This is a genomic window from Kitasatospora sp. NPDC048715, from assembly GCF_043198905.1.
Classification (GTDB): domain Bacteria; phylum Actinomycetota; class Actinomycetes; order Streptomycetales; family Streptomycetaceae; genus Kitasatospora; species Kitasatospora lactacystinica.
The window spans coordinates 174,881-405,566 of the sequence record NZ_JBICVH010000002.1 but is presented as its reverse complement, the minus strand read 5'-3'; the positions used below and the strand labels follow the sequence as shown (position 1 = coordinate 405,566).

Below are 230,686 nucleotides of genomic sequence, written 5' to 3'. Positions count from 1 at the left end.
CCACCCCGCCCCCACGGCCCCTCCCACCCGCGGAAGGGCCGCCCCGCCGCCCGCATCGTGGCCCGCATCGTGGCCCGGGTCGTGGCCCGGGTCCTGCTCGTCCTGACCGGTCTGGCCGCCGTCGCCCTCGGCTTCTCCTGGTTCGTCGACGCCTACGACGCGGCGACCGCCTACCGCAGCGCCCCGGCCTGTGCCGCGCCCGCCGCCTCCGCCGCCTCCGCGCCCGCCACGGACTGCACCACCCACGAGACCGGCCGGGTGACGGACAGGAGGGCCGGCACGAACGAGGATTCCCCCCACTACGAGGTGACCGTCTCCCGCGAGGCGGCGCCCACCGACACCTACGCCGTCTCCGACGGCCTCTTCGGCAGCGTCCGGAGCGGCGACAACGTGGACCTCACCCTGTGGAACGGCCACGTCGTGGAGATCTCCCACCAGGGCCACCGCTCCCCGGTCACCGACGTCCCCTGGCTCACCTTCCTCGAACTGGCCCTGCTGGTCGGCGCGGGAACCCTGCTCGCCGTCCACACCCTGCTCCGTCGCGGCCGGGACAGCTGGGTCCTCCCCGCCATCGCCTGCCTGTTCCTCTCCGTCTTCGCCTTCGCCGGCAGCGTCCTCCTGATCGCGCTCCAGTGGTCCTTCGCCTTCACCCTCACCGTCCCGATCGTCGGCTGGCTGGCCCTCACCACCGCGATCACCGCGATGTGCTGGGAGGACTGACGCGGTGACGACAGGGGTTCGCCGGGCCGGTCGGGCCGGGCCGCGGCACCGAGCGGGCGTGACGCCGGCCTGGCGTTAGGGGACGTTCCAGGCGGAGATGACCGGCTGCCCGTGCTCAACGGTCAGGAAGCCGAGAGAGCCCGGGTGCGGGTGGCCGAGCAGGCGGGCGGCGGACGCGTCGAGCCCGAGCCAGCGAACGGTGATCACTCGCGCCAGATGGCCGTGAGCGACCACGGCGACATCCCCCCGGTCCAGCAGCGGCCTGATCCGGTCCAGCACCGCGTCCGTGCGCGCGGCCACCTGCTGGAGCCGCTCGCCAGGATGGACGGCGTCCCCGGGAACGACGCCGTCGCGCCACAGGTCCCAGCCCGGCCTGGACTCCTGGATCTGCTCGGCGGTCATGCCCTCGTAGCCGCCGTAGTCCCACTCCACCAGGTCCGGATCGGGCCGGACACCGGTCAGACCGGCGAGCGCGGCCGTCCGCATCGCACGGCTCAGCGGGCTGCTGAACACGGCGACCGGACGACGTTCGGCCAGTCTCGGAGCGAGCGCCCTGGCAGCGGCCTCACCCGCATGGGTCAGCGCCACGTCGGTGCGCCCGGCGTGCCGGCCCGACAGGCTCCACTCGGTCTGACCGTGCCGGACAACTATCAGCGCTCCCATGGCCGTGCACGATATCCGATGGCCCGTCGGTCAGCCCCGGTGGTGCGCGAAGAACACGGTGGTGCGCGAAGAACACGGTCCGGGACGGACGGAGTCCGAAACGACCGGCTCCGTCTCCCCCGGCCGACCGCACCGGAGGACTTCTCAGTCCAGCGGCACGTCCAGGCAGGCCCGGCGGTGGCTGAAGGTGTCGATCGACCAGCGGCCGTGGTACCGGCCGGAGCCGCTCTCCCCCACCCCGCCGAACGGGAGTTCCGGGATGCCCAGGTGGGCCACCGGGAGGCCGAAGTTCAGGCCGCCCGAGCTGGTCTCCTCGGCCAGGCGCCGACGGGCGTGCCCGTCCTCGGTGAAGGCGTAGAGCGCGAGGGGGCGGTCCCGCTCGTTGATGAAGGCGATCGCCTCGTCCAGGCCGGTGACCTCGACGACGGGCAGGACGGGGCCGAAGATCTCCTCCCGCATGACCGGGGCGTCCGGCCGCACCTCGGCGAGCAGGGTGGGCGCGATGTAGCGGTCCGCGCGGTCGTGCCGGCCGCCGAAGACCGTGCGCCCCGAGTCGAGGAGGGCGACGACCCGGTCGAAGTGCCGCTCGTCGACGAGGCGTCCGTACGCCCGCGACCGCGCCGGGTCGGGCCCGTACAGCTCGGTGACCGCCCGTTCCAGGGCGCCTTCCAGCGCCCGGGCCGTGGCCGGGTCGGCCAGCAGGTAGTCGGGGGCGACGCAGGTCTGCCCGGCGTTGGCGAACTTGGCGCGGGCCAGTCGGGCCGCGACCACCCCGAGGTCGACGCCCCGGTCGACGAACACCGGTGACTTGCCGCCCAGTTCGAGGGTGACCGGGGTCAGGTGCTCGGCGGCGGCCCGCAGTACCGCCCGGCCGAAGCCGGCGTTGCCGGTGTAGAGGATGTGGTCGAAGCGCTCGGCCAGCAGGGCGGTGGCCGTCTCCCCGCCGCCCTCCAGCACGGCGATCGCCGCCGGGTCCACGTACTGCGGCAGCAGCCGCGCCAGCAGGGCCGAGCAGGCCGGCGCCAGCTCGCTCGGCTTGGCCAGGACCGTGTTGCCCGCGGCGATCGCACCCGCCACCGGCACCAGCAGCAGCTGCACCGGGTAGTTCCAGGGCGCGATGACCAGGACGGTCCCGAGCGGGTCGTGGCGGGTGTGGGCGCTCGTCCCCGGCGGCAGCCGGGTGAGCGCGGCGGCGGGCACCTGCTCGGGGTGCAGCCAGTGCTCCAGGTTCCGCAGGGTGTGGTCGATCTCCCGTACGGTGAAGTCGACTTCGGCGAGGTCGGCCTCGGCGCGCGGCTTGCGCAGGTCGGCGTGGAGGGCGGCGGCGATCTCCTCGCGGTGCCCGGTCAGCAGGGCGCGCAGACCGGTCAGCTGCTCGGTGCGCCAGGTGAGCGGCCGGGTGCGGCCGGTGCGGAAGGTCGCGCGCAGCCGGGCGACGGCCCCGGCCGGCGTGTCCGAGGGCGGGCTGTCCGGGGGCCGGCCGTCCGGGGAGGTGGCGGGCGGGGTGCTCATGCGGAGTCCTCCTGGGCGGGGTCGGGGATCCAGCTGCCGTGGAAGCCGGCCGGCACTCGTACCGGCAGGTGGACGGTGGCGAGCGGGTCGCCGGTGAAGTCCTCGGCGGAGAGGACGACCAGGTCGCTCGCGCCCCGCTCGGGGTCGTGGACGTAGGCCAGCAGGTAGCCGTCGTCCTCGCCGCGGGCGCCCTGCCTCGGGACGAAGGAGGCCTCGCCGGTGTAGCGGCCGGCGCCGAACCGCCGCACGGTGCTGGACTGCCGGCTCAGGTCGTGCTTGATCAGGGCGTCCCCGGCGGCCTCCGGGGTCAGGGCTTCCAGGGCCCCGGCCGCCGCGAAGTGGCGCAGCAGGTCGCCGGCCACGGTGGAGTACCCGTAGCGGTGGGCGCCGCCGACCACCGCCGGGCTGACCGCCGGGAACTCCTGCGGCCGGTCGTCCAGGCGGGTCTCGGCGACCCTGCCGGAGACGGTGTCGACGGTCCAGCGGTCCAGGGTGGGGCTGCTCTGCCCGTCCAGTGCGCCGCCGGCGAACATCCGCGGGTAGCGGACCACGTCGATGACCACCCGGTGGCCGTCCTCGTGGGCGTTGAGCGTGTGGTAGACGAAGCAGGGCTCGACCTCGAACCAGGCGACCTCGGTGCCGTCGCGGGGCAGCAGCCCGATCCGTGCGCCGCCGGTCTCGTCCCAGACCGCCGGGTACGTCTTGCGCGCGAGGTTGTCGGCCATGCAGACGCGCGCCGCGAGGTCGAGGACGACGGCGAAGTTCCGGGTCAGCGCCATGTCGTGCACCACCGGCCGGTGCGCGACCGGGACGTCCACGGCCCGGACGACGGCGCCCTGCGGGGAGAGCACCAGGTGCCGCAGGTTCTCGCTGTCCCGCTGCCAGGTGATCGCGTGCAGCTCGCCGGTGACCGGGTCGAGCTTCGGGTGGGCGGCGAACCCGTCGGGCAGCGTGCCGCAGAAGTCGCTGGCGCCCACCGTCTCGATCTCGTAGGAGAGTTCGTACGGGCGGAAGCCGCCCTCGACCAGCGCGAAGGTGCGGTCGGCGTGCCCGATGACGTGGGTGTTGGGCGCGACGTCGGTGATCCGCGGGGCGGCGCCGGGGCGGGGCCGCTCCCCCAGGGCCTCGGCCACGGCGGCGCTGCGCACCAGCCGGTTGCGGTACCACCGGGCCCGCCCGTCGAGCAGCCGCACCCCGTGCACCATGGCGTACCCGCCGAACAGGTGCCTCGGCCTGGGGTCCTCCGCCCGCATCCCGTTGGGCCCGTTGCGCAGGTACCGGCCGTTGAGCTCGGCCGGGATCGTGCCGGTGACCGGCAGGTCGAACGCGGTGACTTCCTCGCCCACCGGCGTGTAGGCACCCGTGAACGGATTGGTGACGGTGGACACCGCAGATTCCTCCAGGCCGCATTCCGACGTCCGCTGCGCCCTCGGGGCAGCGCGTCCGGTTCAACGACCCGACCGCCCGCCGGGTGACGGCCGGTGGCGCGTGGAGGTCACGCCCGCCGGAGGGCCGTCATCCGGTCGGTCCGGTCGGTCCGGTCGGTCCGGTCGGTCCGGTCGACGGTTCCAGAGCGCCGACTTCGAAGACGTCCGCCACGACGACCGCCGTGACCTCACCCGCGTCGTCGTGTCCCACCCAGACCGGGTGAACGCCGTCTCCGCCCAGCACGAAGGCGACCAGCTCGGCCCCGTCGGCCTCCTCGGTCACCTTGCTGTAGCCGCCGTCGAGTTCGTGGAGGTCGTCGCCACCGCCGGAGGTGAGGGCGTGCATGAAGCGGCGGCCCAGGCCGGTCCGGGCGGCGGACTCGACGAAGCAGCCGGTGGCGGAGTCGACGCCGAAGCCGAAGTACTGGCCGTCGCGCAGCAGCCTCGGGTCCTCTCCCGGCGGGACCGCCATCGTCCAGCGGGCGGTCGGCTTCTCGCTCACCAGCACCCGCACGGCGTAGGTGTCGCGGGCGGTGAAGCGATCGCCGAACATCTCGTCCTCGTAACTGGCGCCGGTCTCCTGCACCGGGTGGACACCGGGCGGAACCTCGATCACCAGCGGGTCGCCCTCCGCGCCGCCGGGCAGGTACGAGGGGTCGCAGACCGCCAGCCGCCCCGTGGGCAGGGCGATCCCGGTCACCGTTGTCACCGGTTCGATGACGAGCGGCTGCGGCCGGCGCCGATGGGTGAACACAGCCCCGGGAGTGAACAGCTCGTCGAGCCGGGGCGCGGCCGCCGGCGCCGGCGGCCGCCAGCCGAAGGGCTCCGCGGCCCGACCGGCCGGCGCAGGCGCGGTGTCCGAGGCCTCCCGGGCGATCCCGAAGGGGCCCGGCAGCCCGAACTGGGGTTCCGCCAACAGGCTTTCCCAGCAGCCGAATTCCGGTACCGGCAGCCACCACCGCTCACCCGGCAGGTCGACCGGGGTGCGCGTCGATCCGCCGCCGCGGCCGCGCGGGTAGCGGCCCTCACTGTTCTTCCCGTTCGGGTAGAGATCGACCGTCCGCCTCAGGGCCTTGTCCGAGAGCTCGGGGAGGTCCTCCTCCTCGTACTGCCATTCGGCCAGGTGGCGCAGGAACAGCCGCCCGGGCTCCAGCCTGCGCAGGTCGGCTTCGAACACCCGGCGGCCCGAGCCGTCGAACCGCCAGAGGCCCAGGTAGTGCGCGGCCCAGGCGACGTGCAGCACCGCGACGGGAAGCTCCTGCCCGGGGGCGGCGAGCACGACGGCGTACGGCTCGCCCGCCGCGTCCCGGCGGGCGGCCTCCGCCCGGGGGATCGGACGGACCGTCGAACGGTTCGAGGAGTCCCACCCGTCCCCGTAGACCGCCTCGACGAGCACGTCAATGTGCACCTCGGTCACCCCTGCCTCCATCGAACCTGCTGCTGTGCGGATCCACCCTAGAGACCGGGTCCGACAGGCCCGACAGCCGGCCCGCCGATGCCCGCTTCGAGGTCGAGCACCCGTACAGCGTCCCGCCCCCGCTCCGGATCCACTTGCGAGCCGCATTCGAACAGCACCATCATCGGACGCCTGGAACCGCCCACGAGCCATTCCTGAACCCGCCCTCCCAGGAGCGGACTTGACTGTCGAACCCCCCTGACCGGCAGTACTGCGCGCCCTCCCACCACCTTGCAGCGAGGAGCCCTTCCGGTGATCGACTTCAATGTGCTGACCGACCTGGCCCGCCGCGAGGGCGTCCAGCGGATCGGCGTCGGCGTGGTGGTCCGCGACACCTCCGGCCGGATCCTGATGATCCGCCGGGCCGCGCACGACGACCCGCCCGGCCGGTGGGAGTACCCGGGCGGCGGCCGGGCCGGCGACGAGACGGTGGACGCCGGCGCGGCACGGGAACTGGCCGAGGAGACCGGACTCGCCGGCCTGCCACTGGAGTACGCGCGGCACCTGGACCTCACCGACCGGCGCGGCCTGCGCGTGCGCCAGTTCGTCTTCACCACGGTCGTACCGGACGGCACCGCGATCCTCCTCTCGGCCGGCCACGACGACCACCGGTGGGCCGCCCCCGACCGGCTGCCGCCCACGAGCGACGGGCAGCGCACCGTGATCGAATGGCTCACCGGCCGCCTGGCCCTCCCCGGCTGGCGGCCGGTCGGCGGCTACCTCACCACCATCGCCCGGCCCGGCTCATACGGCTGTTTCCTCGTCACCGATCCGCAGGGGCGCGTCCTCGGGCTGCGCTCCACCGTCGACCCCGGCGTCTGGAACTTCCCCGGCGGCAACGTCGAGCACGGCGAGACACCGTTCACCACCGCCCTGCGCGAGGCCCGGGAGGAACTCGGCCTCGACCTCGCCACGGAGAACCCGCAGGTGCTCCGGCGGCGCCTGGTCGCCGTCGTCCACGAGCAGGCCGGCAGCCTGCTCCCCGTCCCCGCCTGCGGCTACGTCTTCGACGGCGGCGTCCTCACCGCCGAGCAGCAGGCCCGGATCCGCCTCGACCCCGCCGAGCACACCGAATGGCGCTTCGAGACCGCCCACGACTGGCACGACCACATGGGCCCGGACCGCTACCGGCGGCTCCTGCAAGCCCTGCGCGCCCACCGCAGCGGCACCCCGCTCTACCTCGAACGCCCGGCCCCGGCCGACGACTTCGAGGGCGTCATGGTCCTCGTCACCGACCCGGCCGGGCGGCTGCTGATGCACCACCGCGACGACAAGCCCGGCATCGCCTGGCCCGGCTACTGGACCCCGATCGGCGGATGGCGCGAGGCCGACGAGACCCCCGAGGAGAACGCCGCCCGCGAGGTCCGCGAGGAGGCCGGAATCACCATCACCCGGATGCGGCCGGTACCCGGCCCGCAGCACGAGCTCGTCTCCCCGCTCGTCCGCGTCCTGCACGCCGCCTGGGACGGCCCCGAAAGCGACCTGCGGCTCGGCGACGAGGGCCTGGCCGTCCGCATGGTCCCCTTCGACGAGGTCCTCGACCTCAAGGTCCCGCCCTACATGCGGCACTACCTGCCGCTGCTCGCCGCGGCGGCCGACCACCCGGCCGGCGGGTGACAGGTTCCCGAGCGGGGTCGTCGACGGCGGGGCCCGTCGGGCCCGGCCCACGCGTGCGGGCGAACGGCCGGCCCAAGCTCCGGCGGGTCCGGCGAGAACTCCGCCACCGCCCCATCGGGCCGGCCACCTCGCCGAAGCCGTCCACGCCCTACGGAACCGCAGGAACCGCAGGAACCGCAGGAACCGCAGGAACCGCAGGAACCGCACAGCATGCGAAACGTTCGCAGCCGTCAGCGCACCGCCCCGGGATGCAAGTCCCCGACCACTGATTAAAATGTTTATAGCGAAAGTTTTTGCTGCTCGCCTGGATTTGATCGGACTTGAAAGGCGGAGCTCACATGACAACGCACGAGATCACCAACCACCATGAAGTCGACACAGAACCCGATCCGATAGTGTCCAGACTGTATCACGAGCTCGATTCTTTCGAGCGAACGGTGTCATTGGTGGGTTTTGTCGGAACGTCTCGACGCGCCGAGAGCATACGACTTTACCCCAGCCTTGATTTTGACACCTACTACGAGATCCACGTGGCCGACATAGTGAATCGATCCCGCACCGGCTCCGGCGATGACAGCCCTTCCGTGCTGCATGTGAGGAATACGGGAAGCATCGACATCGTCTCCTGCACGTCGGCCGACGACATCGCATCCTCCAGGCGGGTCCGACCGGAGGAATCCCACGGCACGATCACGACGGACCCGGGAACATTCAGCTCGACGACCCCCCTCTTTCGCGACAGTTATCCGCACAATCCGACCGGGGACGCGGTTCAGAAATTCGCCACTTCCCGACTGGGCCAGACCGTCGGCGGGGGCGAGTGCACCGATCTCGTCAACGCGGCACTGCAGGACGCGAACGCACGCCCAGGAAACTTCTCCAACCCCCCGTACTACGTTTGGGGCACCGAGATAACCCAGAGGCCACCCCAATGGGGAACCTGGCAGAACGGCGATATCATCCAGTTCGCCTACGCCCATTTCCAATGGGTCGAAAACCATGTCACCAAGACATGGGGGGTCGGCCCCACCGGGCGACACACAGCCATCATCTGGAATGCCACGTTCACCGGTTCGGGTCCCTGGGACACCTGGCTCATCCACCAGAACGACGGCGTCAGAAAGGTCACCCAACGACAGCTCTATCTCGCCCGACTGGTGAGCGGCTCGTACACCGTCTACCGCCCTGTTCCTCTCTGAGGACCGCGTCCCCCTCGGGGCCGGCGCGCCACGGAAGGATCCCGCCCGGCCTGCCGTCGCACCTCGCGGGAAGGCCGTCGCACCTCGCGGGAAGTGGGATCGGACCAGGAACGGGCCGCCGGCCCGGGCCGTGGTCACCCCCGGGTCAAGTCGCCGATCCGTGCTCGCCGTCGGCCGGCCCGCCAGGCCGGCCGACGGCGGACGGCCGGCGGTCAGTGCAGCCAGGGCTGGTAGTTCGGGTTGTCCACGCAGCCGGACTCGACCAGGGAGGCGGTGGCCCGGTCGACCGGGCAGGCCCGGCGGATGAAGTGCCGGTCCACGCCGCCGGGGAACGCGACCTCGACCTGGTCGGCGTACTGGTGCTGGTCGCCGATGGTCGCGTTGACGTCGATGCCGCCGGGGGCGTCGATGAAGTAGTCCCAGGGCACCTTCTTCCACTTCTTGTACAGCTCGGGGTCGTAGGTGGTGCTGACGAACGGCGACGGCTGGTTCTGCAGGACGTAGCTGGTGATGTCGTACTGGCCGTTGACGGTGTCCTTCGGGCCGAAGCCCTCCTCGAAGATGACGGACGGATCGCGGCCGTCCGAGCGGAAGAGCGGGTGGCAGTCCTTGCGCCAGTGCGGTTCGGGGGTGATGCGGGGTACGTCCACCCGGCGGTCCACGGCGGCGTACAGCGGGTCCGGGCCCTTGGGGAGGTTCTCGAAGGTGCTGGCGGGGAGGGTGACGGCGGGCCGGACGGCGCAGTCGTCGGCGCGCAGTTCGGCCTCGTCGGCGAAGTCGATCCGGCGGCCGTCCAGGAGGACGGCGACGGCCTCGGTGCCGAGTTCGCGGACGATGACGCCGTCGCACTGGGGGCCGCTCCAGAGCGCCTCCCCGCTGGGGTCGAGGCAGCTGAAGGGGGCGGGTTCGGTCGCGGCCGCGGGGGCGGCGACGGCCGGGATCTCGGGGATGAGCACGACGGCGCAGGCGAGGGCGACTGCGCCGGCGGCCGTGCGGATGCGGATATCGATCACGACCGTTACCCTGGCCGTCCCCTGGCCCGGAGATGTCGCAACTCACCCGGTCAGGGGCGTGTCCTCGTCGCAGGTTGACGCCCTCGGCCGTCCCGGTCCGCTCGGACCCCGGGTGTGCGAAGGGCGGCGGGCCCGCCGTCTCACGTCAGGCGTGGACGACCGGCACACCGGTCAACTCCACTCCCGCCTCGCCGAGTTCGGCAAGGGCCCGGGCAGTGGTGTCGGCGGCGACGCCCGCGGTGTAGTCGAGCAGAACGCGGACGTCGAAGTCGGCCCGCACACCGTCGAGCGCGGTCGCCTTCACGCAGTGGTCGGTGGCGATGCCGACCACGTCCACCTCGGTGACCTCCCGCGCGCGCAACCAGTCCGCGAGCCCGGTCCCGTCCGCGGTGAAGCCCTCGAAGCCGCTCTTGGAGGCGGAGTGCGCGCCCTTGTAGAAGACCTCGTCCACCTTCGTCCCGACCGTGGGGGCGAACTCGGGGTGGAACTCGCCCCCCTCGGTGCCGGCGACGCAGTGCACGGGGAAGGAGTCCTTGAAGTCCGGGTGATCGGAGAAGTGGCTGCCCGGGTCGAGGTGGTGGTCACGAGTGGCGACGACGTGGGTGTACTCGCTGCCGGCGGTGCGCCCGACGAGATCGGCGATGGCCCGGGCCCGCCCGGCGCCTCCCCCGACCGGAACGGCTCCGCCCTCGCAGAAGTCCCTCTGTACGTCGACCACGATCAGTGCACGCCCCACGGCACGGCCTTTCTCACGGGATCCTCGGCCCCCACCCGTGCCCTGTCGGAGCATGGAACGCGCATTCCACCCGCGATGTTCACCCGGGCCGAGCACACGCCGCCGCGGCGTGCGGTGCGGCGGCGTGCGGCGCGGTACTCCGGGCCCGGATTCACCGTCCCGCGGGCGACGGTCGAGGCCACGCCGTGGGCGCCGCCCGGGGCCGGAGCCGCCCGGGCCGTGCCCGTCGGGGGCACGGCCCGGGGACGACGGGGTCCCCGCCCGCTATCCACCCGCTCCCTTCTCCTCGGCGCGGACTCCCACGAGGCCGCCCGGGAGGGCCGGGCCGCTCGGCACGTCGGGGTCGATCACTGGTCGGTCCCCTCGTCCTCCCGGACCGGCTGGGTCCGCTGGGCCGGGAGGCCGGTGCGTTCGTTCTGCAGGTCCCACAGTTCCCTGAAGCGGCCGCCCTCCTCGGCCACCAGCTCGGCGAACGTGCCCTCCTGGAGGACCTTTCCGTCTTCGAGCACCACGATCCGGTCGGCGACGGCCACGTTGGTGAGCCGGTGGGTGACCAGGACGACGGCCCGTTCCCGCGCGACCGCCCGCAGGTTCTGGAAGATCCGGTGCTCGGCGCGCGGGTCGAGGGCGGCGGTCGGCTCGTCCAGGACGAGCAGCCCGGCCTCGCGGTGGAACGCCCGGGCGATGGCCAGGCGCTGCCACTGGCCGCCGGACAGTTCCTCGCCGCCCATCCACTCCACTGCCAACAGGGTGGACAGCCCCCGGCGGAGCTTGGCGACGACGTCGGCCGCCCCGGAGGCGTCGGCGGCGCGCAGCACCGCCGCGTCGCCCTCGGCGGTGGGCTGGCCCAGCGTGATGTTCTCGCGGCAGGTCAGCGGCCAGCGCGCGTAGTCCTGCGGGACGACGGCGACCTGGCGCCACAGGGCGTGCGGGTCGAGGTCGCGGGTGTCGCGCCCGTCCCACCGCACCGATCCGGCATCGGGCAGGTAGAGCCCGGCCAGGAGCTTGGAGAGGGTGGTCTTGCCGGAGCCGTTCTCCCCCACCAGGGCGAGGATCTCGCCCCGCTCGACGTGCAGGTTCACTCCGTCCAGCGCCTTGCGGTCGGAGGCGGGGTAGGCGTAGCGGAGGTTCTCCACCGCGATCCGGCGCGGCGGCTCGGGGGCTTCGGTGCCGCGCCGGGGCCGGTGGCCGCCGGCGGTGTCGAGGAAGCTCGACCAGTCGTCCAGGTACATGCCGGTGCGGAAGAGGTCCGCGCCGTAGCCGACGATGCCGCGCAGGCTGGTTCCGACCGCGGTCAGGGCGAACACGGCCGCGCCGCCGCGCGGCAGGCTCATCCGGCCGGTGCTGACCAGCCACAGCATCGCCGCCCACACCAGCGCGCTGCCGAGGCCGGAGGCGGCGGCCCCGATCACCGACACCCGGGCGCTCTGCATCGCCGCCCGCCGCGACGTGGCATCCAGCCGCCGGCCGACCTGGTCGTACTTGACGAGCAGGAACTCGCCCATGGTGTCGGAGCGGACCTGGTCGGCGTTGCGCTTGAGGTGGATGTACCAGCGCAGGTTGGCCATGATCCGGCGGTCGCCGACCGCGGCCCGGTTCGCCAGGAACTGCACCCGGGCGGCGTGCACCGACGCGATCCCCTGGGGCAGCGCGGCGAGCACCAGCAACGGCAGGAGGGCGGGGTGGAGCACCGTCAGCACGCCGGCCGCACCGAGGAGCGAGGCGAGGGAGGCGAGCAGGTTCTGCGCCTCCCCGACGATGTCCACGCAGACCTCGGCGCCGCGGTCCGCGGCTTCCAGCTCGTCGTTGTAGCCGGCGTGGTCGTAGGCGGTCAGCTCGGCCGCCACGGTGGCGCGCAGCACCGCGGCTTCGGCCTCGCGGGAGATCCGCGGCGACAGGTGGATGGTGATGGTGCGGATGGTGATGCCCAGCAGGGAGCGGGCGCCGGCCGCCGCCGCGATCACGAGGATCGACGGCGCCGCGTGGGCGAGCTTGTCGTCGACCCGGCCCGGGCCGAACAGCGCCGAGATGGTGCCGGTGGTCGCGAACAGGCCGGCCGCGCCGAGCACCGCGGACACCGCCTGGCAGACCAGGAGCAGCGTGACGGAGGTGCGGTCGATGCGCCAGCCGAGGCGGAACGCGCGGACGACGAGCGCGGGCAGGCGGCGGGCCATCGCGTTGACGCCGATCGCCTCGATCGCCTGGATGCGGCGCCCGTCGGCGAGCCACCGCAGTTCCTCGTCGGCGGCCTCGGCCGGGGTCGCCGCGGTCGCGGCGCTCACGCGATCGCCTCCTTGCTCGAAGCACGGGCCACCAGGGCCGCCGTGACGGGTGGGACGTGGGTCGCCGGGGTGGGGTGACAGGCCACAGATCCTCCAGACGCAGAGCGGTGCGCGGACGCGCGGAAGCACCGGCACCGGCCCGGACGAGAAGCTCAAGTCTGCTTCTCCAAGGCCGAGTTGACGGTATTGACGGAGTCGTTACGGGTGGATGGCGTCCGATGATGGTGCTGTTCGAGCGCGGCGTTCAAGTGGATTTGCCTCCGGGCGAGCCCGGGTCGAACGGGGACTTTTCGAGCATGGTCCGCGTGCGGTCCGGACCGGACGCCACCCGGTCGTCCACGGGACCGGGAGGGCGGCGGAGCCCAGTGCGCAGGCGGCGAGAACGTGTTCGAACGCGGCCTTCCGGGCGGGTCCGAGGGGGCCGCGGACACCCCGGCGGGCGAGGAGGCCGCGCAGGGCGGGGCCGCCACCGGATTCACCCGTTCGGGGAGTCGGGCGGAGTCGGGCGCCCGAGCGGGTTCCGGGCGCCGGGCGCACCCGCGCCGGCCGCGCGCCGAGCAACGCGCGACCCTTCGCATCAGGGGAAGGCGTTCGGAGCCGCGCCCGGCCCCAGCGTTCGCTTCACCCCACCACGGGCCGGGCCGGACTGCCCGACCCGGCACTGTCAGTGCCCCCCGGTATGTTGCCGAGCATGACCACAGTGACGACCGCGACCGCGTTCCCCACGACCACCGGACAGCCCACCACGACCGGGCGCACCCCCGGCGCCCCCGCCCACGGCTCCGCCGCCACCGTCGAGGTGGTCCCGCTGTGGGCCGCCCCCTGGCCCCCCGCCGCGCAGGCCACCGCGCAGCGCTGAGTCGACCGGCAGTTCGCCGGCCGCCTGCTGCCGCGGCCGGACCGTGGTTCCCACCGGCCCGTCACGCCGGTTCCGGCGGTGCGGTCAGTTCAGGTAGCCGGCGGTGCGGTCAGTCCAGGCAGCCGGCGGTGCGGTCAGTCCAGGTAGCCGGCCGTGCGGTAGCCGCCGCGGGCCGTGCGCTCCACCTCCGAGGCGCCCCAGGTGTGGGGCACGGCGAGATTCCAGCGGGACCGCAGGATCGCGTGCTCCTCCCGGTTCCGGGTCACGTACCACTGCCCCATCCGGCACCACGCCAGCGGCTCGTCGGCCTCGGTGGCCACCGCCCGCACCAGTTGCGCCGCCTGCCGGGCGACCTGGTTCTCCAGCGCGGCAGCCTGCGCCTCCAGGTACTGGTTCATCCGGTAGGTGGCCTGGTCGCCGTGCTGGAACATGGCGTACTCGGATTCGGCGGCCATGTGCAGGGTGCCGTTCCCCATGGTCACCGTGCCGCTGCGCACCACCTCCTCCTGGGAGTTCCGTGCGATCCCGCTGTTGAGGCGGTTGAGCAGATTGGCCTTCTCGGGGGTGGCCTCCGGGATCTGGCCGCCACCGGTGCCGCCCTGCGCGGAGTAGACCTCGTGGAGGTCGTAGTCCCCGGTGTAGAGGTACTGCTTCCACCGCGGGTCGGTCTTCAGCTGGGCCAACTGCGGACCGCCGTCCGTCTCGTTCATGTCGATCGGCACGTACTTCTCGCCCCTGGGGCCGGTCCGGACGATCTCCGGGTCCGTCATCGTGTCGGGCAGGCGGGCGATCCGGACGCCGGCCAGGCCGTCCGCGTTCCAGTGGCCGACGAAGCCGCTCAGGTCGTGCTGCTCCAGCAACTCCAGTACGCGTTCCGGGTCGCCCTGCGTCTGCCCGGGCCCGGGCCCGTACTTCTTGCGCACGGACGCGGGCTTGATGGACTTCTCCAGGATGGTGTGCGGTTTGGGCTTGGCCCCTTCCGCGATGCGCCGGATGGAGTGCTCGCCGGTCTCACGGACGGCGATGGTGTACTTGTGCTTCCTGCACACCTCGGAGATGGCGGCCCAGTGGTTCTCCCACACGATGTTCCGCAGCTCGGACGACCGTCCGCCGGGCGTGACGGTCTCCCCGTCGTACGTGGCGGCTCCGCAGATCCGCAGCACGTTGTTCGGGTCCATCCGCGTCTGCGGCCTTCGCGGCGCCGCCGCCTGGTCGCCCGTCACGCGTTGGAGGGCCGGCGCCGTCCGGCGGTCGTCCGGGCCGGCGCCGTCCCGCTGCTCCGCGATCATGCGTGCCGTCGTCGCGTTGCCGACGGTGCGCTGCAGGGCCTCGGCACCCCTCGCAGACGCGGCCTCCGCCGCGGGTCGTGTGCCGCTGCCGGACCGTCGGGCGGTGGCCGCGTCGCGATGAGGACGCCCGGCCTTCTGCGGCTGTTCCCTTGAGTGCATGCTGATCCCCCTCGGTCCCCTCCGCCTCTTTATACCGGGGATGTCGGCGAACGTGGAGGGCAGTCGCGGCCCGGCGCACGGAAGTTGGCCCCTCAGGGCATCGGTTCTGCACCGCGGGACGCGAGCCCGGGTCCCCTCCCGGCCGGGGTGTCCCGGCAGATCCGCGGACCGGGCGGGGATGTGCCCCTGGGGGCGGCGTCACCCGTGGGCGTCGCCCCGGGGCGGACATCAGGAAGGCCTGCCCGCCGACGCGGCGCGGACGGCAGCACCGGGTGCCGCCGTCCGCGCCGCCGATGCGATCGGCCGTCAGGCACCGGTGGGTGTCACCGCGCACTGGTCGTCGTTGACGACGGCGAGGTATTGCTCGGCGACGAGGACGTCGATCTTGTAGTCCTTCTCGCCGAGTTCCTTGGGCTTCAGGGTCTTGTCGAGCCACTCCTGGATTCCGCCGCCGGGCATGCCGTAGAAGGCCGCGACGTGTCCTCGCCGGACGTCGAACGGCTTCAGCACGGACAGGCAGTGGTAGACCTCGCCGTCGTCCGGGTCGGGGTTGAGCGAGTCCGGCGTCAAGGAGCGCTGGGTGAACGGTGTGCCGGGGTCGGAGAGGTAGCCGCCGTGGAGCGCGCCGAAGCGGTCGAGCCTGGTGCCGACCGGCACCGTCCACTGCGTCTCGTCGACCACGCCGTTGATCTGCTGGAAGCCGCGGTCGGGAGCGTAGACCCAGTCGCCGCCCTGCTTCGGGTCCGTGTTGGCGTACAGCGTCACGAAGTGCGGGGCGCTGAGCCCGCCGAAGCGCTGGTAGCCCCTCAGCAGGGTGGCGGTCGGCTCCGTGTTCGGCAGGGCGGCGGGGCCGAGGCGGGACTGCCCGCAGTAGTACAGCTCCGGGTGGGGGTCCGCGGGGCCGTCCGGGCATTCGGCGGAGCGGACGACTCCGGCACCCGCCGACCGGCCTGCGGCGTCCTCCGCGGCCGCCACTCCGGCGAGCGGCAGGGCACAGGCGAGGGAGAGGGAAAGGGAGAGGGCGAACATCGGGCGAAGGCGCACGGCGTGCTCCGTTCCTTGAGGTGTGGGATGTCGTGGGGTGCAGTGGGGGCGTGACGATTCGTCCGCTGCCCGCCGACGCTGCCGGGGCTCTTCCCGGCGCGCTGGGCGTCCTCGGCCGCGGTGGAGCCGACTGAGGTCCCGTGGGGGGAGACTTCGGCCTCCGGCGCGGTGCGGACATCGCGCCGACTCCCCGAAGTCCGTCATTCGCACACGGACGATAGGGTCGGCGGGCCGCCTCGGCGGCAAGCCACGCCGGGCCTCCGCCGCGGGCCAGCCGACCAGCCCTGCGGACTCGGCCGATGGCGGCGCTCCCGCCCCCCGGACGCCGGGAGCTCCACCAGGGGACCCGCGTCCGAGCGGCCGGACGTGCCCGTGGGCGGCGAAGCGAAGAGCCGGCCGGGCGCCGCGGGAACGCGGTGCCCGGCCGGCTCGGGGCCGGTGGTCTCCCCGGTGCTACGGCGCCGGGCTGAGCTTCTTCCACGGCCGGCCGCCGTTCGCCTCAGCCGTGCCGGGGGCGACCGTGGTGTACCACTGGGCGTACCAGTAGGAGCCCTGGTACTTCACGAACGCGGCCGTCGAGGCGGCCGGGTCGCCGGTGAGCAGATGGGTCTCCCGGGCGGTGGCGCCGCCGGCGAGCTCGATGTCGTTGCCCGCGGCCGAGCGGAGCTTGAACAGGCCGTTGTGCTTCGGCCCGCCGGGTGCTCCCTCACTGCCGTTGTCGGCGATCGGGACGAGCCGCCACTTCTGTTCGGCCCGCCCGTCGCACCCCACGGAGGCGAGGTCCTGCCGGGAGGCGGTGGCGGTCAGGCACCGGCCGCCACCGGCGATCGTGTAGAGGCCGCCGCCCGCCGGCTGGATCCGCCAGTACTGGTTGGCGTTCTGTTCCATCAGTTCCACGAGGTGGGCCCGGGACTGGTCGGGGTTGTTGTCGATCATCATGGGCTTGCCGGCGGGGCTGTCGCCGTACTCGAACATCCAGCCCTTGTCCCCCTTGTCGTACATCCGCCACAGCCGTCCGCCGTCGGGCCGGTAGACCTGGCCCTGCTTCCAGTCCGGTGCCTGGCAGGAGCTGCCCGCGGCGGGGGCGGGCGGTGCGACGGTCCGGACGTCGCGGCGCTGGTCGCCGGTCGAGCCGTACTCCCGGCCGCCGATCCTGAACGTCACGTTGGACGGCCCGGTGATCGGCAGGTAGTACTTCAGGTCGATGTCCCGGGACTTGCCCGGCGCCAGGTCCTCGCAGTAGCCGAGGGTGAGGGTGAGCCGGTGGAAGTCCCCCTTGAGTCCGCCCGTGTTGGGGCCGGTGTGGCCGGGGACGAGGCCCTTCATCTCCTTGTAGTCGTTGTCCTTGACGACCGGCGGCATCGAGGTGGGCAGGTCGAGGGCGATCTCGGTGCCCTGGGCGAGCGTGACGCCGGAGTTGTTGGTGATCCGCAGCTTCGGCTGGACGGGGTAGAAGTCCTTCTCCCCGGTGGGGAAGTCCACCAGTTCGGCCTTGACGTCGATCACCTCGGCCGGCTGCGGCCGCCCGCCGGCCTTGGTGTTGCCGGTGGCTCCGGCGCCCTTGAAGGCGTTGTCCAGGCGGGTGGTCAGGTCGTAGCCCATGCCCCATTCCCCGCCCGGGCGTTGGGCGTAGTCGCCGGCGAGTTCCCAGATCATCGCGCCGCCGATGCCCTTGTCGACGATGTAGCGGGCCTTGGCGTCGAGCGACTTCTCGTTCTCGGTGGAGAGGAACACCTTCTTGGCGTCGTTCCACAGCCAGGGCGACTGGAGGGCGTCCGAGTACTTCTCCGCGTACGTGCCGGTCAGCTGTCCGCTCGGCAGGTTGGTGTCGACGCCGTAGGACCGCAGGTAGCCGGGGGTCCGGCCGTCCTGGAGGTTCTTGGTGTGCCACAGCGGGTTCGACCCGGCGCCGACCTCCCGCTCGTTCTCCAGGTCGTGCCAGACGTTGTCGATCCCGACCGCGCCCGTCCCGCAGGACTGCGCGTTGGCCGGGCCGCGCCCGCCGGTGCCCAGCGGGCACTGGGCCTGGTCCGGCATCGCGGCCGTTCCCCACAGCCCGTCCGTGCCGCCCTGGACGTCGCGCCAGCCGCGGGAGTAGTACGGGATGCCGAGGTTGATCCGGCCGGCCGGCAGCGCGCCGCGGTAGTAGTGGTAGGCCCAGTCGACGTTGAAGTAGCCCTCCTTCCGGAAGTCCTTGGTGTCGGGCGCCTGGTCGTTGTAGATGCCGGCGTCCGCCAGCTCGTTGTCGCGCCCGTCGTCGTACAGCGGGGCCTGCGGGCCGACGAACCTGTTCCAGGAGCCGTGCAGGTCGTAGGTCATGACGTCGACGTAGTCCTGGTACTGCAGTGCCTGCCCGGCGTCCAGCCCGCGCACCAGGTAGCCGGAGGAGGAGCCCGCGGACGTCAGCAGGTAGTAGCGGCCCTTGTCCGTGCCGGCCCGGTCCAGCCGTTCCCGCAGCGACTTCATCAGGGCGTTGTAGCCCTGCTGGAGCCCCTTGCGGCGGGGGTTGGAGACGTCCCAGTCCAGCGGGTTGCCGGTGTTGGGCAGCGCGGTCGGGTACTCGTAGTCGATGTCGACGCCGTTGAACCCGTACCGGTCCAGGAAGTCGGTGACGGAGTCCGCGAACGCGTCGATGCCGGCCTGGTTCACCGACCCGTCGGCGTTGGTGGTCATCGCGTAGAAGTTCCGGGTGCCCGCCCAGCCGCCGACCGAGATCAGCGTCTTCACCGCCGGGTGCTTCTTCTTGTACGTGTTCAGCAGGTTGAAGTGCCCCTTGTACGGCAGCGAGGCGTCCATGGCGTTCTTCTCGCCCGGCCAGGTCATGCCGGTCGCCGGGTTGGCCGGGTCGTTCGGGTCGCCGATGCTGATCCGGTTGTCCCGCACCTCGGCGAACGCGTAGTTGACGTGCGTGACCTTCGACCAGGGGATGTTCGACGCCAGGTACTTCGGGTCGCCGCTCGCGCCCGCGCGCCAGCCGGTGAAGTAGCCCACCACGCGCCGGGTGCGGTTGTTGCCGACCCACTCGCGGCCCGCGCCGTCGTACACGTCGCAGTACCGGGCGGCCACGCCCGGGGTGACGGCCATGCCCTCGGGACGGCAGTCCCCCGAGGCGGCCGGCTTGGTGCCGCGGTCGTCCGGGGCGGCGTCGAACGGGTCGCCCGCGTCACCGCCGTCCGGCTGGCCCACCGGGCGGGCGGACAGCTGCCACCTCTGGGAGTCGCGGCGGTTGCAGTCGTAGATCTGCAACGGCCGGGTGGTGTCCGAGTCGGGAACGTCCAGGCACTTGCCCGAGTTCGGGTTCCGCAGCTCCTGTCGCGCGGTGTAGATCCACTTCTGGGCGGGGGAACCGTTGCACTCGTACAGCTGGACGGCCGTCCCGTTGTCGGCGCGCTGGCCGTCCACGTCCAGGCACTTGGCCAGCGACTGCAGCGAGCCGTCGGCCGAGACCGTCCAGGCCTGGGCGTCGGAGCCGGCGCAGTCCGCGAGCGCGACCGGGGTCCGGTCGTCCCGGCTGCCGCCGCGCGGCTCGACGCACTTGCCCTCCAGCCCGCGGATCGTACCCACCTGCGTGCCCGTCCCGGTCTCCCGGAACTTCCACCGCTGGGCCTGGTTCTTCGCGTCACAGGCCGTCACCGCGAGCGCCTCGCCCGCGCCGCCGGCCGTCAGGCAGCCGCCGTCGGCACTGCTGACCAGGGTGTACCAGCCGCCGCCGGCGCCCTTCGGCTGCCAGACCTGGTTGGCGTTGCCCTCCTCCGCCTGCACGAGGTGGGTGGTGTGCGGCCCGGGATTGTGGTCCACGACCATGTCCGGCTTCGCCGAGGCCGCGATCCGCCAGTTGCCGCCGCCGAGCGAGCGCATCACCCAGCGCTGGGCACCGCTGCCGTCGGGTTCCGCGGCCTGGACGCTCGTCCCGGCGTCGGTGCTGCCGCCGCTCAGGTGGACGGACATGCCGGTGGCCGAGCGCAGCTCCACCTGCTGGCCCTCGCGAGGATCCGTGCCGGTGTCGGGTTGGCGGGGGGTGATGACCACGTCGTCGGGGTACTCGATGTACCAGTACTGCTCCTTCTTGACGCCTTGGCCGCAGGAGTCGATGCCGACCCAGTTCTCGCCCTGGGTGCGCCTCGCCGGGTCCTGGGTGAGGCAGCCGGAGGTCATGTCGACATCGTCCAGGGACAGCGCGACCCGCCCGTCCTCCCTCGCCGAGTGGAACCAGCCGGTCTCCTTGTCGCCCAGCGCGGCCCAGTTCCGGCCGCTGAGGAGGTGGTGCCACAGGTTCAGGTAGCGCCCGTTGTGCTGCGCCTGCAGCGTCACCTTCTCGCCCACGTTGTGGAGCAGCCACCGCTGGCTGGCCTCCGCCTTGTCGGGACGGGTGACGAGGTAGTCGTCCGTGCCGTTCCCCTGGGCGTCCAGCACCTCGCCCGTCTCGGCGTTGCGCAGCCGGACGATGCCCTCACGCACCGCGGAACCGTCCGGTGCGACCTTCATGCCGTCGCCCGAACCCCTGCAGGTGAAGAGGTACCGGTCGGAGGCCGGCGCCTCCTTCCCGAACCCGGTCAGGCACTGCGACAGGGCCTGCTGCCCGAAGGCGTTCGGGTGGATGGCCTCCTGGATGTCACCCTGCGCGTTGGGCGTCAGCCACCCGAGATTCGGGATGTACGGGACCCAGCGGACCCACTCGGCCTTCGACGCGGGCAACGGACTCGCGTTGCTGTTCGCCTCCGTCGCCTGCTCGGCTCCCTTCGCGCACAACTCGTGCCCCGCGAAGGCGTCCTGGACGTCCAGGAACTTCGCGCCGGCGGTCCCGGCGGCCCGGCGCAGCATGTCGCTGATCTTCGGGACCAGCGTGCTGTGGGCCCAGTCGGCGTCGGGGTCGGTGAACGGGCAGCCGCCCTGGCGGAAGCGCGGGTCGGAGGTACCGTCGAACGGGTAGCGGAAGTTGTCCGCGGCGGGAATCGGGTTCGGATAGGACTGGAGCACCAACTGGTAGCCCGACTGGCCGGCCGCGGTCATGGTGCTCCGGATCGCGGCGAGCGTCTTGACGATCTCCGCCTGCACGGCGTCGACCGAGCGGGCGACCCTCGCCGCCTTGTTGGGTGCGGAGCAGATCTCCACCCAGCGGTAGTAGGCCTTCGCACAGTCCGAGACGATCCCGCTGAAGTCGAGGTCGTTGCCGCCGATGGACACGACGACCATCCGGATGTCGTACGTGCGGGCGAGGTCGGCCAGCTGCTGGATCTGGGGCTTCTCGTTGTTGCGCGACTCCGTGAGGATGTCCTTCGTCGTCGCGCCCGAACAGGCGATGTTGAACCGCCGCTCGACGGGAATGCCCTCGAACTCCGCCCCCTTGATCGGGGCGACGTCGGAACGGTCGCACCGGTTGCCCTTGTTGTCGTAGGACGTCGCGCCGTACACGCAGTCCTGCGAGCCGTCCGCGCACCTGGAGCGCCGGTCCGTCCCCCAGACGTCCCCCTCCTGCTTGGTGAGCGCGTTGCCCGCCCAACGGCCGCCCTCACCGGAGATGTAACTGTCGCCCATCGAGACGATGGCCTTCTGCGGCGCCTGACCACAGCCGGACGACGACGCCGCCTCGACCGCGGCGAGGGCCAGGGACTGCCCCGGCATCACCAGGCAGTCGAGATCCTCGCCGCCGGGCCCTCCGCTGCGGAAGACGACGGGGTAGTGGTCCGAAGCCGGGTCCCTCGAGCCGTCCGCCTTGAGGATGTCGACGACGTTCGTCTGACGGTAGGCACTGTAAGGGGCCGGTCCGTCTCCTCCCGCCGGGACGCCGCGGACCATGTAGTCGTAGAGCTTGGTCTGGAACCTGTCCGAGCTCGTGTCCTTGGACGAGTACGTCTTGAGCTGACCCGCCGTGACCATTTGCCACTGCGCCTGGGGCAACTGCAGCTCGGCAAGGTCCGCGGCCAGTCCGTCCGGCTCCCGGTTGAAGTCGCCGACAACCGCCCAGTTCCCGTCCGGGTGCCTCTGGGAGATCGCCCTGATGAGCGGGCCGGTGTCGTTCTGTTTGCCACTGTTCGCGGCGCTGTGGACGTCGTAGATCCAGGTGTCGTTGCCCTCGAGCTTGACGCCCAGCGCCGGCCGCTTCGACTTCGCATTGCGCCAGTTCGCCTCACTCTGCCGAGGGGTGGTTCCGAACCCCTGGTCGGGCTTGGCAGCCGGCACCACTTCCATGTCGGCGGGGCTGTCCGTGATGATGACCCGGGCCCGGTTGTTGTTGGATGCCCTGAGGGCGTAGACGTAGTACATGCTCCGCGGAAGACCCGGCCAGTGCCACACGTACCCCTGCGCCGTAACGATCCCTCCCATCCCATCCGGGTATCTGTCTTCGCCCAGTCTGCTGAACCCGTGACCGCCCTCATTCATGAAGTCGAAATTGTCATTGTGCTCCTGAAGGGCCAGGACGTTGAGGTCCCGGGAGTTCAGGAGCTTCGGTATCCAGGTGAGCCACAGGTCGAACGCCCCCATGTTCATGTTCCACGTCCCGACCTTGAGGTCCTTGACGGTGGCGGCACGAGCGGGCGGAGCCGGTAACAGAACGGCCTGGACGAGGCCCGCGATCAGAGTGAGCGTGAGCAGCGCGGCGACTCTGCGCCAGGCGGCCGGTCGATGACGGGGAATCCCACGCGGGGGATGTCCCGATCGCAGTGACGTGTCTTGCATTTCTTCTCTCTGCTTCTTTCCTGTCGTTGACGACACACAGGGCGACGGGACTCTACGAAGCGGCGGTAGACGTGTGATCAACGCGCGGAGCCGACGCCGCCCAGCCGGGACCGGGCCTCCGTGACCGCGTGGCGGATCCACCATGCGAGGACGTAGAGGGCCAGGGCGGCGATCAGGCCGGCGCCCGCACCCTTCGCCGCGTCGGACAGCACGCCTTCGACCAAGCCGGCCGCCGACAGCCCGGCCGTCTCCGCCTCCGGGCCGGCGCGCCACCGCCAGGCGTGAACAACAGCCCCGACGGCCGTGAACAGGGCCATCGGGAGCAGGATTTGGCGGCGCGGACCACTGACCGGCCAGGGACGACCGGAGCCGGGGAGGAGGTGCTCCCGCCTGCGCCACGCGAACAGCGCGATCGCGGCCAGACCGCCGATGGTGCTCGCGTGCTGCAGGGCCCGCGCCCAGGTCAGGCCGCCCACCACCGTGGATGCCAGCCAGGGTGTGCGGGTGACCACGAAGCCGTCCACGTGGGTGAAGGCGTCCCAGACCAGGTGACTGGCGATACCGACCAGTGCGGACAGGACGATCCACCCGGCCCGCCGGACCGGCGAACAGGCAACCCCCGACGGCGGCCACGGCGCGGACGAGGGCAGCAGGGACACCAGCGGGCGCCGGGCGGCCCGGAGCAGCGCCCACAGCAGGAGCGCGTACGGCAGGGTGACGGCGACGACACCCGAAACGCCGTGCGTGGTGGTGGCGTTGGCGAAGGGCTCGTACCAGGACTGCGCGCTGACGGGCAGTCCGGTGGTGACCAGGAAGTAGGGCAGGTCCGGTGCGACGGCTCCGGCGACCAGCGCCGTGCGACTGAAGGGCCGCCGCATCAAGGGCAGTACCGCCGCGGGGTGGGACAGGGTGAACGGCATGGGCATCCTCTCGCACGGACCCAATAGTCCGTCGAACGGAATGCTACGTCAAACGGACTATCAGGGGCGCAGCCGGCCCATCCGATTCCGGCATCGATGTTCGACAGCGCCAGGCCGCCGGGACCGACGGGCACTCAGGCCGACAGGCGCAGCTCAGGCCGAGGAACGCACCCGGTTCCGCCGCAGGCGACCGACGAGCAGCACGGCCACCGCGGCCGCCGACACCACGGCCATCAGGCACGCGACGGCGGTGACGTCACCCCACGCGGTGACGCAGGCATGCGCCAGCAGCGGCGGGGACGCCAGGGCGATGGCCGCCGACTCGCGCCCGCCCCGCGACCCGCCGCGCCAGGTCAGCACGACCCCGGCCGCGGCGAGGACGAGCAGCGGCCAGCACCCGTAGTCGGTGCTGACCCACGGCACCGCGTGGGAATCGACGAGCGCCCGCGGCACGACCACCAGCGCGACCACGGCACCGGCCGTGCCCGCCGGTCCGGTGCGATCAGCGCGCCCCGCACCACCGCGTTCCACCCGCCGGTCCGGCGGGCAGGCGAGCACCACGGCCGCCGCCAGGACCGCCGCGGCCGGGGTGGCCACCGGGTCGCCGAAGGCCGGCCCGCTGACCACCGCGGCCACCGCGAAGGACAGCAGCCCGGCCACCGTGCACGGCAGCCCCGCCCGCCACCGTCCGGCCAAGGCCGACGCCGCCCCCACGAAAACGAACAGGGACGACACGAGCAGCACGCCCCACGCCCCCGACAGGTCCACTCCGAGCTGCAGCCCCCACGGGGCCGGGGAGGCGACGAGGCTCGCGTACCAGCGCAGCAGATGCAGGCCGCACCCGGCGGCAGCGGCGGCCAGGGCGAAGGGGTAGGCCAGGCCCAGGACCCGCGCGGCCCGGGCCGCCGGGCCCGCTCCCAGCCGCATCCGCAGCGCGTGCGCCGCCAGACCCGCGCCGTCGCGCAGCCGCGAGCCCAGCGGCTCCCCCGCCGTCATCTCCCGGAAGGTCGCGGCGATCTCCTCGCCGTGGGCCTGCCGGTAGGCGGCGGGATACAGCCGCACCACATGGTCGATCACGTGGCGGACGGCGACGGCCGCGCGGCGGACAGCCGGCGATTGGCCTCCCTCGCGGTCTCGGCCAGCCGCTCGGCCTCCGCCGCCAGCCGCTCCCGCCCCGCCGGGGACAGGGTGAAGATCCGCCGGGCCCGGCCGTCGACGATCTCCTCGCGTTCGACCTCGATCATGCCGTCGGCCAGCAGACGGTCCAGGGCCCCGTACAGGGCGCCCGTACGCAGCGCGACACGGCCGCCGGTCATCGCCTTGACCTCCTGCGCGATGGCGTACCCGTGCCGCGGTGCGTCCGCGAGGGCTGTCATCACCATCACGGTCGGCTCTTGCATCACGCGCTCACTCACCCGACGAAGATAGTCACTCCGCCGGAGCATCTCAACGCGGCGGTCCGCGTCGCGGCCGCCGGGCGGCCCGGCACCGCCCGGTTCGGCCCTCAGCGGCTCGCCCGGGCCGACGCCACCCCTGCCGACGCCGCCCCTGCCACGCCACTGCTCCGCTCACACGCCGGCGGCCGCGCGCCGGTAGCTGCGACCGTCTCGGGTCCGGGTGAGCCGGCCGCTCTCCACCAGGTAGCGGCGCAGCGCCGAGCAGTCGTCGTGCACGGTGCGCAGAGCCTCGTTGACCTCAGCCTCGCCGTACTCCCGCGCCGGCTCGAAGAGGGTGGCGAGGTGGTCGAGCAGCGCGGCACGGGGGCCCGCCTTGCGCGGGATCGCCGTCAACCGGCCGTCCCGGAACAGGGCGGCCAGGTGCGCGGGCGGCTCGGACATCGGTGACTCCTGTGCAGGTCGGCGGTCCTTCGGGTGCTTCGTCCGCCGAGGCTGCCAGAGCACGACGCCGCGAGTCATCCGGTTTTCCGCCGGCGGGGATTCCGGCCGCTCCACCGCACATCACCGACATCACACCCGGTCGGCTTTCCTCGCCGCCGGGGCCGCACGAGAACCCGGCTGCCGGCCCGTGCGCCGCACCGTACCCGGCGTCAGGGCCGGGTACGGTGCGGCATGCCGAGTGGGCCGTGGGCCGTGCGCCGTGGGTCAGCGCACGGTGACGGTGAACACGGGCGAGGCGGTGCTTCCGCTGATGATGCGCAGCTCGTTCAGGCCCTTGATGCCGAGCTTCACGCCGAGGGAGTAGGAGCCGGTGCCGGTCGTGGTGACGGTGGCGGGCAGGGTGACCCACGCGCCGTGCTGCTTCTGCTGCAGGGTCACCGTGCTTCCCGCCTTGAGGCCGGTGGTCGTGCCGGTGACGCGGAACAGCTGCCACGCCTGGACGGTGGAGACCGACGGCTTGGCGGTGATGCCGGCCTGCGCGGTGACGGCCGCGGGCTGGGTGGCGGGCACGGGCTGGGAGACGGGGGCGGCCGCCATGGCGGTGCCCGCCACGGCGAGGGAGGCCGCGGCCAGGGTGGTCACGGCGGCCAGGCGCAGGGAGTTCCGCTTGGAGACGATCACGGTGCGTCCTTTCCAAGGTGGATCCGGCCCGAAGGCACGATCGGTGCGACTCGGGCCCTGTCATCCATGGAGACGCCCCGCGCCGCACTCGGGTTGTGGACGAAACGTCACCACCTTGTAACAGTAAGCGATTTCGCGGAGAGGCGGACGGTCCGGCGGCTCGACCGCGCCGGTTCCGCCCGCCATTCCGGCGGCGGGTCGTCGTCGCAGTCCTGCGGCCGGGGGATGCGGCGGACTTCCCGCGCACCGCAGGCGAGTTGGCTAGACTGCGGCGGGCCTGGCATGATCACCAATGAAGGGGCAGGGAATGAGCACCGACGAGACCGTGGCGACGGCCGCCGAGTTCGGATCCGATGAATCGGCCGCCCTTCACATACGCCAGGACGTTCCGCACAGCGCCCGGATGTACGACTACTTCCTCGGCGGCAAGGACAACTTCGCGGTCGACCGCGAGGCGGCCGAACGCGTCCTGACCGTCTTCCCCACCATGCGCACCGCGGTCCACGCCAACCGCGCCTTCATGCACCGCGCCACCCGGGCGCTGGCCCGGCGCGGTCTGCGCCAGTGGCTGGACATCGGCACCGGCATCCCCACCTCGCCGAACCTCCACGAGGTCGCCCAGGCCGTGGAACCGGCGGCCCGCGTGGTCTACGCCGACAACGACCCCGTCGTCCTGGCCCACTCCCGCGCCCTGATGACCAGCACCCCCCAGGGCCGCACCGCCTACGTGCACGGCGACGTCCACGACCCGGCCGCCATCCTGGCCACTCCGCAGGTCGCGGCGACCCTCGACCTCACCCGGCCCGTGGTCCTGTCGATGGTGGCCCTGCTCCACTTCGTCCCGGACCTCGGCGACGCCCACGCCATCGTCAAGCACCTCCTGGACCCCCTGCCGTCCGGCTCCGCGCTCGTCCTCTCCCACGCCACGGCCGAACTCGACCCGTCCGGCGCCTCCAAGGTGCAGGAGATCTACAACCAGGCCGGCACCTCCCTGCGGCTGCGCCACAAGGACGAGTTCGCCACCTTCTTCTCCGGCCTGGACCTCCTCGACCCGGGCATCGTCCCCGCCCACCGCTGGCACGGCGACGACACCGACGTGTCCACGGACGCTCTGCCCGCGACCGTCACCGACGCCCAGGTCTCCTTCTACGCGGCCGTCGCCATCAAGCCCTGATGCTCGCGGAGTCGGGGGCACGGCGCCCCGTGGCGTGAGCACCGGCAGGTGGTCACGCCACGGGCCCGGCCACGCGGACCTGGGCGCGCCGGGCGGACTTGGGTGCGCCGGGCGCTCAGGGCCGGGCGACGCGGTCAGACCGAGTCGGGAGGCCGGCTCGGCGTCGGTGCGGGCGGCCGTCCGAGCCAGCGGGCCGGGCGGCAGGAGCCGGTGCCGGCCGGGCCGGTGCCCGACGGGCACACCTGCGCCCGGGCGGAGGGAGTCGATTGCTCGGACTCCGGGCCCTCGGGGAGGTAGGCGTATTCGACGATCGTGAGCTCCCGGCCGCCGCCGAAGTCCACGAACCGCTGGTGCAGCGGCCCGAAGACGTGGTCGTCGTCGCCCTTGATCACGACCTTCCTCGCATCGCCGGGGAAGACGGTGAAGATCGCCCAGCCGCCGAGCCAGATCGGGACCGGCTGGCCCGCCAGGGAGTCGAGCGAGGTGCCGACGACGACCTTGGTGACGCCGTCTCCGTTCCTGATCGTGGCGAGACACTCCACCTCGCCACCCCCGAGCCACACCGCGGCCGCGTGGCTGCGTCCGATTCCGTTGTCCAGGACCACCATGTCCGTCAGGGCGGGCACCGGACAGGCCTCCGGACTCGCACCCGGCAGGGCCAGACTGTCGACGATCCACTGCGCCGACGCCGGGGCGGCCGGCGACAGCACCACCCCGTGCCCGGCCGGCGCCGGCCGCACGACGACGGTCGGCGCGGGCAGTCCGCCGTCGCCCCAGTCGCCGCCGCCCTGGCCCGTACAGGCCGCGGCCCCCAGCGCCAGCACCGCCGCCGCCCGCCCCGTCGCCCACGCCGTCCGTCCCACTGCGCCTCCCCCGCGCCGTACTCTCCTCCCAGTCTTCCCGCCGCGGCGGCCCGGAAGCGTCCGTGAACAGCAACAACCGGGCATCGAAGGCCAGTTGAATGGACGCGACCCTCGCAGAGCGGGAACGGGGCTCCTGACGCCCCGCCCGGGGAGAGCTCCGACCCGCTCGGCGCGGCCCCGCAGCCAGCGGTGATCGGCAATGGCTCCGGCATGCGCCCGCTGCCGACCCTCAACGGCAACAACCGGGCGCCCGCGAATTTTGGACTAGACCAATGCCGATCCGGTCAACTCCTTCACACCTTCTCCACCCACCCCGCCCCTCCTCGTAGCGTGTCCACGCCTCGCACAACGCGCGGCCACCGTCCGGGGAGAGATCTGTGAACTCGCTTACGGTCAAGGCTCGTTGGACCATCGCCCTCGCGGCGTCCACCGCACTCCTGTGTGCTGTGCCGGCCGGCGCCGCCACCGCCGGCACAGCCGACACCGCCGTGGGGTGGCGGGCGTTCGGGATCGCCGTCAGTGCCGACGGCAACCGCGCCTACGTCGCCGCCGAGGACCACGTCGGCGCCGACCACCCCGGCTTCCTGCGCACCGTCGACACCCGCACCGGCGCGGTCCTGGCCCAGACCCCGCTCGGCCAGGACGGCCCCGTCGGCCGGCCCGCCCTCAGCCCCGACGGCAACCGGATCTACGTCCTCGCCGCCGACCACCTGCTGACCGTCGACCTCGCCACCAACACCGTGCTCTCCCGCACGCCCGTCGACGGCCCGCGCGCGATCGCCGTCAGCGCCGACGGGTCCCGGGTGTTCGTCACCCAGCAGGGCTCCTCCGGCCCCGGCCGGGTGCTGGTCTTCGACATCGTCACCCGCTCCTTCACCGGCGCCGTCACGCTCGGCGACCCGGACGTCGACGGGATCGCCCTCCACAACGGCGGCGCCGCCGCCTACGTCGCCACCGGCGCGGGCGTCGTCCACCTCGACCTGACCACTCCCGTCCCGACCGTCATCGGCACCGTCCAGCCGCTCGCCGCCGCGACCGAGGTCACCGCCTCCCGCGAGGGCACCCGCCTCTACGCCCTCGGCAGCCGCTCCGGCTACGAGCTCAACCCCTTCACCGACACCTCCCGCACCGCCTTCACCCTCGGCGGCCCGGCCACCTCCGCCGACACCCACCTGGTGTCGGTCTCCCCCGACGGCAGCCGCCTGTTCGTCCTCAAGGACGGCTGGAAGCCCTCCGCCACCGTCCTGGTCTACGACACCACCACCAACACCGCCCTCCCCGACGCCGACCTCACCGGCTTCGGCCTCGACGGCGTGGGCGCCACCGCGCTCGGCCCCGACGGGCACACCCTCTACCTGGCCGGCTCGCGCGGCGAGACCAGCTACCTGAAGGCCGTCGTCCTCTGACCGTCCGACGGGCGGGTGTGCGGGCCCTGCGCCGCCCGCACACCGGCCCGTCGACTCCCGCTCGTCCACACCGGCCCGTCCACGCCGCACGTTCACGCCCGCCCGTCCACACCGGCCCGTCCACGCCCGCCCGTTCACACCCGCCCGTTCACACCCGCCGATGTCGGCACCCCCCGCTACGGTCCTCCCCATGAACACCGAATCCGCCACCCGCTACGAGCCGTTGCCCGGACGGGTCGGCCACGTCGCCGCCGTCGAGTCGCTCACGCTCGACGGGCGCCGCCACTTCTTCGGCTTCGACCACCGCAGCGACCTGGTCGTCTCGCCCCTCATCGAGGACCCGGACGCCATGGCCGCGTTCGCCGCCGCCCACCTGCGCCAGACCGACGGCCCGCACGATCCGGCCTACTGGGCGGTGCTGGTCGCCGACGCCGTCGACGGCTCCGACCTGGTCGGCGACAACGCCGACCGGACGTTCACCACCGACGGCCTGCGCACCGGGCTCCCCGAGCCGGGCGGCCATCTGCTCTACCTCCTCGACGCCGCCACCGACCTCGACGTGGAGACCGGCCTGCCCGCCGACGTCGACCGGGCCTGCGGGCGCCTGGGCCACGCCGGACCGCAGGACGACGACTTCGCCGACACCGTCGACCACTGCCTGGAGACCGTCATCGCCCACGGTCCGCTCCACCGTCCCGACGAGTGGACGGTCGTCCGCGGTCATCTCACCGCCGCGATCGCCGCCCTCCCCGGTAACTGGGGCCTGCTGTTCGGCCCCCTCGCCGAGGGCCTGGCCCGCACCGACGACTGAGCCACTGCCCCGGGGTGGCCGCCCGCACACCGCCCCGCCGCGGGAGCCGGTCCTCCGGGGTACGGCCTCCTTGAGTCTCCTCGGGTGATCTCAGGGCGCGGGTTCCGCATCGGCCGGTCGGTTGCTCGCATAGTCGGACCGTCATACCCGCCGATGACCGGACGGTCCGACGATGCGATTTCCGCGCCGAGAAGTTCTCACCGCCGCCACCGCCCTGCTGCTCGCCCTCACGGGGTGCGGGGCACCGCAGGCCCGGCAGACCGCGCCGTCGCCGCTGCGCGATCCCGGCTCCGCGGCCACGCCGACCCCGTCGGGGCCACGGGCGTTCACCCTGGTCGCGACCGGGGACGTCCTGCCGCACACCGAGATCATCCGGCAGGCCGCGGAGGACGCCGGGGGCAACGGCTACGACTTCACCCCGATGCTCGCCGGCGTCAAGCCGGTCATCAGTGCCGCCGATCTGGCCATCTGCCACATGGAGACGGTGTACGGCCCCGACGGTGGGCCCTTCACCGGCTACCCGTCGTTCAAGTCGCCCCCGCAGATCGCCCGGGCGCTCAAGGACGCCGGATACAGCTCTTGCGACACCGCCTCCAACCACACGCTCGACGACGGACCCGCCGGCATCCGGCGCACGCTCGACGCCATGGACGCCGTCGGCCTCAAGCACACGGGCTCCGCCCGCGGCGCCGACGAGGCGGGCAGCCCCGCGCTGCTCACGGCAGGCGGCGCCACGGTGGCCCAGCTCGCCTACACCTACGGCACCAACGGCATCACGCTGCCGCAGGGGCAGCCCTGGGCGGTCAACCTCATCGACCGGGAGCGGATCCTCACCGACGCCAGGACCGTCCGGGAGCGGGGGGCGGACATCGTGGTGGTCAGCCTCCACTGGGGCACCGAGTGGCAGGACGCCCCGAACGACCAGCAGCTCGCACTCGCCCGCGACCTGGCCGCCGAGCGGAGCCCAGGCCGGCCCGACATCGATCTGATCCTCGGCACCCACGCCCACATCCCGCAGGCGTACGAGAAGATCGGCGACACCTGGACGGTCTACGGCCTGGGCGACCAGCTCGCCGGACACATGTTCAACCACACCGGCGCGGAGGACCCGCGCGGGAACTGGAGCTCGATCGCCCGGTTCACCTTCTCGCCGCCGACCCGGCCCGGGCAGCGGTGGGCCGTCACCAAGGCCGAGTTCGTCCCGCAGCTGACGGACCTCGGCCCGCCCTACCGGGTCCTCGACCTGACCGAGGCCGTCCACCGCACTCCTGGCCGCGGCGACTACGCCCGGGCCCTGGAGCACATCCGGACGGTCGTGCTGAGCCGCGGCGGCGCCTCGGCAGGGCTGACCACGGCCCCCTGAGCGGACCGGCACCCGAACGGTCCTGCGTGCACGGACGGCACCCGAGCCACCCTGCACCCACGGACGGCACCGCAGCCGTCCGACGCGCACCACTCCCGGTGTCACGCCAACAGCGCCTCGAACCGGTACTCGGGCGCGGTCAGGGGCTGCTCGGACCAGATGACCTTGCCCCGGGCCGTGTACCTGGTGCCCCACCGCTCGGCCAGCTGCGCCACCAGGAACAGGCCCCGGCCGCCCTCGTCCGTGGTGGCGGCGTAGCGCAGGTGGGGGGCGGTGCTGCTGCCGTCGGAGACCTCGCAGACCAGGCTGCTGTCCTTCAGCAGCCGCACCCGGATCGGCTCGGCGCCGTAGCGGATGGCGTTGGTGATCAGCTCGCTGAGGATCAGCTCGGCCGTGAAGGTCAGCTCCTCCAGTCCCCAGGCCGTCAGCCGCTCGACGCACTCGTTGCGGACGCGGGACACGGCGGCGAAGTCGAACGGCACGTCCCAGACGGCCACGCGGTCGGGATCGAGCAGCCGGGTGCGCGCGACGAGGAGGGCGATGTCGTCGCTGCGCCGCGGTGGGACCAGCGCGTCGAACACGGCCCGGCAGGTGTCCTCCGGGGACCGGTGGTCCTGGGCGCCGGTCAGCGACCGGCGCAGCTCGTCGAGCCCGGTGCCGAGGTCCCGGTCGCGGTTCTCCACCAGCCCGTCGGTGTAGAGGACGAGCGCGGTTCCGGGTTCCAGCCGCAGCTCGGTGGTCTCGAAGGGCAGTCCGCCCACGCCGAGCGGCGGGCCGGCCGGCAGGTCGGCGAACTCGACACTGCCGTCGGGGTGGACCAGCGCGGGCGGGGGGTGCCCCGCCCGCGCCATGCTGCACTGGCCGGAGACCGGATCGTAGATCGCGTACAGGCAGGTCGCCCCGGTGACGGGCGCGTTCTTGCCCTCCTCCGCCGTCCCGGCCTCCTCGTCCTGGTCGAGTCGGGTGACCAGCTCGTCGAGGCGGGCGATCAGTTCGTCCGGGGGCAGGTCGAGGGCGGAGAAGTTGAGCACGGCGGTGCGCAGCCGGCCCATGGTGGCGGCGGCGTGCAGGCCGTGGCCGACGACGTCGCCGACGACCAGGGCCACCCGGAAGCCGGGCAGCGGGATGACGTCGAACCAGTCCCCGCCGACCCCGCGCAGCGCGGGCAGGTAGCGGTAGGCCACCTCCATGGCGCTCTGCTCGGGCAGCCCCCGGGGCAGCAGGCTGCGCTGCAGCGTCTCGGCCATCCTGTGCTCACGGGTGTAGCGGCGGGCGTTGTCCACGCAGATCGCCGTGCGGGCCACCAGTTCCTCGACGACGGAGAGGTCCTCGTCGTCGAACGGCGCGGATTCACCGGCCCGCCAGAAGTTGACCGTGCCCAGGGTCAGGCCGCGCGCCCGCAGCGGCGAGGTGATCAGCGAGTGCGTCCCGTACCGGAGCACCGGGTCGGCGGCCTCCGGGGCGCCCGCCCCCCGGGCCCGCTCATGGCGCAGGTCGTCGGCCAGCGCGGCGGGCCCGGTCTTCAGGACGGTCTCGTGCGGGGCACCGGGGAGCGGGCTGAGCTCCGTGCCCACGGGCATGAACGGCCAGTCCTCGCCGCGGCCGCCGGTGGCCGCGCGGTGGAGTCGCGGGCCGTGCTCGATGCCGAGGTCCGGGTACAGCTCCTCGCCGCGCAGCACGGGCTCGGCGAGGTCGACCGTCGTGAAGTCCGCGAACCGCGGAACGACCACGTCGGCCAGCTCCTGCGCGGTCCGTGTCACGTCCAGGGTGGTGCCCACGCGCAGCCCCGCGTCGTAGAGCAGCTGCAGCCGGGCCCGGGCCGCCTCGGCCTGCCCGGCCAGTGCCCGCAGGTCGGTGGTGTCCCGGACGGTCGCGACGCTGCCGGACCCGCCGCCGAACGGTGCGGTGGGGCGGTTGTTGACGGCGAGCAGCCGGTCCCCGGCCCGGTGCACCTCGTCGGTCGCGGTGCGCCCGGAGGCCAGCAGCCCGGCCAGTCCTGGGTCGAGCCCGAGTTCGTCGACCGACCGCCCTTCCACCCGGGGCGGCAGCTCCAGCAGTCGCCGGGCCTCGTCGTTCGCCAGCAGGACCCGCCCGTCCCCGCCGACGATCAGCACGCCCTCGCGGACCGCGTGCAGCACCGCGTCGTGGTGCTCGTACATCCGCGTCATCTCGGCCGGGCCCAGGCCGTGCGTCTGGCGCCGCAGCCGCCGCCGCACCAGCAGCGCCCCGCCCATGCCGACCGCGAGCGCGACCGCCGCGCCGCCGAACAGCAGCGGCAGCTGCCGGGTCACCGCCGTGCCCACGTGCGCGACGGTGATTCCGACCCCGACCGCTCCGGCGACCGAGCCGTCCGGCCGGGTGACCGGCGCTCCGGACTCCACCACCCGCCCGACGGGCGTCTGGAAGCTGTCGGTGGTCGGCCCCATGAGGGAGCGCGCGAACGGGCCGATCACGTGCTTCCCGACCAGGTCGGGGGTCTGGGCCGTGTAGCGGATCCCCTCCGGGTTGGCGAACACGACGTAGTCGAAGCCGCCCTGCATCACGATCTTGTCGGCCAGCGGCTGCAGCACCGCGGTCGGATCGGGCCCGTCCATCGCGCTCACCACACCGGGAGCCTGCGCCAGGGCGACGGCCGCGGCACGGGTACGGCCCGCGGCCACGCCCGTGGCGTAGCTCCGGGCCTGCAGGACGAGCGTCGTCAGCGCGGCTCCGACCAGCAGCGCCACCACGACCAGCAGACACACGAACACCTGGCCGGCGACGCTGCGCACCCGCAGCCGCGAGCGCAGACCGCCCCGGGGCGGCCGCTCCTGCCCGGGTCCGCCCGGGTCCGTACCCGCGGCGTCATGGCCGTCCGCTGCGCGCATCGGCCCGGATCAGCTTTCGGCGCGGTCGTTCATACGGGTCTCCCGTCGTCCGACGGCTGAGAGGAGTTCCGAGGCAGTGGCACCATCCTCGGCCGGACGCCGCCTCGGCCTTCAGCCTAGTACCGGGCCCTCGGCCGTGCCTCCACAGCCGCCGGGGCCCAGGGCCGCACGGGCGGCGCGGGGCCCGGCTGCCGCCTGCGGTCGTCCGAACCCGCCGGGGAGCGGGCAGGCGCCTCCCGGGTCCACCGGGACGGGCCGTCCTGCTCCTCGTGCCCCGACCGGGCCGGACGGACGCGGCCCCGGGCGGATGCCTGTCGACGGCTGTCGGGCCGGGCCGGTGCCGGATCGACGGCGGGAGGCTTCCACCTCTCCTCTCCCGCCCCCTGGAAGCATGGCCGACGCCCTGTCAAACTGCCTGCCTCACAGCCTACTTGGAGAGGAACGAGCCATGACGAACGGCGACGCGCACAGACCGCCGGCGCACCGGCTACGGGCACTGCTCAGCCTGCTGGTCCTGGCCGCGGCCGCGCTGCTGGCCGGCCCGGTGCCGTCCGCCGCGGCGGCGGGCGGCGAGGCGGAGGCGTACTACATCGGGGACGACGGGGGCCTGTGGAGCTACCAGTACTCGGACACCGCCGGCAGCTGGAGCACGGCCGCACGGCGCGGGCCGGCCGCGCTCGCCCCGCCGGGCGCGCGGGTGGCGGCGGTGCGGACCCCCGGCCATCGGCCCGCGGTCTACTTCACCGCGACGGACGGCTCGCTGTACGAGTACTGCGCGGACAACCCGGGCTCGGCGCCGTTCTCGATCAGCGGTCCGGCCACGGCCGAGCCCGGCGGGCGGATCACCGCCACGTGGGCGGGCACCCGGCTGACCCTTTTCACCGGTACCTGGACGGGCGCCACGGCGGCGGCACCGGCGGTCCCGCAGTTCACCGACGCGTGCCTCCCGATGACCGTGGACTGGCGCCAGCTCCCCGCCCCCGCCCTTCCGTCCTCGGAGGCGGCCTCCCTCGCCGTCACCGGCCGCGCCGGGATCTTCACGGTCGGCGACAGCGGCGGGGTGACCGTCGGCTGGACGTCGCAGGCCACCGGCGGGCTGACCAGCTACACCATCGCCCCGGCGGGCAGCGCCCGACCGGGCGGCGGCATCGCGGTGGCCCCCGGCACCACCTCCGGCACCGTGTCGGTGTTCTTCGCCGGCCGTGACGGACGGCTCAACCTGGCGACGGTCGGCGCGGGGGCCGGGCGCATCGGCTCGCTCCAGGCGAACACCACCGCTCCGACGGGCAGCGTCCCGGACGGCGCCGTCGTCTCGGCGGCCAGGAACGCGGCCGGCACCGCCGTCGGCTACGTCGCCGCCGACGGCTCCATCACCCTCGCCCACCTGTCCTCCGCGGGCCTGTGGCAGAGCACCGAGGCGATCAGCGCCACCGGCTTCTCCAACCCCGGCAGCTCGGTGGCCGTCTCGGACGTCGACGGCTACCCGGCCTGCGGCACCAACGGCCCCCGGGTCGTCCACTTCGGCCCCGTCCGCGGCCCGTCCCCCGATCCGTGGGTCGCGGCCGGCCTGAACGCGACCGTCGGCGCCGCCATGACCTTCGTGTAGGCGCGACACGACAGATCCGACGAGTCGGGCCGGTTCGGCGCGAGGGGCCCGGCTGTGCGGGGATGTGTGCTGCGGTGTGCGGACGTCCTCGGGCGCACCGCGGGGCGCCCGAGGGTGCCGGGGGTGCCGGGGGTGCCGGGGGTGCCGGGGGTGCCGGCGGCTGAGCGTCGGCACCCCCTGGCGGTGCCCCGTGGCGGCGGCGTCCGCGGGGCTCAGCCCCGGCTCGCCCGGGCGTGCCGGATGCCGGTGAGCGCGGTCGGGGCGCCGCCGAGCCACCAGGTGGGGTCGGCGCTGCCGTCGGTGGTGCGGCCGTCGCGGTGGACGTAGTGGCGCACGTCCCGTCCGGGGTCGGCGAACTCGCCGCCGAGGGCCCGCTGCAGCCACTCCGCCCCGAACCGGAAGACCTCGGCCGCCACTCCCCCGAGCGGGTGGAACTCGTCCTCGTAGACCCGCAGTTCCTTCGGCGCCCGGACCCGCTCGAAGCTCTCCAGCGCCTGGCCGAGGTCGGTGAGCTCGTCGAACTCGCCGATCCCGTACAGCACCGGGCAGGTGATGTCGGCCACCAGGTCGCCCAGCGGCATCCGCCGGGCCAGGTCGCGGTCGAAGGCCTCCTCGTCGGTGTACCCGGCCATGAACATGTAGTTGTTCTTGAAGGTCGGCTGAGCGCGCTCGAAGATCGTCGCGAACTCCCCGGTGACGGCCTCGAAGGCGGCGAGCGCGGCCAGCCGACGGTCGGTGGCGGCGGCCCGGGATCCCCAGTAGCCGCTCATCGAGATGCCGAACATGCCGATCCGCTCGGCGTCGACCTCCGGGAGCGCGGCCAGGTGGTCGAGGTAACGGCCGATCGCCCGCTCGTAGTTGCCGAGGTCGACGGTCAGCCCGCCGGCGCGGCTCTCGCCCTGGCCCGGCCCCTCGATGGACAGCGCGACCAGGCCGCGCGAGGTGTAGTAGCGCTCGGCCGCCCAGATGTAGTCCTCCTTGATCATGTCCATCCCGGGGCCGAGGATGACGGCCGGCGCGTTCTCGACCGGTCCGGCCGGCAGGTGCAGCAGGGCGAAGATCCGCGAGCCCTCGAAGTCCAGTTCCACCCGCCGCACCCGGCCGTCGCGCAGCGCGCCCAGGCGCTCCACGCAGTGATCGGCGCGTCGGCGCATGGCCGTCTTGCGCGGGTCGGCCGCGTCGAAGATCGAGTACTGCGCCCGGCCCCACATCACCGCCGCCCGCAGGTAGAGGTCGGCGGCGGTCTGCGCGAACCCGCCGCGCTCGTGGTGGGCGGCGCGCTCCTCGGCCTGGCCGGCCACCGTCGCCCACGCCTTGGGCAGCATCGCGCCGCTCCTGACCAGCGCGAAGACCTTGGCGAAGTCGGTGTGGTCGTGGCCCAGCTGCTCCATGGTCCCGACGGCCTCGGGGTGCAGCGCGTCGAAGCCGCCCTGGGCGAGGGCGGTGTCCAGGGCCCAGGTCTGGCCGGTGGAACGGATGGTCATGGGTGTCCTCCTGGGGATCCGCTCAGCATTTGGCTAAGCACTTAATGAATAAGTACTTAGCTATTAAGTACTGAGGCTAGGCTGCTGTCAACCCGCCGAGGAGGACCGACCATGGCCGAGACGCCACCCACCGACGACCGCGCCCGGGCACTCGACCGCCTGGCCCGCGCCGCCTACCGGCTCAGCGCCGCCGACGCCCGGCTGCGCGGACGCGCCACCCGCACCCCGGGCGCGCTCTCCCTCACCCACGCCCGGGCCCTGCGCACCCTGGCCGAACAGGGGCCCCTCACCATCAGCGGGCTCGCCGCCGCCACCGAGACCACCGGCGCCGCCACCACCCAGCTGGTCAACGGCCTGGTCACGGCCGGCTACGTCACCCGCACCCGCCAGCCCGAGGACAAGCGCTCCGTCCTGGTCGCCCTCACCGACACCGGCCGGGACCGGCACGACCAGCGCCAGAACGCGCTGGCCGAGGCCCTGCACACCGATCTGGACGACTACGACGACGACGCCCTCGACCGGGCCGCCGAGGTGCTGCAGCGACTGTCCGCCGTCTACGACCGGCTGTGAGACCGCCGGCCGGTCCGAAAGCCGCACCCGGGACGTCCGGCTCCCCTTGCCGTCACCGACTTTGACGATTCATCGGAAATCCGCACGGATACCGTTGGGATCTCAGTGCCGAACCGACGACCCTGGCCGCCGCCGGCGCCGCCCGGCCGGTGGAGGCGATCATGGCCGACACCTTGGGCGCCGGGTCCTGCCGGCGCTCACCGCCGACCCGGCCACTGTGTTCGACGCCGTGCGCGGCACGGGCCCGGTCCTCGCCGTGGACCAGTTCGAGGAGGTCGTCACCTCGGCGCCGACGAGGCCGAACGGGTGGCCCCGTCTGCCGTCATCGACGGTGACGCGCCGGGAAGGGTGCGGGTTCGCTGTCGGCGGAGACGGGGGCGCCCCGCACACGGATTCCGTGCGGGGCGCCCGCTCGTGTGCAAGGGGTCAGGCGAGGCGGATGCGCTCCGCCTGCGGGCCCTTCGGGCCCTGCACGACGTCGAAGGTCACCTTCTGACCCTCCTGGAGTTCACGGAAGCCCTGAGCGTCGATGTTCGAGTAGTGGGCGAACACGTCGGGGCCGCCGCCGTCCTGCTCGATGAAGCCGAAGCCCTTCTCGGCGTTGAACCACTTCACGGTGCCGGTGGCCATGCTCTTCTCCTTCGTGGGGACTGATCGGGTCCCACGGGTGCGGGCCCGGAGATGATCGCCTTGGTCCGGAGAGGCATTGAGCAATGAGAACGCCCACGGCGGGTAACCGCGGGCGAGAACTTCGGAACCACGACTGCTTGATCAAAACGTTACACCGCAGAACATCCCGCGGCCAGGAAGTCCAACCGCGGGCGAAGCGGCGTGGTTGTCGCACCCGCAGGCGATGAGGTCGGCGTCGACCCGCCGGACGCCACCCACCGGGGCGGGGCTCCCTACTCGAAGAGATGCGGGAGGCCCGGAACCGGCAGACCCTTGGAGGAGATCCGACCTCCGAGGAGAGCGATGACCGGTGCCAGTGCCTCACGGGAACCGAGCGTCATGGTGCACATGTCGATCTCCGGTGCGCCAGCGGTGGCGAACGTCGTCGCCGACACGGTGGGGCAGTCGTTCGGGCTTATCGCCGTCCCTGGTCCTGGCTCCGCGGGGGACTATGTCTCCCTCGCCGATCAGGTGGTCCACACCCGCTGGCAGGTGGACACGTCGGCGCCGATCGCGGAGACCCCCGCCCGACCGGTTGCCCACGCAGATGCCGGTTCCGGCCCGGTGAAGGTGGAGCTCGGTGGCAGAGCCGACGCCGTGGCCAAGGTCGCGGCGCTGATCCGCGCCCGTTTCCGCACCGGACCCCCGGCGGGATTCTCCCAGGCGTTCGAAGTGTGGCCGGGGAGTCCACCGGACGCCACAGACCGGCCATGACCGAAGCGGCATGCGTGGCCGTACTCAGGTCACGGCCGACGGACACCGTCCTCGCATGCCGGGTCGGCGGGGGGACGGACGGACACGGCCGCGCACTCCTCGGATCTGTCGGCCCACCGACCGCCGGTGGTCGGCCGACCTCGTCGTCACCCCTCGGCCGGAGCCTGCTCAGGGCCCAACAGGCCGCATTCCACTGTCGGTCAGGCAGAGGTTGCCGAACAACATCCACCAGCTCCCGGGCCGGACCGGCCGTCGGCCTCCCGCGGGCCGTCCACCGACCCGCCACGGCCACCCGGCCGCCCGACCGCCCGGTCCCGTCAGGGCGTCTGGACCGAGGCGCCCAGCCGGTAGTCGTGCGCGGTGAACGCGGCGGCGACCGCGAAGCGGTCCGCCCGGACGAGCGTCTGCCGCCACTCGATCGGACGCCCGTCGGTGTCGCGGCCGAGCCGGTCGATCGCCAGCAGCGCGGTGGTCGCGGGGCAGTCGAGCAGGATGCGCTCCCCCCGGCCGGGGACCACCGCGCGGATGCGTTCCCAGCCGCCGCGGATGCTGCGGCCGCAGTGGCGTTCGAGCTCGTCGTAGAGCGAGGTGTGGGTGAAGTCGACGTCCAGCAGCGGGTGGGCCACGTCCGCGGGGAGCCAGATCCGGTCGACGGCCAGCGGTTCCTCGTCCGCCAGGCGGACACGTTCGAGGTAGACCAGCGGCGTGGACTCCTCCAGTCCCAGGCGGGCCGCGATGACGCCGTCGGCGCGCCGGTCGAGCGCGCGCACGACGCTGCGCTGGACGGCACCGACCTCCTCGACCGAGCGGAACAGGCTGTACGCCTCACCGATGTCCTGCTCCAGGGGGCGGCTCGCGGTGAACCGCGAGGCCTTGCCGCGCTGAGCGGTGACGAGGCCCTCCTCACGGAGCTTGCGCAGGGCCTCGCGGACCGTGTGCCGGCTGACCCGGTACTCGGCGACGAGGTCGTGCTCGCCGGGGAAGACGTCGTGGAACTCGCCCTCGTCGAGCCGGCGCAGCAGGTCGGCGCGCAGCTGCGCCCAGAGCGGACTGCCCGCGGCCCGGGCGAGGGGCCGGGGGCCGGGGCCGGGACCGGGCGCGGAGGTCACGGCGCCCTCCTGGGAGTCAGGGGTCGGGTGGGTGGTGCGGGACACGAGGTGAATGTACGTACCTTCGGGGGTACAGCACAAAATCGGTGCCTGCCTGGCACCGACGGGCACCGCCGGGTGGCGACCGGCGGAAGGCGACCGCCGTCCGGACCCGAGGTGTCCGGGCAGCGGTCGCCGCGCTCACGCGGAGGCCGTCAGGCGAAGGAGCCGATCAGCATGAAGGCCGCCACCGCGAGCAGGACGACGGCGAAGGCCCGCTGCAGGGCCGCGCCGGAGAGCTTGGCCGCCAGTCGCTTGCCGTCCCAGGCGCCGAGGACCGCGGCGCCCACGAACGGCCCGAAGACCGCCGGGTCGACGGAGATGTCCGTGACCGTCAGGCGGGTGCCGAGGGAGACCACCGAGTTGACGACGATGACCACCAGGCTGGTACCGACGGCCTTGCGCATCGGCAGCCGGAGCACCGACACCAGCGCGGGCACCGCGAGGAAGCCGCCGCCGACTCCCAGCAGGCCGGTCACCGCCCCGAGGCCCGCGCCGGCCGCGACCGTGCCCAGGTGCCCGTCCCGGCCGGCCGGTCTCGCGGACGGAGCGGCGCCGCCGCCGTCCCCGGCCTCCCCGCCTTCCGCGGCCGCCCCGGCCGGCACGCGCCGCGCGCTTCGGGCGCCGCGCAGCATCACCGCGGCGGCCAGCGCGGCCAGGACGGCGAACGCGGAGGTCAGCACCGGCTGCGGGATGCGGTGGGCGAGCACGGACGCCCCGATGGCGGGGAGCACGCCGGCCGCGGCGAACAGTGCGCCGGTGCGCCACTGGACGGTGCCGCTGCCCGCGTGGCGGGTCAGCGCGGTGACGGAGGTGGCGGTGACGATGACCAGGCTGGTGGTCCCGGCGTCGGAGGGCGACAGGCCCAGCAGGTACACCAGGGCCGGGACCGCGAGCACTCCCCCGCCGCCGCCCAGCGCGCCGAGGGCCACGCCGACCACGGCTCCACAGAGCAGAGCGGTGATCAGGACGCTCACGCCGTGACGCCGTCCGCGGCCTGGCCGGCGGGGCGCACGACCTCGCCGTTCCAGGCGGCGAAGCCGCCGCGCAGGTCGACGGCCTCGAAGCCGCGGGCGCGCAGCACGGACGCGGCCACCGAGGAGCGGTTGCCGCCCGCGCAGATGACGGTCAGCGGCTGATCGGTCGGCAGTTCGCCCAGGCGGGCGAGCAGTTCGGGCAGCGGGAGGAGCCGGGCGCCGGGGAGGGTGCCCTTGTCCTGCGTCTCGCCCGGGCCGCGTACGTCCAGCAGCGTGAAGTCGGCCTCGCCCTCGACGAGTTGACCGTCGGTGGAGCGGGCGAGGGAGCGGGCGAGGTCGTCGGCGTCCACGCGCGCGACCGAGGTCAGGTGCGCGGCGTCGATCGCCTCGACGGCGGTGCCCAGGGCGCCCAGGACGCGGTCGAAGCCGATCCGGGCGAGGCGGGTCCGGGCCTCGGTCGCCGTGTCCGGGTCGCCGCACAGGACGACGGCGTCCTGGGCGTCGAGCACCTGGCCGGCGAGTTCGGCGAACCGGCCGCCGAGGGGGATGTTGACCGCGCCGTGCAGGTGGGCGGCGGCGAACGCCTCCGGATCCCGGGTGTCCAGCACGGTGGCGCCGCCCGCCCGGGCCTGGAGGAACGCCTCCGGGGTGAGCGGCGGGACGGGGGTGTCCTCGTCCAGGACCGGACGGGCCTGGCGGTTGCGCACCGAGGTGAACGCGAAGTAGGCGGGCGCGGCGGGCTGGCCGGCGGTCACCACGGCGACGAACTCGTCCTCGGTCATGTCGGCCAGGGCGTAGTTGCCGCGGCGCTGGTTGCCGATCGTGCAGCTCAGCTCGGTGGAGAGGTTCTTGCCGCAGGCCGAGCCGGCGCCGTGCGCCGGGTAGACGCGCGTGTCGTCGGGGAGGGTCAGCAGGGCCCGGGTGGAGCGGTACAGCAGGCGGGCCATCTCCTCGGCGGACCGCCCGCGCGAGCTGAGCAGGTCGGGGCGGCCGACGTCGCCGATGAACAGCGTGTCGCCGGTGAGCACACCGAACGGGACGGCGTCACCGGCGTGTTCGCGCACGAGGACGCAGATCGATTCGGGGGTGTGGCCCGGGGTGTGCAGGATCTCCAGGTCGACCTCGCCGAGGCCGATCCGCTCGCCGTCGCCCAGGGGGTCGGTGTCGAAGTCCAGCGCGGCGGCGGAGCCGTAGGAGATGCGCGCGCCGGTGCGCTCGGCGAGTTCCAGGTGGCCGGAGAGGAAGTCCGCGTGGATGTGGGTCTCGATGACCCGCTCGATGGTCAGTCCGTGCTGTTCGGCGGCGGCGAGGTACTCGCGGACGTCGCGCTGGGGGTCGACCACGACGGCCCGGCCGGTGGTGCGGTCACCGACGAGGTACGAGGCGTGGGAGAGGCAGTCGAGGTAGAACTGCACGAAGACCAGTTGTCCGGCGGGCGTCGTCATCCGGGGCTCCTGAGGGTGGAGGGTGGCTGCGCCCCGCGGCCTTGGGGGCGGGGCGTGGGTACGGGCGGGCGTGGGTACGGGCGGATGCGGGTACGGGCGGGATGTCGCCCGGCAGCACGCCGTGGGCGCGCGAAGGGCCGCGCCGGCGGGAGGCCCGAGTGGTGGGCCGTACGGGAGATCCGGGGCGCGCGGGCGCCCGGGGGTGCGTGACCGCGAGGGTCAGGCAAGCCCGCGGAGCATGAGGTTCCAGTAGAGGAACGGCAGCCCGCGCCGCTTGAGGTACCACATGTCGGTGCGCTCGCGGACGGTGTTGATCACCGGGATCGACGGGGCGGGCCGCCCGCTGTAGTCGAACTCGGCGAGCAGCATCTTGTTGCGGGCGGTGGTCAGCGGGCAGGAGGCGTAGCCGTCGTACGCGGCCTCGGGCTCGCGGCCGTCGAGGGTGGCGAGGAGGTTCTCGACGAGCACCGGGGCCTGCTTGCGCACCGCGGCGCCGGTCTTGGAGTTCGGGGAGGATCCGGCGTCACCGAGCGCCCACACGTTGGGGTAACGGACGTGCCGCATGGTGTACTTGTCGATCTCGACGTAGCCGGCCGGGTCGTCGGCACCGGCGAGCGGGCCGCGCTTGATCCAGTCCGGGGCGCTCTGCGGCGGCACCAGGTGGGCGACGTCGTACGGCAGGGTCGTCCTGCCCCCGGTCCCCAGATCGGTGACGACCACCTCGCGGGCCTCCGGGCGCACCTCGGTGACCTCGCTCCCGTAGTGGACCTTGATGCCGTAGCGGCGGACCACGCCTTCGAGGACGCGGGCGAACTCCGGGACGCCGAAGATGGCGGTGCCGGGGATCACCAGGTGGACGTCGATCCTGCCGAGCACGCCCTCCCTGCGCCAGTGGTCGGCGGCCAGGTAGGCGATCTTCTGCGGGGCGCCGCCGCACTTGATGGCTCCCGCGGGCATGCTGAACACCGCGCTGCCGGAGCGGGTCCCGCGGATGAAGCGCCAGGTCGCGGGGGCGTGCTGCGGCAGGTAGTTGCTGGACAGTCCGTCCTGGCCGAGCCCGGCTTCCAGGCCCGGTATCCGGTCCCAGTCCAGTTGGATGCCGGGGCAGACCACGAGGTGGTCGTAGGAGACCGTGCCGCCGTCGTCCAGCGCCACCTCCCGGGCCTCGGGGTCGACGGCGACCGCGGCGCGGCGTATCCACTGCACGCCCTTCGGCATGACGGACGCCTGGGGCCGGATGCTCTCCGCCAGCGGCGCCCGGCCTCCGCCGACCAGCGTCCACAGCGGCTGGTAGTAGTGATGACCGCTCGGATCGAGCACCGCGACGTCCCGCTGGCCGGCGCGGCGCAGCCGGGCCGCGACCGAGATCCCCGCGGTCCCGCCGCCGATGATCACGATCCGGTGATGCCTGGTTATCAAGTGGACCCTCCCTGGCGAAATGTACGGACATTAAGCTAGGTCGGACCCGCCACGGACCGCAAGCCATTGTCCGTACATTTGCCTCCGGGGCACGGCGCCGCCCTGATCGACCGCCCCGGGCGGCGTCCGGCCGACGTGCCGAACGGGACTTGCACGGATTCCCCGACACCCGGCAGCGCGTGATGAAACGATGAACGGGCCATGGTCAGGCCCGACTTGGAGGTCGTCGTTGCCGGGTGACAAGCGGAGCGTCCAGGAGGGAGCCGTGCCCACCGCACGCATCACCCCCGGCGACTTCCCCACCAGCCCGCTCGCCCTGCGCTTCGCCGACCCCGCCGGACAGGCCCCGGCCCGCGCCTTCGCCACCGGGCAGGCGGCCGCCGCCACCGAAGCGGCCGGCCTGCTGGCCCGGATGTGGGAGACCGCCGGGGACCGGCCCGCCCGGGTCGCCGCGCTGGCCACCGTCCACGCGCGGCTGGTCGACTGGCGCTACCGCCTCGCCGTCACGATGGGCCCGCCTCCCGGCATCGCCGGCACCGCCTTCAACCCGGAGCGCTTCCGCACCCCGATCCGGGAGGGCGACACCAACTACGACCGCCTCGGCGAGGTCGGCCGTCTGCGCGAGGGCGCTCGATGGGACCGGACCACCCGCACCTACACCGGCGGCCGCGCGACCCCGGCCTGGGAGGCCATGCTCCGCTACGGCCGTCTCGCCGAGCGGCGCTTCGCCGCCGAGGGCGTCACGGGCGACATCCTCCAGAACCGGGTGCTCCTGCCGGACGGACGGCGGATCGCCGGCAACCGCCTCCTGCGGGGAGACGCCGCCCGCCGCACCGACGCCGAACTCGTCGCCCGGTACGCGGCCCGCGGCCTGGACACCTCCTGGATCGAGAGCGGCGGCACGCCGATCTACACCGCCACCCCCGCGCCCCGGGACGGCGCCGTCCTGCACGCCGCCGCCCTGGACCTCCTGGCCCGCCCCCGCCTCACCACCGAGGACTACCTGCTGGCCCGCTACCTGCTCTTCCAGGCCCCGCGGACCAAGAAGGGGAGCGACGCCGTGACCAGGACGTTCATCGTCGCGGTCGGCGCCGTCGCCCTCCCCGGCACCGCACCCGCCCTGCCCGAGGACATCGACCTGCGCAGCTACGTCCTCGGCCGGCCCCGCTTCCGCCCGTAGCCGGGCAGCGCCCGCACGGCTCGCCGACCGCCCCGGTCGGCCCCCGCCCGAACTCGCCCCGGCCCGACCTGCCCCCGGAGCCGAGCTGCCCCAGGACCCGAGCTGCCCCCGGGCCCCAGGATAATGATCTTGTTTGTCGGGCGGGGCCGAGCGAGGACGGGCGGCATGCGGATCAAGGTTCTGGGGCCTCTCCAGGTCGTACGGGGAGAGGACGGGCGCACCGTCGAGGTCGGCGGGGCGCGGCTGCGGCTGCTGCTGGTCCGGCTGGCCCTCGACCCCGGGCGGGTGGTCACCCGCGAGCGGCTGGTCGACGACCTCTGGGGGGACACGCCACCGGATGAGCCGGCCGGCGCCGTGCAGTCCCTGGTCTCCCGGCTCCGCCGGGCGCTGGGGGCGGACCGGACGGTGATCGGCTCGCATCCCGCCGGGTACCTGCTCGACCTGCCCCGGGCGAGCGTGGACGCCTGGGACTTCGAGCAGCGCGTGACGGCCGGGCGGGCGGCGCTGGCGGCGGGCGGGTTCGCCGAGGCGGCCACCGTGCTGGGCGAGGCGGTGAAGCTGTGGCGCGGGGCACCGTTCACGGAGGCCGAGGGCGCCGGATTCGCCGCCGCACCGGCGGCCCGGCTGGCCGAACTGCGGCTGTCGGCGGCCGAGGACCACGCGGACGCGGTCCTCGCGCTCGGCGCGGCCGACCGCGTGCCGGGACTGGTCGCGGAGCTCACCGAACTCTGCGCGGCCAACCCGCTGCGCGAGCGGGCCGCGGCCCGTCTGATGCGCGCGCTGGAGACGAACGGGCAGCAGGCCGCGGCGCTGGAGGTGTTCGAACGCACCCGGCGGGCGCTGGCCGGGGAACTGGGCGCCGACCCGTCCGCCGAACTGCGGGACGTCCACCTGCGGGTGCTGTCCGGCGCCGAGCCGCCGAGGTCAGGACCTGCCCCGGCGCCCGTGGGCAGTCCGGCCGGACGCGCCGCGCTGCCCACCTGGCTGACCGGCCTGGTCGGCCGCGACGACGCGGTGACGGCGATCCGGGAGCGGCTCGGCCGGTCGCGCCTGGTGACGCTCACCGGGCCGGGCGGCGTCGGCAAGACCCGGCTGGCGGTCGCGGTCGCGGCCGCTGCGCCTGTCGGAACCGACGTACGGCTGGCGGAACTGGCCGATGTCAGCATCCCCGACGTCAACGCCCCCGACGTCGGCACCCCCGACGCGGTGGCCCGGGCCGTCCTGACGGCGGTCCGTCCGCCGCAGGACTCCGGGGTGCCGGCGGACGGACCGCCCGTCGGCACCCCGGCCGGCGATCCGGTCGACCGCATCGTCCGCGCGTTGGAGGGCCGCGAGACCCTGCTCGTCCTGGACAACTGCGAACACGTGGTCGAGGCCGCGGCCCGGCTGGCCCACCGACTGCTGACCGCCGTGCCGGGCCTCACCGTGCTGGCCACCAGCCGGGAACCGCTCGGGCTGACCGGCGAGACCCTCTGGCCGGTACCCCCGCTCGCCGTACCCCCGCCGGCCACCACCGCGGAGGAGGCGCTCGCCCACCCCGCCGTCGCCCTGTTCGCCGAACGGGCCGCCGCGGCGGCCCCGGACTTCACCCTCGACCGGAACACCGTCGAGCCCGTCGTCCGGATCTGCCGGGAACTGGACGGCCTTCCGCTCGCCCTGGAGCTGGCGGCGGCACGACTGCGCTCCCTCGGCCCCGGGCACCTCGCGGCGCGGCTGCACGACCGGCTCCGGCTGCTGGACCGGGGCCCCCGCACCGCCCCCGGCCGGCATCGCACGCTGCGCGCCGTCATCGGCTGGAGCTGGGACCTGCTCGACGAGGACGAACGCGTCCTGCTGCGGCGGCTGTCGGTGTTCGCCGGCGGGGCGCTCCTGTCCGACGCCCACCGAGTCTGCTCCGGCCGTTGGCCGGGCGGTCCGGCACCGGACGTGGTGGCCGTGGAGGACCTGCTGGCGTCCCTGGTCGAGAAATCCCTGGTGGTGGCCACCGGCCGGGGCGGCGGGCCGCTGCGGTTCCGGCTGCTGGAGACCGTTCGCGAGTACGCCGCCGAACAGCTCGTCGCGGCCGGGGAGGCGGACCGGACCGGCGCCGAGCACCTGGGCCGCTACCTCGCCCTCGCCGAGACCGCCGAACCCCGGTTGCGCACGGACGACCAGCTGAACCGGCTGGCCCGGCTGGACGCCGAGCACCTCAACCTGGACGCGGCGCTGCGCCGGGCGGTCGCCGTCGGCCCGCCGGAGCACGCGCTGCGGTTGGCGGCCGCCCGGGTCTGGCCGTGGCTGATGCGCGGTCAGGGACACGAGGCCGGCGAGTGGACGACGGCCGTCCTCGCGGCTCACGGCCACACCCCGCCGCCCGGCCTGGAGCAGGCGCACGCGCTGTGCGTGATCCTCTCCGGGCTCACCGTGCCACTGCGGGATCCGGACGGGACGGCGGCCCCGGCCGAGGCGATGGGGCAGGCGCTGGTCACGGCGCTGGAGGCGGACCACCCGGTCGCGCTCGGGGCGGCGCTCCTGCTGGCCCTGGGCGGGCCGCCCGGGGCCACGAGCGCGGCGGCGGAGCGGTTCCTCGGGCATCCCGACGCCTGGGTCCGGGCCGGCGCCCATCTGGCGCTCGGCCGCGTCGAGCTGGGCGCCGGCCGGATCGCGGAGGCCGAGCACGGTCTGCGGACCGCGGTGGACGGCTTCCGGGCGCTCGGTGACCGCTGGGGCCTGGCGATGGCCCTGGTCACGCTGGCCGCGCTGCTGTCCGTCACCGGCGCGGCCGACGAGGCGCTGACCGCGCTCCTCCAGGCCCGCGACTGCGACGCCCGGATGGGCGGCGCCGGCGACGCCCCGCTGCCGCTGCTGCTGTCCGGCCGGCTAAGGACCCGGAACGGCGAGCCGGACGAGGCCCGGGCCGACCTGGAACGCGCGCTGGCCGCCGCCGTACGGGCGCGGGACCCGCACCTCCAGGCCGCGTCCCGCTACGCGCTCGGTGAACTCGCCAGAAGGACCGGCGACTTGACGGCGGCGCTGCGCGACCAGCAGGAGACGCTACGGAGGCTGGAGCGCCTCTCCCCGGCCGACGCCGCGGCTCCCACCCGGCGGCACCTGCTCGCCCTGCTGCACACCAGCCTGGGCCGCATCCGGCTTCGCCTCCGCACGCCCGAGCAGGCCGGCCCGCTGCACCGCCGGGCACTGGAGCTGGCCGCGGAGGGCGGTGACCGGCCGGTCCGCGCCGACGTGCTGGAGGGCTTCGCCGAGTACTGCCTGGCCCAGGGCGAGCCGACCCGGGGCGCGGCCGCACTGGGCGCGGCGTACGCGCTGCGCGGAGCCCATGACCCGGGCGACCCGGAGCTGCGCGCCGTCCTGGACGGCTGCGCCGAGGCGCTCGGTGAGGACGGCTTCCGCAGCGCCTGGGAACGCGGCCGGGCGCTGTCGCGACCGGAGTCGCTGGCCCGGGAGGCAGGCTGACGGTTCCGCCGGGACGGTCGGCGAGGGAGCGTCCGACGGTCCGCACGGCCCGCACGACCCGCACGACCCGCACGGCGGACAGGTCCGCACGGCCCCGCTGCCGGGGCTGGGCGGACCGGTCGGCTCAGCCCGCGAAGGGCTGCCGGTCGGATGCGCAGACCGTCCCGCGCGCCGGGAGCACGCCGTCGATCAGGTAGCGCGTCTCGTACCGGGCCGCGCAGCCGCTGGGGTTGGCCAGGACCGTGTGGCCGTAGCCGTCGACGGTCAGCAGTTCGGCGCGGGCGAGCGACCGGGCCATGGCGCGGGACCCCTCGTACGGCATGCCCGGGTCCCCGGTGGCGGCGACGACCAGGATCGGCCGGGCGGTCGGGTGGTTCCACGGGCCGTCGTAGCGGTCGCGGTCCCGGACGGGCCAGTCGGCGCAGCGCTCCGCGGCCCACGCGAAGTACGGGCCGACCTCGCCGGAACGGGATCGGGCGAGTGCCGCCTGGGCCGGGTAGTCGGCACCGGCCGGCGGGTTGGCACTGTCCGAGCACATCACCGCGAGCGCCTGGTCGGGGGACGCGTGGGAGACGGGCGGCAGCGGCGCGGCGGGTGCCTCGGTGGCGGTCCACAGGGCCTGGAGCGTGCCGCCGAGCCGGGACCAGCCCGTGCCGGGCAGGCCGGGGACGGGGTTCGCCGCGTAGAGCGAGAGGACCGTCGTCTCCAGGGCCGAACCGGCGGTGAAGGTCGTGCCGGAGACGGCGACCGGCCGGGTCCGCAGCCGCTGGAGCAGCTCGGCGAACCGGTCACGCGTGGCGGTGGCCGTCCCGGCGGAGAAGGCGCACGCCTGCGGGCCGACCCGACCGCACCGGTCGAGGAAGGCGTCGAGGATCCGGCCGGCGGCCAGGTCGTCGCCGTTGCGCAGGAGGGTGCCCTCGGCCGCGGCCTGCCCGTTCCGGCCGGTGGACCAGGCCACCGGGTCCATGGCGCTGTCCAGGACCATGGCGCGGACCCGGCCGGGGAACAGGTTGGCGTAGGTGGCACCCAGGTAGCTGCCGTACGAGGTGCCCAGGTAGCTGAGCTGCCGGTCGCCGACCGCGCGGCGCAGCAGGTCCATGTCCCGGGCGACGTTCGCGGTGGAGACGTGGGACAGCAGGGCGGCGTCGCGGGCCCCGCACTGCCGCCCGAGGCGCCGGTAGGCATCGGTCCACGCCCGCTGCTGGACGGCGCCCTCGGGGTAGCCGGCCGCGGTGCCGGCCAGCAGGGCCTGCTCGTCCGCCGGGTTCTCGAAGCACTGGACGCCGGCGCTGCCGCCGGTGCCCCGCGGGTCGAAGCCGACGATGTCGAAGCGCGCGCGGACCTCCTCGGGGAAGAGGTCGAGCATCGCGGGCAGGGCCGCGGTGCCGGGCACGGCCGGGCCGCCGGGGTTGTAGAACAGCGAGCCGATCCGGTGGGCCGGGTCGCTCGCCGGGTGACGAATGACGGAGAGGTCCAGGCCCGCCCCGCGCGGGTCGTGGTGGTCGAGCGGGACGCGGGCGCTCGCGCACTCGAAGCCGTCCCCGCAGCTCGCCCAGTCGAGCCGCGGCACCGGCGCGGTGTCCGCGGCGGCGGCAGCGGGCGCGGGGGCCGTCGCGGCCAGCAGGGCGGCGGCCACCGCGCCCGCGCCCAGACGCCAGGCGGTCGCCACGCGGTGCCCCGCCGTGCGGGACGCCCTCGGCCGGCGGCGGCCCCCGACGGGGCCGGTGGGACGGGATGTGCGAGTCATGCGGGAGTCCTTTCGTCCGTGGCCGGGCGGTCGCGCGCTCCTCGGTCGCGGCGCTCCTCCCGACGCGTCCCACCGTTCCGCACCTCGCTGGCAGACCCCTGGCAGAGCGCTGGCAGCCACCCCGGCCGGCAGGCCTGCGGCTCACCCGTAGCGGGGGGCACGCCGGCGGGGGGCACGGCCGGCGGGCGGCCGCGCCCCGGCCCCGAGGGGGCGCGGCGCGCGGCGCGCAGTGGCGCGGATCACAGCCGGTCGGGCGGGGTCGGCGAAATGCGGGGGCCGCCGGGGTGGTTGGCACGGGCGACCGCTTCCGCCCCGGCGCACGCCATCGCTGCCGCTACCGCGAGGAATCCCATGACCGTCACCGAGAACCCGGCCTCCCGCGCGGCCGGGATCCTGTCCCGGCCCGTCACGATCAACGGGCTGACCGTGCCCAACCGCATCGCGATGGCGCCGATGACGCGCAGGTTCTCCCCCGGCGGCGTACCCGGCGAGGACGTGCGCTCGTACTACGCCCGCCGCGCCGCCGCCGGCGTGGGCCTGATCGTCACCGAGGGCACGTACGTCGGCCACGAGTCGGCCGGCCAGAGCGACGACATCCCGCGCTTCCACGGCGAGGAGCAGCTGGCCGGGTGGGCCCGCGTCGCCGAGGCCGTCCACGCGGCGGGCGGCACCATCGTGCCGCAGCTCTGGCACATCGGCATGGTGCGCAAGCAGGGCGACCCGCCGTTCGCCGACGCCCCCGCCGTCGGCCCGTCCGGGATCCGGCTGGACGGGACCGAGGGAACCGGTCGGGCGATGACCCGGGCCGACCTGGACGCCGTCATCGGCGCGTTCGCCGAGGCCGCCGCGGCCGCCGAGCGGATCGGCTTCGACGGCGTGGAACTGCACGGCGCTCACGGCTACCTGCTCGACCAGTTCCTGTGGGCGGGCACCAACCGCCGCACCGACGCCTACGGGGGCGACGCGGTCGCCCGGACGGCGTTCACGGCCGAGCTCGTCGCCGCGGTGCGCGAGGCCGTCTCCCCGGAGTTCCCGGTGATCTTCCGCTACTCGCAGTGGAAGTCGGAGAACTACGAGGCCCGTCTCGCCGAGACGCCCCAGGAGCTGGAGGCGATCCTCGCCCCGCTCGCCGCGGCCGGCGTCGACGCCTTCCACGCCTCGACCCGCCGCTACTGGGTCCCCGAGTTCGAGGACTCGGACCTCAACCTCGCCGGCTGGACCAGGAAGCTCACCGGCCGCCCCGCCATCACCGTCGGCTCGGTCGGCCTCGACGGCGACTTCGTCCGCGCGTTCGCGGGCGAGGGCTCCCCGGTCCGGGGCATCGACAACCTGCTCGACCGGCTGGAGCGCGACGAGTTCGACCTGGTCGCCGTCGGCCGCGCCCTGCTCCAGGACCCGCAGTGGGCCGCCAAGGTCCTCTCCGGCCGCTTCGACGACCTGCGCCCCTACGACGCCGCCGCGATCCGCACCCTGAGCTGACCACCGCGCCCGAGGGCCCGGCCGCACCGCGCGTGCGGCCGGGTCCGGCGGGCCGGGCGAGGCCCGACCCCGGGCCCCACTGCTCCGCTGCTCCACTGCTGCACAACCCGACTGCCCCGCAGTCGAGTTGGCAGGCCTGCCCTCGCGTCGGCCTGCCTCCGCCGCGCCCCCGCGCCACGCCCCCGGGCCACGCCCCCGGGCAAACGGGCCCCACCCTACCCGGACGTGCCGTCGCCCGTCGGGGAACCGGGGAGGATGCGTCAAGGTCCCGGCAACGGGACCCCGGCCCGGCGCGTCGCCCCCGCCGATCGGCTAGCGTGGGACGCTCCCCGACCGACACCCCTTCCTGGAGCACAGCGCCGTGTCCGACAGCTTCGCGCACCTGCACGTCCACACCGAGTACTCGATGCTGGACGGGGCGGCGAAGAACGGCAAGCTCTTCGCCGAGGCGGAGAGACAGGGCATGCCCGCCATCGCGATGAGCGACCACGGCAACATGTTCGGCGCCTACGAGTTCTTCCACTCCGCCGCGAAGACCGGGGTGAAGCCGATCATCGGCATCGAGGCGTACGTCGCCCCGGCCTCCCGCTTCCTGAAGAAGCAGGTGTTCTGGTCGCCGGGCGGCCAGCGCCCGTCCGGCGCCGACGGCGAGGGCGGCAAGGACGTCTCCGGCGGCGGCCGCTACACCCACATGACCATGTGGGCACAGAACGCCACCGGTCTGCGGAACCTCTTCAAGCTCTCCTCGCTCGCGTCGATGGAGGGCTACTACATGAAGCCCCGGATGGACCGCGAGCTGATCGCCGCCAACGCGACCGGCATCATCGCCACCACCGGCTGCCCCTCCGGCGAGGTGCAGACCCGGCTGCGGCTCGGGCAGTACGAGGAGGCCGTGAAGGCCGCCGGCGCCTATCAGGACATCTTCGGGAAGGAGAACTACTTCCTGGAGCTGATGGACCACGACCTGTCCATCGAGAGGGACGTCCGCGAGGACCTGCTGCGCCTGGCCAAGCAGCTGAACATCCCGCTGCTGGCCACCAACGACTCGCACTACGTGACCGCCGACCAGGCCGACGCCCACGACAGCCTGCTCTGCGTCGGCGTGGGCAAGAACAAGGACGACCCGAACCGGTTCAAGTTCAACGGCAGCGGCTACTACGTGAAGACCGCCGAGGAGATGCGCGAGCTCTTCCGCGAACTGCCGGAGGCCTGCGACAACACGCTCGCGATCGCCGAGCGGGTCGAGTCGTACGACGAGGTCTTCAACTACGTCGACCGGATGCCGCAGTTCGACGTGCCGGAGGGCGAGACCCAGGCCTCGTTCCTGCGCCAGAAGATCGCCGCCGGCCTCAAGCACCGCTACGGCGACAACCCGAGCCAGGAGGTGCTGGACCGGGTCGAACTGGAGATGGGCGTCATCTCCCCGATGGGCTTCGACGCCTACTTCCTCGTGGTCGCCGACATCTGCCAGTACGCCCGGGACAACGGCATCCCGGTCGGCCCGGGCCGAGGCTCGGCGGCCGGCTCGATGGTCTCCTACCTGACCCGGATCACCGAGCTGGACCCGCTGGAGCACGACCTGCTGTTCGAGCGGTTCCTGAACCCCGAGCGCATCAACCCCCCGGACGTCGACATCGACTTCGACGACCGCCAGCGCGACCAGATGGTGCGCTACGTCACCGAGAAGTACGGCTCCGCCTACACCGCCCAGGTCAACACCTTCGGCACGATCAAGGCCAAGGCCGCCGTCAAGGACGCCAACCGCATCCTCGGCTACCCGTTCGCGATGGGCGACCGGATCACCAAGGCGATGCCGCCGGACGTCATGGGCAAGGGCGTCCCACTGGCGGACCTCTTCAACGAGAAGCACCCGCGGTACAACGAGGGCACCGAGATCCGCTCGCTGTACGAGAACGAGTCCGACGTCAAGAAGATCATCGACACCGGACTGGGCATCGAGGGCCTGATCCGCGGCACCGGTGTGCACGCCGCCGCCGTCATCCTCTCCTCGACTCCGCTGCTCGACCTCATCCCGCTGCACATGCGGGACAAGGACGGCGTGATCATCACCGGCTTCGACTACCCGTCGTGCGAAGCCATGGGCCTGATCAAGATGGACTTCCTGGGGCTGCGGAACCTGGGCATCATCGATCACTGCATCAAGATCGTCAAGGCCAACCGGGGCGTGGACGTCGACATCGAGAAGATCCCGATCGACGACCCCACCACCTACCAGCTGCTGGCCCGCGGCGACACCCTCGGCGTGTTCCAGCTCGACGGCGGCCCCATGCGCGCCCTGCTCAAGCTGATGAAGCCCACCGAGTTCGCCGACATCTCCGCCGTCTCCGCGCTCTACCGGCCCGGCCCGATGGGCATGAACTCCCACACCAACTACGCGCTCCGCAAGAACGCCCAGCAGGAGATCATCCCGATCCACCCCGAGCTGGAGGAGCCGCTGAAGGACGTCCTCGGCCCCACCTACGGCCTCATCGTCTACCAGGAGCAGGTCCAGCGCGCCGCCCAGGTGCTCGCCGGCTACTCGCTCGGCCAGGCCGACCTGCTCCGCCGGGCGATGGGCAAGAAGAAGAAGGAGGTGCTGGAGAAGGAGTTCGTCCCCTTCCACGCCGGCTGCAAGGAGCGCGGCTACTCCGACGAGGCCATCCAGGCGGTCTGGGACGTCCTGGTCCCGTTCGCCGGCTACGCGTTCAACAAATCGCACTCCGCCGCGTACGGCCTGGTCTCCTACCAGACCGCCTACCTCAAGGCCAACTACCCCGCGGAGTACATGGCCGCGCTGCTCACCTCGGTCGCCGACGACAAGGACAAGATGGCGGTCTACCTGGCCGAGTGCCGGCAGATGGGCATCAAGATCCTCTCCCCCGACGTCAACGAGTCCGTGGTCGACTTCACCGCCGTCGGCAGCGACGTCCGGTTCGGCCTCAAGGCCGTGCGCAACGTCGGCGTACCCGTGATCGAGTCCCTGGTGCGCACCCGCGGCGAGCAGGGCAAGTACACCTCCTTCGCCGACTTCCTGGACAAGGTCGAACTGGTGGTGTGCAACAAGCGCACCGTCGACTCCCTCGTCAAGGCGGGCGCCTTCGACTCCCTCGGCCACACCCGGCTCTCGCTCAGCACCGTGCACGAGAGCGCGATCGACGCCGTCACCGGGCTGAAGAAGCAACAGGCCATCGGCCAGGACGACCTCTTCGGCGCCCTGGACACCGGCAACGACGGACCCGGCATCGGGCTGGACTTCCAGCTCACCGAGAACGAATGGCCCCGCCGCCAACTCCTCGCCCTGGAACGCGAGATGCTCGGCCTCTACGTCTCCAGTCACCCGCTCGACGGCGCCGAGCACATCCTCTCCCAGAGCCGCGACACCTCGATCGCCGAACTCCTCGGCTCCGGCCGCTCCGAGGGCGAGGTGCGCCTGTCCGGCCTGATCACCGGCGTCGACCGGCGGATCAACAAGGCCGGCAACGCGTGGGCCATCATCACCCTCGCCGACCGCGACGGCTCCGTCGAGGTGCTGTTCTTCCCCGCGACCTACAACCTGATGGCCGAGCAGATGATCGAGGACAACGTCATCTCGATCCGCGGCCGGCTCAACGAACGCGACGGGTCCCTGAGCGTCTTCGGCCAGGAGATCACCACCCTCGACGTCTCCTCCGCCGAGCTCGGCACCAAGCCGCCGGTGCACATCACCGTCCCGGCCGCCCGGATCAACCCCCAGGTGGTCGCCGAACTCAAGCTCGCCCTCCAGGCCCACCCCGGCGACGTCCCGGTCCGGCTGCGCACCACCAACTGGGACAAGGACACCCTCTACGAGCTCGGATACCGGGTGAACCCGGACAACGGGCTCGCCTCGGACGTCAAGACCCTCCTCGGCAACCGCGCCTGGGTGGGCGCAGCCGTCCGGTCCTGACCGGCGCCGGACCCGCCGCTTCCGGTCAGGACGGAAGCGGCGGGCCCGGCGGTCCGGCCACGCGGTCCCGGTTACCCGCTCCTGGTCGCGCCGGACCGCTTCGCGCACTCCGGCAGGTACGAGGAGCCCGCGGCGCCGGCCGCCAGCCAGCCGACGGCCAGCAGCCAGCCGGCGAGGACGTCCAGCGGCCAGTGCACGCCGAGGTAGATACGGCTCAGGCCGATCGTGCCCGCGAACAGCACGGCGCCGACGACGGCCGCGCGGGTGGCGGCCGGGCGCGTACGGGCGACGGCGAGCGCGAGCAGGCCGGCGCAGAGGGCGGACGTGAAGGCGTGCCCGGAGGGGAAGGCGAAACCGGAGGCGGTGAACGCCCAGTCCGTCACGGGCGGCCGGGGCCGGCCGAAGGCGTGCATCAGTCCCTGGCGCAGCAGTTGCCCCAGCGCCAGCCACACCACGGGCAGGAGCAGCGCCCGTACCGTCGTCCACCGGCGCCTCGGCGAGCCGGTGGTCCCGAGGGCGGTGAGGACGCCCGCGGCCAGGGCGAGGAGGTAGGGGACCACGCCGGTGCCGAGGGAGGTGACGGCCATGGCCACGGCTCGGGCGAGCTCCGGGCGATGCGCGGTGCACCAGTCGATGGCGGCCTGCTCGAAGGCGAACGGCGCCCAGCCGTGCGCGGCCACCACGGCCGCGACCACCGCGAAGGCCGACCACGCACCGACGAGCACCACCACCCACCGCCGACGCTCCGTCATCCGGTCAGCCGCCATCCCAGCCCTCCTGCCAGCACCGCGCGGGGCCACCGGAACGCGGCCCCGCGCGGCCAGGGTAGCGAGCCCGCGCCCGACGGCACCGGCCGGCGCCCCCGCCACGGCCGCGCGCGGGTCGTGGCCCCCGGCCGGTCGACGCCGGTTCACCAGGTCGTCCTGAACGGCCCCGGCCACCGCCCCGCGCTGCCCCGCCGGGCCACCGGCGAACCCCACCGACCGGCGCGGCGCGCCCTCGACGGCCGATCAGAGGTCCGGCGGCCCCGCCTCGACGCGGCGGAGCACCGGGAGCAGCCGGTCCAGGTCCGGGCCGGTCTGGAGCCGGCGCTCGTCCCACCAGGTGGCACCGGCGTCGCGCAGCGGACCGATCACATCCCTGGCCCTGGCCGCGTCCGGCGGCGTGGCGCCGCCGAGCACGAACTCGAAGGGGCGCTCGGCCGCGACCGTACGGTGCCCGCGCACATAGCCGACCAGATCCCGTACCTCCGCCACGTCCGGCACCTGGCCGTGCCGGGCCGTCTCGAAGAGCGGCACCGCGCCGTCCCACCGCGCCGCCCTTCGCATCGGCGGGCGGCGCGGCCAGAACCCGCCGATCCACACCGGCGGACAGGGCCGCTGCGCGGCGGCGGGCAGCAAGGTCACGTCCCGGACCTCGTAGTGCCGGCCGTGGTGGTCCACCGCCTCGCCGGACCAGAAGCGCCTCAACAGCTCCAGCCCCTCGTCCAGTCGTTCGGCCAGGAGGCGCGGTTCGGAGGTGTCGCCGAAGCTGAGGTATTCGTCCTCGATCGGACCGCCCAGGCCGGCGGCGAAGATCACCCGGCCGCCGCTGAGGACGTCCAGGGTGGCGACCTGGCGGGCGAGTTGCTGCGGCCGGTACCGGGGGACCGGCGTCAGCAGGGTGCCCAGCCGGATCCGGGAGGTCGCCAGCGCGGCCGCGGTCAGCAGCATCCAGGGGTCGGCGAACGGACGCCCCTGGTGTCGTCGATGCAGTACGTGGTCCCAGACGAACAGGCCGTCCCAGCCTGCCTGTTCGGCGGCGGCGGCCACGGTCGCGACATTGCGGGGGTCGGCGAAGTCACCGAAGTTGGGGATGTTGACGGAGAAGCGCATTCCAGCAGGATGCGCAGCCGGCCCCGGAGCGGGCAAGACGTGTGCCCCATCAGGCTTCCCGAGCACCCGGGAAGTCACCCGGGTCCTGGCGTCGGCGGCTTCACGAGGTAGGACGAGCCCGGCAACCGTCCACCTGCACAGACGTGATCGGGTAGCGGGACGGGCCGCTCTGAGTACCCGTACTCAGGCCGGCCCGGCCGTGATCGCCGGAGCATGGAGGCATGCAATCAGCAGCGATACCGCGGATCGGCATCACCGCCGTCGGCTCCCACCTGCCGGCCCGCCGGCTCACCTCCCAGCAGCTTCAGGACGAGATCGCCGCGGGCGGCCGACTCGCCCTGCCGGAGCGGATGTTCGAGAAGGCGACCGGGATCCGCAGCCGGCACTTCGCCGCCGACGACGAGTACGCCTCCACCCTCGCCGTCGGCGCCGCCCGGCGCGCCCTCGACACCCGCGGGCTGCATCCGCGGGACGTGGACCTGCTGCTGTTCGCCTCCGCCACCCGGGACGTCTGCGAGCCCGCCACCGCCCACATCGTGCAGGCCGAACTCGGCACCCGGGCCCACGCGTTGGACGTCAGCAACGCCTGCAACAGCTTCCTCAACGGGATCGACCTGGCCCGGGCGATGATCCTGGCCGGACGGGCCCGCCGCGCCCTGGTCGTCACCGGGGAGACCCCCAGCCGGGCCATGCGCCGCGCTCCCTCCGGCATCGCGGAGGTGCGCGACGGCTTCGCCGGCTACACCTTCGGCGACGCCGGGGCGGCCGTCGTCGTCGAGGCCGTCGAGCGGGGCGGCATCCTCGACATCGAGACCGCCACCGCCTCCGAGCACTGGGAGGCCGGCGGGATCCCCGGCGGCGGGTCCCGGCACCCGCGCGGCGACGAGCACAGCTACTTCCGCGGCGGCGGCAAGGAGTTGCGCGGCATCTTCGAGACGATCGGCCCGGCCGTTCTGGCCCGGCTCGCCGCCCGCACCGGCCTCGGCTGGGACGACTACGCCCGCGTCCTGGTGCACCAGGTGACGCTCCCGTACCTGGAACGCTTCGTCGAACTGACCGGGGCGCCGGCCGGGAAGCTGGTCCTCACCGTCCCGGAGATCGGCAACGTCGCCAGCGCCACCCTGGGCGTCCAACTCGACCGGATACGCGACACGCTGGCCCCCGGGGACAAGGTCCTGCTGGTCGGCCTCGGCGGCGGCGTCAGCCTGATGACCATGGTCTGGGAGGCGTCGTGAGGACCGATCTGTGGGTGGTGGTCCCCGCCTACCAGGAGCAGGACCGCATCGACGGGGTGCTGCGCGCCCTCACCGCCCAGCGCGACCGCGACTTCACCCTCCTCGTCGCCGACAACGGCTCCACCGACGGCACCGTCGCCACCGTCCGCGCGTTCGCCGCCCGCGCACCGTTCCCGGTCGAGGTGCTGGTCGAGCCGGAGAAGGGCGTCGGCTCCGCCGTGGACACCGCCTTCCGCCACGCGATCGCCCACGGCGCCACCCTGCTCGCCCGCACCGACGCCGACTGCCTGCCCGAACCCGGCTGGACCGCCGCCGCCCGGGCCGGCCTGCTGGACAGCGGAGGGCTCGTCTGCGGCCGGGTCACCGCCCGCCGCGACGAACACGGGCCGGCCGGACGCGCGGTGTTCCTGCTGCTGGTCGCCCTCGGCGCCTTCTTCGGCCGGATCCGGCCGGCCCACCACCGCCGGCACGGCTACCTGACCCCCTACCGGATGCACGCGGGCAACAACATGGCGATCACCGCCGAGCTCTACCAGGCCGTCGGCGGCATGCCCCGCCGACCCTCCCCCACCGACCGGGCGTTCCTCAACAGGGTCCGCCGGCACACCACGGCGGTGGTGCGCCGCCGCGACATGGTGGTGCAGAACTCCACGCGCCGGATCCGCGCGTACGGGGTGGTGGGCACGGCGCGCTGGTACCTGGAGCGCGGGGCCGGACCGCGCCCCGTCGACGTCCGCTGAGCCTGCATCCAGGCGTCCAGGCGTCCATCGGACCGGCCGTCGTCGACCGAACCCGCCGGCGGCCGCCCTGGACCGCCGGGGCCGCCGATTCCCACCGAGGCGGCCGTCGCAGCCGCCCACCCAGCCCACCTCCGCTCCCCGAAAGCAGCCCTCCGTGCTCGACCGCCTCGCCCACGCCCTGCGCGCCGACCATCCCGAGCGGCCCGCCGTCCTGCGCCAGACCGCCCTGGGCACCGTCCGCCCGGTGATCCGCCGGGGCGAGCTCGCCGACCTGGCCGACGGCTACGCCGCCGCCCTGCACGCCCACGGCCTCGGCTCCGGCTCTCGCTCCGGTCCCGGTCCCGGCGCGACCGTCGGCGTCGCCGTCCGTCCCGGCCCGCGCGCGCTGGCCGTCATGCTCGCCGCCCACCGGCTGGGCCTGCGGATCGCCGTCCTCGACCCGACCGCCGGACCCGACGTGCTCGCCGCCCGACTCGCACTGGCCCGCCCCGATCTCGTCCTCGCCGACGCCGCGGCCCAGGCCGTCGCCGGCTGGGCGGGGCCGCTGGCCCGCCGCGCCGACCTCGCACTCCCCCGGCTCACCGCACTGGGGCCGGTCGCCACCCTCGGCCGCCGCCTGCCCGGCTGCGCACCCCGGCTGCGCCCGGCGGACAGCGCCCTGCCCGCTGCCCCGTCCGAGGGCGACGGCCACGGCCACGGCAGCGAGGACGCGGTGATCGTCTTCACCTCCGGCACCACCGCCCGACCGCGCGCCGTCGTCCACACCCGCGCCGGCCTCGCCGCCGGGCTGGGCACCGTCGCCGACCTGGTCGGCCCGCGCCCCGGCACGGTCGTCCTCGGCGGCACCTTCTTCGTCCTCGTCCCGGCACTCGCCGCCGGCGCCGCCGTCGTTCTGCCCGCCCGCCGCCCCGCCGCGCTCGGCCGCCAGCTCGCCCGGCTCTCCCCCGCCCACACCTACCTCACCCCGCCGCAGCTGCGCGCCGCCCTCACCGCCGGGGCCCGCTTCACCGGCCGGGTCTGGACGGGCTCCGCCCCCGCCGACGCCGCCCTGCTGCGCCGGGTCAAGCAATCCGGTGCCGACGAAGCGTGGAGCGTCTACGCGCTCACCGAACTGTTCCCCGCCGCCGCGGTCGAGGAGGCGGACAAGAGCGCCCACGACGGGAACGGCGACCTCGTCGGCCACCCGCTGCCCGGCGTCCGGGCCCGCCTCGCCGAGGACGGCGAACTCCACCTCACCGGCCCCGGCGCCCGCCACCGCTACCTCGGCGAGGAACCCGACCCGTGGATCCGCACCGGCGACCACGCCCGCCTCACCCCCGACGGACGGATCGTCCTCGCCGGCCGCCTCAAGGACATGGTGCTGCGCCACGCCGAGAACATCTACCCGGGCCTGTACGAGCCCGCGCTGCACCTGCCCGGCGTCGAACTGGCCGTGCTGGTCGGCGTTCCCGACGGGAACGGGGACGAACGGCTGGTCGCCCTCGTCCAGCCCGCGCCCAGGACCGACCCGCGGCACCTGCGCGCCGCCCTGCGCGGGCCGCTCGACCGCATGGGCTCCGCCCGCCCCGACGCCGTCCTGTTCGGCACCGTCCCGCTCGCCGGCCGCTCCCGCAAACCCGACCGGGCCGCGGCATCCGCCCACTGCGCACAGGAGTTGGCCCGATGAACCCGTCCGACCGCACGACCGCCACCGCGACGCCCACCGGGACCCTCTCCGGGACCACCACCGCCACGGACCTCGCGTCCCTCGCCGCCTCCCGCCGGGCCCGGCGCCGCGACCGACGCGTCTACCTGCACAGCCACCCCGCGCTCTTCGCGCTGCTCTGCGCCACCCGCCGCCGCCCGGTCCTGCGGATCGGCCGCACCCTGCTGGTGCACGGCGCCGATGCCTACCACGAGGCCCTCACCCGCGTCCCGCTGCACCGCACCGCGCCCGGCACCACCGGCGGCGCGGCGGCCCGGCTCACCGACGGCGGCGCGCTGTTCGACCAGGACGGCGGCGACCACCGCACCGCCCGCCGTACGCTGGCCGCCGGCGTCGACACCGGCGCCCGCGCCCGGATCCGCCCGCTCTGGCAGGCCGTCCTCGCCGAGCGCGTCCCCGACCTGGCCACCGGGCACCTCGAACTCGTGGACCTGGTAAGGGAGCTGGCCGGAACCACCGCCGCCGCCCTCACCGGTGCGACCGTCCCGGCACGTCGACTCGCCGACGCCGCAGCCGAGGCGGCCGCCGCTGCCGCCCGCGACCACCTGCCCGGACCGCGCCCGGGCCGTGCCCGCGCCGCGGCCGAGGCGGTCGACGCCGCTGCCCGCCTCAGCGCCCTGCTGCCCGATCCGCGTGACGCCATGGTCGCCGTCGCCGCCGTCAACACCACCCTCGCGGCCGTCCCCCGCGCCGTCGCCTGGTGCGCCGACGCCGGCCTGTGGGCGGCCGTCGACGGGGCCACCGCGCCCCGTCTCGCCGCCGAACTGCTGCGCCTCACCGCGCCCTCCCCGCTGCTGCCCAGGGCGGCCGCCGCCGACGCCATCCTCGCCGGTCACCGGGTGCGCCGCGGCGACCGGCTGATCCTGGTCGCCCGGCACGCCGCCCATGCCCACCACCGCGCTCCGAGCCCGGACCCGGCCGCCACCCAGGCCGTCTTCGGCACGGGCCCCCACGCCTGCCCCGGTGCGGGCCTGGCCCGCGCCCAACTCGCCGATGTGCTCCTCGCACTGGCCCCCCATCGCCCGGTGGTCACCCGAGCCCGCGTCGACCGCCGCTGCGCCCTGCCCGGCTACGCCGAACTCACGCTCCGCCGAGGACGGTCCTGATGCGCATCGCCGTCACCGGCGCCTCCGGATTCTGCGGCGCCCACCTCGCCCGCACCGCCGCCGCCCTGGGCCTGGACGTCACCTGCCACGGCCGCCGCCCCGGACCGGTCGGCCGCCACCTCGGCTGGGACGCCGCCGCCCACGACCCCGACTTCACCGGCGCCGACCTCGTCGTCCACTGCGCCGCCGCCGTCGCCGACCTGCCCCCGGGCCACCCGGCGGAGGCCCACCAGCGCACCGTCAACGTCACCGGCACCGAGCGCGTCCTGCGCGCCACCGCCGGCCGCCCCCTCGTCCACGTCAGCAGCGCCAGCGTCTACGATCCCCGCACCAGCGCCGCCGTCCTCACCGAGGACCACCCCACCACCGCCGGCCACCTCAACGCCTACGGCCGCACCAAGGCCGCCGCCGAGCGGCTCGCCCTCGCGGCCGGTGCCGTCGTCCTGCGCCCCCGCGCCGTGTACGGCCCCGGAGACCCGCACCTCCTTCCGCAGCTGCTCGGCCGGGCCCGGTACGGTCTGCTGCCGCTGCCCGGCCGGGACCTCCCGCTCAGTCTGACCGCCGTCGCCAACCTCACCGACGCCTGCCTGTCCGCCCTCGGCCTCACCGGCGCCGCGCCCTGGGCTCCCGGCGCCTACAACATCGCGGACGCCGCCCCGTACCGGCGCGACGACGCGCTGCGCCACATCCTCACCGTCCACCGCCGCCCCGCCCGGCTCGCCCACCTGCCCGCGCCGCTCGTCCGCCTCGCCGCCCGCACCGCGGTGGTCCCCGGCCTCACCCCGTACACCGTCGACCTCCTCACCCGCGGTGTCGTCCTCGACCTGACCCGCGCCCGCGCCCAGGGCTGGCACCCCGCCCACGACCTGCGCGACTACCACCCCTGACACCTGTCCGAGCGAACGGGGGATGCCGGGAGAATCGCCGGAGGATGCTTGACAAACTCAACCTTTCATCCCTAGGGTCGCCATTGCTTCAGGTAGTGAAAAATTTCTGCCCGCAAGCACCGGCTCCCCACCTCAAGACCGCGAGACCCCTCATGACTGACGCCATCCCCACCGTGGTCGCCCGCCTGCGGGCCGAATTCTCCACCGGCCGGACCAGGCCGCTCACCTGGCGCCTGAACAGGCTGGCCGCCCTGCGCGCCCTGCTCACCGAACAGGCCGAGGTGTTCCAGCAGGCCCTGCACACCGACCTCGGCAAGAGCGCCGCCGAGGCGTACCGGACCGAGATCGGCTTCACGCTCAACGAACTCGACCACACCGTCGCCCACTTGGCCGAGTGGCTGGACCCGAAGCCGGCCGCCGTACCGGAGGTCTTCCGCCCCGCCGAGGCCCGGATCGTCCGCGAACCCCTGGGCGTGGTGCTGATCATCGCCCCCTGGAACTACCCGCTCCAGCTCGCCCTGGCCCCGCTCGTCGGCGCCCTGGCCGCCGGGAACACCGCCGTCCTCAAGCCCAGCGAACTCGCCCCCGCGACCTCCGCGGCCGTGGCCGAGCTGCTGCCGCGCTACCTCGGCGAGGAGGCCGTGGCGGTCGTCGAAGGCGCCGTCCCGGAGACCACCGCCCTGCTGGAGCAGCGCTTCGACCACATCTTCTACACCGGCAACGGCACCGTCGGACGGATCGTCATGACCGCCGCCGCCAAACACCTGACCCCGGTCACCCTGGAACTCGGCGGCAAGAGCCCGGTCGTGGTCGACCCCGGCACCGACCTCGCCGTCACCGCCCGGCGGATCGCCCGCGGCAAGTTCCTCAACGCCGGACAGACCTGCGTCGCCCCCGACTACGTCCTCGCCGTCGGCGACACCGCGGCCGGCCTGGAACGCGAACTGGCCGACGCCGTACGGGAACTGTTCGGCGAGGACCCGGCCACGAGCACCGAGTACGGGCGCATCGTCAACGAGCGCCACTTCGACCGGCTCACCGCACTGCTCGACGACGGACGCACCGTCACCGGCGGCGGGCACGACCGCGCCACGCGCTACCTCGCCCCGACCGTCCTCGCCGACGTGCCCGCGACCGCCCCCGTGATGCAGTCCGAGATCTTCGGCCCGATCCTGCCCGTCCTCACCGTCCCCGACCTCGACGCGGCGATCGCCTTCATCAACGAGCGCGACAAGCCGCTCGCCCTGTACGCCTTCACCGAATCCGCGGACACCAAGCGGCGACTGACCGAGGAGACCTCCTCCGGCGCGCTCAGCTTCGGACTCCCGGTCTCGCACCTGGCGATGCCCGACCTGCCGTTCGGCGGCGTCGGCGAGAGCGGCATGGGCCGCTACCACGGCGAGTACTCGATCGACACGTTCAGCCACACCAAGGCCGTCGTCGACAAGCCCCTCGGCTGATCCCGACCCTGCCCTCCCCCTCCACCCTCGCCCTCACCCTCGCCACCGGACCGCTGGTCCCACCGGCCCCTGAATCCCTCCGGAGCAACCGTCCATGACCCCGAACGAGCACGTCGACGCCGTGGCCGCCGAGACCGACAGGTTCGCCACCGCCGTACGCTCCGCCGACCCGGCCACCCCCGTCCCCACCTGCCCCGACTGGACCCTCGCCGACCTGCTCCGCCACGCCGGCAGCGTCCAGCGCTGGTTCACCGTCCTGCTGCGGCAACGCATCCAGGCACCGCCCACCAGCCGGGACGTCGACCTCAAGCTCCCCGAACGGGCCGAGGACTACCCGGCGTGGCTCACCGAGGCCGGCACGGAAGCGGCCGCGACGTTCGCGGCGACCGACCTCGACGCCCCCATGTGGGCCTGGGGCGCCGACCAGCACGCCCGCTTCTGGGTGCGCCGGATGCTCTTCGAGACCCTCGTCCACCGCGTCGACGCCGAACTCGCCCTGGGGCTCAAGCCCGAGATCGACCCGGACCTCGCCGCGGACGGCGTGTCCGAATTCCTCACCAACCTGCCGCACGCCACCCTCTTCGCCCCGCACACGGCCAAGCTCCGCGCCGCCGACCGCACCCTCCGCTTCACCCGCACCGACGGCGACGGCGACTGGCTGATCCACCTGCGCCCCGACGGCTTCGGCCCGGCCCCCGCCGACACGACCGCCACCGACGCCGACGCCACGGTCTCGGCCACCGCCGCCGACCTCCTGCTCCTCCTCTACGGCCGCACCGACCGCTCGGCGCCCGGGATCACGGCCTCCGGGGACGAAGGACTGCTGGACCTCTGGTTCACCAACTCCGCCTTCTAGGAGAGCATCCGGGCACCTGAACCCCCTGCCCGGCGGCCCGCGCCGACGCCCCCGGCGCGGGCCGCCGGGCAGGCGGCAGGCGGACGGCCTGCGGGCCGGTCAGTGCTCCCGCCGGCCGGGGTCGGGCAGCCGGATCCACGTGTCGGCGGGCCCGGTGACGGCGCGGGCGTCGACGGGTCGCAGGCCGGCGAAGGCACAGGCATGGGCGACGGCGTGGTGGTGGTAGAGGTAGCCGGCCAGCACCTCCTCGGGGGTGTCGCCCTGCCGGGGGCCGCCGCCGGGGTGGAGGTCCCATCCTTCGACGGCGCCGTCGCGGACGATGCCGCCCTGGTTGCCGCTCTTGGGGTTGGCGTAGAGGCCGTAGCCGACGGTGCCGGCGGTCAGACGGGTCATCGCATCGAGAGCGGACGGGGCGTGACCCCAGGGCTGGGTGACGACGCATCCGCCGGGAACGGTCGTGACGCCGGCGACGAGCAGCCTCTCGGCCATGCCGTACTCGTACGGGCAGTCGAGGAAGCGCTCCATGAACTCCTCGTCCGCGGGCGTCGCGTCCAGGCGGCGGATCGCCTCGGCGGCGTCGATGCCGGCGATGCAGGCGAGGCCGGTGCCCTCGTAGTGGAAGCGCCCCAGGGCCCGGAGGAGTTGCCGGCCGCGCTGGACGGCGGCCCGCTCGGCGGCCGTCAGGCCGGGTTCCCCGTCCGGGACGGGGAACAGGTCGGGGGTCGGGCCGGCCAGCGCGAGGCGGCCCGGCGACCAGCCGCCGAGCAGTGGCCGCCAGGGATCGGCACCCGCGGCCACGAGGGCCCGGGCATTGTCCGGCCGGTTGTCCATGACGGCCTCCCACAGCGCGGTCGTCCCGTCCTCCAACGCGTCCACGTCCGAGACGCGGCCCGCCAGTTCGGCCACCACCTCGGGGGATCCGCTCCCTGCCGCCCGGTGCAGCGGGCGCCCCGAGCCCCATGCATCCGGGTCGGCGCCCGCGTCGAACCGCTCGCGGATCTCGCCGTGGTCCCGCCGGCCCTCCCGGCTCACACCGGCCCAGCCCGTCATCGTGCCCTCCGTCCTCCGCGCGCCGGCGCGGGCGTCAGTCCCTTCGCAGACGATCGCACGAGGGTCGGACAACCCGGTTCGGTCAGTCCTCGTGGACGAACTCGTACGTCCGGCGGCGGTAGGACCCCGAGACGGTGGCGAGGCGGTCCGGCGGCCAGCTGTCGGACCGCTCGCCGAGGATCAACTCGCCGTCCCGGCGCACCATCCAGACGTCCTCCTGGTCGAGGTGCAGAACCGCGTCACCGGGCACCCGCGCGAGGAGGGCGTCGGACAGCCGGATCATGTCGTCCTGCTGGCCGGAGACGTCGGTGGTCTTGCCGAGCCGGAAGGCGACCGAGACGGTCGGGGTGAAGACCCGGCCGCCGATCCGGGGATCTCCCCAGGGGGTGGGCTTGAGCGGGGTCACCCGGATCCAGGTACCGTGCACCGTGAGCGCGCCGTCCGCGAGCAGCGTGTCGGCGGTCGCGGGGACGGTCGCGGGGGCGGTCGCGGGGACGACGAAGAGCCGCATCGGTCGGGCGACGTCGACGAGCCTCCGGGCGACCCGGACCGGGGCCCACGGGGTCACCAGCTCAAGACTGTAGGAAATCGCCATGGAATCCGTCCTTCTCCTCCACCACGGGTGGCGGAGGAGCATGGGCGCCGCGAGGCCGGGCGGCATCGGAGGTGCTGGTGGTGTCAACCGGCAGCGCCTACTGATAGAGCGCCACCAGCACGCCGTGCAGGGGCTGGTCCTCCGCGTCCTCCTCGGCCTCGTCGACCAGTTCGGTGAGGGCCTCGCCGAGTTCTCTCGCCTTCGCGGGACCGAGACGCAGGTGGCGCAGTGTCAGGTGGGTCTCGGCGGGAGAGAGGTCCAGCTCCTGGGCGACCGCGGCGAACATCGCGGCGGTGCCCGCCGCTTGAGGTTCGACAACGACCATGTGGCGGGCCGTGCGCTGGTAGTACTGCTCGGTGCCGCCGCGGACCTGGCGGGTCTCGACGACGCGGACCAGCCCGGCGTCGCGGAGCACCTTGAGGTGGTGGGCCACGTTGCCCTTCTTGGCGTCGAGCTGCGCCGCGAACTGCTCGGGCGCACCGATCTCCAGAACTTCCTCGGAAGGCGGCGGGCAGGACGGCTGATCACGCATACCGAAAGTGTCTGAACTCTTTGACGCTTTCGCAAGGGCAGTGCTCTACTCCCTGCCATGACGACTACGACGAAGCTTCAGCCGCCCCTGTCATCGACGAGACGGCCCGGCTGCTGACCGAGCACTACGTTTTCCCCGACATAGCCGAACAGCTCGCCGGCCTGCTGCGACGACGCCTCACCGAGGGCGCCTCACCGAGGGCGCCTACGACGTCGACGGCGCCGAGGAGCTCGGGACCATCGCCCAACTCACCATCGGCAGCGGCTAGGAGGGCCCGGCGCCCCGGCCTTCCGGGCCCGGGCCATCGCAGCGCCGGGCCCGCGCCCAGGCCCGTACGGCAGCGGTACGGCTGGGCCGGAAGGCCCATTGCCTACCGGTCCCTCCCCTCGGCAGTCCGCTCCGTTGCGCCCGCCTCGGCCGGCGCGTCGGACTCGCGCGTACCGTTCAGGCGGATGCCTCGCATCGAGGCCCACATCACCAGGGCGCTGCCGCACACCACGCCACAGTCGGCGAGGTTGAAGACCGGCCAGTGCGGCAGTTGGATCCAGTCCACGACGCGCCCCTGCAACGGGGAGGGGGCCCGGAACAACCGGTCGACGAGATTTCCGGCTGCCCCGGCGATGACCAGCCCGAAGGAGACCGCCCAGACGGGGGTACGGATTCGCGGCGACACCACCAGCATGGCGACGACGACCACGATCTTCACCGTGGTGAAGAACCATGCCTCCCCCTCGCCGATGGAGAATGCTCCACCCGAGTTGAAGACCAGCGTGAATCTCAGAAGCCCATCGAGGGCCTCTGTCGGATCGCTCCCCGAGAAATGTGTCAGCGCTATCTGTTTGGTGACGAAATCCGCCGCCAGCAGCACGAGTGCTACGGCTGTCATGATTCCCGACCGTCGAGGCATGTCACCCGGCGAGGAAGCTCCTCGCGCAACCCATAGACGTAGTAAGCCAGTCATGGCCGCAGTGTAGGTGACGGCGGCCGGCGCCCCGGCGGGCCCGGGTTCCGCCGGAGCGTCCGTCCCGCCGGACCCGCACGGGCGGTGTCGTGGTGTGCTCCGGGTGCTCCTCCAACCCAGCCGGCCCGCACCCCGTGGGGTGCGGGCCGGTCCGGGGCCGGGTTCGGTCAGGCGCCGGCGGTTGCCAGTCGGGCGTGGCGCCGGGCGGTCGCCTCGACCGGGTCGAGCACGGGTACGGCGGCCAGCAGGCCCTTGGTGTAGGCGTGCTGGGGCGAGTCGTACACGGCATCGGCGTCGCCCTGCTCCACGATCCGTCCGGCCCGCATCACGGCGACCCGGTCGCTGACCTGCCGGACCACGGCGAGGTCGTGGGCGATGAAGACCAGCGCGAGGCCGAGGTCGCGCTGCAACTCGCCCAGCAGCTCGACCACTTGGGCCTGGGTGGTGACGTCCAGCGCGGAGACCGGTTCGTCACAGACGATCAGTCGCGGCTGGGGCGCGAGCGCCCGGGCGATGCCGACCCGCTGCCGCTGCCCGCCGGAGAACTCGTGCGGATAGCGGTGGTACCAGTCGGGGTCGAGCCCCACGCGTTCGAGGAGTTCGCCGACCCGGGCGCGGATGCGGCGCTCGTCGTTCTCGCCGGCGATGCGCAGCGGGTCGGCGACGGACTCCCCGATGGAGCGGCGCGGGTTGAGCGAGGACACCGGGTCCTGGAAGACCATCTGCAGTTCCCGCCGGAGCGGGCGCAGTTCCTTCTCCCCCAGCGCGCCGATGTCGCGGCCGCGGTAGTGGAGCCGGCCGCCGGTCGGTTCCAGCAGCCGGACGAGCATCCGTCCGAGCGTGGTCTTTCCGGAGCCGGACTCGCCGACGATGCCCAGGGTCTCGCCGGCCCGTACGGTGAGCGAGACGCCGTCCACGGCGGTGACGGGGGCGGCGCGCCGGGTGAGGCCGCCCCGGGTGGCGAACTCCCGGCGCAGGTCGGTGGCTTCGAGCAGGACCTCTCCCCCGACCGACTCGGCCGTCCCGGTCGGAGCGGTCGAGACGGTCGGAGCGGTCGAGACGGTCGGAACGGTCGATGCGGTCGACACGTCCGGAGCGCCGGGCGCGTCGACCCGGGGCACCGCCGACAGCAGCGCGCGGGTGTACGGCTCGCGCGGAGCGCCCAGCACCTCGGTGACCGGGCCGTGTTCCACCGCCCGGCCGTCCTTCATCACCAGCACCCGGTCGACGCTTCCGGCGACCACGCCCAGGTCGTGGGTGACCAGGACCAGCCCGGCCCCGGTCTCCGCGCGCAACTCGTGGAGCAGGTCGAGGATCTGGGCCTGGACGGTGACGTCCAGCGCGGTCGTCGGCTCGTCGGCGACCAGCAGTCGCGGCTCGCAGGCGAGGGCCATCGCGATCAGCACCCGCTGGCGCATTCCGCCGCTGAACTCGTGCGGACGCGAGCGCGAGCGGCGGGCCGCGTCGGCGATGCCGACGCGGTCGAGCACCTCGACGGCCCGGGCCCTGGCGTCCCGGCGGGAGACGTCCCGGTGGACCCGGACGACCTCGGCGATCTGGTCGCCCACCGCGTAGTACGGGTCGAGCGCGGAGAGCGGGTCCTGGAACACCATGGCGGCCAGTCCGCCGCGCAGGCGCCGGAGTTCCGCGCCCTCGGCGGTGACGGCGTCCACGCCGGCGACCCGGACGGTGCCGCCGATCCGGGCTCCGGTCCCGCGGTGCAGGCCGAGCAGTCCGTAGGCGACGGTGCTCTTGCCGGAGCCGGACTCGCCGACGATGCCGAGTGCCTGTCCGGCCTCCAGGGTGAAGCCCACGCCGTCGACGGCGCGCACGTGGCCGTCGCCGACCGGGAAGTCGACGACCAGGTCCCGGACGTCGACCAGGGGTTCGGCACCCGGAGACTCGACACCCCGTGACTCGGCAGCCGGAGACTCGGTACCCGGAGACTTGGCGACCAGGCGCTCGGCGCCCAGCGGTTCGGCGCTCACGTCAGGACCACCCTTCGGTCGGACACCGCGTAGAGCACGTCCGCGATGACGTTGGCGAGGACCACGCAGAACCCGGTGACGAGGGTGAGGCCGACGACGGTCGGCAGGTCGATCAGGCCGACCGAGGTGACCAGCAGCTTGCCGAGCCCCGGGAGGCCGAAGAGCGACTCGGTCAGCACGGCGGACCCGAACATCGTCCCGAGGTCGATGGCGGTGAGCGCGATCACCGGGGTGAGCGCGCCGCGCAGCGCGTGCCGGGTCACCAGGCGCCGCTCGCTGACGCCGTACGCCCGGAAGGTCCGGATGTGGTCGTCGGCGAGGGCCTCCAGCATGGACGAGCGGGTCAGCCGGGCGTACTTGGCGGACTCGATCAGGGCGAGCGAGACCCAGGGCAGCAGCAGGCCCCAGAACCACTGTTGGGGGTCGTCGGTGAGCGGTACGTAGCTCGGGAACGGCAGCCACTGGAGCTGGGCGCACAGGACGATGAGCAGCACCAGGCCGATGATGAACACCGGGATGGAGCTGCCGGCCAGGGTCAGGCCGGTCAGCAGGCGCTCGCTGAGCCGGCCCCGGCGCAGCGCGGAGACCAGCCCGGTGCCGACCCCGAGGACGAGCCAGAGCACCATCGCGCCGAGCGCGAGCGAGGCCGTGACCGGCAGCCGGGCGGTGATCATGTCGGTGACCTGCTCGCCGCTGCGGTAGGAGACGCCCAGGCAGGGCGCCGGGCAGTGCAGCAGGCCCGTGCCGGCGCTGAAGTCGCGTCCGGCGACGATGCCCTGGAGGAAGTGGGCGTACTGCAGGTGGACGGGGGCGTCGAGGCCGAGCCGTTCGCGCACCTGGGCGACCTGGGCGGGGCTGCACTTCTCGCCGCAGGCCAGCTGGGCGGGGTCGCCGGGGGCGATGTAGAAGACCGCGTAGACGATCAGGGAGAGGGCGAGCAGGACGCCGAGCATGCCGACGGCCTTACGGAGCAGGAAGCGGGTCATGCGGTGGCCTCCTCGGCGCCGCTCGAAGAACCGGCAGTCGAAGAACCGGCACTTGAGGAACCGGCAGTCGAGAGACCGCCGCTCGCCTCACCGGCGCCGCCCCGCGCCGTTCCGACCCGCAGCCGGGAGGCCGCGCGGGGGTCGAGCTCGGTGCGGACGGCGTCGCCGAGCACGGTGAAGGCGAGCACGGTGACGAACAGCAGCGCCGACGGCAGCAGCACGTACGTCGGGTCCGCGCGGAACCAGGTGGTCGCGCCGGAGAGCATCTGGCCCCAGGAGGAGGTCGGCGGCTTGACGCCGACGCCGAGGAAGGAGAGCCCGGCCTCGGCGATCACATTGGACGGGAGCAGCACCGCCGCGTAGGTGATGACCGGCGCCGCCAGGGAGGGCAGCAGTTCCCGGCGGGCGATGCGCCACCGGGTGGCGCCGGCGAGCCGGGCCGCGGCGACGTAGTCGAGCTGCCGGAGGCTGAGTGTCTGCGCCCGGACGATCCGCGAGGTGCCGGCCCAGCCCAGCAGCCCGATGACCAGGGTCAGCAGGAGCGGGCGGGGGAATCCGGAGGGCACGACCGCCATCAGCGAGATGGCGAAGACCAGCGAGGGCAGCGCGAGCATCACCTCGGTGGTGTTGCCGATCAGCTGGTCGAGCAGCCGGTTGCCGAGGCCTGCGGTGAGGCCGAGCAGGACGCCGATCGCGACCTGGACGAGGGTGGCGCCGACGGCGACGAGCAGCGAGATCCGGGCGCCGTGGACGAGCCGGGCGAACACGTCGCGCCCGGTGCCCGGTTCGACGCCCAGCCAGTGCTCGGCGCTGACGCCGCCGAAGGAGCCGGTGGGCACCCCGCCGGCCGCCGAGTCGAGCAGGTCGTTGTGGTAGCTGGTGGGGTCCTGGCCTTCGAGCGCGCTGAGCAGCGGTGCCGCCGCCGCGACGAGGGCGAGCAGGACGATGACGAGGCCGGCGGCGAGGGCGGCGCGGCGCGCGAGCAGCCGCCGCCAGACCTGCCGTCCCCCGGCGGCCGGGGAGGCCGCGCGGGCCTCCCCGGCGCTGGGTTCCTGTGGAGCCATGGTTGTCTGACCGATCCGTCCGTTCCCGACCGCTACTTGACCGCGACCTGGGAGATGTCGAGCACGCCGGTCCAGTCGCTGATGACGATGTTGCGGACGTCCTTGCCGGACAGCCGCTTGTAGACGGGGTGGAACAGCGGGACGGTGAGGGCCTGGTCACCGATGCGCTGGTCCAGGGCGCCCCAGCGCTTGGCTGCCTCGGCGTGGTCGGTGATCTTGTTGATCTGGTCGATCTCGTCGTTCACCGACGGGTCGTCCAGCTGTGCGGAGTTGAAGTTGTAGCCGTCGGTGACGATCTGCCGGCCGTCGAAGATGGGTGCGAGGAACGGGCCGCCGGACGGCCAGTCGGCGCCCCATCCGGAGAGGAAGAGGCCGGGCTCGGTGCTGACGGTGTGGATCGTCTTGGAGTACCTGGTGGAGTCCAGGGCCTCCAGCTGGACGGTGATCCCGGCGGCCTTCAGGCCGTCCTGGACGGCGGTGGCCAGGTCCGGGCCGTAGCCCTTGCCCACGGCGCTGGAGTGGGTGAGCGTGATGGTCAGGCCGTCCGGGTAACCGGCCTCCTTCAGCAGCTCCTTGGCCTTCTCCGGGTTGCCGGTGGCACCGGCCGGGAACGGGTCGTAGGGGGTGTACCCGAAGGTCTCCTGGGTGGGCAGGTAGGTGGTGGCGGCCTCGGCGAGCGAGGAGCCGCCGGCGGCGTTGACGACCGAGGTGCGGTTGATCGCGTAGGCGACGGCCTGCCGGACCTTGGGGTTGTCGAAGGGCTTGACCTTGGGGTTGAACGCCAGGTAGTTGACGTAGCCGAAGTGGCCGGTGCCGACGCGTGCGGCGAGGGCCTTGTCGTCCTTCACCTGGGCGAGTTCGGAGGGGCCGAGGTTGGTGTCGGTGGTGACGGCGGCCGCGTCGGCGCCGGTGCCGGCGGAGAGCCGCTGGTTGATCACCGCCGGGTCGAGACCGGACTGCACGTCGACGGTGTCGGGGTACGCCTTGCGCTGGTCGTCCGTCGCCGCCGACCAGTTGGGGTTGCGCTTGAGGACGAGGTGCGCGCCGTCGTTCTCGTTCTTGACCACCTGGTAGGGGCCGGAGGAGACGGGGTGGTCCTGGTACTTCGTCCCGGTGTCCTTGGCCTTCGGGACGGGTGCGAACTGCGTCTGGGTGGCCAGGTACGGGAAGTCGCCCTCGGGCTTGTTGAGGCGGAAGACGATGGTCTTCTCGTCCGGGGTCTCGATGGCGTCCAGGGTGCGGCCGTCCTTGTACGGGCCCTGGTAGTCGGCGGCGCCGACCAGCCAGTCCCTCAGGAACGGTGCGCCACCGGAGAGTTCGGGGGCGAATGACCTTTCGATGCCGTACTTGATATCGGCGGTGGTGATCGGCGAGCCGTCCTCGAACTTCAGGCCGTCCTTGAGGTGGTACGTCCAGACGGTGGCGCCCTCGGAGGGGGTGCCGGTGTCGGTGGCGAGGTCCGGGACCACCTTGGTGCCGGCCGCGCCGTCGGCCCGGTTGCGGGTGGTGAGGGTGCGGAAGACGAGCGAGGGGACGTTGCCGCCGCCGGAGGTGTAGAGCCGTGCGGGGTCGAACTGGTCCTGCGGGTTCTGGTTGAGGACGGTGAGGGTGCCGCCCTGCTGCGGCGCGGCGTCCTTGCCGGTGCCACCACCGCCGTCGGCCTTCGGTCCGCACGCCGCCAGTCCGACGACGAGCGCGACGGTGACGGTCGCCGTGGCGAGGCGGCGAGGGGTGAAGGTGGTTCGAGACATCGGAAAGGGAGCCTTTCGCTACCGATGGTGTACGGAGGAAGGCGGGCGACAGTGAGGCTTCGGGAAGAGTGAGCGGCACCGCGCCCGCAGGGAGGGGCGACACCCCGATGCGGCGATCACCGCAAAACGCGTCGGGGCAGGCGGATTCAGCGACAGAGGTTGTCGGAAACGCAGTGCGCGGCCACGCCGATCAGCGCCAGCTCGATGGCGGCGCACTCGATCGGGTGACGGTCAGACATGCCGAGAAGACTGTAGGAAGTTAAGCGGAATGTCAAAACTCCACTTATGACCTGCCCACCAGGTGGACACCGAAATGGATACCCCCGGACTTCCGGGGATTCCGGAGGCTCCCCGGCCCCGCACGGAGACCGACCGGGGTCGCACCGCACCGCCGCCCGGCGGGGCCCGAACGCCTCGGCGGTCAGAGCGGCGCGAGGATCATGAGGACCTCGTCGCGGGTGTCGTGGGGAGCGAGCCGGAGGGCTTCGGGCCAGCGTCCGATCTCGCGCCAGCCGAGCCGCCCGTAGAAGTCCTCCAGGCCCTCGCCGCCGCGCGCCGCCAGGCGCAGCTGTTCCAGGCCGAGCTCGTCGCGGGCGATCCTCCGGAGCTCGCGGACGAGGGCGGATCCGACTCCGCGGCCGCGGACGGCCGGGTGGGTCTGGAGGTGGTGGACGGTGCCCCAGTGCCCGACGAGCCGGTAGGGGTCGCGGTCGAGGACGACCCGTCCGACCAGGATGCCGTCGACCCGGGCGGTGAGGAGTCGACTCCGCCGCGGATCGAGACGGGCGAGGAGCCCGTCCGCGGCGGGCACGACGTCGTCGTGCCCCACCGGAGGGAACGGGAATCCCGCGGCGCCGCCGGTGTTGGTGACCGCGATCCAGCAGTCGATCAGCTGCTGCCGGAGTTCGGCGGTGACGTCCTGCGGGTCGGTCGTCTGGACGAGGTGGAGGGCGGCGTCGTACGGCATGGGGCGAAGGATGCCAGAGGGCTCCGACATCCCTCCCGGATACAGGGAGTCTCCGCACGGGGCCGGGCCGAGCGATGAACACCCGTCAGGCCCGTTTCCGCCGCGCACGCCTGGGTGAATGCGTCCCCGTTCGGCGGCATTGACGCTATTTATCCGATTTTCAGACGCGATACTGCATTCGTACGGTCACCAAAGGTAGCGACCCCATTACCGCATTCACGGGCTCCGCCCCGTCACCACCACCGTCCGGCGCACCGTCAGACACCGGACCGTCCGATCGAAGGGAATCGTCATGAGGCGCTGTCCACCCACCAACGGACGCGAGCGAAGACGCCATGGACCGGTCGGGCTCCGCGGCCGCCTCACCCGGGCCGCGCTGCCCCTCCTCCTCGCGGCCGCGACGGCGTCCGCCTCCTTCGCCGCGCCCGCAGTGGCACACGCCACCCACCGCACCGCGCACGCCACGACCGCCGACGGCCCGGCCGGCGGCGCCCCGGTCGGCGGCGGCCATAGCCGGCAAGGCGGCCGTCAGCAGCCCGTCACCCTCGCGAAGACCGGCACCGACCTCGCCACCGGCAGCACCACCCGGACCGCCCACGGCGACACCGTCCGCTGGGTGGTCTCCGCCACCAACCCGGACGGCACACCGGTCAGCACCACCGTCACCGACAAGATCCAGGGCGGCCCGGGCAGCACGCCGCAGACCCAGTCCTACGTGCCCGGGTCCCTCCAGGTGCCCCCCGGCTTCAACAGGCAGTGGTCCACCGACGGCGGGACGACCTTCTCGGGCACCGACGCGGGCGCGGCCACCAACGCCGTCCAGGCGACCAACCCGATGCTCGCCTCGCCGGCGACCGGTCAGGTGGTCCAGATCCCGCCGCCGTTCACCCCGATCAACACCGCCACCGGCGGCGACGGCTTCACCCCCATCCTCTACACCGCCACGATCAACGGCGTCCCCACGCCCGAGATCTGGAACATCTACCACCACGGGTTCTCCAACACGGCCAGCGTGGTCTGCACCGACCAGCTCACCAACGGGCCGTGTCCGACGCCGAACGGGGCCCCCGCCACCTGGCCCCAGCCGCTGAACTCCTCGGTGGCCGGAGCGACCACCGGCGACCTCGGCAGCACCCGCACCCCGACCTACGTCCTGCTCGGCTCCAAGCTGTACTACGCCGCGATCAGCCGGACCACCCTCGGGCTGATCGGCGTCGGCTGCATCGACCTCCAGGCCCAGTCCAGCTGCGGCTTCACCGCCCTCCAGACCGGCACCGGGCTGGTCGTGGGCGGTGTCGTCCAGGCACCGAACCAGCTGATCCACGCCGTCTCCGGCACCGGCGAGATCCTCTGCTACGACCCCGTCGCCAACGCCTCCTGCGGGACGTTCGGCATCGGCCTGCCGCCCAACGAGGGACAGGTCGCCTTCAGCGGCGACTACGCCGGCATCATGCGGGTCGTCAACGGCAAGATCTACGTCACCGACAACACCCCGGCCCCGCAGCCGACGGTGATGTCCTGCTTCGACCCGTCGACGAACGCCGCCTGCACCGGTTGGGCCACCCCCAGGACCGTGGTCACCCCGATCGGCGGCGCCCCCGCCCGGGCCGACAACGTCTTCGAGATGTACGACCCGGCGGGCACCGTCACCGGCGTCTGCACGGTGGTCGGCGGCGTCTACCAGGAGGTCACCCCGCCGGTCGGCACCGTCGTCTGCTTCGACCCGACGGGCAACCCCGTCGCCGCGCCCCCCGGCCTCCAGGCCCTGGTCAGCACCAACGTCGCCCCCGGCGAGGCCAACTTCCAGGTGCCGCTGACCATCACCGCCCCCAACGGGCACCTGGAGACCGAGTTCCCGCTCTGGATCTACCAGGGCACCACGCCGACCCTCAACAGCACCGAGTACTGCTACGACTGGACCGTCCAGGGCCCCTGCACCCAGTACGGCACCAACGGCATCGTCAACGGCCCGCCCGACGTCAACGGCGGCAACACCAGCCCGTACGGCTTCGCCTACGACGGCCAGTGCAAGTACAGCCTCGGCGACACCGGCTACCTGTTCTCGATCGACCCGGTCACCGGAGCCTCGCCCTGCCTGAAGACCAAGGCCCAGGGCACCATCAACCCCTCCGCGTACTACTGCGACGGAGCCACCGGGCACATCAGGTCCTACGGAACGGTCAGCCTCCTCGGCATCGATCCCACGACCGTCGACTTCGCCCACTCCTCGGTGACCGTGCTCGCGGCCGACGGAACCACCATCGGCACCTTCCCGTTCAACCCCGCCACCGGAACAGCGGACATCTCGTCCGTCCCGACCGGCGACTCGCCGATCCAGGTGATCGCCAACCTCACCCTGATCAACGGATCGTCCTTCACCCCCGACAACCACCCGCGGATGCAGGTGACCTTCGTCGGCGACGCACCGCAGATCTGCTTCGAGACCACGGTGGCCACCGACTGCTCCGTCACCGCCGTCTCCAACCAGGCGTCCGCCGTCACCAACGGCCAGCCGCCCGTCACCTCCAACACCGTCACCCTCCAGGTGACCCCCGGCGCCCAGTGCACACCGATGCTGACGATCAACAAGGAGGTCTGCACCTCCACGAGCGCTGCCGACTGCGTGGACGGCGGTAGCGGGCCGTGGGCGAAGAACGCGACGATTCCGTCCGGAAGCACGGCCTACTGGCGGATCACCGTGACCAACACCGGCACGGTCCCGGTCACCGGGATCACCCTGACCGACAGCGTGTCCCCGTCCTGCGTCACCGCAGCAGGGACGTTCGACCTGGCAGCCGGCGCATCCCATCAGGTCTTCTGCGACCTGACCGACGTCACCCAGCACACCGTGAACTCCGTGACCGCCACCTTCCCCGGCCCAGGCGGCACTCCGATCACCACGCCCCCCTCCGAGGCGACGGTGGACGTGACCCCGCCGGTCGTGCCGTCACTCAGCATCAACAAGGAGGTCTGCACCTCGACCAACCCGGCCGACTGCGGCCAGAACGGCCCCGGCCCGTGGGCCAAAACCGCCACCGTCGCCCAGGGTGCCACCGCCTACTGGCGCATCACCGTCACCAACACCGGCACCGTCGGCATCACCGGAATCACCCTCACCGACCCCGTCACACCCTCCTGCGCCACCACCGCCGGCACCTTCGACCTCGCGGCCGGCGCCACCCAGCACTTCTCCTGCAACCTCCCCGGCATCACCCGAACCACCACCAACGTCGTCACCGCCACCTTCCCCGGCCCCGGCGGCACCCCCGTCACCACACCCCCCTCCGAAGCCACGGTGAACGTCAGCGGCACCGGTGTCCCGTCGCTGAGCGTGGACAAGGAGGTCTGCCAGTCCGACAACGCCGCCGACTGCGGCGCGGGCGGCGCCGGGCCGTGGGGCAAGGAGGCGACCCTGCACAAGGGGAACGCACCCGAGGAACTCTGCGCTCCGGACAAGTGCCAGGCCTTCTGGCGGATCACGGTCACCAACACCGGCACCGTGGACCTGACCGGCATCACCCTGAACGACTCCCAGGAGCCGGCCTGCGTGGTGGCGGCCGGCACGTTCGACCTGGCGGCGGGGCAGACCAGGACATTCTACTGCTTCAGCCTGATCAGCGAGGACACCGTCAACACGGTCACCGCCTCCTACGTGCCGCCGGGCTCCCCGCCGGGGACCGCACCGGTGACCACTCCTCCGTCCTCCGCCCTCGCCCGCTGCGAACCGCCGTGCGAGACGGACAAGTGCCACCACCCCAAGCCCGGCCACGGCCACGGGTCGCACGGCGGCAAGCCCGGGACCGGCAACCCGTACCTCCAGCCCGACATCGGGACCTGGCCGTCCGCCCTCCCCTACCTCACCACCGATCCGTCGATGACCGACCTCGACTGGCTGCTGCCCATCCTGGTCGAGGCGGGCGGGGCGATGGGGTGACCCCGAACCGGCCCTGACGGACCGAAAGGGCGGTGGCCGGGGAAGGACCTCTTCCCCGGCCACCGCCGCGCCGGTCCTCAGGCGGGTGCTCGGCGACGGAGTCGGCGATGGCGTCCTTCACCCCCCGGAGGCCGGGGCGCAGCCGCCGTACCGGCCCGGCGCACGCCGGTACTGTGAGCTCCGGAGAGTGCTCGTCTCGGCGCACCGCCGCCGGCACCGGAACGACCGCGTGAACCGGGACCTCCCGCGCCCGCCGACCGGGGACCCGAAGCCCGCACCACCGAGAGGAACGAGCACCCCCGTGGGATCCAGCTTCGAGACGGAGGGCTGGGCCGACCGGCAGACCGCGACGCTTCGCGCCGCCGGGTACGAACCCGCCGCCCGGGACGGGGACACCAACCGCCTGGACGACTACCGCGAGGTATTCGGCGACGCCGGCGACGAGATCTGGCACGTGGAACGCGGCCGGGGCGCGATCCACATCAGCGACAACGGGTGCGGGATGACCGGCTGGCTCGTCGTCGTCGGCCCTCGCCGCGGGGAGCTCCGCGACCGGGACTGTGCGGTCGACCCGCCCTTCGATCCGTGCGTCGACGCGCGGGGGAACCGCCACACCTTCGCCACCTGGTACCTCGACTGGCTGGAGCGACGCGAAGCGGCAACCCGGTGAACGGGCGCGGCGACGCGGACCCCGGGCGCGGCGCTTCTCCGCCGCCCGCCCTGGGTCGCCCGCCGCTGGGGCGTCCGGATCGAGCTGCGGGTGCCGGCGCCGGGGGCCGGCCGTCCCGTCAGCCGCCGCGCGTCGCGCTCACAACTGCTGCCCGGTGCGGGGGTCGTAGCGGACCGCGACGGCCGCCACCTGGTCGGTGGGCATGACCTCGATCCACTGGTCGAAGATCTGGTACGGGTCGTCCGGCCGGCGGAACCCGCCCTCCAGCGGGTCGAACCCCGTCTCGAAGACCTTCTCCGAGGCCAGCGTGTTGTCCACCGCCGTGTTGGCGGCCTGGAGCTTGGCCGCGAGGAGCTGCAGGACGTCGCCGTACGTCTTGTTCTGGTACTCCGGCGGGTCGCCGGCCTGGACGGGGTAGGGCAGGCCGAGCCCCGCCACGCCTTCGACGCCCAGGAGCCAGGCGAGCGCGGCGACCTCCTGTCCGGACCTGACGGGCATGACGGCCTTGGCCCAGGCGGCGTTGAGGAACTCGTTGCGGCGCTCGTCGCCGTCGATCTGGATCAGCCAGCCCAGCGAGCTGCCGAGCGGCGCCGGCTGGGTCTCCTCGGTGATGAGGTAGTCGACCCGCCATTCGGGGGCGGGCGCGCCCGCCGCGCCCGAGGTGCGGTACTCGTCCGCGCGGGAGTACCAGCCGGCCACCGTCTGCCCGGCGAGCGGCAGTTCGACGGTGCCGGCGGGGAGGGGCGGCTGCTTCTCGGGCGGCAGCGGGTAGCGGCCGGCGCTGTTCCGGTCGGGGGCGGGCGGGGCCACCGGGCCGGGCCGCCAGAAGTCCGGGGCGACGAAGTAGAGCATCTCCTCGACGTCGAACAGCTGGTTGATCTGCTCCGATTCCGCGAACGGGGGGTGGTCCGGGTCCTGGGGGTAGTGACCGTTGTTCTCCAGGCGCCGCAGGATGTCGCGGAACACCACGCGCCGTTCCTCGCTGCGCAGCACCTCCGGCCGGCGTGGGGTCAACGCGCTGACCAGGCGCAGCCGTTCGCGCACCGCCTTGCCGTAGGCCTCGTGCTCCAGCCGGTCGACCGCCGCCTGGTACTCGGCCTGCGCGGCGTCCCGCCGCTTCTGGAGGTCGGCCTTGGCGGCGTCGGTGGGCGTGTAGGTCAGTACGGCGTCGAACGGCATGGACTTGCGGCCCTGCCAGTTGGCGTAGACGAGGCGGATCTTGAGCGTGTTCTTGACCGGATCGGGGTCGGGTACCAGGTCGGTCGAGTCGAGCGGGGCGAAGTCGGCCTGGGCGCCGTGGCGGTCGATCGAGGCGACCCCGGTCAGGCGGTAGCCCGGTGGGGCGGGCGGGAGCGGGAAGTCGAAGCAGAACTGGACGATGTCGTCGTGTCCGGTGGTGCTGCTGTTGATGCCGCGGCAGGCGTTGCCGCTCTCCGGCAGGTAGGTCAGCTTGGCGTCGTCGTCCGGGCCCTGGTCGTGCAGGAACGGCACCTCGAAGTGGAAGGGCACCTGTTTGTCGTCGAGGTCGGGGATGTCCGCGGGCTTGGGGATCGCCGTGAGGTCGGGCGCGTCGACGACGTGGACCATGTCGCCGAGTCCCAGGTCCCGGCCCGGGTCGGGGAGGTAGACCTGCCAGCACAGTCGGGTGCCGATGTGCTGCAGTTGCACGCCGACCTTGCGCATCTTGCGCCGGAACTCGTAGTTGACCAGGTCGGTGGTGCTGGCGTTCTGCAGCACGTAGCGGCGGCTGGAGGTGTCGGTGGTCTCGGTCACCGTCTTGAAGGTCGTCTTGAAGTTGCGCCTGATCTCCGTGTTGACCTTGGAGGTCTGTGTACGGGTGTGCTTGTGGGTCTCCTCCGCCCCCCGCTTGACGGTGTTCTGGGTGGCGAAGCTGGCGCTGACGTCGGCGTGGTAGATCGTGGCGTTCACTCCGCCGGTGGCGCTCACGCCGAGCTTGGTGTCGGTGGAGTTGTCCTCCTTGACGGCGTCGGCCACGTCGTCCTGGTCGGTCTGGCTCTCCTCGGTCTTGCGGGTGGTCTCCTCCGCCACCGTGGTCGTCTTCTCGACCAGGGTGCGCCGGGTGCTGGTCTCGACGACCTCGACGGTTCCGCCGGGGCTCACCCAGATGTGCCCGGACGGCGCGCCGAGGAAGGTGTCGAACTCGAAGAAGTACTGGCGGAAGAGGTTCACCAGCCCGACGGGCGTGAGCGGGGCCGTGCCGGAGGCCGACGCGGCGGCGAGGCCGGCGACGTAGTCGGGCGGCGCGCCGGTGGCGGACGCCGGGTCGAGCGTGGACGGGGTGCGGTAGTACTCGGCCAGCGCGGCCAGGGCCGGGTCGCGCAGCACCCGGGCGTTGTCGCCGCGGAAGCTTTCGGAGGCGAGCGCCGCGAACCGGGATCCGGGGTGCACGGCGGCGGCCGCGGTGCCGGCCTGCGAGCCGAGCCATCCGAGCAGGGGCTGGTAGACGCCGAAGACCTCGGTGGCGTACGGGAGGGCCCCTTCGAAGTCGGTGACCGGGCGCCCGGTGAACGTCGGGACGCCGCGGGCGGGCAGGACCATGGTCTGCCCGTCGGCGGCCGCGCCGCTGCCGGCGACGGTGAACACGACCGCGCTCCACGGCGCGCCGCTCGGGGACTTGAACAGGCGCACCGACGCGGTGGCGGTGCGGGCCGGCGCGACGAAGGTGATCGTCACCGTGGTCGGCGAGGTCGCGGTGCGCCCGGCGAAGTTGAGCCCGGTGACCGGGTCGCGCCACAGGAACGTGCCGTCCAGCGCGGTGACGTCCGGGTAGGCGCTGGGGTCCTGCACACTGACGCCGTCCGGCAGGGCGAGGGCCACCCGCAGGCCGGCGGGGATGTCGGCGCCCGTGCCGTCGACGCGGTACGACCAGAGCTTGAAGGCGGTTCCGGACCCCGCCGTGGGGATGGGGGCCGTGCCGAGGAAGGTGACGGCGAATGCCATGGCGGACTCCTGGAGGGCGGGGAGGGTCCCCTTGGTGTCCCACCGCGGTCCGGCTCGCTCACCACGGCCGCGGGCGTGCCGCCCGAAGGATGCACACGTTCGTTCGAACGATGCACGTCCTGTGGCGCCTGCCGCCGGCGCGGGGAACGCCACCGCACCGGCGGACCCGCCCGTACCGGCGGGCTCAGTTCCGCGTGGGCCTGGGCTGGACCACCGGCCCCGCCGCCTTGAAGCGGCGCTGCTCTCCGAACCACTCGGGCGTGGCGTTGGACAGGGCGTGGGACAGCAGGGTGCGCAGGAACCAGCCGTGGCCGTGGCCGTTGTCCCGGGCGCTCTGGTCCCAGCCGGCCGGGTTGTCCAGCGGGGGCTCCAGCCAGTGCCGGAAGAAGGACGGCGGCAGGTGGACCACCCCCACACTGCGGTCGTGGTTGTACGCCTCGACGCCGGTGCCCCTGGGGTGCGCGCCCGGTGTCCTGCGCAGGGCGGCCTTCGCGGACGGGCCGCCCTCCCACTCCACGGTGTCCAGGTTGACGGTGGTGGGGCTCTGCAGCCCCAGGCCGCTGCCGAGCAGCGCCCGCTGATGGTCGTCGTAGGAGGTGTAGACGAAGACGCGGGCGTCGCGGTTGACCCGGCTTTTCCAGAACGACGCCCTCTCCAGCAGTGCCTGGAAGCGCTCCAGACGGGCCTTCGCGTCCCCCACGACGAGGTTCGGGTCGAAGAGGTTGATCTGGGACAGGTGGCGGCGGAAGAACGGCGTGTCCGTCACCGTCCTGATCAGCTTCTCGACGCGGTCGCCGCTGTGGCTGTAGCCGGAGAGCATCACCTGCCCGAACTCGGGGTAGCCGTCCTGGACGGGGCGGCCCGTGATCATCCCGGTGGCGAAGAGGAGCACCTCCTGGACCGCCCGGGTCAGGCCCTGCTCCGTCAGCAGGTCGTCGAAGTTGCCTCCTGCGACGGATGCCACCGGGACGACGTAGAGGACGTTCGGCTCGAACCGGTCCGAGGCCAGCAGGTGCTGGGCGACCGCCCGGAAGTCCGTGCACAGGTAGCGCTCGCCGAGTTTGACGTAGGGCTGCTGGCCCTTGAGTCCGGCGGTGACGCAGCCGCGGTCCTTGCCGTCGATGCCGCAGGTGCCCGTCCAGTAGGTGGTGTCGGCGTAGCAGTCCCGGTCGGTCGGGGGGTGGAAGAGGAAGTGGACGTTGACGTTCTGGGTGGCCTCGGCCTTCAGGTGAAGCGCCGCGGTCCTGGACACCCACATCAGGAACAGCTGCGTGGCCTGGTCCCGCTCCGCGACGAGGACGGTCCCGTGCTCGTCCGCCAGGCCGCCGGCGACGTCCGTGTACTGGAGCATCCGGACGTTGAGGCCGTCCGGTCGGGTGGCGTCCAGGACCCGGCGCCCCGGCACGTCGATCCCGCGGTCGCGGTGCAGCACCAGCGGGAGCAGCAGATCGGTGTCGGCGCTGCGGTCGCTCCGGAGGAGTTTGAGGCCGGGGTCCTGGAGCGACTGGAACCGGCTGAAAACGTCGGTCATCATGGGTCGGCACCTCGTTCGCCGCACGGCCTGGGGCACTCCGGGACTTCCCGGTGCTCCCCGGCACTCCTCGGAGCGGCCATCCTCGTGCACCGCACCGCCGCGTCCCGCCGCGACGGGCCGGACGCGGGCGCCCTCGGCCGGCCCACCACCCGAACGGAGCGCCCGGAAGCCCTGCCCTGGCCGGATCCCGATGGTCGCGCTCCGGTCTCTCCCCCGCCGGGGCGCGGGCAGGACGGGCGGAGCGGGCGGGACAGGAGGCGTGAAGGCCGGGTGAAGGACCTGTCGGCAGTCGCAGGGGGCGTGGAGCTGCCCTCTTCACGGGGGTGGGGACGAACCGTTCCCCCGCCGCACCGCACCGCGGACGGCGCGCCCGCCGGGCCGGGCGGGGTTTCAGGGGTGTACGCATGGGGCGAACCGGGCACCGCGGTGCCCCGCCGGGGTGCGGCCGGCGCCGCGGGCCGCGGCGGATTACCGGCCAATGTGACCGGAGCGCCCTCTCGGCGGAGCGGGCCTCGACCTAGACTCGGCAAAACGGTGGCGCCCGGCCGGTATCGATCCGGTCCGAGCCGCGCGCCCACGGGGGGCCAGGCGCATCCGCACCATCCCGCTTGAGCACGCGTGTGCGCTCAGGCACGCATGTGGCACCTCTGCGCGACACCGTCGCACTGCGCGCGGCACCGTCGCGCTGCCGGAGGACGGCGGCTCCCGGGGATCGTGTTCCTGCCAAGAGTCGTCGTCGGGCTTCCGGCCCACGTTCCGGCACGGACCCGGTCCGGCGATCCACCGGGCCGACCCCTTCGACACTCCTCGGGAGACCTCCATGTCCGACCACCTGCAGGACGTCCTCGCGCTCGACGACCTCGACCTCGACCTGGGCGAACTGACCGTCACCGCGCTGCGCGACAGCATCGCGCTGCCGGAGGGCGGCGCGTCCACCAACTCCACCTCCTGCAACTCCTCCTCCAACTCCAGCATCGTGCACCCCACGACGACGTGGTTCTGACGCTCCGCGCTGCCGGGCGTCCTGAACGGCGCCGAGCCCTGCCGAGCCCTGCTGAGCCCTGCTGAGCTGTAGCAAGCCCTGCTGAGCGGCGCCGAAGCACCACGGAACCCGGCGCGTTCCACTGCGAACCCGCCGGGTTCCCCTGCCGTCCCGCCCGCCCTTCGGAGGTCGCCCGCCGTGCCCGACCCTGCCCCGTCCCGGGCCCCGTCCCCGGCCGCACCGGCGCCCGCGCCCGCGCCGCCCGTCCGCGCCGCCACGTCCACCGCGGCGTCCACTTCGGCGTCCACTTCGGCGTCCACTTCGGCGTCCACTTCGGCGTCCACCGCGGCCTACGCGCTGGTACGCGCCGCCGTGCTCGCCCGGGCCGCGCAGTCCTCCCCCTCCGCCCTCGCCCGGGACCTGCTGGCGCGGCTCACCGCCACGGAGGCCGCCGACGCCGCCCTGCGCCCCGCGCTCGGCGACGACCTGTACGCCAGCCGGGCCGGACACGACGAGGAGTTCCACCGGCGGATCGTCCTGCCCCTTCGCAGGGACCTCCACAACGGCCGCACGCCCCGCGCCGCACAGCTCGCCCGGCTGGGCGACCTGCCCGCCCGGCTCCCCCGGCTCGCGCGGTGGCTGGAGCTGCGGGAGCGGCACGCCCGGCTGCTGGCCGAGCTGGCCCGGGCCGTGCCGCCGGCGCTCGCGGCGGAACGGGCCGCTCTCGCCGCGGTGTGCCGGGAGCCCGCGTTCCGGCGCGCCGTCGCCCTGGGCAGCGCCGACCTGCTGCGCGCGGTGGTCACCGCCTCGGACGTGAGCGCCGGGCGGGGCGGCCGGGCCCGCAAGGAGGAGGCCAAGGTGCTGCGCCACGCGCTGCGGGCGACCGGCAAGGCCAGCCCCCTGTCCTGGTTCACCGCGGTCGGCTGGGCCTCGGACGGCCCGCGCCCGGCCGATGCGGGGACGGCCCCGCGCGCGGTCGTCCGCGCGAACCGGACCCTGGTCGGGGCGCTGGTCCAGGCCCTGCTCGACGAACCCCGGCGCGGCCGGAGCCTGCCGCACCGGATGACCAGGGCCGCCCGCGTCCACGCCGGACGGGCCCACTACCGGCGCACCCGGGTGGAGTTCGTCGGGGGCCGCTACCTCGCCGCGCGCGAGGAGGAGGTCGAGGTCGGCGCCCGGCCGGAGCTTGCGCTGCTCGCCTCCCTGGCCGCGACCCCCGACCCGCCGGAGCGGCTCGCCGCGCGGCTCGCCGAGGCCCTCGGACGCCCCGGCGAGGACCCGGCGGTACGGCGCTTCGTCGAACAGCTCCTCGCCGCCGGGCTCCTGGTGCCCACCGAACCCGTCGACCCGCAGAGCCCCGATCCGCTGGAACAGCTCGCCGCATGGCTCCGGGCCTGGCCCGAGGACGCCGGGCTGGCCCGCAGGATCCGCGGACTCGCCGACGACACGGCCGGGTACGCGTCCGCGCCGGCCGAACGCCGACCGGGCCTGCTCGCCGGCCTGAAGGCCGACTGGCGCCGGGTCCTCGCCGACGCCGGGCGCCCCCTGCCCGACCGGACCACGCCGTTCGACGTGCTCAGCGAGGACGTCCACGCGCCCGCCCCGCCGCAGTCCCGACCGGGCGCCGCCGACCGGGCCGTGCTCGCCGAACTCACGGCGCTGGCCGAGCTGTTCGACCAGGGCCACCTGATCCGCAGGACCGCCCGGGACCGCTTCGTCGCCCGCTACGGCGCCGGCGGCGTCTGCTCCACTCCGTGGGAGTTCGGCGCCGCCATCGACAACGCCTGGGCCGACGTCCCGGTCCCCGACGACATCGCCTCCCTGCGGCGGGAGTTCCTCGACCTGCCCGAGGCGGACGGGGAGGTCGCGCTGCCGGCCGACCGGGTGCGCGCCCTGGCCGCCCGGCTGCCCGCCTGGACGGCGGTCCGGCCGCTCAGCTACTCCTGGTTCGTCCAACGCGAGCCGTCCGAGGGCCTGTTGTGCGTCAACCACGTCTACTGCGGCTGGGGTCGCTTCACCAGCCGGTTCCTCGACGCCACCGCTCCACAGGCCGCCGCCGAGGTCGCCCGGCAGATCCGCGCCGGGCTCGGCGAGGACGCGCGCGCCGCCCAGATCCGCCCGGTGGGCGGCTTCAACGCCAACCTGCACCCGCTCCTGCTCGCCGAGGACATCGGGCCCGACCGCCGGTGGACCGCCCTCGCCGAGGCCGACCTCGACCTCGTGCACGACGTCGCCGGCGACCAGCTCCGGTTCCGGCTGCGCTCCACCGGCGAGCACCTCGACGTCCTCTACCTGGGCTTCCTCTCCCCGATCATGCTGCCGCAGCGGCTGGCGCCCCTCCTCGCCGACCACCCGACCGGCATCGTCGCCTTCCCGTCACTGCTGCCCCGCACGACGCTGCCCGCCCCAGGCGGCACGGTCACCCGCACACCGCGGCTGCGCCACCGGCATGTCGTCCTCGCCCGCCGCCGCTGGCACCTCCCGGCCGGGGTCCTCGACGCCCTGCGCGCCGACCTCGCCGCCGATCCCGGCCCGGACGGCGTCCCCGCCGCCGCCGTCGCCCGCTGGCGTGCCCGCCTCGGCCTGCCCGAACAGCTCTTCCTCCACCCCGTGACCGGGCCCGCCGAGGACGCTCCGGCCGTCGACAGCTTCCTCGACCGGCTCCGAGCACCCAAGCCCCAGCCCGTCGACCTCGGCAACCCGCTCCACCTCCGGCACCTGGGCCGGTGGCTCGCCCGCCACCCGCACGGCGCCCTGCTGGAGGAGGCCCTGCCCCTCGTCGGCGGGCAGTCGGAACCGGCGCGGACGGTCGAACTCGTCCTGGAGACCTACCGCCCGGCGCGGCCAGCTGCCCGCCCCCTGCCCGCACCGCCGGTACCGGTGCCGCACCGAGGAGTCGCCCGATGAGCGAGCCGACGACCGAGCCGACGGGTGAGCCGATGAGCGGTCCGGCCGGCCGCCCCGCGCCCGGGACCGCCCTCGACGTGATCCTCTACCACTACCAGCCCGTCAAGGCGCGCGCCCTGCGCGAGGCCGTCCTGCCGCTCGCGCGCCGGGCGACGGAGCAGGGGCTGCGCGCCCACGTCGAACGGCACTGGCGGTTCGGGCCGCACCTACGGCTGCGACTGGAGGGGCCGGCCGATCGGGTGGCCGCCGTGGCGGAGGAGTCCGCCCGGGCGCTGCGGACGTGGGCGGCCGCGCACCCGTCCGTCGCCGACCGCACGCGGGAACAGCTGCTCGCCGAGGCCGCCGTCGCCGGGCGGGCCGAGCTGATCGCCCCGCCGTACGGCCCCCTGGTGCCGGACAACACCGTCCGGGTGGCGCCCGTCGACCCGGCCGCGACGGCCGATCTGCACGCGCTTCTCGGGGCCGAACCCGCCGCGCTGCGCGACGAGTTGATGCGCGCCGGGCTGCCCGCGATCACCTCGGCCTGCGCGTTCCTCGGGGAGCACGGCGACACCGCGCAGGCCCGGGTGCGCCTGGTGCTGACGGCACTGGCGGCGCACGCGAGCACCCATCCGGACGGACTGATCGGCGGGCACTACTCCTTCCTCTCCCATCTGGAGGACTTCCTCGTCCACGAGGACCCGGACGGCCGGGTCCGAGCGGCCTTCGATCAGCGCTGGAAGCGCAGCGGCCCCGCCGCCACGGAGCTGGTCCGCCGGGTGGCGGCCGGGGACACCCGGGGCTGGGAGCAGGACTGGGCGCGCTGGTCGGCCACGGCCTGGGACCGGGCCGAGCGGCTGCTGGCGGCCGGGGCCGACCTCTCCGGTCGCGGCGAGGAGTACCGGGCCCGCGCGACCGCCCTCGGCGACCCGGCCACCGCCGAACGCTGGGACTTCGAACTGCGCACCCGCTACAGCGAGTTCCACCGGATGCTGACCCGCAGCGACCCCGACGGCACGCTGTTCGACCGCACCCACTACCTGATCTACCGGACCGGCACCAACGCCCTGTACCGGCTCTTCGCGATCTGCGACGTCCGGCCGGTGGAGCGCTACCTGGCCGCCCACCTCCTCGTGCGCAGCGTCCCCGAACTCACCGGACACCGGTGGCGGGACTACATCGCCCGGGTGATCGCCATGGTCGAGGGACCGGCGTGACGGCCCCTCGACCTCGCAGTCGCCGCCCGCGCCCCGCCGGCGCGCCACCGCGGCTACCACCGCCTCCGCACTCAGCTGTGGTTGACGATGATGAAGATGCCCCAGCCGATCGCGGCGAGGACCACCGCGAAGCACACCACGGCAACGGTCCAGCCGAGCGCCCCGGCGGCGCGGCGGGAGACCCCGGCCCCGTCGATCCCGACCGGTGGGTAGAGGGCGCGCACGCCGATGGCGAACAGTGCGGGCAGACCGGCGCCGGCGAGGAATCCGACCACGACGATCTTCCAGAGCGCGTCCAGATCGATCCAGGAGTTCACGGGGCCACCTCGTCGGTGGCGGGAACGGGCTCCGGGTCCGGGATGACCGACCCGGTCCACGCGGCGTTGACGTTCGCCGGGGTGACCGCCGGGTGGCGGGACGCGACGAAGAAGGCGATCGAGGCCAGCACCAGAACGGCGAAGATGGTCACGACGCCCCCGGTGCCGCCGATCCCGTCGGCGACCCAGTAGGCGAGCGCCCCGACCAGTGCCGCCGCCGGGAGGGTGAGCACCCAGGCCACCACCATGCGGCGGGCGATGTTCCACCGTACGACCGCGCCCTTCTTGCCGACTCCCGATCCGAGGATCGACCCGGTGGCGACGTGGGTGGTGGAGAGCGAGTAGCCGAAGTCCGTGGAGGAGAGGATGACCGCGGCCGAGGCCGACTCACTGGCCATCCCCTGCGGCGGTTCGATCTCCACCAGCCCCTTGCCCAGCGCCCTGATGACCCGCCAGCCGCCGATGTAGGTGCCCAGCGCGATGGCCGTGGCGCAGGAGGCGATCACCCAGTCCGGCGCCTTCGCCCCGGCGCTCAGGGTGCCGCTGGCGATCAGGGCCAGCGTGATGACGCCCATGGTCTTCTGGGCGTCGTTGGTGCCGTGGGCGAGCGAGACCATGCAGGCCGACCCGACCTGACCGCTCCGGAAGCCCCGCGTGCGCGGGCCCTCGGAGACGTCGCGGGTGACGCGGTAGACGAGGTAGGTGCCGAGTGCGGCGACCGACCCCGCGATGAACGGCGACAGGGCGGCCGGCACGATCACCTTGGCGACCAGGCCCTGCCACTTGACGGCGGAGGCCCCGGCCGCCGCCATGGTCGCCCCGACCACACCGCCGATCAGCGCGTGCGAGGAGCTCGACGGGATCCCGACGTACCAGGTCGTCAGGTTCCACAGGATGCTGCCCGTCAGGCCCGCCATGACCACGGTCAGCGTCACGTCCTGGCTCTGCACCAGACCGCTGGCGATCGTCGCGGCGACCGCGGTCGACAGGAAGGCGCCCACCAGGTTCAGCACCGCCGAGACGCCGACCGCGACACGCGGCGGGAGGGCGCCGGTGACGATCGAGGTCGCCATGGCGTTGCCGGTGTCGTGAAACCCGTTGGTGAAGTCGAAACCGAGCGCGGTGACCACCACCAGCGCCAGAACCACGTCATTGCCGGTCACGCGTCCGAACCTAACCCGCCGACCGCCGCCGCCCCGGTCCCCCGCCACCCGTACGGGGCCGGGCGGTGGAGGACACCATCCGATCGGACCAGCACGCCGTGGAGCCGGAGCGGAGCGCACAGGACAGAACCACTACTCGGTCAATAATTGAGTGTCGCCGACCACTTTGGGACTGGTAGCGTCCCGGACGTGGCAAAGCTGAACCAGATCATCGCCGTTGAAAAGGGCGTCAAGTCCAAGTCCTTCCAGGAGCTGACGCAGGCCCACCAGGACCTGCAGAAGCCCGCGCTGCTGGCCGGGATCTCCCGCACCTACCAGCCCAAGGACGAGGAGGGCGAGCAGCTGCCGCCGGAGTCGACCCGTGTGCAGCTGAAGGCCGAGGACATCCTGCGGTCCACCGCGCAGACCCTCACCCGGCTCTTCGACGTGACGGCCACCAAGGACTGGGCCAACATCGGTGCCAGCGCCGACGTGGTGGTCGACGGCCAGGTGCTCCTCGCCCGGGTGCCGGTGCCGTACCTGCTCTTCCTAGCGGGTCGGCGACGCCGTCTTCGGCTACCTCTTCCGGTAGCCCCATGATCGCCCGCCCGGGGAGCCGGGCGGGTGCACCGAGCGCGTCGAACACCCTGTCCGGGAGACCGGGCGGGTGCGCTGCACGGTGCGAAAAGCTGACACTGACGTTGAAGCTGACCAGAGGTCCCAGTGGAGGTTCGAGTCCTCCCCCCGGCACCACCGGCCGGGGTAGCCCAAGCAGGCAGAGGCAGACCCCTTGAATCTCAGACTCTCGCTCCAGTCTCAGCATTCGCCGCCGAACACCGGATCGACCGGGTGCGGACGAATATCGACGAATGCAGGTTCAAGTCCTGTCTGTGCCGCTCCGTGGCACGGTAGTTCAAAGGTAGAACGCGTCGATTTCAACCTGATCCGCGACCCTTAAACGTGCCGGTGTGCGCAATTGGGCGGCAAACAGGGGCCCGGGAGCTGGCTACGCTCCCGGGTCCTCTCGCGTTCCCGGGGCGCCGCCCCGGCAGGACCACCCCTACGGCCGGCACACCCCGGCCCGCCGCCGGCGGCGGAGGAGGGCCGCGCGGAGGGCCAGGCGGAGGCGGCCGGTGGTCGGGCGGCCGGCGAGGACGGCCTCGAAGCGGCGGTGATCACGGACCGCACGGAGCACCGCGACATCGTGGGCACCGGGGGCCGGCGGGGCCGGCTCGGCGTGCTGGGCGGCCCGGTAGCTGTCGAAGAGGTGCTGCTGCAGTGCGTTCATGCGCCCACCGTGCACCCCGGCGGCCCCACAAGTCCCGTCGATTGACGGCCCCCGTCAAATGACGGCCCGGCTCCCCCCGCCCGACCCGGCGCCGAGGCGGCCAGGCACCATGGAGGGGTGAGCGTGACCATTGACATCACCGGACTGCCGCACGAGCGGATCACCTTCTGCCCCTCGCCCCTGGCCGAACTGAGCAACGCGCTGCACGCGCTGGCCGAGCCCGCTCACCACTCCCGGCTGCACGCGTGGACGACGACGACCGCCGCCGCGCTCAAGCCGGAACTGGCCGACCGGCTGCTCGAAGCCGACTTCATGTGGCGGTCGACGCGCTCCGACTTCCTGATGCCGGCCCGGCCCCGGGAGACCCTCACCGAGGAACTGGACGACCTCGACCGCATGGAGGACGAGAAGTTCGTCGGCGCGGCGCTGGAGATCTCGTGCAGCATCAGCCACTACCCCAAGGGCCTGCCGTCGCCCCTGGTCGACGCGTGGTCGCGGCGCCGCGCGCTCGACCTGGCGGCGGCGCGCGGCCCGCGCCAGGCGGCCTTCGTCGAGCGGATGCTCGCCGAACCCACCGCCACGCGCGCGTGGATCCGGCGCCTCCTGGAGGACTGCGACCAGGCGTTCTTCGCCGACACCTGGCGCCGGGTCCGCGTCCAGCTCGCCGCCGACGCCCAGCACAAGACCGAGCTGCTGCGCCGCAAGGGCCTGGCGGAGGCGCTCACGGCCGCGTCACCGGCGCTGAGCCTGGAGGAGGACGAGCACGGCAGCCGCATCGTCGTCGACAAGCTCGTCCACGGCCGCACCGAGGCCCGCGGCGCCTCCCTCACCCTGATACCGACCGTCTTCGGCTGGCCGCACCTCTTCACCCTGTACGGGCCGGGCTGGCAGCCCGTGATCCAGTACCCGGCGGCCGCCCACGAGGTCGGCGGCGCCGAGCCGGTGGAGACGGTCAAGCTGCGCCTGGACGCGCTGACCCACCCCCTGCGGATGAGCCTGTGCCGCAACCTCGCGCGCGGCGCGTACTCGACCAGCGAGCTGGCCGACGCCTACGGCATCACCGCCCCGGAGGTCTCCCGCCATCTCACCGTGCTGAAGAAGGCCGGGCTGGTCATCACCCGGCGCCGGGGCCGCTACGTCCTCCACCAGCTCGACATCTCGGTCGTGGCCCGGCTCGGCAGCGACTTCCTGGAATCCGTGCTGCGGTGAGGACGGCCGGGCGGCCGGACGCCAGGCGGGGGCGGGGGCGGGCCGCCGCGACGGGCGGATCGGCCCGGCAGCCCGTACCGCCACCACCCGCCCGCCCGCGCGTCAGGCCCAGGGCTCCCCCGGACGGGGTCCACCGCCGAGGACGAGCAGCGCCTCTCCCGTGGACGGGTCGCCCGGCCGCCGTACGGACCTGCCGTAGGCACTCGCCGCGTTGCCGAGCGCGAGGAGGGCCTCCCCACTCGGCAGCGCGGCCCGGTCGGGACGGAGGCGGTCGGCCGCCAGCCGGGAGAGCCGGGCGATCGTCTCGCACGCGCGGACCGACATGTTGCGAAGGAACTCCGCGACGCGCCGGTCGCCGAGGAGACGGCCCGCGGACTCGCCGGCCCGCTCGGCGAGCGTGTCCCAGACCCGGGAGACGGCGTCACGAACGGTGCGAAGCTGCTGCCACTCGGGGACGGCGCGAAGGGCGAGGGCGTGCCGGTCGACGGCGCGGAGTGCGGCGTTCACCGCCATCGCTCCGCTCCTCGTGCCCACGTGCCCCGTCCCGTCGGCGGCCGGCGCTTCCGATGCGTCGGGGAGCGCGGCGACGTGCTGCCAGTGGACCTGGAGCGCCTCCACATCGGCCTCAAGAACCGCTCTCAGATCCCCGGCGGTGCTCCGCCCCTCGGGCACGGCCTCCTTCCAGGCCTCCGCCACCTCGTACAGCTGCGCTCTGAGGTCCGGCAGGTCGGCGCCTTCCGCGGCCTGCCGGCCCTCCGTCCGTGTCAGGGGCAACTCCGGTCCCCACAGGGGGAGTTCATCCCCGGCCGGCGTTTCGTCGACGGCTTCGACCGAGCCCTGGACCGCACTGGCGACTGACTCGCTGCGACCCGCTCCAGGACCGGCAGCGGCGTTCTCCGGTGAATTCACTGAGCGCATTCTCCAACTTCCGGACGACGAAGGGTCATGGCTGCCTCTCTGCCCTCGCGCAGGAAGGAGTGTTCGACACGAGCAGCACTCCCGAGGCGCTGAACTCACCTGGTGTAACAGCTCTGTTGAGGGTTGTCGACCGATGCGACCGACGTGTCTCCGACTCCCGGTCCAAACCGCCCGCGGGGGTGTGATTCCGGCTTTTCCAGCCAAGTGGTTGCCGCCGTGACGCTTTACCGACCATATGCCCGGGTGGATCCCGTGACCGTGGGTGATGACCCTACTCGGCTCAGCGGGGATTGCCGGGCACCACCGGGCCCGGAAGGCTGGGAGCCCGGGGGAAGCACCCGGAACACCAGGAGTCTTCGCGCATGTCCCCGAAAACGATCGCCGCCCTCGCCGTGGGCCTCGCCGGCACCATCGCCCTCACCGACGCCGCCGGCCACGACGTGCGGGTCTCCAACCTCGAAGGCAGCCTCTCCGGCGCCAGCACGTTCGTCGTGCGGACCAGCAGTGACCCGGCGGGCGCCCGCATCCCGGTCTACAACATCCCCGCCCGGCCCCTGATCAGCCCCGACGTGCAGTCCGTGGTTCCGCCCCGGGTCCACCTCGCGCTCTCCGACATCCGGATGAGCGTCCTGCCCGAGTTCGCCACGGTCATGAACCAGACGTTCGGCGACGGCACCATCCAGCCCGGCGACCGGCTCGGCACCTGCACCGCCGAGACCACCTCCTGAGTTCCCTCGCGCCTGCCGCCGTCCGGACGGTGGGTGGGGTGGGCTGGGCGGCTGTGCGACGGCCCTGATGGACGCGCGGGGCCGAGCCGGGGCGGGCCGGGTAGATTCACTCCCCCACCACCGACCGAGGGAGCACCCGTGCCCGACCGGCCCAGCCTGCTGTACGTGACCGACCTGGCCTACCCGGCCCGCGGGCGGCGGTACGGCGACGAGGACGTCTTCCTCACCTCCCGGCTGCGGGAGTGGTTCGACCTGGCCCTGTGCCACCCGCTGGACGCCCGGGCCCTGATGGGGCGCTTCGACGCGGTCGTGGTGCGCAACAGCGGTCCGGTGCTGCACTACCGGGAGGAGTACGCCCGCTTCCGCGACCGGGCCCTGGCCGACGGCGTGCGGGTCTACAACCCGCTGACCGGGCGGGGCGACATGGCCGGGAAGGGGTACCTGCTGGACCTGACCGAGGCGGGCCGCCCCGTCATCCCCACCGTCGACCGGCCGCAGGACCTCGACCGGCTGCCCGCCGCCGACCGCTACGCGGTCAAGCCCAGGGAGGGCGCGGACAGCATAGGCCTGCGCTTCCTCACCCGCGAGGAGCTGGACGGGCTCGACGCGTGGGGCGAGGTGCTGGTCCAGCCGCGGATCGACTTCCGCTACGAGGTCTCGTTCTACTTCGTGGACGACGCCTTCCAGTACGCCCTCCACGCGCCGGATCCGGCCCGGCGCTGGGTGCTGGAGCCGTACGAGCCGAACGCGGCCGACCTCGCGTTCGCGCGGAGCTTCGTCGACTGGAACACGCTCGCCCACGGGATCCAGCGGGTGGACGCCTGCCGCGCGCCGGACGGGAGCCTGCTCCTGGTCGAGCTGGAGGACCTCAACCCGTACCTGTCCCTCGACCTGGTAGCCGAGGAGGTCCGGGAGGGCTTCGTCGAGGCCCTGGCGGATTCACTGCACCACTTCCTGGGCTGACCGGCCGGGGCGGAACGACGGACCGCCGCCCCGGGAGGCGTCTCCCGGGGCGGCGGCAGCGCGCGCCGTCAGCAGATCCGCGGCAGCTGCTCGCCCATCGGCAGGTCGACCACCCGGGTGCCACCGAAGCCCGTGCGGGCCACGACCATCCCCGGGTGCTCGTCCACGCACTCGCCGATCACCGCCGCCTCCGCGCCGAGCGGGTGGGCGCGCATGGCGGCGAGCACGGCGTCCGCCGTGCCGCGCGGGACGAAGGCGACGAGCCGGCCCTCGTTGGCGATGTACATCGGGTCCAGGCCCAGCACCGCGCAGGCGTTGGCCACCGGCTCCGGGACGGGGACGGCGGCCTCGCTGAGCACGACGCCCACCCCGGCTGCGGTCGCGATCTCGTTGAGCGCCGCCGCCAGGCCGCCCCGGGTGGGGTCGCGCAGCACGTGCAGGTCGGCGGTGGCCGCGAGCATGGCCTCGACCAGGCCGCCGAGCGCCGCGCTGTCGCTGCGCACGTCGACGCCGAACTCCAGTCCCTCCCGGACGCTCATGATCGCCACGCCGTGCAGCCCGATCGGCCCGCTGACGATCACCACGTCGCCGGGCCGGGCGCGCTGCGGGCGGATGTCGACCCCGGCCGGGACGATCCCGATGCCCGCGGTGTTCAGGTAGACGCCGTCCCCGTGCCCGGCCTCGACCACCTTGGTGTCCCCGGTGGCGATCTCGACCCCGGCGGTGCGGGCGGCGGCGCCGATCGCCCTGGCGACCCGGTCCACCACGGCCATCTCCACCCCCTCCTCCAGGATGAAGCCGCAGGACAGGTAGGCGGCCCGGGCCCCGCTCATGGCGAGGTCGTTGACCGTGCCGTTGACGGCGAGGTCGCCGATGCAGCCGCCGGGGAAGAACAGCGGCCGCACCACGTAGGAGTCGGTGGAGAAGGCGAGCCGGGCACCGCCGAGCTCCAGCACGGCGGAGTCGCCGAGCCCGGCGAGCACCGGGCCGCCGAAGGCCGGCGCGAAGAGGTTCTGCACCAGTTCCGCGGACAGCGCGCCGCCGCCGCCGTGGCCCATCACCACCCGGGGGTGGTCGCGCAGCGGCAGCGGGCAGCTCCAGCCGGAGAAGTCGGGCCGCCCGGCGTCCGGTTCGACGGACGGTTCGGCATCCGGTGCGGCGGACGGTTCGGCGGGGGGTCCGGCGAGCGCTTCGGTGAGCAGTTCGGTGTCAGCCAACGCGGCTCGCCTCCTGGGTCTCCTGACGGTCCTGAAGCCGGACGGACGTCGCACCCGGCACACCGAGCCGCCGGTACAGGTAGTACGCCGCGCACGCCCCCTCGCTGGACACCATCGTGGCGCCGAGCGGCGTGCGCGGTGTGCAGACGGTGCCGAAGGCCTCGCACTGGTGGGGCTTCAGCAGGCCCTGCAGCACCTCGCCGCTGCGGCACTCGGCGGGTTCGCGGGTGGTGATCCCCGAGACGTCGAAGCGGTGTTCGGCGTCGTGGTCCCGGTAGCGGGGCGAGAGCCGCCAGCCGCTGCGCGGGATCACCCCGATGCCCCGCCAGGCGCGGTCGGCCACCTCGAAGACGTCCTCCAGCATGGCGCGGGCCGCCGGGTTGCCCTCGGGGCGGACGGCCCGCGGGTAGGCGTTGTCGACGGTGTGCTCCCCGCGCTCCAGCTGCCGTACGGTGCGCCGGATGCCTTCCAGGATGTCCAGGGGTTCGAAGCCGGTGACGACGATCGGCACCCGGTGGCGCTCCGCGAGCGCCGGGTACTCGGCGGTGCCCATCACGCTGCAGACGTGCCCGGCGGCGAGGAAGCCCTGGACCCGGCAGTCCGGCGAGTCCATGATCGCCTCGATCGCGGGGGGCACCCGGACGTGGGAGACCAGCATGCTGAAGTTGCGCAGCCCCTGCTTCCTGGCCAGGTGGACGGCCATGGCGTTCGGCGGGGCGGTGGTCTCGAAGCCGATGCCGAAGAAGACCACCTCCTTGTCCGGGTTCTCCCGGGCGATCCGCAGGGCGTCGAGCGGTGAGTACACGACCCTGACGTCGCCGCCCTCACCGCGCACCCGGAACAGGTCCCGGTCGGTGCCGGGCACCCGCAGCATGTCCCCGAAGGAGCAGAAGACCACCCCCGGCCGGGCGGCGATCGCCAGTGCCCGGTCGATCATCTCCAACGGGGTGACGCACACCGGGCAGCCCGGCCCGTGGATCAACTCGACCTCGTCCGGCAGGAGTTGGTCGATGGCGTGCCGGATGATGCTGTGCGTCTGGCCGCCGCAGACCTCCATCAGCGCCCACGGCCGGGTGACCGTCGCCCTGATGTCGGCGAGCAGCCCGGCCGCCAGCTCGGGGTTGCGGAACTCCTCCAGGTACTTCACCGTCCGGCCTCCTCGGTCATGTCCGCCGCTCCGGCCGCACCCGCCGCCGCCCCGGCGGCCTCCCACGGGTCGCCGAACTCCTCCTGCAACAGCCCGAGCTCCTCGAAGAGGGCGAGGGTGCGCCGGGCCGACTCCTCGTCCAGGCGCTGCAGCGCGAAGCCCACGTGGACGATCGCGTACTCCCCCACCGCCAGGTCGGGCAGGTACTCCAGGCAGACGTCCTTGATCACGCCGCCGAAGTCCATCACCGCCATCCTGGTCCCGTCCCGCTCCCCGATCTCCGTCACCCTGCCGGGCACCGCCAGGCACATCCGCGCTCACTCCTCCCGGGTGGCCGCCGACCGGGCGGCCACCATCAGCTGGCCCAGCGCCAGCCCTCCGTCGTTGGGCGGCACCCGGCGGTGCCGCAGTACGGTGAAGCCGTCCTCCCCGAGCCCGCTCGCGCAGGCGGAGGAGAGCAGCGCATTGGCGAAGACCCCGCCGCTGAGCGCCACGGTGGTGGTGCCGTGCCGTTCCCGGACGGCGGCGCAGATCCGCCGGACCAGCTCGGCCACCGCGCCGTGGAAGCGGGCGGCGACCAGCCCCGCGGGCGCGCCCGCGGTGACGTCGGCCACCACCGCGGCCAGCACCGGCCCGGGGTCGGCGATCCAGCCGTCCGCCCGCGCCGACAGGCCGAACGCGTAGCCGCCCGCCCGCTGCGCCGCCCCGCACACAGGGCCGTCCTCGCGGCCGAACCCGCAGGCCGCCGCCTCCAGTTCGATCGCCGCCTGGGCCTCGTACCCGGCCCGCTGGCAGATCCCGGCGAGCGAGGAGACCGCGTCGAACAGCCGGCCCATGCTGGAGGTCGGCGCGCAGTTCAGCCCCCGCTCCAACTGGCGCTCCAGCAGCCGTAGTTCCCCGCCCTCGCAGGCCCGGACCGGCGGCAGCTGCGGCAGCCGGGGCAGCCCGGCCGCGCGCAGGTGGGCGAGCGCCGTCCGGTAGGGGCGCTCGACGGCCGCGTCCCCGCCGGGCAGCGGCACGTACCGGAGGTGGGCGAGACGGCGGAACCCGTCGTAGTCCGCCAGCAGCACCTCGCCGCCCCAGATCGCGCCGTCCTCGCCGTAGCCGGTGCCGTCGAAGGCCACCCCGAGCACCGGCCGGCCACCGTCCAGGCCGTGTTCGGCCATCACCGCGGCGATGTGGGCGTGGTGGTGCTGGACCCGGTGCACCGGCCGGCCGGCGGCGGTCCGCTCGGCGTGCCGCAGCGAGCGGTAGCCGGGGTGGCGGTCGGCGGCCAGCAGTTCGGGCCGTACGCCGCTGACCGTGCCGAGCTGCTCGACCGCCCGCTCGAAGGCCCGCAGGGTGGCCAGGTCGTCCATGTCGCCGATGTGGCCGGACAGCCAGGCGTAGCCGTCCCGGGCCAGCGCGAAGGTGTTCTTGAGGTCGCCGCCGACGGCCAGGACGGGGCGGACGGGCACCGGCAGCGGGATCGGGAGCGGCGCGTACCCGCGCGAACGGCGCAGCGGCAGCTGTTCGCCGTCCACCACCCGCACCACGGAGTCCTCGCAGGGGACGTGGATCGGCCGGTCGTGGGTGAGCCAGCCGTCGACCAGCGGGGCGAGGCGCTCCAGCGCCTCCCGGTCCTCGGTGACGATCGGCTCGCCGGAGCGGTTGGCGCTGGTCATCACCAGCAGGTCCGGCCCGGGGGCGGCGAGCAGCAGGTGGTGCAGCGGCGTGTACGGGAGCATCACCCCGAGGTCGGGGCTGCCCGGGGCCACCGCCTCGGGCACCGGCAGGCCCGTGCGGCGGAGCAGGACGATCGGCCGCACGGGCCCGGTGAGCAGCTCCCGCTCGACCGGGTCGACGGGCAGCAGGCGTTCGACGGTGGCGAGGTCGCGGGCCATCACGGCGAAGGGCTTGTCGCCGCGCCGCTTGCGCCGGCGCAGCAGGGCGACGGCCGCGGTGTCGCGCGCGTCGCAGGCGAGGTGGTAGCCGCCGATGCCCTTGACGGCGAGGATCGCGCCCTCGGCGAGCAGCCGTCGGGCCTCCGTGAGGGCCTGTTCCCCGGCGAGTCCGGGGCGTCCGGGCACGGTCAGCGCGAGTGCGGGCCCGCAGGCGTGGCAGGCGACGGGCTGGGCGTGGAAGCGGCGGTCGGCGGGGTCGGTGTACTCCCGGGCGCAGTCCGGGCACATCGGGAAGCCGGCCATGGTGGTGTTGGCCCGGTCGTACGGGAGGCCGGTGACGATGGTGTGCCGGGGGCCGCAGTTGGTGCAGCTGATGAAGGGGTGCCGGTGGCGGCGGTCGGCCGGGTCGGCGAGTTCGGCCAGGCAGTCGGCGCAGACGGCGGTGTCGGGCGGGATCAGGGTGGTGCGGGGGCCGTCGGGGCTGGACGGGACGATGCGGAAGCCGGTGGCGCCGGTGGTGGCGAGCGGCGCGTGTTCCACCGAGTGCACCTGGGCGAGCGGCGGCGCGTCGCCGGCCACGCGCCGGCAGAAGGCGTCCAGGGCGTCCGGGCTGCCCTCGACCTCGGCCAGGACGCCCTCGCCGGTGTTGGTGACGGTGCCGGCCAGGCCGAGTTCACCGGCCAGCGTGTGGACGAACGGGCGGAAGCCGACCCCCTGCACCAGGCCGCGGACGGCGACCCGCCGCCGCTCGCGGTCGAGCCCGGGGTGACCGGCCGTCACGCGCGCTCCCCCACGGCGGAGCGGCCGTGGTGGTGCCCGTGGTCGTGTTCGTGCCCGTCGTCGTGCGCGTGCCCGTGGTCGTGCTCGTCCCCGTCGTCGTGCGCGTGCCCGTGGTCGTGCGGCGCCGCCGACATCACCGGCCGGTGCGGCTCGGCCCCCTCCAGCACGGCCAGCGCCCGGTCCAGCAGCGCCCCGACGCCCTCGCCCGTCCGGGCGGAGGTGTTCAGCACCGTCACCCCGGGGTTGACCCGCTGGACGTTGGCCAGGAACGCCGCCTCGTCGAACTCGGCCGCCGCGGCGAGGTCCGTCTTGGTCACCAGCACCAGGTTGGCCAGCCCGAAGGCCGTCGGGTACTTGAGCGGCTTGTCCTCCCCCTCGGTCACCGAGGCCAGCACCACCCTCAGCGTCTCGCCGAGGTCGTAGGAGGCCGGGCAGACCAGGTTGCCGACGTTCTCCACGAACAGCAGCCGGCACTCGGCCGGCAGCCAGCCGTCCAGGTGCCCGGCGAGCATCCGCGCCTCCAGGTGGCAGAGCCCGTCGGTGAGCACCTGCTTCACCGGGGCGCCCGAGCGGGCCAGCCGGCGGGCGTCGTTCTCGGTGGCGAGGTCGGCGGTCAGCGCGGCGACCTCCACCCCGCGCCGCCGGGCCAGCCCCAGCTCGGCCTCCAGCAGCGCGGTCTTTCCGCTGCCCGGGCTGGACAGCAGGTTCACCGCGACCGTCCCCCGCGCCTCCAGCGCCTCCCGCAGCCGGCGGGCGCTGTCGTCGTTGCGGGCGAGGACCGCCTGACGGAGGTCGACCGTGCGGCACATCGGCATCAGCCTTTCTGTTCGGCCCGGACGTCCCGGACCTCGGCCCCGACGTCCCGGGCTTCGGCCCACTGGACGTCGAGGATCTGCAGTTCACGGCCGGACAGCAGCTCGACGCCACCACCGCCGGAGCAGCTCGGGCAGCCGAGGTCCGGCGGCATGCCGACCGCCCACTCGACCGCGCAGGGGGTGCAGCGGGCCCGGGCCGCGACGGATTCGGTGTCCAGCACGGCGCCCGCCACCAGCGTTCCGGTGCAGGCGAGTTCGAAGCAGAAGTCGAGGGCCTCGGGCACCACGCCGGCCAGCTCCCCGACCCGCAGGCGCACCCGCGCCACCCCGGGGGCCCCGTGTTCGCGCGCGGCCGTGTCCACCTGCTCGACGACGGCTTCGGCGATCGACATCTCGTGCATGGGTCCCTTCCCGGAGCGGGCGGCAACGCGCCCCATTACAGGGCGCGGTGGCGGCGTCGGCCCGCAGCCGCGCCGCCACCGCACGCGGGGCTGCGCCGTTCGCAGCAATCCGCTCCCCACCTCGGATCACCTCCGGTCACATCGGCTCACACGGCTCGCACGGCTCACATCCGGGAGATGTGCAGGTACCGCTTGATGTCCGGCAGGCTCTGCCAGACCAGTGCGCCGATGCCCGCCAGCAGGGCGACGCAGAACAGTTTCCTCAGCATGGTGTTGTCTCCTTCTCCGGCTGCGCGGCCTCGTCCACGACCCGCAGGACCACTCGGACCGCCTCCTCCACGGCGGCGGCGACGGGCTCGCTCAGCCCGATGCCCTCCTCCAGCGACGCCGGCTCGCAGCCGACCACCAGCACCCGTTCCGGCGGCTCGCCGCCGGTGCCGGCGGCGAGCGTGGCCAGCAGCGCCAGTACGGCGTCCGGCCCCATCCGGTGCCCGTCCAGGACCGGCGCCTCCAGCGGCTCTCCGGTGTCCGCCTCGATCAGGTAGACGGTGCCGGGCGCCCCGCCCCGGCAGGTGGCGTCCACCAGGACGGCGGTGCGGTGGCCGTCGAGCAGCCGGTAGGCGAGGTCCACGCCGCGCACGCCGACGTCGGCCAGCTCGACGCCGGCCGGCAGCGGGTGGGCGGACAGCCGCCGGACGGTCTCGACGCCGAAGCCGTCGTCGCCGAGGAAGATGTTGCCCACCCCGGCGACCAGCACCGTCGAGCCCGCCGTCACGATCCCTCCAGCGGTGTGACCTCGTCGGGCTGGAAGTAGCGGAACCGCCCCTGGGCCCGCCACAGGTCGGCGCCCGGGTCGTCCTCCACGGTGACGGCCAGGTGCACCGAACCGTCGAGGTCGTGCAGCACGGCCTCCACGACGCCGGTCCGCCCGTCCAGGAAGAGGTCCTGGGCGTCGGTGCGCCGCCGGCCGGGCCGCAACAGGACCCGGCTGCCGGCGCCGACCTCGTGGCCGTCGACCAGCACCCGGTCCCGCTCGGGGTCGACCGCCGGGTCGTCGCCCGGATCCCACCAGGGCTGTTCGCCGCCGTCGACGGCGCCGCCGCCGGTGACCTCGCGCAGCCCGCGGATGGCCCCGTGCAGCCGCTCCAGCACCTCGGGGGGCATGGACTCGGCCAGGTCGATCACCGCGCCGGCCCGCTCGTCGGTGCCGCGGGCCTCCCGCTTCTCCTCCTCGGTCAGGGCGGCCGTCCGCAGCGCCAGGATCTCGTCGATCTCGGTGGCGTCGTACAGCGTGCCGAGGCTCTCCGGGGCGATCCGCGGGTGGTCCTCCAGGATGATCGGCGAGGACAGCACCACCGAGCGGTCGCCGTCCGGCCCGGCCAGCACCGGCCAGGTGCGCTCGTTGCGGCACCGCTCGACAGCCGGGCGGGCCCACTCGGGCGGGTCGGTGACGGACAGGAAGCGTCCGTGCTCCAGCCCGAGCAGCAGGTGCGCGGAGACCAGCGAGTGCGGCAGGGCCTGGTCGCGGGTGGCCCCCCGCGGCGGCCTCCAGGGGGAGGTGTTCTCCACCTCCACGGTCAGCCGCTGCGCCCGGTACGGGCCGGGCAGTTCCTCGGCCCGCAGCCAGACCAGGCCGTCGACCTGTTCGCGCCGTCGCACCACCCGGCCGACGACGGCGCCGTCCTCGTGCACCAGACCGGTCTCGCCGACGCCCGGCAGCCGGAACGGCCGCTGCACCCCTTCGCCGTCCACCTCCTCGACCGGGACCAGGAGTTCGACCCTTTCCTCGGCGCCCTCGTCCCACTCGACGAGGTCCCGGTCGGCCAGCTCCAGGCGCTCCACCGACTCGAAGCCGGCGGCGGTGGCCCGTTCGACGGTGCGCCGCTGGACCCGCAGGAAGCGCAGCTCGACCGCCAGCAGGTCCCCGCCGCGCGCCTCCATCAGGCACTCGGTGCGCTGATGGGAGTGCTCGCCGCCGACCGCGGTGTACTCGGGCGGCACCAGGACGCCGAACTGCCAGCGCAGCCGGTTCTTGGCCGCCGAGGCGCGGTACGGGTAGAGCACGTAGCCTTCCAGCAGCACCGCGTCGGCGACCTGCCGGGCGGCCGCGAAGCCGCGCTCGATCCGCTCCGGGAAGCCGCTCACCGGACCGTCCCCCCGATCGCGGCCGCCGCGAGCAGCTCGCGCACCGTCGCCTCCCAGGAGGGCAGGGCCCGCCGGGAGCGGTAGGCCAGCAGCTCGTCCATGACGTCCTCCGGCAGCCGCAGCCAGCCGCTGCCGGGGAAGTGCCGGTCGATCGCCTCCTGCCAGACCCGCACCGGCATCCGCACCCGGGCCTCCCGGTCCCAGGGCACCGGGCTGACCTGGAAGCCGCCGGGGCCGGAGAAGGCGGTGCCGGAGAAGAGCAGCAGCAGCGGCACCTCGCCGCCGTCCAGCGCCCGGAAGTAGCGGGCCGAGGCGACCTCCTGGTCGTAGGTGCAGGGCACCGAGAGGTCGATCTCCGTGCCGCCGGTGAAGCCGGGCACCAGCAGCGGCACGGTGGCGAACTGGACCGGGTTGAGCGTGGTGGCCCAGCGCTGCCGCTCGCCGAACAGGTCGGTCAGCCGCTCGCCCTCGGTGTCGCCGTACGGCCGGCGGCCCGGTTCGATCCGCAGCTGGCACTGGAGGGCGAGGGCGTGCACCCGGGTGTCGGCCGGGGCCGTGATGCGCAGCCGGAACACCAGGGTCGGCCCGGCCGCGTACGGGTCGGACCGCACGCCGGTGCAGGCGAAGGCGAGGGCCGTCACGCCGTCACCTCCGCGGGCAGCGGGCGGGCCCGGTCGGCCAGCCGCGCGAAGAACGCGTCGAGTTCGGCCCGTGCCTCGGCGCCGCCGTCGAAGCCGTGCCAGCACCGCCGCAGCCGGCCGACCAGCTCGTAGCAGACGTCGATCGGTACCAGGAGGCACGTCACGCGTTCCTCGGTGCGGCGCAGCAGCAGCGCCTCCACGTCCGGTTCCAGGGCGTCGGCCAGCCGGCTGCCGCCGAGGGCGCGCTGCCAGGTCGCCTCGTCCAGCTCGCTCTCGGTGGCGCCGGCCGGGCCGGGGTAGAAGGCGAGCAGCTGGTCCATCACCGTGTTGCGGAACAGGAAGGCGGTGCCGACCGGGATGCCCAGCACCGACCAGGCCTGCTGGTCCAACTCGTGGGCCGGGTCGGCGAGGTAGCGGTCCGGCACGGTGCGGTAGCGGCCGCCGGCCGCGCCCGGCTGCTGGAACAGCAGGCCGCAGGCGGTGCAGGCGCACGCCAGGGCGCGCTCCTCGACGTCCACCAGGTGGCGGTGGCCGGCGGGCAGGTCCCGGCCGCAGAACGCGCACTGCTCGGGGCGCGGCGGGGCCGGTTCGCGCAGCCGGTGCAGCAGGGCGGTCCCGTCGCGGGAGATCCGGCGGGTGTTCATCGGGCCTCCGCGGGCTGCGGCGGGCGGGTGCCGATCTGGAGCAGTTGCGGGGCGCGCTCCAGTTCCACGGCGGTCACCTCGGGCGCGTGGCAGGCGAGCACGGCCTCCACGTCCTGTTCGCCGCAGCCGCAGCCGGTGGCCGTGCGGCGCAGCCGCAGGACGCCGGTGGCCGGGTCGAAGCCGGCCACCTCGACCCGCTCGGACAGGGCGGCCAGCGCCCGGTCGATCCGGGCGGGGAGGTCCTCGGGGTGCAGGTCGTGCAGGAGCAGCACCCCGGCGACGGCCGGGTCGTCCAGCATCCGGTCCAGCGCGGGCGGGGGCAGCGCCGGGACCATCCTGGCCAGGCCCTGGCCGTAGAACTCCATGAGTTCCCGGACCAGTTGCTCGCCCGCCTGCTCGGCGCCGCTGCCGGCCAGGGCGTCCAGGGCCTCGTGGATCCGCTGCCCGGTCCGCTCGGCCGTCATGCGGTGAGCCCGCTCAGGCCGGTGGGCACGTGCATGGTCTGCACGGTGCGCCCGCCGCCGACGTACATGTGCACGCCGCAGGGCAGACAGGGGTCGAAGCTGCGCACCGCGCGCATGATGTCGATGCCCTTGAAGGTGTCCGGGGGGTTCTCCTCGAAGATCGGGGTGTTCTGCACCGCGTCCTCGTACGGGCCGGGCGTGCCGTAGCTGTCCCGGACGCTGGCGTTCCACGGGGTGGGCGGGTACGGGTGGTAGTTGGCGATCTTGCCGTCGCGGATCACCATGTGGTGCGAGAGCACGCCGCGCACGGCCTCGGTGAAGCCGCAGCCGATCGACTCGTCCGGCACCTCGAAGCGCTCCCAGGTCTGGCTGCGCCCGGCGCGGACCTCGTCGAGCGCCTTCTCGGCGAAGTGGAGGGCGGCGGCGGCCGCGTACGCCTGGAAGTAGGTGCGGGCGCGGTTGCGCTCGATGGCGTTGCTCCACTGCGGGATCTTCCACTCGAAGGTGACCTCGGGCTTGGTCATCGAGCGGGGCAGGTTGATCTGCACGCTGTGGCCGGTGGCCTTGATGTAGCCGATGTCGACCAGCCCGGACAGGGCGGTGGACCACAGCCGGGCGATCGGGCCGCCGCCGGTGTCGAGGGCGAGGTGGTCCTTGCCGTCGAACCAGCGCGGGGACATCACCCAGCTGTACTTGTCGTCGAAGTTCCGCTTCTGCGGGGCGGGGATGGTGTGCTGGTTCCACGGGTGGCGGGGGTCGACGGGGTTGCCCAGCGGGTCGTGGGTGACGAACAGGTCCTTGCCCTGCCAGTCCTCGTAGTAGGAGCTGCCGAGCAGGATGCGGATGCCCAGGTTGATCTGCGTCAGGTCGTTGGTGACGAGCTTGCCGTCCACCACGACGCCGGGGGTGACGAACATCCGCCGGCCCCAGTCCGTCATGTTGCGGTAGGTGAAGTCGCAGTGGTCCGGGTCGTTGAGGCTGCCCCAGCAGCCGAGCAGGACCCGGCGCCGGCCGACCTCCTCGTAGCCGGGCAGGGCCTGGTAGAAGAAGTCGAAGAGGTCGTCGTGCAGCGGCACGACCTTCTTCATGAACTCGACGTAGCGCATCAGCCGGGTCAGGTAGTCGGTGAACAGCTGCACCGTGGCGACGGTGCCGACGCCGCCCGGGTAGAGCGTGGAGGGGTGCACGTGGCGGCCCTCCATCAGGCAGAACATCTCCCGGGTGTAGCGGCTGACCTGGAGCGCCTCGCGGTAGAACTCGCCCTCGATGGGGTTGAGCGAGCGCATGATGTCGGCGATCGTCCGGTAGCCGTGGTCGCCGGCGTGCGGGGCCTCGGTGCGCTCGGCCTGCTCCAGGACGCCGGGGTTGGTCTCGCGGACCATCTTCTCGCAGTAGTCGACCCCGACCAGGTTCTCCTGGAAGATGTTGTGGTCGAACATGTACTCGGCGGCCTCACCGAGGTTGATGATCCACTCGCCCAGGTGCGGGGGCTTCACCCCGTACGCCATGTTCTGCGTGTAGACGGAGCAGGTGGCGTGGTTGTCGCCGCAGATCCCGCAGATCCGGCTGGTGATGAAGTGGGCGTCGCGCGGGTCCTTGCCGCGCATGAAGACGCTGTAGCCGCGGAAGACCGAGGAGGTGCTGTAGCACTCGGCGACCCGCTTCTGCTTGAAGTCGATCTTCGTGTGGATGCCCAGGCTGCCCACGATGCGGGTGATCGGGTCCCAGGACATCTCGGTCAGGCCGCTGCCGTCGCCGGCCGCCCTGGTGGTCGGTGTTGCCATCGTTGCTGTCGTGTCCTTGTCTCTGGGAGCGGGCCCCGGCGAGCGGGCGGGGGGGTCGTCGAACGGGCGGGGGCCGTCGGCGGCCGCACACCGGACGGTGTGCGGCCCTGCGGCGGTCACCAGGGCGGGCGGTAGCCCGTGGTCAGGTGGCGGCCGGAGTGACGCCACTTCGGTTCCTTGTCCAGGGTGTTGAGCGTGATCGCGCGCAGCCGCCGGATCAGCGCGCCGTACGCGCTGCTGGCGTTGGTGGAGACCCGTGAGCCGGGCGGCGGGTCCATGAAGGGCATGAACTTGTCCGGGAAGCCCGGCATGGTGCAGGCGATGCAGATGCCGCCCACGTTCGGGCAGCCGCCGATGCCGTTGGTCCAGCCGCGCTTGGCGACGTTGCACTTCACGACCGGGCCCCAGCAGCCGAGCCGCACCAGGCACTCGGGCGTGCCGTAGTCGGTGGCGAACTGCCCCTGCTCGTAGTAGCCGCCGCGGTCGCAGCCCTCGTGCACGGTGGCTCCGAACAGCCAGGCGGGCCGCAGCTTGTCGTCCAGCGGGATCATCGGCGCGGAGCCGGCCAGCTGGTACAGCAGGTAGGTGAGCGTCTCGGCGAAGTTGTCGGGCTGGATCGGGCAGCCCGGCACGCAGACGATGGGCAGTCCGGCCTTGGACTTCCAGTCCCAGCCGAGGTAGTCCGGCACGCCCATGGCGCCGGTCGGGTTGCCGGCCATCGCGTGGATGCCGCCGTACGTGGCGCAGGTGCCGATCGCCACCACGGCGGTCGCCTTCGGGGCGAGCCGGTCCAGCCACTCGCTGGTGGTGATGGGCTGACCGGTGGCGGGGTCGTCGCCGAAGCCGCACCAGTAGCCCTCCTTCTTGATCTTCTCGTTGGGGATGGACCCCTCGACGACCAGCACGAACGGCTCGATCTCGCCGCGGTCGGCCTTGAAGAACCACTCGACGAAGTTGTCCGCGCCCTGGACCGGGCCGCACTCGAAGTCGATCAGCGGCCAGTGCACCGCGACCTTGGGCAGGCCGGGCAGTGCGCCGGTGACGATCTCCTCGATGCTGGGCTGCATCGCGGCGGTCAGCGAGACGGAGTCGCCGTCGCAGCTGAGGCCCGCGTTGATCCAGAGAATGTGCACCACGTCGGTGTCGGTGGTTGCAGCTGTTGCAGTCGTTGCAGCTGTTGCAGCACCCATGAGGATGCCTCCTCGGGGATGGGAGCCTGAGGGAATGGCTCGAAGCCAGTCATAGCAACGGTCCGGGCCGGGCGCCGGTCCGCGCGGCGCGCGCCGGGGCCCGGGGAGGCAAGCCGGGCGGGGCCGTTCGGGTCACGGTCGCGCCGCGGGCCCCGTCGGCACCGGGCGCTTGTGGACGAACGCGGAACGCAGCGCGTGATACGGCGATTCGGGTGTGAAGAACTGCCGGTGCATGACCGCGAGCTCCTCCTCCCGGTAGGCGTCGAGCGGTTTCGTCCGCTCGTCGGCCTCGCGCGCGGCCTTCTTCGCCGCGATCCGCTGGTGGGCGGTGGGCGAGGCGGCGAGCAGCCCGGCCAGGTGGGCCGTGGACGGCCCGAACTCCTCCGGCCCGCAGGCGAGCACCCGGTCGACCAGGCCGATCCGCTCGGCGGTGGCCGCGGAGACGGGCAGCGCCTGGCGGGTCAGCCGCTCGGCCGCCGCCGCGCCGAGGCGGCGCGGGAGGCTGTACGTCCAGTACTCCGACCCGTACAGCCCCATCAGCCGGTAGTGCGGGTTGAGGACGGAGCCGGCGCGGCACCACACCTCGTCCGCCGCCAGCGCCAGCATCACCCCGCCGGCCGCCGCGTTGCCGCCGACGGCGGCGACCACCAGCCGGTCGGTGGTGGTGAGCACCGCGTCGACCAGTTCGTCCATCGCGGTGATGTTGTCCCAGGACTCGACGGCCGGGTCCGCCGCGGCCTCGATCACGTTGAGGTGGATGCCGTTGGAGAAGAAGTCCCGGCCGCCGCCGAGCACCAGCACCGAGGTCGGGCGGGCGACGGCGAAGCGGTAGGCCGCCAGCAGGCGGCGGCAGTGGCCGGTGGACATCGCGCCGCCCGGGAAGGAGAAGCGCAGGAAGCCCACCGGGCCGTCCTCCCGGTAGCGGACGTCCGACCAGACGGGGCCGTCCTGCTCGCCCGGCATCAGGGGCGCCGCCAGCTCCGGCAGGGCGGGGAGCAGGCCGCCGAGCGCCGTCACGGCGGGGAGCTTGACGCCCGCGGGGCCGCCGGGGGTGCGGCGGCGCAGTTCGGGGATCCACACGGCACCGTCCGTGGTGGCCCGGCACAGGGCCCCGGCCCGGGTGGCGAGCAGGTCGCCCGGGCAGCCGCGCAGCACCGGTTCGCGGTGCCCGCCGTGCAGGTACCAGGTGCCGCCGCACAGTTCGTCGAGCACTCCGGGCCGGGAGTCCGCGGCGCGGAGCCTGCGCAGCACCGCCTCGGTGCTGTCGGCCGCCCAGTCGATCCGGCGCTCCTCCTGGCGCAGGACGGGCCGGGTGCGCACGGTGCCGCTCCAGCCGGGGCCGGACTGCGGCTGCGGCGCGTACGTGCCCGAGGCGACGCGCTCCACGGCGAGCAGCGCGGCCGCCACCGCCGCGTCGGCGACCTCGTTGCGGTAGAGGTCGCTCTTGCCGTACTCCGGCAGCCGGCAGGGCGCCGAGGCCCAGACCGGCCCGGCGTCCATCTCCGCCTCGGCCTGGAGCACGGTGACGGCCCATTCGGTGCGGCCGTCCTGGATCGCCCGGTCGAGGGAGGAGGGGCCGCGGTCGCCCGGCGGGCCGGGGTGGACGATCAGGCAGGTGAGCTGCGACCAGAGCTCCCGCGGGATCGCGGTGCGCAGCATCGGGGCGAGCACCAGGTCGGGCTTGAGTCGGCGCACCGTGTCGAGCAACTCCTCTTCGTCACCGGCCAGTTGGAGGTCCACGGTGTGACGCCGGTCGCGCAGTTCGGCGTGCAGCCGCTGGCTGAGGCTGTTGAACGCGCTGGCGAGGAGAAGAATCCGCATGTCCGCCTCCGACGGGGGGTGCTCCGGGAACCCGGTGATCATCGCTTCCGCCCTCGCGGCCCCCCGCCGCGTCCGGCATGTCGCGCCGCGCGTTCACCCGAGCGGCCGGAGCCGGGCGACGGCGCCGAGCGGGTAGCATGTAAGCTATGAATCCAGTGAGTGACCCTTACGAGCTTCGTCCCGGCGTGCCCGCCGTCGAGGTCTTCCGCCGCCTGCGCACCGACGCCGGCCTCTCCGACAAGGCCCCCGAGGCGGTCGCGCTCGCCCTCCCCAACACCTGGTACGGCGTGGTCCTCCACCACGAGGGCGAGCCCGTCGGGATGGGGCGGATCATCGGCGACGGCGGCACCGCGTTCCAGATCACCGACATCTGCGTCCACCCCGCACACCAGGGCCACGGCCTCGGCAAGCGCATCATGGCGGCCCTCACCGAGGAACTGGAGCGCCGGGCCCCCGCCACCGCGTACGTCTCGCTGATCGCGGACGGGCCCGCGCGCTTCCTCTACGAGAAGTTCGGCTTCGCGGACACCGCCACCCACGACTCGATCGGCATGTACCGGCTGATGGGCGGCCGCTGACGGCCCCTCGGCCGGTTCGACGGCCCGAGCCCGGCGGCCGACGGGGTGTGTCCCCGGTCGGCCGCCGGGCGGGCGGTCACAGCGGCAGGACCTGCCAGTCGCCGAAGGCGGTGGCCGTCGTGCCCGTGCGGAAGCGGACGCGGCCGTCCGTACCGACGGCGAACACGTGGAGCACCCCGCCGCCGTCGACGATCGCGGTCGGGAAGTCGAGGACGGTGCCGCCGAGGTCCTGCCAGCTGTCGTAGCCGGAGTTCGGGGCGGTCTGCGCGGTGGTGCTCACCCCGCCGCCGCCGTTGCGCTCGAACAGCACGACCCGTCCGCCGAGGGTGGCCGCGGCCGGCTCGCCCACTCCCCCGTGCCCGCCGAGGGGGGCCGGTGTCCGGCTCCACGAACCGCCACCGGGCCGGGTCTGGTAGCTGACCAGCATCGCGCCGGTGCCCGCCTCCCGGTAGGCGAGTTCGATGCGGCCGTCCTGGTCGAGCGCGGCCTTGGGCGGGCTCGCCGGCCGGGCGTCCGGGATCGGGGCCGGGCCGTTGAGGATTCCGTTCGGGGCGCTCTGCCACCAGCCGAGGATGCCGGTGCGGGTGGCGGCGAACACCTCGATCGCCCCGGCGCCGTTGCGGATCGCGGTGACCGGGTCCTGGAGGTCGGTGCCGCCCAGGTCCGCCCAGTCGCGCGTCCACACGCCGCCCGGGGTGGTCTGCCAGATGCTGCTGAGGCCGCCGCCGCCGTTCTTGACGAAGATCTCCAGCCGCCCGTCCTGGGAGTTGGCGACCACGGGCACGCCGACCTGGGCCTCGTTGCCGAGCCCGGTGTTGGGGTTGCCGTGGTCGGCCCAGGAGTTCCACCACCAGCCGTTGGGCGTGCCCTGCGGCAGCGAGACGATGTGGTGGTCGGTGAGGCGGCGGGCGAAGACCTCCAGCCGGCCGTCGGCGTTGGTGCCGACCGCGATGCCCGGCGCCAGCCGCCCGCCCGGGTCGGCCATCCGCACCGGACCGCCCCAGCTGCCGTCCGCCTGGCGCCAGTACGTGACGAGGGCGCCGGCCCGGACGACGAAGACCTGCGGCCGGCCGTCCTGGTTCAGCCCGGCCCAGGAGGTGCCCCGCGACCAGCGGTAGTACATCCGGGAGAACCAGTCGGCGGAGTAGTTCGGCGAGTGGTCGTGGCTCGCGTACTCGGAGACGAACACGCCCTTGGCGCCGGTCGTCGCCGGGTCGAGGTTCACCGGGGAGTCGCTGATGTTGTAGTCCCGGTAGTTCACCTGGATCAGCGAGCCGCCGTACAGCCGGGCCGCCTCGCCGGCGAACTTCGCGGCGGTGACGTGGTCCGCGTGGTCGCCCGAGTAGCGGCTGTCCGGCAGTTCGTCCTGGGCCCGGAGCACCGTCGGCCGGTACGTCACCATCACCTGCCGCAGCACCTCGACGACGTCCGCGGCCGTGTAGGTCGACGGCCCGGACAGCTTGCTGCCGACCGGGACGACCGTGGTGTCGGTGCCACCGGCCAGGACGCCGGCGAGCCCGCCGTCGTGCAGGTTGAGGAAGATCAGGTGCACCGGCCGGCCCTTGAGGACGTACCGTTCGACCTGCTTGCCCGCGACCGTCCACGCCTCGGCCGTCCAGTGCCCGACCTCGTCGGTCCCCGGGTCGGTGTCGCCGACCCCGGTCATCCGGGAGTAGGCGTTGACGGCGCCCATCTGCCGGTTCCAGGTGCGCAGCGGATCGCCGTCGGCGTCCCAGCAGGCCGTGGCGCACGGGTCGCCGGTGATGTTCCCCGCGGTGACGAACACCGTGACGGACGGCGTGCCGTTGGCGAGCGCGTTGGACAGGTCCGGGTTCATGAACAGGATGTCGTCGTCCTCGTGCGCGACGACCTGCAGGAACAGCGGCCCGTCGCCGGCGGCCGCCGGTGTGCCCGCGGCCGTGCCCGTGCCCTCGGCCGCGACCGCGCGGGTCGCGCTCCCCCTGGCCAGGACGGGTGCGGCGAGGGCGGTGAGCGCGACGGAGGCGAGTAGTTGCCGTCGTCCGATTGCCATGCGATTCCCCCCACTTCGAGACCGGCATGTGATCACGCCACGAGGAGGCTAACCCATGATCGGACGGACGGCGCCATCAGCCGCATTCCGCGCATTTGCCCCGGGGGAAAGGTGATTGACGGACCGTCAGTCCGACTCGGGGGACGGGTTGCCGAGCAGGTCGGCGACCAGGCGGCGGGCGTAGTCGGGGCCGAGGCCGGCGGGGCGGAACAGGATCCGGTACATCAGGGGGGCGACGAGGCGGTCCATGGCGGCCTCGACCCCGGGGGCCTCCTCGCCGCGCGCACGGGCGCGGGCGAGGACCAGGGCGAGCTGCTCGGCGGCGTAGGCCGAGCACTGGCCGGCGTTGCCGCCGTCCGGGTCGCCGAGGAGGGCGTCGCGGACGTAGGCGCGGCCGGAGGCGGAGGCCATCTCGTCGAGGAACTGCTCGGCCCAGGCGGTGAGGTCGGCGCGCAGGCCGCCGCGGTCCGCGGGCTCGGTGTCGGGGCGCAGCCGCTCCACCGCGACGTCGGACAGCAGCTCGGCCAGGTCGCCCCAGCGGCGGTACACCGTGGACGGGGTGACACCGGCCCGCTGGGCGACCATCGGCACGGTGAGCGCCTCGCGGCCCACCTCCGCGAGCAGCTCGCGCACCGCGGTGTGCACCGCCTCCTGGACCCGGGCGCTGCGCCCGCCCGGGCGGACCATCTGCCGAGGACTCATACCGCCATCCTAAAGCGACGCCTTTGCGTCAAGGCGGGCCCGGGCGGGCCGGGACCCCGGGCGCGGGCCCGGCACGCCCGCGGCCGGCTCAGACCACCGGCGCGAGCTCCCGCGCGGGCTGCGTCCGCTCGAAGGCGTGGCCGACCCGCAGCAGCGTCCGTTCGCCGAGCGGCCGCCCGAGCAGCTGCAGGCCGATCGGCAGGCCCGCCGCGTCGTGGCCGGCCGGGACGGACAGCGCGGGCACCCCGGTGACGTTGGCCGGGGCGGAGAGCCGGACGTAGGCGTCCGAGACGCTCTCGGTGGTGCCGTCCGGCCAGCCGACCGCCTCCTGGCCGACCCGCACCGCCGTCGTCGGCACGGTCGGGGCGGCGATCACGTCGACCTCCGCCAGGACCCGCGCCCACGCGTCCCGGATCAGCGTCCGGGCGCGCTGGGCGCGCAGGTAGTCGCCCGCGCCGATCAGTTCGCCGGCCTCCAGCAGGACCCGGACGTCGGCCTGGTACAGCTCGGGGACGGTGCGCAGCGTGCGCGCGTGGTAGGCGGCGGCCTCGGGCGCGGTCAGGCCCCACAGGGTGGGCACCAGGTAGCGGGCCATCGGGATCTCCACCTCGACGGGCCGGGCGCCGAGCGCCTCCAGCTGTTCGACGGCACGGTGGACGGCGGCGGCGACCTCCTCGTCGACGTGGTCGACGTAGTAGGCGTTCGGCACGCCGACCCGCACGCCGGTCAGGTCCGGCTCCCGCTCGGGCCGGTAGTCGACGGCGGGGGCGGCCAGCGAGGCGGGGTCGCGCGGGTCGTGCCCGGCGAGGGCGGCCAGGACCAGGGCCGCGTCATCGACGGTGCGGGTGATCGGGCCCACGTGGTCGAGCGACCAGGACAGCGAGGTGACACCGTGGCGGGGCACCAGCCCGTAGGTGGGCTTGAGGCCGACCACCCCGTTCAGCGCGGCGGGCACCCGGATCGAGCCGCCGGTGTCGGTGCCGATGGCGAAGGTCGCCGCCCCGGCGGCCACCGCGGCGGCGGACCCGCCGCTGGATCCTCCGGCGACCCGGTCGCGGTCCCAGGCGTTGCAGGTCTGCGGGGTGGTCAGGCCGTAGGCGAACTCGTGGGTGTGGGTCTTGCCGGCCAGGACCGCGCCGGCGGCCCGCAGCCGGGCGGCGACCGCGCTGTCGGCGGTCGCGCGGTGGCCGTCCCGGACCCGGGAGCCGGCACCGGTGGGCGTGCCGGCGACGTCGATCAGGTCCTTGAGTCCGACCGGGATGCCGTGCAGCGGCCCCCGGTACCGGCCCTGGGCGATCTCCCGCTCGGCCCGGCGCGCCGCGTCGCGGGCCTGTTCGGCGGCGACGGTGGCGTAGGCGCCGAGGTGCGGCTCCACCCGGTCGATGCGGCCGAGGACGGAGTCGACCAGTTCCACGGGGGACAGCCGCCGCTCCCGGATCCGGGTCGCGGCGGCGGCGAGGCTCAGTTCATACGGCTGCATCGGGCCGCTCCCCCGCGTCGTGGTGCTCCGCTTCGGCGCGGTAGGCGGCGCCGGGCGGGGTGTCCCCGAAGTCCAGTTCCCGCAGGACGGCGACGACGGACTGGATGTGTTCGGCGGTGGCCGCCACCGCGGCGTGGCGCTCGGGCGGCAGGTCGAGTCCGGCCCGGGCGGCCCGGTGGGCGGCCTCGGACGGGGTGAGTTCGGCGGAGGACATGGGCGCGCTCCTGATCGTGGGCGGCGGGGCGGGTTCGCGCAGGCGAGGCACCCCGCAGCAAAAGCTAAGGGTTTGCGTTAACGCGACTGTAGGTTCTAGGGTGCCACTAACGCAAACGAATGGCTTTTACAGCGGAGGAGCCGGCCCCGTGCCCACTACCCCTACCCCCTCCTGGACGGTCGGCGACGTCACCGTCCACCGCATCGACGAAATCCCGCTGCCACCCGCGACCGGACGGTGGCTGCTGCCCGACGCCACCCCCGCGACGGTGGCCGGCCAGGGCTGGCTGCACCCCGACTTCGCCGACGCCGACGGCGCGCTGCGCCTGGACAGCCACAGCTTCGCCTTCGACCTGGACGGGCTGCGGGTGCTCGTCGACACCGGCATCGGCAACGGCAAGCAGCGCGCCAACCCGGCCTGGCACGACCTGCGCACCGACTACCCGCGGCGCCTCGCCGCCGCCGGATTCCCGCCGGACTCCGTCGACCTGGTGGTCCTCACCCACCTGCACGCCGACCACGTCGGCTGGAACACCCGGAAGGTGGACGGCGCCTGGGTGCCCACCTTCCCCCGCGCGCGCTACCTCACCACCCGCGCCGAACGGGAGTTCTGGGCCGGGTACGCCATGGACGAGGCGCGCGCCCTGATGTTCAGCGACTCCGTGCTGCCAGTCGAGCGGGCCGGCCGGCTGGACCTCGTCGACGTCCCGGCCGGGGGCCTGGCGATCGCCCCGGGCCTGCGCCTGCTCCCCACCCCCGGCCACACCCCGGGGCACGTCGCCGTCGAACTGACCAGCCGGGGCCGCACGGCGGTGATCACCGGGGACTGCCTCCACCACCCGGTCCAGCTCGCCCACCCCGCCATCGGCGCCTGCGTCGACATCGACCCGCAGCGCTCCGAGGCCACCCGCCGCGCACTGCTCGGCTCCCTCGCCGGCACCGACACCCTGCTGCTCGGCACCCACTTCGCCCCGCCCACCGCCGGCCACGTCGTCGCCCACGGGGACGCCTACCGGCTGCGGCCCGTCCCCCCGGCCTGAGCCGACGGAACGCGACGGCCGGGGTGCGGCGGGACGATGCGACGGCAGGAGGAGCTGAGGACACTGGGAACGGTCGACGATCCTTTCGGACAAGGGTGGTCGCACCTCGCCCTTCCCGGATGGCCGCCCAGATCGTCTTCGGACTGGGCTTCAATCGACCGGGCCGCGCCACCGGGCGAGGACGGCGGCGGCGACGAGCGGGTCACGGAGGTGTCCATCAGCCTGCACGGCCGGGGGAACCCGTCCGCCCTCACCGCCGAACTGGCCCGGATCCCCGGCGTCCTGGCCTGCGCGATCAGCCACGCCGAGGACTGAGGCCGGCTCCGTCCGCCGCCTCCACCGGGGGCGTCCTGACGGCGAGCAGGGCGGTGTCGTCCGTCAGCCGGCCGCCGGTGTGCCGGACCACCGCGGCGGCCACCTCGTCGACCAGGCGCCCGGGATCGACCACTCCCGGGGCGTCGGCCAGCCGGTCCAGGTGGGCGCGCAGCGAGAAGAAGGCGCCCGTGCGGTCACGGGCCTCGGTCACCCCGTCCGAGACGATCAGGACCGTCTCGCCCGGGCCCAACCGCAGCCGCCGCACCCGCGGCAGCCCGCCGGCCAGCTGGGCCAGCCCGATCGGCGCCCCGTCGCCCGGCGGCAGCTGCCGCACGCCCGCGGGGCCGAGGACGTGGGGGCTGTCGTGGCCGAAGTTCACCACCTCCACCTCCCCCGGCGCGTCGGAGGGGAACCAGAGGACCACCGCCGTGGCGAACCGCTCCTCCCGCTCCCCCAGCCGCTCCGCCAGCGCGTTCTGCCGGTACAGCCGCTCCTCCATCCAGCCCGCCACGGTGGCCAGGTCGCGCTCGTGGAAGGCGGCCTCCCGGAAGCAGCCCACCAGCGCCGCCGCCGCGGAGACGGCCGGCAGGCCCTTGCCCTGGACGTCACCGAGGATGACCCGCGCCCCGAACGGGGTGGCCAGCACGTCGTAGAAGTCGCCGCCCACCCGGGCCTCGACGTCCGCGGCCAGGTAGCGCGCCGCCGAGTCCACGCCGCCCCACCCCGGGGGCACCGGGCGCAGCACCACCTGCCGGGTGGTCTCCGCCGCGCCCTGCAGATGGCGGACGTAGGCGGCGGCCCGGGCGCGGAAGACGCTGATCGGCACCGAGAAGACGGCCCCCGCGATCACCAGCAGGAAGTCCTCGATCCCCTGGGACTTGCCCCAGATGCTGTCCAGGGCGGGGTAGGCGGCGATCGCGAGGAGGGCGAACAGCCCGGTGACCACCGGCCCGCAGAGCCCGGCGGCCACCACGGGGACCATCACCAGCCAGCTCACGGACGCGAACGTCGCGGGCGTGGCCGCGTCCACGCCCACCACGAACGCGAAGACCGCCAGGGGCACCAGCCAGGAGCGGTGGCCGTACCGGATCAGGATCGGCATCCGCTGCCCCGGCTCCTCCACCGAACGTGCCCGCAAGCCGCCCTCCCCTTCTCGGGACCTCCCCCCGACCTTCGGGCACTCCACCCGGCGCGCGGGCGCCGGGCGGGAGGTTGCGCCCAAGGTAAGGGGCCCGGTCCCGGCGCGGGCGGTGCCCCGGCCCCGCAGCCGCGGCGGTCGCACGTTCGGCCCAGTCCCGGCACCGCTCCCGGCCCTCCGGTCGGGCCCGGCACCGGCTCACGGCGGGCGGCTCACGGCGGGCGGGTCGCACCGGGCGGGTCGCCCGGGCGGCTCACCGGTCGCGGCTGCCGGGTGCGGCTTCGGCGTGCGGCTTTCCGGGTGAAGGGGCAGGGTGGTGCCGTACGGACCTGCCCGGACCAGTCGGCGCACCCGCGTGCCCTGGCCACCGGCCGAAGGAGGCGCCATGCGCACCCGGAAGATCCCCCGTCGGAGCCTGGCGCTGGCCGCGGCCCTCGCCGCCGTGCCGACCGCCCTGCTCACCGCCCCGTCCCAGGCGGCGACCGGCACCCCGACCGCGGCCGGCACCCCGCCGACCGGCTTCGTCGAGCTGCCCTCCTCCTCGCTGTCGCCCGGCCACGCGCAGCGGGTGATCACCGTCTCCTACCGCAACGACTCCTCGGCCGACCGCACGGTGGCCCCGCAGGTCCTCATCGAGTCCCCCGCCAACGGGCCCTTCCTCGATCCGGCGAGCATCCGGCTCGAAGTGCTCTCCTCCGACGGCCACTGGCGCACCCTGCCGCTCGCCAGCCAGACCGGCACCCTGTACACCCGGCTCGCCTCGGCCAAGCTCGTCCTGCACGGCCACCACACCCTGACCGAGCGCTACCGGGTCACCGTCGTCGGGACGGCCCCGGCCCAGGGGACGGTCGAGCCCCGGGTGGCGCTCTACGGCTGACGCACGGGCAACGGGCCGCCGGGCACTGGGCACCGGCGGCCCGTTGCCGCGGGCCCGCCACCAGGCCGAGGGCCGCGCGCGAGGTCGGGTGGCAGACGGTGACCCGGCGGCGGCCGACCGCTCGGGCCAGGCCCTCGCGGTAGGTGTCGGCCCGCGCGTCCGGGTCGGGCCCGTCCTCACCGGAGGTGCGGACGGGCGGCCCGAGCCGGTCGCCGAAGAGCCGGTGCGGGCGGGGCCCGCTCGCACCGCTCGTCCGGGGAGCACCGCCGGCCGGGTTCCGGGCGGGAGCGCGGCGTCGTCGTGCGCGGCGGCCAGGCCGAGACAGCCGAGGACGAGCAGGGCCGCGACGGACGCCGGGCCCAGCCGCAGCGGTGCCGCATCCGTTCCGTGTCGCACCGTCCGTGCTGACCGCTGCCGCTGCCGCGTCCGGGTGCGGACCGTACAATCGCCGGACGATCGGGCGGGGGAGGACGCGGCGCGCCTTCCGCGCGGTCGCGGACGTCCTGCCCGACGCGGACCGGCCACTGCGCGCGCTGGCGGAGGCCGTCGTCCACGACAAGGGCTTCTTCGCCCTGCACGCCGACCCGCGCTCCCTGCTGATGTACGACTACCTGTTCTGGCTCTTCACCAGCGCCAACCGGGTCGACTCCTTCGAACGGTACGTCAGAACCCCGCCGCAGCAAGAGCGTTCCTATGCGCTCCCGGACTACGAGCTGATGATCGCCTTCGACCTCGGGTCCGAACCGTACGGCTTCCGCACCGGCGGCTACGCCCCCGGATTCCTCGAAGACTGGTGGAGCTCCCGCACCGCCTCGGGCCACCTCGTCGAGACCACCGCCGGCCACCGGCTGACCCCCGCCGCCGTCACCACCCTGCTCGCCGAACTCGCCACCTTGGCCTGATGACCGGGAATCCTCCGGGACGACCTTGCGGCCTTCGCGTGATCCTGGACTCCGCCGAGCGGGCGAGGACGTGACGCGAAGGCCGCACCGCGGGATCGCGCCCTTCTCGTTCCCGGCGGCGTCGTACTCGGCCACGATCCACAGTGCGGACTCGGGAGCCGAACCTGCGGCGCTCCGGCCTCGGGGCCGGGCCGGACCCGGGCGGCTCGATCACTGGTCATGGGGGTGGAACTGCCCCTCGTGTCCTTGCGGGCCGACCCGGCCGGCAGGACGGTCCCGCCCGGGGCCGGCCGCGGGGGCCGGTGGATCCGGGGCCGGGCCCGGTCGCCCGACGATCACCGACTCCGCCGCTGCCACGAACGACACCGGGGTGACGGGTCCAAACATGCGGAACAGCGGTGCCCCGATTCTGGCTCGTTTCCCGCACCCGGCGCCCCGTGGCCCCAGGTAGTGCTTGTGGCGGGAGGGATGCGCACCTAGATTCACGACGTGTCGATCCAGTAGCTGAGAGTGGCGGCGGCGTCCCGCCGTGAACTCGGTGCCCGGCGGTCCGATCGTGGTGGACAGCGCCCTCTTCCCCGGCCGGGTGGAGATCCCGCCGCCGGCGATGACCGACGGCGTCACCCCGGCCTGGACGAAGCCCCGATCCGTTCCCCGTCCTCTCGACTCCCTCGTGGAAAGGCTCACGCATGACCGCCCTCACCGGACAGCACGAGAACGGCCGGCACGTGAACAGCCCGTCGGACCACGACTCGGACCCGCACGAGACCGACCTGCGCCGGATCCGCGCCCTGATCCTGGCGGCGGACGGGCCCGAGGAGCAGCTTGCGGCGGTGATCAGGTCGGCGGGCGCCGAGCAGACGGCCGCCGACCTGGTGGACGAACTGGTCAGCCGGGCCGACCTGAGCGAGCAACTCGCCGCCGCGGCGGTGGTGGTGCAGTTCGAGCTCGCCTTCGACGGCCAGGTGCTCCGGCACCACCTGCTGGCCGGCCCCAAGGCCGAGCACCGCACCGGGCCGGCCGACGAGCCCAGCGCCACCGTCGAGCTGGACCTGATCGACCTGGCCCGCGCCGTCTTCGGCGCCCGGCACACCGCAGGCCACCGCACGCCCGGGATCACCTGGCACGGCATCGAGGACCCGGCTCGGCTGATGCCCGCACTGGCGGCCTTCCCGGTCGTCCAGCAGCTGCTTCGCGGCTTGGCGGAACAGCCGCTCGACCTGGCCGAGTTGTCGCTGCGCCACGGTTCGGACAAGTGGGGGCTGCACTACTACACCGATCACTACGCCCGGCACTTCGCCCCGCTGCGGGACCGGCCGCTCACCATCCTGGAGCTGGGGATCGGCGGCTACGCCGACCCGGCGGCGGGCGGTGGCTCGCTGCGGATGTGGAAGCGCTTCTTCCGGCGGGGCCTCGTCTACGGGGTCGACGTCTACGACAAGACGGCACTGCGCGAGCAGCGGATCCACACCGTCCGGGGCGACCAGGCGGACCCGGCCTTCCTCACGGCACTGGCCGAGCGGATCGGGCCGATCGACATCGTCATCGACGACGGCAGCCACTACTGCCCGGACGTCATCGCCGCCTTCGGCGCGCTCTTCCCGCACGTGGTCCCGGGCGGGCTCTATGTGATCGAGGACCTGCAGACCTCCTACTGGCCGGGCTACGGCGGCAGTTCGGAGCGGCTCGGCGACCCGACCACCAGCATGGGCTTCCTCAAGCAGCTGCTCGACGGCCTCAACCACGAGGAGCACGAGCCGCCGACCGCGCACCGCCCGAGCGGGACCGACCGGACGCTGGCCGGCGCGCACTTCTACCACAACCTGGCGATCCTGGACAAGGGCCGCAACGAGGAGGGCACCGTCCCCGCCTGGATCCCGCGCCGGCAGCTGAGCGCCGAGGAGATCGCGGGCGGCCAGTGGGCCGCCGAGCCGCAGTCCGAGGCCGGCCCGGACCAGGACCCCAGCTGAGCCGCGCGGCCTGCCGCGCCCCTTCTCCCGTCCCGAATCGCGCTTCTTGCTCCCCCTTCCCTCGTTCCTCCTCCCGATACCGACGGAGCAGCAGTGAGCCACATCCTGATGGTCAACATCCCGGCCCACGGCCATGTCTTCCCCACTCTGGCGGTCGTCGGTGAACTGGTACGCCGCGGGCACCGGGTCACCTACGCGGCCGTCGACGACTTCGCCCAGGCCCTGGCCGAGGTCGGCGCCGAACACCTGCGCTACGACTCCACCCAGCCGCTGGACAGCGTGGGCGGTCCCGAGAACGGGCGCACCCCGCTGATCTTCCTGGACGAGAACATCGCCATCCTGCGCGCGGTCCAGGAGTGGTTCGGCGACGCCAGGCCCGACGCGGTGGTCTACGACGCCGTGGCCTTCCAGGCCGGCCGGATACTGGCCCACACCTGGGGGGTCCCGGCCGTCCAGTCGACGCCGTTCTTCGCCTCCAACGACACCTACTCCTTCGTGCAGCAGATGATGGAGGCGGACGGCGCGGTCCCGCTCACCGAGGAGGTGGTCGTCGAATTAGGCGTCCGGATGGCCGAGTTGCTGGCCTCGCACGGCATCGACGAGCCGGCGCACGAGTTCCTGATGCGCACCGAGGACCTCAACCTCGTCCACGTGCCGCGGTTCTTCCAGCCGCACGGCGAGAGCTTCGACGATCGCTTCGCCTTCGTCGGGCCGTGCCTCACGGACCGCTCCTTCCTGGGAGAGTGGCAGCCCCCGGCGAGCGGCCTGCCGGTGGCGCTGGTCTCGATGGGGACCGTGCACAACAAGCATCCGGAGTTCTTCCGGCTGTGCGTGGACGCCTTCGCCGAGCTGCCCTGGCACGCCGTCATCTCGGTCGGCGGGGGGATGGACCCGGCCGACCTCGGTCCGCTGCCGGACAACATCGAGGTCCACCGCTGGGTCTCGCACCTGGCGGTGCTCCGGCACGCCCGGCTGGTGATCACCCACGGCGGCATGGGCGGCGTGCTGGAGTCCCTGGACGCCGGCTGCCCGATCCTCGGAGTGCCGTCCTGGCCGGACGTCGCGGCCAACACCGCGCGGGTGGCCGAGCTGGGCCTCGGCCGGGTACTGCTGCCGGCGGAGGCCGACGTGAGCCTGCTGCGGGCCGCGATCACCGAGGTGGCCGCCGACGCGGCCGTGCAGGAGCGGGGCATCGAGGCGCAGCGGCTCACCCGGGAAGCGGGCGGTGCCACCCGCGCCGCCGACGAGATCGAGGCCTACCTGAAGCGCACGACCTGATCCCACCACAGGGCCCGGCGTCCCCGACGAGAAGCGGAACGGTCAACGGCCGCCAGGGGTCGCGGTGTCGCCACTATGGTGGGCCGATGTCATCGATCAAGCAGTTCCAGGTCACCTTCGACTGCGCGGAACCCGAGCGCCTCGCCCGTTTCTGGTGCGAGGTGCTCGGGTACGTCGTGCCGCCGCCACCGGAGGGCTTCGCCACCTGGGAGGACTACTGGAGCGCGCAGCCGGCCGAGCGGCGGGACGCGTGGTTCGCCTGCGTCGATCCGTCGGGCGTGGGGCCGCGGTTGTACTTCCAGCGCGTTCCCGAGGGCAAGGCCGCCAAGAACCGGCTGCATCTCGACGTGCGGGTCGGTACCGGGCTGGTGGGTGAGGAGCGGCTGGCCGCGCTCGAGGCCGAATGCGCACGGCTGGTCCCGCTCGGCGCGGTACACGTGCGGACGCTGTACGACGGCAACGACGCGTGCATCCCGATGCGGGACATCGAGGGCAACGAGTTCTGCATCGACTGAGGAGAGGCCAAGGCGTGCCGCAGCCGCTCCATCGGGGCCTCCGGGTGCCGGGCGCTTGGCTCCAGGCCGTGCGGCTCGGTCCCGACGCCGCCGCCGAACAGGTACCCCGAACTCATGACCACTCCTGTGAATCAGTGTGACAGGAGGGGACGGTGGTGCGGCCCAGGCGTAGTGCCGCAGACGTGGGCCCGACAGCACAATGCCGCAGAATCCGGCATTCGACCGGACGCTCGGGAACCCGTCCTGCGGCACGATATCCGTACGGTATCCGGATCCGGGAAAATATCTGTCAGCATACCGGCGGAGTGCATTCCCCGCCTTCGGAACGGAATTTTTCGACCCGCCCTCCGGCGGGGAACTCACGGGGGAGATCAGGGAACAGTGCGCCCCGCCCGCTTCTAGGACTCAAGGAATTCCGGGAGAACGCGAGGTGGCCATGTCCCGACGCTCAACACACCGAGGGAGTGCGCCCGGGAGACCAGAGCGGGCCGGTTAGCGGCCTGGAAATGGCGCATCATCAGCCCGATGCGGTACTCGATGCCCTGCGGGCTCAGATAGAGCGATGTCGCCAGCCGGGCGGTCGAGATGCCGACCGCGACGCCTTCCAGGATGCGGACGTCCACGGCGGTCAGCCGCCGGACGCCCGCGCCGCGGGCAGGGCCCCCGTCCGCCGGACGGGCGGCGGACTCGGACCGCGGCGGCCGCCGCGCGGGCTTGATCTCCTCAGAGGTCGCTGACGGTGTCACTTCTCGGTCCCCCCTTCCCTGTCGTCCGTGCTCTCAGGTGCGCAGCGTGCCGGCGAGGTGGTCGCGGAGCATGCCGGTCACCTCGTTCGCCCGGCTGCTGAGGTAGAAGTGCCCGCCGGGGAAGACCTTGAGGTCGAAGGCACCCATCGTGCGGTCGCGCCAGTGCCCGGCCTCGGGGACCGGCGTCCAGGAGTCCTGGTCCCCCACCAGGGCGGTGACCGGGCAGGTGACCGCGGCGTCACGGTCGGCCCGGTAGGCCCCCAGGGCCTGGTAGTCGCCGCGCAGCGCGGGCAGCACCATCCCCAGCAGTTCCTCGTCCTCCAGGAGCCGAGCGTCGGTGCCGCCCATGGCTTTGGCCTCGGCCACGATGCCCTCGTCGTCGAGTGGGTGGGAGTGCTCGGGCCGGTCCGCGGACGGCCCCTTGCGGCCGGAGACGAAGAGGTGGTCGATCCGGCCGCCCGCGCGCTCGATCCGCCGGGCCACCTCGAAAGCGACGAGCGCGCCCATGCTGTGCCCGAAGAGAGTCAGGGGGAGGTCGTCCCGGCGGCGCAGCGCTTCGGACACTTCGTCGGCCATGCGGTGCAGGTCCTGGCCCCCGGCTTCCTTCCGGCGGTCCTGCCTGCCGGGGTACTGCACGGCCAGGAGGTCGACCGGGCCGCACAGTGCGGCGGACAACGGGAGGTAGAAACTCGCCGAGCCGCCGGCGTGCGGAAAGCAGACCAGTCGGCGCGTGGCCATGGGCGAGGGATGGAAGCGACGGCACCACAGGTCGCTGTCCAAAGCGAGGGAGGTCATAGCGGCCTTTCATTCCCTTCGAAATCCGCGCAGTGCCGACGGACGGGCGGGGTGTGGTGATCGCGTGGGACATCATCCGCACCGGCAGACCGTCTGGTGCGCGCTTATACGGGGAGCCCCGATCGACGGCGACCGGCGAGCGAGTCACGGACACCGCATATGACAGCCTGCCATACTCCTCGGAATGTCAGCAAGTACGCATCGGATCGCGTCCGTACGCTCATGTCCGGGTTCAATTCCGGCCATCTCTTCGTGAATGGTGAGAACTCTGCGGTGCGGGGCAATCCTGTGGGATTTACCTGGCTCCGACTCGGCAGCAACGGTCCGGCCGGACCGCGCACCGCGGATCCGGCCGAGGAGGCGAGGGCACCTCATGGCAAGGCTGCACGCCGTCAGTGACGTCCGCGGCATCGACGCGGAGCCGGAGGGGCCGCCGCCGGAGGGGGTGTTCCAGGGCGCGCCGGCGGTGCCGGGTCACCCCCGGTCGACGGCGGTGCGGCAGCGATCGGTTCCACCGGCCGGTGGGCCGTGGTGGGCGGACCCGGTCCTGACCGCCGTGACGGTGCCGCGCAACGTAAACCCGACATGAGCGCAAGACCTGCACTCTAGGAATACATCTAGATACGACAGGACCGCGTTGACCCGTACACAGCCACCCAAGACGCTGGAGGCAGTCTTGCCCACCGGTCGTGTGATGAAGAGGACTCCCTTGAACTTCCTGTTACTGGGTCCGCTTTCCGTCCGGCTGAACGCGCGTGAGGTGCACGTGTCGGCTCCGAGGCAGCGCGTGGTCATGGCAGCGCTCCTCCTCAACGCCAACCGGGTGATCTCGGTCGACCGGATCGCCGAGTACGTCTGGGACGGCGCCCCGCCGCCGAGTGCCGCCGCGACCGTCCGCACCTATGTGATGCGCCTGCGGCAGTCGCTGGGCGAGCACGCCTCCGCCCGGATCCTCACCCGGGCGCCCGGCTACCTCCTCGAACTCGGCGAGCACGAGAGCGATCTCGGGCAGTTCACGGCCCACCGCCGGCGCGCGGCGGAGCTGGCCGAGCGCGGAGACCTGGAAGGCTCCTCCGCCGAGCTGGCCGAGGCGCTCGCCCTGTGGCGCGAGGAGCCGCTGGCGGACATCCCGTCGCAGACGCTGCGCGATGTGGAGGGCCGCTACCTCCAGGAGCTTCGCCTGCAGACCCTGGAGCTGCGGTTCGACGCGGAGCTGGCGCTGCTGCGGCACGCCGAGGTCGTGCCGGAGCTGGTGCGGCTGGCGCGGAAGCACCCCTTACGGGAGGCCCTGGTGGGCAAGCTGATGCTGGCGCTGGGCCGCTCGGGACGGCAGTCGGAGGCCCTGGACCTCTACCAGCGCACCCGGGCGCTGCTCGTCGAGCAGCTCGGCGCCGAGCCGAGCACCGATCTGCGCGAGGTCCACCGGCACATCCTCTCGGCCCACGACCGGCCCCGCGCGCCCGACCCACTGGAGCAGCCCGAAAAGGCCCCGGAGGCGGCCGTCGCGCCGGCGCCGGCCACTGCCCGGGAATGGTCCTGCTGGCCGAGCCCGGCGCAGCTGCCCTCGGTGCCGCTGCCACTGTCGGCCCGCTCCGGTGCGCTGGCGCGGCTGCAGCACTTCCTCACGACCGGCACGATGCCCGCGGGCATGGTGGCGACGGCGGTGGTGACCGGCCGGGGCGGTGTCGGCAAGAGCGCGCTGGCCCTGCAAGCGGCGCACGCCGTGCGCGGCTCCTCGGTGCACGGCCAGCTCTACGCGGATCTCGGCGGAGCCGCGCGGCCGCTGACCGCCCGGGCGGTGCTGCCGCGGTTCCTGGCGGACCTCGGTGTGCCCCGGGACGAGATACCCGAGGAGGAGTCGGAACGGGAGAGCCTCTACCGCTCGCTCACCGCGGGCCGCCGTCTGCTGGTGGTACTCGACAACGTCTCCAGCACGGCGCAGGTGCGGCCACTGATACCGGGCAGCGGGGGCAGCAGGCTGCTGGTGACCAGTCGACGGCGGCTGGCCGATCTGGAGGGGGCGTGCCCCATTCCGCTCGGCCCGCTGGACGAGGCCGGGTCGCTGGAGCTGCTGGGCAGCATCGTCGGCCCGGCCAGGGTGGGTGCCGAACCGCGGTCGGCCCGTTCGGTGCTGACGGTCTGCGCGGGCCTGCCGCTGGCGATCCGGATCGCGGGGACCCGGCTGCTGGAGCGCCCGCACTGGACCATCGGGCACTTCGCCCGGCGGCTCACGGACGCCCCGCGACTGCTGGACGAACTGTGCGCGGGCGACCTCGGTGTCCGGCCCTGCCTCGACGCCGACCACGCCGGGCTCCGGCGGACGGCTCCGGCCGGGGTCGACCCGGCCGAGGTGTTCACCGCGCTGGGGACTGCCGGAGCGTCTTCGGTCTCCAGCAGTAGGGTCGCGGTGATGGTCGGCTGCTCCGAGGCGCAGGCCGAGGAGGCCCTGGACGCCCTGGTCGAGGCGAATCTGCTGGGTGAGCCGGCGGGGGGCCGCTACCGGCTGGACGCGCTGCTGCGGGCGTACGCCCGCGAGCGGGCGCAGGCGGTCGCCGTACGGCAGCACGGTCACCCGTACATGCGCGCCGGGTGACCGTCCCGGCGGCCCGGCGACGGGCACCCGGCGGCCCGGTCCCCCCTTCCCCCGATGCTTTTCGACCCGATCTCCTTCAACCTGATCTCCTTCGAGAGGACCCCCGCACCATGGCCCACCAGACAGAAGCCACCCACGACCTGCTCGCCTACGTCCGGGAGGTCTCCCTCCGTGACGACGATCTGCTCAGGGAGCTGCGGGAGGCCACCGCGGACCTGCCGGGCGGGACCGCCATGCAGGTGATGGCGGAGGAGGGCCAACTGCTCTCCCTGCTGGTCGGGTTGACGGGGGCGCGGGCGGTGCTGGAGATCGGCACCTTCACCGGCTACAGCACCCTGTGCATGGCCCGCGCGCTCCCGGCCGACGGGGTGCTGGTGTCCTGCGACATCGACGACCGGTGGCCGGCCATCGGCGCCGACTTCTGGAAGCGGGACGGGGTCGACTCGCGGATCGACCTGCGGATCGGCGATGCCACCGCGACCCTGGACGCGCTGCTGGCGGAGCGCGGGCCGGAAAGCTTCGACCTGGTGTTCATCGACGCGGACAAGAGCAACTACGTCCGCTACTACGAGACTTCGCTGGCGCTGCTGCGCGCCGGCGGTCTGATCGTGGTCGACAACACCCTCTTCTTCGGCCGGGTCGCCGATCCGGCCGCCGTGGACCCGGACACCGCCGGGGTCCGGGCTCTGAACCGGCTGCTGCACGAGGACCCCCGGGTGGAGCTGTCGCTGCTGGTGATGGCCGACGGGATCACTCTCGTCCGCAAGCGCTGAGGGCGGCGGACCGGAGCCCGGGAGCGCCGGCCGCCGCCGCCGCGGTCACGACGTTCCCGGGCCCCCTTCCGGCACGTTCAGGTCGGGTGCGTCCACGCTCATGACGGTGGACACCACGCGCGGGCCTGGAACCAGGTGCAGGCGCTGGAGTCCGGTGCTCTCCGGAGCCGGTGCGAGGACGGCGGCGCACGGGCACGGGGCTTCGTCCAGGCCCTCGAAGCCCGCGAACCGGTAGGCGATCTCCATCATCCGGTTGCGTTCGGTCGCCCGGAAGTCCGCGACCAGGTGGACTCCGGACCGGGCGGCGGCGTCGGCCAGCCAGTTCAGCAGGGTCGCACCGGCGCCGTAGGCGACGACCCGGCAGGAGGTGGCGAGCAGCTTGAGGTGCCACAGGCCGGGGTGCCGCTCCAGCAGCAGGACGCCGACCGCGCCGTGCGGGCCGAACCGGTCGGTGAGGGTGACCACCAGGACCTCGTGCCGGGGGTCGGTGATCAGGCCGCGCAGCACCGCGTCCGGGTAGTGGACCCCGGTCGCGTTCATCTGGCTGGTGCGCAGGGTGAGTTCCTCGACCCGGGACAGCTCCTCGCCGGTGGCCCGGCCGATGCGCATCCGCAGGTCCAGGGAGCGCAGGAACTCCTCGTCGGGGCCGGGGGCGGCCGCCCGCTCGGCCTCGCGGCGGAAGCCCGCCTGGTACATCTGGCGCCGCCGCCGGGAGTCGACGGTGCTGGTCGCGGGGGTGAACTCGGCGAGTTCGGGAAGGGCGAGGACCTGCTCGGCCGGGTAGCACCGTACGTCGGGCAGGTGGAAGGCCACTTCGGCGCGTTCGGCGGGCCGGTCGTCGACGAAGGCGATGGCCGTGAGCGCGAAGTTCAGCCGATCGGCGATCCGGCGCACCGACTCGGACTTGGCGCCCCACCCGATCTCCGGCAGGACGAAGTACTCGGCCACGCCGAATGCCTCCAACCGGGCCCAGGCGTGCTCGTGGTCGTTGCGGCTGGCGACGGACTGGAGGATGCCGCGGGAGTCGAGCTCGATCACCACCTTGCGCACCTCGTCCGGCAGGTGCACCTCGCCGTCCTCCAGCAGGGTGCCCTGCCAGAGGGTGTCGTCCAGGTCCCAGACCAGGCACTTGACGGTCTCGGCCATGTCGTCCTTCCTCGTCTCGTCGGCTGCGGGCCCGCTCACGGTGCCCCCGGAGCGGAGAGCGCGTGCTGTGCCAGCATCAGCCGGCACAGCTCGTTGCTGCCCTCGATGATCTCCATCAGCTTGGCGTCCCGGTACGCCCGGGCCACCGCGTGGCCGTCCCGGGACCCGGCCGAGGCCAGTACCTGGACGGCCGTCGCCGCGCCCCGGGCGGCCTGGGTCGCGGCGACGTGCTTGGCCAGTACGGTCGCCACCACCTGGTCCGGCGACCCTTCGTCCCAGCAGCGGCTGGCGTGCTCGCAGACCCGCGCGGCCACCTGCTCGGCCGTGTAGAGGTCGGCGAGGTGTCCGGCGACGAGCTGGTGCTCCGCGAGCGGCCTGCCGAACTGCTCCCGTCCGGCGGCGTGCGCGGTGGCCGCCGCCAGACAGGCCCGCAGGATTCCCACGCACCCCCAGGCGACGGACATCCGCCCGTAGGCCAGCGCGGTCGTCACCAGCAGGGCGGGCGGCAGTCCGTGACCGCCCAGGACGCTGTCGGCCGGCAGCCGCACCCCGTCGAGGTGGACGTCGGCGTGTCCGGCCGCGCGGCAGCCGAGCGGGTCGGCGATCCGCTCGATCCGGACGCCGGGCGTGTCGGCGGGCACCACGACGGCCACCGCGCCGTCCTCGTGGCGGCCGACGATGACCAGCAGGTCGGCGTAGTGGGCGGCGGTCACCCACTTCTTGTGTCCGTCGACGACGACCGCGTCACCGTCGCGGCGGACGGTCGTCGTCATCGCCGCGAGGTCGCTGCCGGCGCCGGGCTCGCTGAAGCCGACCGCCGCCAGTGCGCCGCCGGTCAGCCGGGGGAGGTGGGCGGCCGACTGCTCGGCGGTGCCCAGGCGCTGGATGGTCCATGCCGCCATGCCCTGGGAGGTCATCACGCTGCGCAGCGAACTGCACAGGCCTCCCACGTGGGCGGTGTACGCGCCGCTGTGCATGCTGCTGAGCCCCCAGCCGCCGTACTGCTCCGGGACTTCGGCGCACAGTCGGCCCTCGGCGCCCAGTTCGCGGAGCAGGTCCAGCGGGATGAGGCCGGTCCGGTCCCACTCCCCCGCCAGGTCGCCGACCCGCAGGGTGACGGAGGTCGTCGCGCTGCTCAGGTCCTCACCCATGCTGGCCCCCGGCGGCGGGAACCCGGAGCCGGTCCACCAGCTCCGCCATCCGCCGTACGGTGCGGAAGTTGTCGAGCCGCAGGTCCGCGCCGCGGACGGCGATGGCGTAGGTCTTCTCCAGGTGCACCACCACCTGCATGGCGAAGAGGGACGACAGGCCGCCGGCGCCGAACAGGTCGGTGTCGGCGTCCCAGGCGGTTCCGGTGCGTCCTTCCAGGAATCCCAGCAGTTCCTTCTCCAGGTCGTGGGTGTTGGGCGTGTTCGCTGCGGTCATGGCTGTCTCCTCGTCGGGGTGATCAGGTGTAGTCGTAGAAGCCGCGCCCGGACTTGCGGCCCAGCCGGCCCTCGCGGACCAGCCGGAGCAGCAGTTCCGCGGGGCGGCAGCCGTCGTCGCCGGTGCGCTCGTGGAGCACGGTGAGGGAGTCGACGAGGTTGTCGATGCCGATCAGGTCCGCGGTCCGCAGCGGGCCGGTGGGGTGCCCCAGACAGCCCTGCATCAGGGCGTCGACGTCCTCGGCGCTCGCCGTGCCCTCGCCCACGACCCGGGCCGCGTCGTTGATCATCGGGTGCAGGATGCGGCTGGTCACGAAGCCGGGTGCGTCCCGGACGACCACCGCCCGCCGCCGCAGCGCCGTGAGCAGGGCCGCCACGGCGGCCATCGCGGCGTCCCCGGTCCTGGCGCCGCGGACCACTTCGGTGGTTCCGATCAGGTAGGGCGGGTTCATGAAGTGGGTGCCGACCAGTTCCTCCGGCCGTTCCAGGGCCCCGGCCAGTTCGTCGACGGGGATGGAGGAGGTGTTGGTGATCAGCAGGGTTCCGGGCCGGACCAGTCCGGAGACCTCGGACAGGACGGCGGCCTTGATCGCGGCGTTCTCGGTGACCGCCTCGACGACGGCGGTGGCTCCGGCGGCGGCCTTGAGCGAGGTGCCGGTGGCCAGGGCGCCGAGGGGCGTCCCGTCGGGCAGGGCGCCCATCAGTTCGGCCAGCCGGAGTTCGCCGTCGATCAGGTCCGCGGCCCGGTCGAGCCGTTCCCGGTCGATGTCGACCAGGTGGACCGGCAGGCCGTGTCCGAGGGCGAGGACGGTGATTCCGACGCCCATCACCCCGGCTCCCAGCACGGTGAGGGCCTGTCGCGGGGGGGAATCGTCGTACGGGGCTGTGGTCAACGGGTTCTCCTTCGTTTTCACCGGGCACCGGGGGTGCGGAGGGTGCTGTCGAGCCAGTCGGCGACGGCGTCGCCGGTGGTCGCGACATGCTGTTCCATGATCGAGAAGTGGTCTCCGGGGACGTCGACGACGGTGTCGGCGCCGGCCCAGGTCGAGCGCCAGTCGCCGGCTTCGGCGGACGGGCGGCCGAGCGGGGTGGAGGCGCGGACCAGCAGCAGCGGGGCGCGGACCGCCGGGGGCTTCCAGTCGTCGAGCAGACGGAAGTAGCCGCCCATCGCGGTCAGCCGGGCCCCGTCCATCGGGGCCGCCCGGTCCTCGCGGGCGAACATGCCGCCCAGCAGGACGTCGTTGAACTGGGTGATGCCCTGGTTGTCGGAGAGGTAGGTGTCCAGCAGCACCACGGCCGCCGGGCCCTCGCCGCGCTGTTCCAGCGCGGCGGCCACGCCGTGGGCGAGCGTGCCGCCGGAGGAGGAGCCGGCCAGCACGAGCGTCCGTCCGGGCAGTTCCCGGAGCAGTGTCGTCGCCTGGAAGTCCAACAGGGCCGACATGTCGGCGGGCAGTTCCTCCTCGGGGACGAATCCTGGGGCGTCGAGCGCGGCGACGGCGTAGCGGTCCCGGAAGCGGGCGGCGAAGCGGGCGTACTGGTGGGCGCCGCCGAGCGCGACGATGGAGCCGAAGCAGACGAGCACGGGGGCGTCGGCGCGCTCGTTCAGGCGCAGCAGCCGCGGGCCGGCGCCGGCGGCCGCGAGGTCACTGCCGCTGTGGAAGGCCGGGCGCAGGGCGGAGGCGTTCTTGAGCAGGGCGATGCCCTCGTCGATCCGGCCGAGTGTGCAGGCCTGGCGGAACAGCACGCTCACCGGGTCGGCGTCGGCGGCGTCGGACGCAGCTGCTCCGGTTCCGGCCGCGGGTGCCGTTTCGGGCCGGGGGGTGTCTTCCGCCCGGGCCTCGGCGGCGAGGCGCGCCGCGAGCGCGGCGGGGGTGCCGCTGTCGAAGACGGCGGAGGGCCGTAGCCGCAGTCCGGTGGCGGCGGCCAGCCGGTTGCGGAGTTCGACCGCGGTCAACGAGTCGAATCCGACGGAGAGGAAGGGGACCGTCGCGGACAGCGCCCCGGAGTCGGTGTGGCCGAGGACTTCGGCGGCCTCGGCGAGGACGAGTTCGCGCAGGACCAGCTCGCGTCCCTGTTCGTCGGCGGCGGCGTCGAGCCGGTGCCGGAGCGCTGCGGCGGCGGTCGGGGACCCCTTCGCCCCGGTCGCCGCGGTCGGGCTGCGCCGGACCAGGGAGCGCAGCATCGGGTGCACCGGGCCGTCGCCGCGCACGGTCAGGTCGAGGTGGGCCAGGACGACGGGACTCCCGTCTCCCGGCGGGGCGGCGTCCGGGGCGCACACGGTGTCCAGCAGGGCCATGGCCTCCTGGTCGGAGAGGCCGCGGGCGCCGCGCCGGTCGATGCGCTGCCGTTCGGCGCCGCCGAGCTCCGCCGTCATTCCGCTCACCCGCTCCCAGGGCCCCCAGGCGAGGGACAGGCCGGGGAGCCCGAGCCGTCGGCGTTCCGCGGCGAGGGCGTCGAGCGCCGCATTGGCGGCCGAGTAGGACGCCTGGCCGGGGCTGCCCAGCACGCCCGCGGCGGAGGAGAAGACGACGAACGCGGCGAGGTCCGCTCCGCGCGTCAGCCGGTCGAGGTGGTGGGCGGCGTCGACCTTGGGCCGCAGGACGGCGGTCATCCGCTCCCCCGTCAGCCCGTCCAGCAGACCGTCGTCGAGCACTCCGGCGGTGTGGACCACGGCACACAGCGGATGGCGTTCGGGGATGCCTGCCAGGGCGGCGGCCAGGGCCTGACGGTCGGACACGTCACAGCTGAGGGCGGCCAGTTCGGCTCCCGCCTCGGCCAGCTCCGCCGTCAGCTCCGGCATGCCGGGGGCGTCGGCGCCGCGGCGGCTCAGCACGAGGAGGTGGCGCACCCCGTGCGCGGCGACCAGATGGCGCGCCAGGACGGCCGCGAGGGCGCCGCCGCCGCTCAGCAGGACCGTCCCCTCGGCCGGCCCGAACGCGCCGGCCGGCCGGGTGTCGGTCGCGGTGGCGGTGGCCGTGGTGGCGGTGGTGGCCGGCGGCCGTACCAGTCGGGGCGCGCACAGGACGCCGCCGCGCAGGGCCGCCTGTGGTTCGCCCGTGGCGAGCAGGTCGGCGAGCGCGTCGCCGAGACCGTCCGGGGCCGGCCCTTCGACGTCCAGCAGCACGAACCGGTCGGGGTGTTCGAGCTGAGCGGCCCTGAGCATGCCCCACACGGCCGCCGCGCCGAGGTCCGCCGGCTGCGGCTGCGCGCCGAACGGGCCGGTCGCACCCCGGGTGAGCACCACCAGGGGTGTCCGGGCGGTGGTGTCGTCGGCCAGGTGGGCCTGGACGCGGTCCAGGACCCCGGACGCGACCGCGTGCACCGCCGCGGGGTCCGCGTCCCGGGCGGGGGCGTCCGCGGTCACGGTGCCGGCGGACGGGGGGCAGGTCAGCAGCATCGCGTCGGGTGTCGCGGACGGGGGTTCGGTGGGGAAGCCGGCCGGCAGCAGCCGCTCGTCCTGCGGGCCGAGGAGGCCCCAGCGGGTGACCGGGCGCGGGCCGGGCCCGGCGGTGACCGGCGTCCAGCCGACGTGGAGGACGGAGCCGGAGGACGCCCGCAGTGCGGCGGTGGACGCCGTGCGCAGGGTGAGCGAGCCGACCGTCGCCACCGTGCGCCCCGAGGGATCGGTGATCCGCGCGGTGACGGCGTCCGGGCCGTCGGGGCGCAGCCGGACGCGCAGGACCGGCGCGTCGGAGGTCTCGATCGCGACGCGCTGCCAGGAGAACGGCAGGGGGACGCCGTCGGCGGGCTCCGCGGTCGCGGCGCCTTCGCGCAGACCGGTCGTCTGGAGGGCCGCGTCCAGGAGGGCCGGGTGCACGCCGAAGCCGCCCGCTCCGCCGGCGGGGAGGCCGTCGGGCAGGGCCACTTCGGCGTGGATCGCGTCCGCGGTGCGCCATGCGGCGCGCAGGCCCCGGAACGCCGGGCCGTAGGCGACGCCCCGGGTTTCGAGCAGCCCGTACAGTTCGTCCACGTCGAGGGGGACCGCGTCGGGCGGGGGCCAGGTGCCGGCCGGTTCGGTCGTGTCGTCCCGGTCGGCCGAGGGGTCCCGGGGGCCGACCGCGCCGGTCGCGTGCCGGGTCCAGGGCCGGTCGGCGGAGCCGGGGGCGGCCTCGGGCCGGGAGTGGAACTCCACCGGGCGCCGTCCCGTGCCGTCCTCGGCGCCCACCCGTACGCGCAGTTGCACGGCCTGATCGTCGGGCAGCAGCAGCGGGGCGGCGAGGGTCAGCTCCTCCACGAGGGCGCAGCCGAGGCGGCGGCCCGCGTGCGCGGCCAGCTCCACGAGGGCCGCGCCGGGCAGGATCACGGCTCCGGCCACGGCGTGGTCGGCGAGCCAGGGGTGGGTGGCCGAGGAGAGCCGGCCGGTGAAGAGGGTGCCCGCGTCGTCGGGCAGTTCGACCTCGGCGCCGAGCAGCGGGTGGTCCGCGGCGGACTGGCCGGTGGCCGCCTGGTCCCGGTCGGCCGGCAGGGCGTCCAGCCAGTAGCGGCGTCGTTGGAAGGCGTAGGTGGGCAGGTCCACCCGCTGGGCACCGGTTCCCGCGAACAGTCGCTCCCAGTCGACGCGCAGGCCCCGGACGTGTGCCTCGGCGAGCGCGAGCTGGAGTCGGCGGAGCCCTCCGGCCCCGCGCCGCAGGGTGTCGAGCACCAGCGTCTCCGGGGCGCCCGCGTCGGCGGCCGTGTCCTCGATCGCGTACATCAGGGCGGGCTGGGGGCTCGACTCGATGAAGACGCGGTGCCCGGCCGCGAGGAGCGAGCGGGTCGCCCGCTCGAACTCGACGGTCTGCCGGAGGTTGCGGTACCAGTACTCGGCGCCCAGGGACTTCGTGTCCAGCAGGCCGCCGGTCACGCTGGAGTAGTACGGCACCGTACCCGCGAGGGGGGTGATCCCGTCCAGGTCGGAGAGCAGGCGCTCGCGGATCTCCTCCACGTGCGAGGAGTGCGACGCGAAGCCGGTTTCGATGCGAGTCGCCCACACCCCTTCCTCCAGGAGTTCCTCCACCAGGGCCGTGACCGCGTCGGCGTCGCCCGACACCGCCACCGACGACGGGCCGTTCACCGCCGCCACCGAGAGCCGGCCCGCCCACGGGGCGATGCGCTCCCGTGCCACGTCCGCCGGCAGGGGAACCGACGCCATCCCGCCACGGCCCGCCAGCGCACCCACCGCACGGGAACGCAACGCGACCACCCGCGCCCCGTCGTCGATGCTCAGACCACCCGCCACCACCGCGGCGGCGATCTCGCCCTGCGAGTGGCCCACCACCGCGTCCGGAACGACGCCGAACGAGCGCCACACCTCCGCCAGCGACACCATCACCGACCACAGCACCGGCTGCACCACGTCGACCCGGGCGAGCAACCGCTCCGAGCCCAGCGCCTCCGCCAACGACCAGTCCACGTAAGGCGCCAGCGCCCGCTCGCACTCGGCCATCCGTTCCGCGAACACAGCCGATTCGGCCAGCAGCTCCGCGGCCATCCCCACCCACTGCGAACCCTGACCCGGGAACACCAGCACCGAACGGCCCGGGGGCAGCCCGCTGCCGACCGTCACGCCCGCCGCACGCACGCCCCGCGACAGGGCGGCGACACCGGCCAGCAGTTCGCCCCGGTCCGCCCCCACCACCACCGCGCGCTCCGCGAACCGCGAACGCCCCGCCGCCAGCGAATGGCCGACGTCCGTCACGCTCAGGCCCGGTTCCGCCACCACCCGCTCGTACAGCGCCGTCGCCTGGGCACGCAGCGCATCCGGAGTACGCGCCGACAGGATCCAGGGGACGGCGGCGGGCACCGGTTCCGGCGTGGCGGGCCCGTCGGAAGCCGCCGGGTCGGCCGGGGCCTGTTCGAGGATGACGTGGGCGTTGGTGCCGCTGGCGCCGAAGGAGGACACCCCGGCCCGGCGCGGACGTCCCGTCTCCGGCCAGGGGGCGGCCTCGGTGAGCAGGGAGACGGCTCCCTCGGTCCAGTCGATCCGGGGCGAGGGACGGTCGACGTGCAGGGTGCGCGGCATCACGCCGTGCCGCATCGCGAGCACCGACTTGATCACCCCGCCGACGCCCGCGGCGGCCTGGGTGTGGGACAGGTTGGACTTCAGCGAGCCCAGCCGCAACGGCCGCCCGGCGGGCCGGTCCTGCCCGTACGTGGCCATCAGCGCCTGCGCCTCGATGGGGTCGCCGAGGACGGTGCCGGTGCCGTGCGCCTCCACCATGTCGACCTCGGACGGGTCGAGTCCGGCACGGGCGAGCGCCCCGTTGATGACGCGCTGCTGCGCGGGCCCGTTGGGGGCGGTCAGCCCGTTGCTGGCGCCGTCCTGGTTGACGGCCGAGCCGCGGATGACGGCCAGGACGGGGTGCCCCGCGCGCCGGGCGTCCGAGAGCCGTTCCAGCAGGAGCAGGCCCAGGCCCTCCCCGAACCCGGCTCCGTCCGCCGCGGACGAGAAGGACTTGCTGCGTCCGTCGGGTGCCAGGCCGCGCTGGCGGCTGAATCCGACGTACAGGCCGGGGGTGGACATCACGGTCACCCCACCGGCCAGGGCGAGGGTGGTGTCGCCGGAGCGCAGCCCCTGGCAGGCGAGGTGGACGGCGACCAGGGAGGACGAGCAGGCGGTGTCCAGGGTGACCGCCGGGCCTTCCAGGCCCAGGGTGTAGGCGATCCGGCCCGAGGCGACGCTGGGGATGGTGCCGGTGCCGAGGAAGCCTTCCACTTCGTCGGGCACCCGGCCGAGCCGGGACCCGTATTCGCTGTAGATCACTCCGGTGTAGACGCCGGTGCGGCTGCCGCGCAGGGTCGCCGGGTCGATGCCCGCGCGTTCCACCGCTTCCCAGGACGCTTCCAGCAGCAGCCGCTGCTGCGGGTCCATGGCCAGGGCCTCGCGCGGCGAGATGCCGAAGAAGCCGGAGTCGAAGCCGGTCGCGTCGTGGAGGAAGCCGCCTTCCCGGACGTAGAAGGTGCCGGGGGCGTCGGGGTCGGCGTCGAAGCCGCCCTCGACGTCCCAGCCGCGGTCGGTGGGGAACGGCGAGACCGCGTCGCGTTCCTTGACCAGCAGCTCCCACAGGTCTTCCGGGGTGCGTACGCCGCCGGGGTAGCGGCAGCTCATCGCCACGATGGCGATGGGCTCGGCGGAGTCGTCGCGGAGCCGTCGGTTCTCCTGCCGCAGGCGCTGGTTGTCCACCAGCGAGGCGCGCAGGGCGGCGACCACCTGGTCCGTGTCGGCGGGCATGGGGGTGGGCTTCTCCTTCTGCGGCTGTCGGTCAGTCACGTTCGCCGCCCAGGGCCATCCGGACGAGTTCGTCGACGGCCATGGCGTTGATGTCGGCGGCGGGAGCCGGCGTGTCCGGTGTCTCCGGCCGGTCGGCGAGGTGCGCCCCGGCGGCCCTCCCGGTGCGGGCGGGGTCGCCCGGCCCGTCGGGTACCAGGCGCCCGGTGAGGTGGGCGGCGACGGCGGCCGGGGTGGGGTGGTCGAAGACCAGGGTGGCGGGCAGCCGGCGGCCGGTGGCGGCGCCGAGCCGGTTGCGGAGTTCGACCGCGGTGAGCGAGTCGAAGCCGAGGTCCTTGAACGCCTGGTCCGGGTCGACGGCCTCGGGTCCGCCGTGGCCGAGGATGTCGGCGACCCGGCTCCGTACCAGGTCGAGCAGGGTGGCGACGCGTTCCTCCGGGGTGAGGCCGGTCAGCCGGCGGCGCAGCGAGTCCGCTTCGGCGGCGTCCGCCCCGGAGGCGGGGCGGCGTGCGGTACCGGGGACCAGGGCGGCGAGCAGGGCCGGGACGGGTCCGGTCCGGGCTGCCGTCCGGAGCCGGCCGAGGTCGATCTTGACCGGGACGAGCAGCGGTTCGTCCAGGGTGAGCGCCGCGTCGAACAGGGCCAGGCCCTCTTCGCTGCCGATGGCCGCGGTGCCTCCCCGGGACATCCGCCGCAGGTCGGCGGCGGTGAGCGTGCCGGTCATGGTGCTGCGGCGCGCCCACAGGCCCCAGGCGAGCGACTGGGCGGGCAGTTTCAGGGCACGGCGGTGCTGGGCGAGCGCGTCGAGGAAGGCGTTGGCGGCCGCGTAGTTGCCCTGCCCGGCGTTGCCGACCGTGGCGGACGCGGAGGAGAACAGGACGAAGGCCGACAGCGGCAGGTCACGGGTGAGGTTGTGCAGGTTGAGGGCCGCGTCGACCTTGGGCCGCAGGACGTGGCGCATCCGCCCGGGGGTCAGCGACTCGATCGTCCCGTCGTCCAGGACGCCGGCCGCGTGGACGACCGCGCTCAGCGGGCGGTCGGCGGGGATGCCGGCGAGCAGCGCGGCGAGCGCGTCCCGGTCGGCGACGTCACAGGCCTCCACGTCCACCCGGGCGCCGAGGCCGCGCAGTTCGGCGGCGAGGTCGGCCAGGCCCGGGGCGTCCGTGCCGCGCCTGCCGACGAGCAGCAGGTTCCGTACGCCGTGCGCGGTCACGAGGTGCTCTGCCACCAGGCCGCCGAGCGCGCCGCCGGCCCCGGTGACGAGGACGGTTCCCCCGGCCGCGGCGATACCGGACGGTGTGTCCGGGTCCGGGTTCCGGTCCGGGTCCGTGGCGACGGTGGCCCTGATGAGGCGGGCGGCGAGGAGCTCTCCGCCGCGTATCGCCAGTTGGGGTTCCGTTCCGGCCAGTGCCCGGGGCAGCAGGCCGGCCACGGCGGCCGGGTCGTCGGTGTCGATCAGCAGGAAGCGGTCCGGGTGCTCGGACTGGGCGGAGCGGACGAGGCCGCGGACCGCGGCGCCGGTGAGGTCGGTGACCTCCTCGCCGGCTGCCGTGGAGACCGCACCCCGGGTGACGAGCACGAGCCGGGTGCCGTCGTCCCACCGCGGGTCGGCCAGCCAGTCCTGGACGAGCCGCAGGGCGTCGTCCAGTGCGGTGTGCACGGATCCGGCGTCGGGCGGGGACGAAAGGTCCGGGGTGTGGTCGCACCAGGCCAGCACGGCGGCGGGCGACGGCGCTCCCCCGTCCAGCGCGGCACCGAGCGCGGCCAGGTCCGGATGGCTGTCCGGGAAGAGTTCCCGGCCGCCGAGGACAGCCCAGTGTCCGAGGGGGTCGGCGGGTGCGGTGGCGGGCACCGCCGACCACTGCACCCGGTAGAGGGATTCCGGGCCGCCGCCCGGGCGGAGGGTGTCGAGGTCGATCGGGCGGACGGCGAGCGCCTCGACCGACGCGACCGGGAGGCCGTTCGGGTCGGTCGCGTCGATCGACACCGATCCGTCCGGCCGGAAGCCGAGCCGTACCCTGAGCGCGGTGGCTCCGGAGGCGTGCAGCCCGACTCCGCTCCAGGAGAACGGCAGTCCGGCGGACGGCCGGTCCGCGCCCGATTCGCTGTCCGGCCGGGCCCGCAGGAACAGCCCCTGGAGGGCGGCGTCCAGGAGGGCGGGGTGCACACCGAAGGCGGAGGCGGACCGGTGCTGGTCCTCGGGCAGACGTACCTCGGTGAAGATCTCGTCGCCCCGGCGCCAGGCAGCGGTGAGCCCGCGGAAGGCGGGTCCGTAGCCGTAACCGGAGGCACGGAACCGCTCGTACAGGTCGTCGACGGGGATCGGGACGGCGCCGGGCGGGGGCCAGGAGCCGGCGTCGTCCGGTATGGCCGAGGACGACGGCTCGCGGGTCGTGGCGTCGGCGGTGAGCGTGCCGGTCGCGTGCGCGGTCCAGTGCGGGGTCGCCGCGTCCTCGCGGCAGGAGAACAGGTCCAGGGAGCGGCTGCCGTGCGCGTCCGTGGCGCCGACCCGAACCTGCAGGCGGACGGCGGTGTCGGCGGGTATCAACAGCGGTGACTGGAGCGTCAGTTCCTCCACCGTGTGGCAGCCGGCCTCGTCCGCGGCGCGTACCGCGAGTTCCGCGAAGGCCGCGCCGGGCAGCAGGACCGTACCGGCCACCGCATGGTCGGCGAGCCAGGGGTGGGTACGCAGCGAGATCCGGCCCGTGAGCAGCAGTTCACCCGTGTCGGCCAGTTCGATGGCCGCTCCGAGGACGGGGTGGTCGGCCGGATCGAGCCCGGCCGCGCCCACATCGGCCGCCGCGGTGGGCGCCGGCTCGGGCCAGTAGCGGCTGCGCTGGAAGGCGTACGTCGGCAGGTCCACCCGCCGCGCCCCCGGGAACGCACCCGAGAAGTCCACTCCCAGCCCGCACTCCCACGCACGGCCCACCGCACGCAGCACCTGAGCCGGGCCGCCCTCCCCGCGACGCAGCGTCCCCAGCACCGCGGCCTCCACACCCGCGGCCTCCACCGACTCCCCCACCGCCACACCCAGCACCGCGTGCGGGCTGGACTCGACGAAGAACCGGAAACCCTCCCCCAGCAACGCCGCCGTGGCCTGCCCGAACTCCACCGTCTCCCGCAGATTCCGGTACCAGTACTCGGCGTCCAGGACCTCCGTGTCCAACCAGCCGCCCGTCACCGTCGAGAAGAACGGCACCGAACCCGCGAGAGGCGTGATGCCGTCCAGGTCGGACAGCAGGCGCTCGCGGACCTCCTCCACATGCGCGGAGTGCGACGCGTAGTCGACCTCGATCAGACGCGCCCGCACACCCTCCCCCACCAGCGCATCGACCAGTGCCGCCACCGCGTCCGCGTCACCCGACACCACCGTCGACGACGGACCGTTCACCGCCGCCACCGACAACCGCCCCGCCCACGGGGCGATGCGCTCCCGCACCGCCTCCACCGGCAGGGGCACCGACGCCATCCCGCCACGGCCCGCCAACGCACCCACCGCACGGGAACGCAACGCGACCACCCGCGCCCCGTCGTCGATGCTCAGACCACCCGCCACCACGGCCGCGGCGATCTCGCCCTGCGAGTGGCCCACCACCGCGTCCGGAACCACACCGAACGAGCGCCACACCTCCGCCAGCGACACCATCACCGCCCACAGCACCGGCTGCACCACATCGACCCGCGCCAGCAGCGCCTCCGAACCCAGCGCCTCCGCCAACGACCAATCCACGTAAGGCGCCAGAGCCCGCCCGCACTCCGCCATCCGCCCCGCGAACACAGCCGATTCGGCCAACAGCTCCGCGGCCATCCCAACCCACTGCGAACCCTGACCCGGGAACACCAGCACCGAACGGCCGTCGACCGGGCGACCGCCGTCCCACGCTCCCGAGTCGTCGTCGGCCATCCGGCCCAGCAGGGTGTGGAGTTGGTCCCGGTCCCCGACCAGTGCCTTCCGGTACTCGAAGGCGGTGCGCGTGTGCAGGGCGGATCCGATGTCGCGCGGGTCGGCCCCGGGGTTGCCGTCCAGGTGGCGGCGCAGCCGGTCGGCCTGGAGGCGCAGTGCCTGCGGGCTCTTCGCCGACAGCAGCCAGGGCACCGCCGGCAGGGGGGTGCGCTCGGCCGGCGGGCCGTCGTCCTCCAGGGGGGTGTGTTCGAGGATGGTGTGGACGTTGGTGCCGCTCAGGCCGAAGGAGGACACTCCGGCCCGGAAGGGGCGGCCGTGGGACGGCCAGGGCTGCTGCTCGGTCGTGAGGGCCAGCGCTCCGCGCGTCCAGTCGACGTGGCCGGAGGGCCTGCTGACGTGCAGGGTGCGGGGCACCTGCCCGTGCTGCATGGACAGCACCGTCTTGATGACCCCCGCCACACCCGATGCCGCCTGGGCGTGGCCGAGGTTGGACTTGAGGGAGCCGACCAGCAAGGGCCGTCCGGCGGGCCGGTCCTGGCCGTAGGTGGCCAGCAGGGCCTGCGCCTCGATCGGGTCGCCGAGGGTGGTGCCGGTGCCGTGCGCCTCCACCACGTCCACCTCGGACGTCGTCAGGCCCGCGTCCGCGAGCGCCGCCCGGATCACCCGCTGCTGCGACGGACCGTTGGGGGCGGAGAGTCCGTTGCTGGCGCCGTCCTGGTTGACGGCGGAGCCGCGTACCACCGCCAGTACCGGGTGTCCGTTGCGGCGGGCGTCCGACAGCCGCTCCAGCAGCAGGACGCCGACGCCTTCGCCCATGCCCATGCCGTCCGCGTCGTCCGAGAAGGCCTTGCAGCGGCCGTCCTCGGCGAGTCCCCGTTGCCGGGAGAAGCTGATCAGGGCGCCGGGGGTCGCCATCAGGGCGACACCGCCGACCAGGGCGAGGGAGCAGTCGCCGCCGCGCAGGGCCCGGCCGGCGTAGTGCATGGCGACGAGTGAGGAGGAGCAGGCCGTGTCGATGGTCACGGCGGGGCCTTCGAGGCCCAGGGTGTAGGCGACCCGGCCGGATACGACGCTGGGTGCGCTGCCGGTGAGCAGGTGGCCCTCTCCTTCCTCCGACTGGGCGACGACGGCCGCGTAGTCGGCGTAGTTGACGCCGGTGAACACTCCGGTGCGGCTGCCGCGCAGGGCGGCCGGGTCGATGGCGGCGCGTTCGATCGCCTCCCAGGTGGTTTCCAGGAGCAGCCGCTGCTGGGGGTCCATGGCCAGGGCCTCGCGCGGCGAGATGCCGAAGAACTCCGCGTCGAAGTCGGCGGCGTCGTGCAGGAAGCCGCCCCGCCGGGTGGTCGAGGTGCCGGGGCGGTCGGGGTCGGGGTCGTAGAGGGCTTCGACGTCCCAGCCGCGGTCGGTGGGGAAGTCCGAGACGGCGTCGCCGCCGTCGGCGAGCAGGCGCCACAGGTCTTCGGGGGTGCCGATGCCGCCGGGGAAGCGGCAGGCCATGGACACGATCGCGATCGGCTCGTCGTCGGGCGCGGGCGGGTGCGCGGCGGTGTCCGGGGCGGCCGGGTCCGGGTCGCTGGTCTGCCGGCCGAGCAGTTCGGCGCGGATCTCCCGGGCGAGCGCGGTGGACGACGGGTGGTCGAAGATCAGCGTGGACGGCAGCCGCAGTCCGGTGGCGGTGTTGAGCCGGTTGCGGAGTTCGACCGCGGTGAGGGAGGCGAAGCCCATGTCCTGGAACGCCGTGCCGGGCCGGATCGCGTCCACCGAGGGATGGCCGAGGACGGCTGCCGCGTGGGTGCGGACCAGGTCGAGCAGCAGGCGGTGCTGTTCGGATTCGGCGAGGGCGGCGAGCCGTTGGCGCAGCAGTGCGGCGGCGGGTGCCTCTGTGCCGGTCGCGGCTTCCAGGGCGCGGCGGGCTTCGGGGATGCCGGTGAGCAGCGGGCTGCGGCGGGTGGAGGTGAAGACGGCGGCGAACTGCTCCCAGTCGACGTCGGCGACGGCGAGTACGGTCTCGTCGTCGTCGAGTGCCTGTTGCAGGGCGTGGACCGCGAGGTCGGGGGCGATCCGGGGCAGGCCGTGCTGCTCCAGTTTGAACAGGTCGGCGTCCGCTCCGGCGATGCGGTCCTGGAAGGGGTTCTCGGCCTGCCAGATGCCCCAGTCGACGGTGGTGGCGGTGAGGCCGCGGGCCCGGCGGTGCTGGGCCAGGGCGTCGAGGTAGGCGTTGGCGGCGGCGTAGGCGCCGTGGTCGCCGCTGCCCCAGACTCCGGCGATCGAGGAGAACAGGACGAAGGCGTCGAGTTCGCGGTCGAGCAGGGCGTCGAGGTGTTCGGCGCCGGCGGCCTTGGCGGCGACGATCTGTTCGAACGCGGACATCGGTGTGCCGTCCAGGGGGGCGAGCGCGACGAACGCGGCCGCGTGGACGACCGCGGTGACCGGGTCGCCCGCCGTGTCCAGGCCGGTGAGCAGTTCCGCCACGGCCCGACGGTCCGCCAGGTCGCAGACGGGCAGGGTCAGTCGTACGCCGAGGGCGGCCAGTTCCGCGGCGAGTTCGGCCGCGCCGGGTGCCTGGGGGCCGCGGCGGCCGGGCAGGACGAGGTGGGTGGCGCCGCTGCGGGCCAGCCAGCGGACGAGGTGCGGGCCGACGGCTCCGGTGCCGCCGGTCAGCAGGACGGTGCCGCGGGGCTTCCAGTGCGTCGTACGGCCGTCGTTCCGGGGGGCGCGCCGGAGGCGGCGGGCCAGCAGACCGGTGGGGCGCAGGGCGAGCTGGTCCTCGCGGCCGAGGCCGTCCGGGCCGGTTCCGGGGGCCGTCAGGACGGCGGCGAGGCGGGTCCTGGCACGGGCGTCGAGGTCCGGCGGCAGGTCGATGAGTCCGCCCCAGCGGGCGGACAGTTCCAGCGCGGCCACCAGTCCGGTGCCCCAGACCAGTGCCTGGCGGGGGTGGGTGACCGGGTCGTCCGGGCCCGTGGACACGGCCCCGGCGGTGGCGCACCACAGGGGTGCGGTGAGGGCGAGGTCGCTCAGGGCCTGCACCAGGGCGACGGTGAGTGCCGTCCCGGTGGGCAGGGCCGGGTGGTCGGGGTGGGGCCGGTCGTCGGCGGCCAGCAGCGACAGCACGCCCGTCGGGACGCGGTCGCCGAGGGCGGTGGCGAGCGTGTCCGCGAGGTCCGTACGGCGGACGGCGTCGGCGGTGAGTCCGGCCGTGACGACGGTGGCGCCCGCTTCGGTGAGGGCGAGCAGCGGGCCGCGTACCCGTGCGTCGTCGTCGTGTCCGGCGGGCAGGACGACGAGCCAGGTGCCGGCGGCGGGGGTGGCGGCCGGCGGGTCGGGCAGGGGCTGCCAGCCGATGCGGTAGCGCCAGGAGTCGATGACGCTCTCGTCGCGCCGCTGTTTGCGCCAGCCTCGCAGGGCGGGCAGGACGGGGGCGAGGGCGTCCTCGTCGACGGCGAGGTGGGCGGCGATCTCGGCCGGGGCGTCGTGGTCGACCATGTGCCAGAAGGCCGTGTCGTGCGGGTCGGCGGCGGCCGGTCCGGTGCCGGGCGCCGCCTCCGGCTCCAGCCAGTAGCGCCGCAGCTGGAAGGGGTATCCGGGCAGGGCGGTCGGGCGGGCGCCGGTGCCGGCGTACACCGCGGACCAGTCGACGGCCGCGCCGGCCAGCCACAGTTCGGCGGCCGAGCGCAGGGCCCGGCGCGCTCCGCCGTCGTCGCGGCGCAGGGTGCCGACGACCACGGGCGGCTCCTCGGCGCCGGTGGCCTCGGCGGTGTCCTGGAGGGCCATGGTCAGCACCGGGTGCGGCGACACCTCGACGAAGACCTCGTGGCCCTGTTCGATCAGGGAGCGGACGGCGGCCTCGAAGCGGACGGTCCCGCGGAGGTTGCGGTACCAGTAGTCGGCGTCCATGACCGTGGTGTCGAGCCGGTCGCCGGTGACGGTGGAGAACAGCGGGATCCGGGCCGGGAGCGGGCGTACGCCGGCCAGCGCGGCCAGCACCTCGGACCTGATCCCTTCGACCTGGGCCGAGTGCGAGGCGTAGTCCACGGGTACGGACCGGGCCCGTACGCCCTGTGCGGCGCAGTGGGCGAGCAGTTCGGCCAGGGCCCGGGTCTCGCCCGAGACCACCACGGCGGCGGGTCCGTTGACGGCGGCCACCGACAGCTTCTCGGCCCAGGGGGCGATCTCGGCGCGGACCCGGTCCTCGGGCAGGGACACCGCGACCATGCCGCCGAGTCCGGCCAGCGCCCGGATGGCCCGGCTGCGCAGGGCGACGACCTTCGCCCCGTCCTCCAGGCTCAGCGCTCCCGCCACCACGGCGGCGGCGATCTCGCCCTGGCTGTGCCCGACCACGGCGTCGGGCCGGACGCCCCAGGACTCCCAGTGCGCGGCCAGTGACACCATCACCGCCCACAGCACCGGCTGCACCACGTCCACCCGTTCCAGGGAGGGTGCCCCGGGCGCGCCCTCCAGGACGGCGGGGAGCCGCCAGTCGACATGGGCGGAGAGGGCGGCGTCGCAGGCGGCGAGGCGGTCCCGGAAGGCGGGGCTGGTGGCGAGCAGGTCCTGCGCCATGCCGGCCCACTGGGAGCCCTGGCCGGGGAACACCAGGGCCGTCCGGCCCTCGACGACCCGGCCGGTGCCCGCGACGACGTCGGCGGGCGTGGCCGGGGCGGTGGAGAGGTCCGTGCCCGGCCCGGACAGGGCGGCGAGGCCGTCCAGCAGTGCGGGGTACCCGTCGCCGATCACCACGGCCCGGTGTTCGAAGGCGGACCGGGTGGTCGCCAGCGAGAACCCGATGTCGGCCGGCCGTGCGGGCGCGTCCGTGGCGAGCCGGGCGCGCAGCCGGGCCGCCTGGTCCCCGAGCGCGGACGCGGTGCGGCCGGACAGCACCCAGGGCAGCACGGCCCCGGGCGCGCCCGCCCCGGCTGCGGTGTCCGGGCCGTCGATCGCTGCTTCCGGTCCGTCGGCCGGTTCCGGCTCCGGCGCCTGTTCGAGGACGACGTGCGCATTGGTGCCGCTCATGCCGAACGAGGACACCCCGGCCCGGCGCGGCCGGTCGACGGCGGGCCAGTCGCGGGCCTCGGTGAGGAGTTCGACGGCGCCCGCGGACCAGTCGGCGTGCGGGGTGGGCGCGTCCACGTGCAGGGTGCGGGGCAGGACGCCGTGCCGCAGTGCGAGCACCGTCTTGATGACCCCGGCGACCCCGGCGGCGGCCTGGGTGTGCCCGATGTTGGACTTCAGCGACCCCAGCCACAGCGGGCGGTCGGCGGGCCGGTCCTGGCCGTAGGTGGCCAGCAGCGCGTCGGCCTCGATCGGGTCGCCGAGGGTGGTACCGGTGCCGTGCGCCTCCACCGCGTCCACGTCGGACGCCGTCAGCCCCGCGTCCGCGAGCGCCGCCCGGATCACCCGCTGCTGGGAGGGGCCGTTGGGGGCGGTCAGGCCGTTGCTGGCGCCGTCCTGGTTGATCGCCGAACCGCGCAGCACGGCCAGCACCGTACGGCCGTTGCGGCGCGCGTCCGACAGCCGCTCCAGCAGCAGCATCCCCACGCCCTCGCCCCAGCCGGTGCCGTCCGCGGCCGCCGCGAACGGCTTGCAGCGGCCGTCGGCGGACATCGCGCCCTGCCGGCTGAACTCGACGAACACCGCCGGCAGCGCCATCACGCTGACCCCGCCGGCGAGGGCGAGCGAGCACTCCCCGGCCCGCAGGGCGCGCGCCGCGAGGTGCAGCGCCACCAGCGAGGCCGAACAGGCGGTGTCCACGGTGACGGCGGGGCCTTCGAGTCCGAGCGCGTAGGACACCCGCCCGGACATCACGCTCATCGAGTTCCCCGTCATCAGGAACCCCTGGACGGCTTCGGCGGCGCCGGAGCCCAGCGTCGCGTACCCCTGGTCGATGGCCGCGGCGAAGACCCCGGTGCGGCTGCCCCGCAGGGTGAGCGGGGCGATCCCGGCCTGCTCGACGGCCTCCCAGGACGCCATCAGCAGCAGCCGCTGCTGCGGGTCCATCGCGACCGCCTCGCGGGGCGAGATGCCGAAGAACTCCGGGTCGAAGTCCGCCGCGCCGTCCAGGAACGCCCCCCGCCCGGGGACGGTGCCGCCGGACGGCCAAACTGTCTCCCAGCCCCGGTCGCCGGGGACGGGCGCGACGGTGTCGCGGCCTTCGGCGAGCAGTTCCCACAGGTCCTCGGGGGTGCGGACACCGCCGGGGAAGCGGCAGCTCATCGCCACGATCGCGATCGGCTCGCTCGTGCGGGCCTCGGCCTCCCGGAGCCGCTGCCGGGTGTCCCGAAGGTCGATGGTCACCCGGTTGAGGTAGTCGCGCATCCTCTGGTCGCTCACTGGACACCGCTGCTTTCGTCTCGGGCTGCTCGGGTCTCGTCTCGGACTGCGCGGGACGCGCAGGGTGCGCAGGGTGCGCGGAACGGTGCCCTGGTCATGCGGATCCCAGCTGCCGGTCGATGTAGTCGAACATCTCGTCGTCGCTGGCCGCCTCGATCAGGTCGGGGGCCAGGTCGTCCACGTCGCCCGTGGGGCGGGCGGTGGTGGCCGTTGTCCCGCCGGACAGCGGGCGGGACAGCACTTCCCGTATCCGGGCGGCGAGTTCGTCGCTGACGCCGTCCGGCGGCAGGGCGTCGAGCAGGGTCTCCAGGGTGTCGAGCCCGGCCCGGACCGCCGCGTCGCCGGTCGGGCGGGCGGCGGTGACCCGCTCGGCGAGGTGGCGTGCCAGTGCCTCCGGGGTGGGGTGGTCGAAGACCAGCGCGGCCGGCAGCCGCAGCCCGGTCGAGGACACCAGCCGGTTGCGCAGTTCGACCCCGGTGAGGGAGTCGAAGCCGACCTCCTTGAACGGGCGGGCCGGGCGGATCAGGTTCGGCGAACTGTGGCCGAGCACCGCCGCCGCGTTGCCGCGCACCAGGTCGAGCAGGGTCCGGTGCAGCTCGGCCTCGGGCAGCTCGGCGAGCTGCTGCGCCATCGAGCGGGCCGGTGCCGCGGCGGAGGCGGCGGCAGTGCGGGCGGGGCGGGCCAGGCCGCGGAGCACGGCGGGCAGCCGGTCGTCCGCCCGCAGCACCGACGGGGCGATCCTGGCCGCGAGCCGGTAGGCGTACGGGGAGTCCAGCGCCGCGTCGAACAGGGCGAGGCCCTCCGCCGAGGTCAGCGCGCCCGCCCCGGCACCCCGGCCCGCGGTGACCGCGGCGGTCATCGCGCTGCGCTCCTCCCACAGGCCCCAGCCGATGGACAGGCCGGGCAGCCCCTCGGCCCGGCGTTCGGCGGCGAGGGCGTCGAGGACCGCGTTGGCGGCGGCGTAGTTCGCCTGCCCGGCCGCGCCGAACTGGGCGGCGCCCGAGGAGAACAGGACCAGCGCCGCGAGGTCGAGGTCCCGGGTGAGTTCGTGCAGGGCCAGCGCCGCGTCCGCCTTGGGCCGCAGGACGCGGTCGAGCCGGTCCGGCGTCAGCCCGGCGATCGTGGCGTCGTCCAGGACACCGGCCGCGTGGACGACGGCGGTCAGCGGGTGCGCGGCGGGCACCGACCCGAGCAGGGCGGTGAGCGCGGCGTGGTCGGCGACGTCGCAGGCGGCTACGGTCACCGACGCCCCGAGTCCGGTCAGTTCCCGCACCAGCTCCGGCATCCCGTCGGCGGATCCGCCCCGGCGGCCCGCCAGCAGCAGGTGCCGGGTGCCGTGCGCGACGACCAGGTGCCGGGCCAGGAGCCGTCCCAGGGTGCCGGTGGCCCCGGTGACCAGGACGGTCCCTTCGGGGTCCGGCGCAGCGGGCAGCAGCAGGACGTTCTTGCCGACGCCCCGGGCCTGGCTGAGCGAGCGCAGGGCGGCCGGGGCCTGCCGGACGTCCCAGCCGGTGACGGGCAGGGGACGCAGCACCCCCTGCTCGAACAGGGCCAGGACGTCGGCGAGCATCTCACCGATCCGCTCCGGACCGGCCTCCATCAGGTCGAACGCCCGGTAGCGCACCCCGGGGTGCTGCCGGGCGACCGTCCCGGGGTCGCGGACGTCGGTCTTGCCCATCTCCACGAAGCGGCCGCCGTTCGGCAGCAGTCGCAGACCGGCGTCGACGAACTCCCGCGCCAGGCTGTCGAGTACGACGTCGACGCCCCGCCCGCCGGTGGCCGTCAGGAACTTCTCGGCGAAGTCGGTGGAACGGGTCGAGGCGATGTGCTCGGTGTCCAGTCCGCCGGCCTCCAGGACGTCCCACTTGGCGGGGGAGGCGGTCGCGAACACCCGCGCACCGGCGTGCCGGGCGAGCTGTACCGCCGCCATGCCGACACCGCCGGCCGCGGCGTGGACCAGCACCGATTCCCCGCGCCGCAGTCCGCCGAGATCGAACAGACCGTAGTAGGCGGTGAGGAACACCACCGGCACCGATGCGGCGCGGGCGAAGGACCAGCCCGCCGGTATCCGGGCGACGGTGCGGCGGTCGGCGACGGCGGTCGGGCCGAACGCGCCCCCGAAGATCCCCATCACCCGGTCCCCGGGCACCAGGTCGTCCACACCCGGGCCGACCTCGATGACGGTTCCGGCGCCCTCGCTGCCCAGGCCCTGCTGTTCGGGGTCGGGGTCCAGGCCGAGCGCGGCGATGACGTCGTGGAAGTTCAGCCCGGCGGCGCGCACCGCGATCCGCACCTCGCCCTTGCCCAGCGGGGCGAGGGCCGCGGGCGCCGGCCCCGCCACGATGTCCTCCACGGAGCCCCGGCCGTCGGTGGTGAGCCGCCAGGCCGCGCCGTCCGGCAGGGACAGCGTGCCGTCCGGCCGTCCGCCGCGGACCAGCCGCGGCAGCAGCGGCAGGCCGGTCCGCAACGCCAGCTCGGGTTCCCCGGTGGCGAGCGCCGCAGGCAGGGCGTCCGCCGGCTCGCCCGTCCCGGCCGCGTCGATGAGGACGAAGCGCCCGGGGTGCTCGGCCCGCGCGCTGCGCACCAGGCCCCACAGGGCGGCCTGGGCGGGATCGACGGGACGGTCGAGCGGTCCGGTGCGGACCGCGTCCCTGGTGAGCAGGGCCAGCCTGGCCTCGGCGAACCGCTCGTCGGCCAGCCACTGCTGTACCAGGGCCAGGCCCCGGTGCGCGGTGCCGCGGACCCGGTCGACGGGGTCGGGCAGGTCGGCGGTGGCGACGGCCGCCACGATCACCTCGGGGAGGGCGGCGCCCGCTTCGAGCGCGGCTCCCAGGGCGTCGAGGTCCGGCAACGTCGCCGCGCCGGGGACGGCACCGCCGAGGGCGGCCCAGGTGGGCACGGCACTGTCGGCCGGGTCGGCGGCCGGGGTCCAGTCGAGGCGGTACAGCAGGTCGGCGTGGGCGTTCGCGGAGAGCGGCCCGCCCGCGGCCGGGGGCCGCAGCAGCAGGCCCTCCACGCCGAGCACCTGCCGTCCCGACAGGTCGTGGGCGTGCAGGGTCACGGAGTCCGGCGCGCCGGCGGCGAGCCGCACCCGCAGCGTGGTGGCCCCGGTGATCCCGCCGGTCACACCGTTCCAGCTGAAGGGCAGCCGGGCCCCGCCGTCCTGGTCGGGCAGCAGTGCGGCGGTCTGGAGGGCCGCGTCCAGCAGCGCGGGGTGCAGCACGCACCCGGCGGCATCGGCGTGCTGCGACTCCGGCAGCACCACCTCGGCGAACACCTCGCCGTCGCGGAGCCATGCGGCACGGATGCCGCGGAAGGCGGGGCCGTAGTGGTAGCCGGCCTCGGCGAAGCGCTCGTAGAGGTCGCCGGTGTCCACGGGTTCGGCACCGGACGGCGGCCAGCTCAGCAGACCGGCCGCGGCTCCGGCCGGGTCCCCGGCGGGCCGGGGCACCAGGGTGCCGGTGGCATGCTCCGTCCAGGGCGTGTCGGCGTCCCGGGTCGTGCGGGCGAACACGCCGAGCCTCCGCCGACCGTCGCCGTCGGGCGCGGCGACCCGGAGCTGCAGGTGGACGGCTCCCTCGTCCGGGAGCACGAGGGCCGATCCGAGGGTGAGTTCCTCGACCACCGGGCAGTCCGCCTCGGCCCCGGCGCGCAGCGCGAGTTCGAGGAAGGCCGTACCGGGGAGGAGGACGACGCCCGACACCGCGTGATCGGCGAGCCACGGGTGGGTACGCAGCGAGATCCGGCCGCTGAGCAGCAGCTCGTCGGAGTCCGCGACCTGCGTCGCCGCACCGAGCAGCGGGTGCCCGGTCGTGGCGAGACCCGCCGAGGCGACGTCCCAGCTCGTGGTCGGGACGTCGAGCCAGTAGCGGCTTCGCTGGAAGGCGTACGTCGGCAGGTCCACCCGCCGCGCCCCCGGGAACGCACCCGAGAAGTCCACTCCCAGCCCGCACTCCCACGCACGGCCCACCGCACGCAGCACCTGAGCCGGGCCGCCCTCCCCCCGGCGCAAGGTCCCCAGCACCGCGGCATCCACACCCGCGGCCTCCACCGACTCCCCCACCGCCACACCCAGCACCGCATGCGGGCTGGCCTCGACGAAGAACCGGAAACCCTCCCCCAGCAACGCCGCCGTGGCCTGCCCGAACTCCACCGTCTCCCGCAGATTCCGGTACCAGTACTCGGCGTCCAGGACCTCCGTGTCCAACCAACCACCCGTCACCGTCGAGAAGAACGGCACCGAACCCGAGACCGGAACGATCCCGTCCAGGTCGCACAGCAGCTGCTCGCGGACCTCCTCGACGTGCGCGGAGTGCGACGCGTAGTCGACCTCGATCAACCGCGCCCGCACACCCTCACCCACCAGCGCATCGACCAGTGCCGCCACCGCGTCCGCGTCACCCGACACCACCGTCGACGACGGACCGTTCACCGCCGCCACCGACAACCGGCCCGCGATCCGCTCCCGCACCGCCTCGACCGGCAGCGGCACCGACGCCATCCCGCCACGGCCCGCCAACGCACCCACCGCACGGGAACGCAACGCCACCACCCGCGCCCCGTCCTCCAGGCTCAGACCACCCGCCACCACCGCGGCCGCGATCTCGCCCTGCGAATGACCCACCACCGCGTCCGGAACGAGTCCGAACGAGCGCCACACCTCCGCCAGCGACACCATCACCGCCCACAGCACCGGCTGCACCACATCGACCCGCGCCAGCAGCGCCTCCGAACCCAGCGCCTCCGCCAACGACCAATCCACGTAAGGCGCCAGAGCCCGCTCGCACTCGGCCATCCGCCCCGCGAACACAGCCGATTCGGCCAACAGCTCCGCGGCCATCCCCACCCACTGCGAACCCTGCCCCGGGAACACCAGCACCGAACGACCGGAAACCAACCCGCCGCCGGACACCGCGGCACCCTGCGACAGCGCGGTCAGGTGCTCGGCGAGGTTCTCCTCCGTGCCCACCAGCACCGCGCGGTGTGCCAGCGCGCTGCGGCCCGTGGCCAGGGAGAAGGCCACGTCCGCGGCGCGGACGCCCGAACCGTCGCCGATCCGGGCCGACAGCGCGGCGGCCTGGGCGCGCAGCGCCTCCGGAGTGCGCGCCGAGAGGAGCAGGGGGACGACCGCGGGTGCCGTCTCCGGTGTCCCGGGCTGGTCGACGAGCGTGTCCGCGGGAGCTGTCGGGTCGTCCGGGGCCTGTTCGAGGATGACGTGGGCGTTGGTGCCGCTGACGCCGAAGGAGGACACGCCGGCCCGCCGCAGGCGGCCCGTGTCGTCCCACGCACGGGCCTCCGTCAGCAGTCGGCCGGCGCCCGCCGACCAGTCCACCTCGGGCGTGGGGCCGTCCACGTGCAGCGTCTTGGGCATCACGCCGTGCCGCAAGGCGAGCACCGACTTGATGACCCCCGCCACACCGGCGGCAGCCGAGGCGTGTCCGATGTTCGACTTCAACGAGCCGATCCACACCGGACGGTCCGCCGGACGGTCCTGCCCGTACGTCGCCAGCAGGGCCTGCGCCTCGATCGGGTCGCCCAGCCGCGTCCCCGTACCGTGCGCCTCCACCACATCCACCGCGGACGCCGACAACCCCGCATCCGCGAGCGCCGCACGGATCACCCGCTGCTGCGACGGGCCGTTCGGCGCCGTCAGACCGTTGCTCGCACCGTCCTGATTCACCGCCGAACCACGGATCACCGCCAGCACCGGATGCCCGTTGCGCCGCGCGTCCGACAGCCGCTCCACCAGCAGCATGCCGACGCCCTCGCCGAAGGCGGTCCCGTCGGCCGCTGCCGCGAAGGACTTGCAGCGGCCGTCCGGGGCGAGTCCGCCCTGACGGCTGAACTCGACGAACAGTTCGGGGCTGCACATCACGTTGACGCCGCCGGCCAGCGCCAGCGAGCACTCGCCGGATCGCAACGCCCGTACCGCGAGGTGCAGGGCCACCAACGAGGACGAGCACGCCGTGTCGACGGTGACCGCGGGGCCTTCCAGGCCGAAGAAGTAGGCCAGGCGTCCGGAGACGATGCTTCCCGAGTTGCCGGTGCCGAGGAATCCTTCGACGTCCTCGGGGATGTAGGGCAGCAGCCGGGCGGCGTAGTCCTGCTGCATCAGGCCGACGTACGTGCCGACCGGGGCGCCGCGCAGGGCGGCCGGGTCGATGGCCGCGCGTTCGAAGAGTTCCCAGGTGGTCTCCAGGAGCAGCCGCTGCTGCGGGTCCATGGCCAGGGCCTCGCGCGGCGAGATGCCGAAGAACTCCGCGTCGAACTCGGCGGCGTCGTACAGGAAGCCGCCGTCGCGGGTGACGGAGGTGCCGATGCGGTCGGGATCGGGGTCGTAGAGGGCTTCGACGTCCCAGCCGCGGTCGGTGGGGAACCCGGAGACGCCGTCGCGGCCCTCGGCCAGCATCCGCCACAGGTCCTCGGGTGAGCGGACACCGCCGGGGAGGCGGCAGGCCGCGGCGACGATCGCGATCCGGTCGTCGTCCGCGTCCCGGTTCCGGTCGGCCGGCCCCGCGGGTGCGGCGGGCCGGACGGCCGTGGCCGTTTCCGGGTCCGTGAGTCCGGCGCGCAGGAAGTCCGCGAGCGCCGCCGGGGTGGGGTGGTCGAACACCAGGCTGGCGGGGAGCCGCAGGCCGGTGGCGGCGTTCAGGCGGTTGCGCAGGTTCACCGAGGCCAGTGAGTCGAATCCCAGTTCGCGGAAGGCCCGTCCGGGGTCGAGGGTGTCCGGGGAGGCGTGGCCGAGGACCGCTGCCGCGTGGGTGCGGACGAGTTCGACGAGCAGCCGGGTCCGTCCGGTGCCGTCGAGGGCCGCGAGGCGCAGGCGCAGGGCGTTGTCGTCGGCCGTCGCCTCCGCGGCCGTGGCCGCCCGGCGCGGCGGTGTGCGCACCAGGCCGCGCAGCAGCGGCGGCAGGGTGCCGTCCGCCGCCGCGGACCGCAGGGCCGCGGCGTCGAGGCGCATCGGGACCAGGACGGCCCGGTCCACGGTGAGGGCGGTGTCGAGGAGTGCGAGTCCTCGATCGGTGGAGATTGGCGGCATCCCGGACCGGGCGAGGCGTCGTACGTCGTCCTCGTCCAGGTGTCCGGTGAGGGCGCTGGGCTGCTCCCACAGGGTCCAGGCCAGGGACTGGCCGGCCAGCCCCGCCGCCCGGCGCCGGGTGGCCAGGGCGTCGAGGAAGGCGTTGGCGGCGGCGTAGTTGGCCTGTCCGGGGCCGCCGAAGGTGCCCGCGGCCGAGGAGAAGAGCACGAAGTGCGTGAGGTCGAGGTCGCGGGTCAGTTCGTGCAGGTGGAGGGCGGCGTCGACCTTGGGGCGCAGCACGGCGTCCACCCGTTCGGGGGTGAGTGCGGTGACGACGCCGTCGTCGAGGGTGCCCGCGGTGTGGACCACGGCGGTCAGCGGGTGCGCGGGCGGCAGGTCCGCGAGTACGGCGGCCAGGGCGGTCCGGTCGGCGGCGTCGCAGGCGACGACGGCGGTCTCGGCTCCCAGCGCGGCGAGTTCGGCCCGCAGTTCTTCGGCTCCGGCGGCGGCCGGGCCGCCGCGGGAGAGCAGCAGCAGGTGCCGGACGCCGTGCCCGGTGACCAGGCGGCGGGCGACGTGGGAGCCGAGCAGGCCGGTGCCGCCGGTGATGAGGACCGTGCCGTCCGGGTCGAAGGCCCGGAGGGGCCCTGCCGCGTCGTCGGAGGTGTCCGGGTCGTTCCTGATGACTCGGACCAGGCGGGGTGTGCGGACGTCGTCGCCGCGGACCGCGGCCTGCGGTTCTCCCGAGGCGAGGGCCGCGGCGACGCCCGCGGAGGTGCCGTGCTCGTCGTCGGCGTCGAGGTCGAGCAGGGCGAAGCGCCCGGGGTGTTCGGACCCGGCCGAGCGGACCAGGCCCCAGAGCGCGCTGTGCGCGGGGTTGCGGACGTCCTCCCCCTCGCCGGTGCTGACCGCGCCCCGGGTGGCGAACACCAGGCGCGAGCCGGCGAAGCGGTCGTCGGCGAGCCAGGTCCGGACGTCGGCCAGGGCCTGGTGGACGGCCGCGCGGACCGCCGCGGCCGGTCCGGCCGCGTCCGCGGGCTCCACGGGCTCCGCGCAGACGAGCAGGACCGTCTCGGGCACCGGGGCTCCGGCGTCGACGGCGGCCAGCAGCGCGGCCAGGTCCGCGGTGCGGTGGACGGGTGCGCCGCTGCCGCGCGGGGGTTCGGTGACCCACTCCGTCGCGTAGAGGTCCAGGTGGCGGCGGCCGTGGGCGGCGCGGTCGGCGCCGAGGCCGGCGGTGCCCGCGGGCCGCAGGACCAGCGCGTCCACGGTCGCCACGGGGGCGCCGGTCGCGTCGGCGACGGCGAGCGTCACCGTGTCGGGTCCGGCCGGGGCGAGCCGGACGCGGATCGCGTCGGCACCGGCGGCGTGCAGGGTCACGCCGTTCCAGGAGAACGGCAGCCGTCCCTCGGGGTGGGCGTCCGCGCCGGGGGTGCCGGGCACGCCGGTGGCGTGCAGGGCCGCGTCCAGCAGGGCCGGGTGCAGGCCGAAGCGGGCGGCGTCGGGTGCGGGCCCGGCGGGCACGACGGCCTCCGCGAACAGCTCTTCGCCGCGCCGCCAGGCCGCGCGCAGGCCCTGGAAGGCGGGACCGTAGGCGAATCCGCCGGCCGCGAAGCGGTCGTACAGTCCGTCGAGGGCGAGGGGTTCGGCGCCGGGCGGCGGCCAGGGCATCGGCCCGTCTGCCTCGATGCCTTCCGCGCCGTCCTGGGCCAGGACGCCCTCGGCGTGCCTGGTCCACTCGTCGTCGAGGGCGCCGTCGAGGGCGCCCTCGGCGGGTGCGTCCGGCCGGGAGTGCAGGCTGAGCGGGCGGCGGCCCAGGGAGTCGGGGGCGCCCACGGTGAGGCGCAGCACGGTGCCGCCGTGTTCGGGCAGCACCAGGGGGGCCTCGAGGGTGAATTCCTCGACCCGGGGGCAGCCGACGCGGGCTCCGGCCTGGAGCGCGAGTTCCAGGAAGGCGGTGCCCGGGAGCAGTGCCCGGCCGCCGACGGCGTGGTCGGCGAGCCACGGGTGGGTGCGGGCCGACAGGCGGCCGGTGAGGAGCAGGCCGTCGCTGTCGGCGAGGACCACGACGGCGCCCAGCAGCGGATGGTCCGCGGGGGTCAGTCCGGCGGAGGTGACGTCGGCGTCGGGCGCGGCGCCGTCCTCCAGCCAGTACGGGTCGCGCTGGAAGGCGTAGGTGGGCAGTTCCACCCGTCCGGGGCGGCGGTCGGCGAAGACGGTGTCCCAGTCCGGGGAGACTCCGCGCAGGTGGAGTTCGGCCAGGGACTCGGTGAACCGGCGCGGGCCGCCGTCGTCGCGGCGCAGGGTGCCCACGGCGGTGGCGTCGGCGCCGGCGTCCTCGGCGGTCTCCAGGACTCCGACGGTGAGGACGGGGTGCGGGCTGCTCTCCAGGAGGACCTGGTAGCCGTCGGCGAGCAGGGCGCGGGTCGCCTGTTCGAAGCGGACGGTCCCGCGGAGGTTGCGGTACCAGTAGTCGGCGTCCAGGGCGGTGGTGTCCTCCAGCAGGCCGCCGGTGAGGGTGGAGTAGAAGGGGACGGCGGACGGGCGGGGGGTCAGTCCGTCGAGCCGGGCGAGCAGTTCGGTGCGGATGTCCTCGACGTGGGCGCTGTGCGAGGCGTAGTCGACGGGGACGCGCCGGCTGCGGATGTCCAGGGCCGTCGTCCGGTCGAGGAACGCGTCGAGCGCGTCGGTGTCGCCGGAGACCACGGTGGAGGCGGGTCCGTTGACGGCGGCGACGGAGAGCCGGCCGTCCCAGGGGGCGAGGTGTTCGGCGACCTGTTCGGCGGGCAGCGCCACCGAGGCCATGCCGCCGCGGCCGGACAGGGCGCGGATGGCGCGGCTGCGCAGGGCGACGACCTTCGCCCCGTCCTCCAGGCTCAGCGCTCCCGCCACCACGGCGGCGGCGATCTCGCCCTGGGAGTGGCCGACGACGGCGCCGGGGGTGATGCCGCGCGAGCGCCACAGTTCGGCCAGGGAGACCATGACGGCCCACAGCGCCGGCTGCACCACGTCGACGCGGTCGGCCGGCGGGGTGCCGGGGGCGCCGCGCAGGACGGCTTCCAGGGACCAGTCGACGAAGGGGGTCAGGGCGCGTTCGCAGTCCGCGACGCGGGCGGCGAAGGCGGGGGCGGAGTCGAGGAGTTCGACGGCCATGCCGGCCCATTGGGAGCCCTGTCCGGGGAACACCAGGGCGACTTCGCCGCCGGTTCCGGCGGTGCCGAGGACCAGGCCGGGGACGGTGCGGCCGGCCGCCAGGGCGTCGAGGCCGGCCCGGAACTCCTCGGGGTGGGTGCCGATCAGGACCGCCCGGTGCTCGTGCGCGGCGCGGGTCGTCGCGAGGGCGTGGCCGATCTCGGCCGGGCCGGGTCCGGGGTGGGCGTCGAGGTGGTCGCGGAGCCGTGCGGCCTGGGCGCGCAGCGCTTCGGCGGTGCGTCCGGAGAGCACCCAGGGGAGGACGGCGGGGGCGGCGGGTTCGTCGGTCTGTTCCAGGACGGGTTCGTCCGCCTGTTCCAGGACGACGTGTCCGTTGGTGCCGCTGACGCCGAAGGAGGACACCGCGGCCCGGCGCGGCCGTCCGGTCTCGGGCCAGGGGGTGTTCTCGGTGACCAGGCGTACCGCGCCCGCGGTCCAGTCGATCCGCGGGGACGGGTCCTGCGCGTGCAGGGTGGGCGGGACGGTGCCGTGCCGCATGGCGAGGACGGTCTTGATGACGCCGCCGACGCCGGCCGCCGCCTGGGTGTGTCCGATGTTGGACTTCAGCGAGCCGAGCAGCAGCGGCTGCCCGTCGGCGCGGTTCTGCCCGTAGGTGGCCAGCAGGGCCTGGGCCTCGATCGGGTCGCCCAGCGGGGTGCCGGTGCCGTGCGCCTCGACCACGTCCACGTCGGCGGGGGTGAGTCCGGCGTTGGCCAGGGCGTGGCGGATGACGCGCTGCTGGGCGGGGCCGTTGGGGGCGGTGAGCCTGCTGCTGGCGCCGTCCTGGTTGACGGCGGTGCCGCGGATCAGGGCGAGGACCGGGTGGCCGCCCCGCCGGGCGTCGGAGAGGCGCTCCAGGAGGAGCATTCCGACGCCCTCGCCCCAGCCGGTGCCGTCGGCGGCGGCGGCGAAGGACTTGCAGCGGCCGTCCCGGGCCAGGCCGCCCTGGCGGCTCATCTCCACGAACGGGACGGGTGTCGACATGACCATCGCGCCTCCGGCCAGGGCCAGGGTGCAGTCGCCGGCCCGCAGGGCCTGGGCGGCGAGGTGGATGGCGACCAGCGAGGAGGAGCAGGCGGTGTCGATGCTGACCGCCGGGCCCTCCAGGCCGAAGGTGTAGGCGACGCGGCCCGAGGCGACGCTGTCGGAGCTGCCGTTGCCGACGTAGCCGGCCACGTCGTCGGGGACCTGGCGCAGCCGTACCGCGTAGTCCTGGTACATCACGCCGGCGAAGACGCCGGTCCTGCTGCCCCGCAGGGTCGCGGGGTCGATGCCGGCCCGTTCGAACGCCTCCCAGGTGGTCTCCAGGAGGAGCCGCTGCTGGGGGTCCATCGCGAGCGCTTCGCGCGGGGAGATCCCGAAGAATCCGGGGTCGAAGTGCCCGACGTCGTCGAGGAAGCCGCCCAGGGCGGTGTGGCTGGTGCCCTCGCGCAGTTGTTCCGGGTCGTCCAGGTGGTCCAGGTCCCAGCCCCGGTCGCCGGGGAAGCCGGTGATGGCGTCGGTGCCGTCGGTGACCAGGCGCCACAGGTCCTCGGGGGACCGTACGCCGCCGGGGTAGCGGCAGCTCATCGCGACGACCGCGATCGGTTCGCGGCCCGCTTCCTCGGCCTCGGTCAGGCGCCGGCGGGTGTGGTGCAGGTCCGCCGTCACGCGCTTGAGGTAGTCCCTCAGCTTGTCGTCGTTCACCATCGGGAGCCGCCGTCCTGGTTCGGGTGTCGGGTCGGTGTCATGACAGGCCGAGTTCGTTGTCGATGAGGTCGAAGAGTTCGTCGTCGCTGGCGCCGTCCATCCGGTCCTCGATGGAGTCGGCCGCCGTGCCGTCGCCGTCGGCCGCGGTGGCCGCCGGGTCGACGCGGCGCAGGAGGTCCCGGAGCCGGTCGGCGAGCCGTTCGCGGTCCGCCGGGTCGTCGAGGGTGCCGTCGAGGGCGTCTTCCAGGCCGTCCAGTTCGGCGAGGCCGGGGACCGGGCCGGGCCCGCCTTCGGGGACGAGTTCGGCGGCGAGGTGTCCGGCGATCGCGGTCGGCGTGGGGTGGTCGAAGAGCAGGGTGGCCGGGAGGGGGTGGCCGGTGGCGGCGCGCAGCCGGTTGCGCAGTTCCACCGCGGTCAGCGAGTCGAAGCCGACCTCCAGCAGACCGCGTCCGGGATCGACCGCGGCCGGGCCGCTGTGGCCGAGCACCAGGGCGGCGTGGGAGCGGACCAGGTCGAGGAGGACCCGGCCGCGCTGGGTGTCGTTGAGGGAGGCGAGGCGCTGCTTCAGGGCTTCGGGCCCGTCGGGGCCGGCGCCGGCGGCGGGGCCCGCGGCGCCGCGCCGGGCGCCGGGGCGCACCAGTCCGCGCAGCAGGGCGGGGACGCCGCCGGCGCCGGCCTGGGCGCGGACGGCCGCGGTGTCGAGCCGCAGCGGGAGGACGACCGGCTCGTCGAGGGCGGCGGCCGTGTCGAAGAGCGCCAGTCCCTGGGCCGGGTCGAAGGCGACGATCCCGCCCCGGGCGATCCGTCGCAGGTCGGCCTCGGTGAGCCCGCCGGTCATCCCGGTGCTGTTGGCCCACAGGCCCCAGGCGAGGGAGCGGCCGGGCAGCCCGTCGGCGCGGCGCCGGTGGGCCAGTGCGTCCAGGAAGGCGTTGGCGGCGGCGTAGTTGCCCTGGCCCATGCCGCCGAAGATGCCGGCGATGGACGAGAACAGGACGAACTCGGACAGGTCCGGGCCGGCGGTGAGTTCGTGCAGGTTGATCGCCGCGTCCACCTTGGGGCGCAGGACGAGGTCCAGCTGCTCGGGCGTCATGGTGGCGACGACGCCGTCGGCCAGGACGCCCGCTGCGTGCACCACCCCGGTCAGCGGGTGCGCGGGGGGCAGGGCGGCCAGCAGGGCCGCGAGGGCGTCGCGGTCGGCGGCGTCGCAGGCGGCGATCTCGGCGTGCGCGCCCAGCGCGGCGAGCTCGGCGAGGAGTTCGGCCGCGCCGTCGGCGGCGGGGCCGCTGCGGCTGGTCAGCAGTAGGTGCCGGACGCCGTGTTCGGCGGCCAGGTGGCGGGCGACGTGGGCGCCGATGGCACCGGTGCCGCCGGTGATCAGGACGGTTCCGTCGCCGCTCCAGCCGGGTGTGCGCCCGGCGGCGGCCAGCGGTACGCGGGCCAGCCGGGCGACGTGGACGGCGCCGGCCCGGATCGCGAGCTGGGGTTCCCCGGAGGCGAGGGCTTCGGCGAGTACGGCCGGCGGGGTGTCGTGGGCGTCCAGGTCCAGCAGGACGAAGCGGTCGGGGTTCTCGGTCTGCGCCGAGCGGACCAGGCCCCAGAGCGCGGCCAGGGCCGGGTCCGGGACGTCGTCGCCGGTCACCGGGACCGCGCCCGCGGTGACCAGGACCAGCTTGGAGCCGGTCAGGCGCTCGTCGGCCAGCCAGTCGCGCAGCAGGGCGAGGACCGTGCCGAGGCCGTCGTGGACCGCGTCGCGGAGGGTGCCGGGCGGGGCCGGGACGGGCGGGCAGGCGGCGAGGACCAGCCGGGGCGGCGGGGTGCCCGCGTCGAGCAGTGCGGACAGCGCGGCGAGGTCGGCGACCGTACGGCCGGGGAGCGGCGCGGCGCCGGAGGGCAGGGGCGTCCCGGCGCCGAGCACGGTCCAGGACTCCGGGCCGGAGACGGTGCCCGTCGCGGCGCGCTCCGGCAGGGCCTGCCACTCGGGGCGGAACAGCTCCTCGTGGTGTCCGGCGCGGGTGGCCTTGAAGCGGTCGGCCGAGACGGGTCGCAGGACGAGGGAGCGGGCCGAGACCACCGGCCGGCCGGCGGCGTCGGTCGCCCGTACGGTGACGGCGTCGCGGCCCGTGGGGGTCAGCCGCAGCCGGAGTTCGGTGGCGCCGGAGGCGTGCAGGCGCACCCCGTTCCAGGAGAACGGCAGCCAGCCCTGCGCGGGTCCCTCCAGTACGTCGAACACCAGCGCGTGCAGGGCGGCGTCGAGCAGGGCCGGGTGCAGGCCGAACGCGGCGGCGTCCGGCTGCTGCTCCTCCGGCAGGCTCGCGACGGCGTACACCTCGTCGCCGAGCCGCCAGGCCGCGCGCAGGCCCTGGAACGCCGGTCCGTAGGCGAATCCGCCGCCCGCGAAGCGGTCGTACAGGCCTTCCGTGTCGAGGGGGACGGCTCCGGACGGCGGCCAGGCCGCGGGGTCGACCGGGTCGACCGGGTCCGCCTGGTCGGGCTCTGCGGCGGAGGTGAGCAGGCCGCTCGCGTGCCGGGTCCAGGGGGCGTCGGGGCCGTCGTCGGCGGCCCGGGCGTGGACGCTCAGCGGGCGGGTGCCGGAGGCGTCCGGGCTTCCGACGGTGAGCTGGAGTGTGACGGCTCCGCCCGCCGGGAGCACCAGCGGCGCCTCCAGGGTCAGTTCCTCGACCTGGTCGCAGCCGACCTGGTCGCCCGCGCGGACCGCGAGTTCCAGGAACGCGGTGGCGGGGAACAGCACGCCCTCGTAGACGCCGTGGTCGGCCAGCCAGGGGTGGCTGCGGACCGAGAACCTGCTGGTGAACAGGAAGCCGTCGGAGTCCGCGAGTTCCGTTCCGGCGCCGAGCAGCGGGTGGTCGACCGTCAGCAGTCCGGCCGCGGGCAGGCCGGCCGTGGCCGGGCCGGCCGGCAGCCAGTAGCTGCCGCGCTGGAAGGCGTAGGTCGGCAGGTCGACGGCGGAGCGGGACGGGCCGCCGGAGTGGACGGCGTTCCAGTCCACGGGGACGCCCGTGACGTGCAGCCGGGCCAGGGCGGCCGTCGCCGCGGGGGCTTCGGGCCGGTCCTTGCGCAGCAGGGGCACCAGCACGGGGCTGCCGCCGGCGCCGGTCAGGCAGTCCTGGCCCATGGCGGTGAGCGCGCCGTCGGGTCCGAGTTCGAGGAACGCGGTGACGCCGTCGCGCTCCAGGTGGCGTACGCCGTCCTGGAAGCGGACGGTGCCGCGCACGTGCTCCACCCAGTAGTCCGGTGAGCCGAGCTGCTCGGCGGTGGCCGGCTCGCCCGTCAGGTCGGAGATGACGGGGATGGCGGCCTCTCCCGGGACGATCCGGGCCGCGACCTCGCGGAACTCGGCGAGCATCGGCTCCATGAGGGGCGAGTGGAAGGCGTGGGAGACCCGCAGCCGTCGGGTCTTGCGGCCGCGCGCGGCGAGCACGGCGGCGATCTCGTCCACCACCGCCGCGTCGCCGGAGATCACGGTCGAGGCCGGGCCGTTGACCGCGGCGAGGCCGACGTCGCTCTCGCGGCCGGCGAGCAGCGGCAGCACCTCCTCCTCCCCGGCGGCGAGGGCGACCATCGCGCCGCCCGCCGGGAGGGCCTGCATCAGCCGTCCCCGCGCGACCACCAGCCTCGCGGCGTCGGGCAGCGCGAACACCCCGGCGACGTGGGCGGCGGCCAGCTCTCCCACGGAGTGGCCGAGCAGCCGGTCGGGGCGCACGCCCCAGTGCTCGACGAGGCGGAAGAGTGCGACGCCGAGGGCGAACAGGGCGGGCTGGGTGTATTCGGTGCGGTCCAGCAGGCCGTGGCCGGGGTCGCCGGGGGCCGCGTCGATCACCTCCCGCAGCGGGTGGTCGAGCAGCGGGTCGAGTTCCGCGCAGACCGCGTCGAAGGCGTCGGCGAAGACCGGGAACCGCGCGTACAGTTCGGCGCCCATCCCGGTGCGCTGGCTGCCCTGGCCGGGGAACAGGAAGGCGGTCTTCGCGGCCGGGCCGGTGACACCGCTCACCAGGTCCGCCGACGGCTCGCCGGCGGCGAGGGCGGTGAGCCCCTGGAGCAGGGTCTGCCGGTCCGTGCCGGTGAGGGCGGCCCGGTACTCGAAGGCGCTGCGGTTCAGCGCCAGGGAGCGGCCCAGGTCCGCGACGGCGAGGGCCGGGGCGTGCTCCACGTGCCGGAGCAGCCGGGCGGCCTGCTCCCGCAGCGCGTCCGCGCCACGGGCGGAGAGCAGCCAGGGCAGGGCGGGCGTGTCGGGGGTGGTCGCCGGGGTCGGCGCGGGGGCGGCGGGCGGGGCCGGTTCGGTGGGCTGTTCGAGGATGGTGTGGGCGTTGGTGCCGCTGACTCCGAACGACGACACCGCGGCCCGCCTGGGGCGGCCGGTCTCCGGCCACGGGGTGTCCTCGGTGAGCAGCCGGACCGCGCCGGCCGACCAGTCGACGTGGGGTGTCGGCGTGTCCACGTGCAGGGTGCGCGGCAGCGCCCCGTGCCGCATGGCCTGCACCATCTTGATGATGCCGGCGACTCCGGCGGCGGCCTGGCTGTGTCCGATGTTCGACTTCAGCGACCCCAGCCACAGCGGCTGCTGCGCGCCGCGTTCCCGGCCGTACGTGGCCAGGAGTGCCTGGGCCTCGATCGGGTCGCCCAGCCGGGTCCCGGTGCCGTGCGCCTCCACCGCGTCGACCTCGGCAGCGGTCAGTCCGGCGTCGGCGAGGGCCGCCCGGATGACCCGCTGCTGGGAGGGTCCGTTGGGGGCGGTCAGGCCGTTGCTGGCGCCGTCCTGGTTGACGGCGGAGCCGCGTACGAGGGCGAGCACCGGGTGGCCGTTGCGCCGGGCGTCCGAGAGGCGTTCCAGGACGAGCAGTCCGGCGCCCTCGGCCCAGGAGGTGCCGTCGGCGGCGGCGGCGAACGGTTTGCAGCGGCCGTCCTCGGCGAGCACCCGTTGCCGGCTGAACTCGACGAACGCGCCCGGTGTCGACATCACGGTCACCCCGCCGGCGAGCGCCAGCGAGCATTCGCCGGCCCGCAGCGACCGGGCCGCGAGGTGGACCGCGACCAGCGACGAGGAGCACGCCGTGTCGACGGTCACCGCGGGCCCTTCGAGGCCGAGGCTGTAGGAGATCCGCCCGGACGCCACGCTGCCCGCGCTGCCGATGCCGAGGTAGCCCTCGAACTCTTCGGAGGGTTCGGTGACGCGCGACCCGTAGTCGTGGTGGCTGCATCCGACGAAGACGCCGCTCGCGCTGCCCTTGAGTGACAGCGGGTCGATGCCGGCCCGCTCGAACGCCTCCCAGGAGAGTTCGAGCAGCAGCCGCTGCTGGGGGTCGATGGTCAGCGCCTCGCGCGGGGAGATCCCGAAGAAGGCCGGGTCGAAGCGGTCGGCGTCGTGGAGGAAGCCGCCTTCCCGCGCGTAGGTGCTGCCGACCCGGTCCGGGTCCGGGTCGTAGAGGCCGTCCAGGTCCCAGCCGCGTCCGGTGGGGAAGCCGGTGATCGCGTCCTGTCCGCCCGCGACGAGCTCCCACAGCTCCTCGGGGGTGCTGACGCCGCCGGGGTAGCGGCAGCTCATGGCGACCACGGCGATCGCCTCGTCCTCGGACACCGCGGCGGCCGCGGGCACCAGCCCTGGCGCGTCGGCCGTCTCCGTGGCGGGCGCCCCCGGCAGTTCGGTGCGCAGGTGTCCTGCCAGGGCCGTGGCCGTGGGGTAGTCGAAGGCCAGGGTCACCGACAGGCGCAGGCCGGTGACCGCGGCGAGCCGGTTGCGCAGTTCGACGGCGATCAGCGAGTCGAAGCCGATCTCCTTGAACGCCTGGTCGGGTCCCACCGCCTCGGGCCCGGGGTGGCCGAGCACGGCGGCGACCTCGGAGCGGACCAGGTCCAGCAGGGCCCGGTCCCGTTCCGCCGGGGGCAGTGCGGCCAGCCGCAGGGCCGGCGGCTCGGCGCCGTCGGCCGTGCCCCGGGGCCCGGCCGCGGCGGCGAGCACGTCCCGTACCTCGGGCAGGTCCCCGAGGGCGGCACTGGGCCGGAGCGCGGTGAACGCCCGGGTGAAGCGGTCCCAGGCGAAGTCGGCGACGAGGACCGCCGTCTCGTCGTGGTCGAGGGCCTGACGCAGCGCGATCGTGGCCGTGGCGGGATCCATGGCGGGCAGGCCGTCGCGGATCAGCCGTTCGGCGACCGCTCCGGAGGCGAGGCTGTCGCCGCCCCACAGGCCCCAGGCCACCGAGGTGCCGGGCAGTCCGAGGTCGCGGCGCTGCCGGGCCAGGGCGTCGAGGTAGGCGTTGGCGGCGGCGTAGCTGCCCTGGCCGGTGCCGCCGAGCGTGCCGGCGAGCGAGGAGAACAGCACGAAGGCGGTCAGGTCGAGTTCACGGGTGAGCTCGTCGAGGTTGCGTGCGCCGTCGAGCTTGGGGCGCAGGACGCCGGCCGCGCGTTCGGGGGTGATCGAGTCGATCACCCCGTCGTCGAGGACGCCCGCGGTGTGCAGGACGGCGCGCAGCGGGCGCTCGGCCGGAATGCCGGCGAGCAGTTCGGCCAGTGCGTCGCGGTCCGCGACGTCGCAGGCCACCGCGGTGGCGGCGGCGCCGAGTCCGCGCAGTTCGGCCAGCAGGGCGTCGGCGCCCGGGGCCTGTGCGCCGCGCCGGCTGGTGAGCAGCAGGTGCGCGGTGCCGGTGCGGGCGAGCCAGCGGGCGATCTGGGCGCCGAGGCCGCCGGTGCCGCCGGTGATCAGGACCGTGCCCTCGGGTGTCCAGTCGCGTACGGGGGCGGTGTCGCCGAGTCCGGCGTGGACGACCCTGCGGCCGTAGAGGCCGGTGGCGCGCACCGCCAGCTGGTCCTCGCCGTCCGGGCTCGTCAGTGCTTCGGCGAGCCGGGTCGCGGCCCGGTCGTCGAGCCGGCGCGGCAGGTCGACCAGGCCGGCCCACCGCTGCGGGTACTCGACACCGGCGACCCCGCCGAGGCCCCAGACCAGGGCCTGGAGCGTGCTGTCGATCCGGTCGGAGCGGCCGACCGACACCGCGCCCCGGGTGGCGCACCAGAGCGGGGCGTCGGTGCCGAGGTCGCCCAGGGCCTGGAGGAGTGCGACCGTCAGGGTGAGGCCGCGGGGAAGCGCCGATCCGTCGCCGTGCGGTTCTTCGGCCAGGGCGAGCAGTGACAGGATTCCGGCGGGCGGCCCGTCGGGGTGGCCGTGGGCGTCGCGCAGCAGTGCGGCGAACCGTGTCCGGTCGGTCGCGTCGGGGCCCGCCTCGACCAGCACGGGCGTGGCGCCGTGTCCGCGCAGGGAGTCCGCGGCGAACGCGACGGCCGGGTCGTCGCCGGCGCCGGCCGGGGCGACGACGAGCCAGCTGCCGGTGAGCCGGGGCCGCTCGGGTGCCGGCAGGGGCTTCCAGGCGACCCGGTAGCGCCAGCTGTCGGCGGTCCGGTCGCCGGCCCGGCCGCGCGCCCACTCGGCGAGGGTGGGCACCAGGGAGGCGAGGGAGGCCCTCAGTTCCCCGTCCTCGACCCGCAGGGTGGTGGCGAGGGCGTCCAGGTCCCCGTGGTCGACCGCCTCCCAGAAGCCGGAGTCGGCCGGGCCGGCGCCGGTCGTGGCGTCAGTGCCGGTCAGGGCGTCGGCGGGCCGGCCGGGGGTGGTGTCCAGCCAGTAGCGCTGCTGCTGGAAGGCGTAGGTGGGCAAGGGCCGCTTGCGCGCGCCGGTTCCGGCGAACACCGTGCCCCAGTCCACCGGCAGTCCGCGGACGTGGAGTTCGGTGAGCGCGGCGAGGAAGCGGCCGGGGCCGCCCTCGGTGCGCCGCAGGGTGCCGACGACGGCTCCGTCGCCGGCTCCGGCCGCTTCGACGGCCTCCTGGAGCCAGACGGTCAGCGCGGGGTGGGTGCTGCACTCGACGAAGGTGTGGTGTCCGTCGGCGATGAGCGCGTGGACCGCCCGTCCGAACTCGACCGGCCGGCGCAGGTTCTCGTACCAGTACGCGGCGTCCAGGCGCAGGGTGTCCACGGGGCCGCCGCTGACCGTGGAGTAGAACGGGATGTCGGACGTCCGCGGCGCGGTGCCGCCGAGGAGGGTGAGCAGTTCCTCCCGGAGCTCCTCCACCTGGGGCGAGTGTCCGGCGAAGTCCACGCCGGGGACCGGCCAGGTCAGGACGCCCGCCTCGGAGTACTGCTCGCGCAGTCGTTCCAGTGCCGCCGGGTCGCCGGAGACCGTCACCGACGTCGGCCCGTTGACCGCGGCGACGTCGAGTGCCCCGTCGTGGGAGGACAGTGCTTCGCGGACGGCTCCGACCGGCTGCGGCACGAACAGCATGCCGCCGCGTCCGGTCAGGGCCAGCAGGGCCCGGCTGCGCAGGGCGACGATCCGGGCGGCGTCGTCCAGCGAGAGCGCGCCGGCCACGCAGGCGGCGGCGATCTCGCCCTGGGAGTGTCCGACCACGGCGTCGGGGACGATCCCGTGCGCCCGCCACAGCTCGGCCAGCGACACCATCACCGCCCACAGCACCGGCTGCACCACGTCCACCCGGTCCAGCGGGGGCGCGTCGGGCTCGTCCCGCAGGACCGCGAGCAGCGACCAGTCCAGGTGCGGGGCGAGGGCGCGTTCGCAGGCCGCGATCCGGTCGGCGAAGGCCGGGGCGTGGTCGAGCAGTTCCCGGGCCATGCCGGCCCACTGGGATCCCTGGCCGGGGAAGACGAAGACGGTCCGGGCCGATCGGGCGACGGTGCCTTCGACCAGGCCGGGTGCGCGGTCTCCCGCGGCCAGTGCGGCCAGGCCGCCCAGCAGGGCCGCGCGGTCGTCGCCGACGACGGCTGCGCGGTGCTCGAAGGCGGTCCTGGTGGTGGCCAGGGAGTGGCCGACGTCGACGGACGACAGCTCCGGATGCTCCGTCAGGTACGCGTGCAGCCGCTCCGCCTGGGCCTTCACCGCCTCGGCGGTCCGCCCGGACAGGACCCACGGGACGGCGGACGCCCCGGGTACGGGCGCGGGTGCGGGTACGGGTGCGAGCTCGGGGTCGGCGGGCGGCTGCTCGATGACGACGTGGGCGTTGGTGCCGCTCAGGCCGAACGAGGACACGCCGGCCCGGCGCGGACGGCCGGTCTCCGGCCAGGGGGCGGCCTCGGTCAGCAGGGCGACGGCGCCCGCCGTCCAGTCGACGTTCGGGGACGGCCGGTCGATGTGCAGGGTCCGCGGCAGCTCGCCGTGCCCCATGGCCAGCACCATCTTGATGATGCCGCCGACCCCGGCGGCGGCCTGGGTGTGCCCGATGTTCGACTTCAGCGACCCGAGCCGCACCGGCCGGTCGGCCGGCCGGTCCTGGCCGTAGGTGGCCAGCAGCGCGTCGGCCTCGATCGGGTCGCCCAGCCGGGTGCCGGTGCCGTGCGCCTCGACGGCGTCCACGTCGGCGGCCGTCAGCCCGGCGTTCGCCAGCGCGTCGCGGATCACCCGCTGCTGGGCCAGGCCGCTGGGCGCGGTCAGCCCATTGCTCGCGCCGTCCTGGTTGATCGCCGAGCCGCGCAGCACCGCGAGCACCGGGTGGCCGTTGCGGCGGGCGTCCGAGAGGCGTTCCAGGAGCAGCAGGCCCACGCCCTCGGCCATGCCGAAGCCGTCCGCCGAGGCGGCGAAGGACTTGCAGCGCCCGTCCTCGGCGAGCCCGCGCTGCCGGCTGAAGCCGGTGAACGACAGCGGGGTGCCCATCACCGTGGCGCCGCCCGCCAGTGCCAGCGCGCATTCGCCCGAGCGCAGCGACTGCGCGGCGAGGTGGACCGCCACCAGGGACGAGGAGCAGGCCGTGTCCACGGTCACGGCGGGCCCCTGGAGGCCGAGTTGGTAGGCGACCCGCCCGGACAGGACGCTGGTGGAGATGCCCGCGATGAACAGGCCCTCCAGTTCCTCGGGGACGTCGCGCAGGGTGCCGCCGTAGCCCTGGTAGGAGGCGCCGGCGAAGACGCCGGTCGGGGTGCCGTGCAGGGTCGCCGGGTCGATGCCGGCGCGCTCGATCGCCTCCCAGGAGGTTTCGAGCAGCAGCCGCTGCTGCGGGTCCATGGCCAGTGCCTCGCGCGGCGAGATGCCGAAGAAGCCGGGGTCGAACCGGTCCGCGTCCGTGACGAATCCGCCCGCGGCGGCGTAGCTCCGGCCGGGCCGGTCGGGGTCCGCGTCGTACAGCGCGTCGAGGTCCCAGCCCCGGTCGGACGGCAGCCCGGAGACGGCGTCGCGTCCGTCGGCGACCAGGCGCCACAGGTCCTCGGGGGTGCGGACGCCGCCGGGGTAGCGGCAGCTCATGGAGACGATCACGACGGGGTCGTCGTCCGCGGCCGGTGCCGCCGACGGGAGCGGCCGGACGGTGGCGGGCTCCTCGGCGGTGCCCAGCAGTCCGGTCTCCAGGCGCCGGGCGAGCGCGGTCGCCGACGAGTAGTCGAAGACGACGGTGACCGGGAGCCGCAGGCCGGTGGCGGTGTTGAGCCGGTTGCGCATGTCCACGGCGGTCAGGGAGTCGAAGCCCAGGTCGCGGAAGGCACGGCCGGGGGCGACCGCGTCCGGCGAGTCGTGGCCGAGGACGGCGGCCGCGTGGGTCCGGACCAGGTCGACCAGCACCCGGGTCCGCTCGGCCGCCGGGAGCGGCTCCAGCCGGTCGCGCAGCGCCGAGGGCGTTCCCTCGGCCCCGGTCCCGCCGGTCTCCGGTTCGGCGGCCAGCGCGGTGCGCACCTCGGGGAGTTCCCCGATCAGCGGGCTGGGGCGGGCCGAGGTGAAGACCGTCGCGAAGCGGTCCCAGTCGATGTCGGCGACCACGACCACGGTCTCGTCGTGGTCCAGGACCTGCTGGAGCCCGGTGATCGCGACCGCGGGCGGCATGAAGAGCACGCCGTGGCCGCGCAGGGTCTCCTCCGCCAGTTCGGCCGCCATCCCGCCGGCCCCGCCCTCGGGGCTCCAGATGCCCCACACCACGGAGGTCGCGGCGAGGCCGCGGCTCCTGCGGTCCTCGGCGAGGCCGTCGAGGTAGGCGTTGGCGGCGGCGTAGGCGCCGTGGACGGCGCTGCCCCACACCCCGGAGATGGAGGAGAACAGCACGAACGCGTCGAGCGTGTCCCGGTCGAAGAGCAGGTCCAGGTTCCTGGCCCCGCCGACCTTGGCGTGGAAGGTGTCGGCGAACTCGTCCGCGTCGGTGTCGGGCAGTGGCACCAGCAGCCCGGCCCCTGCGGCGTGGAAGACGGTGCTGATCCGGTGGCCGTCCTGTTCGAGGCCGTCCTTGAGCTCGCGCAGGGCCTCCAGGTCGGCGACGTCGCACGCGGCCAGGGTGACCCGGGTGCCGAGGGCGGCCAGTTCCTCGGAGAGCTCCGGCGCACCCGGCGCGTCCGCGCCGCGCCTGCTGACCAGCACCAGGTGCCCGGCTCCCCGCCGGGCCAGCCAGCGCGCGATCTGCGCGCCGATCCCACCGGTGCCGCCGGTGATCAGCACGGTGCCCCCGGGCCGCCAGCTGCGCCGCGGCGAGGTGTCGCCCAGGGCGGACCGGACCAGCCGCCGGCCGTGGCAGCCGGTGGCCCGTACGGCGACCTGGTCCTCGTCCCCGGCGCCGCCGGCCAGCACCCGGCACAGCTGCGGGGCGGTGTCCGTGTCCAGGACCTCCGGGAGGTCGATCAGACCGCCCCAGCGCTGCGGGAACTCCAGCGCGGCGACCCGGCCCAGACCCCAGAGCAGGTTCTGCGCGGCGCTGACCGCGCTCCCGGTGTCCGTGCCCCCGACCGACACCGCGCCCCGGGTCGCCCACCACAGGGGCGCGTCGATCCCGGCGTCGCCGAGGGCCTGCACCAGCGCCAGGTTGAGCGCGGCGCCCAGCGGGACGGAGGGGTGCGCCGAGTGCGGGCGCTCGTCGAGGCCCAGCAGCGACAGCACTCCCGCCACCGGGCCGGGCAGCGCGTCGAGGGACGCGCGGACCCGGTCGGCCAGCACGGCACGGTCGGCCTCCGCCTCGGCGATCCGTAGGTGGACCACCGAAGCCCCGGCCTGCTCCATGACCTGGACGGTCGTCTCCGATCGGCGCGCTCCGTCCTCGGGCCGACCGTCCGACGACAGCACGAGCCAGGTGCCGTCCAGTGCGACCGGGGGACCCTCGGGCAGGGCCCGCCAGGTCACGCGGTAGCGCCAGGAGTCGACCACCGAACGCTCGGTGCGCTCGGTGCGCCAGGTGGCGAGCGCGGGGAGCACCACGTTCAGCGGGTCCTCGGGCGTCACCCCCAGGGTCGTGGTGAACCGGTCCAGGTCGCCTCCGCCCAGGGCCTCCCAGAAGTCGTCGCCGTCCGAGGACGTTCCGGAAGGACCGCCCGCCGCGGGGCCGGTGTCCTCCAGCCAGTACGGGCGACGCTGGAAGGGGTAGGTGGGCAGGGAGATGCCGTCCGGACGGTGTCCGGCGAACACCCGGTCCCAGTCGGGCGACAGGCCGCCCGCGTGGGCCTCTCCCAGGGACGTCAGGAAGCGGTCGAGGCCGCCCTCGCCGCGCCGCAGCGTGCCCACGACCACGGCGGGGCCCTGCGCGGAGCCGGCGGTGTCGGCCGCGTCGGCGGTCTGCTGGACGCCGAAGGTGAGCACGGGGTGCGGGCTGGACTCGACGAAGAACCGGAAGCCCTCCCCCAGCAACGCCGCCGTGGCCTGCCCGAACTCCACCGTCTCCCGCAGATTCCGGTACCAGTACTCGGCGTCCAGGGACTTCGTGTCCAGCCAGCCACCCGTCACCGTCGAAAGGAACGGCACCGTGCCGGACAGGGGTGCGATGCCGTCCAGGTCGGAGAGCAGCTGCTCGCGGACCTCCTCGACGTGCGCGGAGTGCGACGCGTAGTCGACCTCGATCAGACGCGCCCGCACCCCCTCACCCACCAGCGCATCGACCAGTGCCGCCACCTCGTCCGCGTCACCCGACACCACCGTCGACGACGGACCGTTCACCGCCGCCACCGACAACCGGCCCGCGATCCGCTCCCGCACCGCCTCGACCGGCAGCGGCACCGACGCCATCCCGCCACGGCCCGCCAGCGCACCCACCGCACGGGAACGCAACGCGACCACCCGCGCCCCGTCGTCGATGCTCAGACCACCCGCCACCACGGCCGCGGCGATCTCGCCCTGCGAGTGGCCCACCACCGCGTCCGGAACCACACCGAACGAGCGCCACACCTCCGCCAGCGACACCATCACCGCCCACAACACCGGCTGCACCACATCGACCCGCGCCAACAGCGCCTCCGAACCCAGCACCTCCGCCAACGACCAATCCACATAAGGCGCCAGCGCCCGCCCGCACTCGGCCATCCGCCCCGCGAACACAGCCGATTCGGCCAACAGCTCCGCGGCCATCCCCACCCACTGCGAACCCTGACCCGGGAACACCAGCACCGAACGGCCCGAGGACACACCGTCGCCCTGTACCAGCCCCGGCACCGAGCGGCCCTCCGCCAGCGCCTTCACGCCGTCGAGCAGCCGGTCCGGGTCGGTGCCCACCACCACGGCGCGCCGTTCGAAGGCGGTCCGCGTGAGGGCGAGGGCGCGGCCGGTGTCGGCGGCCCGCAGGGGTGCGGGGTCGGCGCCCAGGTGTGCCAGCAGCCGGGCCGCCTGGTCGCGCAGCGCCTCGTCGGTGCGCCCCGACAGCGCCCAGGGCAGCGGGTACGCGTCGCCGCCGGCCGCGGTGTCGGCCACCGGTTCGGCCTCCTCCGCCGGGGCCTGTTCCAGGATCAGGTGGGCGTTGGTGCCGCTGACGCCGAAGGCGGACACGCCCGCCCGGCGCGGGCGTCCCGTGTCGTCCCAGGCGCGGGCCTCGGAGAGGACTTCCACGGCTCCCGACGACCAGTCCACCATGGGCGTCGGCCGGTCCGCGTGCAGGGTCCTGGGCAGTTCGCCGTGCTCGATCGCCAGCACCATCTTGATGACGCCGCCCACTCCGGCCGCCGCCGAGGTGTGGCCGATGTTCGACTTCAACGAGCCCAGCCACAAAGGCCGTTCGGCGGGCCGCCCCTGGCCGTACGTGGCCAGCAGGGCCTGCGCCTCGATCGGGTCGCCGAGGGTGGTGCCGGTGCCGTGCGCCTCCACCGCGTCCACCTCGGACGCCGACAGGCCCGCGTCCGCGAGCGCCGCCCGGATCACCCGCTGCTGCGACGGACCGCTCGGCGCGGTCAGCCCGTTGCTCGCACCGTCCTGGTTCGTGGCCGAACCCCGGATCACCGCCAGCACCGGGTGCCCGTTGCGCCGCGCGTCCGACAAGCGCTCCAGCAGCAGGACACCGGCGCCCTCGGACCAGCCGGTTCCGTCCGCTTCGGCCCCGAACGCCTTGCAGCGGCCGTCGGCCGACAGCGCCCGCTGTCGGCTGAACGCCACGAACGCGTCGGGGGTCGCCATCACCGACACCCCGCCGGCCAGGGCCAGCGTGCAGTCGCCGGCCCGCAGGGCCCGGATCGCCAGGTGCAGGGCGACCAGAGAGGAGGAGCAGGCCGTGTCCACGGTCACCGCGGGCCCTTCCAGGCCCAGGGTGTAGGCGATCCGGCCGGAGACCACACTGCTCGCGGTCCCGGTGTCCAACAGGCCCTGGACCTCGGGGAGGTGGCGCGAACCCTCGCCGTAGCCGTTGCCGATCGCCCCGAGGAAGACACCCGTGCCGGTGCGCCGCAGCGTGCGGGGGTCGATCGCGGCCCGCTCGACCGCCTCCCAGGCGGTCTCCAGTGCCAGCCGCTGCTGGGGGTCCATGGCCAGGGCCTCGCGCGGCGAGATGCCGAAGAACTCCGCGTCGAACTCGGCGGCGTCGTGGAGGAAGCCGCCGTGCCGGGTGTAGGAGGTACCGGGCCGCTCGGGGTCCGGGTCGTAGAGGCCCTCCAGGTCCCAGCCGCGGTTGACCGGCCAGGCGGAGATCGCGTCGGCGCCCCGGGAGACCAGGTCCCACAGCAGTTCGGGCGTGTCGGTGCCGCCGGGATAGCGGCAGGCCATGGAGACGATGGCGATCGGTTCGTGGCGGGCCTGCTCGGCCTCGCGCAGCTGCCTCCGGGCGTCACCGAGGTCGGCGGTGACGCGCCTGAGGTAGTCGAGCAGCTTCTTGTCGTCGGACATCAGTGCCAGCTCTCTCTCAGGCGTTGCCGAAGTCGTTGTCGATCAGGGCGAACAGCTCGTCCGCTGTCGCCGTTTCCATCGCCGTGACGGTGTCGTCCACCGGTCCGGGCGGTGGTGCCTCGCCGCCCGGTGCGCCGGCGCGCCGGCCCCAGCCGCGCAGCAGTTCGTTCAGTCGTTCGCCGACCCCGTCGGTGTCGGCCGCTCCGGGCGGGACGGCCGCGAGGAGCGCGGCCAGCCGGTCCAGCTCGGCCAGCAGCGGCGAGGGCGGTTCGGGCGCGGCGGACAGCTCCGCGTCCAGGTGGGCGGCGAGCGCTTCGGGCGTCGGGTGGTCGAAGACGACCGTCGGCGGGACGGACAGCCCGGTGGCCTCGCACAGCGCGTTCCTGAACCGCATCGCGAGCATCGAGTCGAAGCCGATCTCGGAGAAGGAGCGTTCCGGGCGCACCGGACCGGCTCCGGAATGGCCGAGGACCGCGGCCGCGTGCCGGATGACCAGGTCGAGCACCACCTGACGGCGTGCCGGCCGGTCCAGTGGGGCCAGCCGGGCGGCCAGTCGTGCGGCGGGGGTACCGTCCTCGTCGCCTGCGGCCTCCGAAGTCTCCTCGGCCGGCACCCCGGTGGTGACCGCGGCGGCCGTCCGGCCCGGTGTGGCCAGCCAGTACCGGTCGCGCTGGAAGGGGTACGTCGGCAGCAGGACGGGTGCCGGGCCGCCCGGCCCGGGGGCACCCGTCCAGGGCGACCAGTCCACCGGACCGCCGCCGGCCGCCCACGCCTCGGTCAGCGAGGCCAGCAGCCGGTCCCGGCCACCGTCGCCGCGCCGCAGCGTGCCGACCGCCGACACCTCCCGCCCGGCCTCCGCGGCCACCGCCTCGATCCCGGCGAGCAGCACCGGATGCGGGCTGACCTCGACGACCAGGGTGTGACCCGAGTCCAGCAGGGCGCGGGTCGCTCCGACGAAGTCGACCTGCTCGCGCAGGTTGCGGTACCAGTAGGCGGCGTCGAGCGATTCTCCGGCGACGGGTTCGCCGGTCACCGTCGAGTAGAGCGGGACGGCCGAGGCGCGGGGGCGTATCCCGGTGAGGGCTTCGCGCAGTTCGTCCTCGATCTCGGCGACCTGGGCCGAGTGGGCCGCGTAGTCCACCGGGATCGCCCTGGCCCGTACGCCTTCCCGGTCGCAGGCCGCGAGCAGGGCGGCCAGCTCCTCGGGCTCCCCGGCGACGACCACGGCGTCGGGGCCGTTCACCGCGGCCACGCAGAGGCGTCCGCCGGCGGGCATCAGGCTCGTGGTCCGCTCGGCGGAGGCGGCGACCGACACCATGCCGCCGCGTCCCGCCAGCCTCAGCAGCGCCCGGCTGCGCCGCGCCACCACGAGGGCCGCGTCGTCGAGCGACAGCGCTCCGGCGACGTGGGCGGCGGCGATCTCGCCCTGGCTGTGTCCGACGACCGCGTCCGGGGTGACCCCGGTGTCGCGCCAGTGCGCGGCCAGCGCGACCATCACGGCGAAGAGCACCGGCTGGACGACGTCCACGCGGTCGAGCGTCGGTGCGCCGGGCGCGCCGCGCAGCACCTCGGTCAGGGACCAGTCGGTGTGCGGGGCGAGCGCCCGTTCGCAGTCGGCGATGGCGGCGGCGAACGCCCCGGCGGTGTCGAGCGCCGCCACGGCCATGCCGGCCCACTGCGAGCCCTGGCCGGGGAAGACGAAGGCCGTACGTCCGCCGCGCGCCCGGTCCTGCACGGCGTCGGGCGCGGGTTCTCCCGCCGCGAGGGCGTCCAGCCAGCCGAGGAGCGCGTCGCGGTCGCGGCCGGTGGCGGCCGCCCGGAAGGGCAGGGCGGGGCGGGTGGTGGCGAGCGCGCGGGCCGGTGCGGCGACGCCCCCGTGGGGGTCGGCCCGCAGGTGCTCGCCCAGCCGGCGCGCCTGTCGGCGCAGGGCCGCGGGCGTCATGGCGGAGAGCAGCCACGGAACCGTGGTCCCGGTGTCCTCGGAGGGTTCGCCGTCCGTGCCTTCGGGCAGCGGACCGTCGTCGGCGGCGGGTGCTTCCTCCAGAACGGCGTGGGCGTTGGTGCCGCTCATGCCGAACGCGGAGACGCCTGCCCGGCGCGGCCGGTCCCCGTCCGGGGCGTCCCAGGGGCGGGCGTCCGCGAGCAGCCGGACCGCGCCGACCGACCAGTCCACCCGGCTGGACGCCTCCTGTGCGTGCAGGGTGCCGGGGAGCACGCCGTTGCGCAGTGCGAGCACCGTCTTGATGACCCCGGCGACGCCGGCGGCGGCCTGGGTGTGCCCGATGTTGGACTTCAGCGACCCCAGCCACAGCGGGCGGTCGGCGGGCCGGTCCTGGCCGTAGGTGGCCAGGAGGGCCTGCGCCTCGATGGGGTCGCCGAGCACGGTACCGGTTCCGTGCGCCTCGACCAGGTCGATTTCGGCGCCGGACAGTCCGGCCGTGGCCAACGCGGCCCTGATCACCCGCTGCTGTGCGGGGCCGCTCGGGGCGGTGAGGCCGTTGCTGGCACCGTCCTGGTTCACCGCGGTGCCCCGTACGAGGGCGAGGACCGGATGCCCGAGGCGGCGCGCGTCGGAGAGGCGTTCCACGAGCAGGACGCCCACCCCTTCGCCCCAGCCCGTACCGTTCGCCCCTTCGGCGAAGGAGCGGCAGCGGCCGTCGGGCGACAGCCCCTGCTGACGGCTGAACTCGACGAAGACGTCCGGGCTCGCCATCACCGCGGCGCCGCCGACCAGGGCGAACGAGCAGTCACCGGCGCGCAGTGCCTGGCCGGCCAGGTGCAGTGCCACCAGCGAGGACGAGCAGGCCGTTTCCACGGTCACGGCGGGGCCGCCGAGTCCGAGGGTGTAGGCGACGCGGCCGGAGGCGACGCTGGTGACCGTGCCGCTGAGGAGGTGCCCCTCGACCTCGTCGGACGGGTTCTGCGGGCCGGTGCCGTAGCCCTGGGCGGCCACGCCGACGTAGACGCCGCCCTCGCTGCCGCGCACCGACGCGGGATCGAGTCCGGCCCGCTCCAGTGCCTCCCAGCTGGTTTCGAGCAGCAGTCGCTGCTGGGGGTCCATGGCCAGGGCTTCGCGCGGGGATATGCCGAAGAACTCCGCGTCGAACTCGGCCGCCCCGTCCAGGAATCCGCCGCCGGTGGTGTAGAAGGTGCCCGGGTGCAGGGGGTCCGGGTCGTAGAGGGTGTCCAGCGGCCAGCCGCGGTCGGCGGGCAGCGCGGTGACCGCGTCCACTCCGTCGGCCACCAGCTGCCACAGGTCCTCGGGCGAGCGGACGCCGCCCGGGAACCGGCAGGCCATCGAGACGATCGCCAGGGGTTCGTCGGCCGCCGCGGGCCCGGCCGTGCCGGTCGGACCGTCGGTGTCCGGTTCGGTGCCGCTCAGCCCGGCGAAGAGGTGCGCGGCGAGGGCGGCTGCCGTCGGGTGGTCGAAGACGGAGGTGAACGCGAGCGGCAGAGCGGTGGCCGCGACCAGCCGGTTGCGGAGTTCGACGGCGGTGAGCGAGTCGAAGCCCAGCTCGCGGAACGGGCGGTCGGCCGTGAGGCCGGCAACCGACTCGTGGCCCAGCACGGCGGCCGCTTCGCTCCGGACCAGCTCCGTCAGCAGTTTGCGGCCCTCGGGCTCGGACAGCCGGTGCAGCCGGTGCGGCCACGTCGGGTCGCCGCCCGTGCCGGGTCCGGACCCGGCGGAGGTGTCCGCGTCCGCGGGGCCGCCGTCCGCCGCCCGGGGCTCCGGGGCGGCCGGCAGGCCGCGCAGCAGCGCACTGTCCCTGACCGAGCCGAAGATGGGCGCGAAGCGGCTCCAGTCCAGCTCGGCGACGACCGGTTCGCCCTCGTCCAGGGTCAGCGCCAGGCCGAGCGCGGAGAGCGCCGCCGCGGGGGCCATCGGCACCAGCCCGTGGCGGCGCAGGCCGTCGCCCACGGCGCCGTCGGCCATGCCCGCGCCGGCCCAGGGGCCCCAGGCCACCGAGGTCGCCGTCAGGCCCCGGCCGCGCCTCGCCGCGGCGAGGCCGTCCAGGTAGGCGTTGGCCGCCGCGTAGGCGCCCTGGCCGCCGCTGCCCCAGGTGCCCGAGATCGAGGAGAACAGCACGAAGGCGTCCAGCGGGCGGCCTTCGAACAGGGCGTCGAGGTGGGCCGCGCCACGCGTCTTGGCCGCCGTCCGCCGGGCCAGTTCCTCCGGCGTGCAGTCCATCAGCGCGGTGTCCGAGGTGAGTCCGGCGGTGTGCACCACGGCCCGTACGGTGTCGCCCTCGTCGCGCAGCCGCCCCAGGACCCGTTCCAGCGCGGTGCGGTCGGCGACGTCGCAGGCCAGCAGGGTGCTCCGGGCGCCGAGCACCGCCAGGGCGTCGACCAGCGCGTCGGCTCCGGGGGCCTCGGGTCCCCGCCGGCCGAGGAGGACGAGGTGTTCCGCGCCGCGCTCCGCGAGCCAGCGCGCCACCTGGGCGCCGAGGCCTCCGGTGCCGCCGGTGACGAGGACCGTGCCGCGCGGCGTCCACGGTGCGGGCGCGGGTGTCGCGGGCTCCGGCGCGGGGACGAGCCGGCGGCCCAGCGGTACCGGCGCGCGTACGGCCACCTGGTCCTCGCCGTCCCGTCCGGCCAGCACCGCGCACAGCCCGTCCAGCGCGGGCCCGTCCAGCAGGTCCGGCAGGTCGACCAGGCCGCCCCAGCGCAGCGGGTGCTCCAGTGCCGCCACCCGGCCAAGGCCCCACACCTGGGCCTGCTCGGGGCGGACCTCCTCCGTGCCGTGGGCCGCCACCGCGCCGCGGGTGGCGCACCACAGGGGTGCGTCGATGCCGCTGTCGCCCAGTGCCTGGAGCAGCAGCAGGGTCCCGCTCAGGCAGGCGTCGAGCATCGGCAGGCCCGGGTGGGGTCCCTCAGCCAGCGCCAGCAGCGACAGGACGCCCTCCAGGGCGCCGAACTCCGGGAGCAGCGAGGCCAGTTCGGCGCGTTCGACGGCGGCCCCGACCCGGATCACGACCACGTCGGCGCCGTGTCCGGCGAGCGCCTGTTCGCAGGCGAGTGCGGTGCCCTCGGCACCGGGTCCGTCCGGGGTGACGAGCAGCCAGCGGCCGGAGAGGCGGGACTCCGCGGGCGCGGTGAGCGGCTCCCAGGCGATGCGGTAGCGGCGGGGGCCGGCGGGGACCTCGGTCTCCCGGGAGCGCCGGGCGGCGGGGGCCGGGTCCGGCGCGGCCACCGGCCAGAAGCGCCTGCGCTGGAAGGCGTAGGTGGGCAGGTCGACCCGCCGCACGTCGGTGCCGCTCCAGCCCGCCGACCAGTCCACCGCCACACCGCGCAGGTGCAGCGAGGCGAGTGCGGTGCGGACCGTGTCCGGCTCGCCGCGGCCGTCGCGCAGCAGCGGCACCGTCCCGGGGCCGCCGGGGCCGCCGGGGGTGGGGGCGGCGTCGGGGAGGCAGGCGTGGAGCATGCCGGACAGCACGCCGCCCGGTCCGAGTTCGAGGTACGTCGTCGCGCCCTCGGCCCGCAGCCGGCGGGCCCCTTCCAGGAAGCGCACGGTGCCCCGGGCGTGGCGCACCCAGTGGTCGGGGGAACGGAGTTCCGCGGCCGTGGCCGTGCGCCCGGTCAGGTTGGAGACGATCTCGATGCCGGGCGCGTGGTAGGTCAGCGACTCGGCCACGTCCCGGAACGCGTCGAGCATCCCGTCCATCCGGTCGGAGTGGAACGCGTGGCTCACGCTCAGCCGGCGGGTGCGCCGTCCGCGGGAGCGGAACGCCCCGGCCAGGCGCAGCACCGCGTCCGCGTCACCGGACAGGACCACGGAGGTGGGCCCGTTGACGGCGGCGATGTCCACCGCGTCCCGGCCCGGGTCGCGGTCCGCCTCCGTCTCCGTCTCCGTCTCCGGGAGGGGGTGCCCGGTGCGGTCGTCCAGCAGGGCCTGGCGCACTTCCTCCTCGGTGGCCTCCACCGCCACCATCGCCCCGCCCTCGGGCAGTTCGTCCATCAGCCGGCCCCGGGCCGTTACCAGCGCGCAGGCATCGGGCAGGTCCAGCACGCCCGCCGCGTGGGCGGCGGCGAGTTCGCCGATGGAGTGCCCCATCAGCAGGTCGGGCCGCACACCCCAGTGCCGTACGAGCCGGAACAGCGCCGTCTCCAGGGCGAACAACGCGGGCTGGGTGTACCGGGTGCGGTCGAGCAGCGCCGCACCGGGGGTTCCGGGCTCGGCGAACAGGATGTCGCGCAGGGGCAGGTCGAGGTGCGGGTCCAGGCCGGTCAGCACCTCGTCGAGGGCGTCGGCGAACACCGGGTCGTCGCGGTAGAGCTCCGCACCGGCTCCGGCTCGCTGGCTGCCCTGTCCCGGGAAGAGGAAGGCGGTCCGGCCGGAGCGTACGGCGCCGCCGGTGAGCAGGTGGCCCGCTGCCGTACCGCGCGCGAGTGCGGTGAGCGAGCGCCGGACGGATGCCCGGTCCCGTCCCAGGACGGCGGCCCGGTGTTCGAGCGGGGCCCGTCCCGTGGCGAGCGAGTAGGCGACGTCCGCCAGTTCGGCGTCCGGGTCGGCATCGAGCCGGCTCACCAGCCGGCCGGCCTGTGCCCGCAGGGCCTCCGGTGTGCCGGCCGAGAGCAGCAGCGGCACGGGCGGGGCGGCCCGGCGCGCGGTGACCGTCGTGGCGGTGTCCGGGGCGGCGGTGTCCGGGGCGGGCGCGGCCGAGGTGTCGGTCCGCTCCGGGGTGGGCGCGACGGCCGGTGCCTGCTCGATGATCGCGTGCACGTTGGTGCCGCTGATGCCGAACGACGACACGCCTGCCCGGCGCGGGTTCCCGGTCTCCGGCCACGGGGTGTGCGCGGTGAGCAGGCGGATGGCACCGTCGGACCAGTCGACGTGCGGGTTCGGCGTCCCGGCGTGCAGGGTTCCCGGCAGTTCGCCGTGGCGGATGGCCAGCACCATCTTCATCACCCCGGCCACCCCGGCCGCCGCCTGGGTGTGCCCGATGTTCGACTTCACGGAGCCGAGCCACAGCGGCCGGTCCGCCGGGCGCGCCGGCCCGTGGACGGCCTGGAGCGCCTGCGCTTCGATGGGGTCGCCGAGCCTGGTGCCGGTGCCGTGGGCCTCGATCGCGTCGATCTGGTCGGCGCGCAGCGCGGCGTCGGCCAGCGCGGCACGGATGACCTGCTGCTGGGACGGGCCGTTGGGGGCGGTGAGCCCGTTGCTGGCGCCGTCCTGGTTCACGGCGGTGCCGCTGATCAGCGCGAGTACGGGGTGGCCGTGGCGCACGGCGTCGCTGTGGCGCTCCAGCAGCAGCACTCCGGCGCCCTCGCCCCAGCCCGTGCCGTCCGCGTCCGCCGAGAACGCCTTGCACCGTCCGTCGGCGGCGAGCCCGCGCTGACGGCTGAACTCCACGAAGAGCCGCGGGGTGCTCATCACCGTCACCCCGCCCGCGAGGGCCTGCTCGCAGTCGCCGCGCCGCAGTGCCTGCACGGCCAGGTGGAGCGCCACCAGCGACGAGGAGCACGCGGTGTCGACGGTGAGCGAGGGCCCCTGGAGGCCGAGGACGTAGGACAGCCGCCCGGACAGCACGCTGGCCGTGTTCCCGGTCAGCAGATGGCCCTCGGACACGCCCTCGGCGCCCTGCAGCAGCGCGGAGTAGTCCTGGCCGTTGGTACCGATGTAGACGCCGACCTGCCGGTCCTTCAGCGCGGTCGGGTCCTGCCCGGAGCCCTCGACCGCCTCCCAGGCGGTCTCCAGGAGCAGCCGCTGCTGCGGGTCCATGGCCAGGGCCTCGCGCGGCGAGATGCCGAAGAACTCCGCGTCGAACTCGGGGGCGTCGTGCAGGAAGCCGCCCTGCATGCTGTACGTGGTGCCGGCGTGGTCGGGGTCGGGGTCGTACAGCCCCTCGGTGTCCCAGCCCCGGTTCGACGGCCAGTCGCCGACGGCGTCGGTGCCCTTCGAGAGCAGGTGCCAGAAGTCCTCGGGCCCTGCGACCCCGCCGGGGAAGCGGCAGCCCATGCCGACGATCGCGATCGGCTCGTTGCCGCCGGGTGCCGCCCCCCGGCTCGCCTCGGAGCCGACGGAGCCGACGGAGCCGACATACTCGGCGGCGCCGATCGCCGCGTCCGGCAGGTCCAGGTCCAGGTCCGCGAGCAGCCGGTCGGCCAGTACCGACGGCGTGGGATGGTCGAACAGGACGGTGGCGGGCAGGGCCAGTCCGGTGACGGCGACGAGCCGGTTGCGCAGCTCCACCGCCGTCAGCGAGTCGAAGCCGAGCGCGGAGAACGCCTTTCCGGGCTGGACCGTGTCGACGTCCGGGTGGCGCAGGACCGTCGCCGCGTGGGTGCGTACCAGTTCGGTGAGGGTCCTGACCCGGTCCTCGTGGCGCGGCAGTACGGCGATCTGCTGCCGCAGGGCGTCGGCGGAGCCGCCGCCCTCCCGGGCCGCCGACGGTGCGGTGGCATCCGGGACGGGCCTCGCGGCAGCCGGGTCCGGCATCCCGTCGAGCAGGGCGGCGGACCGCAGGCCCATGCCCGTGGTGAAGCGCCTCCAGTCGACATCGGCGACCACGACCAGCTCGTCGTCCTCCGCGAGTGCCCGGCCGATCGCGGTGACGGCCGTTTCGGGCTCCATCACCGGCATGCCGAAGTCCCGCAGCCGCGCGGCGACACCGTCCGCCAGCATGCCCGGCCCGGCCCAGGCGCCCCAGGCCACGGACGTGCCGGGCAGCCCGGCGGCCCGGCGGGCGGCGACGAGTGCGTCGACGGCCGCGTTGGCGGCCGCGTAGTTGCCCTGCCCGGCGTTGCCCACGACGCCCATCACCGACGAGAACACCACGAAGGCCGACAGGTCGAGACCCGCGGTGGCCTCGTGCAGGTTCCGGGCGGCGGTCAGCTTGGCGCGCAGCACCACGGCGAGCCGCGCGGGGTCCAGCGCGTCGAGCACACCGTCGTCGAGGACGCCCGCCGCGTGGATGACGGCGGACAGCGGGCATCGCGCCGGGATGTCGGCGAGCAGCGCCGCCAGTGCGGCCGGGTCGGCGACGTCGCAGGCCGCGAAGGCCACTTCGGCGCCCAGCGCCGTCAGTTCCTCCCGCAGCGCGTCCGTTCCGGGTGCGTCGGCACCGCGGCGGCTGACCAGCAGCAGCCGCTCCGCGCCCTGGCCCGCGAGCCAGCGCGCCGTGTGCGAGCCGACGCCACCGGTGCCACCGGTGACGAGGACCGTGCCCCGCCATCGCGGTCGCGTCCGCACGGCCGCGCCGTCCTTACGGGCCTTCGGCGGCACGGACGACGCGGGCCGGAGACGGCGTCCGTGGACCCCGGTGGAGCGCACCGCCACCTGTTCCTCGTCGGCCGCGGCTCCCGCGAGCACCGCGCACAAGCGGCGGGCGGCCCGTACGTCCAGCACCTCGGGCAGGTCGATCAGACCGCCGCGGCGATGCGGGTGCTCCAGTGCCAGCGTCCGGCCCAGGGCGGCGGACGCGGCCTGACCGACGTGTCCGGGCCGCTCAGCGCCGCCCAGGACCGCCGTTCCCTTCGTCAGCGTCCAGAGCCGGGCGTGGATGCCCGTGTCCTCCAGCGCCTGGGCCAGCGCGAGGGTCAGCGCCGGACCACCGGGCAGGTCGGGGTGTTCGGGATGGGGGCGCTCCTCCCAGGACAGCAGGGACAGCACACCGGCGATCGGCTGCTCCGCGGCGGTCTTCGTCAGCAGGGCGGCCAGTTGTTCACGGGTCGCGCCCGGATCGTCGACGACGCACGGGAGGAGGTCGGCTCCGGCCTCGCCGAGGGTGTCCAGGACGGCCGCCGCGTCGTCGCCCTGGGGACGCAGGGCGAGCCAGCGACCGGGGAGGCTGTCCGCCGGCGCGACCGACAGGGGTGCCCAGGCAACGTGGTAGCGCCAGGATTCCGCCCTCCGTTCACGGCTCCTGACGGAGCGCCAGGTCGCCAGCGCGGGCAGGACTTCGTCCAGGGCTTCCCGGCCGACCCCGAGGGCTTCGGCGAGCTGGGCGGGGTCCTGCAGTTCCGGGTCGTCCCAGCGGTCCTCGGCGGGGGCGGCCGGGACGGCGGCGGGGGCCGTCAGCCAGTAGCGCCGCCGCTGGAAGGCGTAGGTCGGCAGGTCCACCCGCCGCGCCCCCGGGAACGCACCCGAGAAGTCCACCCCCAACCCGCACTCCCACGCACGACCCACCGCACGCAGCACCTGAGCCGGGCCGCCCTCCCCCCGGCGCAAGGTCCCCAGCACCGCGGCATCCACACCCGCGGCCTCCACCGACTCCCCCACCGCAACCGACAACACCGCATGCGGGCTGGACTCGACGAAGACGCGGTGCCCGGCTGCCAGGAGCGCGCGGGTCGCCCGCTCGAACTCGACGGTCTCCCGGAGGTTGCGGTACCAGTACTCGGCATCAAGGGACTTCGTGTCCAGCCAGCCGCCCGTCACCGTCGAGAAGAACGGCACCGAACCCGCGAGAGGCGTGATGCCGTCCAGGTCGGCGAGCAGGCGCTCGCGGACCTCCTCCACATGCGCGGAGTGCGACGCGTAGTCGACCTCGATCAGACGCGCCCGCACCCCCTCCCCGACGAGCTCTTCCACCAGCGCGGCCACCGCGTCCGCGTCACCCGACACCACCGTCGACGACGGACCGTTCACCGCCGCCACCGACAACCGGCCCGCGATCCGCTCCCGCACCACGTCCACGGGCAGGGGAACCGACGCCATCCCGCCACGGCCGGCCAACGCCCCCACCGCACGGGAACGCAACGCGACCACCCGCGCCCCGTCCTCCAGGCTCAGACCACCCGCCACCACCGCGGCCGCGATCTCGCCCTGCGAGTGGCCCACCACCGCGTCCGGAACGAGTCCGAACGAGCGCCACACCTCCGCCAGCGACACCATCACCGCCCACAGCACCGGCTGCACCACATCGACCCGCGCCAGCAGCGCCTCCGAACCCAGCGCCTCCGCCAACGACCAGTCCACGTAAGGCGCCAGAGCCCGCTCGCACTCGGCCATCCGCCCCGCGAACACAGCCGATTCGGCCAGCAGCTCCGCGGCCATCCCCACCCACTGCGAACCCTGCCCCGGGAACACCAGCACCGAACGACCGGAAACCAACCCGCCGCCGGACACCGACCCCGGTGCCAAACGCCCATCCGCCAGCGCCTTCACGCCGTCGAGCAACTCGCTCCGGTCCCCGCCCACCACCACGGCACGGTGCTCGAAGGACGCACGCCCCACCGCCAGCGAATGACCCACGTCCGCCGTGTCGAGCCCGGGCTCCGCCACCACCCGCGCCGCCAACGCCCCCGCCTGCGCCCGCAGGGCCTCCGCACTGCGCGCCGACACCGGCCACACCACCGGCCCAGGACGCCGGGCACCCTCCACCGCCCCGGCCGGAGCCTCGGCCGGCGCCGACTCCAGGATCACGTGAGCATTGGTCCCGCTGATGCCGAAGGAGGACACACCCGCCCGGCGCGGACGGCCCGTGTCGTCCCACGCACGGGCCTCCGTCAGCAACCGCCCGGCCCCCGCCGACCAGTCCACCTCGGGCGTCGGACCGTCCACGTGCAGCGTCTTCGGCATCACCCCGTGCCGCAGGGCGAGCACCGACTTGATGACGCCGCCCACCCCCGCCGCGGCCTGGGAATGGCCGATGTTCGACTTCAGCGAGCCGATCCACACCGGACGGTCCGCCGGACGGTCCTGCCCGTACGTCGCCAGCAGCGCCTGCGCCTCGATCGGGTCGCCCAGCCGCGTCCCCGTACCGTGCGCCTCCACCACGTCCACGTCCGACGCCACCAGCCCCGCGTCCGCCAGCGCCGCACGGATCACCCGCTGCTGCGACGGACCGTTCGGCGCCGTCAGACCGTTGCTCGCACCGTCCTGATTCACCGCCGAACCACGGATCACCGCCAGCACCGGATGCCCGTTGCGCCGCGCGTCCGACAACCGCTCCACCAGCAGCATCCCCACGCCCTCGGCCAGGCCGAAACCGTCGGCGGCTGCCGCGAAGGCCTTGCAGCGGCCGTCCGGGGCCAGTCCGCCCTGACGGCTGAACTCCACGAACATGCCGACCGTGGACATCACGGTCGCGCCGCCCGCCAGCGCCAGCGAGCACTCACCCGACCGCAGCGCCCGTACCGCGAGGTGCAGGGCCACCAGCGAGGACGAGCAGGCCGTGTCGACGGTGACCGCCGCTCCCTCCAGACCGAGGGTGTAGGCCAGTCGGCCCGACGCGACGCTTCCGGTGTTGCCGGTCAGCAGGTGGCCGCCCTCGTCGGCGCCCTGTTCGAGAGTGGGCCCGTAGTCCATGGTCATCGCCCCGACGTAGACGCCCGTCGGGGTCCGCCGCAGGGTGGCCGGGTCGATCCCGGCCCGCTCCAGCACTTCCCAGGTCGTCTCCAGCAGCAGCCGCTGCTGCGGGTCCATCGCCGCCGCCTCGCGCGGCGAGATGCCGAAGAACTCCGCGTCGAAGTCCGCCGCACCGGCGAGCGAACCCGCCTCTCGCTGGTAGTACCGGCCCGGCGTCCCCGGTGCGGGGTCGTACCGTCCGGCGGTGTCCCAACCGCGGTCGTCGGGCAGCGCGGAGACGGCGTCGGCACCTGCCGACACCAGCTCCCAGAGCTCGTCGGGGCTGCCGACACCGCCGGGGTAGCGGCAGCCCATGCCGACGATCACCACGGGGTCGTCGTCCTCGGCCCGCCGCACCGGCTCGTCCACGTCCGTGTTGCTGTCGGGCCGGTCGCCGCCGATCTCGGCGCAGAGGTACGCGGTCAGGGCCGCCGGGGTCGGACAGTCGAAGACAACCGTCGCCGGGATGCGCAGCGCCGTCGCCGCACTCAGCCGGTTGCGCAGCTCCACGGCGGTGACGGAGTCGAATCCCAGGTCGAGGAAGGCCAGGTCGGCGGGGACCGGATCGGACCGCCCGGTCAGCGCGGCGATCTCCTCGCCCACCAGCCGTGCCAGCGCGGCACGCCGCTCCGGTACGTCCGATCCGGCCAGCTCCGCGCGGAACGCGGCGCCGGCATCCCGGTCACCACCCGCGCCGCCCGCGCCGCCGGGCCCGTTCGCGTCCGCCGGGCCGGGCTCCGCGAGCGCCGCCAGGGCAGCCGCCGGCAGTTCCCGCACCCGGGCGTGCTGCCCGGCGAACAGCGCTTCCCGGTCCGGGGTGACCCCGTGCACGTACAGGTCACCGAGCGAGGTCAGGAACCGGCCCGGACCGCCCTGGTCGCGGCGCAGCGTCCCGAGGACGGCGGTCTGCGCGCCGTGTTCCTCCACGCAGTCCGCGAGGGCAGAGGTCAGCACGGTGTGCGGGCTGACCTCCAGCAGGACCCCGTACCCGTCCCGCAGCAGGGCCCCGGCCGCCTGGTGGAACCTGACCGTGTTGCGCAGGTTGCGGCACCAGTAGTCGGCGTCCAGGACCGGGACGTCCAGTCGTCCCCCGGTCAGTCCGGAGTAGTAGGGCAGATGCGGTGTGCGGGGGCGGATCGGTGCGAGGTCGGCGCGCATCCGGGGGACGATCGCGTCGATGTGGGGGGAATGGGCGGCCAGGCCCACCGCGATCCGCCGTGCGTGCACCGCGTCCGCGGCCAGGTCGGCGAGGAGTTCGGCCGCGGCGTCGCGGTCGCCGGAGACGATCACGGACCGCGGGCCGTTGTGCGCGGCGACGACGAGGCGGCCGTCCCAGCGGCGCAGCCGCGGCTCGACCTCGCCGGCCGGGGCCATGACGGACACCATGTCGCCCTGCCCGGCCAGGGTCGCCTGGGCCTGACTCCACAGGGCCACCACCCGCGCGGAGTCGTCCAGGGACAGCGCGCCGCAGACCGCGGCGGCGGTGACCTCGCCGACGCTGTGCCCGAGCACTGCGGCCGGTTCCACGCCGTGGGAGCGCCACAGCGCGGCGAGCGACACCGTCACGGCGAACAGCAGGGGCTGCACCACGTCGGCCCGGTCCCCGGCGGGTGCGCCCGACGCGTCCGGGTCGCGGAGCACGTCGATCGGCGACCAGTCGACGAACGGTTCCAGGGCCTGCGCGCACGCGTCCATCCGGTCGCGGAACACCGTGGAGGTGTCCAGCAGGTCCACCGCCATCCGGGGCCATTGCGCGCCCTGCCCGGGAAACACGAAGGCGACCCGCCCGCCTGCCCCTGCGGCGCCCTCCAGCAGGCCGGGCATGCTCCTGCCGTCGGCGAGCGCGTCCAGCCGCTGCAGGAATCCGTCCCGGCCGTCCGCCACCACTGCCGCCCGCCGGCTCCCCTCGGAAGCGGTGCGCGCGAGGGCGAACGCGATGTCCTGGGTGCTCCAGTCGTCACGACCGGCCAGGTACGCGTGCAGGCCGCGCGCGCCGGCCGCCAGCGACTCCTTGCCGCTGCCGGCCAGTGTCCACAGCAGCGGTGCTTCCGTACCGTCGGGGTGCGTCATCGTGACTTCGGACTCCTTCACGGCGATCAGGACCACCAGTCGCCGGACCGTGGCGGGGCGCCCGCTCCCACGGGTCGCGCGCCGACCGGGACGCCTTCGTCATGCCCGGCGTGTACCGCCACCGGACGTGCGACGCCGATCTTGCCCAAGTCGCATAGCGTCCCGATATCGCAGGCCGCGACACGGTGCGGGCACGGGGAGCGGGCACGTCGCGGAGCAGTGAGGGGATGAGGAGCGTCCAGGCGGCGACGGAGGCGAAGAGCCTGCGGCGGCCGGTGACCGAGGCCCGCAGCGCCGCCCGCGCCCCGGGGTCTCCTTGGAGGCCGGCCTGCTGCCGGATGCGCACGGCGCACCCGGCAGCAGGCCCCCGGGGCGGGGTCAGCAGGCCTTGACGTACCAGACCGGGGCCCAGTCGGCGTTGGGGTCGCCGTAGGGTGCGCCGGGAGTGGTGTACACGAGGTTCTTGGACTTGCCGTACATCTTCGCCTTGAGACCGGCGGTCTGGTTGTTGTACCAGGACCCGCCGCTGTTCAGGCCGTCGGGGATCTCCTGGATCGCACCGCAGACACTGAACTTGAACGCGAGTTGCCGGTAGTTGCTGTACTTGTAGCCGCAGAAGTAGCCCTTGGGGCAGTCGGCCGGTGCGGCCGAGACGGCCGGCCGGGCGTTCGCCGCCGGGGCGAGGAGCGTGGTCGCCGCGGCGAAGCCGGCCGCGAGGGCGATGCCGGCCTTGTGGACGAGTCGCATGAGGACCTCCCGAGAACTGTGACGTCGTGGTGCGGGCGGGTTCGGCGCCCGGTCCTCAGTCTCCGCGGCCGCCGGACCGCCGCTCCAGGAGATTCGGGCTGCTCCGAATCACCGCGGCACCGCTCAAGTCCGGCCGGAACCGGACGGATCGGGCTCGTCGCCGAGCAGGTCGAGGCCCCGGGCGGTCGGGCTGTGCAGGGCGGCGTTGCGGTACCTGGAGGTGCCGATCAGCCCGGCCTCGCGCAGCACGGTGGCGTGTTCGCTGGCACTGGACGGGGTGATTCCGGCGAGGGCCGCGAGTTCCTTCGTCGAGCAGCCGGGGTGTTCGGCGATCGTCTCCAGGACGGCGGCACGAGTGTGCCCGAGCAGGGCGGAGAGCGCCACCGTCGATCCGCTCGGAGCCCGGTCGGCTTCGAACAGGGCCGACCGGTCCGCCGGCCCGCTGTCGTCGATCGGGTAGGTGACCACGGGCAACGGCTGGCCGTGGGCGTCGTCGCTGACCATGGCCCGGGTGGCGAACACCGAGGGGTTCAGCAGGATGCCCTGCCCCCGGAGCCACAGGTCGTACTCGACCGTGCTGCGGACTTCGAGCACCGGCGGATTCCACCGCAGCCACCGGGGGTTGGCGCCGGCCAGCAGGAGCTCGACGCCTCCGCCGAGGAACTGGCGCACCCGCACGGCCCGGTCCGCCGCGTGGCGGTCGACGACCTGCGGCCAGTGGCGGCCGACCAGGTGCTCGTAGAGCAGGCCGAGGCTGTCGACGAGTTTCTCGCGCAGCGCCCTGTCGTCCGCCAGGTGACGGGTCCACCGGGGCACGGGCTGGTGCTCGGCGATCGCGGCCAACTCCGCCTCGACGAGCCGGCGCGGCGTGGCCCGTACCCGGTCCAGCAGCTGCTCCGGGCCTCCTGCCACCGCGGGCATCAGGAAGGTCGGCCCCCAGCCGTCCGCGGGGACCAGGGACAGCGCCAGGCGGGCCCGCTCGGGCAGCCCGGCCAGGGCTCTGCGTCGCCACGGTTCCAGTCGCGCCGCGTGGCCGCGCGACTGCAACGCCCTCGCCGCCGCCATGAGTTCGGTCAACGGCATGGGATCGGCCGGCCGGGTCCTGGCCAGGTCCCCCGCCGTGAAGTGGATCCGGTAGACCATCGTTTCCTCCGGTGGCGGGCCGCGTGCTCAGGTGCGTTTGAAGAACTCCACCTCCGAGAGCGCGATGGCGCGGCCCGGGCCGGTGCCGGCGGCCTCCCGGACGGTGAGCTTCACCTGGGTGACGTCGCTGATCCCGGTCTGCACCGTCTGCGGGCCGGGCTGGTCGTTGAGCGGAACCTGCTGGGTGTGCACCGTGCCGTCCTTCTCGGTGACCTCCAGGGCGAGGACGACGGGGCGCGCCTGCTGCTGGAAGTGCTGCGGGTCCACGGAATCCCCGGTGTGGATGATCAGGTCCACCAGCCGGAACGGGGTGCGGAAGGAGAAGGTGACGGAGTCGCCGAGCGCGGGTGCGCCCCAGTAGGTGTTGCTCAGGCCGTCGTCGGCCAAGGTGGCCGGATGGCCCTCGACGGCGGCGCTCGCCGAGGTGGCGGCGGGGGTGATCGGCGCGGTCTTGCGGAGCTTGTCCAGCACGTCCTGGAAGGCGGCCTTGCCCGTCGGGTAGAGCAGGATCCCGGCGACCACCACGGCGATCAGCACGAGCAGCGCGATGGTGCGGCGCAGCGCGTTGCCCGAACCGCCGATCCGCACCCGGCGCCGGAACGGCCAGCGGGTGCGCCACCAGGGCAGCTTCGGCGCGGCCTCGGTCGGGGTGAGCGGCGCGGCGCAGCGGCGGCAGAACTTCCGCTCGGGCAGGTTCGGCGTGCCGCACCGGGGGCACGGCGGGCCGTCCTGGGTCTCGACGGTCTCGGTGGGCCGGCTGACGGGGCGGGGTGCGACGGGCTTGGCCGGCTGGACGGCCACCGGGTCGGCCGCCGCCCTCGGGGCGGGCGCGGGGGCGGGGGTCTGCGCGGGAGCCGGCCGTACGGGGGCGGTGCTCGGGCGCGGGGGCTCGGCGGCGGGCGGGGGTTGGGTCGCCGGGGGCTCGGTCACGGGGGGCCCGGTCACCGGTGGCTCGGCGGGCCGGGCGGGCGGCTGCTCCGCCCTGGGCTCCTCCTCGACCTCTGCTCCGGGTTCCCCCTTGGCCTCCGGCTTGGGCTCCCGCGTGGGCTCCGCCCCGGTGCGCGCGGTCCGGCGCGAGGCGCTCCGCCGGGTGGATCCGGCGGGCGCGGGCGCGGGCTCCGGTACGGGTACCGGCGCGGGCTCGGGCTCGGGCTCGGCCCGTGTGGGGGCGGGCACCGCGACGGGCGCGGCCGTCGGCGCCGTCGTCGCCGGGGCGGCGGCGCCGCGCGACCAGCCGAGGTAGGCGCCGCAGTTGCCGCAGAAGTCGTCCCCCTCCCCGTTGGCCGTTCCGCATTCGGGGCACACCGGCATCCGTCAGCCCTCCGTTCGCCCGGGTGGGCCGGGCAGGATCTCCACCCGGCAGGTCAGATGGACCGGACAGCCCGCCCTCACGACGGACCGCACCTGGTCCTCGTCCGGCGCCGGTCCGCGCAGCGGCCAGACCCGGACCAGTACGTCGCCGCCCGGCGCGGGCGGCAACGGAGCGTCCGGGTCGGTGGACCAGGAGGCTCCGCCGCCGTCGACGATCTCGGCTCCGGCGCCGAGCACCAGCCGCAGCCGTTCGGTGAGGCCGCGCCGGGTGCCGCGCCAGCGGTGCAGCTCCACGGCGCGCTCGACCACCGCGCGGCGCACCTCCACCGGCCAGGCCGGGTCCACCTCCACCGCGACCCAGGAGGCCAGCCAGTCGAGGAAGTCGGCCGGCGCGAGGCCGGGTCGGAAGTAGGCGGGCAGGTTGTCCAGGGTCGCGAAGACCGGGGCGAGGACGGTGTCCAGGCCGGCCGTGAACCGCTGGGCGAAGTCGTCGTCGGCGAACAGCGCGGGCAGCAGTTCGCCGATCGGGTACGGGCTGGGCAGTCCGGGGACCGCCGCGCGGCTCATCGGCGCCCCCCGATTCCCGGCGCGCGGCACTCGCTCATGACGTCCCGTCCTCGGCGGCCGGGGTGACCACGACCTGGTGCTGGTGGGAGAAGACCAGGGCGTCCGCCGGGACCTCGACCCGCTCGGCGGGCGCGCCCCGGCGTCCGGTGATCGGGTCGGCCGGGAACAGCCGCACCTCCTCGACGCCGGAGACCGCGGCGACCCGCTGGAGCACCGCGAACACCTCCCCGTACTGCACGGCCCGGCCGAACGGCCAGCCCTCGCCGTCGGCGCCGCCGCGCAGCGGGTTGAGGTAGCGGTACAGCGCGGCGAGCACCTCCTCGCGGACCCGGTCGGGGTCGGCGGAGCGGGTGGTGAGCCGGGCGACGACCGTCACGCCCTGGTAGGCGGGGGGCTGGACGACCAGCCGGGTGCCGATCAGCCGGCGTTCGTCGAGGGCGGTCGCGACGGCGGCCAGCACCTGCTCGTCGGGGATCAGCTGCTCGAAGCGCAGCCGGTCGCCCTCGTCCGCGACGGCGTCGGGGACCACCAGCACCCGTACCGCCCCCGCCTCCCCGCCGCCGGCGGGCACGCAGCTGATCCGGGCGGCGGACGGCGCGGCCTGCCGGGCGATCAGTTCGAAGTCCCCGGCGGTGACGGCACGTTCCTGCAGGCGCAGCTGGTGCGGGGCACGGGCCTTGGCGTTCTCCACGGTCTCGCCGTCGACCCCGCCGCGCGCCGCCTCCCGGTTGTCGACCCGGGCGATGTACGGGACGGAGCTGCGCAGCACGGTGACGGTGCCGCGGGCGACGTTGCCCGCGATCCCGCCGCCGGTGCGGTAGCGCGGGACGCGCAGCCGGGCGCCCTTGGGCGGCACGGCGCCGAAGGCCCGCAGGCCGCCGTCCGGTTCCCGGACCGCGGGCGGGAAGAGGAACTCGCCGGTGGTCGCGTCCAGCACCACGTGCCGGTCGGCGGGCGAGGACTCGCCGAAGTGCTCGACGAGCGTCCAGCGTTCCCAGCCCTCGCCGGCCGCGACCTCGACCACCGGGGGCTCGCCGTCGAGCAGCACCGGCGGCCGGGCCAGCCGGAAGCGCTGGCCCGCGACGCCCTCCGAGGTGCCGAGCTGCGCGTCGGTGACGGTCTGCGCGTGGACGGCGGTGGCGGTGCCGCCGACCGTGAACACCTCGGCCCGCCGGACGGTGGGGGACTCGGAGTAGAACGGCTGGCCCGGCTGCGGCTCGGTGACCCGGCAGCGCAGCCAGCCGGCCCGGCGCCCGGCGACCACCGAGGCGGTGTGCCCGGCGGGCACGAAGACGACCACCTCGCCGGGCCGGTTGAGGCCGCCGGTGGTGTCGCTGCCGGTCTCGCAGGCGATCCAGCGCGCGCCGTCCCAGACCTCCCAGGCCAGCGGCGGCTGGCGCGGGTCGACGCCGACGCCCTCCACCCGGCTGTCCAGCCGGACGATCAGGATGCAGCGCGGCACGACGGCGGGCAGGGCGAAGAGCATGGCGTCCCCGGCCGCCGGGCGCGGCTGGAAGCAGGGCACGTCCGCGCCGTCGGCCAGCCGGGCCGTGCCGTCGGACTGCTCGCCGGACGCGGAGACGGTGACCAGCCGCTCCAGCGAGCTGGGGACGATCGGCAGGTCCTCGGCGGTGGAGAAGACCACCGCGTCGTCGGTCTCGGTGCGCAGCGTGGAGACCTCGGTGCCGGCCCGCAGCAGGACCGTCTCGGACTGCGGGGCGGAGAGCCAGAAGTCGACCTCGGCCCGGGCCGCGGCGGGCGGGAAGAGCCGGATGCCGAGCAGGTCGAGGAAGGCCGCGTAGTTCTTCTCCGGGACCCGGTTCAGCCGGTAGAGCAGCTGGTCCACCAGGTAGGCGAAGGTCTCGATGAGGGTGACGCCCGGGTCGGAGACGTTGTGGTCGGTCCACTCCGGGGCGCGCTGCTGGACGTAGCGCTTGGCCTCGTCGACGAGTTGCTGGAAGCGGCGGTCGTCCAGGTTCGGGGAGGGCAGGGCCATCAGCGCACACCCCCGCCGACCGTGTCGAGGGCGTCCGCGCCCGGGTGCTCGGGGATGGTGTAGAAGGGGAAGACCAGGTTGCGGCGGTCGTTGGTGGCCCGCACGGTGTAGTGGACGTCGATGTAGAGGGTGCCCTCCTCGGCGCTGTCGAAGGCGATCACCACGTCGTCGACCTCGATCCGCGGCTCCCAGCGCTCCAGGGCGATGCGCACCTCGCGGGCGATCCGCCCGGCGGTGGTGCTGTCGCCCGGGGCGAAGACGTACTCGTGGATGCCGCAGCCGAACTCGGGGCGCATCGGCCGCTCCCCCGGGGCGGTGCCGAGGATCAGCCGGATCGCCTCCGCGAGCTCCCGGTCGCGCTCCACCATGGCGATGCCGCCGGTGGCGTTCACCCGCAGCGGGAAGGCCCAGCCGCGCCCTATGAAGCTGCCACTCATGCTCAGCCCCCGATCAGCACGTTGAACGCGCCGGTGGTGACGGTGGCGCCGCAGGTGGTCCTGTCGCCCATGCGGGCCGCGGGCAGGCCGCCGATCAGCACCACTCCCCTGGCCACCGCGCCCGGGGAGGGCAGCACCAGGTTGCCGGGGCCCAGCGCCAGGTGCGGGGGGACGACGCAGGCGTGGACGGTGCCGACGACGGCGGCGGGGCGGCCGCCGATCAGCACGGTCGCCACCTTGAGGGCGCCCGGCGGCGGGGTGGTGAGGGCGCCGCCGTGGTCGGTCATGTCGCCGGTCCGGGCTGCGGGGGGCATCTGCGGTCTCCGTTTCCTGCGGTGCCCGGTGTTCGCGGGCACTCGCCATACTGCCATCGGTTCTTGACGTTCCGTCAGTCGATCGCCGGTCTGTCGCCGGTCGATCGGCGGCTCAGTTGATCCGGACGAAGGCCCCCTTGAGCACCGCCTCGGCGCCACCGTCCACGGTGACCGACGTCGTGCCCCGGACGGTGACCGATCCGCCGCGCACGTTCACCGCGCCGGTGCCCGCGTCCAGGGTGATGCCGGAGGAGGAGAGCCGTACCGTGCTGCCGGCCGCGCCGCCGAGGCCGTGGACGGTCAGCACGATCTCGCCGCGCTGCTGGTCCAGGCTGACCTCCAACTTCCCGTCACCGCTGGCCAGGTGGACGCCGGACTTGCCGCCCGGCACGTCCAGCAGCTCCATCCGGTGGCCCGAACGGGACACCACCGAGCGGCGGTTGACCTTGCCGGAGGCCCCGTCGACCAGCGGAACGTCGTGCGGGGAGGGCCGGTCCACGCCGTTGTAGAGCCCGCCCAGCACGTACGGGCTGTCCAGGTCGCCCTGCTCGAAGCCGACCAGCACCTCGTCGTTGACCTCGGGGCTGACCACGCCGCCGCCCCCGGCGCCGCCCCACTGCACGGTGCGCACCCAGTCGGAGACGTAGGTGTCGTCCAGCCAGGGGAACTTGAGCTTCACCCAGCCGCGCTGCCCGCCGCCCGGCTCCCGGACGTCGGTGACCACGGCGACGGCCAGTCCGGGCATCCGGGGCCCGCGCGGCGGGGCGTTGCCTCCACTGGTCAGCCCGGCCAGCGAGCGGTCGGGCGCGGCGCTGACCACGACGGTGGTGCGGTAGCCGCGGAACGGTTCGAGCAGGTGGCGCACCCCGGTGGCGGTGTAGCGGCCGGAGAAGGCGGCGCCGACGTTGCCCAGCGCGACCGCGGTGCCCGCCCGCAGCCGCGGGTTGCCCTCGGCGACCACCTCCAGCTCGCCGAAGCCGGCCGCCACCGAGGCGGCCAGCGACCGGGCCGCCGAGGCGGTCTCCGCCTGGGTGCGGTACGGGGTGTCGGCGACGGTCAGCCGGGACCGGCCGGGGAAGGCGGAGGCCACCACCGAGGGGCTCATCCCCGGCTGCACGGTGCGGGAGGTCACCGCCGGCTCGGTGGCGACCAGGGCGCTCTTGGTGGTGACGTTCCAGCCGCGCGCCTCGACCGTGTCCGCTCCTCCGGCGCCGGTCAGCACGCCGCGCAGCTCCAGCAGGTTGCGGCCGTACTCCAGCACCAGCGGGTTCTGCGGCGCGGGGGTGGAGGGGGCCGGTGCGCCGGAGGCGGGGTCGGGCCGGACGAACTCCAGCCTCCCGTCGTCGTCCACCCGCACCTGGGCGCCGCTCTCCTGGGCCAGGAACTGGAGGAACTCCCAGTCCGGGACGTTCGCCTGCGAGAGCTGCTGGTGGACGACGGGGAAGGAGTCGACCTTGCCGCAGGTCAGGCCCGCGCCCGAGGCGACCTGGCGGACGATGTCGGCGGTGGTCATGTTCCGGAAGGCCTTCACCCGGCGCCCGCGCATCAGCCGGTGGGTGACCGCCGAGGCCCGCACCACGGTGTACGAGCCGGTGGTGTCCACCTCCAGCTCCAGCGCGGTCACCTCGCCGGTGAACAGCCGCGCCCGGGTGTTGCCCTGCACGGTGACCACGGACACCTTCAGCGGGGTGCCGATGGTGATCCCGGTGGCGGAGAGGAAGGTGTGGTCGGCGTCCCGGAAGGACAGCACCGCGGTGTCGGGCAGGCCGACGCTCTCCTCGATGTCGCAGGAGACCAGTTGGGTCACCCAGATCGGCGGCAGCGGGCCCGGCGCCTCGACGACGGGGTCGGCGGCGAAGGAGCGGCCGCCGCGGGCCTCGGGAGTGGTCATGGCCGTCCGCCCTGGGTGGGTTCCTGGTTCCGGGTGTGGCTCTGGGTGTGGCTCTGGGTGAGTTCCTCGATGCCCGGCACGATCAGCTCCGCGCCGGGGACCAGCGCCAGCGGATCGTCGATGTCGTTGGCCTCCGCGATGGCGCGCCAGGCGGTGGCGTCCCCGTAGGCGCGCCAGGCGAGCATCGGCAGGCTGTCGCCGGCGATCACCCGGTGGGTGCTGCGGGCCTCCGGCGAGCCGGAGGTCGGGTTCTGTCCGGCCGGGTCGACGCTCGCCTCGTCGATGGTCAGCGAGCAGACCGCCCGCAGCGGCTTCCCGTCGACGTCGAAGAGCGAGTAGGTGACCGAGAGGCCGGTCAGCACCCCGTTGAAGGACGTGGTCTTCAGGGTGCCCCAGTCCAGCCGGATCCACGGGCTGGCCGGCGTCTTGCGCGCCAGGCTGGCCGGGGTGGGCACGCACGCCGTCATCAGCTGCTCCACCGCCCGCTCCACCGAGTTGTCGTGGGTCGCGGTGGAGTCCAGGAACACGTCGAGGGAGAGCGAGCGCGGACCGCTGCCGACGAACTCGGGCAGCGCGGACTCGCCCGCCATCCGGGACGGGGTGCGCCGCCACTCGGTGGTCTTGCTCAGCACCAGGGTCGCCGGGTTGAACTGGAGCCGGAGCTGCGCGAGCGTGCCGCCGGGCTGGGCGCCGACCGTGGACGGCGGCTCCATGATGGTCAGTTGGGCCCGGGTGACGCTGGCGGGGACCGCCGGGGACATCCTGGTGCTCCTTCCGTGGGTCGGGCTGTGGGGTGGGTTCCGTGGATCGGGTGGGCCGGGCCGGCCCGGTGAGCCGGGTGTGCGGTGGGGTCAGGAGGGGCGCAGCCCCGCGTGGGCGATCTCCAGGGTCTCCATCGCCGCCTGGGAGTTGGCGGGATCGAAGGACGGCCCCTCCCAGCGCACCGGGACGATCCCGAGCACCTGCCAGCCGACGATCCGGCTCAGGTCGGGCCGCAGCGCCACGATCTCGCCGTCCTTCGGCTCGACCTTGCGGACGATCTCGGACAGCCAGCGGGCGATCTTCGTGGTGTCGGCGGTGACCGCGCGGGTCAGCGTGATGTTCGACCAGGTGATGCGGCCCGGCAGCTGCCAGGCGAAGCCGTTGTTGCCGCCCTCCGCGTACTGCTCGATCTCGACCTGGGCGCCGAGTCCCGAGCAGGTGGTGAAGTCGCCCAGGTCGTTGCCGCCGATGGTCAGGCTGAAGAACACGCTGGACGCGAAGATGTTGTCGGTCATCGCTTCTGCTCCTTGCTTCCGGTCACGTCGCTGCTGCGGCCTGCTGCCGGCCGTCCGCCTGGTCCACGCTCTGGTCCGCGGCACCGGCCCGCGTCGGCCGTTCCGCGGGCCGGCGCGCGGTCCGGCCTCCGGTCCGGGCCGGGCTCAGCGGCGCATGTCGTACGGTTTGCCGCTGCGCTCCCGGCCCCTGCGCAACTCGGTGCGCAGCAGCCGGCCGACCGGTTCGACCAGGCGGCGGGCCAGTTCGTCGAGGTCGGCGGGGTCGGCGCGCCGCTCGGCGCCCGGTCCGGCGGGGGCCTTGCCGGGGGTGCTCGCGGCGGGCGGGGTACCGGGGGTGGCGGTTCGGGCCGGCCCGGCGAGCTGCACCGTGGTGGGTGTGCGCGCGGGCACGGCGGTCATCGGCACCCCCGTCAGGCCGGTCTGCTCGGCCACCCGCTGCAACAGCCGGGCCGTGGCGGGCGACGGCGGTGCGGACGGCGCGGGCGAGGCAGCCAGGGCCGACGGGGCGGACGGGGCGCCGGTGGCGTGCCCGGCGGGCAGGGCCCGGGCCACGACGAGCGCGGGCGCGGACGTGGGGACGGACGCGGGCGCGAGTGCGGTGGCGGGCTGCGGGCCCGGTGCCCGGCTCGTTCCCGCCGGGCCCGCGACGGCGGGCGGCTGCATCCGGGACGGCTGCGGAGGCCGGGGCGTGGCCGACAGGCGCTGGACCGACGGGGCCGCCACCGGCCTGAGCCGGACGACCGGCGGGCGCGGGGCGCTCGCCGCGGCGGACGGCGAACCGGGGGCGCCGGGGTTCGCGTGCCCACCGGACCTCGGCGTGGCGGACCGCTGCACGGCCGGGAGGCCCGCGCTCGTGGTGCCGGGCCGCGGCGCCGCCGGGACACCGGGGTTCAGGACTGCCGCACGGGGCTGACCGGGCAGGACGCGCGGTGGGCCCGCCGGTGCGGGCGCGGCCGGGACGGCGGCAGGTGCCGCCGGGCCTCCGGCCGCTGACGGGTGATCGACGACGGTCGGGTGCCCGGCCGCCGTCCGTCGGACCGGCCGTGCCGACGGGCGCCGGGAGAACACCCGTTGCACCGCGGCCACGACCCCGCGCGGCACGGCCGCCCCCGGGGTGGAGGGGCGCTCCGCGCGGGGGGCCGACTCCCCGGCTGCGGCACCGCCGCCTCCGGAGCCGGTGCCCGGCGAGCGCCGCGCCTGCGCACCCGAACGGCGCGGAGCGGCAGCGGCCGGTGCAACCGGCGCGGCCGGCGCCTCGCCGTCCGGACGGGACACGAGCGCGTTGGGCCAGGCGGCCCGGACCACGGGTGGCGTCGGCGCCGACCCGGCGCCTCCGCCGGAGGCAGCGGCGGCAACGGGCGCGAAGGGTGCCGGCGGAGTGGCGAGGGCGACCGTCATCCGGCGGTCGCCGAGCAGCCCGCGCCGCTGACCGATGAGTCGAACGGCTCGCTGCACGCCCAGGCCGCCGGAGGACCGGCGCGCCGGAACCGTCACGGGCACCACCGGACCGTTGCCGCCGCCGAGCGGGGCGCCCGCCGGGCGCGTCCCGGGACCGGTCGGCTGCGCGGCGGCTCCCGGCCGCCGCTCCGGGCCGCCGCCGGACGGCGACGCGGCGGAGGCACCCGTCGTCCCCTGCTGGGCGTCGGAGGGCGCCGGGCGTCCGGCCGCCGGTCCACGAAGACCGCGATCCGCACCGGCGTGCGCGCTGCGGCCACCGGCGGTCGGAGTACTCGGGCCGGCGGGGATGGTCGGGACGGTCGGGGTGGCAGGGATGCTCCGGCCGGGCGGGACGGCCGGACCGGCCGATCGCCCGTCATCACCGCTCCGGACGGCGGACGTCGCCTCGGCCGGGCCGTCGCCGGGGCTCCGGGTGGCGCGCTGCACGGGCAGCCCCTCACCGGCCACCGGCGAGGCAGGGGCAGAGGCTGCGGCGGGGGCGGGGGCGGCGGCAGAGGCCGCGTCACCCGTCGCCGGGGCCGCGATCCGCCGGACCGGTCGGCGCCCGCCGAGCAGCGGAGCGGTGCCCCCGGCCACGGCCGCCGTCGGCGGCAGCGCGTCGAGCGGCGCGCCCAGGCCCCCGCGCGTACGGGCGGAGGTCGGGTCGGGCGGGAGCGGTGCGGCACGGTCGGGGGACGGCGTCGAGGACGGTGTGGGCGCACCGGCCCCGGGCAGTGCGCGCTGAACGGGCGCGCCCCCGGCGGACCCGCTGCGACGGGCAGGGGCCGGATCGGGCCGGCCCGGCAGGGCGCGATCGGAGGTCGAGGACGAGGACGGTGCGGGCGTACCGGCCCCGGGCAGTGCGCGCTGAACGGGCGCGCCCCCGGCGGACCCGTGCTCGGGGCCGGAGGGTGCCGGGCGAGCGGATGCCGGGCGGGCGGGCTCGCCGGCCGTGGCGGTACGTCGGGCGGCGCCGGCGACGTCCCGGCCCCCGCCTCCGCCCCCGCCTCCGGCCGGCCGGCCATCAGCCGAGCCGCCCGTCCCAGCGTGGGTGGACCCCGCGTCGGCGGGAACGATGGGCATGGCCGGCCCGGCCGGCCCGGCCGGGGCGGCACCGGAGGCTCGGGGGCTGTCGACGGCCAGAGGTGTGGCGTTCGCGGGCAGCGCGGTCAGCGGCGCGCCGAGAACCGGGCGGGCGGGTGCGGCGGCGGGCGCGGCGGCGCGCTGGACGGGGGTGCCGCCGGTCGGCCCGCTCCGCGTGGGCGCAGGGTTGTCGGCCGGCCCGCTCCGCGTGGGCGCGGGGTTGTCGGCCGGGCCGGGCCCCGGTCGTTCGGCGGCTCCGCCGCTCGCGGACGGGCGGCGCGTGCCCTCGGCCGTCTCTTCCGTCGTCGCCGCGGGCCGCGGCGCGCCCGCACCCCGGCTCGCCGGTTCGGTGACGGCGGCCGGCGCCCTGACCTGCCCCGGGACGGCCGCCACGGGGCGCGCGGTCAGCAGGCCGGGCCGCCGCGCCACGACCAGCGGGGCCCCGACGGGACGCGGCCGCACCGGCCGGTCGGCCCGGACCGCCGAGTCGTTCGGGCGCGGGGAGGCGGCGGCCGCTTCGGGCGTCGCCGCACCGAGCGGGCCACTGGCGGCCTGCGGCCCTTCGGGCTTCGGTGAACTTCCCCTCACCGCAGCGGACTTCGACCCTCCGGGTACGGATGCACCGGGCGCCGCCGTGCCGGGTGTCGCCGCTGCGGGCCTCGGCGCACCGCCGTCGGCGCGCTCGGCCGCCGCGCGCGGGTCGGCCCCGCCCGCGCGGGCCGGGCGCGGCCCGGACCGCACCGGAAGCCGTCGCAGCCGGACGGACCGCTGGACCGGACGCGCCGACCGCGCCGCGCCGGACTGCCCGTTCTCCGGCGCCTCTTCGGCACCGGCCTCGCTCGGGACGACCGGCATGACCGGCACGACCAGCTCGTCCCCGCCCGTGCGGACGGGGGCCGGGGCGCCCGGCCTCGCCACCGCCCGCAGGATGCCGACCGGGGCGGTCGGCAGGACCGCGTGGCCGAGCGGACCGCAGAGCGAGGGGTCCTGCCAGGCGGTGAGCCGGGAGCGGAACCTCAGGCCGTCGCTGACGCCGTGGGCCGCCCCGGCCAGGGTCGGGACCAGCGGCGCGACCGCGCGCCAGCCGCCGTCCCCGGCCGCCGGGCGCCGCCGAGCGGCCTCGCCCGTGCCCCGGGCCGCCTCCGTGTCGCCGGAGGCGGCACCGGAGGCGGCACCGTTAGCAACGCCCTCGCCGCCCCTGCGGCGGCCGATCCAGTCCCGAAGCCCCACCCGGCTCACCCGCCTTCGCTGATGCGGGTGTTGAGCCGCGCGATCTCCCTGACCCACTGCCCGCGTTCACGGTGGGTCAGGTCGAGGATGTCCTCCCGCTGCCAGTGGAAGTGGAAGGCGATGTACGCGATCTCCTCGTACAGCCGAGCAGGCGCGTACGTCACGATTCCCCCAGGCGCCCACCGGCGAGGTCGACCTCGAAGGCGCCGTCGCAGTGCGGGCAGGTCACCGCGGCGCGCGTGTGGCCTTCGCTGTTGATCCGCTGGTAGAGGTCCTGGAGGAAGGCCACGTCGGTGGCGTACATCCGCTCGACGACCCCGGCGTGCACGTCGGTGATGTCGCCCAGCCTGGTGATCACGTGGCTGAGCAGCACCACGCTGAGGTACGCCGGGTTCTCCTTGACCCGCAGGTCGATCTGCGGCATGAGCTCGTCGCGGGCGGTGGCCAGGCGCATGGCACCGTGCCGGTGCACGGTGCCCTCGTCGTCGACGTAGCCGAGCGGCAGCTCGAACTCGAACTCGGTGTGCGGCGCCCGCGCCCGGGGCTGCGCCGCCGCTGCCGCCGGGGCCTGCTGCGGCGGCGCGGTGTTCTGCGGGGCCGGAGCCCGTTCCAGCAGCTCCTCCAGGCCGATCTTCCGCCTCACTCGACCGAGATCTCCTCGAACACGATGGTCACGGTCTCGGTGGCGGCGCTGGACTCGCCGGCGCTGAGGGTGGGGCCCTCCCAGCGGCTCGCCCAGGCGTTGGTCAGCTGGATGCGCCGCAGGGTGGCACCGGTGGTGTCCTTGACCTCGATGGTGAGGTTCTGCCGCGCGGTGTTGATCGCCCCGTTGTTGAGGGTCTCCTTGATCCAGTCCGTGAACGCGCCGCTCTTGTCCAGGCCGCGGGTGATGGTCACCTCGCCGGGGAGCCGGGCGCCGGGCTGCTTGCGGACGATCAGTTTGCCCTCTTGGGTCACCTGCTTGTACTCGACGACGTCCTGTTCGACCGTCAGGTTGCTGATCTCCTTGACGGACTCGACGTTGTAGCCGCCGAGTTGGACGCCGAAGATATGTGTGGAGAGCGGATCGCCTTCAGCCATGGGTTTGTGTCACCTTCCGATGCGAGGGGTGCCGAGGAGTGGCGCCGAGGGGTGTGGTGCCGACCGGGCCGGTCACTCGTTGACGAGGCTCGTGCTGTCGGAGAACTGGGACAGCCGGAACACCACGAACTCGGCGGGCTTCACCGGGGAGACGCCGATCTCGCAGATCACCTGGCCGAGGTCGATGGACTCCGGCGGGTTGTTGTCGCGGTCGCACTTGACGTAGAAGGCCTCGGCCGCGGTCTGCCCGAACAGGGCCCCGCGCCGCCACTCCTCGGTGAGGAACGCGGTGATGTTCCGGCGGATGCTGGACCACAGCCGGTCGTCGTTGGGTTCGAAGACCACCCACTGGGTCCCCAGGAGGATCGACTCCTCCAGGTAGTTGAAGAGCCGGCGCACGTTCAGGTAGCGCCACGCCGGGTCGGAGGAGAGGGTGCGCGCGCCCCAGATCCGGATGCCGCGCCCGGGGAAGGCCCGGACGCAGTTGACGCCGATCGGGTTCAGCAGGTCCTGCTCGCCCTTGCTCAGGCGCAGCTCCAGGTCCACCGCGCCGCGGATGACCTCGTTGGCGGGCGCCTTGTGCACACCGCGCTCGGCGTCGCTGCGCGCCCACACCCCGGCGACGTGCCCGCTCGGCGGGACCAGCACGTTGCGGCCGCTCGCCGGGTCGAACACCTTGATCCACGGGTAGTAGAGCGCGGCGTAGCGGGAGTCGAAGCCCGCCTCGTCGTTGCGCCAGGTGCGCATCCGCTGGGCGTTGAGGCCGGGCGGCGGGTCCAGGACGGCGATCCGGTCGCCCATCTGCTCGCAGTGCGACATCACCGCCAGCTGGACGGTGCGCAGGCCCTCGTCGTCGAGGTCGCCGCGCTGGTAGGCGCTCATCAGGTCGGGCACCGCGACCATGGTGATCTCGTCGATCGCCTCCAGGCCGCCGAAGCCGGTCCGGGCGGCGGCGTCGCCGACGTACTCGGCGGGGTCGAGCCGGCCCACCGGGGCCGCGGCCGGCGCGGGCGCGGCGGCCAGGGCGTGGGTGCGGCGCTCGGGGCGGCTCGGCGCGGTGCCGGGCTGTTCGGCGACGGCGACCAGCTTCGACTCGCGCAGCTGGGTGACGACGTAGCCCTTGGTGCTCTTGCGGGTCGAGACGTCGTAGGTCTCGGCGACCTCCGTGCCCCGGCGCACCAGCAGCCGGAAGCGGTCCTCGGGGACGTTCTCCCCCTCCGGGTCGGCGACCTCGACGGACACCTCGGCGCCCGCGCCCGGCCGGGCGGAGAAGAGGAACCCGGCGATCTCGACGGGCGGGGCCGCGGTGACGGCGGGGGCGGCGCCGGGCGCCTGCCGGGCCGGGTCGCCGACCCGCACCACGTAGGCGGAGCCGCCGCCGTTGGCGAAGAAGCCGTACACCGAGTGCGCCAGGTAGGTGCCCTCGGTGAAGCCGCCGAACCGCTGGACGTACTGGTCCCAGTTGGTCACCAGTGTGGGCTCGTGGAAGGGCCCGGTCTCGGCGAAGCCGACGAACGCGGCGACGGCCGTGCCGACGCCCTCGATCGGCCGGGCACCGGACTGGACCTCCTCCACGTACACGCCCGGGGTGAGGTACGACGGCATACGCGCTCCTTCGGCTGGTCAAGCATTTGCGCCGGTCATTCGCCCCCGAGTCTGCTGCCCGGACGTCACCCGGAAACATGTCCGCGGGTCCCGGACCGGGGGCAGGAACCGCTGCCCCCGGCGGACACCGCCGGACGTCCGCGCAGGCGCCCCGGACGTCCCGGGCTGCCCCCGCCGACCGTCCGCGCCGCCCCCGCCGCCCCCGGGGGCGGTCAGCCGTGCCCGGTGTCCCCGAGCGCGCCCAGCCACGGCCCGAACTCGCTCGCCAGCACCAGCCGGCCGAGCTTGCGGTACTCGCCGACCACCGCGGAGACCAGCTGCGCCATCCCCAGCGGAGCGCCCGTCCCGGCGGCCAGATACGCCGCGGAGACCGCGCAGGCCCGGATGGAGCCGCCGGTGAGCTCGAAGTTCCGGGCGCAGAAGTCCAGGTCGAGATCGTCGTCACGGGGCACCAGCGGCCCCAGGCAGCGGTCCCAGAGCAGGCGACGCTGCGCCACGTCCGGCAGCGGGAACTCGGCGATGACGTCCAGCCGCCGGGTGAACGCCTCGTCGAGGTTGGCCCGCAGATTGGACGTCAGCACGGCGATCCCGTCGAAGGACTCCATCCGCTGGAGCAGGTAGGCCGTCTCCACGTTGGCGTGGCGGTCCCGGGAGTCCTTGACCTCCGAGCGCTTGCCGAACAGCGCGTCCGCCTCGTCGAACAGCAGGACGCCGTTCACCTGCGCGGCCTCGGTGAAGATCCGTTCCAGGTTCTTCTCGGTCTCGCCGATGTACTTGTCCACCACGGTGGAGAGGTCCACCACGTACAGCTCCATGCCGAGTTCGGCGGCGACCACCTCGGCCGACATCGTCTTGCCGGTGCCGGACTCCCCGGCGAACAGGGCGATCACGCCGTTGCCCCGGCCGCCGCCCGGGCGCATCCGCCACTGCCCGAGCACCTGGTCGCGGTGCCGGGCGCGCAGCACGAGCTCGCGCAGCCGGCCCGCGGTGGGGGCGGGCAGGACGAGGTCGGACCAGCCGACCGCGGGCTCGATCCGGCGGGCGAGCCGGGCCAGTCCGGCGGCGTTCTGCGCCCGTACCGCCGTGCGCAGGTCCTCGGCCCGGACCGGGCGCCGCTCGGCGGCCGCCGTCCGGGCCGCGACCGAGGCGGCGCGGGCCAGCTGCTCCTGGTCCAGCCGGTAGGCGGCCACCGCCTCGGCCAGCTCCTCCGGCAACTCCTCGCCCGGTTCCTGGCCCGGTTCCTCGCCCGACTCCCCACGCGGCTCCGAAGCACCCGGCTCCGCACCCAGCGCGCGGGCCCACTGCCCGGCCCGGTCGCGCGCGTCCGGCGGCGGGACGGTGAGCACCACCGGGCTCCGCGCCGCCCAGACCGGGTCCCAGACCTGCGGGCCGTGCACCACCAGCGGGACACCGGCGAGTTCCGCGCACAGCTCGCGCAGCAGCGCGGCCCGCTCGGGCCGTTCGGGTTCGAACCGGTCCAGCGGTCCGAGCACCACGCCTCCCCCGCCCAGCCGCGCCTCACGGGCGAGCACCCGTACGGTGGCCTCCGGCGGGCGGGCGGCGAGCGCGGCGGCGTCGACCACCAGGGGCGGCGGGCCGTCGGCCGCGAGGGCGGCCACCGCGAGCGGGCCGGCGTGCCCGCCCCGGTCCAGCAGGTGCACCAGGCCGCCGTCCGCGGCCAGGACGCGCAGCTGTTCGAGGGGCCGGTGGGAGCGGCGCCCGGGCCCGGCCCGGCGGGCCAGCCCGGCGAGGGTGCCGTCCGGCTCGTCGTCGCCGAGCAGATGGGCCGTCACCCGGTCCGGGACGCGCAGGGTGCGGGAGAGCAGCGGGCGGTCCGGCTCGGTGATCTCCAGCAGGCCGCCGGCGATCAGCGGGGCCCGGACGGAGAACCGGAAGCGGCCGGCGCCCGCCCCGGGCAGTCCGCACAGGTCGAGGGCCAGGCCGATGGTCGCCCGGCGGCGGGTCAGGTCGTCGTTGAGGTAGCCGTAGAGCTGCTCGAAGCGGGGGTCGAGGTCCGGGGCGAGCGCCACCAGCAGCAGGTCGAGGTCGACCGGGAGCAGCCCGAAGGCGGCGCTGAGCCGCCCGAGCCGGGAGCCGGGCGGCGGCGCCGGGCCGTCGCCGGGGTCCGGGGCGCTCCGGTGCACCGCGGCGGAGGCCGCCAGGATGCGCTCCACCGCCTCCGGGCCGAGGTACTGGCCGCGGTACGGGTCGTCCGGGTCCGGGTCGTCGGCCCGGCGCTCGCGCACCGCGGCGCGGACCCGCCGTTCGACCCGGTGCAGCCGCTCCCAGAGCTGGTCGGGGGCCGGACCGAACGGTGCGCCGTCGTCCGGTCCTGACGGCCCGTCGTGGGTCGGACCGGGCACTGCGCCGTCGGCCGCCGAGGCGGTCTCCGGGGCCCGGTCGAGGTCGAGGCTCATCGCGCCCTGCCCCGGGCCCGGCGGCCGGGCGGCAGCCCGCGTTCCCGGGGCGCTGCGAAGCCGTCCGGCCCGGGGTCCCCGGCGCCCTGGTAGCGCAGCCGGCGGCCCGGGCCGTCGGCGGGCGGCGGGCCGGCCGGGGCGGTGGTGTCGCCGGCGTTGGCGGTGTCGCCGACGGTGGTGGTGCCACCGGCATTGGTGATGTCTCCGGCGTGCAGCACCAGCCCCTCGGTGACCGGCGGCCCTGCCGGGCTGCGCCCGCCGGGCAGCGGGGCGAGCACCCGGAGGTCGACCGAGGGCCGCAGTTCCCCGCCGAGCGAGGACCAGACGTCGGACACCGACGGCAGTCCGGTGTCGCGCCCCGCGATGTCCAGCCCGACGGTCAGTCCGAGCTCGGCGAGCGTGCCGGTGAGCAGCCGGGCGGGCAGCGTGTCGGTGGCGGTCAGGCACTGCAGCACCTCGGCCAGCAGCCGGTGTTCGTCCTGCGGCCGGTTGGTCCAGGCGGTGACCAGGTAGGCCAGCTCGAACCAGCGGGGCGCGGGGCGGTGGCCGGTCACCAGGCCGTCCGCGTCGTACTCCGCGACGGTGCCGGCCTGCCGGCGGCCGGTGTCCTCGCGCAGCCCGTACAGGTAGACGCTGACCGTGGGCGCGTTGCGCCGGGCAGCGAAGTCCCGGGTGGGCGCGTCGAAGACCACGTCGATCCCGCGCTCGGGCAGACCGGTCTCGGCGAGCAGCTGTCGCAGCGCCTCGTCGACCTCGTGGATCACCGCCGCTCCACCTCCCCGGGCGGGCCGATGCTGCCCTCCACCACCAGGAAGGGGCAGGTCACCGGGGAGAATCCGGGGCCCTCGGCGGTGATGGTGCGCGGGCCGGTCTCGTCCTTGGGGAGGATGAGCAGCTGGCCGGCGAAGGTCCCGTCGCCCTTCGGGCGGGTGGGCGCGGCCGCGGCGGTGAGGCCGGGCTTCCAGGTGAACCGGACCGGCGCGCCGGGCGGGAAGTCCACGCCGCGCACCGAGGTCACGAAGCCGGGCTTGCCGATCGGCGGCACCGCGACGATGCGGGGCTGGAGGATGCGCAGCGGGGTGCTCGCCCGGTGCGGTCCCGGGGTGGCGTCGGTGCCGGTGGTGGTCAGTTCCGCGGTGATGGTGGTGTCCAGCGCCGCCACGGGCGAGAGCACCACCCGGACCACCGCGCTGCGGCCCGGGGCCAGGTCGCTCACCGTGCAGGTGCCGTTCCGGCAGCCGGGGGGCAGGGCCTCGGTGGGCACTCCGGCGGGCAGGCCGAGGGTCAGGCGCAGGCCGGTGGCGAGGGCCTGGCCGGTGTTGCGCACCGTGTAGCTGACGGTCACGTGGCCGCCGACGTAGCCGGGGTTCGGCTGGGCGTCGACCGCGACCGCGGGGCCGGCCTGGGGCGGCGGGGCGGGTGCCGGGGGCGGCGGCGGTGCGGGGGTGGAGGTGGGTGTGGGTGTCGGGCTGGGCGTGGCGGTCGGGCTGGGCGTGGGTGTCGGGGTCGGGCTCGGCGAGGCGGTCGGCGACGGGGTGGGGGTCGGTGACGGGGTCGGCGGCTCCAGCACCGGCAGGAAGGTCCGGGCGAAGTCGTCGTCGGGGTTCGGGTCGACGACCGTCCCGGTGACGCTCCAGCCGAAGTCCGGGACGCCGGGCCGGGTGCCGGTCAGGGTGGCCTTGATCCGGACCACCTGGCGCGGGGTCAGGGTGCCGAGTTCGCAGCGCAGCGCGGCGGCGTCGCACGATCCGGTCGGGGTGGTCAGCCTGTCGAGCCGGGCGCCGGTCGGCACCGAGACGGTGAGGGCGGTGCCGGGCGAGGGCGCGGGGCCCTTGTTGGTGACGGTGACGGTCACCTCGGTGCTGCCGTCGACGGGGACGGCCGGGGTCCGCTCGGGCACGCTGACCGCCAGGTCGACGGACTGCTGGACGGCCGGCTCCTTCTGGCGCCCCGGCAGCCGCCAGTCGAGCTCGGTGAGCTGGGCGGTCGCGAAGTCGTAGACCTTGAGCCCCTCCGGTGAGCTCGGCGGCGCGGCGCGGCGGGAGGTCAGCACCAGCTGGGCGCTGTTCGCCGTCCAGGCGACGTCGCGGGGCTGGAAGGGCCCGGTGGTGGGGCGGTCGGGCAGCGGCCGGGTGCAGGCGCCCTGGCCGAGCCCGGTGGGCACGACCACCGTGCAGCCCTCGCCGGTCGGTGTGGTGACCACCACCCCGTCCTGCTGGTTGTTCCCGCCGTCACCGGCCTTGCGGTTGAAGGCGATGCGGCGGCCGTCGGGGGCGAAGGCGGGACTGTCGTCGATGACGTTGCAGTTGCCCGGGCAGGCCGTCCGGCTGAGGTCGGTCTGCCGGGTGAGGTCGTCGGCGGCGACGGTCCAGACGTGCAGGTTGCCGGCGTTCTCGTTGACCACCGCCGTCCGGGAGAAGGCGATCAGCTTGCCGTCGGGGGACCAGAACGGCTGGCCGTCGGAGGCGCCGCGCTGACCGGCCGGCGGCTGGACGGTGCCGACGATCCGCCCCGTGGCCATCTCGGCGATCAGGACCCGCCCGGGCCGGGCCGGCTGGTCGCCGGTGGCCGGGGCGCTGCGGCTGAACACGACCAGCCTGCCGTCCGGGGAGATCGACGGGTCGGTGTCCCGGTCGTTCGGGCCGCGCCCGGCGAGGTTCATCGGCTGCGGGTTCGCCCCGTCGGCGTCGGCGAGCCAGATCCGCTGGATCCGTCCGGCGGGGCCGTCCTCGTAGCGGGTCACCACGATCTGCCGGCCGTCGGGCGTGTAGGTCTGGCGCTCGAACCACGGGTCGAAGCCGGGACGGGGGTGGAACAGCGGGTCGGCGCCGGGGTCGGTGCTGGTGTTGCTGCCGGCGGCCGGGTCCTCCCGGAGCACGCTGATGCCGAGGTCGCGCGGGTCGCCCCCGTCGGGGCGGACGTCCTGGACGTCGGCGACGTTGGCGCCGGCGGCGCTGGTCTGCTCGACGACGGGGCCGCCCTCGTTCTGGGTGCCCAGCCAGGCCGGTGCGGCGATCAGCCGGTTGGCGCGGTAGAGCAGTCGGGGCGCGTCGCAGTTGCAGGTGAGCGCGCGGTAGAGGTTCACCACCGGCGGCTGGGACGGGTCGGGCTGCGGGCTGGGGTTGTTGGGGTCGAGCAGGTCGGCGCTGAGGAAGAGCACACCGGTGCCGTCGGCCATCCAGGCGGCGGAGCCGGTCTTCCAGGTGGAGCCGGTGCCGGGGAAGAAGGCCTTGTCGCCGCCGGTGGGCGAGGTGAGCATCAGGGTCCGGCCCTGGGCGCCCTGGTCCCAGGTGTAGACGATCTCGTTGCGGTGGGCGTCGTCGTTCAGCGGGTTCCAGGTCGGGTCGACCGCGTCCCCGCTGGTCACGTTGGTGACCTTGACCGGGGCGCCGCCCTCGAACGGCCGCAGGTAGATCTGCCGGTGATCCGGTTCGCCGGCGCAGGAGTACGCGATCCACTTGCCGTCCGGCGAGACCGTCGGGTGGGTCTCGTCGGCCGCGCCGTCGGTGATCCGGCGCAGTCCGCTGCCGTCCCGGCCGACCGCCCACAGGACCTTCTGGGGACTGCCGCCTCCGGCGCGGGGCTCCAGCGACTCGAAGACGACGCCCTTGCCGTCCGGGGCCAGCGCGGGATGCGCGGTGTCCATGCCGGTGGTGAGCCGGCGCACCGCGCCGGACACGTCGCGCAGGTACACCTGGGGCAGCGGGCCGTCCCGCAGGCTGGTGAAGACCAGTTCGTCGCCGCGGGCCGACGGGTCCTGGTCGAAGTGGACCGGTCCGGGCCCGAACAGCGGGGTGCTGGACTCCGCGCCGGTCACCTTGCCGAGGCCGCGGTGGTTGGTGCCGGCGAAGACGATCCGCCCGGCCGCCGGGTCGACCGCGGCCACCGGGGCGGCGGTGACCTTCCCCCCGGGGGCGGCGCCGGCCAGGGTCGCCAGGGCCGCCGCGAGCGCGAGCAGCACCGCGACGGCGGCCCGGGCCGGCCGCCGGACGGAGCGGGGGGTGGCGGTGGCGCCGATCACGCTCGACCTCACAGGTTGCAGGGGCGGTCTGCCCGCAGTCTCCCCGCCGAGGGCGCGCCGCGGGAGAGCCCGGGCACCCTCGGCGGGGGAAACAACCGGTGTCCCCGAAGGGCAGCCCGCCCGCACCTCGCGTGAGAAGTCGGCCGGGCCGACTTCCCGTGCGCCCCTCCGCCGCCACAGTTCAGTCGAACCGGATGTGCCGGACCCCTGTCCAGGCCCGGCGGACGCGCCCCCGGAGAACGCCCTCGGTGTTCGGAGCGAGCGTCAGCCCCGAAGCGGCGGCGATGCGGTCGGCCACCTGGGCGACCGTCAGCCGGTCGGTCCACACGTGCTGGGCGAACTCCTCCTCGCGCAAACGCTCCAGGCACAGGTCCAGCTTCGACACGGCGAAACTCTCCCGGCGCAGCGGGGCGTCCTTCCCGGCGACGAACTGCACCACGTGCCCGAAGCCGCGCTCGCGCAGCCGTCTCAGCACCGTGGCGCGCTCGGCCAGCAAGGTGAAGTGGCGGACGTCATGGCCGCGTTCCCGCAACCGGCCGACGGTCTCCCGGAAGTACACCGGCTCCACGACCGTCATCGGTGCGATCACCACACCGTCGTGATCGGTGAGGACTCGGTCCAGCACGTCGACGACACCTTGCCGCCAGGCGGGAAGATCCTGGAAGTCCCCGCGCATCGACGGCGGCATCATCCGGTGCAGGCCGAAACCCACGTGCTCGGGGTCGCAGACGACACTGCCGGGAAGGCGCCACCGGATCTCGTGCGCGGTCTGAGTCTTGCCGGCGCCGAACGGGCCGTTGATCCACAGGAGCATGCGGAGACCCTAGCTCCGCCCGGGAGCGCTCCGCCCGGGAGAGCCGGCCCATGGTCAGTAGCTGTAGTGGGGCCAATGCGGATCGTCCCAGCGGTCGGGCCCGGTGAGGCCGATCAGTCTCAGACGGTGAAGCAGGTCCTCCGGTGCGTTGTGCGCCCTCAGCCGGGCGGGGGCGTGCCGGGTGAGCCAGGCGGTGAGCACGGCCACCATGGCGTCCTTGTCGTGCCAGGTGCTCCAGGGGAGCTGGTCGACGAGCAGGTCGTAGTCCCACGCGTCGACGGCCTCCGCGAGGTTCCGGTCGGCCGTCGGATGCTCCAGCGCCTCCCAGACGTCGAGCCAGGGGCTCAGTTCGCCGGACGCCTCGACGCACAGGACGAGGGTCCCGCGCGCGTACGCGAGGGGGTCGGGAGTGACGAGGCTGTGGGCCCAGAACGCGTGCAGGAACTCCCGCACTGCCGCGGCCTGCTCCCGGGGCCACTCCTGCCAGCGCCCGCGGGCCAGCGAGAGACCGATCTCGTCCTGGTACCGGGACGACTCGGACCGGCTGTCGACGACGGCGCGCGCGAGCTGAGGCAGGACACGGCGGAGCACCGAGCCGTGGTCGCTCCAGTCGGGGGCCTGCCAGGTCCGCCGGAGGAGGTCGGGATCGAGTCGCACGCCCGGCACCTTGAGGAGGGCGAGCTCTTCGGCACTGCCCCAATGGCACTCGCAGTTGTGCTCCTCCGGGCGCGCGGTCGCCCCGCGGAGGACGAGAGCGAGGCCCTCCAGGGCCGCGTCGAGGCGCAGCTCCGCACGTCGGACGTACACGTCGGTCATCGGCGTTCACCTTCAGGACTCCGCCGACCTGCCCATGGCGAAGATCACTACGTTACCGGTCCGCCGGTCGGCCTGACCAGCCCAGGAATGCCTCCTCCCACCCCGCTTCCGATCCGGGCCGGTTGCCCACCGCGCTCCGGTGGTACCGGGCGGCCTTCCCCGGCCCGGCAGTGGTCGATGAACGGCGGGCGGTCCACCCGCTCGAAGCGGCGCAGCAGGAAATCGGTGAACGCGGCGGCGGTCTCGAACAGGCGAAGCGCTCGCGTCGCTCACCTGCCGCGGTCCGGGCCGCAGATCGGCGCGGGGCGGTCATCGGGTGACATCGGCCGTCCTTCGTCCCGAACCGGACCTCGGGCAGGTCGAGCACGACGCGGATCTCCTCCTCCGGATCCGCCCAAAACTGGAGGTCTCGCGGATCTTCCTCCCGAGGTTCCAGCGCTCGGTGGCCGGATGCGAGAGACAGAAGTGCCCGTTGATCTGCGTCGGGGCGTAGGCGTCGACGACTGCCTCGCAGTCCTCGGGGAACCCGGTGCCGATCTCGGCCTCCGACCCGGCCCGGCCACCCGCCGGCTGAAGGCCCAGGTGCGTCTGACGGCCTTGGCAAGAGCATTGAGAAGTCTGCTGCGCAGGAAGTCGGCGGGGTCGACTTCCCGCGCAGGCCTCCGCCGCCCGGCGGGTCCGGCCGGGCGGCGTGGGCGGGGTGGGGCTTCAGGCCACGGGTTGGCGGTCCTCGTTGCGGTCCCGGTCGGGGGCAGGCGCGGGGTCGGGGTCGGGGATCGCGATGAGGTCCGGGCGGTGGGGCATCCGCAGGACCGCGACCGCGCCGAGGCCCACGACGGCGATGGCGAGGAGCAGGAGGAGAGGAAGGACGAGGTCGATCAGGAGTCGCACGGGGCCTCGGCCTTGTCGTAGTGGCGGAGGATCGCGAGGAGGTTGAGGACGGTGCTGGCCGGAGCGGCGCCGGAGCGGACCAGGACGCGGCCGTCGACCACCCGGTCCGTGGCCAGGGCGGGCCAGATCAGACCGAACTTGCGGCCGCGGGAGTGGAGTTCGTCGAGCAACGAGGCGACCTCGGGCTCGGTGTAGGTCCGCATGATCGCGTCGGCCGGCCCGGTCGGGCGGCGGTGGTCGGCGGTCACGCGGCGGCGTCCAGCTCGAACCAGCAGGACTTCCCGGACTTCCGGGGCTCCATACCGAAGCGGTCGGTGAGGGAGCGGACGAGGCGCAGGCCCCGGCCGGAGACCCCGAGCAGGTCGGAGCCGTCGTGCTGGATCGGGACGATGGGGCTCCCGTCGCTGACGGAGACCCGGAGGACGTGGTCGAGCACCGCGATGACGACGAGCGGCGCCGCACTGCCGCCGTGGCGCCAGGCATTGACGAACAGTTCGAGGAGCGCGAGTTCGGCATCGGCGACCAGGTCGGGCTTCCACCCGGCGCGCGCCGTGGCCTCGCGCAACTCCTCGCGCGCGGCCGACCAGTCAGGGGGGATTTCGTGGGGGAACACGATGAAACCTCCGCGGGGCTTCAGATATGACCATCAATCGATCAAACGCGCGATCGAAGCGATGGAATGACGGAAAAACGCAGCCGCATCACAGCCGTGGTCACGCAGAGCATGCGGCCAGCTACACTCAGCATGACGCGAGGGCCATCACACATGCAAGCTGGCTCAACTAATCTGCAAAATCTCATATCGAACCCGAATTCGGTGCCACTCTCTGCCAGTTGTCGGTAGCGCCTGTGCAATCAGCAAGGGCAGACTGGTCCACCGAGAGATCAGGAGGGGCATCGCATGGCGGTATCAACCGTTCGCCGTCGTCGGCTGGGCGAGGAGCTGCGAAGGCTCCGTGAGCAAGCGATGATCTCCGCGGACGCGGCGGCCGATGCCACCGGCATGAGCCTGGCCAAACTGAACCGGATCGAGAACGCCCGCACGGCGGCCAAGATCGAGGATGTCAACAAGCTCCTCGACCACTACGGTTGCGACGACGAAGACTTCCGTGCCGGCTTGATCGCCATCACGAAGGACGGCAGCAAGCGCGGCTGGTGGCTGAGCTACCGCGACGTGATCAACGTGTCCGCCACGGATCTGATCATGCTCGAAACCGAGGCTTCGACCTTCAAGACCTACGAACCCGCCTTCATTCCGGGGCTCTTCCAAACGGCCGAATACGCTCGACTGGTCATCGGCCGACTCCGGACCACGAAGACCGGCACAGTCGACGACCTGGTGCAGGTCCGCATGGCACGCCAGTCCATCCTGACCCGCCCGAATCCCGTCGAGGTCTGGGCTGTCATCCATGAAACCGCACTCCGAACCATCGCGAATCGCCCCGACATCATGGGCCCGCAACTCGACAAGCTGCTGACGTTGAGCCGGTTGGCGAACGTGAACATTCAGGTGATGCCGGCAGGTGCGGCGATCCACCCGGGCATGAGCGGCTCGTTCGCATTGCTCGGATTCCCTCAGCGGAAGGACCTCGACGTCGTCTTCGTCGAAGGCATGCTCGCCGGATTCTGGATCGAGGACCCGACCGACGTCGAGCTGTACCGGGCGAAGTTCCAGGAGATCACGGCAGAAGCCCTGTCCGTCGACTCCTCGCTCGAGTTCATCACCGCACAGAGAGAACTGATCAAGTGACCCACTATCCCGACGCCGAGGCGACCGGCTTCGCCTTCCGGAAGTCGAGTTACAGCGGCGGCAACGAGAACTGTGTCGAATACGCACTCCTCCCCGGGGCCGTAGTAGTCCGAGACAGCAAGGACCCTTCCGGCCCCGCCCTGGCCTTCGACCGCGCGGCCCACACCGCCTTCCTCGCCGGCCTCGCCACCGGGAAGTTCGACTTCGGGCTGCTCTGATCACCGAAGAGAGAGACAAGCTCACATGCCCATATCCCTGAACCACACCATCGTTCCGGCCGTCGACAACGAGGCGTCAGCACGATTCTTCGCCTCCGTCATGGGCCTCGACTACCAGGGCGCCGACCGGCACTTCGCGCCGGTGCGGGTCAACGACTCCCTCACCCTGGACTTCATGACCGTCGAGAACCCGGCCGGCCATCACCTGGCCTTCGACGTGGACCCGTCCTCCTTCGACGGGATCCTCGCCCGGCTCCGCGAGGCCGGCGTGCCCTACGGCAACGACCCCCGCGAGCCCGGCAATGGTCGGATCGACCACCCGTTGTGCCCTCGCGGCCTGTACTTCACGGATGACGCCGGGAACCTCTACGAGGTCATGTCCCCTCAGTAGGGCCCCGCTCCACGCGGTGATTCGCCCGGCCGGGCGCCCGGCCGGGCGAATCACCGCCTCCCCTCAGATCAGGCCGCGCCGCATCGCGTACCCGACGGCGTGGGCCCGGTTGCGCAGGCCCAGGCGGGTGATGATCTCGTGCAGCACGTTCTTCACCGTCCGCTCGGAGTACGAGGTCTTGGCGGCGATCTCGCTGGTGTCGAAGCCCTCCGCCACCAGCTTCAGCATCTCCGCCTCCCGCGCGGTTAAGGTCGAGAGGGTCAGGCCCCGCCCGTCCAGCATGGTGCGCTGGAGGATCCCGATCCGGTCGAGCAGCTCTCCCAGCAGGTCGCCGGGCATCACGCCTTCGCCGTTGGCGAGGGCCGTGATCAGGTGCACCAGCCGGTCCTGGTCGGCCTCGGAGCGGCGCAGCACGGCGGCGACCCCGTTCTCCACGATGGTCTGCAGCCCGCCGGCCTCGAAGTGCCCCACCACCAGGCCTATCCGGCCGGTGGTGGCGAGCCGCAGCCGCCGCAGGTGCTCGGTCACCGTCTCCGTCAACGAGTCCACCACCAGCAGGGAGACCTCGGCCTGCCCGGCCTCGCTCTCGCTCAGCAGCTCCACCTCGGGCCGCTGGCGCAGCTGTTGGACCACGCCGGTCTGCAGGATGAGGTCCTCCGCGTAGACCGCCACCCGCACCTGGCTCGGCCTGCCGCGCAGTTGGGCGGGTACGCGCGGGACGGTGGCGCCGGCGGGCTTCGATGCCACCGTGGTCCGGCGGGCTGTGACGACTTCCTCACGGGTTGTATCGGTCGACGTCATCGAACTGCTCCATTCTGCAAGTGCCTGCGAGGGTGACGGCCGGGCACCGCGAGGCGGTGACGGCCGGGGGCTTGGGTGCGGGTCACGCGGAGCCGGGCCGGGCCCGCGACGGGACCGGGCGGGGTCTCCGGTCGGTCCGTACGGGCAAGGGGTGTGGCCCCCAGCTTGCCCGTACGGCCCTCTTCTCCGGAGCGGTACGGCCCTACCGTCACGCTATGACCACATCCGCCGAACTCGGCCTGCCAGCATTGACGGTGGCCCCCGGTGGCGTGGCCACCACGACCCTGACGGTACGCAACGATCTTGACATCGTTGAGGCTTACACGTTCGAGGTGGTCGGCGACTGCGCCGGCTGGACGAAGGTGGAGCCGGCCCGGGTGTCGCTGTACCCGGGGACCTCCGAGACGGTGACGGTCCGGCTGGCTCCGCCGCGCTCCCCCGCCACCCGGGCCGGCGAGTTCCCGCTCGGCATCCGGGTGCTGCCGGTCGAGCGCCCCGACCTGGTGACGGTGCCGGAGGCCACGGTCACCGTGACGCCGTTCCAGGAGCTGCAGGCCGCGCTGGCCCCGCGCCGTCGCCGCGGCTGGCTGCGCGGGCGCTACCGGGCCTCGGTGCGCAACCTCGGCAACGCTCCCACCGGTGTGACGTTCACTCCGGGACAGGCCGGTGAGGACCTGCGGTTCCGGGTCACGCCGGAGAAGCTGCGGCTGGAGCCCGGCGAGTCCGGGGAGGTGCGGGTGCAGGCGCGCACCCGCAAGCTGATCTGGTTCGGCAAGCAGGCGACCTGGCCGTTCGAGGTGACGGTGGGCCCGGAGGAGCGGGCGGACGGCAAGGACGACAAGGGAGGGAAGGACGCGAAGGACGGCAAGGACGGGGCCAAGGCGCCGGAAGCCGCACCGGAGACCGCGCCGGCGCCCGTCCAGAAGCCGGTCCTGGACGGCGAGTTCCTCCAGTTGCCGATCTTCCCGAAGTGGCTGCTCGCGCTCCTGGCGGCGCTGATCGCGCTGCTGCTGGCCTGGTTCGCCCTGGTCCGCCCGGCGGTGCGCAGCTCCGCGAAGCAGGCGGCCGAGAAGGCCGTCGCCCAGCAGAACGCCACTCCGGCCCCGCCCGCCGGCGTCCCGGCCGGTGACACCCCGGGCAGCCCCGCCAACGGGAGCACCCCGGGCGGCCAGACCAAGCCGGGCGCCGGAAAGCCGACCACCGGCCCCGGCAGCCAGGGCGGTCCGGGTCCGGGCGGCCTGGCGGTGCCGGGGACCGGCCAGCAGAGCTCCGCCACGATCGACGTCGTGACCGAGAACGGCGCGGCCACGACCGGCAGTTACCAGGTGCCGCACGGCAAGGTCTTCGACATCACCGACCTCGTGGTCGCCAACTTCCAGGGCGACCAGGGACTGGTGACCATCACGGCCGGCAACAAGACCATCACCACGATCGCCTTGGAGACCTTCCGCAACCAGGACTACCACTGGGTGACTCCCCTCCAGGTCCCCGAGGACCAGGCCGTGACCGCGAGCGTGACCTGCGAGGTGCCGGGCACCCCGGCCTCGGGCAAGCAGGCACCCACGTGCCACGAACTCCTCAACGTCAGCGGGACCCTGAGCGACATCCGGCAAGGAAACTGAACGTTTCCGGTCCGTTCGTCTCCGAGTTCCCGCTCCCCCCGCATCTCCCCTCACATCCCGTGACCATGTCAATACCCGACGGACACTGTTGCATCGTGCACCCGTCCGAACCAAACCGACCCGCCGGTAACCGGCTCTGATCTGTCCCTTGAGGGCAACCGGCCTGGCCCCTGAGGGCAACCGGGCCTCCCCTACGGGCGGTTCGGGGTGCCCCGGCCCGGGAAAAGCCGAACGCCGGTCCCCGCCCAACCAGGGCGGGGACCGGCGTTCGGTGTTGATCGCGGGTGGCGGCTGCCGGATCAGAACCAGTGCAGGCAGTGCGGCGCGCGCTCGGCGCGGAACAGGGCGTCGGCGAGGACGGCCGCGCCGGGGCGGTGGGCCCGGATGTGCCCGGCCCGGACGAGGGCGCTCGGGGCGGTGCCACCGAGGTAGACCGCGCCCAGGTCGCGGACGTCCAGGGACAGATCGGGCTCCCGGTCCGTCGGGACGCACTCGGCCTTCCCGTTCCGGACGGTCAGCAGGTACCGGTGGTGCTCGCCGAGGAACGGGTCGTCGACGTCCAGGACCAGCTCTCCGTCGGTGAACCAGCCGCGCGCGGTCAGCGCGCGCGGGACGTCCAGCAGCCGCACCCAGAGCCAGTCGGTCTCGCCGCCCGGCTGGACGGCGCGGAAGTCCGCGAGCTGCCAGCGCAGCGGGTGCTCCGGCGGGCAGTGCCGGAACACGACCTGGGAGACCAGGTCGTGGCCGAGCACGAACCGGGCCAGGTCGGTGTGGGCGGCGTCGTCGACGGCGATGGTCTCGTCCACCGTCAGGGTGTCGTCGCCGAGCGAGTAGCTGGCGTACCCGTCCGGGGTGCCGTCGGCGTCCCGGTGGACGGCGACGTAGCGCGGCGTCGGGGCGATCGGGACCTGCCCCGCGCCCAGCTCCCACCAGCGGCGCGGCCGGGACAGCGCACCGGGCTGACGGCGGCGGTAACGGTCGTAGACCTCCTCCACGATCTGCCCGCAGTCGGCCCGCCGCAGCAGTTCGACCGAGCCGGCCGCCGGGGCCTCGGCCGCCCGCCGCGCCCGGGGTGCAGCGAAGGCGGCCTGCCCGCTCGGCACCGTCAGCCGCTGGGTGTACGTCGCCGGACCGTAGCCGAACCTGCCGTAGATCCCGGCCTCGGAGGCCAGCAGGACGGAGAGGAACTCCCCTCGCGCCCGCACGTCGTCGAGCTGACGGCGCATCAGCGCGGTGAGCACGCCCCGGCGCCGGTGGGTGGGCAGGACTCCGACGGACGTCACCCCGGCGGTCGGGACGACCACCTCCCCGGGCAGGGTCAGCTCGAAGGAGCACGCCCCGGCGGTGCCGACCGGCCGCCCGTCCGCCGTCACGGCGAGCAGGTTGCGGTCCATCTCGGTCGCCGCCCACCAGACCCCGCCGCCGTCCGCGTTCGGGGTTTCCGGGAACCGCCCGAACGCGGCGTGAAGCGTGTCGACGAAGACGTCGAGGTCCTGGTCGGTCGTGGAACGGATCTCCATGCGGTGCTGCTGCCTCCCCGTACTGCCGGCGCCACCGCGTGCGGCGCCCCCCGAAGTGCAGCGCGACCGCGCGGCCCGGTCAACCGAATTACCGGCGGTCGGGGCGGCGTCGGGACGTCGGCGGCGGGCGGTGGCAGCGAGTGGCGGGGAAACGCTGCACAAAGGCTGCGGGTGGTGCCGGGAAATCGAAACGCTGCACAGTGCCGGGGTGACCACGCACGCCTGCCCGTCCCCGCCCCTCTCCCCAGCCGTCCCCGCCGTCCCTGTCGTCCCGGCCGTCCCCGTCGTCCCGGCTCCGGCCGCGGAGCTGGAGCGCCTGGTCGCCGCGGTGGCCCGGGGCGACCAGGCGGCGTACGCACGGCTGTACCGGGCCGTGGCCGCACCGGTGTACGGGACGGCGCTGCGGACGCTGCGCAGCCCCTCGCAGGCCGAGGAGGTCGCGCAGGAGGTGCTGCTGGAGGTCTGGCGCGCCGCCGCCGGCTACCGGCCGGCCCGCGGCACGGTGCTGGCCTGGGTGCTCACCATCGCCCACCGCCGCGCCGTCGACCGGGTCCGGGCGGCGCAGGCCGCCGCCGACCGCGAACTGCGGGCGGCCCTGCGCGAGCAGCCGGTCCGCGAGCCTGGCGCCGAACCGGTCGCCGAGCAGGTCGAGCGGGTCTTCGACGCGCACCGGGTGCGGTCCGCGCTCGCCCGGCTGAGCGGCGTCCAGCGGGAGTCGCTGGTCCTGGCGTACTACGGCGGGTACTCGCAGCGCGAGATCGCCCGGGTCCTGGGGGTGCCGCTGGGCACGGTGAAGACCCGCATGCGGGACGGGCTGCTGCGGCTGCGGACGGCCTTCGACGGCTCCTGACGCCCGGGCCCGACAGGGGATCATGGCAGTGGCGCAGGACGCCCGGGACGCCCAGGGCATCCGGGACGCCCGGAACATCCGGAACATCCGCGAGAGGAGAACGATGGGTACCGACCAGGCGGGCCTGCCGACCGGCGGCGTGGCCCGGCTCCTCGGGGTGTCCCCCACCACGATCCGCTCCTGGGAGCGCCGCTACGGCATCGGCCCCTCGCTGCGCGACCCCGGCCACCACCGCCGCTGGAGCCCCGAGGACATCGCGCTGCTCGAAGCGATGTGCCGCCTGGCGGCCCGCGGTGTGCGCCCGGCCGAAGCGGCCCGGGCGGCGCTGGCCTCCCACCACGCGGCCGCGGCCGCTTCCGAGGCCGGGGCTCCGTCCGCCGTCGCACCGGTGCCCGGGCAGGCCGCGCGGCCCGGGCCGGAGGCCGGTCGCGGCCCGGCCGGCGGCCGTGCGCTGCGGATGGGAGCGGTCCGCGCCGAGTGCCGGGGCCTGGCCCGGGCCGCCGTCCGTCTGGACTCCCCGGAGGTCGCCCGGATCCTGCGGGAGGTGGTGGATTCGCTCGGGGTCGTCGACGCCTGGACCGAGGTGATGATGCCCGCGCTGCGCGCTACCGGACGCAAGTGGGCCTCCTCCGGCGAGCAGTACGTCGAGGTCGAGCACCTGCTCTCCTGGCATGTGTCCACCGTCCTGCGTGCTGCCGCCGTACGGCCCGCCAGGCCGCGGCCCGCGCCGCCCGTCCTGCTGGCCGCGATGCCCGACGAGCAGCACAGCCTGGCGCTGGAGGCGGCCGCGGCGGGCCTGGGCGAGCGTGCGCTGCCGTTCCGGATGCTGGGTGCGGCCGTCCCGCCCAGGGCGCTGCTGGACGCGGTGCACCGGATCGGCCCCGGCGCCGTGATGCTCTGGTCGCAGCTCCCGCCCACCGCCGACCACGAGCTGGTCCGGCGGGTGGCCGACTCCACGTGGGGCGCACGCGGCTCCCGCGGCCGGGCCCTGGTGCTGGCCACCGGCCCCGGCTGGGGCCGCTCCGGCGCCCCGGGCGGCACCGCGGGCCCGCAGAGCCTGGCGAGCGCCCTCGACCTCCTGGAGCGGACCGTCACCGGGTGATCCGCGCGACCGTCCCCCGGCCGCCGAATGTCCCTCGACCGCCGGATGTCCCTCTGCCGCCGAATGTCACCCGTTCGGGTGACTCCGAGTGCCCTGGCCCATCCGGGGCCCGGTCGGCACCGAACCCACCGTGCCGGCGGTCGGCCGGGACGAGGACATGGACGGGTACATGGACGTGGACGTGGACAGGGGCCCGACGAGGGTGTCCGACAGGGCGGGACGGGCGCTGCGGGTCCGGCCCGCGACCCACGAGGACCAGGCCCAGGTGGTCCGGCTGATCGCGGCCGACCGGCCCGCCGTGCCCTTCCCGGCGGCGGCACCCGTCGCCTGGGACCGCCGGCCCGACCGGACGGTCCTCGTCCTCCACGACAGGGACGGCCGGCTCCAGGGCGCGATGGCCGTGCACCGCCGGACGACGGCCGGCCGACTCACCGGCGGGGTGGCCTGGCTGCACTGCCGCGAGGCCGCGGACGCGGCCGAGGTCCTCGTCCGGACCGTCCTGGCGCGGAGCGGCGGCCTGACCGCCGTCACCGCCTTCACCGACCCTTCGCCCTGGCCGCCCCACCTGCCCGGCCTGCCGCTCCACCGCCGACCGGTCACCACCCGGGCGTTCCTCGCCCACGGGTTCCGCCCGATGGACCACCGCCTCCTGCTGCACCGCCCCGCCACGTCCACCATCGACCGCACCGCACTCGGCCCGCGCACGGCCGACGCCCCGCCCCTGTGGGTGTCCCCGGAGGGCACCCTCCACCGCGACCGCGGCACCGTCGGCCCGCCCGCGCCGGCCGTGCTGTGGCGCCGCAACCTGCCCCGCGCGCTGGAGGAACTCGACCGCGCCGGCGGCCGGGACGTCCTGGCCATCGTCGATCTGCTCGCCCCCGGCGCCTGCGAACTCGCCGCCGTCCTCGCCGGGTTCGGCTTCGACGAGCTCGACCTGCTGCGCTCGCTGGTCCTGACCTGACCCGAGGGCCTGGGGCCGGGGTCCGTCGCCTTCCGGACCGCCGGGTCGCCGGGGGCGCCGAGCGTTACATTGAGGCGGAGAGGGGCGCCGGTCCGGAACGGGGTGGCTGATGCACTCGATCACCGCCTGGCTGAGCGGACTGTCCGGTCCGGTCGGGTACGCGGTGGTCGCGGGCCTCGTGCTCGTCGAGGACGCCCTCTTCTTCAGCTTCGTCGTCCCCGGCGAGACCGCGGCCGTCCTCGGCGGGTTCCTCGCCCACCAGGGCCGGCTCTCGCTCGGCTGGCTCGTCCTGTTCGTGGTCTGCGCGGCCGTCCTCGGCGACACCGCCGGCTACGAGATCGGCCGCCACATCGGCCCGAGGATCCTCGACACCCGCCCGATGCGGCGCCATGCGACCCGGGTCGACCGGGCCCAGGAGCTGATCCGCCACCGCGGGCCGGCCGCCGTCTTCTTCGGCCGCTTCGTCGCCTTCTTCCGCGCCATGGTGCCCACGCTGGCCGGCATGTCCCGCATGCCCTACCGCCGCTTCCTCCTGTACAACGCCCTCGGCGGCGTCCTCTGGGGCGTCGGGTTCACCCTGCTCGGCTACTTCGCCGGAGCCGCCTACACCCGGGTCGAGAGCACCGTCGGCCGGGTCCTCGCCCTCGCGATCGCCGCGGGCGTCGTCATCGCCCTCGCCGTCTGGTACCTGCGCCGGCACCGGCGCGGAACCCGCGCCCCGGACCGCGGCGACCGGAGCGACCGGGGCGAGTAGTCCTGCCCCCACCGCCGACTCGTGCCCTCGTCGACCGAGGAATCGACAGCCGGCGAGAGGTCCTCGCCACCGGTTCGGACCGTGACCGCACCGTGTGGCATCGCCCCCCTGCGTCCGGCAGCGCGGCATCCGGCCCGGGGTTACGGTCGGAGGGCCGACGACCGAGGGCTGACGGAACCGGCGCCGAGCCGGACCGGACCACCCGGCCCCGTACTCGCGGTCCGGAATCCGGTTCGGACCCGGACATCCGGGCAGCCGCCCGGTATCCCATCCGTCGAAGCCCAGGACCCGGAAAGGGGAACGAGCCCATGACCACACGCGACGACCACGGAACGCAGCCGGACGAGGCGACGCAGGAACGGTCCGCCGAGGAACGCACGATCACGTCCCCGACCCCGGCGGACGTCCGGGCGAAGGCCGAGGGCCGGACCGGAGCCCGGGAGCGCTCCGCCGAGGAGCGATCCATCAGTGCGCCCACCCCGGCCGACGTGCGGCGGAAGGCGAAGCCGGACGAGGAAGAGGAGCCGGAGCCGCCCGCGGCGGACACCGTGGCGCCGTGAGGCTCCGCACGATCACGCGGTGATCACCCGGTGACCCGCGAACCCCGCCCCGCCCCGCCCCGCCCCGCCCCCGCGACCGTGCGCCGGGGCGGGGCTTCGCTGTATGGGCCCGGAGCGGTGGGCGGCTGCCCCGTTCCCCCGACCGGGAAACCACCCGGGTGGGGGATCACGCCGGGCGACGCGGTTGCGTTGAGAGACGAGGAATGCACCCCGGGCGCGCGGGTAACCGAGCGCTGCCACCACCGGCCGTCACGGCCGGGGGAAACCGGGTGCCATCGCCAGAATGGGAGTTCGTCGCATGACTGTCGCCACCTCCTGGTCCACCGCCGTCACCCTGCCCGAGGGCCCGTTTCCCGACGTGGCCGTGGAGGCGCAGTTGCGGTTCGACACGGCGTCGCCGTACGCGGTGTGCCTGGCGTTCCCGCCGCTCGGCGACGACGACGCGGCGCAGTGGACCTTCGCGCGCGAGTTGCTGGACCGGGGCCGGCACGGCCCGGCCGGCCTCGGGGACGTGACCGTCGCGCCCGGGCCGGAGGACCGCGTGCTGATCACCCTGCGCTCTCCGGCCGCGCGGGCCGTCATCAGTGTTCCGGCGGCCGTCGTGACGGCGTTCCTCCTCGACTCCTTCCGCCTGGTGCCGGCCGGCGCCGAGGCCGAGCACCTGGACCTCGACGCCGCCCTCACCCGCCTGCTCTCCTGACCCGCCCCATCACCAGGGCCGCCACCGGAGCCGGGGCCGCCACCGGACCGGGCATGCCTCCCGGCGCGCGGGGTAGGCGGGCGTCACGCGACGGACCCGGCCCGCCGGTCACCTCCCCCTCGGGTCCGGGCCCGCCGCCGGAACGCGAGGAGAGGAGAGGACCATGACCAGCCCACCGTTCCCGGCCACACCCGACGGCCCCGCCCTGTACGCCGTCGCCGTGCCCGCCCTGGCCCTCGCCGCGCTGCTCATCGGCGCGTTCGCCTGGGGCAGCCACCACCTGAACCGCCGACGGCCGAAGCCGGCCCGCGACACCCCCGCGTCCCCCGCGTCCGCCGCGACCCGTGCGGGCTCCCGGCACGCTCGGCACGCTCCCGGGCCGGACGGTCCGCACGCCTGCCACCGGAAGCCCGCGGGCCGCGAGGCCGGTCGGCGCTCGCACCGGCGGGCCCACGGCGCGGCCCCGCCCGGACGCTCGTCGTGAGGGCCACGGGCCGTTACCGGCCGCCCGCCGTCACCAGCGGGCGTGGACCTGCGCCCGGATCCGCCGGTCGTACAGCTCGCGCACGGCGGCCAGGGTGGCCGACGGCAGCGGGGGCAGTCCGGCGGCGGCCGCGTTGGCCCGGGCCTGCGCCACGTTGCGGGCACCGGGGATCACCGTCGTCACCCCCGGCTGCTGGGTGACCCACCGCAGCGCCGTCTGCGCCGCGCTCGCGCCCTCGGGTGCGAGTGCGGCGAACTCCACCGCCGCCTCGACGCCCGTCGCGAAGTCCACCCCGGAGAAGGTCTCCCCCTGGTCGAAGGACTCGCCGTGGCGGTTGTAGGTGCGGTGGTCGTCCGCGCCGAAGACGGTGTGTTCGTCGTACCGGCCCGACAGCAGGCCCGAGGCCAGCGGCACCCGGGCGAGGATTCCCACGCCGGCCGCCTCGGCGGCGGGCAGCACCTGCTCCAGCGGCTTGAGCCGGAACGCGTTCAGGATGATCTGGACGCTCGCGACGTTCGGGCGGGCGATGGCCGTCAGCGCCTCGGCGCAGGTCTCCACGCTCACCCCGTAGGCGGCGATCCGGCCCTCCTCCACCAGGGTGTCCAGGGCGTCGAAGACCTCGTCCGAGGAGTAGACCGGCGTCGGCGGGCAGTGCAGCTGCACCAGGTCCAGCCGCTCGACCCCCAGGTTGTCCCGCGAACGGTCGGCCCAGGCACGGAAGTTGGCGAGGTTGTAGTGCTCGGGCCGCTGCTCGACCCGGCGGCCGAACTTGGTGGCGACGAACACCTCGGCGTCCGGGCGGTCCTTCAGGAAGCGGCCGATCAGCCGCTCGCTGCGGCCGTCGCCGTAGACGTCGGCGGTGTCGAAGAGGGTGACGCCGGCCTCCACCGAGGCCTCCAGCACGGCCAGGGCGTCCTCCTCGCGGACGTCCCCCCAGTCCGCGCCGAGCTGCCAGGTACCGAGTCCGACGATCGAGACGGGGCGGCCGGTACGGCCGAGTACACGCTGTTCCATGGAGCGAGCCTCTCACGCGACGCCCCGGCCGCACCACGCACCACTGCCGCACCACGCACCGCTGCCGCACCACGCACCGCTGCCGCACGACGCACCCCGCACCGCTGCCGGCTCACGACCCGCCGTCGAGGCGCCACCGGCGGAACACGGGCCCGCCGACCGGACCCGCGGGGCCGTTGGGACCAATCCGCGCCGCGGGCGGCTCCGAACATCCGGGGAGAAGCAGCTGAAGCGGTAGAAGCAATCAGAACACCCGACGGCACCACCTGTGAGGCCCCGCCCGTGACCGTATCGATCGCCCTGTTCACCCAGGACCTGCGGCTGCACGACAACCCCGTGCTGCACGCCGCCCGGTCCGCGGCCGACCGGGTCGTCCCGCTGTTCGTCCTGGACCCGGCCGTCGAGGACGCCGGCTTCGCCGCGCCCAACCGGCAGGCGTTCCTGGCCGACTGCCTCGCCGACCTGGACGCCTCGCTGCGCCGGATCGGCTCCCGGCTGATCGTGCGCCGCGGCGAACCCGCCGAGCAGACCGCCCGGGTCGCCGTCGAGGCCGAAGCCGAGGCCGAAGGTGCGGCCAAGGGTGATGCCGGTGGCGTTCCCGCTCCGGTCACCGTGCACATCGCCGCGGGCGTCAGCGCCTTCGCGCACCGGCGGGAGGCCCGGCTGCGCGAGGTGTTCGGCGACCGCCTGCACGTCCACGACGCCTCGGTGACGGTCGTCCCCGCGGGCCGGATCACCCCGGCCGGCCGGGACCACTACGCGGTCTTCACCCCGTACCACCGCGCCTGGCAGCAGGCGCCCCGCCGCACGGTGCTCGGCGCGCCCCGGGCGCTCGACACCCCGGGCGGCATCGGCAGCGAGAACCTGCTGCTCACCGGACCGCTCTCGCCCGCCCTGCCACCCGGGGGCGAGAGCGCGGCCAGGGAGCGGTGGCGGCGCTGGGACGTCGACGCCTACGCCCGGGTGCACGACGACCTCGCCGCCGACGCCACCTCCCGGCTCTCCCCGTACCTGCACTTCGGCTGCCTGTCCCCGACCGAACTCGTCGAACGCGCCCTGCGGCACGACGGCGAGGGGGCGCAGGCCTTCGTCCGGCAGCTCGCCTGGCGCGACTTCCACCACCAGGTCCTCGCCGCCCGCCCCGACGCCGCGCACCGGGACTACCGCACCAGGGACGACCGCTGGCACCGGGACGAGCGCGAGGCCGAGGCCTGGCGGCAGGGCCGCACCGGCTACCCGATCGTCGACGCCGGAATGCGCCAGCTCGCCGAGGAGGGCTGGATGCACAACCGGGCCCGTCTGCTGACGGCGGGCTTCCTCGCCAAGTGCCTGTACCTGGACTGGCGGATCGGCGCCGCCCACTTCCTGTCGCTGCTGGTCGACGGCGACGTGGCCGACAACCAGCTCAACTGGCAGTGGGTCGCGGGCACCGGCACCGACACCCGCCCCAACCGGGTGCTCAACCCGCTGCGCCAGGCCGACCGGTACGACCCGGACGGGACGTACGTGCGGCGCTGGGTGCCCGAACTCGCCCACCTGCCGGGGGCCGCCGTCCACCGCCCCTGGCTGCTCGACCCCGCCCCCGACTACCCGGCCCCGCTCATCGCCCCGGACGCCCTCACGGTCCGCTTCCGCGAGGCCCGGGGCCTGGACTGAGCACGGCCGGGGGGCCCCCCGGGGGGGGGGGGGGCCCGCCGCCCGCCCCCCCCCGCGGGGCCCCGGGGGGAGCCCGGGGGGGGCCGGGGTGGGCCCCCGTCAACCGGGGGTGGCCCCCCCGCGGGCAGAACGC

Annotated in this window: 150 protein-coding genes and 1 pseudogene (1 of these 151 only partly in view); 52 read left to right on the top strand and 99 right to left on the bottom strand. The window is 74.5% G+C overall.

The window, feature by feature from the left end; all coding sequences use genetic code 11:
- Nucleotides 1-720, top strand: partial view of a hypothetical protein gene (locus tag ACGFSC_RS05570; protein ID WP_359913542.1) — the 3' portion only. Its footprint begins 123 nt before the window's first position; 720 of the gene's 843 nt are visible here — the last part of the coding sequence; the start codon falls outside the window, past its left edge; the stop codon is at nt 718-720.
- A gap of 75 nt (nt 721-795) precedes the next feature.
- Here ACGFSC_RS05570 and ACGFSC_RS05565 read toward each other — a convergent pair whose 3' ends face one another.
- From ACGFSC_RS05565 to ACGFSC_RS05550, 4 genes are all read right to left on the bottom strand, one after another.
- Nucleotides 796-1,383 (bottom strand): histidine phosphatase family protein, encoded by a 588-nt coding sequence (locus ACGFSC_RS05565; RefSeq protein WP_359913539.1) that lies wholly within the window; start codon nt 1,381-1,383, stop codon nt 796-798.
- A gap of 144 nt (nt 1,384-1,527) precedes the next feature.
- Nucleotides 1,528-2,895 (bottom strand): aldehyde dehydrogenase family protein, encoded by a 1,368-nt coding sequence (locus tag ACGFSC_RS05560; RefSeq protein WP_359913536.1) that lies wholly within the window; start codon nt 2,893-2,895, stop codon nt 1,528-1,530.
- Entirely contained in the window at nt 2,892-4,283 is a 1,392-nt protein-coding gene (locus tag ACGFSC_RS05555) for a carotenoid oxygenase family protein (protein WP_359913534.1), read from the bottom strand. The genes ACGFSC_RS05560 and ACGFSC_RS05555 overlap by 4 nt, the downstream gene beginning before the upstream one ends.
- 127 nt (nt 4,284-4,410) lie before the next feature.
- The gene (locus ACGFSC_RS05550; RefSeq protein WP_359913531.1) at nt 4,411-5,739 is read right to left on the bottom strand and encodes a DUF4241 domain-containing protein; all 1,329 of its coding nucleotides are present in this window, start codon (nt 5,737-5,739) and stop codon (nt 4,411-4,413) included.
- 291 nt (nt 5,740-6,030) lie between these two features.
- On the opposite strand from ACGFSC_RS05550, the gene ACGFSC_RS05545 reads away from it, so the two are divergent.
- Nucleotides 6,031-7,395 carry an NUDIX hydrolase gene (locus ACGFSC_RS05545; RefSeq protein ID WP_359913528.1) on the top strand — a complete coding sequence of 455 codons (1,365 nt, stop codon included), beginning with the start codon at nt 6,031-6,033 and terminating at the stop codon, nt 7,393-7,395.
- A gap of 338 nt (nt 7,396-7,733) precedes the next feature.
- Nucleotides 7,734-8,594, top strand: coding sequence for a hypothetical protein (locus ACGFSC_RS05540; protein WP_359913525.1), 861 nt, complete (start codon nt 7,734-7,736; stop codon nt 8,592-8,594).
- Nucleotides 8,595-8,806: 212 nt separating this feature from the next.
- Here ACGFSC_RS05540 and ACGFSC_RS05535 read toward each other — a convergent pair whose 3' ends face one another.
- The 3 genes from ACGFSC_RS05535 to ACGFSC_RS05525 all read right to left on the bottom strand — a co-directional run bounded on the left by ACGFSC_RS05535 (nt 8,807) and on the right by ACGFSC_RS05525 (nt 12,625).
- Entirely contained in the window at nt 8,807-9,607 is an 801-nt protein-coding gene (locus tag ACGFSC_RS05535) for an ADP-ribosyltransferase (RefSeq protein ID WP_380359086.1), read from the bottom strand.
- Between the two features lie 145 nt (nt 9,608-9,752).
- On the bottom strand, nt 9,753-10,343 hold the full coding sequence (locus ACGFSC_RS05530; protein ID WP_359913522.1) for an isochorismatase family protein: 591 nt from the start codon (nt 10,341-10,343) through the stop codon (nt 9,753-9,755).
- 347 nt (nt 10,344-10,690) lie between these two features.
- Entirely contained in the window at nt 10,691-12,625 is a 1,935-nt protein-coding gene (locus ACGFSC_RS05525; RefSeq protein ID WP_359913519.1) for an ABC transporter ATP-binding protein, read from the bottom strand.
- A 691-nt stretch (nt 12,626-13,316) separates the two neighbouring features.
- On the opposite strand from ACGFSC_RS05525, the gene ACGFSC_RS05520 reads away from it, so the two are divergent.
- Nucleotides 13,317-13,484, top strand: a complete 168-nt coding sequence (locus ACGFSC_RS05520) for a hypothetical protein (RefSeq protein WP_359913516.1) — start codon at nt 13,317-13,319, stop codon at nt 13,482-13,484.
- 134 nt (nt 13,485-13,618) lie between these two features.
- Here the strand turns inward: ACGFSC_RS05520 and ACGFSC_RS05515 are convergent, their stop codons facing one another.
- The 8 genes from ACGFSC_RS05515 to ACGFSC_RS05480 all read right to left on the bottom strand — a co-directional run bounded on the left by ACGFSC_RS05515 (nt 13,619) and on the right by ACGFSC_RS05480 (nt 26,093).
- The gene (locus ACGFSC_RS05515) at nt 13,619-14,773 is read right to left on the bottom strand and encodes a hypothetical protein (protein ID WP_359913513.1); all 1,155 of its coding nucleotides are present in this window, start codon (nt 14,771-14,773) and stop codon (nt 13,619-13,621) included.
- Nucleotides 14,774-15,238: 465 nt separating this feature from the next.
- On the bottom strand, nt 15,239-15,976 hold the full coding sequence (locus ACGFSC_RS05510) for a TNT domain-containing protein (protein ID WP_359913510.1): 738 nt from the start codon (nt 15,974-15,976) through the stop codon (nt 15,239-15,241).
- 453 nt (nt 15,977-16,429) lie between these two features.
- Nucleotides 16,430-22,300, bottom strand: a complete 5,871-nt coding sequence (locus ACGFSC_RS05505) for a glycosyl hydrolase family 18 protein (RefSeq protein WP_392862496.1) — start codon at nt 22,298-22,300, stop codon at nt 16,430-16,432.
- 431 nt (nt 22,301-22,731) lie between these two features.
- Nucleotides 22,732-23,574 carry a DUF4184 family protein gene (locus tag ACGFSC_RS05500; protein WP_359909692.1) on the bottom strand — a complete coding sequence of 281 codons (843 nt, stop codon included), beginning with the start codon at nt 23,572-23,574 and terminating at the stop codon, nt 22,732-22,734.
- A 153-nt stretch (nt 23,575-23,727) separates the two neighbouring features.
- Nucleotides 23,728-24,651, bottom strand: coding sequence for a hypothetical protein (locus tag ACGFSC_RS05495; RefSeq protein WP_359909694.1), 924 nt, complete (start codon nt 24,649-24,651; stop codon nt 23,728-23,730).
- The gene (locus tag ACGFSC_RS05490; RefSeq protein WP_359909696.1) at nt 24,648-24,989 is read right to left on the bottom strand and encodes a PadR family transcriptional regulator; all 342 of its coding nucleotides are present in this window, start codon (nt 24,987-24,989) and stop codon (nt 24,648-24,650) included. The genes ACGFSC_RS05495 and ACGFSC_RS05490 overlap by 4 nt, the downstream gene beginning before the upstream one ends.
- A 153-nt stretch (nt 24,990-25,142) precedes the next feature.
- Entirely contained in the window at nt 25,143-25,412 is a 270-nt protein-coding gene (locus ACGFSC_RS05485) for a DUF2087 domain-containing protein (RefSeq protein ID WP_359909699.1), read from the bottom strand.
- Between the two features lie 264 nt (nt 25,413-25,676).
- The gene (locus ACGFSC_RS05480; protein WP_359909702.1) at nt 25,677-26,093 is read right to left on the bottom strand and encodes a hypothetical protein; all 417 of its coding nucleotides are present in this window, start codon (nt 26,091-26,093) and stop codon (nt 25,677-25,679) included.
- 307 nt (nt 26,094-26,400) lie between these two features.
- On the opposite strand from ACGFSC_RS05480, the gene ACGFSC_RS05475 reads away from it, so the two are divergent.
- Nucleotides 26,401-27,267 (top strand): SAM-dependent methyltransferase, encoded by an 867-nt coding sequence (locus ACGFSC_RS05475; protein WP_359909705.1) that lies wholly within the window; start codon nt 26,401-26,403, stop codon nt 27,265-27,267.
- A gap of 134 nt (nt 27,268-27,401) precedes the next feature.
- On the opposite strand, the gene ACGFSC_RS05470 is transcribed toward ACGFSC_RS05475, so the two are convergent.
- Nucleotides 27,402-28,130, bottom strand: a complete 729-nt coding sequence (locus tag ACGFSC_RS05470; protein ID WP_359909708.1) for a hypothetical protein — start codon at nt 28,128-28,130, stop codon at nt 27,402-27,404.
- Between the two features lie 377 nt (nt 28,131-28,507).
- Between ACGFSC_RS05470 and ACGFSC_RS05465 the strand changes: the two genes are divergently transcribed.
- The 3 genes from ACGFSC_RS05465 to ACGFSC_RS05455 all read left to right on the top strand — a co-directional run bounded on the left by ACGFSC_RS05465 (nt 28,508) and on the right by ACGFSC_RS05455 (nt 31,710).
- On the top strand, nt 28,508-29,536 hold the full coding sequence (locus ACGFSC_RS05465; protein ID WP_359909710.1) for a hypothetical protein: 1,029 nt from the start codon (nt 28,508-28,510) through the stop codon (nt 29,534-29,536).
- A 190-nt stretch (nt 29,537-29,726) separates the two neighbouring features.
- Nucleotides 29,727-30,347, top strand: a complete 621-nt coding sequence (locus ACGFSC_RS05460; RefSeq protein ID WP_359909713.1) for a hypothetical protein — start codon at nt 29,727-29,729, stop codon at nt 30,345-30,347.
- A 172-nt stretch (nt 30,348-30,519) separates the two neighbouring features.
- A complete protein-coding gene (locus ACGFSC_RS05455; protein WP_359909716.1) occupies nt 30,520-31,710 on the top strand; it encodes a CapA family protein in 1,191 nt (396 codons plus the stop codon).
- 101 nt (nt 31,711-31,811) lie between these two features.
- Here the strand turns inward: ACGFSC_RS05455 and ACGFSC_RS05450 are convergent, their stop codons facing one another.
- A complete protein-coding gene (locus tag ACGFSC_RS05450; RefSeq protein WP_359909719.1) occupies nt 31,812-34,577 on the bottom strand; it encodes a SpoIIE family protein phosphatase in 2,766 nt (921 codons plus the stop codon).
- A gap of 448 nt (nt 34,578-35,025) precedes the next feature.
- On the opposite strand from ACGFSC_RS05450, the gene ACGFSC_RS05445 reads away from it, so the two are divergent.
- Nucleotides 35,026-36,183 (top strand): hypothetical protein, encoded by a 1,158-nt coding sequence (locus tag ACGFSC_RS05445; protein WP_359909722.1) that lies wholly within the window; start codon nt 35,026-35,028, stop codon nt 36,181-36,183.
- A 212-nt stretch (nt 36,184-36,395) separates the two neighbouring features.
- Here ACGFSC_RS05445 and ACGFSC_RS05440 read toward each other — a convergent pair whose 3' ends face one another.
- Nucleotides 36,396-37,667 (bottom strand): alpha/beta hydrolase, encoded by a 1,272-nt coding sequence (locus ACGFSC_RS05440; RefSeq protein ID WP_359909725.1) that lies wholly within the window; start codon nt 37,665-37,667, stop codon nt 36,396-36,398.
- Nucleotides 37,668-37,778: 111 nt separating this feature from the next.
- Here ACGFSC_RS05440 and ACGFSC_RS05435 point away from each other — a divergent pair, with 111 nt between their 5' ends.
- Nucleotides 37,779-38,237 (top strand): MarR family transcriptional regulator, encoded by a 459-nt coding sequence (locus tag ACGFSC_RS05435; RefSeq protein ID WP_359909727.1) that lies wholly within the window; start codon nt 37,779-37,781, stop codon nt 38,235-38,237.
- Nucleotides 38,238-38,663: 426 nt separating this feature from the next.
- Here the strand turns inward: ACGFSC_RS05435 and ACGFSC_RS05430 are convergent, their stop codons facing one another.
- On the bottom strand, nt 38,664-38,867 hold the full coding sequence (locus ACGFSC_RS05430; RefSeq protein WP_359909730.1) for a cold-shock protein: 204 nt from the start codon (nt 38,865-38,867) through the stop codon (nt 38,664-38,666).
- 342 nt (nt 38,868-39,209) lie between these two features.
- Between ACGFSC_RS05430 and ACGFSC_RS05425 the strand changes: the two genes are divergently transcribed.
- Nucleotides 39,210-39,620, top strand: coding sequence for a hypothetical protein (locus ACGFSC_RS05425; RefSeq protein WP_359909733.1), 411 nt, complete (start codon nt 39,210-39,212; stop codon nt 39,618-39,620).
- 317 nt (nt 39,621-39,937) lie between these two features.
- Here the strand turns inward: ACGFSC_RS05425 and ACGFSC_RS05420 are convergent, their stop codons facing one another.
- The 4 genes from ACGFSC_RS05420 to ACGFSC_RS05405 form a co-directional block, all read right to left on the bottom strand.
- Entirely contained in the window at nt 39,938-40,774 is an 837-nt protein-coding gene (locus tag ACGFSC_RS05420; RefSeq protein ID WP_359909736.1) for a GntR family transcriptional regulator, read from the bottom strand.
- A 149-nt stretch (nt 40,775-40,923) separates the two neighbouring features.
- Complete coding sequence (locus ACGFSC_RS05415) at nt 40,924-41,745, bottom strand: sulfite exporter TauE/SafE family protein (RefSeq protein ID WP_359909739.1); 822 nt, start codon at nt 41,743-41,745, stop codon at nt 40,924-40,926.
- The gene (locus ACGFSC_RS05410; RefSeq protein ID WP_359909742.1) at nt 41,742-43,190 is read right to left on the bottom strand and encodes an MBL fold metallo-hydrolase; all 1,449 of its coding nucleotides are present in this window, start codon (nt 43,188-43,190) and stop codon (nt 41,742-41,744) included. Before ACGFSC_RS05410 ends, ACGFSC_RS05415 begins: the two co-directional genes overlap by 4 nt.
- 219 nt (nt 43,191-43,409) lie before the next feature.
- Entirely contained in the window at nt 43,410-44,609 is a 1,200-nt protein-coding gene (locus tag ACGFSC_RS05405) for an FAD/NAD(P)-binding oxidoreductase (RefSeq protein ID WP_359909745.1), read from the bottom strand.
- Nucleotides 44,610-44,874: 265 nt separating this feature from the next.
- Here ACGFSC_RS05405 and ACGFSC_RS05400 point away from each other — a divergent pair, with 265 nt between their 5' ends.
- Together ACGFSC_RS05400 and ACGFSC_RS05395 are read left to right on the top strand one after the other, a co-directional pair.
- A complete protein-coding gene (locus ACGFSC_RS05400) occupies nt 44,875-45,789 on the top strand; it encodes a hypothetical protein (RefSeq protein WP_359909748.1) in 915 nt (304 codons plus the stop codon).
- A gap of 165 nt (nt 45,790-45,954) precedes the next feature.
- Entirely contained in the window at nt 45,955-49,242 is a 3,288-nt protein-coding gene (locus tag ACGFSC_RS05395) for a BTAD domain-containing putative transcriptional regulator (protein ID WP_359909751.1), read from the top strand.
- 124 nt (nt 49,243-49,366) lie between these two features.
- Here ACGFSC_RS05395 and ACGFSC_RS05390 read toward each other — a convergent pair whose 3' ends face one another.
- Complete coding sequence (locus ACGFSC_RS05390; RefSeq protein ID WP_359909754.1) at nt 49,367-50,911, bottom strand: alpha/beta hydrolase; 1,545 nt, start codon at nt 50,909-50,911, stop codon at nt 49,367-49,369.
- A gap of 429 nt (nt 50,912-51,340) precedes the next feature.
- Between ACGFSC_RS05390 and ACGFSC_RS05385 the strand changes: the two genes are divergently transcribed.
- Both ACGFSC_RS05385 and dnaE read left to right on the top strand, forming a co-directional pair.
- Nucleotides 51,341-52,468: an NADH:flavin oxidoreductase gene (locus tag ACGFSC_RS05385; RefSeq protein ID WP_359909757.1), complete on the top strand. Its 1,128-nt coding sequence runs from the start codon at nt 51,341-51,343 to the stop codon at nt 52,466-52,468.
- Between the two features lie 361 nt (nt 52,469-52,829).
- Entirely contained in the window at nt 52,830-56,393 is a 3,564-nt protein-coding gene (gene dnaE / locus ACGFSC_RS05380) for a DNA polymerase III subunit alpha (protein WP_359909759.1), read from the top strand.
- Between the two features lie 71 nt (nt 56,394-56,464).
- Here the strand turns inward: dnaE and ACGFSC_RS05375 are convergent, their stop codons facing one another.
- Nucleotides 56,465-57,160: a phosphatase PAP2 family protein gene (locus ACGFSC_RS05375; RefSeq protein ID WP_359915227.1), complete on the bottom strand. Its 696-nt coding sequence runs from the start codon at nt 57,158-57,160 to the stop codon at nt 56,465-56,467.
- Between the two features lie 243 nt (nt 57,161-57,403).
- The gene (locus ACGFSC_RS05370; protein WP_359915225.1) at nt 57,404-58,267 is read right to left on the bottom strand and encodes an LLM class flavin-dependent oxidoreductase; all 864 of its coding nucleotides are present in this window, start codon (nt 58,265-58,267) and stop codon (nt 57,404-57,406) included.
- A gap of 221 nt (nt 58,268-58,488) precedes the next feature.
- Between ACGFSC_RS05370 and ACGFSC_RS05365 the strand changes: the two genes are divergently transcribed.
- From ACGFSC_RS05365 to ACGFSC_RS05335, 7 genes are all read left to right on the top strand, one after another.
- Nucleotides 58,489-59,502 carry a 3-oxoacyl-[acyl-carrier-protein] synthase III C-terminal domain-containing protein gene (locus ACGFSC_RS05365; RefSeq protein ID WP_359915223.1) on the top strand — a complete coding sequence of 338 codons (1,014 nt, stop codon included), beginning with the start codon at nt 58,489-58,491 and terminating at the stop codon, nt 59,500-59,502.
- The gene (locus ACGFSC_RS05360; protein ID WP_359915221.1) at nt 59,499-60,242 is read left to right on the top strand and encodes a glycosyltransferase family 2 protein; all 744 of its coding nucleotides are present in this window, start codon (nt 59,499-59,501) and stop codon (nt 60,240-60,242) included. The genes ACGFSC_RS05365 and ACGFSC_RS05360 overlap by 4 nt, the downstream gene beginning before the upstream one ends.
- A gap of 154 nt (nt 60,243-60,396) precedes the next feature.
- On the top strand, nt 60,397-61,908 hold the full coding sequence (locus tag ACGFSC_RS05355; protein ID WP_359915219.1) for a class I adenylate-forming enzyme family protein: 1,512 nt from the start codon (nt 60,397-60,399) through the stop codon (nt 61,906-61,908).
- Nucleotides 61,905-63,053, top strand: coding sequence for a cytochrome P450 (locus ACGFSC_RS05350; protein ID WP_359915217.1), 1,149 nt, complete (start codon nt 61,905-61,907; stop codon nt 63,051-63,053). Before ACGFSC_RS05355 ends, ACGFSC_RS05350 begins: the two co-directional genes overlap by 4 nt.
- Nucleotides 63,053-63,940 (top strand): NAD(P)-dependent oxidoreductase, encoded by an 888-nt coding sequence (locus ACGFSC_RS05345; RefSeq protein WP_359915215.1) that lies wholly within the window; start codon nt 63,053-63,055, stop codon nt 63,938-63,940. The genes ACGFSC_RS05350 and ACGFSC_RS05345 overlap by 1 nt, the downstream gene beginning before the upstream one ends.
- 152 nt (nt 63,941-64,092) lie before the next feature.
- On the top strand, nt 64,093-65,400 hold the full coding sequence (locus ACGFSC_RS05340) for an aldehyde dehydrogenase family protein (protein WP_359915213.1): 1,308 nt from the start codon (nt 64,093-64,095) through the stop codon (nt 65,398-65,400).
- 94 nt (nt 65,401-65,494) lie between these two features.
- Nucleotides 65,495-66,256, top strand: a complete 762-nt coding sequence (locus ACGFSC_RS05335; protein ID WP_359915211.1) for a maleylpyruvate isomerase family mycothiol-dependent enzyme — start codon at nt 65,495-65,497, stop codon at nt 66,254-66,256.
- A gap of 99 nt (nt 66,257-66,355) precedes the next feature.
- Here the strand turns inward: ACGFSC_RS05335 and ACGFSC_RS05330 are convergent, their stop codons facing one another.
- From ACGFSC_RS05330 to ACGFSC_RS05285, 10 genes are all read right to left on the bottom strand, one after another.
- Nucleotides 66,356-67,306: an ankyrin repeat domain-containing protein gene (locus ACGFSC_RS05330; RefSeq protein ID WP_359915612.1), complete on the bottom strand. Its 951-nt coding sequence runs from the start codon at nt 67,304-67,306 to the stop codon at nt 66,356-66,358.
- 82 nt (nt 67,307-67,388) lie between these two features.
- A complete protein-coding gene (locus ACGFSC_RS05325; RefSeq protein ID WP_359915610.1) occupies nt 67,389-67,901 on the bottom strand; it encodes a SitI3 family protein in 513 nt (170 codons plus the stop codon).
- Nucleotides 67,902-67,998: 97 nt separating this feature from the next.
- A complete protein-coding gene (locus tag ACGFSC_RS05320) occupies nt 67,999-68,433 on the bottom strand; it encodes a helix-turn-helix domain-containing protein (protein WP_359915608.1) in 435 nt (144 codons plus the stop codon).
- 370 nt (nt 68,434-68,803) lie between these two features.
- Nucleotides 68,804-69,319 carry a signal peptidase II gene (lspA, locus tag ACGFSC_RS05315; RefSeq protein ID WP_359915606.1) on the bottom strand — a complete coding sequence of 172 codons (516 nt, stop codon included), beginning with the start codon at nt 69,317-69,319 and terminating at the stop codon, nt 68,804-68,806.
- Nucleotides 69,320-69,561: 242 nt separating this feature from the next.
- On the bottom strand, nt 69,562-71,277 hold the full coding sequence (locus ACGFSC_RS05310) for an ABC transporter ATP-binding protein (RefSeq protein ID WP_359908268.1): 1,716 nt from the start codon (nt 71,275-71,277) through the stop codon (nt 69,562-69,564).
- Nucleotides 71,278-71,378: 101 nt separating this feature from the next.
- Complete coding sequence (locus ACGFSC_RS05305) at nt 71,379-72,368, bottom strand: ABC transporter permease (RefSeq protein WP_359908179.1); 990 nt, start codon at nt 72,366-72,368, stop codon at nt 71,379-71,381.
- Nucleotides 72,365-73,432, bottom strand: a complete 1,068-nt coding sequence (locus ACGFSC_RS05300) for an ABC transporter permease (RefSeq protein ID WP_359908182.1) — start codon at nt 73,430-73,432, stop codon at nt 72,365-72,367. The genes ACGFSC_RS05305 and ACGFSC_RS05300 overlap by 4 nt, the downstream gene beginning before the upstream one ends.
- Before the next feature lie 32 nt (nt 73,433-73,464).
- Nucleotides 73,465-75,183 carry an ABC transporter substrate-binding protein gene (locus tag ACGFSC_RS05295; RefSeq protein WP_359908185.1) on the bottom strand — a complete coding sequence of 573 codons (1,719 nt, stop codon included), beginning with the start codon at nt 75,181-75,183 and terminating at the stop codon, nt 73,465-73,467.
- Nucleotides 75,184-75,329: 146 nt separating this feature from the next.
- Nucleotides 75,330-75,422 carry an Ms4533A family Cys-rich leader peptide gene (locus ACGFSC_RS05290; protein WP_317620150.1) on the bottom strand — a complete coding sequence of 31 codons (93 nt, stop codon included), beginning with the start codon at nt 75,420-75,422 and terminating at the stop codon, nt 75,330-75,332.
- A gap of 182 nt (nt 75,423-75,604) precedes the next feature.
- On the bottom strand, nt 75,605-76,150 hold the full coding sequence (locus ACGFSC_RS05285; protein ID WP_359908188.1) for a GNAT family N-acetyltransferase: 546 nt from the start codon (nt 76,148-76,150) through the stop codon (nt 75,605-75,607).
- 292 nt (nt 76,151-76,442) lie between these two features.
- Between ACGFSC_RS05285 and ACGFSC_RS05280 the strand changes: the two genes are divergently transcribed.
- The gene (locus tag ACGFSC_RS05280; protein WP_359908190.1) at nt 76,443-80,084 is read left to right on the top strand and encodes a hypothetical protein; all 3,642 of its coding nucleotides are present in this window, start codon (nt 76,443-76,445) and stop codon (nt 80,082-80,084) included.
- 301 nt (nt 80,085-80,385) lie between these two features.
- Nucleotides 80,386-80,754, top strand: coding sequence for a hypothetical protein (locus ACGFSC_RS05275; RefSeq protein ID WP_359908192.1), 369 nt, complete (start codon nt 80,386-80,388; stop codon nt 80,752-80,754).
- Nucleotides 80,755-80,892: 138 nt separating this feature from the next.
- On the opposite strand, the gene ACGFSC_RS05270 is transcribed toward ACGFSC_RS05275, so the two are convergent.
- Together ACGFSC_RS05270 and ACGFSC_RS05265 are read right to left on the bottom strand one after the other, a co-directional pair.
- Nucleotides 80,893-83,715, bottom strand: a complete 2,823-nt coding sequence (locus tag ACGFSC_RS05270; protein ID WP_359908194.1) for a hypothetical protein — start codon at nt 83,713-83,715, stop codon at nt 80,893-80,895.
- A gap of 184 nt (nt 83,716-83,899) precedes the next feature.
- Nucleotides 83,900-85,249, bottom strand: coding sequence for a hypothetical protein (locus ACGFSC_RS05265; RefSeq protein WP_359908196.1), 1,350 nt, complete (start codon nt 85,247-85,249; stop codon nt 83,900-83,902).
- An 820-nt stretch (nt 85,250-86,069) separates the two neighbouring features.
- Here ACGFSC_RS05265 and ACGFSC_RS05260 point away from each other — a divergent pair.
- The 3 genes from ACGFSC_RS05260 to ACGFSC_RS05250 all read left to right on the top strand — a co-directional run bounded on the left by ACGFSC_RS05260 (nt 86,070) and on the right by ACGFSC_RS05250 (nt 90,334).
- Nucleotides 86,070-86,252: a thiazolylpeptide-type bacteriocin gene (locus ACGFSC_RS05260; RefSeq protein ID WP_359908198.1), complete on the top strand. Its 183-nt coding sequence runs from the start codon at nt 86,070-86,072 to the stop codon at nt 86,250-86,252.
- Between the two features lie 177 nt (nt 86,253-86,429).
- Entirely contained in the window at nt 86,430-89,138 is a 2,709-nt protein-coding gene (locus tag ACGFSC_RS05255; RefSeq protein ID WP_359908201.1) for a lantibiotic dehydratase, read from the top strand.
- Nucleotides 89,135-90,334: a lantibiotic dehydratase C-terminal domain-containing protein gene (locus ACGFSC_RS05250; RefSeq protein ID WP_359908204.1), complete on the top strand. Its 1,200-nt coding sequence runs from the start codon at nt 89,135-89,137 to the stop codon at nt 90,332-90,334. The genes ACGFSC_RS05255 and ACGFSC_RS05250 overlap by 4 nt, the downstream gene beginning before the upstream one ends.
- A 71-nt stretch (nt 90,335-90,405) precedes the next feature.
- Here the strand turns inward: ACGFSC_RS05250 and ACGFSC_RS05245 are convergent, their stop codons facing one another.
- Both ACGFSC_RS05245 and ACGFSC_RS05240 read right to left on the bottom strand, forming a co-directional pair.
- On the bottom strand, nt 90,406-90,651 hold the full coding sequence (locus ACGFSC_RS05245) for a hypothetical protein (protein WP_359908206.1): 246 nt from the start codon (nt 90,649-90,651) through the stop codon (nt 90,406-90,408).
- Nucleotides 90,648-91,814, bottom strand: a complete 1,167-nt coding sequence (locus ACGFSC_RS05240) for an inorganic phosphate transporter (protein ID WP_359908209.1) — start codon at nt 91,812-91,814, stop codon at nt 90,648-90,650. Before ACGFSC_RS05240 ends, ACGFSC_RS05245 begins: the two co-directional genes overlap by 4 nt.
- A 189-nt stretch (nt 91,815-92,003) precedes the next feature.
- Here ACGFSC_RS05240 and ACGFSC_RS05235 point away from each other — a divergent pair.
- Nucleotides 92,004-92,345 (top strand): annotated as a pseudogene (locus ACGFSC_RS05235) (hypothetical protein); the annotation flags it as partial.
- A gap of 508 nt (nt 92,346-92,853) precedes the next feature.
- Here the strand turns inward: ACGFSC_RS05235 and ACGFSC_RS05230 are convergent.
- Entirely contained in the window at nt 92,854-93,081 is a 228-nt protein-coding gene (locus tag ACGFSC_RS05230) for a hypothetical protein (protein ID WP_359908212.1), read from the bottom strand.
- A 117-nt stretch (nt 93,082-93,198) separates the two neighbouring features.
- On the opposite strand from ACGFSC_RS05230, the gene ACGFSC_RS05225 reads away from it, so the two are divergent.
- Nucleotides 93,199-94,290, top strand: a complete 1,092-nt coding sequence (locus tag ACGFSC_RS05225; protein WP_359908215.1) for a DUF5937 family protein — start codon at nt 93,199-93,201, stop codon at nt 94,288-94,290.
- Nucleotides 94,291-94,392: 102 nt separating this feature from the next.
- On the opposite strand, the gene ACGFSC_RS05220 is transcribed toward ACGFSC_RS05225, so the two are convergent.
- Nucleotides 94,393-95,064: a hypothetical protein gene (locus ACGFSC_RS05220; protein ID WP_359908218.1), complete on the bottom strand. Its 672-nt coding sequence runs from the start codon at nt 95,062-95,064 to the stop codon at nt 94,393-94,395.
- Between the two features lie 506 nt (nt 95,065-95,570).
- Between ACGFSC_RS05220 and ACGFSC_RS05215 the strand changes: the two genes are divergently transcribed.
- Together ACGFSC_RS05215 and ACGFSC_RS05210 are read left to right on the top strand one after the other, a co-directional pair.
- Entirely contained in the window at nt 95,571-95,936 is a 366-nt protein-coding gene (locus ACGFSC_RS05215; protein ID WP_359908221.1) for a hypothetical protein, read from the top strand.
- Nucleotides 95,937-96,074: 138 nt separating this feature from the next.
- Nucleotides 96,075-96,899 (top strand): hypothetical protein, encoded by an 825-nt coding sequence (locus ACGFSC_RS05210; protein WP_359908224.1) that lies wholly within the window; start codon nt 96,075-96,077, stop codon nt 96,897-96,899.
- Between the two features lie 68 nt (nt 96,900-96,967).
- Here the strand turns inward: ACGFSC_RS05210 and hypE are convergent, their stop codons facing one another.
- The 15 genes from hypE to ACGFSC_RS05135 form a co-directional block, all read right to left on the bottom strand.
- Nucleotides 96,968-97,987: a hydrogenase expression/formation protein HypE gene (gene hypE / locus ACGFSC_RS05205; protein ID WP_359908271.1), complete on the bottom strand. Its 1,020-nt coding sequence runs from the start codon at nt 97,985-97,987 to the stop codon at nt 96,968-96,970.
- A 121-nt stretch (nt 97,988-98,108) separates the two neighbouring features.
- Nucleotides 98,109-99,263 (bottom strand): hydrogenase formation protein HypD, encoded by a 1,155-nt coding sequence (hypD, locus tag ACGFSC_RS05200; protein ID WP_359908226.1) that lies wholly within the window; start codon nt 99,261-99,263, stop codon nt 98,109-98,111.
- Nucleotides 99,260-99,574, bottom strand: a complete 315-nt coding sequence (locus ACGFSC_RS05195; protein ID WP_359908229.1) for a HypC/HybG/HupF family hydrogenase formation chaperone — start codon at nt 99,572-99,574, stop codon at nt 99,260-99,262. The genes hypD and ACGFSC_RS05195 overlap by 4 nt, the downstream gene beginning before the upstream one ends.
- Nucleotides 99,575-99,580: 6 nt before the next feature.
- Nucleotides 99,581-101,926 carry a carbamoyltransferase HypF gene (gene hypF / locus ACGFSC_RS05190; protein WP_359908232.1) on the bottom strand — a complete coding sequence of 782 codons (2,346 nt, stop codon included), beginning with the start codon at nt 101,924-101,926 and terminating at the stop codon, nt 99,581-99,583.
- On the bottom strand, nt 101,923-102,735 hold the full coding sequence (gene hypB / locus ACGFSC_RS05185; RefSeq protein ID WP_359908235.1) for a hydrogenase nickel incorporation protein HypB: 813 nt from the start codon (nt 102,733-102,735) through the stop codon (nt 101,923-101,925). Before hypB ends, hypF begins: the two co-directional genes overlap by 4 nt.
- Before the next feature lie 5 nt (nt 102,736-102,740).
- A complete protein-coding gene (locus ACGFSC_RS05180) occupies nt 102,741-103,142 on the bottom strand; it encodes a hydrogenase maturation nickel metallochaperone HypA (protein ID WP_359908238.1) in 402 nt (133 codons plus the stop codon).
- A 164-nt stretch (nt 103,143-103,306) separates the two neighbouring features.
- Complete coding sequence (locus ACGFSC_RS05175) at nt 103,307-103,411, bottom strand: DUF6893 family small protein (RefSeq protein WP_380354177.1); 105 nt, start codon at nt 103,409-103,411, stop codon at nt 103,307-103,309.
- A complete protein-coding gene (locus ACGFSC_RS05170; protein WP_359908241.1) occupies nt 103,405-103,917 on the bottom strand; it encodes a hydrogenase maturation protease in 513 nt (170 codons plus the stop codon). Before ACGFSC_RS05170 ends, ACGFSC_RS05175 begins: the two co-directional genes overlap by 7 nt.
- A complete protein-coding gene (locus ACGFSC_RS05165) occupies nt 103,914-105,287 on the bottom strand; it encodes a hypothetical protein (RefSeq protein ID WP_359908244.1) in 1,374 nt (457 codons plus the stop codon). Before ACGFSC_RS05165 ends, ACGFSC_RS05170 begins: the two co-directional genes overlap by 4 nt.
- Nucleotides 105,284-105,928 carry a DUF6084 family protein gene (locus ACGFSC_RS05160; RefSeq protein WP_359908247.1) on the bottom strand — a complete coding sequence of 215 codons (645 nt, stop codon included), beginning with the start codon at nt 105,926-105,928 and terminating at the stop codon, nt 105,284-105,286. The genes ACGFSC_RS05165 and ACGFSC_RS05160 overlap by 4 nt, the downstream gene beginning before the upstream one ends.
- The gene (locus tag ACGFSC_RS05155) at nt 105,925-106,572 is read right to left on the bottom strand and encodes a DUF5947 family protein (protein ID WP_359908250.1); all 648 of its coding nucleotides are present in this window, start codon (nt 106,570-106,572) and stop codon (nt 105,925-105,927) included. Before ACGFSC_RS05155 ends, ACGFSC_RS05160 begins: the two co-directional genes overlap by 4 nt.
- Nucleotides 106,569-107,036, bottom strand: a complete 468-nt coding sequence (locus ACGFSC_RS05150) for a thioredoxin (protein ID WP_359908253.1) — start codon at nt 107,034-107,036, stop codon at nt 106,569-106,571. The genes ACGFSC_RS05155 and ACGFSC_RS05150 overlap by 4 nt, the downstream gene beginning before the upstream one ends.
- Nucleotides 107,033-108,820: a nickel-dependent hydrogenase large subunit gene (locus ACGFSC_RS05145; RefSeq protein WP_359908256.1), complete on the bottom strand. Its 1,788-nt coding sequence runs from the start codon at nt 108,818-108,820 to the stop codon at nt 107,033-107,035. The genes ACGFSC_RS05150 and ACGFSC_RS05145 overlap by 4 nt, the downstream gene beginning before the upstream one ends.
- Before the next feature lie 116 nt (nt 108,821-108,936).
- Nucleotides 108,937-110,010 (bottom strand): hydrogenase expression protein HypE, encoded by a 1,074-nt coding sequence (locus tag ACGFSC_RS05140; protein ID WP_359908258.1) that lies wholly within the window; start codon nt 110,008-110,010, stop codon nt 108,937-108,939.
- A gap of 132 nt (nt 110,011-110,142) precedes the next feature.
- Nucleotides 110,143-111,831, bottom strand: coding sequence for an enoyl-CoA hydratase-related protein (locus ACGFSC_RS05135; RefSeq protein WP_359908261.1), 1,689 nt, complete (start codon nt 111,829-111,831; stop codon nt 110,143-110,145).
- Nucleotides 111,832-111,977: 146 nt separating this feature from the next.
- Here ACGFSC_RS05135 and ACGFSC_RS05130 point away from each other — a divergent pair, with 146 nt between their 5' ends.
- Nucleotides 111,978-112,409 carry a GNAT family N-acetyltransferase gene (locus tag ACGFSC_RS05130; protein ID WP_359908263.1) on the top strand — a complete coding sequence of 144 codons (432 nt, stop codon included), beginning with the start codon at nt 111,978-111,980 and terminating at the stop codon, nt 112,407-112,409.
- A 76-nt stretch (nt 112,410-112,485) separates the two neighbouring features.
- Here ACGFSC_RS05130 and ACGFSC_RS05125 read toward each other — a convergent pair whose 3' ends face one another.
- From ACGFSC_RS05125 to ACGFSC_RS05110, 4 genes are all read right to left on the bottom strand, one after another.
- Nucleotides 112,486-114,441 carry a PIG-L family deacetylase gene (locus ACGFSC_RS05125; protein WP_359908264.1) on the bottom strand — a complete coding sequence of 652 codons (1,956 nt, stop codon included), beginning with the start codon at nt 114,439-114,441 and terminating at the stop codon, nt 112,486-112,488.
- Between the two features lie 126 nt (nt 114,442-114,567).
- The gene (locus tag ACGFSC_RS05120) at nt 114,568-115,143 is read right to left on the bottom strand and encodes a TetR/AcrR family transcriptional regulator (protein ID WP_359908266.1); all 576 of its coding nucleotides are present in this window, start codon (nt 115,141-115,143) and stop codon (nt 114,568-114,570) included.
- 88 nt (nt 115,144-115,231) lie between these two features.
- The gene (locus tag ACGFSC_RS05115) at nt 115,232-116,623 is read right to left on the bottom strand and encodes an amidase (RefSeq protein WP_359897816.1); all 1,392 of its coding nucleotides are present in this window, start codon (nt 116,621-116,623) and stop codon (nt 115,232-115,234) included.
- On the bottom strand, nt 116,610-116,837 hold the full coding sequence (locus ACGFSC_RS05110; RefSeq protein ID WP_359897817.1) for a hypothetical protein: 228 nt from the start codon (nt 116,835-116,837) through the stop codon (nt 116,610-116,612). The genes ACGFSC_RS05115 and ACGFSC_RS05110 overlap by 14 nt, the downstream gene beginning before the upstream one ends.
- Nucleotides 116,838-116,985: 148 nt before the next feature.
- On the opposite strand from ACGFSC_RS05110, the gene ACGFSC_RS05105 reads away from it, so the two are divergent.
- The gene (locus ACGFSC_RS05105; RefSeq protein WP_359897818.1) at nt 116,986-117,876 is read left to right on the top strand and encodes an MBL fold metallo-hydrolase; all 891 of its coding nucleotides are present in this window, start codon (nt 116,986-116,988) and stop codon (nt 117,874-117,876) included.
- A gap of 295 nt (nt 117,877-118,171) precedes the next feature.
- On the opposite strand, the gene ACGFSC_RS05100 is transcribed toward ACGFSC_RS05105, so the two are convergent.
- Nucleotides 118,172-119,293 (bottom strand): PP2C family protein-serine/threonine phosphatase, encoded by a 1,122-nt coding sequence (locus tag ACGFSC_RS05100; RefSeq protein ID WP_359897819.1) that lies wholly within the window; start codon nt 119,291-119,293, stop codon nt 118,172-118,174.
- A 421-nt stretch (nt 119,294-119,714) separates the two neighbouring features.
- Here ACGFSC_RS05100 and ACGFSC_RS05095 point away from each other — a divergent pair, with 421 nt between their 5' ends.
- The 5 genes from ACGFSC_RS05095 to ACGFSC_RS05075 all read left to right on the top strand — a co-directional run bounded on the left by ACGFSC_RS05095 (nt 119,715) and on the right by ACGFSC_RS05075 (nt 124,871).
- On the top strand, nt 119,715-120,206 hold the full coding sequence (locus ACGFSC_RS05095; RefSeq protein ID WP_359897820.1) for a signal peptide protein: 492 nt from the start codon (nt 119,715-119,717) through the stop codon (nt 120,204-120,206).
- Nucleotides 120,207-120,607: 401 nt separating this feature from the next.
- Entirely contained in the window at nt 120,608-121,108 is a 501-nt protein-coding gene (locus ACGFSC_RS05090; RefSeq protein ID WP_359897821.1) for a hypothetical protein, read from the top strand.
- A 689-nt stretch (nt 121,109-121,797) separates the two neighbouring features.
- Nucleotides 121,798-123,078, top strand: coding sequence for a hypothetical protein (locus ACGFSC_RS05085; protein WP_359897822.1), 1,281 nt, complete (start codon nt 121,798-121,800; stop codon nt 123,076-123,078).
- A gap of 93 nt (nt 123,079-123,171) precedes the next feature.
- Nucleotides 123,172-124,356 carry a macrolide family glycosyltransferase gene (locus ACGFSC_RS05080; RefSeq protein WP_359897823.1) on the top strand — a complete coding sequence of 395 codons (1,185 nt, stop codon included), beginning with the start codon at nt 123,172-123,174 and terminating at the stop codon, nt 124,354-124,356.
- A gap of 86 nt (nt 124,357-124,442) precedes the next feature.
- Nucleotides 124,443-124,871 carry a VOC family protein gene (locus tag ACGFSC_RS05075; RefSeq protein ID WP_359897824.1) on the top strand — a complete coding sequence of 143 codons (429 nt, stop codon included), beginning with the start codon at nt 124,443-124,445 and terminating at the stop codon, nt 124,869-124,871.
- A gap of 398 nt (nt 124,872-125,269) precedes the next feature.
- Here ACGFSC_RS05075 and ACGFSC_RS05070 read toward each other — a convergent pair whose 3' ends face one another.
- Together ACGFSC_RS05070 and ACGFSC_RS05065 are read right to left on the bottom strand one after the other, a co-directional pair.
- Nucleotides 125,270-125,494 carry a hypothetical protein gene (locus ACGFSC_RS05070; RefSeq protein WP_359897825.1) on the bottom strand — a complete coding sequence of 75 codons (225 nt, stop codon included), beginning with the start codon at nt 125,492-125,494 and terminating at the stop codon, nt 125,270-125,272.
- A gap of 156 nt (nt 125,495-125,650) precedes the next feature.
- Nucleotides 125,651-126,412 carry an alpha/beta fold hydrolase gene (locus ACGFSC_RS05065; RefSeq protein ID WP_359897826.1) on the bottom strand — a complete coding sequence of 254 codons (762 nt, stop codon included), beginning with the start codon at nt 126,410-126,412 and terminating at the stop codon, nt 125,651-125,653.
- Nucleotides 126,413-127,106: 694 nt separating this feature from the next.
- Here ACGFSC_RS05065 and ACGFSC_RS05060 point away from each other — a divergent pair.
- Together ACGFSC_RS05060 and ACGFSC_RS05055 are read left to right on the top strand one after the other, a co-directional pair.
- Complete coding sequence (locus tag ACGFSC_RS05060) at nt 127,107-129,005, top strand: BTAD domain-containing putative transcriptional regulator (protein WP_359897827.1); 1,899 nt, start codon at nt 127,107-127,109, stop codon at nt 129,003-129,005.
- Nucleotides 129,006-129,115: 110 nt separating this feature from the next.
- A complete protein-coding gene (locus tag ACGFSC_RS05055) occupies nt 129,116-129,778 on the top strand; it encodes a class I SAM-dependent methyltransferase (protein ID WP_359897828.1) in 663 nt (220 codons plus the stop codon).
- A gap of 45 nt (nt 129,779-129,823) precedes the next feature.
- Here the strand turns inward: ACGFSC_RS05055 and ACGFSC_RS05050 are convergent, their stop codons facing one another.
- From ACGFSC_RS05050 to ACGFSC_RS04895, 32 genes are all read right to left on the bottom strand, one after another.
- Nucleotides 129,824-130,924 (bottom strand): HAD-IIIC family phosphatase, encoded by a 1,101-nt coding sequence (locus ACGFSC_RS05050; protein WP_359897829.1) that lies wholly within the window; start codon nt 130,922-130,924, stop codon nt 129,824-129,826.
- A gap of 35 nt (nt 130,925-130,959) precedes the next feature.
- Nucleotides 130,960-132,075, bottom strand: coding sequence for an acyl-CoA dehydrogenase family protein (locus ACGFSC_RS05045; RefSeq protein ID WP_359897830.1), 1,116 nt, complete (start codon nt 132,073-132,075; stop codon nt 130,960-130,962).
- Nucleotides 132,068-132,349 carry an acyl carrier protein gene (locus tag ACGFSC_RS05040; protein ID WP_359897831.1) on the bottom strand — a complete coding sequence of 94 codons (282 nt, stop codon included), beginning with the start codon at nt 132,347-132,349 and terminating at the stop codon, nt 132,068-132,070. Before ACGFSC_RS05040 ends, ACGFSC_RS05045 begins: the two co-directional genes overlap by 8 nt.
- A gap of 22 nt (nt 132,350-132,371) precedes the next feature.
- Nucleotides 132,372-133,241, bottom strand: coding sequence for a 3-hydroxyacyl-CoA dehydrogenase family protein (locus ACGFSC_RS05035; RefSeq protein WP_359897832.1), 870 nt, complete (start codon nt 133,239-133,241; stop codon nt 132,372-132,374).
- Between the two features lie 17 nt (nt 133,242-133,258).
- Nucleotides 133,259-139,558, bottom strand: coding sequence for a type I polyketide synthase (locus ACGFSC_RS05030; RefSeq protein ID WP_359897833.1), 6,300 nt, complete (start codon nt 139,556-139,558; stop codon nt 133,259-133,261).
- Nucleotides 139,559-139,589: 31 nt separating this feature from the next.
- Complete coding sequence (locus ACGFSC_RS05025; protein ID WP_392862456.1) at nt 139,590-149,786, bottom strand: type I polyketide synthase; 10,197 nt, start codon at nt 149,784-149,786, stop codon at nt 139,590-139,592.
- Between the two features lie 94 nt (nt 149,787-149,880).
- On the bottom strand, nt 149,881-161,682 hold the full coding sequence (locus ACGFSC_RS05020) for an SDR family NAD(P)-dependent oxidoreductase (RefSeq protein ID WP_392862602.1): 11,802 nt from the start codon (nt 161,680-161,682) through the stop codon (nt 149,881-149,883).
- 40 nt (nt 161,683-161,722) lie between these two features.
- Nucleotides 161,723-176,734 (bottom strand): type I polyketide synthase, encoded by a 15,012-nt coding sequence (locus ACGFSC_RS05015; RefSeq protein WP_359897836.1) that lies wholly within the window; start codon nt 176,732-176,734, stop codon nt 161,723-161,725.
- 16 nt (nt 176,735-176,750) lie between these two features.
- Nucleotides 176,751-191,093, bottom strand: a complete 14,343-nt coding sequence (locus ACGFSC_RS05010; RefSeq protein WP_359897837.1) for a type I polyketide synthase — start codon at nt 191,091-191,093, stop codon at nt 176,751-176,753.
- 378 nt (nt 191,094-191,471) lie between these two features.
- A complete protein-coding gene (locus ACGFSC_RS05005; protein ID WP_359897838.1) occupies nt 191,472-191,840 on the bottom strand; it encodes a hypothetical protein in 369 nt (122 codons plus the stop codon).
- A gap of 123 nt (nt 191,841-191,963) precedes the next feature.
- Entirely contained in the window at nt 191,964-192,983 is a 1,020-nt protein-coding gene (locus ACGFSC_RS05000) for a winged helix-turn-helix domain-containing protein (RefSeq protein WP_359897839.1), read from the bottom strand.
- 27 nt (nt 192,984-193,010) lie between these two features.
- Nucleotides 193,011-194,294, bottom strand: coding sequence for an NADase-type glycan-binding domain-containing protein (locus ACGFSC_RS04995; protein WP_359897840.1), 1,284 nt, complete (start codon nt 194,292-194,294; stop codon nt 193,011-193,013).
- Between the two features lie 3 nt (nt 194,295-194,297).
- Entirely contained in the window at nt 194,298-194,861 is a 564-nt protein-coding gene (locus tag ACGFSC_RS04990) for a phage tail protein (protein ID WP_359897841.1), read from the bottom strand.
- A 34-nt stretch (nt 194,862-194,895) separates the two neighbouring features.
- Complete coding sequence (locus ACGFSC_RS04985; RefSeq protein ID WP_359897842.1) at nt 194,896-196,857, bottom strand: putative baseplate assembly protein; 1,962 nt, start codon at nt 196,855-196,857, stop codon at nt 194,896-194,898.
- Nucleotides 196,857-197,294 (bottom strand): GPW/gp25 family protein, encoded by a 438-nt coding sequence (locus tag ACGFSC_RS04980; protein WP_359897843.1) that lies wholly within the window; start codon nt 197,292-197,294, stop codon nt 196,857-196,859. The genes ACGFSC_RS04985 and ACGFSC_RS04980 overlap by 1 nt, the downstream gene beginning before the upstream one ends.
- A gap of 2 nt (nt 197,295-197,296) precedes the next feature.
- Complete coding sequence (locus ACGFSC_RS04975) at nt 197,297-197,608, bottom strand: PAAR domain-containing protein (RefSeq protein WP_359897844.1); 312 nt, start codon at nt 197,606-197,608, stop codon at nt 197,297-197,299.
- A gap of 112 nt (nt 197,609-197,720) precedes the next feature.
- The gene (locus ACGFSC_RS04970) at nt 197,721-199,499 is read right to left on the bottom strand and encodes a VgrG-related protein (RefSeq protein ID WP_359897845.1); all 1,779 of its coding nucleotides are present in this window, start codon (nt 199,497-199,499) and stop codon (nt 197,721-197,723) included.
- Nucleotides 199,496-200,260: a LysM peptidoglycan-binding domain-containing protein gene (locus tag ACGFSC_RS04965; RefSeq protein ID WP_359897846.1), complete on the bottom strand. Its 765-nt coding sequence runs from the start codon at nt 200,258-200,260 to the stop codon at nt 199,496-199,498. The genes ACGFSC_RS04970 and ACGFSC_RS04965 overlap by 4 nt, the downstream gene beginning before the upstream one ends.
- A 90-nt stretch (nt 200,261-200,350) precedes the next feature.
- Nucleotides 200,351-200,776 carry a phage tail protein gene (locus tag ACGFSC_RS04960; RefSeq protein WP_359897847.1) on the bottom strand — a complete coding sequence of 142 codons (426 nt, stop codon included), beginning with the start codon at nt 200,774-200,776 and terminating at the stop codon, nt 200,351-200,353.
- Between the two features lie 144 nt (nt 200,777-200,920).
- The gene (locus ACGFSC_RS04955) at nt 200,921-201,439 is read right to left on the bottom strand and encodes a hypothetical protein (RefSeq protein ID WP_359897848.1); all 519 of its coding nucleotides are present in this window, start codon (nt 201,437-201,439) and stop codon (nt 200,921-200,923) included.
- Between the two features lie 3,092 nt (nt 201,440-204,531).
- Nucleotides 204,532-204,690 (bottom strand): DUF6760 family protein, encoded by a 159-nt coding sequence (locus ACGFSC_RS04950; RefSeq protein WP_359897849.1) that lies wholly within the window; start codon nt 204,688-204,690, stop codon nt 204,532-204,534.
- Entirely contained in the window at nt 204,687-205,169 is a 483-nt protein-coding gene (locus tag ACGFSC_RS04945) for a hypothetical protein (protein ID WP_359897850.1), read from the bottom strand. The genes ACGFSC_RS04950 and ACGFSC_RS04945 overlap by 4 nt, the downstream gene beginning before the upstream one ends.
- Entirely contained in the window at nt 205,166-205,606 is a 441-nt protein-coding gene (locus tag ACGFSC_RS04940) for a phage tail protein (protein WP_030290301.1), read from the bottom strand. Before ACGFSC_RS04940 ends, ACGFSC_RS04945 begins: the two co-directional genes overlap by 4 nt.
- Nucleotides 205,607-205,678: 72 nt before the next feature.
- The gene (locus ACGFSC_RS04935; RefSeq protein WP_359897851.1) at nt 205,679-207,211 is read right to left on the bottom strand and encodes a phage tail sheath family protein; all 1,533 of its coding nucleotides are present in this window, start codon (nt 207,209-207,211) and stop codon (nt 205,679-205,681) included.
- 212 nt (nt 207,212-207,423) lie between these two features.
- Nucleotides 207,424-209,628, bottom strand: a complete 2,205-nt coding sequence (locus ACGFSC_RS04930; protein ID WP_359897852.1) for an ATP-binding protein — start codon at nt 209,626-209,628, stop codon at nt 207,424-207,426.
- Nucleotides 209,625-210,392, bottom strand: coding sequence for a DUF4255 domain-containing protein (locus tag ACGFSC_RS04925; protein WP_359897853.1), 768 nt, complete (start codon nt 210,390-210,392; stop codon nt 209,625-209,627). Before ACGFSC_RS04925 ends, ACGFSC_RS04930 begins: the two co-directional genes overlap by 4 nt.
- Nucleotides 210,389-213,661 (bottom strand): hypothetical protein, encoded by a 3,273-nt coding sequence (locus tag ACGFSC_RS04920; RefSeq protein WP_392862447.1) that lies wholly within the window; start codon nt 213,659-213,661, stop codon nt 210,389-210,391. The genes ACGFSC_RS04925 and ACGFSC_RS04920 overlap by 4 nt, the downstream gene beginning before the upstream one ends.
- Nucleotides 213,662-213,830: 169 nt before the next feature.
- Nucleotides 213,831-214,463 carry an AAA family ATPase gene (locus ACGFSC_RS04915; RefSeq protein WP_359897856.1) on the bottom strand — a complete coding sequence of 211 codons (633 nt, stop codon included), beginning with the start codon at nt 214,461-214,463 and terminating at the stop codon, nt 213,831-213,833.
- 54 nt (nt 214,464-214,517) lie between these two features.
- Nucleotides 214,518-215,279, bottom strand: coding sequence for a hypothetical protein (locus ACGFSC_RS04910; RefSeq protein ID WP_359897857.1), 762 nt, complete (start codon nt 215,277-215,279; stop codon nt 214,518-214,520).
- Nucleotides 215,280-215,987: 708 nt separating this feature from the next.
- The gene (locus tag ACGFSC_RS04905) at nt 215,988-216,170 is read right to left on the bottom strand and encodes a hypothetical protein (protein ID WP_359897858.1); all 183 of its coding nucleotides are present in this window, start codon (nt 216,168-216,170) and stop codon (nt 215,988-215,990) included.
- Entirely contained in the window at nt 216,158-216,418 is a 261-nt protein-coding gene (locus tag ACGFSC_RS04900; RefSeq protein WP_359897859.1) for a hypothetical protein, read from the bottom strand. Before ACGFSC_RS04900 ends, ACGFSC_RS04905 begins: the two co-directional genes overlap by 13 nt.
- On the bottom strand, nt 216,415-216,783 hold the full coding sequence (locus ACGFSC_RS04895) for an ATP-binding protein (RefSeq protein ID WP_359897860.1): 369 nt from the start codon (nt 216,781-216,783) through the stop codon (nt 216,415-216,417). Before ACGFSC_RS04895 ends, ACGFSC_RS04900 begins: the two co-directional genes overlap by 4 nt.
- 288 nt (nt 216,784-217,071) lie before the next feature.
- Between ACGFSC_RS04895 and ACGFSC_RS04890 the strand changes: the two genes are divergently transcribed.
- Genes ACGFSC_RS04890 through ACGFSC_RS04880 form a run of 3 tightly spaced genes read left to right on the top strand, consistent with a single transcriptional unit; the run spans nt 217,072 to nt 218,529 of the window.
- Nucleotides 217,072-217,920: a helix-turn-helix transcriptional regulator gene (locus tag ACGFSC_RS04890; RefSeq protein WP_359897861.1), complete on the top strand. Its 849-nt coding sequence runs from the start codon at nt 217,072-217,074 to the stop codon at nt 217,918-217,920.
- Nucleotides 217,917-218,138: a DUF397 domain-containing protein gene (locus ACGFSC_RS04885; protein ID WP_359897862.1), complete on the top strand. Its 222-nt coding sequence runs from the start codon at nt 217,917-217,919 to the stop codon at nt 218,136-218,138. Before ACGFSC_RS04890 ends, ACGFSC_RS04885 begins: the two co-directional genes overlap by 4 nt.
- Before the next feature lie 25 nt (nt 218,139-218,163).
- Nucleotides 218,164-218,529, top strand: coding sequence for a VOC family protein (locus ACGFSC_RS04880; protein WP_359897863.1), 366 nt, complete (start codon nt 218,164-218,166; stop codon nt 218,527-218,529).
- 63 nt (nt 218,530-218,592) lie between these two features.
- Here the strand turns inward: ACGFSC_RS04880 and ACGFSC_RS04875 are convergent, their stop codons facing one another.
- A complete protein-coding gene (locus tag ACGFSC_RS04875; protein WP_359897865.1) occupies nt 218,593-219,330 on the bottom strand; it encodes a LuxR C-terminal-related transcriptional regulator in 738 nt (245 codons plus the stop codon).
- Between the two features lie 215 nt (nt 219,331-219,545).
- Between ACGFSC_RS04875 and ACGFSC_RS04870 the strand changes: the two genes are divergently transcribed.
- Complete coding sequence (locus tag ACGFSC_RS04870; protein WP_359897866.1) at nt 219,546-220,952, top strand: hydrolytic protein; 1,407 nt, start codon at nt 219,546-219,548, stop codon at nt 220,950-220,952.
- Between the two features lie 299 nt (nt 220,953-221,251).
- Here the strand turns inward: ACGFSC_RS04870 and ACGFSC_RS04865 are convergent, their stop codons facing one another.
- The gene (locus ACGFSC_RS04865; RefSeq protein WP_359897868.1) at nt 221,252-222,472 is read right to left on the bottom strand and encodes a GNAT family N-acetyltransferase; all 1,221 of its coding nucleotides are present in this window, start codon (nt 222,470-222,472) and stop codon (nt 221,252-221,254) included.
- 307 nt (nt 222,473-222,779) lie between these two features.
- Here ACGFSC_RS04865 and ACGFSC_RS04860 point away from each other — a divergent pair, with 307 nt between their 5' ends.
- The 7 genes from ACGFSC_RS04860 (at nt 222,780) to ACGFSC_RS04830 (ending at nt 227,883) form a co-directional block, all read left to right on the top strand.
- Nucleotides 222,780-223,322, top strand: coding sequence for a sigma-70 family RNA polymerase sigma factor (locus ACGFSC_RS04860; RefSeq protein WP_380631115.1), 543 nt, complete (start codon nt 222,780-222,782; stop codon nt 223,320-223,322).
- A gap of 103 nt (nt 223,323-223,425) precedes the next feature.
- Nucleotides 223,426-224,424 carry a MerR family transcriptional regulator gene (locus tag ACGFSC_RS04855; RefSeq protein ID WP_359897901.1) on the top strand — a complete coding sequence of 333 codons (999 nt, stop codon included), beginning with the start codon at nt 223,426-223,428 and terminating at the stop codon, nt 224,422-224,424.
- 88 nt (nt 224,425-224,512) lie between these two features.
- The gene (locus ACGFSC_RS04850; protein WP_359897870.1) at nt 224,513-225,385 is read left to right on the top strand and encodes a hypothetical protein; all 873 of its coding nucleotides are present in this window, start codon (nt 224,513-224,515) and stop codon (nt 225,383-225,385) included.
- 109 nt (nt 225,386-225,494) lie between these two features.
- Entirely contained in the window at nt 225,495-226,139 is a 645-nt protein-coding gene (locus tag ACGFSC_RS04845; protein ID WP_359897872.1) for a DedA family protein, read from the top strand.
- Nucleotides 226,140-226,447: 308 nt separating this feature from the next.
- Nucleotides 226,448-226,699, top strand: coding sequence for a hypothetical protein (locus tag ACGFSC_RS04840; RefSeq protein WP_359897873.1), 252 nt, complete (start codon nt 226,448-226,450; stop codon nt 226,697-226,699).
- A 298-nt stretch (nt 226,700-226,997) separates the two neighbouring features.
- Nucleotides 226,998-227,399, top strand: coding sequence for an SsgA family sporulation/cell division regulator (locus tag ACGFSC_RS04835; RefSeq protein WP_359897874.1), 402 nt, complete (start codon nt 226,998-227,000; stop codon nt 227,397-227,399).
- A gap of 163 nt (nt 227,400-227,562) precedes the next feature.
- Nucleotides 227,563-227,883 carry a hypothetical protein gene (locus tag ACGFSC_RS04830; protein WP_359897875.1) on the top strand — a complete coding sequence of 107 codons (321 nt, stop codon included), beginning with the start codon at nt 227,563-227,565 and terminating at the stop codon, nt 227,881-227,883.
- A gap of 30 nt (nt 227,884-227,913) precedes the next feature.
- On the opposite strand, the gene ACGFSC_RS04825 is transcribed toward ACGFSC_RS04830, so the two are convergent.
- Nucleotides 227,914-228,897 carry an aldo/keto reductase gene (locus ACGFSC_RS04825; protein ID WP_359897876.1) on the bottom strand — a complete coding sequence of 328 codons (984 nt, stop codon included), beginning with the start codon at nt 228,895-228,897 and terminating at the stop codon, nt 227,914-227,916.
- A 282-nt stretch (nt 228,898-229,179) separates the two neighbouring features.
- On the opposite strand from ACGFSC_RS04825, the gene ACGFSC_RS04820 reads away from it, so the two are divergent.
- On the top strand, nt 229,180-230,553 hold the full coding sequence (locus ACGFSC_RS04820) for a deoxyribodipyrimidine photo-lyase (RefSeq protein WP_359897877.1): 1,374 nt from the start codon (nt 229,180-229,182) through the stop codon (nt 230,551-230,553).
- Nucleotides 230,554-230,686 lie beyond the last annotated feature (133 nt).

What these genes read in the sequence shown, in the direction of transcription:
- ACGFSC_RS05175 (WP_380354177.1), bottom strand. Translation starts at nt 103,411, where the DNA reads ATGCTGAGGAAACTGTTCTGCGTCGCCCTGCTGGCGGGCATCGGCGCA.
- ACGFSC_RS05300 (WP_359908182.1), bottom strand. Translation starts at nt 73,432, where the DNA reads ATGGCTCCACAGGAACCCAGCGCCGGGGAGGCCCGCGCGGCCTCCCCG.
- ACGFSC_RS04990 (WP_359897841.1), bottom strand. Translation starts at nt 194,861, where the DNA reads ATGAGCCGCGCGGCGGTCCCCGGACTGCCCAGCCCGTACCCGATCGGC.
- ACGFSC_RS05230 (WP_359908212.1), bottom strand. Translation starts at nt 93,081, where the DNA reads ATGAACGCACTGCAGCAGCACCTCTTCGACAGCTACCGGGCCGCCCAG.
- ACGFSC_RS05335 (WP_359915211.1), top strand. Translation starts at nt 65,495, where the DNA reads ATGACCCCGAACGAGCACGTCGACGCCGTGGCCGCCGAGACCGACAGG.
- ACGFSC_RS05100 (WP_359897819.1), bottom strand. Translation starts at nt 119,293, where the DNA reads ATGCCGATCCTGATCCGGTACGGCCACCGCTCCTGGCTGGTGCCCCTG.
- ACGFSC_RS05450 (WP_359909719.1), bottom strand. Translation starts at nt 34,577, where the DNA reads ATGCGCGCAGCGGACGGCCATGACGCCGCGGGTACGGACCCGGGCGGA.
- ACGFSC_RS04910 (WP_359897857.1), bottom strand. Translation starts at nt 215,279, where the DNA reads ATGACCGACGTGTACGTCCGACGTGCGGAGCTGCGCCTCGACGCGGCC.
- ACGFSC_RS05330 (WP_359915612.1), bottom strand. Translation starts at nt 67,306, where the DNA reads ATGACGGGCTGGGCCGGTGTGAGCCGGGAGGGCCGGCGGGACCACGGC.
- ACGFSC_RS05425 (WP_359909733.1), top strand. Translation starts at nt 39,210, where the DNA reads ATGACCGGTGCCAGTGCCTCACGGGAACCGAGCGTCATGGTGCACATG.
- ACGFSC_RS05125 (WP_359908264.1), bottom strand. Translation starts at nt 114,441, where the DNA reads ATGGCAATCGGACGACGGCAACTACTCGCCTCCGTCGCGCTCACCGCC.
- ACGFSC_RS05410 (WP_359909742.1), bottom strand. Translation starts at nt 43,190, where the DNA reads ATGACGACGCCCGCCGGACAACTGGTCTTCGTGCAGTTCTACCTCGAC.
- ACGFSC_RS05385 (WP_359909757.1), top strand. Translation starts at nt 51,341, where the DNA reads ATGACCGTCACCGAGAACCCGGCCTCCCGCGCGGCCGGGATCCTGTCC.
- ACGFSC_RS05120 (WP_359908266.1), bottom strand. Translation starts at nt 115,143, where the DNA reads ATGAGTCCTCGGCAGATGGTCCGCCCGGGCGGGCGCAGCGCCCGGGTC.
- ACGFSC_RS05515 (WP_359913513.1), bottom strand. Translation starts at nt 14,773, where the DNA reads ATGATCGCGGAGCAGCGGGACGGCGCCGGCCCGGACGACCGCCGGACG.
- ACGFSC_RS04980 (WP_359897843.1), bottom strand. Translation starts at nt 197,294, where the DNA reads ATGAGTGGCAGCTTCATAGGGCGCGGCTGGGCCTTCCCGCTGCGGGTG.
- ACGFSC_RS04855 (WP_359897901.1), top strand. Translation starts at nt 223,426, where the DNA reads ATGGGTACCGACCAGGCGGGCCTGCCGACCGGCGGCGTGGCCCGGCTC.
- ACGFSC_RS04835 (WP_359897874.1), top strand. Translation starts at nt 226,998, where the DNA reads ATGACTGTCGCCACCTCCTGGTCCACCGCCGTCACCCTGCCCGAGGGC.
- ACGFSC_RS05050 (WP_359897829.1), bottom strand. Translation starts at nt 130,924, where the DNA reads ATGGCCGAGACCGTCAAGTGCCTGGTCTGGGACCTGGACGACACCCTC.
- ACGFSC_RS05180 (WP_359908238.1), bottom strand. Translation starts at nt 103,142, where the DNA reads ATGCACGAGATGTCGATCGCCGAAGCCGTCGTCGAGCAGGTGGACACG.
- ACGFSC_RS04880 (WP_359897863.1), top strand. Translation starts at nt 218,164, where the DNA reads ATGCCCATATCCCTGAACCACACCATCGTTCCGGCCGTCGACAACGAG.
- ACGFSC_RS04985 (WP_359897842.1), bottom strand. Translation starts at nt 196,857, where the DNA reads ATGGCCCTGCCCTCCCCGAACCTGGACGACCGCCGCTTCCAGCAACTC.
- ACGFSC_RS04955 (WP_359897848.1), bottom strand. Translation starts at nt 201,439, where the DNA reads ATGCAGCCGCCCGCCGTCGCGGGCCCGGCGGGAACGAGCCGGGCACCG.
- ACGFSC_RS05540 (WP_359913525.1), top strand. Translation starts at nt 7,734, where the DNA reads ATGACAACGCACGAGATCACCAACCACCATGAAGTCGACACAGAACCC.
- ACGFSC_RS05350 (WP_359915217.1), top strand. Translation starts at nt 61,905, where the DNA reads ATGAACCCGTCCGACCGCACGACCGCCACCGCGACGCCCACCGGGACC.
- ACGFSC_RS05345 (WP_359915215.1), top strand. Translation starts at nt 63,053, where the DNA reads ATGCGCATCGCCGTCACCGGCGCCTCCGGATTCTGCGGCGCCCACCTC.
- ACGFSC_RS05015 (WP_359897836.1), bottom strand. Translation starts at nt 176,734, where the DNA reads ATGTCCGACGACAAGAAGCTGCTCGACTACCTCAGGCGCGTCACCGCC.
- ACGFSC_RS04970 (WP_359897845.1), bottom strand. Translation starts at nt 199,499, where the DNA reads ATGACCACTCCCGAGGCCCGCGGCGGCCGCTCCTTCGCCGCCGACCCC.
- ACGFSC_RS05145 (WP_359908256.1), bottom strand. Translation starts at nt 108,820, where the DNA reads ATGGCAACACCGACCACCAGGGCGGCCGGCGACGGCAGCGGCCTGACC.
- ACGFSC_RS05265 (WP_359908196.1), bottom strand. Translation starts at nt 85,249, where the DNA reads ATGATGACCGACGTTTTCAGCCGGTTCCAGTCGCTCCAGGACCCCGGC.
- ACGFSC_RS05065 (WP_359897826.1), bottom strand. Translation starts at nt 126,412, where the DNA reads ATGACCTCCCTCGCTTTGGACAGCGACCTGTGGTGCCGTCGCTTCCAT.
- ACGFSC_RS04890 (WP_359897861.1), top strand. Translation starts at nt 217,072, where the DNA reads ATGGCGGTATCAACCGTTCGCCGTCGTCGGCTGGGCGAGGAGCTGCGA.
- ACGFSC_RS04825 (WP_359897876.1), bottom strand. Translation starts at nt 228,897, where the DNA reads ATGGAACAGCGTGTACTCGGCCGTACCGGCCGCCCCGTCTCGATCGTC.
- ACGFSC_RS04865 (WP_359897868.1), bottom strand. Translation starts at nt 222,472, where the DNA reads ATGGAGATCCGTTCCACGACCGACCAGGACCTCGACGTCTTCGTCGAC.
- ACGFSC_RS05375 (WP_359915227.1), bottom strand. Translation starts at nt 57,160, where the DNA reads ATGGCGGCTGACCGGATGACGGAGCGTCGGCGGTGGGTGGTGGTGCTC.
- ACGFSC_RS05290 (WP_317620150.1), bottom strand. Translation starts at nt 75,422, where the DNA reads ATGTCTGACCGTCACCCGATCGAGTGCGCCGCCATCGAGCTGGCGCTG.
- ACGFSC_RS05030 (WP_359897833.1), bottom strand. Translation starts at nt 139,558, where the DNA reads ATGCCCGCCGACACGGACCAGGTGGTCGCCGCCCTGCGCGCCTCGCTG.
- ACGFSC_RS05130 (WP_359908263.1), top strand. Translation starts at nt 111,978, where the DNA reads ATGAATCCAGTGAGTGACCCTTACGAGCTTCGTCCCGGCGTGCCCGCC.
- ACGFSC_RS04875 (WP_359897865.1), bottom strand. Translation starts at nt 219,330, where the DNA reads ATGACGTCGACCGATACAACCCGTGAGGAAGTCGTCACAGCCCGCCGG.
- ACGFSC_RS04915 (WP_359897856.1), bottom strand. Translation starts at nt 214,463, where the DNA reads ATGCTCCTGTGGATCAACGGCCCGTTCGGCGCCGGCAAGACTCAGACC.
- ACGFSC_RS05475 (WP_359909705.1), top strand. Translation starts at nt 26,401, where the DNA reads ATGAGCACCGACGAGACCGTGGCGACGGCCGCCGAGTTCGGATCCGAT.
- ACGFSC_RS04995 (WP_359897840.1), bottom strand. Translation starts at nt 194,294, where the DNA reads ATGCCGGTGTGCCCCGAATGCGGAACGGCCAACGGGGAGGGGGACGAC.
- ACGFSC_RS05560 (WP_359913536.1), bottom strand. Translation starts at nt 2,895, where the DNA reads ATGAGCACCCCGCCCGCCACCTCCCCGGACGGCCGGCCCCCGGACAGC.
- ACGFSC_RS05305 (WP_359908179.1), bottom strand. Translation starts at nt 72,368, where the DNA reads ATGACCCGCTTCCTGCTCCGTAAGGCCGTCGGCATGCTCGGCGTCCTG.
- ACGFSC_RS05285 (WP_359908188.1), bottom strand. Translation starts at nt 76,150, where the DNA reads ATGCCGTACGACGCCGCCCTCCACCTCGTCCAGACGACCGACCCGCAG.
- ACGFSC_RS05280 (WP_359908190.1), top strand. Translation starts at nt 76,443, where the DNA reads ATGAGGCGCTGTCCACCCACCAACGGACGCGAGCGAAGACGCCATGGA.
- ACGFSC_RS04930 (WP_359897852.1), bottom strand. Translation starts at nt 209,628, where the DNA reads ATGAGCCTCGACCTCGACCGGGCCCCGGAGACCGCCTCGGCGGCCGAC.
- ACGFSC_RS05565 (WP_359913539.1), bottom strand. Translation starts at nt 1,383, where the DNA reads ATGGGAGCGCTGATAGTTGTCCGGCACGGTCAGACCGAGTGGAGCCTG.
- ACGFSC_RS05295 (WP_359908185.1), bottom strand. Translation starts at nt 75,183, where the DNA reads ATGTCTCGAACCACCTTCACCCCTCGCCGCCTCGCCACGGCGACCGTC.
- ACGFSC_RS05370 (WP_359915225.1), bottom strand. Translation starts at nt 58,267, where the DNA reads ATGCGCTTCTCCGTCAACATCCCCAACTTCGGTGACTTCGCCGACCCC.
- ACGFSC_RS05215 (WP_359908221.1), top strand. Translation starts at nt 95,571, where the DNA reads ATGTCCCCGAAAACGATCGCCGCCCTCGCCGTGGGCCTCGCCGGCACC.
- ACGFSC_RS05195 (WP_359908229.1), bottom strand. Translation starts at nt 99,574, where the DNA reads ATGTGCCTGGCGGTGCCCGGCAGGGTGACGGAGATCGGGGAGCGGGAC.
- ACGFSC_RS04960 (WP_359897847.1), bottom strand. Translation starts at nt 200,776, where the DNA reads ATGACCGACAACATCTTCGCGTCCAGCGTGTTCTTCAGCCTGACCATC.
- ACGFSC_RS05500 (WP_359909692.1), bottom strand. Translation starts at nt 23,574, where the DNA reads ATGCCGTTCACCCTGTCCCACCCCGCGGCGGTACTGCCCTTGATGCGG.
- ACGFSC_RS05445 (WP_359909722.1), top strand. Translation starts at nt 35,026, where the DNA reads ATGACGAACGGCGACGCGCACAGACCGCCGGCGCACCGGCTACGGGCA.
- ACGFSC_RS05135 (WP_359908261.1), bottom strand. Translation starts at nt 111,831, where the DNA reads ATGCGGATTCTTCTCCTCGCCAGCGCGTTCAACAGCCTCAGCCAGCGG.
- ACGFSC_RS05000 (WP_359897839.1), bottom strand. Translation starts at nt 192,983, where the DNA reads ATGGTCTACCGGATCCACTTCACGGCGGGGGACCTGGCCAGGACCCGG.
- ACGFSC_RS05485 (WP_359909699.1), bottom strand. Translation starts at nt 25,412, where the DNA reads ATGTCCGAGCCGCCCGCGCACCTGGCCGCCCTGTTCCGGGACGGCCGG.
- ACGFSC_RS05435 (WP_359909727.1), top strand. Translation starts at nt 37,779, where the DNA reads ATGGCCGAGACGCCACCCACCGACGACCGCGCCCGGGCACTCGACCGC.
- ACGFSC_RS05250 (WP_359908204.1), top strand. Translation starts at nt 89,135, where the DNA reads ATGAGCGAGCCGACGACCGAGCCGACGGGTGAGCCGATGAGCGGTCCG.
- ACGFSC_RS04965 (WP_359897846.1), bottom strand. Translation starts at nt 200,260, where the DNA reads ATGTCCCCGGCGGTCCCCGCCAGCGTCACCCGGGCCCAACTGACCATC.
- ACGFSC_RS05045 (WP_359897830.1), bottom strand. Translation starts at nt 132,075, where the DNA reads ATGGGTGAGGACCTGAGCAGCGCGACGACCTCCGTCACCCTGCGGGTC.
- ACGFSC_RS05365 (WP_359915223.1), top strand. Translation starts at nt 58,489, where the DNA reads ATGCAATCAGCAGCGATACCGCGGATCGGCATCACCGCCGTCGGCTCC.
- ACGFSC_RS05085 (WP_359897822.1), top strand. Translation starts at nt 121,798, where the DNA reads ATGACCGCCCTCACCGGACAGCACGAGAACGGCCGGCACGTGAACAGC.
- ACGFSC_RS05150 (WP_359908253.1), bottom strand. Translation starts at nt 107,036, where the DNA reads ATGACGGCCGAGCGGACCGGGCAGCGGATCCACGAGGCCCTGGACGCC.
- lspA (WP_359915606.1), bottom strand. Translation starts at nt 69,319, where the DNA reads ATGACAGCCGTAGCACTCGTGCTGCTGGCGGCGGATTTCGTCACCAAA.
- ACGFSC_RS05455 (WP_359909716.1), top strand. Translation starts at nt 30,520, where the DNA reads ATGCGATTTCCGCGCCGAGAAGTTCTCACCGCCGCCACCGCCCTGCTG.
- ACGFSC_RS04830 (WP_359897875.1), top strand. Translation starts at nt 227,563, where the DNA reads ATGACCAGCCCACCGTTCCCGGCCACACCCGACGGCCCCGCCCTGTAC.
- ACGFSC_RS05505 (WP_392862496.1), bottom strand. Translation starts at nt 22,300, where the DNA reads ATGGGAGGGATCGTTACGGCGCAGGGGTACGTGTGGCACTGGCCGGGT.
- ACGFSC_RS05325 (WP_359915610.1), bottom strand. Translation starts at nt 67,901, where the DNA reads ATGGCGATTTCCTACAGTCTTGAGCTGGTGACCCCGTGGGCCCCGGTC.
- ACGFSC_RS05440 (WP_359909725.1), bottom strand. Translation starts at nt 37,667, where the DNA reads ATGACCATCCGTTCCACCGGCCAGACCTGGGCCCTGGACACCGCCCTC.
- ACGFSC_RS05155 (WP_359908250.1), bottom strand. Translation starts at nt 106,572, where the DNA reads ATGAACACCCGCCGGATCTCCCGCGACGGGACCGCCCTGCTGCACCGG.
- ACGFSC_RS04870 (WP_359897866.1), top strand. Translation starts at nt 219,546, where the DNA reads ATGACCACATCCGCCGAACTCGGCCTGCCAGCATTGACGGTGGCCCCC.
- ACGFSC_RS05115 (WP_359897816.1), bottom strand. Translation starts at nt 116,623, where the DNA reads ATGCAGCCGTATGAACTGAGCCTCGCCGCCGCCGCGACCCGGATCCGG.
- ACGFSC_RS05270 (WP_359908194.1), bottom strand. Translation starts at nt 83,715, where the DNA reads ATGGCATTCGCCGTCACCTTCCTCGGCACGGCCCCCATCCCCACGGCG.
- ACGFSC_RS05520 (WP_359913516.1), top strand. Translation starts at nt 13,317, where the DNA reads ATGACCACAGTGACGACCGCGACCGCGTTCCCCACGACCACCGGACAG.
- hypB (WP_359908235.1), bottom strand. Translation starts at nt 102,735, where the DNA reads ATGTGCCGCACGGTCGACCTCCGTCAGGCGGTCCTCGCCCGCAACGAC.
- ACGFSC_RS05110 (WP_359897817.1), bottom strand. Translation starts at nt 116,837, where the DNA reads ATGTCCTCCGCCGAACTCACCCCGTCCGAGGCCGCCCACCGGGCCGCC.
- ACGFSC_RS05060 (WP_359897827.1), top strand. Translation starts at nt 127,107, where the DNA reads ATGAAGAGGACTCCCTTGAACTTCCTGTTACTGGGTCCGCTTTCCGTC.
- ACGFSC_RS05260 (WP_359908198.1), top strand. Translation starts at nt 86,070, where the DNA reads ATGTCCGACCACCTGCAGGACGTCCTCGCGCTCGACGACCTCGACCTC.
- ACGFSC_RS05095 (WP_359897820.1), top strand. Translation starts at nt 119,715, where the DNA reads ATGCGCACCCGGAAGATCCCCCGTCGGAGCCTGGCGCTGGCCGCGGCC.
- ACGFSC_RS05140 (WP_359908258.1), bottom strand. Translation starts at nt 110,010, where the DNA reads ATGGGTGCTGCAACAGCTGCAACGACTGCAACAGCTGCAACCACCGAC.
- ACGFSC_RS05005 (WP_359897838.1), bottom strand. Translation starts at nt 191,840, where the DNA reads ATGCGACTCGTCCACAAGGCCGGCATCGCCCTCGCGGCCGGCTTCGCC.
- ACGFSC_RS05320 (WP_359915608.1), bottom strand. Translation starts at nt 68,433, where the DNA reads ATGCGTGATCAGCCGTCCTGCCCGCCGCCTTCCGAGGAAGTTCTGGAG.
- ACGFSC_RS05460 (WP_359909713.1), top strand. Translation starts at nt 29,727, where the DNA reads ATGAACACCGAATCCGCCACCCGCTACGAGCCGTTGCCCGGACGGGTC.
- ACGFSC_RS05340 (WP_359915213.1), top strand. Translation starts at nt 64,093, where the DNA reads ATGACTGACGCCATCCCCACCGTGGTCGCCCGCCTGCGGGCCGAATTC.
- ACGFSC_RS04840 (WP_359897873.1), top strand. Translation starts at nt 226,448, where the DNA reads ATGACCACACGCGACGACCACGGAACGCAGCCGGACGAGGCGACGCAG.
- ACGFSC_RS05055 (WP_359897828.1), top strand. Translation starts at nt 129,116, where the DNA reads ATGGCCCACCAGACAGAAGCCACCCACGACCTGCTCGCCTACGTCCGG.
- ACGFSC_RS05040 (WP_359897831.1), bottom strand. Translation starts at nt 132,349, where the DNA reads ATGACCGCAGCGAACACGCCCAACACCCACGACCTGGAGAAGGAACTG.
- ACGFSC_RS04975 (WP_359897844.1), bottom strand. Translation starts at nt 197,608, where the DNA reads ATGCCCCCCGCAGCCCGGACCGGCGACATGACCGACCACGGCGGCGCC.
- ACGFSC_RS04940 (WP_030290301.1), bottom strand. Translation starts at nt 205,606, where the DNA reads ATGGCTGAAGGCGATCCGCTCTCCACACATATCTTCGGCGTCCAACTC.
- ACGFSC_RS05075 (WP_359897824.1), top strand. Translation starts at nt 124,443, where the DNA reads ATGTCATCGATCAAGCAGTTCCAGGTCACCTTCGACTGCGCGGAACCC.
- ACGFSC_RS05395 (WP_359909751.1), top strand. Translation starts at nt 45,955, where the DNA reads ATGCGGATCAAGGTTCTGGGGCCTCTCCAGGTCGTACGGGGAGAGGAC.
- ACGFSC_RS05430 (WP_359909730.1), bottom strand. Translation starts at nt 38,867, where the DNA reads ATGGCCACCGGCACCGTGAAGTGGTTCAACGCCGAGAAGGGCTTCGGC.
- ACGFSC_RS04845 (WP_359897872.1), top strand. Translation starts at nt 225,495, where the DNA reads ATGCACTCGATCACCGCCTGGCTGAGCGGACTGTCCGGTCCGGTCGGG.
- ACGFSC_RS05010 (WP_359897837.1), bottom strand. Translation starts at nt 191,093, where the DNA reads ATGACGCACCCCGACGGTACGGAAGCACCGCTGCTGTGGACACTGGCC.
- ACGFSC_RS04935 (WP_359897851.1), bottom strand. Translation starts at nt 207,211, where the DNA reads ATGCCGTCGTACCTCACCCCGGGCGTGTACGTGGAGGAGGTCCAGTCC.